169 protein-coding genes, 3 tRNA genes and 5 pseudogenes (1 of these 177 running past the window's edge) are annotated in these 179952 nt (G+C 68.8%); 74 read left to right on the forward strand and 103 right to left on the reverse strand.

Going from position 1 to position 179952, the window contains the following annotated elements; translation table 11 throughout:
• On the forward strand, window positions 1-1553 hold the 3' portion of the coding sequence (locus tag Q5Y72_RS01105) for a KpsE/RkpR family capsule polysaccharide export protein (RefSeq protein ID WP_305961570.1). The gene continues 109 nt to the left of window position 1, outside the view; only the last 1553 of its 1662 coding nucleotides appear in the window; the start codon falls outside the window, past its left edge; the stop codon is at window positions 1551-1553.
• Window positions 1550-2218, forward strand: a complete 669-nt coding sequence (locus Q5Y72_RS01110) for an ABC transporter ATP-binding protein (RefSeq protein ID WP_305961571.1) — start codon at window positions 1550-1552, stop codon at window positions 2216-2218. The genes Q5Y72_RS01105 and Q5Y72_RS01110 overlap by 4 nt, the downstream gene beginning before the upstream one ends.
• 21 nt (window positions 2219-2239) lie before the next feature.
• Here Q5Y72_RS01110 and Q5Y72_RS01115 read toward each other — a convergent pair whose 3' ends face one another.
• The 3 genes from Q5Y72_RS01115 to Q5Y72_RS01125 all read right to left on the reverse strand — a co-directional run bounded on the left by Q5Y72_RS01115 (window position 2240) and on the right by Q5Y72_RS01125 (window position 5613).
• The gene (locus Q5Y72_RS01115; protein WP_305961572.1) at window positions 2240-3079 is read right to left on the reverse strand and encodes an MBL fold metallo-hydrolase; all 840 of its coding nucleotides are present in this window, start codon (window positions 3077-3079) and stop codon (window positions 2240-2242) included.
• Between the two features lie 111 nt (window positions 3080-3190).
• On the reverse strand, window positions 3191-5113 hold the full coding sequence (locus tag Q5Y72_RS01120) for an acyl CoA:acetate/3-ketoacid CoA transferase (protein WP_305961573.1): 1923 nt from the start codon (window positions 5111-5113) through the stop codon (window positions 3191-3193).
• Window positions 5114-5229: 116 nt separating this feature from the next.
• On the reverse strand, window positions 5230-5613 hold the full coding sequence (locus Q5Y72_RS01125) for a DUF2147 domain-containing protein (RefSeq protein ID WP_305961574.1): 384 nt from the start codon (window positions 5611-5613) through the stop codon (window positions 5230-5232).
• Between the two features lie 139 nt (window positions 5614-5752).
• Here Q5Y72_RS01125 and hisA point away from each other — a divergent pair, with 139 nt between their 5' ends.
• A complete protein-coding gene (gene hisA / locus Q5Y72_RS01130; RefSeq protein WP_305961575.1) occupies window positions 5753-6469 on the forward strand; it encodes a 1-(5-phosphoribosyl)-5-[(5-phosphoribosylamino)methylideneamino]imidazole-4-carboxamide isomerase in 717 nt (238 codons plus the stop codon).
• Between the two features lie 101 nt (window positions 6470-6570).
• The gene (gene lepA / locus Q5Y72_RS01135; protein WP_305961576.1) at window positions 6571-8370 is read left to right on the forward strand and encodes a translation elongation factor 4; all 1800 of its coding nucleotides are present in this window, start codon (window positions 6571-6573) and stop codon (window positions 8368-8370) included.
• A gap of 324 nt (window positions 8371-8694) precedes the next feature.
• Here lepA and pgeF read toward each other — a convergent pair whose 3' ends face one another.
• Genes pgeF through lgt form a run of 3 tightly spaced genes read right to left on the reverse strand, consistent with a single transcriptional unit; the run spans window position 8695 to window position 11376 of the window.
• Window positions 8695-9459 carry a peptidoglycan editing factor PgeF gene (pgeF, locus tag Q5Y72_RS01140; RefSeq protein WP_305961577.1) on the reverse strand — a complete coding sequence of 255 codons (765 nt, stop codon included), beginning with the start codon at window positions 9457-9459 and terminating at the stop codon, window positions 8695-8697.
• The gene (locus Q5Y72_RS01145) at window positions 9419-10501 is read right to left on the reverse strand and encodes a class I SAM-dependent methyltransferase (RefSeq protein ID WP_305961578.1); all 1083 of its coding nucleotides are present in this window, start codon (window positions 10499-10501) and stop codon (window positions 9419-9421) included. Before Q5Y72_RS01145 ends, pgeF begins: the two co-directional genes overlap by 41 nt.
• A complete protein-coding gene (lgt, locus tag Q5Y72_RS01150) occupies window positions 10498-11376 on the reverse strand; it encodes a prolipoprotein diacylglyceryl transferase (RefSeq protein WP_305961579.1) in 879 nt (292 codons plus the stop codon). Before lgt ends, Q5Y72_RS01145 begins: the two co-directional genes overlap by 4 nt.
• A gap of 165 nt (window positions 11377-11541) precedes the next feature.
• Between lgt and Q5Y72_RS01155 the strand changes: the two genes are divergently transcribed.
• Window positions 11542-11793 carry an accessory factor UbiK family protein gene (locus Q5Y72_RS01155; RefSeq protein ID WP_305961580.1) on the forward strand — a complete coding sequence of 84 codons (252 nt, stop codon included), beginning with the start codon at window positions 11542-11544 and terminating at the stop codon, window positions 11791-11793.
• A 34-nt stretch (window positions 11794-11827) separates the two neighbouring features.
• Here the strand turns inward: Q5Y72_RS01155 and Q5Y72_RS01160 are convergent, their stop codons facing one another.
• Window positions 11828-12142: a DUF6476 family protein gene (locus Q5Y72_RS01160; RefSeq protein WP_305961581.1), complete on the reverse strand. Its 315-nt coding sequence runs from the start codon at window positions 12140-12142 to the stop codon at window positions 11828-11830.
• Here Q5Y72_RS01160 and Q5Y72_RS01165 point away from each other — a divergent pair.
• From Q5Y72_RS01165 to Q5Y72_RS01175, 3 genes are all read left to right on the forward strand, one after another.
• Window positions 12141-13184, forward strand: a complete 1044-nt coding sequence (locus tag Q5Y72_RS01165; RefSeq protein ID WP_305961582.1) for an RluA family pseudouridine synthase — start codon at window positions 12141-12143, stop codon at window positions 13182-13184. The two genes, Q5Y72_RS01160 and Q5Y72_RS01165, sit on opposite strands and share 2 nt — an antisense overlap.
• A gap of 156 nt (window positions 13185-13340) precedes the next feature.
• Entirely contained in the window at window positions 13341-14249 is a 909-nt protein-coding gene (rpoH, locus tag Q5Y72_RS01170; RefSeq protein WP_305961583.1) for an RNA polymerase sigma factor RpoH, read from the forward strand.
• Between the two features lie 81 nt (window positions 14250-14330).
• On the forward strand, window positions 14331-15353 hold the full coding sequence (locus tag Q5Y72_RS01175; RefSeq protein ID WP_305961584.1) for a hypothetical protein: 1023 nt from the start codon (window positions 14331-14333) through the stop codon (window positions 15351-15353).
• Window positions 15354-15359: 6 nt separating this feature from the next.
• Here the strand turns inward: Q5Y72_RS01175 and Q5Y72_RS01180 are convergent, their stop codons facing one another.
• Both Q5Y72_RS01180 and Q5Y72_RS01185 read right to left on the reverse strand, forming a co-directional pair.
• Window positions 15360-15791 (reverse strand): hypothetical protein, encoded by a 432-nt coding sequence (locus Q5Y72_RS01180; RefSeq protein ID WP_305961585.1) that lies wholly within the window; start codon window positions 15789-15791, stop codon window positions 15360-15362.
• A 115-nt stretch (window positions 15792-15906) separates the two neighbouring features.
• Window positions 15907-16668 (reverse strand): NAD kinase, encoded by a 762-nt coding sequence (locus Q5Y72_RS01185; protein WP_305961586.1) that lies wholly within the window; start codon window positions 16666-16668, stop codon window positions 15907-15909.
• A gap of 179 nt (window positions 16669-16847) precedes the next feature.
• On the opposite strand from Q5Y72_RS01185, the gene glyA reads away from it, so the two are divergent.
• Together glyA and Q5Y72_RS01195 are read left to right on the forward strand one after the other, a co-directional pair.
• Entirely contained in the window at window positions 16848-18143 is a 1296-nt protein-coding gene (gene glyA, locus Q5Y72_RS01190; RefSeq protein WP_305961587.1) for a serine hydroxymethyltransferase, read from the forward strand.
• A 136-nt stretch (window positions 18144-18279) separates the two neighbouring features.
• Window positions 18280-19209 carry a DMT family transporter gene (locus Q5Y72_RS01195; RefSeq protein WP_305961588.1) on the forward strand — a complete coding sequence of 310 codons (930 nt, stop codon included), beginning with the start codon at window positions 18280-18282 and terminating at the stop codon, window positions 19207-19209.
• Here the strand turns inward: Q5Y72_RS01195 and Q5Y72_RS01200 are convergent.
• From Q5Y72_RS01200 to Q5Y72_RS01230, 7 genes are all read right to left on the reverse strand, one after another.
• Entirely contained in the window at window positions 19206-19988 is a 783-nt protein-coding gene (locus Q5Y72_RS01200; protein WP_305961589.1) for a crotonase/enoyl-CoA hydratase family protein, read from the reverse strand. The genes Q5Y72_RS01195 and Q5Y72_RS01200 overlap by 4 nt on opposite strands.
• Window positions 19981-20844 carry a hydroxymethylglutaryl-CoA lyase gene (locus Q5Y72_RS01205; RefSeq protein WP_305961590.1) on the reverse strand — a complete coding sequence of 288 codons (864 nt, stop codon included), beginning with the start codon at window positions 20842-20844 and terminating at the stop codon, window positions 19981-19983. Before Q5Y72_RS01205 ends, Q5Y72_RS01200 begins: the two co-directional genes overlap by 8 nt.
• A complete protein-coding gene (locus tag Q5Y72_RS01210) occupies window positions 20837-21490 on the reverse strand; it encodes a glutathione S-transferase family protein (RefSeq protein ID WP_305961591.1) in 654 nt (217 codons plus the stop codon). Before Q5Y72_RS01210 ends, Q5Y72_RS01205 begins: the two co-directional genes overlap by 8 nt.
• A complete protein-coding gene (locus Q5Y72_RS01215) occupies window positions 21487-23421 on the reverse strand; it encodes an acetyl-CoA carboxylase biotin carboxylase subunit (protein ID WP_305961592.1) in 1935 nt (644 codons plus the stop codon). The genes Q5Y72_RS01210 and Q5Y72_RS01215 overlap by 4 nt, the downstream gene beginning before the upstream one ends.
• A gap of 157 nt (window positions 23422-23578) precedes the next feature.
• Complete coding sequence (locus Q5Y72_RS01220; protein ID WP_305961593.1) at window positions 23579-25183, reverse strand: carboxyl transferase domain-containing protein; 1605 nt, start codon at window positions 25181-25183, stop codon at window positions 23579-23581.
• Window position 25184: 1 nt separating this feature from the next.
• On the reverse strand, window positions 25185-25658 hold the full coding sequence (locus tag Q5Y72_RS01225) for a lysozyme inhibitor LprI family protein (RefSeq protein WP_305961594.1): 474 nt from the start codon (window positions 25656-25658) through the stop codon (window positions 25185-25187).
• Window positions 25658-26818 (reverse strand): isovaleryl-CoA dehydrogenase, encoded by a 1161-nt coding sequence (locus Q5Y72_RS01230; RefSeq protein WP_305961595.1) that lies wholly within the window; start codon window positions 26816-26818, stop codon window positions 25658-25660. The genes Q5Y72_RS01225 and Q5Y72_RS01230 overlap by 1 nt, the downstream gene beginning before the upstream one ends.
• A gap of 194 nt (window positions 26819-27012) precedes the next feature.
• On the opposite strand from Q5Y72_RS01230, the gene Q5Y72_RS01235 reads away from it, so the two are divergent.
• Together Q5Y72_RS01235 and cbiB are read left to right on the forward strand one after the other, a co-directional pair.
• Window positions 27013-27552, forward strand: a complete 540-nt coding sequence (locus tag Q5Y72_RS01235) for a histidine phosphatase family protein (protein WP_305961596.1) — start codon at window positions 27013-27015, stop codon at window positions 27550-27552.
• A complete protein-coding gene (gene cbiB / locus Q5Y72_RS01240; protein WP_305961597.1) occupies window positions 27552-28454 on the forward strand; it encodes an adenosylcobinamide-phosphate synthase CbiB in 903 nt (300 codons plus the stop codon). The genes Q5Y72_RS01235 and cbiB overlap by 1 nt, the downstream gene beginning before the upstream one ends.
• A 7-nt stretch (window positions 28455-28461) precedes the next feature.
• Here cbiB and Q5Y72_RS01245 read toward each other — a convergent pair whose 3' ends face one another.
• Complete coding sequence (locus tag Q5Y72_RS01245) at window positions 28462-29256, reverse strand: transglutaminase-like domain-containing protein (RefSeq protein WP_305961598.1); 795 nt, start codon at window positions 29254-29256, stop codon at window positions 28462-28464.
• Between the two features lie 108 nt (window positions 29257-29364).
• Between Q5Y72_RS01245 and hisF the strand changes: the two genes are divergently transcribed.
• The 5 genes from hisF (at window position 29365) to aat (ending at window position 33057) form a co-directional block, all read left to right on the forward strand.
• Window positions 29365-30126 (forward strand): imidazole glycerol phosphate synthase subunit HisF, encoded by a 762-nt coding sequence (gene hisF, locus Q5Y72_RS01250; RefSeq protein ID WP_305961599.1) that lies wholly within the window; start codon window positions 29365-29367, stop codon window positions 30124-30126.
• Complete coding sequence (locus tag Q5Y72_RS01255) at window positions 30123-30434, forward strand: phosphoribosyl-ATP diphosphatase (RefSeq protein ID WP_305961600.1); 312 nt, start codon at window positions 30123-30125, stop codon at window positions 30432-30434. The genes hisF and Q5Y72_RS01255 overlap by 4 nt, the downstream gene beginning before the upstream one ends.
• 116 nt (window positions 30435-30550) lie before the next feature.
• Window positions 30551-31063, forward strand: coding sequence for an acetyl-CoA carboxylase biotin carboxyl carrier protein (gene accB, locus Q5Y72_RS01260; RefSeq protein WP_305961601.1), 513 nt, complete (start codon window positions 30551-30553; stop codon window positions 31061-31063).
• 7 nt (window positions 31064-31070) lie between these two features.
• Window positions 31071-32417, forward strand: coding sequence for an acetyl-CoA carboxylase biotin carboxylase subunit (accC, locus tag Q5Y72_RS01265; RefSeq protein WP_305961602.1), 1347 nt, complete (start codon window positions 31071-31073; stop codon window positions 32415-32417).
• Window positions 32418-32427: 10 nt separating this feature from the next.
• Window positions 32428-33057 carry a leucyl/phenylalanyl-tRNA--protein transferase gene (gene aat, locus Q5Y72_RS01270; RefSeq protein WP_305961603.1) on the forward strand — a complete coding sequence of 210 codons (630 nt, stop codon included), beginning with the start codon at window positions 32428-32430 and terminating at the stop codon, window positions 33055-33057.
• Here aat and Q5Y72_RS01275 read toward each other — a convergent pair.
• The 5 genes from Q5Y72_RS01275 to Q5Y72_RS01295 all read right to left on the reverse strand — a co-directional run bounded on the left by Q5Y72_RS01275 (window position 33024) and on the right by Q5Y72_RS01295 (window position 36452).
• Window positions 33024-33386, reverse strand: coding sequence for a DUF2155 domain-containing protein (locus tag Q5Y72_RS01275; protein ID WP_305961604.1), 363 nt, complete (start codon window positions 33384-33386; stop codon window positions 33024-33026). The two genes, aat and Q5Y72_RS01275, sit on opposite strands and share 34 nt — an antisense overlap.
• Window positions 33383-33877 carry an outer membrane lipid asymmetry maintenance protein MlaD gene (gene mlaD / locus Q5Y72_RS01280; RefSeq protein ID WP_305961605.1) on the reverse strand — a complete coding sequence of 165 codons (495 nt, stop codon included), beginning with the start codon at window positions 33875-33877 and terminating at the stop codon, window positions 33383-33385. The genes Q5Y72_RS01275 and mlaD overlap by 4 nt, the downstream gene beginning before the upstream one ends.
• A complete protein-coding gene (locus tag Q5Y72_RS01285; RefSeq protein WP_305961606.1) occupies window positions 33878-34252 on the reverse strand; it encodes an NADH:ubiquinone oxidoreductase subunit NDUFA12 in 375 nt (124 codons plus the stop codon).
• A gap of 141 nt (window positions 34253-34393) precedes the next feature.
• Window positions 34394-35659, reverse strand: coding sequence for an ATP-dependent Clp protease ATP-binding subunit ClpX (gene clpX / locus Q5Y72_RS01290; protein WP_305961607.1), 1266 nt, complete (start codon window positions 35657-35659; stop codon window positions 34394-34396).
• Window positions 35660-35819: 160 nt separating this feature from the next.
• Complete coding sequence (locus tag Q5Y72_RS01295; RefSeq protein ID WP_305961608.1) at window positions 35820-36452, reverse strand: ATP-dependent Clp protease proteolytic subunit; 633 nt, start codon at window positions 36450-36452, stop codon at window positions 35820-35822.
• 177 nt (window positions 36453-36629) lie between these two features.
• Between Q5Y72_RS01295 and pth the strand changes: the two genes are divergently transcribed.
• The 3 genes from pth (at window position 36630) to Q5Y72_RS01310 (ending at window position 38844) form a co-directional block, all read left to right on the forward strand.
• Complete coding sequence (pth, locus tag Q5Y72_RS01300; RefSeq protein ID WP_305961609.1) at window positions 36630-37349, forward strand: aminoacyl-tRNA hydrolase; 720 nt, start codon at window positions 36630-36632, stop codon at window positions 37347-37349.
• Window positions 37346-38377: a DUF2332 domain-containing protein gene (locus tag Q5Y72_RS01305; RefSeq protein ID WP_305961610.1), complete on the forward strand. Its 1032-nt coding sequence runs from the start codon at window positions 37346-37348 to the stop codon at window positions 38375-38377. The genes pth and Q5Y72_RS01305 overlap by 4 nt, the downstream gene beginning before the upstream one ends.
• A 71-nt stretch (window positions 38378-38448) precedes the next feature.
• The gene (locus Q5Y72_RS01310; protein WP_305961611.1) at window positions 38449-38844 is read left to right on the forward strand and encodes a DUF2237 family protein; all 396 of its coding nucleotides are present in this window, start codon (window positions 38449-38451) and stop codon (window positions 38842-38844) included.
• 109 nt (window positions 38845-38953) lie between these two features.
• Here the strand turns inward: Q5Y72_RS01310 and Q5Y72_RS01315 are convergent, their stop codons facing one another.
• From Q5Y72_RS01315 to Q5Y72_RS01325, 3 genes are all read right to left on the reverse strand, one after another.
• Window positions 38954-39646 (reverse strand): hypothetical protein, encoded by a 693-nt coding sequence (locus tag Q5Y72_RS01315; protein ID WP_305961612.1) that lies wholly within the window; start codon window positions 39644-39646, stop codon window positions 38954-38956.
• Window positions 39647-39773: 127 nt separating this feature from the next.
• Complete coding sequence (gene trpB / locus Q5Y72_RS01320; protein WP_305961613.1) at window positions 39774-41000, reverse strand: tryptophan synthase subunit beta; 1227 nt, start codon at window positions 40998-41000, stop codon at window positions 39774-39776.
• A 48-nt stretch (window positions 41001-41048) separates the two neighbouring features.
• A complete protein-coding gene (locus tag Q5Y72_RS01325) occupies window positions 41049-41504 on the reverse strand; it encodes a GNAT family N-acetyltransferase (protein WP_305961614.1) in 456 nt (151 codons plus the stop codon).
• 156 nt (window positions 41505-41660) lie between these two features.
• Between Q5Y72_RS01325 and Q5Y72_RS01330 the strand changes: the two genes are divergently transcribed.
• Window positions 41661-42440 (forward strand): DUF4394 domain-containing protein, encoded by a 780-nt coding sequence (locus Q5Y72_RS01330; RefSeq protein ID WP_305961615.1) that lies wholly within the window; start codon window positions 41661-41663, stop codon window positions 42438-42440.
• A gap of 27 nt (window positions 42441-42467) precedes the next feature.
• On the opposite strand, the gene Q5Y72_RS01335 is transcribed toward Q5Y72_RS01330, so the two are convergent.
• The 14 genes from Q5Y72_RS01335 to Q5Y72_RS01400 all read right to left on the reverse strand — a co-directional run bounded on the left by Q5Y72_RS01335 (window position 42468) and on the right by Q5Y72_RS01400 (window position 56751).
• Window positions 42468-43127 (reverse strand): phosphoribosylanthranilate isomerase, encoded by a 660-nt coding sequence (locus tag Q5Y72_RS01335; RefSeq protein ID WP_305961616.1) that lies wholly within the window; start codon window positions 43125-43127, stop codon window positions 42468-42470.
• A 9-nt stretch (window positions 43128-43136) separates the two neighbouring features.
• A complete protein-coding gene (locus Q5Y72_RS01340) occupies window positions 43137-43547 on the reverse strand; it encodes a LapA family protein (RefSeq protein WP_305961617.1) in 411 nt (136 codons plus the stop codon).
• Window positions 43548-43617: 70 nt separating this feature from the next.
• Complete coding sequence (gene ihfB, locus Q5Y72_RS01345; protein ID WP_305961618.1) at window positions 43618-43902, reverse strand: integration host factor subunit beta; 285 nt, start codon at window positions 43900-43902, stop codon at window positions 43618-43620.
• A gap of 230 nt (window positions 43903-44132) precedes the next feature.
• Window positions 44133-45812: a 30S ribosomal protein S1 gene (gene rpsA, locus Q5Y72_RS01350; protein ID WP_305961619.1), complete on the reverse strand. Its 1680-nt coding sequence runs from the start codon at window positions 45810-45812 to the stop codon at window positions 44133-44135.
• Between the two features lie 219 nt (window positions 45813-46031).
• On the reverse strand, window positions 46032-47249 hold the full coding sequence (locus Q5Y72_RS01355) for a CAP domain-containing protein (RefSeq protein ID WP_305961620.1): 1218 nt from the start codon (window positions 47247-47249) through the stop codon (window positions 46032-46034).
• A gap of 72 nt (window positions 47250-47321) precedes the next feature.
• Window positions 47322-48134, reverse strand: a complete 813-nt coding sequence (locus Q5Y72_RS01360; protein WP_305961621.1) for a metallophosphoesterase family protein — start codon at window positions 48132-48134, stop codon at window positions 47322-47324.
• Entirely contained in the window at window positions 48131-49081 is a 951-nt protein-coding gene (locus tag Q5Y72_RS01365; RefSeq protein WP_305961622.1) for a diacylglycerol/lipid kinase family protein, read from the reverse strand. The genes Q5Y72_RS01360 and Q5Y72_RS01365 overlap by 4 nt, the downstream gene beginning before the upstream one ends.
• Before the next feature lie 53 nt (window positions 49082-49134).
• Window positions 49135-49335 (reverse strand): formate dehydrogenase subunit delta, encoded by a 201-nt coding sequence (locus tag Q5Y72_RS01370; RefSeq protein WP_305961623.1) that lies wholly within the window; start codon window positions 49333-49335, stop codon window positions 49135-49137.
• Window positions 49325-50197, reverse strand: coding sequence for a formate dehydrogenase accessory sulfurtransferase FdhD (gene fdhD / locus Q5Y72_RS01375; RefSeq protein ID WP_305961624.1), 873 nt, complete (start codon window positions 50195-50197; stop codon window positions 49325-49327). Before fdhD ends, Q5Y72_RS01370 begins: the two co-directional genes overlap by 11 nt.
• Before the next feature lie 4 nt (window positions 50198-50201).
• The gene (gene fdhF, locus Q5Y72_RS01380) at window positions 50202-53147 is read right to left on the reverse strand and encodes a formate dehydrogenase subunit alpha (protein ID WP_305961625.1); all 2946 of its coding nucleotides are present in this window, start codon (window positions 53145-53147) and stop codon (window positions 50202-50204) included.
• On the reverse strand, window positions 53144-54661 hold the full coding sequence (locus Q5Y72_RS01385; protein WP_305961626.1) for an NADH-ubiquinone oxidoreductase-F iron-sulfur binding region domain-containing protein: 1518 nt from the start codon (window positions 54659-54661) through the stop codon (window positions 53144-53146). The genes fdhF and Q5Y72_RS01385 overlap by 4 nt, the downstream gene beginning before the upstream one ends.
• Window positions 54658-55134, reverse strand: a complete 477-nt coding sequence (locus Q5Y72_RS01390) for a formate dehydrogenase subunit gamma (protein WP_305961627.1) — start codon at window positions 55132-55134, stop codon at window positions 54658-54660. Before Q5Y72_RS01390 ends, Q5Y72_RS01385 begins: the two co-directional genes overlap by 4 nt.
• Before the next feature lie 85 nt (window positions 55135-55219).
• Window positions 55220-56107: a LysR family transcriptional regulator gene (locus Q5Y72_RS01395; protein ID WP_305961628.1), complete on the reverse strand. Its 888-nt coding sequence runs from the start codon at window positions 56105-56107 to the stop codon at window positions 55220-55222.
• 71 nt (window positions 56108-56178) lie between these two features.
• Window positions 56179-56751, reverse strand: coding sequence for a calcium-binding protein (locus Q5Y72_RS01400; protein ID WP_305961629.1), 573 nt, complete (start codon window positions 56749-56751; stop codon window positions 56179-56181).
• Window positions 56752-57017: 266 nt separating this feature from the next.
• Between Q5Y72_RS01400 and Q5Y72_RS01405 the strand changes: the two genes are divergently transcribed.
• The 3 genes from Q5Y72_RS01405 to Q5Y72_RS01415 are packed head-to-tail and all read left to right on the forward strand — an operon-like array spanning window position 57018 to window position 59319.
• Complete coding sequence (locus Q5Y72_RS01405; protein ID WP_305961630.1) at window positions 57018-57314, forward strand: PepSY domain-containing protein; 297 nt, start codon at window positions 57018-57020, stop codon at window positions 57312-57314.
• Complete coding sequence (locus tag Q5Y72_RS01410) at window positions 57314-57973, forward strand: response regulator transcription factor (RefSeq protein WP_305961631.1); 660 nt, start codon at window positions 57314-57316, stop codon at window positions 57971-57973. Before Q5Y72_RS01405 ends, Q5Y72_RS01410 begins: the two co-directional genes overlap by 1 nt.
• A complete protein-coding gene (locus Q5Y72_RS01415) occupies window positions 57973-59319 on the forward strand; it encodes a sensor histidine kinase (protein WP_305961632.1) in 1347 nt (448 codons plus the stop codon). The genes Q5Y72_RS01410 and Q5Y72_RS01415 overlap by 1 nt, the downstream gene beginning before the upstream one ends.
• Before the next feature lie 12 nt (window positions 59320-59331).
• Here Q5Y72_RS01415 and Q5Y72_RS01420 read toward each other — a convergent pair whose 3' ends face one another.
• Together Q5Y72_RS01420 and Q5Y72_RS01425 are read right to left on the reverse strand one after the other, a co-directional pair.
• Complete coding sequence (locus tag Q5Y72_RS01420; RefSeq protein ID WP_305961633.1) at window positions 59332-62499, reverse strand: efflux RND transporter permease subunit; 3168 nt, start codon at window positions 62497-62499, stop codon at window positions 59332-59334.
• Window positions 62500-62527: 28 nt separating this feature from the next.
• Complete coding sequence (locus tag Q5Y72_RS01425) at window positions 62528-63769, reverse strand: efflux RND transporter periplasmic adaptor subunit (RefSeq protein WP_305961634.1); 1242 nt, start codon at window positions 63767-63769, stop codon at window positions 62528-62530.
• Window positions 63770-64032: 263 nt separating this feature from the next.
• Between Q5Y72_RS01425 and mprF the strand changes: the two genes are divergently transcribed.
• The gene (gene mprF / locus Q5Y72_RS19845; protein ID WP_371930735.1) at window positions 64033-66837 is read left to right on the forward strand and encodes a bifunctional lysylphosphatidylglycerol flippase/synthetase MprF; all 2805 of its coding nucleotides are present in this window, start codon (window positions 64033-64035) and stop codon (window positions 66835-66837) included.
• A tRNA-Ala gene (locus Q5Y72_RS01445) sits at window positions 66797-66872 on the forward strand. Before mprF ends, Q5Y72_RS01445 begins: the two co-directional genes overlap by 41 nt.
• A gap of 289 nt (window positions 66873-67161) precedes the next feature.
• Here the strand turns inward: Q5Y72_RS01445 and Q5Y72_RS01450 are convergent.
• Window positions 67162-67320 (reverse strand): annotated as a pseudogene (locus Q5Y72_RS01450) (IS5/IS1182 family transposase); the annotation flags it as partial.
• 279 nt (window positions 67321-67599) lie between these two features.
• Here Q5Y72_RS01450 and Q5Y72_RS01455 point away from each other — a divergent pair.
• On the forward strand, window positions 67600-67974 hold the full coding sequence (locus Q5Y72_RS01455) for a transposase (protein ID WP_305961638.1): 375 nt from the start codon (window positions 67600-67602) through the stop codon (window positions 67972-67974).
• Between the two features lie 38 nt (window positions 67975-68012).
• On the opposite strand, the gene Q5Y72_RS01460 is transcribed toward Q5Y72_RS01455, so the two are convergent.
• Window positions 68013-68309 carry an integrase core domain-containing protein gene (locus tag Q5Y72_RS01460; RefSeq protein ID WP_305961639.1) on the reverse strand — a complete coding sequence of 99 codons (297 nt, stop codon included), beginning with the start codon at window positions 68307-68309 and terminating at the stop codon, window positions 68013-68015.
• Here Q5Y72_RS01460 and Q5Y72_RS01465 point away from each other — a divergent pair.
• From Q5Y72_RS01465 to Q5Y72_RS01485, 5 genes and pseudogenes are all read left to right on the forward strand, one after another.
• Window positions 68274-68888 carry an ABC transporter permease gene (locus tag Q5Y72_RS01465; protein WP_305961640.1) on the forward strand — a complete coding sequence of 205 codons (615 nt, stop codon included), beginning with the start codon at window positions 68274-68276 and terminating at the stop codon, window positions 68886-68888. The two genes, Q5Y72_RS01460 and Q5Y72_RS01465, sit on opposite strands and share 36 nt — an antisense overlap.
• The gene (locus Q5Y72_RS01470) at window positions 68819-69865 is read left to right on the forward strand and encodes an ABC transporter permease (protein ID WP_305961641.1); all 1047 of its coding nucleotides are present in this window, start codon (window positions 68819-68821) and stop codon (window positions 69863-69865) included. The genes Q5Y72_RS01465 and Q5Y72_RS01470 overlap by 70 nt, the downstream gene beginning before the upstream one ends.
• Before the next feature lie 15 nt (window positions 69866-69880).
• Window positions 69881-70672: pseudogene (locus tag Q5Y72_RS01475) on the forward strand (substrate-binding domain-containing protein); the annotation flags it as partial.
• A 58-nt stretch (window positions 70673-70730) separates the two neighbouring features.
• A pseudogene (locus tag Q5Y72_RS01480) lies at window positions 70731-71798 on the forward strand (fumarylacetoacetate hydrolase family protein); the annotation flags it as partial.
• Between the two features lie 12 nt (window positions 71799-71810).
• Window positions 71811-73319, forward strand: coding sequence for an aldehyde dehydrogenase (NADP(+)) (locus Q5Y72_RS01485; RefSeq protein ID WP_305961642.1), 1509 nt, complete (start codon window positions 71811-71813; stop codon window positions 73317-73319).
• 336 nt (window positions 73320-73655) lie between these two features.
• Here Q5Y72_RS01485 and Q5Y72_RS01490 read toward each other — a convergent pair whose 3' ends face one another.
• Window positions 73656-74258, reverse strand: coding sequence for a class I SAM-dependent methyltransferase (locus Q5Y72_RS01490; RefSeq protein ID WP_305961643.1), 603 nt, complete (start codon window positions 74256-74258; stop codon window positions 73656-73658).
• A gap of 24 nt (window positions 74259-74282) precedes the next feature.
• Between Q5Y72_RS01490 and Q5Y72_RS01495 the strand changes: the two genes are divergently transcribed.
• The gene (locus tag Q5Y72_RS01495; protein WP_305961644.1) at window positions 74283-74915 is read left to right on the forward strand and encodes a hypothetical protein; all 633 of its coding nucleotides are present in this window, start codon (window positions 74283-74285) and stop codon (window positions 74913-74915) included.
• Here the strand turns inward: Q5Y72_RS01495 and Q5Y72_RS01500 are convergent.
• Window positions 74912-75082: a hypothetical protein gene (locus tag Q5Y72_RS01500; RefSeq protein ID WP_305961645.1), complete on the reverse strand. Its 171-nt coding sequence runs from the start codon at window positions 75080-75082 to the stop codon at window positions 74912-74914. The two genes, Q5Y72_RS01495 and Q5Y72_RS01500, sit on opposite strands and share 4 nt — an antisense overlap.
• 8 nt (window positions 75083-75090) lie before the next feature.
• Between Q5Y72_RS01500 and Q5Y72_RS01505 the strand changes: the two genes are divergently transcribed.
• Window positions 75091-75798 carry a DUF3800 domain-containing protein gene (locus Q5Y72_RS01505; protein ID WP_305961646.1) on the forward strand — a complete coding sequence of 236 codons (708 nt, stop codon included), beginning with the start codon at window positions 75091-75093 and terminating at the stop codon, window positions 75796-75798.
• Between the two features lie 141 nt (window positions 75799-75939).
• Here the strand turns inward: Q5Y72_RS01505 and Q5Y72_RS01510 are convergent, their stop codons facing one another.
• Entirely contained in the window at window positions 75940-76890 is a 951-nt protein-coding gene (locus tag Q5Y72_RS01510; protein WP_305961647.1) for an IS1595 family transposase, read from the reverse strand.
• 554 nt (window positions 76891-77444) lie between these two features.
• Between Q5Y72_RS01510 and Q5Y72_RS01515 the strand changes: the two genes are divergently transcribed.
• The 4 genes and pseudogenes from Q5Y72_RS01515 (at window position 77445) to Q5Y72_RS01525 (ending at window position 79593) form a co-directional block, all read left to right on the forward strand.
• A complete protein-coding gene (locus Q5Y72_RS01515; RefSeq protein ID WP_305961648.1) occupies window positions 77445-77648 on the forward strand; it encodes a hypothetical protein in 204 nt (67 codons plus the stop codon).
• A gap of 92 nt (window positions 77649-77740) precedes the next feature.
• Window positions 77741-77938, forward strand: a complete 198-nt coding sequence (locus tag Q5Y72_RS19850; RefSeq protein WP_371930727.1) for a DUF2924 domain-containing protein — start codon at window positions 77741-77743, stop codon at window positions 77936-77938.
• Between the two features lies 1 nt (window position 77939).
• A pseudogene (locus Q5Y72_RS01520) lies at window positions 77940-78101 on the forward strand (recombinase family protein); the annotation flags it as partial.
• Window positions 78097-79593, forward strand: coding sequence for a recombinase family protein (locus tag Q5Y72_RS01525; RefSeq protein ID WP_305961742.1), 1497 nt, complete (start codon window positions 78097-78099; stop codon window positions 79591-79593). The pseudogene Q5Y72_RS01520 and the gene Q5Y72_RS01525, both read left to right, overlap by 5 nt.
• 362 nt (window positions 79594-79955) lie before the next feature.
• Here the strand turns inward: Q5Y72_RS01525 and Q5Y72_RS01530 are convergent.
• Both Q5Y72_RS01530 and ychF read right to left on the reverse strand, forming a co-directional pair.
• Window positions 79956-80045: transfer RNA gene (locus Q5Y72_RS01530), tRNA-Ser, on the reverse strand.
• Between the two features lie 58 nt (window positions 80046-80103).
• Window positions 80104-81201, reverse strand: a complete 1098-nt coding sequence (gene ychF / locus Q5Y72_RS01535) for a redox-regulated ATPase YchF (RefSeq protein ID WP_305961649.1) — start codon at window positions 81199-81201, stop codon at window positions 80104-80106.
• 128 nt (window positions 81202-81329) lie between these two features.
• Between ychF and trpA the strand changes: the two genes are divergently transcribed.
• From trpA to recR, 6 genes are all read left to right on the forward strand, one after another.
• A complete protein-coding gene (gene trpA, locus Q5Y72_RS01540; protein ID WP_305961650.1) occupies window positions 81330-82127 on the forward strand; it encodes a tryptophan synthase subunit alpha in 798 nt (265 codons plus the stop codon).
• Entirely contained in the window at window positions 82127-82702 is a 576-nt protein-coding gene (locus Q5Y72_RS01545) for a VOC family protein (RefSeq protein WP_305961651.1), read from the forward strand. Before trpA ends, Q5Y72_RS01545 begins: the two co-directional genes overlap by 1 nt.
• A 69-nt stretch (window positions 82703-82771) precedes the next feature.
• Window positions 82772-83500 (forward strand): TerB family tellurite resistance protein, encoded by a 729-nt coding sequence (locus Q5Y72_RS01550; protein WP_371930728.1) that lies wholly within the window; start codon window positions 82772-82774, stop codon window positions 83498-83500.
• Window positions 83501-83555: 55 nt separating this feature from the next.
• A complete protein-coding gene (locus tag Q5Y72_RS01555) occupies window positions 83556-85376 on the forward strand; it encodes a DNA polymerase III subunit gamma/tau (RefSeq protein ID WP_305961652.1) in 1821 nt (606 codons plus the stop codon).
• A 3-nt stretch (window positions 85377-85379) separates the two neighbouring features.
• On the forward strand, window positions 85380-85724 hold the full coding sequence (locus Q5Y72_RS01560; RefSeq protein ID WP_305961653.1) for a YbaB/EbfC family nucleoid-associated protein: 345 nt from the start codon (window positions 85380-85382) through the stop codon (window positions 85722-85724).
• A 4-nt stretch (window positions 85725-85728) separates the two neighbouring features.
• Window positions 85729-86328 (forward strand): recombination mediator RecR, encoded by a 600-nt coding sequence (gene recR, locus Q5Y72_RS01565; protein WP_305961654.1) that lies wholly within the window; start codon window positions 85729-85731, stop codon window positions 86326-86328.
• Window positions 86329-86350: 22 nt separating this feature from the next.
• On the opposite strand, the gene Q5Y72_RS01570 is transcribed toward recR, so the two are convergent.
• The 25 genes from Q5Y72_RS01570 to Q5Y72_RS01690 all read right to left on the reverse strand — a co-directional run bounded on the left by Q5Y72_RS01570 (window position 86351) and on the right by Q5Y72_RS01690 (window position 108159).
• Window positions 86351-88027 (reverse strand): ribonuclease J, encoded by a 1677-nt coding sequence (locus Q5Y72_RS01570; RefSeq protein WP_305961655.1) that lies wholly within the window; start codon window positions 88025-88027, stop codon window positions 86351-86353.
• Window positions 88020-88799 (reverse strand): type III pantothenate kinase, encoded by a 780-nt coding sequence (locus tag Q5Y72_RS01575; RefSeq protein ID WP_305961656.1) that lies wholly within the window; start codon window positions 88797-88799, stop codon window positions 88020-88022. Before Q5Y72_RS01575 ends, Q5Y72_RS01570 begins: the two co-directional genes overlap by 8 nt.
• A gap of 5 nt (window positions 88800-88804) precedes the next feature.
• A complete protein-coding gene (locus Q5Y72_RS01580; RefSeq protein ID WP_305961657.1) occupies window positions 88805-89578 on the reverse strand; it encodes a biotin--[acetyl-CoA-carboxylase] ligase in 774 nt (257 codons plus the stop codon).
• A complete protein-coding gene (gene nuoN / locus Q5Y72_RS01585) occupies window positions 89571-91127 on the reverse strand; it encodes an NADH-quinone oxidoreductase subunit NuoN (protein WP_305961658.1) in 1557 nt (518 codons plus the stop codon). The genes Q5Y72_RS01580 and nuoN overlap by 8 nt, the downstream gene beginning before the upstream one ends.
• A 10-nt stretch (window positions 91128-91137) precedes the next feature.
• Complete coding sequence (locus Q5Y72_RS01590; RefSeq protein ID WP_305961659.1) at window positions 91138-92706, reverse strand: NADH-quinone oxidoreductase subunit M; 1569 nt, start codon at window positions 92704-92706, stop codon at window positions 91138-91140.
• Between the two features lies 1 nt (window position 92707).
• Entirely contained in the window at window positions 92708-94909 is a 2202-nt protein-coding gene (gene nuoL, locus Q5Y72_RS01595) for an NADH-quinone oxidoreductase subunit L (protein ID WP_305961660.1), read from the reverse strand.
• Window positions 94910-94915: 6 nt separating this feature from the next.
• The gene (gene nuoK / locus Q5Y72_RS01600; RefSeq protein ID WP_305961661.1) at window positions 94916-95221 is read right to left on the reverse strand and encodes an NADH-quinone oxidoreductase subunit NuoK; all 306 of its coding nucleotides are present in this window, start codon (window positions 95219-95221) and stop codon (window positions 94916-94918) included.
• A gap of 75 nt (window positions 95222-95296) precedes the next feature.
• Window positions 95297-95899, reverse strand: coding sequence for an NADH-quinone oxidoreductase subunit J (locus tag Q5Y72_RS01605; protein ID WP_305961662.1), 603 nt, complete (start codon window positions 95897-95899; stop codon window positions 95297-95299).
• A complete protein-coding gene (locus tag Q5Y72_RS01610) occupies window positions 95896-96309 on the reverse strand; it encodes a carboxymuconolactone decarboxylase family protein (RefSeq protein ID WP_305961663.1) in 414 nt (137 codons plus the stop codon). Before Q5Y72_RS01610 ends, Q5Y72_RS01605 begins: the two co-directional genes overlap by 4 nt.
• A complete protein-coding gene (gene nuoI / locus Q5Y72_RS01615; protein WP_305961664.1) occupies window positions 96306-96797 on the reverse strand; it encodes an NADH-quinone oxidoreductase subunit NuoI in 492 nt (163 codons plus the stop codon). Before nuoI ends, Q5Y72_RS01610 begins: the two co-directional genes overlap by 4 nt.
• 3 nt (window positions 96798-96800) lie before the next feature.
• Complete coding sequence (nuoH, locus tag Q5Y72_RS01620; RefSeq protein ID WP_305961665.1) at window positions 96801-97832, reverse strand: NADH-quinone oxidoreductase subunit NuoH; 1032 nt, start codon at window positions 97830-97832, stop codon at window positions 96801-96803.
• An 18-nt stretch (window positions 97833-97850) separates the two neighbouring features.
• Window positions 97851-98627 (reverse strand): YNQ4 family lipoprotein, encoded by a 777-nt coding sequence (locus tag Q5Y72_RS01625; RefSeq protein ID WP_305961666.1) that lies wholly within the window; start codon window positions 98625-98627, stop codon window positions 97851-97853.
• Window positions 98628-98632: 5 nt separating this feature from the next.
• Window positions 98633-100645: an NADH-quinone oxidoreductase subunit NuoG gene (nuoG, locus tag Q5Y72_RS01630; protein ID WP_305961667.1), complete on the reverse strand. Its 2013-nt coding sequence runs from the start codon at window positions 100643-100645 to the stop codon at window positions 98633-98635.
• Window positions 100646-100657: 12 nt separating this feature from the next.
• Window positions 100658-101077 (reverse strand): DUF5333 domain-containing protein, encoded by a 420-nt coding sequence (locus tag Q5Y72_RS01635; protein WP_305961668.1) that lies wholly within the window; start codon window positions 101075-101077, stop codon window positions 100658-100660.
• 104 nt (window positions 101078-101181) lie between these two features.
• Window positions 101182-102477 carry an NADH-quinone oxidoreductase subunit NuoF gene (gene nuoF, locus Q5Y72_RS01640; protein ID WP_305961669.1) on the reverse strand — a complete coding sequence of 432 codons (1296 nt, stop codon included), beginning with the start codon at window positions 102475-102477 and terminating at the stop codon, window positions 101182-101184.
• A 28-nt stretch (window positions 102478-102505) separates the two neighbouring features.
• Complete coding sequence (locus Q5Y72_RS01645; protein ID WP_305961670.1) at window positions 102506-102721, reverse strand: DUF5337 domain-containing protein; 216 nt, start codon at window positions 102719-102721, stop codon at window positions 102506-102508.
• Window positions 102721-103371: a helix-hairpin-helix domain-containing protein gene (locus Q5Y72_RS01650; protein WP_305961671.1), complete on the reverse strand. Its 651-nt coding sequence runs from the start codon at window positions 103369-103371 to the stop codon at window positions 102721-102723. Before Q5Y72_RS01650 ends, Q5Y72_RS01645 begins: the two co-directional genes overlap by 1 nt.
• Window positions 103372-103445: 74 nt before the next feature.
• On the reverse strand, window positions 103446-104366 hold the full coding sequence (gene nuoE, locus Q5Y72_RS01655; RefSeq protein WP_305961672.1) for an NADH-quinone oxidoreductase subunit NuoE: 921 nt from the start codon (window positions 104364-104366) through the stop codon (window positions 103446-103448).
• A complete protein-coding gene (locus Q5Y72_RS01660; protein ID WP_305961673.1) occupies window positions 104366-104728 on the reverse strand; it encodes a hypothetical protein in 363 nt (120 codons plus the stop codon). The genes nuoE and Q5Y72_RS01660 overlap by 1 nt, the downstream gene beginning before the upstream one ends.
• The gene (locus Q5Y72_RS01665) at window positions 104728-105969 is read right to left on the reverse strand and encodes an NADH-quinone oxidoreductase subunit D (protein ID WP_305961674.1); all 1242 of its coding nucleotides are present in this window, start codon (window positions 105967-105969) and stop codon (window positions 104728-104730) included. The genes Q5Y72_RS01660 and Q5Y72_RS01665 overlap by 1 nt, the downstream gene beginning before the upstream one ends.
• Window positions 105969-106589, reverse strand: a complete 621-nt coding sequence (locus Q5Y72_RS01670) for an NADH-quinone oxidoreductase subunit C (RefSeq protein ID WP_305961675.1) — start codon at window positions 106587-106589, stop codon at window positions 105969-105971. The genes Q5Y72_RS01665 and Q5Y72_RS01670 overlap by 1 nt, the downstream gene beginning before the upstream one ends.
• A 3-nt stretch (window positions 106590-106592) precedes the next feature.
• A complete protein-coding gene (locus Q5Y72_RS01675) occupies window positions 106593-107126 on the reverse strand; it encodes a NuoB/complex I 20 kDa subunit family protein (protein WP_305961676.1) in 534 nt (177 codons plus the stop codon).
• Window positions 107117-107482 (reverse strand): NADH-quinone oxidoreductase subunit A, encoded by a 366-nt coding sequence (locus Q5Y72_RS01680; protein ID WP_305961677.1) that lies wholly within the window; start codon window positions 107480-107482, stop codon window positions 107117-107119. The genes Q5Y72_RS01675 and Q5Y72_RS01680 overlap by 10 nt, the downstream gene beginning before the upstream one ends.
• Before the next feature lie 159 nt (window positions 107483-107641).
• Window positions 107642-107905: an anthrone oxygenase family protein gene (locus Q5Y72_RS01685; RefSeq protein WP_305961678.1), complete on the reverse strand. Its 264-nt coding sequence runs from the start codon at window positions 107903-107905 to the stop codon at window positions 107642-107644.
• 29 nt (window positions 107906-107934) lie between these two features.
• Window positions 107935-108159 carry an anthrone oxygenase family protein gene (locus tag Q5Y72_RS01690; RefSeq protein ID WP_305961679.1) on the reverse strand — a complete coding sequence of 75 codons (225 nt, stop codon included), beginning with the start codon at window positions 108157-108159 and terminating at the stop codon, window positions 107935-107937.
• Between the two features lie 94 nt (window positions 108160-108253).
• Between Q5Y72_RS01690 and Q5Y72_RS01695 the strand changes: the two genes are divergently transcribed.
• Window positions 108254-108859, forward strand: a complete 606-nt coding sequence (locus Q5Y72_RS01695) for a TetR/AcrR family transcriptional regulator (RefSeq protein ID WP_305961680.1) — start codon at window positions 108254-108256, stop codon at window positions 108857-108859.
• Window positions 108860-108903: 44 nt separating this feature from the next.
• On the opposite strand, the gene Q5Y72_RS01700 is transcribed toward Q5Y72_RS01695, so the two are convergent.
• Complete coding sequence (locus Q5Y72_RS01700) at window positions 108904-112338, reverse strand: pyruvate carboxylase (protein WP_305961681.1); 3435 nt, start codon at window positions 112336-112338, stop codon at window positions 108904-108906.
• 269 nt (window positions 112339-112607) lie between these two features.
• Between Q5Y72_RS01700 and uvrA the strand changes: the two genes are divergently transcribed.
• The gene (gene uvrA / locus Q5Y72_RS01705; RefSeq protein ID WP_305961682.1) at window positions 112608-115460 is read left to right on the forward strand and encodes an excinuclease ABC subunit UvrA; all 2853 of its coding nucleotides are present in this window, start codon (window positions 112608-112610) and stop codon (window positions 115458-115460) included.
• Window positions 115461-115478: 18 nt separating this feature from the next.
• On the opposite strand, the gene Q5Y72_RS01710 is transcribed toward uvrA, so the two are convergent.
• Together Q5Y72_RS01710 and Q5Y72_RS01715 are read right to left on the reverse strand one after the other, a co-directional pair.
• Window positions 115479-115889 (reverse strand): hypothetical protein, encoded by a 411-nt coding sequence (locus Q5Y72_RS01710; protein WP_305961683.1) that lies wholly within the window; start codon window positions 115887-115889, stop codon window positions 115479-115481.
• Entirely contained in the window at window positions 115882-116496 is a 615-nt protein-coding gene (locus Q5Y72_RS01715) for a DUF5671 domain-containing protein (protein WP_305961684.1), read from the reverse strand. The genes Q5Y72_RS01710 and Q5Y72_RS01715 overlap by 8 nt, the downstream gene beginning before the upstream one ends.
• A 158-nt stretch (window positions 116497-116654) precedes the next feature.
• On the opposite strand from Q5Y72_RS01715, the gene Q5Y72_RS01720 reads away from it, so the two are divergent.
• Window positions 116655-116729: transfer RNA gene (locus tag Q5Y72_RS01720), tRNA-Gly, on the forward strand.
• 405 nt (window positions 116730-117134) lie between these two features.
• On the opposite strand, the gene Q5Y72_RS01725 is transcribed toward Q5Y72_RS01720, so the two are convergent.
• Complete coding sequence (locus tag Q5Y72_RS01725) at window positions 117135-119627, reverse strand: GcvT family protein (protein WP_305961685.1); 2493 nt, start codon at window positions 119625-119627, stop codon at window positions 117135-117137.
• A 173-nt stretch (window positions 119628-119800) separates the two neighbouring features.
• Here Q5Y72_RS01725 and panC point away from each other — a divergent pair, with 173 nt between their 5' ends.
• Entirely contained in the window at window positions 119801-120658 is an 858-nt protein-coding gene (panC, locus tag Q5Y72_RS01730) for a pantoate--beta-alanine ligase (RefSeq protein ID WP_305961686.1), read from the forward strand.
• Window positions 120659-120669: 11 nt separating this feature from the next.
• Window positions 120670-121479, forward strand: coding sequence for a 3-methyl-2-oxobutanoate hydroxymethyltransferase (panB, locus tag Q5Y72_RS01735; RefSeq protein ID WP_305961687.1), 810 nt, complete (start codon window positions 120670-120672; stop codon window positions 121477-121479).
• A gap of 5 nt (window positions 121480-121484) precedes the next feature.
• Here panB and Q5Y72_RS01740 read toward each other — a convergent pair whose 3' ends face one another.
• Together Q5Y72_RS01740 and Q5Y72_RS01745 are read right to left on the reverse strand one after the other, a co-directional pair.
• Window positions 121485-122663: an MFS transporter gene (locus Q5Y72_RS01740; RefSeq protein WP_305961688.1), complete on the reverse strand. Its 1179-nt coding sequence runs from the start codon at window positions 122661-122663 to the stop codon at window positions 121485-121487.
• A 7-nt stretch (window positions 122664-122670) separates the two neighbouring features.
• Complete coding sequence (locus Q5Y72_RS01745) at window positions 122671-123672, reverse strand: 2-hydroxyacid dehydrogenase (protein WP_305961689.1); 1002 nt, start codon at window positions 123670-123672, stop codon at window positions 122671-122673.
• A 229-nt stretch (window positions 123673-123901) separates the two neighbouring features.
• On the opposite strand from Q5Y72_RS01745, the gene Q5Y72_RS01750 reads away from it, so the two are divergent.
• On the forward strand, window positions 123902-124531 hold the full coding sequence (locus tag Q5Y72_RS01750) for an SH3 domain-containing protein (RefSeq protein WP_305961690.1): 630 nt from the start codon (window positions 123902-123904) through the stop codon (window positions 124529-124531).
• A gap of 309 nt (window positions 124532-124840) precedes the next feature.
• Here the strand turns inward: Q5Y72_RS01750 and Q5Y72_RS01755 are convergent, their stop codons facing one another.
• The 4 genes from Q5Y72_RS01755 to dut are packed head-to-tail and all read right to left on the reverse strand — an operon-like array spanning window position 124841 to window position 128762.
• Window positions 124841-126865, reverse strand: coding sequence for a M3 family metallopeptidase (locus Q5Y72_RS01755; RefSeq protein WP_305961691.1), 2025 nt, complete (start codon window positions 126863-126865; stop codon window positions 124841-124843).
• Window positions 126866-126893: 28 nt separating this feature from the next.
• Window positions 126894-127970: a HesA/MoeB/ThiF family protein gene (locus tag Q5Y72_RS01760; protein WP_305961692.1), complete on the reverse strand. Its 1077-nt coding sequence runs from the start codon at window positions 127968-127970 to the stop codon at window positions 126894-126896.
• Window positions 127970-128251: a hypothetical protein gene (locus Q5Y72_RS01765; protein ID WP_305961693.1), complete on the reverse strand. Its 282-nt coding sequence runs from the start codon at window positions 128249-128251 to the stop codon at window positions 127970-127972. Before Q5Y72_RS01765 ends, Q5Y72_RS01760 begins: the two co-directional genes overlap by 1 nt.
• Entirely contained in the window at window positions 128238-128762 is a 525-nt protein-coding gene (dut, locus tag Q5Y72_RS01770; protein ID WP_305961694.1) for a dUTP diphosphatase, read from the reverse strand. The genes Q5Y72_RS01765 and dut overlap by 14 nt, the downstream gene beginning before the upstream one ends.
• A 1738-nt stretch (window positions 128763-130500) precedes the next feature.
• On the opposite strand from dut, the gene Q5Y72_RS01775 reads away from it, so the two are divergent.
• Window positions 130501-130731: a hypothetical protein gene (locus tag Q5Y72_RS01775; RefSeq protein ID WP_305961695.1), complete on the forward strand. Its 231-nt coding sequence runs from the start codon at window positions 130501-130503 to the stop codon at window positions 130729-130731.
• 347 nt (window positions 130732-131078) lie between these two features.
• On the opposite strand, the gene infC is transcribed toward Q5Y72_RS01775, so the two are convergent.
• Entirely contained in the window at window positions 131079-131681 is a 603-nt protein-coding gene (gene infC / locus Q5Y72_RS01780; RefSeq protein WP_443147227.1) for a translation initiation factor IF-3, read from the reverse strand.
• A 152-nt stretch (window positions 131682-131833) separates the two neighbouring features.
• Between infC and Q5Y72_RS01785 the strand changes: the two genes are divergently transcribed.
• The 6 genes from Q5Y72_RS01785 to Q5Y72_RS01810 all read left to right on the forward strand — a co-directional run bounded on the left by Q5Y72_RS01785 (window position 131834) and on the right by Q5Y72_RS01810 (window position 137019).
• Window positions 131834-132529, forward strand: coding sequence for a flagellar basal body-associated FliL family protein (locus Q5Y72_RS01785; protein WP_305961696.1), 696 nt, complete (start codon window positions 131834-131836; stop codon window positions 132527-132529).
• A complete protein-coding gene (locus Q5Y72_RS01790; protein ID WP_305961697.1) occupies window positions 132526-133413 on the forward strand; it encodes a glycosyltransferase family 2 protein in 888 nt (295 codons plus the stop codon). Before Q5Y72_RS01785 ends, Q5Y72_RS01790 begins: the two co-directional genes overlap by 4 nt.
• 144 nt (window positions 133414-133557) lie before the next feature.
• The gene (gene fabA / locus Q5Y72_RS01795) at window positions 133558-134067 is read left to right on the forward strand and encodes a bifunctional 3-hydroxydecanoyl-ACP dehydratase/trans-2-decenoyl-ACP isomerase (RefSeq protein ID WP_305961698.1); all 510 of its coding nucleotides are present in this window, start codon (window positions 133558-133560) and stop codon (window positions 134065-134067) included.
• Between the two features lie 22 nt (window positions 134068-134089).
• On the forward strand, window positions 134090-135319 hold the full coding sequence (gene fabB, locus Q5Y72_RS01800; RefSeq protein WP_305961699.1) for a beta-ketoacyl-ACP synthase I: 1230 nt from the start codon (window positions 134090-134092) through the stop codon (window positions 135317-135319).
• Between the two features lie 28 nt (window positions 135320-135347).
• Window positions 135348-136136, forward strand: a complete 789-nt coding sequence (locus Q5Y72_RS01805; protein WP_305961700.1) for an enoyl-ACP reductase FabI — start codon at window positions 135348-135350, stop codon at window positions 136134-136136.
• Between the two features lie 37 nt (window positions 136137-136173).
• On the forward strand, window positions 136174-137019 hold the full coding sequence (locus Q5Y72_RS01810) for an alpha/beta fold hydrolase (protein WP_305961701.1): 846 nt from the start codon (window positions 136174-136176) through the stop codon (window positions 137017-137019).
• On the opposite strand, the gene Q5Y72_RS01815 is transcribed toward Q5Y72_RS01810, so the two are convergent.
• Both Q5Y72_RS01815 and Q5Y72_RS01820 read right to left on the reverse strand, forming a co-directional pair.
• Window positions 137016-137627, reverse strand: coding sequence for a response regulator transcription factor (locus Q5Y72_RS01815; RefSeq protein ID WP_305961702.1), 612 nt, complete (start codon window positions 137625-137627; stop codon window positions 137016-137018). The two genes, Q5Y72_RS01810 and Q5Y72_RS01815, sit on opposite strands and share 4 nt — an antisense overlap.
• On the reverse strand, window positions 137615-139663 hold the full coding sequence (locus tag Q5Y72_RS01820; RefSeq protein WP_305961703.1) for a PAS domain S-box protein: 2049 nt from the start codon (window positions 139661-139663) through the stop codon (window positions 137615-137617). Before Q5Y72_RS01820 ends, Q5Y72_RS01815 begins: the two co-directional genes overlap by 13 nt.
• Before the next feature lie 122 nt (window positions 139664-139785).
• On the opposite strand from Q5Y72_RS01820, the gene Q5Y72_RS01825 reads away from it, so the two are divergent.
• From Q5Y72_RS01825 to Q5Y72_RS01835, 3 genes are read left to right on the forward strand one after another with little or no spacing between them, the layout of a single operon-like run.
• Window positions 139786-140796 (forward strand): TRAP transporter substrate-binding protein, encoded by a 1011-nt coding sequence (locus Q5Y72_RS01825; RefSeq protein WP_305961704.1) that lies wholly within the window; start codon window positions 139786-139788, stop codon window positions 140794-140796.
• Between the two features lie 55 nt (window positions 140797-140851).
• On the forward strand, window positions 140852-141481 hold the full coding sequence (locus Q5Y72_RS01830) for a TRAP transporter small permease (RefSeq protein WP_305961705.1): 630 nt from the start codon (window positions 140852-140854) through the stop codon (window positions 141479-141481).
• Window positions 141478-142803 carry a TRAP transporter large permease gene (locus Q5Y72_RS01835; RefSeq protein WP_305961706.1) on the forward strand — a complete coding sequence of 442 codons (1326 nt, stop codon included), beginning with the start codon at window positions 141478-141480 and terminating at the stop codon, window positions 142801-142803. The genes Q5Y72_RS01830 and Q5Y72_RS01835 overlap by 4 nt, the downstream gene beginning before the upstream one ends.
• 91 nt (window positions 142804-142894) lie before the next feature.
• Here the strand turns inward: Q5Y72_RS01835 and Q5Y72_RS01840 are convergent, their stop codons facing one another.
• Window positions 142895-143566, reverse strand: a complete 672-nt coding sequence (locus tag Q5Y72_RS01840) for a GntR family transcriptional regulator (protein ID WP_305961707.1) — start codon at window positions 143564-143566, stop codon at window positions 142895-142897.
• Window positions 143567-143693: 127 nt separating this feature from the next.
• On the opposite strand from Q5Y72_RS01840, the gene Q5Y72_RS01845 reads away from it, so the two are divergent.
• Both Q5Y72_RS01845 and Q5Y72_RS01850 read left to right on the forward strand, forming a co-directional pair.
• Window positions 143694-144392, forward strand: a complete 699-nt coding sequence (locus Q5Y72_RS01845) for an aspartate/glutamate racemase family protein (protein WP_305961708.1) — start codon at window positions 143694-143696, stop codon at window positions 144390-144392.
• A gap of 35 nt (window positions 144393-144427) precedes the next feature.
• On the forward strand, window positions 144428-145786 hold the full coding sequence (locus Q5Y72_RS01850) for an NCS1 family transporter (RefSeq protein WP_305961709.1): 1359 nt from the start codon (window positions 144428-144430) through the stop codon (window positions 145784-145786).
• A gap of 69 nt (window positions 145787-145855) precedes the next feature.
• Here the strand turns inward: Q5Y72_RS01850 and Q5Y72_RS01855 are convergent, their stop codons facing one another.
• The 6 genes from Q5Y72_RS01855 to glgB are packed head-to-tail and all read right to left on the reverse strand — an operon-like array spanning window position 145856 to window position 157128.
• Window positions 145856-148246: a glycogen/starch/alpha-glucan phosphorylase gene (locus tag Q5Y72_RS01855; RefSeq protein WP_305961710.1), complete on the reverse strand. Its 2391-nt coding sequence runs from the start codon at window positions 148244-148246 to the stop codon at window positions 145856-145858.
• A 25-nt stretch (window positions 148247-148271) separates the two neighbouring features.
• On the reverse strand, window positions 148272-150152 hold the full coding sequence (locus Q5Y72_RS01860; RefSeq protein WP_305961711.1) for an alpha-amylase family glycosyl hydrolase: 1881 nt from the start codon (window positions 150150-150152) through the stop codon (window positions 148272-148274).
• Window positions 150149-152239 carry a glycogen debranching protein GlgX gene (glgX, locus tag Q5Y72_RS01865; protein WP_305961712.1) on the reverse strand — a complete coding sequence of 697 codons (2091 nt, stop codon included), beginning with the start codon at window positions 152237-152239 and terminating at the stop codon, window positions 150149-150151. The genes Q5Y72_RS01860 and glgX overlap by 4 nt, the downstream gene beginning before the upstream one ends.
• Complete coding sequence (glgA, locus tag Q5Y72_RS01870) at window positions 152236-153660, reverse strand: glycogen synthase GlgA (RefSeq protein ID WP_371930730.1); 1425 nt, start codon at window positions 153658-153660, stop codon at window positions 152236-152238. Before glgA ends, glgX begins: the two co-directional genes overlap by 4 nt.
• Window positions 153660-154919, reverse strand: coding sequence for a glucose-1-phosphate adenylyltransferase (gene glgC, locus Q5Y72_RS01875; RefSeq protein ID WP_305961713.1), 1260 nt, complete (start codon window positions 154917-154919; stop codon window positions 153660-153662). The genes glgA and glgC overlap by 1 nt, the downstream gene beginning before the upstream one ends.
• Window positions 154920-154932: 13 nt before the next feature.
• Window positions 154933-157128 carry a 1,4-alpha-glucan branching protein GlgB gene (glgB, locus tag Q5Y72_RS01880; RefSeq protein WP_305961714.1) on the reverse strand — a complete coding sequence of 732 codons (2196 nt, stop codon included), beginning with the start codon at window positions 157126-157128 and terminating at the stop codon, window positions 154933-154935.
• A 123-nt stretch (window positions 157129-157251) separates the two neighbouring features.
• Between glgB and Q5Y72_RS01885 the strand changes: the two genes are divergently transcribed.
• Window positions 157252-158856, forward strand: coding sequence for an alpha-glucosidase (locus tag Q5Y72_RS01885; protein ID WP_305961715.1), 1605 nt, complete (start codon window positions 157252-157254; stop codon window positions 158854-158856).
• A gap of 61 nt (window positions 158857-158917) precedes the next feature.
• On the opposite strand, the gene Q5Y72_RS01890 is transcribed toward Q5Y72_RS01885, so the two are convergent.
• The 3 genes from Q5Y72_RS01890 to Q5Y72_RS01900 form a co-directional block, all read right to left on the reverse strand.
• On the reverse strand, window positions 158918-159100 hold the full coding sequence (locus tag Q5Y72_RS01890; RefSeq protein ID WP_305961716.1) for a hypothetical protein: 183 nt from the start codon (window positions 159098-159100) through the stop codon (window positions 158918-158920).
• A 101-nt stretch (window positions 159101-159201) separates the two neighbouring features.
• Complete coding sequence (locus tag Q5Y72_RS01895) at window positions 159202-160713, reverse strand: malonate--CoA ligase (RefSeq protein ID WP_305961717.1); 1512 nt, start codon at window positions 160711-160713, stop codon at window positions 159202-159204.
• Between the two features lie 21 nt (window positions 160714-160734).
• Window positions 160735-161637 carry a LysR family transcriptional regulator gene (locus Q5Y72_RS01900; RefSeq protein WP_305961718.1) on the reverse strand — a complete coding sequence of 301 codons (903 nt, stop codon included), beginning with the start codon at window positions 161635-161637 and terminating at the stop codon, window positions 160735-160737.
• Window positions 161638-161762: 125 nt separating this feature from the next.
• Here Q5Y72_RS01900 and Q5Y72_RS01905 point away from each other — a divergent pair, with 125 nt between their 5' ends.
• The 5 genes from Q5Y72_RS01905 (at window position 161763) to Q5Y72_RS01925 (ending at window position 165501) form a co-directional block, all read left to right on the forward strand.
• Window positions 161763-162704: a ring-cleaving dioxygenase gene (locus Q5Y72_RS01905; protein WP_305961719.1), complete on the forward strand. Its 942-nt coding sequence runs from the start codon at window positions 161763-161765 to the stop codon at window positions 162702-162704.
• A gap of 70 nt (window positions 162705-162774) precedes the next feature.
• Complete coding sequence (locus tag Q5Y72_RS01910; protein WP_305961720.1) at window positions 162775-163314, forward strand: NADPH-dependent FMN reductase; 540 nt, start codon at window positions 162775-162777, stop codon at window positions 163312-163314.
• Entirely contained in the window at window positions 163314-164216 is a 903-nt protein-coding gene (locus Q5Y72_RS01915) for a LysR family transcriptional regulator (protein ID WP_305961721.1), read from the forward strand. The genes Q5Y72_RS01910 and Q5Y72_RS01915 overlap by 1 nt, the downstream gene beginning before the upstream one ends.
• Window positions 164217-164319: 103 nt before the next feature.
• On the forward strand, window positions 164320-164730 hold the full coding sequence (locus tag Q5Y72_RS01920; RefSeq protein WP_305961722.1) for a DoxX family protein: 411 nt from the start codon (window positions 164320-164322) through the stop codon (window positions 164728-164730).
• A 15-nt stretch (window positions 164731-164745) separates the two neighbouring features.
• The gene (locus tag Q5Y72_RS01925) at window positions 164746-165501 is read left to right on the forward strand and encodes a VOC family protein (protein ID WP_305961723.1); all 756 of its coding nucleotides are present in this window, start codon (window positions 164746-164748) and stop codon (window positions 165499-165501) included.
• A gap of 45 nt (window positions 165502-165546) precedes the next feature.
• Here the strand turns inward: Q5Y72_RS01925 and Q5Y72_RS01930 are convergent, their stop codons facing one another.
• Window positions 165547-167070: a VOC family protein gene (locus Q5Y72_RS01930; protein ID WP_305961724.1), complete on the reverse strand. Its 1524-nt coding sequence runs from the start codon at window positions 167068-167070 to the stop codon at window positions 165547-165549.
• 163 nt (window positions 167071-167233) lie between these two features.
• Here Q5Y72_RS01930 and Q5Y72_RS01935 point away from each other — a divergent pair.
• The 6 genes and pseudogenes from Q5Y72_RS01935 (at window position 167234) to chrA (ending at window position 173578) form a co-directional block, all read left to right on the forward strand.
• A pseudogene (locus tag Q5Y72_RS01935) lies at window positions 167234-168169 on the forward strand (pirin family protein).
• Between the two features lie 11 nt (window positions 168170-168180).
• Window positions 168181-168726: a DUF924 family protein gene (locus tag Q5Y72_RS01940; protein WP_305961725.1), complete on the forward strand. Its 546-nt coding sequence runs from the start codon at window positions 168181-168183 to the stop codon at window positions 168724-168726.
• 265 nt (window positions 168727-168991) lie between these two features.
• Window positions 168992-170491: a UbiA family prenyltransferase gene (locus Q5Y72_RS01945; protein ID WP_305961726.1), complete on the forward strand. Its 1500-nt coding sequence runs from the start codon at window positions 168992-168994 to the stop codon at window positions 170489-170491.
• Window positions 170488-171729, forward strand: a complete 1242-nt coding sequence (locus Q5Y72_RS01950) for an ArnT family glycosyltransferase (RefSeq protein ID WP_305961727.1) — start codon at window positions 170488-170490, stop codon at window positions 171727-171729. Before Q5Y72_RS01945 ends, Q5Y72_RS01950 begins: the two co-directional genes overlap by 4 nt.
• The gene (locus tag Q5Y72_RS01955; RefSeq protein ID WP_305961728.1) at window positions 171729-172094 is read left to right on the forward strand and encodes a DMT family transporter; all 366 of its coding nucleotides are present in this window, start codon (window positions 171729-171731) and stop codon (window positions 172092-172094) included. Before Q5Y72_RS01950 ends, Q5Y72_RS01955 begins: the two co-directional genes overlap by 1 nt.
• Window positions 172095-172186: 92 nt before the next feature.
• Window positions 172187-173578, forward strand: coding sequence for a chromate efflux transporter (gene chrA / locus Q5Y72_RS01960; RefSeq protein ID WP_305961729.1), 1392 nt, complete (start codon window positions 172187-172189; stop codon window positions 173576-173578).
• 4 nt (window positions 173579-173582) lie between these two features.
• Here the strand turns inward: chrA and Q5Y72_RS01965 are convergent, their stop codons facing one another.
• The 6 genes from Q5Y72_RS01965 to ytfQ are packed head-to-tail and all read right to left on the reverse strand — an operon-like array spanning window position 173583 to window position 179913.
• On the reverse strand, window positions 173583-174563 hold the full coding sequence (locus Q5Y72_RS01965; protein WP_371930732.1) for an aldose epimerase family protein: 981 nt from the start codon (window positions 174561-174563) through the stop codon (window positions 173583-173585).
• Window positions 174560-175402 (reverse strand): SMP-30/gluconolactonase/LRE family protein, encoded by an 843-nt coding sequence (locus Q5Y72_RS01970; RefSeq protein WP_305961730.1) that lies wholly within the window; start codon window positions 175400-175402, stop codon window positions 174560-174562. Before Q5Y72_RS01970 ends, Q5Y72_RS01965 begins: the two co-directional genes overlap by 4 nt.
• On the reverse strand, window positions 175399-176382 hold the full coding sequence (gene yjfF / locus Q5Y72_RS01975) for a galactofuranose ABC transporter, permease protein YjfF (RefSeq protein ID WP_305961731.1): 984 nt from the start codon (window positions 176380-176382) through the stop codon (window positions 175399-175401). The genes Q5Y72_RS01970 and yjfF overlap by 4 nt, the downstream gene beginning before the upstream one ends.
• The gene (locus Q5Y72_RS01980; protein ID WP_305961732.1) at window positions 176379-177398 is read right to left on the reverse strand and encodes an ABC transporter permease; all 1020 of its coding nucleotides are present in this window, start codon (window positions 177396-177398) and stop codon (window positions 176379-176381) included. Before Q5Y72_RS01980 ends, yjfF begins: the two co-directional genes overlap by 4 nt.
• Window positions 177395-178894 carry a sugar ABC transporter ATP-binding protein gene (locus Q5Y72_RS01985; protein WP_305961733.1) on the reverse strand — a complete coding sequence of 500 codons (1500 nt, stop codon included), beginning with the start codon at window positions 178892-178894 and terminating at the stop codon, window positions 177395-177397. Before Q5Y72_RS01985 ends, Q5Y72_RS01980 begins: the two co-directional genes overlap by 4 nt.
• Before the next feature lie 59 nt (window positions 178895-178953).
• Window positions 178954-179913: a galactofuranose ABC transporter, galactofuranose-binding protein YtfQ gene (ytfQ, locus tag Q5Y72_RS01990; protein WP_305961734.1), complete on the reverse strand. Its 960-nt coding sequence runs from the start codon at window positions 179911-179913 to the stop codon at window positions 178954-178956.
• Window positions 179914-179952: the final 39 nt, after the last annotated feature.

Below are 179952 nucleotides of genomic sequence, written 5' to 3' on the forward strand. Positions count from 1 at the left end.
GGCCCGCCTTCCTGGACCGCCCCGGACCCCAGGGCCTTGCCGCGCTGCGCGCCAGCGCGCCCGAGGCCGAGGCCGAGGACCGCTGGACCACCGCCACGGGCAACGACGGGGGCGCCGGGGCCTCCGACGCCGATCCCGATGCAGACCCCGATGGCCGTGCCGGCAGCGGCGGCAGCCGCCGCAACCGGCGGATGCGCAAGAACCAGCGCGCCGCAGCCACGGCCGCACCCTCCCCCGCGGCGACCCCCGCCCCCGCCGCACCCGCGCCGGACCCCGCGCCGCGGTCCCGCGCCGCGCGCCGCCGCGGCGACGACGACGACGAGGCGGATGACGCGCCGGCCTCGGGCGCCGACACCCGCCGCGAGAAGGTGCGCCGCCGCCAGGCCGAACGCGAGGCCCGCCGGCTGGCCCGGCCGCAGCCGGCCGTCCGCCCGCCCGCCAGCCGCGCGCGCTTCGAGCGGCGCCATCTGGGCCTGCTGCTCAGCTTTCTTCTGGTGGTGGTGACGCCGGTCGCGCTCAGCGGCTGGTATCTCTATGCCCGCGCGGTCGACCAGTATGCCTCGGTCCTCGGCTTCTCGGTGCGCAGCGAATCCGGCCCCTCGTCCAGCGACCTGCTGGGCGGGCTGACCAGTTCGCTGATCGGCATGACCAGCAGCTCCTCCAGCGACACCGACATCCTCTACAAGTTCATCCAGAGCCGCGACCTCGTCGAACGCATCGACAGCCGGCTGGACCTGCGCGCCATCTGGTCGAAGGCGCCGGGCGATCCGGTCTTCGGCTATCGCGGCAACGACTCGCTCGAGGATCTGCTGACCGAATGGGAACGCAAGGTCCGGGTCTATTACGACAACGGCATGATCGACCTTCGGGTGCTGGCCTTCGACCCGGCCGATGCGCGCAATGTCGCGCAGGCGATCCTGGACGAAAGCACGGTGCTGATAAACCAGCTGAACGATGTCGCGCGCGAGGATGCCCTGCGCTATTCGCGCACCGAACTCGACGACGCGCTGGAACGGCTGAAGCTGGCCCGGCAGGCGGTGACAGAGTTCCGCAACCGTCACCAGCTGGTCGATCCCTCGGCCGATGTGCAGGGCCAGATCGGCGTCGTCAGCTCGTTGCAGCAGCAGCTGGCCGAAGAGCTGGTCGCGCTGGGCCTGCTGCGCGCCAATGCCCAGCCCGGCGACCAGCGGATCGAACAGGCGCAGCTGCGCATCAGCGTGATCCGCGAGCAGATCGAGGCCGAGCGCCAGAAATTCGGATCGGAAACCGCCAGCGGCGAATTGCTGTCCGACCTGGTCGGGCAGTATGAATCGCTGTCGGTCGACCGCGAGTTCGCCGAACGCACCTATACCGCCGCGCTGGCCGCCCACGACACCGCGCGGGCCGAGGCGGTGCGCCAGTCGCTGTATCTGGCCGCCTATGTCAAGCCGACCCTGGCGCAAGAGGCCGAATATCCCGAACGCGCCAAGCTGATGCTGATCATCGGCGGCTTCCTTCTGCTGATCTGGGTGGTCGGGCTTCTGGTGTTCTACAGCCTGCGCGACAGGCGATGATCCGGCTGCGCAACCTCACCAAGATCTACACCCTGCACGGCCGTCACAAGGTGGTGGCCGACAACATCAACGCGGTCTTTCCCACCGGCGTCTCGGTGGCGCTGCTGGGGCGCAACGGCGCGGGCAAGTCCTCGCTGCTGCGGATGATCTCGGGGGCGATGCTGCCGACCTCGGGCGAGATCCTGTCCTCGGGCGCGATCAGCTGGCCGGTGGGCTTCGCCGGCTCGTTCCACGCCGAGCTGACGGGCGAGCAGAACTGCCGCTTCGTGGCGCGGGTCTATGGCGCCGACACCGACGAGGTGCGCGATTTCGTCGAGGATTTCGCCGAGCTGGGCGAACATTTCTACCTGCCGCTGCGCAGCTATTCCTCGGGGATGAAGTCGCGGCTGTCCTTCGGGCTGTCGATGGCGATTCCCTTCGACACCTATCTGGTGGACGAGGTCTCGGCGGTGGGCGACGCCTCGTTCAAGGCCAAGTCCAAGCGCGTCTTCAACGCCCGGCTGGCCAATGCCGGCGCGGTCGTGGTGTCGCATTCCATGCGCATGCTGCGCGACAGCTGCGAGGCCGGCGCGGTGCTGGAGGGCGGCCATCTCAGCTATTACCACGACATCGCGGACGCGATCGACGTGCATCTGGAAAACATGGAACGCGGCATGGTCGGCTGAGGCCACCGGGCCGCGCAGGGCTCATTCGGTCAGCGGCGCGGGGTCCAGCACCACCACCGTCGGCTGGCGCGGCAGGCTGTCGGCCGAGACGCGCAGTTCGCTGCCGCCGGCGCGCCGGATCAGGAACTGGCCCGACATGCCGGCCAGGAACGCGCCCAGCCGATCCTGCGAGAACCAGTGCACCGGGATCACCAGCGAACTGCGCAGCCGGCCGACCACCCGCATCATCGTGCCCAGGTCCATGGTATAGGTGCCATCGACCGGCACCATCAGCACGTCAACGCGGCCCAGCGCGGCATATTGGCGGTCGTTCGGCTCCTGGTGCAGATGGCCCAGATGGGCGACGCACAGCCCCTCGGCCTCGAAGACGAAGATCGAATTGCCGTGTTCCTCGACGGTGCCGGGGCCGCGGATGTCGGTGGTGACATTGCGGATCAGCACCTCGCCCAGCGTCAGATGGTGATCGGCGGGCGTGCCGAACTGCTGCTCGGACCAGCCGCGCAGCACATGGGCGATGCCGTCGACATCGGTGCTCCAATGGCTGGAATGGGCGCGGTTCATCGTGACCACGTCGGGGCGGAACCCGGTCGCCCCCAGATTGCCGTTGTAGTCGGTGACGATCGACAGCCCGCTTGCGGTCTGGATCAGCACCATCGAATGGCCCAGATAGCTGAGGCGCAGCTCGCCGCCCGGGACCGGATCGGTCCAGGCGGCGCGGTGCAGGTACTCGATCCCCGGCGCGGCATCGGCGATGGCGATGCAGTGGCTCATCCGGCGCGGCTGCTGCGCCTCGGCGGGTCGCACCGGAAGGAGGGCCAGACAGGCAAGGCAGATGGCGGCGATCGCGGTCCTGAACGGCATCGTCATGTCCCCGGCTGAGAGGCGCAGCATAGCCCCACCCGGCCTCATCGCCCAAATCCCCCCGCCTCACGTCTGCGTGACCCCGCGCCGCGCCGCCCACCCGCGCGGCGTTCAGCCGCGCAGCGCCGCCCGCGCCGCCGCCTCGCTGTCGAAGATCGTGCCGCGGCGCCCGGCCTCCAGCGTCTCGCCCAGTTGCCGGCGCAGGAAGGCCGATCCGGAATAGCGCGTCACCCGGCCATAGAGGCGGCGTTCCAGATCGCCGACCATCTCGGCCCAGTCATGGCGCAGCGTCTCGTCGATGCGGGTCAGGTCGTAATTCACCACCACATCGACCCGCCGGCCCACCGGCGCCAGCGCGGCCTCGACCGCCGCGCGCACCGCGGCGATGGCGGCACGGTCGCGGATCGCCATCCGCGACAGGTTGATGAACAGCAGGTCCCGGCCCGCGTCGAACTGCACCCGTCGCGACAGCGGGATCTCCAGCAGGTCGCCGCGCAGGCCCATCGGCGCGTCGGTGAAGATGCGCGCATCCATCGGCCGCGGCTCGCCCTCGCAGGGCGCAAAGCCCATCAGCGCCAGCACGTCGCGCGCGGGATCGACGCCCGGCGCGACCTCGGCCAGCCGCAGCCCCGCGGGGGTCAGTTCCAGCACGCAGCGTTCGGTCACGAACAGCACCGGGCGCTGCATCCGCGCCGCCCGAAGCCCCGAGAAGGTGACCTGCTGCACCGCCTCGATGAATTTCCGCGCCCGCCCCTCCTGCGCGATCCGCAGCGCGCCGCCGCCGGCCTCGACCGCCAGCCCGCCGGCGGTGAAGCTGCCGGCAAAGACCAGCTTGCGGGCGTTCTGGCTGATATTGATGAAGCCGCCGGCCCCGGCCAGCCGCGTGCCGAAACGGCTGACATTCACATTGCCCTGCCGGTCGGCCTCGGCCATGCCCAGGCAGGCCATGTCCAGCCCGCCGCCATCGTAGAAGTCGAATTGCTGGTTCTGGGCGATGATCGCCTCGGTGTTGGTCGCGGCGCCGAAATCCAGGCCCGAGGCCGGCTGGCCGCCGATCACGCCCGGCTCGGCGGTCAGCGTGACGTGGGCCAGCAGGCCTTCCTCGGCGGCGACGGCGGCGACGCCCTCGGGCATGCCGATGCCCAGGTTCACGACGCCGCCCACCGGCAGCTCGAAGGCGCAGCGGCGGGCGATCACCTTGCGGATGTCCAGCGGCAGCGGCGCGGCGCCATCCTCGGGGGCCCGGTAGCGGCCGGTGAAATAGCGGTTGTACTGGCTGGCATAGGTCTGCGGATGCAGTTCGGCCGGGGCCTCGACCACCGCATCGACCAACGCGCCCGGGATCACCACGTCGCGCGCGCAGAGGCTGCCGCCGGCGACCACCTGATCGACCTGCACGATCACCACGCCACCCGAATTGCGCGCCGCCATCGCCTGCGCCAGATTGTCGAGGATCAGCGCCTCGCGCTCCATGGTGATGTTGCCGCGCTCGTCGGCGGTCGAGCCGCGCAGCAGCGCCACATGGATCGGCATGGCGTGATAGAACAGCCGCTCGGCCCCGCCGATGCTGACCAGCTCGACCAGGTCATCGGTGGCGGCGGCGCTGATCCGGCCGCCCTCGCGGCGCGGATCGACGAAGGTCTCCAGCCCGACATGGGTCAGCGTGCCGGGCTTGCCCGCGGCGATGTCGCGAAACAGGTGGCTGATGACGCCCTGCGGAAAGTTCCAGCCGGCCAGTTCGCCCGCCACGGCCCGCGCGGCCAGCGCCGGGATCAGGCCCCAATGCCCGCCGATGATGCGTTCGACCAGCCCCGGCGCGGCCAGCCGGTCCAGCCCGCGCCCCTTGCCGTCGCCCTGCCCGGCCGCAAACAGCAGCGTCAGCCCGCCCGGCTCGCCGGTCTCGGCGAAACGGTCGGCCAGCGCCTTCAGCAGGCCGTCGGGCACCCCCGCGCCGACAAAGCCCGAGGTGGTGACGGTATCGCCGCGATGGACCAGCGCGGCCGCATCGCGCGGCGAGACGACCTTGTTCGGCATGGCTGCCCCCCTGCTGCGCGGCCCGTCGCGGCCCCGAGGGTCAGCTTAGCGCCCCCGCCCCGCCACGCAAGCCGCCACGCAAGCCACCCCGCAAGCCGCCACGCAGGCCGGGGCGTTCAGCGGACGCGCACCCAGGTCTGGCTCTTGCAGATCAGCCCGCCCGCGACGCAGCCCGACAGGCTCATCCGGTCGCCGCTGACGCTGGCCTTGCCCTGATAGATCTTGTCGTTTGCCGGCCGCCACACCTTGCCGGCATAGGCGCCGCCGCCGGCCGGCGCCATGTCGATGACGATCTGGCGGCCCAGATTGGGCGACTTGTATTCGGCCTTGTCCTTGAAGGTCCGGCTGATGACCCCGCAGAAGGCGCCGCCGCAGGGCGCGATGCTGACATGGGCGAAGGCGCCGTCGTCGGGCTGGGTCTGCCAGACCCCCTCGATCGGGTCGGCAAGGGCGGCGGTGGCGGCCAGCAGCATCGCGGCGGCGGTGGCGATCAGTCTCATGGTGTTCCTCCCGGGGCAAACCGGCGGCGATGTTGCGGCGCGAAGCTTTGCCGAGGCAAGCGTGACGTGAGGTCTTGGCCTTCCCCTTCGCGCCCCGAAATGGCAAAGCGGGCGCGCAATCACGAATGCAGGTGACCCGATGATCCTCTACCCCGCCATCGACCTCAAGGACGGCAATTGCGTGCGGCTGCTGCGCGGCGACATGGCGGCGGCCACCGTCTTCGGCAGCGACCCGGCCGCGCAGGCCCGCGCCTTCCAGCAGGCAGGCGCCGAATGGCTGCATCTGGTCGACCTGAACGGCGCCTTCGAGGGCCGCCCGGTCAATGCCGGCGCGGTCGAGGCGATCCTGGCCGCGATCGACATTCCCGCCCAGCTGGGCGGCGGCATCCGCGACATGGCGACCATCGAAAGCTGGCTGGGGCGCGGCCTGCGCCGCGTGATCCTCGGCACCGTCGCGGTCGAGAACCCCGATCTCGTGCGCGAGGCCGCGGACGCCTTTCCGGGCCGCATCGCGGTGGGCATCGACGCGCGGGCGGGCCGCGTCGCAACGCGCGGCTGGGCGACCGAGACCGACATCACCGCGACCGATCTGGCCCGCCGCTTCGAGGATGCGGGCGTGGCCGCGATCATCTATACCGACATCGACCGCGACGGCGCCATGCAGGGGCCGAACGTGGCTGCGACCGAGGCGCTGGCCCGCGCGGTCAGCATCCCGGTGATCGCCTCGGGCGGTGTCTCCTCGATGGCCGACCTGCGGGCGCTGTCGGCCACCCGGGTGATCGCCGGGGCGATCTCGGGGCGGGCGCTGTATGACGGCGCGCTGGACCTGTCCGAGGCGCTGGCCGGGCTGCGCTGACCGGCCCGGCGCGGGGTGCGGCGACGGGTGCGCCGGAGCCGGTGCCGGGCGGCGCGCGAAAGCCCCTTTTCGCGCGCCCTGCGCCCTTGTATAGCGCGCCCATGACCGAGCTTTCCCTGATCCGCAACTTCTCGATCGTGGCCCATATCGACCACGGCAAATCCACCCTTGCCGACCGGCTGATCCAGCTGACCGGCACGGTCGCCGAACGCGACATGAAGGCCCAGCTGCTCGACAGCATGGATATCGAGCGGGAACGCGGCATCACCATCAAGGCCAACACGGTCCGCATCAGCTATCCGGCGAAGGACGGCCGGACCTATGTGCTGAACCTGATCGACACGCCCGGCCATGTCGACTTCGCCTACGAGGTCAGCCGGTCCATGCGCGCGGTCGAGGGATCGCTGCTGGTGGTCGACGCCACCCAGGGGGTCGAGGCGCAGACGCTGGCCAATGTCTACCAGGCCATCGACGCCGACCACGAGATCGTGCCGGTGCTGAACAAGATCGACCTGCCCGCCGCCGAGCCCGAGCGTGTGAAGGCCCAGATCGAGGATGTCATCGGCATCGACGCCAGCCATGCGGTGCCGATCAGCGCCAAGACCGGGCTGGGCATCCCCGACGTGCTGGAAGCCATCGTCACCCGCCTGCCCGCGCCCCGGGGCGACCGGGCCGCGCCGCTCAAGGCGATGCTGGTCGACAGCTGGTATGACAGCTATCTGGGCGTGGTGGTGATGATCCGCGTCATGGACGGGGTGATCCGCAAGGGCGACCAGGTCAAGATGATGCAGACCGGCGCCACCTACCGCCTCGACAAGCTGGCCGTGCTGACCCCCGCGATGCGCGACATCGAGGAACTGGGCCCGGGCGAGATCGGCGTCTTCACCGCCTCGATCAAGCAGGTCCGCGATACCCGCGTGGGCGACACCATCACCCATGAACGCAAGCCCTGCGCCACGCCGCTGCCGGGCTTCAAGCCGGCGCAGCCGGTGGTGTTCTGCGGTCTCTTTCCGGTCGATGCCAATGATTTCGAGGCGCTGCGCGACGCCATCGAGAAGCTGGCCCTGAACGATGCCTCGTTCAGCTACGAGATGGAAACCTCGGCCGCGCTGGGCTTCGGCTTCCGCTGCGGCTTCCTGGGGCTTCTGCATCTCGAGGTGATCCGCGACCGGCTGGAACGCGAATACGATCTGGACCTGATCACCACCGCGCCCAGCGTGGTGTTCAGGCTGCACATGAAGGATGGCGAGGTGCGCGAGTTGCACAACCCCGCCGACATGCCCGACCTGACGCTGGTGGACCACATCACCGAGCCGCGCATCAAGGCCACGATCATGGTCCCCGACGACTATCTGGGCGACGTGCTGAAGCTGTGCCAGGACCGGCGCGGCATCCAGATGGACCTGACCTATGCCGGATCGCGCGCGATGGTCGTCTATGACCTGCCGCTGGCGGAGGTGGTGTTCGATTTCTACGACCGGCTGAAATCGGTGACCAAGGGCTATGCCAGCTTCGACTACCAGATCAGCGAATACCGCGAGGATTACCTCGTGAAGATGTCGATCCTCGTGAACGACGAACCGGTGGACGCGCTGGCGCTGATGGTCCATCGCGACCGCGCCGAGGCGCGCGGCCGGGTGATGGTGGAAAAGCTGAAGGAACTGATCCCGCGCCACATGTTCAAGATCCCGATCCAGGCCGCCATCGGCAGCCGCGTGATCGCGCGCGAGACGCTGTCGGCGATGCGCAAGGACGTGACCGCCAAATGCTATGGCGGCGATGCGACGCGCAAAAAGAAGCTGCTGGAAAAGCAGAAGGCCGGCAAGAAGAAGATGCGCCAGTTCGGCAAGGTCGAGATTCCGCAGACCGCCTTCATCCAGGCGCTGAAGATGGACGGCTAGGCGACGGCCAGCCGGGCCGGCCCCTTGGCGCCCCGCACCCCGTTCCGCGCTCCGTTCCGGGCGGCGCCTCTTGCCACGGCGAGCCACGCCGGTCTCCTCGCCCTCCGCTTCCGCCGCGATGTCTGCCGGGTCGCGCCCGGCCCGCTGTCCCGCCCGCAGGTCTTTCGCATCCGTTAAGCCGGCGTGCGTTGTCGGTGTACGCCCTGTGCACGCCCGGTGCAGCCTCGGTGGACGGCCGGTGCCGCAGAAAACCCTGCAATCGCTGGCCGCCGGCAGCGCGGCCCCGCCGCCAGCCACCGCGCAACGCCCGCCGCCACCCTGCCCCTAAAGCGCGATGGCCGAGATCAGCCGGCCATAATCGACCTGACCCTCATGCGTCGCCCGGCGATAGCTGAAAAAGCGGTCCGGGTCGGAATAGGTGCAATGCCCCGACCACGCGGCCTCGACCCCGGCCGCGCGCAGCCGCGACAGCCCGAAGGCGGGCAGGTCGAACATCGGGCGCCCATTGGGGCCGCCGCTGAAAAACCTTTGATATCCGTCATCTTCGGCCAGAAATTCATCCATGAACTCATCGCCGACCTCATAGGCGCGCTGGCTGATGGTGGGGCCGACCACCGCCCGGATCCGGCTCGCGCCAAGATCGCGCATGGCCGCGACCGTGGCCTCGATCACCCCGCCCAGCGCGCCCCGCCACCCGGCATGGCAGGCGCCGATGACGCCCGCCGCCCGGTCGGCCAGCAGCACCGGCTGGCAATCCGCCGTCAGCACCGCAAGAGCCACGTCATCGCGCGAGGTTACGATCGCATCAGCCTGAATATCCCTGATATTTTCAATGTCATCATCCGCATCCAGCGTCACCGCCAGCGCCGAATGGACCTGCTTGACGGTCGCCAGCGCCTCGGCCGGCACGCCCATCGCGGTGGCCACGCGCGCCCGGTTCACCACCACCATGTCGGTCTGGTCGCTGGACCGGCGCCCGCAATTCAGCCCCGCGAACAACCCCGAGGACGCGCCGCCCTTTCTGGTGAAAAATCCGTGCCTTACGTCGTCAAGCAAAGGATGGGTCAGAATCTCGAGCGTTGTCTGCATCACGCCTCAGCGGGTCAAATCCGGGCACCGGCGGCGCCCCTCTGGGCCAGACGGCCATCGCCTTGAACAGGTGACCCATTTCCTCGGCATGGGTCAAGCGCCGAAGCGCCGCCATCGCGCCCTCGTCGCCGGCCTCGGCCAGCCGCCGCGCCCGCGCGCCGGCGCCGAGGGCCATCAGCCACTCGCCCTGGTGAACCGGCCGCGACACCACCGCCCCGGCCGCCATCGCCGCCACCGCCAGCGGCGCGAAATCGACATGCGCAGTCAGGTCCGCCTCGCCCGGCGAAGTCAGCGGATCGACCGGCTCATGCCCGCGAAGTGCCTGAAAGCTGTCGCCGAATCCGTTCCAGCCACCATAGTCGACGATGATGGCCGCACCGCCATGGGCGGCGATCCGTCCGGCGATGACGGCCATGATCGACGCGGCGGCGGGCCGATCCTCGATGATGTCGCCGGGCCGCCCGGCCCGCGGCAGATCGATCGCCGCGCCTAGGCCCAGTCGCAGCCCGTCGGGGCCGAGGCCCACCATCCGCTCGGCCCAGCCCGCCTCGACCCGCTGGAACTGCCGGATCGGCAGCGCGTCGAAGAATTCGTTTGCCATCAGGAACAGCGGCTTGTGCGGCAGATCCTCGACACGATCAAGATGCGTTACGCTGCCCAGGCGGTCACGCTGGACGCCGCGCAGATGCGGCGAGGCCTCGATCAGCGCCACACGGGCCGCCTCGGCCATGCCTGGCGCGGCGCGCATGGCCCGCAGCATGTCGGCCATCAGGGTGCCGCGCCCGGGCCCCGGCTCGGCCAGGGTGAAGGGCGACGGGCTGCCCTGATCCTGCCAGGCCTGTGTGAGCGCCAGCCCGCAAAGCTCTCCGAAGATCTGCGAGATCTCGGGCGCGGTGGTGAAATCCCCCGCCTTTCCAAAGGGATCACGGGTCGCGTAATAGCCGTGCCGCGGATGCAGCAGGCAGGTCTCCATGTAGTCGGCAAGGCTGATCGGGCCGGTCGCCCGGATCCGCCGCGCGATGATCCGCGCCAGCGGCGTCATGCGACCGGCGGGCGGCGCAGGGCGCGCTGCAGGAAGGCCAGCCCGACCAGCAGCATCGGCAGCGACAGAAGCTGGCCCATCGTCAGGCCGACCACCGGCCCGCCCAGGACATGCCCAAGCGGGTTGCCCGGCGTGATGAACTGGGCGTCGGCGACGCGGAACAGCTCGACGAAGATGCGCGCCGCGGCGTAGCCCGCAAGGAAGATCGCGAGGCACAGGCCCGGACGCCGCAGCCCGCCCCGCCGCACCACCAGCCACAGCACCAGCCCCAGCAACAGCCCCTCGAGCCCCGCCTCGTAAAGCTGGCTGGGATGGCGGGCGCAGGCACCCTCGACGCCCGGACAGGCCTGCGCGGCGTCGCCGGGAAAGATCACCCCCCAAGGCGCGTCGGTCGGCCGGCCCCACAGCTCGGCATTGATGAAATTCGCGATCCGCCCGAAGAAAAGCCCGATCGGCGCGACCACCGCCATCGCGTCGGCCAGCCGCAGCGGCGCGATGCCGCGCGCCCGGCAGAACAGCCATGCGGCGACGATGACCCCCGCGAAACCGCCGTGAAAGCTCATCCCGCCCTGCCAGACCTTCACGATCTCGGCCGGATTGGCGAGGTAGTAACCCGGCTCGTAGAACAGCACGAAGCCCAGCCTGCCGCCCGCGATGACGCCAAGGATCACCCAGCTGAGCAGGTCATCGACCGCTTCGGGCCGCATCGGCGCGCGGTCGCCCCACAGCGCATCACGGCGCATCATCCGCAGCATGATCCGCCAGCCGATCAGCAGCCCGGCCAGATAGGCCAGCGCGTACCAGCGCAGCGACAGCGACAGCCCGCCGATCCGGATCGTGAAGATCTCGGGGGCGATATCGGGAAAGGGGATCATGCGGCCTCGGGGGATTGGTTGCGCCGCGCACGCTAGCGGCGGCGGGGCCGGTGTCAACTGCGGCCGGCCGCGCCGACGCGAGGACAGGGCAGGCCGCGGCGGTCATTGAACCCGCCGCGCCCGCCGACCATATAGGGGCGAACGCAAATCGGAGGCGCAGGCCAGATGACTACGCAGAACAAGTTCTTCGACGACATCTCGAAGCTGATGACCAACGCCATGGGCGTCGCGCAGGGCGCCCGCAGCGAGGCGGAAACCGCGATGAAGGGCTGGGTCGACCGCTGGCTGGCCGATCGCGATTTCGTGACCCGCGAGGAGTTCGAGGCGGTCCGCGACATGGCCATCAAGGCCCGCACCGAGAACGCCGAGCTGAAGGCCCGGCTGGCCGCGCTGGAGGCCGGCCAGCGCGCCGGCTGATCCGCGGCGCGGCACCCTCGGCGCGACGGCGCGATCAGCGGGTCGGCAGACTGATCCGGTCGCGCAGGCTGCCCGAGCGGTCGTAGACCAGAACCTCGTCGCGGTCGGTGACGATCACGATCCAGTCGTCGGCGAAGGTCACGGCCTCGGCGGCGGCACCCTCGGGCAGGGCGATGACATCGGGCAGGTCGGGCAGCGCAGGCTGTCCCAGCCGCAGCCACAGCAGCGCGACGATGGCGATCATGCCCAGCCCCATGACCAGGGTCAGCCCGGTGACAAGCGCCTTCAGGAATCGCAGTTCAGGGACCGCTTTCGCCGCCCGTTTCCAGTCGCTATCATCATCGGCCATGTCGAACCTTGTCGTCACCATCCGGGCCAACCCGCCCGACCGCCTTGATAAGGCCCTTGCCATGGCGGTGCCAGAGGAAGCCGCGCTGTCGCGGTCGCGGCTGGCGCGGCTGATCGCGGAGGGCGCGATCAGCGGGCCGTGCGGCGTGGTCCGTGACGGCAAGGCGCGGGTCGCCGAGGGCGAGGAATACCGCATCGCCCTGCCCGTCGCGGCCCCGGTCGAGACCCGACCCGAGGCAATCGCGCTGTCGGTGGCCTTCGAGGATGACGACCTGATCGTGATCGACAAGCCCGCCGGCATGGTCGTGCATCCGGCGCCGGGCAGCCCCTCGGGCACGCTGGTCAACGCGCTGCTGGCCCATTGCGGCGACAGCCTGTCGGGGATTGGCGGCGAGAGGCGGCCCGGCATCGTGCATCGCATCGACAAGGACACCTCGGGGCTGCTGGTGGTGGCCAAGTCCGACCGCGCCCATCACGGGCTTGCCGCCCAGTTCGAGGCGCACAGCGCGCAGCGCCGCTATCTCGCCCTGGCGCACGGGGCGATCGATCCGGCCGATCCGCGCCTGCGCGGCGTTCCCGGCGTCAGCTTCGAGGAGGGCGGCGTGCTGCGGATCGAGACGCGGCTTGCCCGTCACGCCACCGACCGGCAGCGGCAGGCGGTCTGGTTCGACCGGGGCCGCCACGCGGTGACGCGGGCGCGGCTTCTGGACCGCTTTGGCCGCCCCCCCGCGGCCATGCTGGTCGAATGCCGGCTGGAGACCGGGCGCACGCATCAGATCCGCGTCCACATGGCCCATGCCGGGCTGGGCCTGATCGGCGACCCGGTCTATGGCGGCGCCCGCCGCGGCTCGGCCCGCGCGCTGGGCACGGCGGCGGCAACGGCCGCAGCGGCCTTTCCGCGCCAGGCGCTGCATGCCGCGCATCTGGGCTTCGATCACCCGGTCTCGGGCCGCCCGATGGCCTTCGACAGCCCGCTGCCCGCCGACATGCAGGCGCTGCTGGCAGTGCTGGGCGGCGCGGCTGGGGATGGCACCGGTCCTTGACAGCAACGTGATCCGTCACCACGTTACATCGCCCGAAACCTGCGTCAGGATGGTCGCGCGACGCGACGCCCTGCCGCGCGGCGGGGACGCCCGGCCCGGGGCGGAACCCCGTACGCCGGAGCCGCGTTCCCGACTGACCCCGAAAGGCCACCCGACATGGCAAGCTATGCAAATCTTCCGGCTCCCAGCCCCGAACAGGGGATGAACCGCTATCTGCAGGAGATCCGCAAGTTTCCCCTGCTGGAACCCGAAGAGGAATACATGCTGGCCAAGGCCTGGGCCGATCACGAGGACAGCGAGGCCGCACACAGGCTGGTCACCAGCCACCTGCGGCTGGCGGCCAAGATCGCCATGGGCTATCGCGGCTATGGGCTGCCGCAGGCCGAAGTCATCAGCGAGGCGAATGTCGGGCTGATGCAGGCGGTCAAGCGCTTTGATCCCGAGAAGGGCTTCCGGCTGGCCACCTATGCGATGTGGTGGATCCGCGCCTCGATCCAGGAATACATCCTGCGGTCCTGGTCGCTGGTGAAGATGGGCACCACCAGCGCCCAGAAGAAGCTGTTCTTCAACCTGCGCAAGGCCAAGTCCAAGATCGGCGCGCTGGAAGAGGGCGACCTGCGCCCCGAGAACGTCGCCCAGATCGCCACCGAGTTGAACGTCACCGAACGCGAGGTGATCGAGATGAACCGCCGCCTGTCGGGCGGCGATGCCTCGCTGAATGCCACGGTCGGCGCGGGCGACGGCGAATCGACCGCCCAGTGGCAGGACTGGCTGGAGGACGAGGACGCCAACCAGGCCGAGGCCTATGCCGAGACCGAGGAACTGGACACCCGCCGGCAGATGCTGCTGTCGGCGATGGACGTTCTGAACGAGCGCGAGCGCGACATCCTGATGGAACGCCGGCTGCGCGACGAGCCGATGACGCTGGAGGATCTGTCCTCGCGCTATGACGTCTCGCGCGAGCGGATCCGCCAGATCGAGGTGCGCGCCTTCGAGAAGCTGCAGGACCGGATGCGGGTTCTGGCGCGCGAAAAGGGCATGCGCGTGCCCGAGGCCGGCGCCTGAGCCGCGGCCCGCGCGCGCGGCGCGATTGACGCGGGGGTGCCGCGCGCTATGGTCGCCTGACAGGCAGGCAGACCAGAACAGATGACCGCTCTGACGGAATTTCAACGGCTCGAGGCACAGGGATCGTGGCGGTCGGCGCCCGATGCGCGGCTGCGCGAGGTCGTCGTCGCCGTCGGGGAAGCGACGCTGGTGCTGAGCGATCCGAAATCCGACCTGCCCCTGTCGCACTGGTCGCTGCCCGCGGTCACCCGGCTGAACCCCGGCGAGATGCCGGCGATCTATGCGCCCGGCGGCGATGGCGGCGACGAGACCGTCGAGATCGACGATCCGCTGATGATTCAGGCGATCGAGCGTGTCCACCGCGCGATCGCCACCCGGCGCGCCCATCCGGGCCGGCTGCGCGGCGGGCTGACGGTGGTGGCGGTCGTCGCGATGCTGGTCGCGCTGGTGGTCTGGCTGCCCGACGCCATCATCCGCCATGCCGCGCGGATCGCGCCACCCGCCCAGGCCCGCCAGATCGGCGGCGCGGTGCTGGCCGACATCGAGCGCAGCACCGGCGCGATCTGCACCCGCGCGTCAGGCCAGGCGGTGCTGGACTGGATCACCCCGCGACTGATCGGCCCGGATGCGTCGGTGCGGGTGGTGCCCGGCCCGCTGAACGGCGTGCTTCGCCTGCCCGGAAACCTCTACGTGCTGGGCGGCGACCTGCTGGAGGGTTCGCCCGGCCCGGATGCCGCGGCGGGGCATCTGCTGGCCGCCTCGCTGGCGACCGATCCGGGCGCGATCCTGTGGCAGGCGCTGGACCATGCCGGTTTCACCGCCGTGCTGCGGCTGCTGACGCTGGGGCAGTTGCCGCCCGCCGCGATGCGCGGCTTTGGCGAGACGCTGCTGTCCCGGCCGGTGCCGCGCCCCGAGGCCGGGCCGCTTCTGGCGGCGATGGAACAGGCGGGGTTCGGCAGCGAAGCCTATGCGCGCAGCATCGACCCGACCGGGCAATCGGTCCTGCCGCTGATCGAGGGCGACCCGTTCCGGCTGGCGCCGCCGCCACGCCCCCTGCTGACCGACCAGCAATGGCTGGCCCTGCAGCAGATCTGCGCCGGCTGACCGGGCTCAGTTGGCCAGCGCGCGGGCGAGGCTGAGGACCGCGAGAATGCGGCGCGTCTCGCTGTCGACCCGGTAGATGCTGGCGTCGTCGCGATAATAGCGCCAGTCCAGGCGCGGTTCGAGATCGAAGCGGCGCGGGTCGCGGACCACCCGGTAGTCACCCGCCCTCAGCACCTGCCCGACCCGGTGTCCGTAGCCGATGCCGGCCTTCTTCGCCTGTCCGGGCGGCACGCAGGGCGGGGTCTTTTTTGCCAGGCCGGGCGGGCAGGTCGCCGCATGGCCGGGATGCCGCCGATGCTGGATCAGCGCGCCGCGCTGTTCGTGCTTGAGGAACTGATCCTGCTTGCCATGCCCCCTGCCCGGATCGGCCCAGACAGGCGCTGCGCCCGCCGTCGTCAGCACCACGGCCGCCGCGGCCATCATGGATACGATCTTCATCCCCGTTCTCCCTTCCGAACTCATGTCCTGCAACGCGCCTGCACGGCGTCCGGTCGCAGCAGGTTTCCCGGCGCCCGCCCATTCCGGCGCCCAACCGGGCGCCGGGGCGGCGCGGTCACACGAACTGCTCGCGCAGCAGCCGTTCCTCGAGGCCGTGGCCGCGATCGAACAGCAACCGGTGGCGGATGTCGGCGGCGCTGCGGATGCGCACCGTCGTCACATGCCGGACCGAGCGCGAATCGGCGTCGGCCATCACCGGCCGCCTTTCGGGGTTCAGCACCTCGATCTCGACCTCGGCAGCCTTGGGCAGCAGCGCCCCGCGCCAGCGCCGCGGGCGGAACGGCGCGATGGCCGTCAGCGCCAGGACCTCGGACCCGATCGGCAGGATCGGGCCATGCGCCGAATAATTGTAGGCCGTCGATCCGGCCGGGGTCGAAACCAGCGCGCCATCGCAGACCAGTTCCTCCATCCGCATCCGGCCATCGACATGGATGCGCAGCTTTGCCGCCTGCGGCCCCTCGCGCAGCAGGCTGACCTCGTTGATCGCCAGCGCCTCGTGCTGCGTGCCGTCGGCACAGCGCGCCCACATCCGCAGCGGGTTGATGACCGTCTCTTCGGCGGCCAGCAGGCGGCGCGGCAGGTCGTCCTCGGCATAGCTGTTCATCAGGAAGCCGACCGTGCCGCGGTTCATGCCATAGACCGGCAGGTTGCGGCCCTGCATCGCGTGCAGCGTCTGCAGCATGAAGCCGTCGCCGCCCAGCGCGACCACCATCGCCGCCGCGTCCAGCGGCGTGTCGCCATGGCGGGCGATCAGCCGCTGCAGCGCCTCTTGCGCCGGTTCGGCATGGCTGGCGGTGAAATGGACGGGGGGCATCATGGCGGCGGCCTTCCTGGGGTCGCGCGCAGCATCGGCCGCGCCCGCGTCCTTGGCAAGCCCCGCAGGACCGGGGACGCGGGCGGCCGGTCGCAGGTCGCATTGCCGCTTTCCGGCTGCCGATCCATGCGCTATGACGGCGCCATTCCCTGCCGTCCCTAGCCCGAGAGGATGCGAGACAGATGAACGCTCCCACCCGCGACACCGGATTCTTCACCGAAACGCTGGCCAGCCGCGATCCCGACATCGCCACCGCGATCACGCAGGAACTCGGCCGCCAGCGCGACGAGATCGAACTGATCGCCTCGGAAAACATCGTCAGCCGCGCCGTGCTCGAGGCGCAGGGTTCGGTGCTGACCAACAAATATGCCGAGGGCTATCCGGGCAAACGCTATTACAGCGGTTGCCAGTATGTCGACATCGCCGAAAACCTCGCGATCGAGCGGGCCAGGCAGCTGTTCGGCTGCGAGTTCGCCAATGTCCAGCCCAACAGCGGCAGCCAGATGAACCAGGCGGTGTTCCTGGCGCTGCTGCAGCCCGGCGACACCTTCATGGGGCTGGACCTGAATTCGGGCGGGCACCTGACGCATGGCAGCCCGGTCAACATGTCGGGCAAGTGGTTCAATGTCGTCAGCTATGGCGTGCGCCAGCAGGACCAGCTTCTGGACATGGAGGCGATCGCCGAAAGCGCCCGCACCCACAAGCCCAAGCTGATCGTGGCGGGCGGCACCGCCTACAGCCGGGTCTGGGACTGGGCCGCCTTCCGCCGGATCGCGGACGAGGTCGGCGCCGTCCTGATGGTGGACATGGCCCATATCGCGGGCCTCGTGGCCGGCGGCCAGCATCCCTCGCCCCTGCCCCATGCCCATGTGGTGACCACGACCACGCACAAGTCGCTGCGCGGCCCGCGCGGCGGGATGATCCTGACCAATGATGCCGACATCGCCAAGAAGGTGAATTCGGCGGTGTTCCCCGGCCTTCAGGGCGGCCCGCTGATGCATGTGATCGCCGCCAAGGCGGTGGCCTTCGGCGAGGCGCTGCGCCCCGAGTTCAAGGAGTATGCCGCGCAGGTCGTCAGGAACGCGCAGGCGATGGCGGACGAGTTGATGAAGGGCGGTATCGACATCGTGTCGGGCGGCACCGACAACCATCTGTGCCTGGCCGACCTGCGCCCCAAGAAGGTGACCGGCAAGGCGACCGAGGCCGCGCTGGGCCGCGCCCATATCACCTGCAACAAGAACGGCGTGCCCTTCGATCCCGAAAAGCCCTTCGTCACGTCGGGCATCCGGCTTGGCGCCCCCGCCGGCACGACGCGCGGCTTCGGCGAGGCCGAGTTTCGCCAGATCGCGCGCTGGATCGTCGAGGTCGTTGACGGGCTGGCCGCCCATGGCGAGGACGGCAATGCCGAGGTCGAGGACAAGGTCCGCGCCGAGGTGGCCCAGCTTTGTGCCCGCTTTCCACTGTATGCCGGCATGTAGGCGCAGACGCCGCAGCACCCCGATCAAAGGACCCGCCGCGCGCCATCGCGGCGGGTTCTGCATTGTGTGCAAATCCGCCATCCGCTAAGTCGCCACCGGGGCCGCTTGCAGGCCCGACCGCATCCGAGGCGCCGCGATGACCACACCCGACAGACCCGCCCCGCCGGCCCCGACCGCGGCCCCGGACAGCAAGCCGATGGTCGCGGCGGCCTGGATGATGGGTGCGGTCGCCTCGTTCACCTCGATGGCGGTGGCGGGCCGCACGGTGTCGATCGAACTCGACAGCTTCGAGATTCTCGCCTGGCGGTCGCTGTTCGGCATCGCCATCATCGCCGCCATCGCCAGCCTGCGCGGCCGCTGGGCCGGCATGGCGATGCGCCATCCGGGGCTGCATCTGGGCCGCAACATCGTGCATTTCGCCGCCCAGAACCTGTGGTTCTTCGCCATCGTGACGGTGCCGCTGGCGCAGGTCTTCGCGCTGGAATTCACCGCACCGCTGTGGGCGCTGCTGCTGTCGCCGCTGTTTCTGGGCGAGCGGCTGACGCGGGCGCGGGTGCTGTCGGCGGCGATCGGCTTCGTGGGCATCCTGCTGGTCGCGCGTCCCGGCGCGGCGCCGATCACCCCGGGGCTTGTGGCGGCGGCGGGTGCGGCGCTTGGCTTTGCCGCGACCTATATCTTCACCAAGCGGATGACCGCGGTCACCTCGATCCTCGCGATCCTGTGGTGGATGACGGTGCTGCAGACGATCTTCGGCTTCGCCTGCGCCGGGCTTGACGGGCGAATCGCATGGCCTTCGGCCGCAACGCTGCCCTGGGTGCTGCTGATCGGCGCCACCGGGCTGACCGCGCATTTCTGCATCGGCAAGGCGCTGGAGGTCGCGCCGGCGACGGTGGTCATGCCCTTCGACTTCCTGCGGCTGCCCGCGGCCGCGCTGATCGGGCTGCTGCTTTACGGCGAAGAGATCGGCGCGCTGGTGATCGCTGGCGCGGCGCTGATCCTGTGCGGCAACTACCTGAACCTGCGCGCCGAGGCCCGCGCCCGCCGAAGCCGCGCCGCGGCCGCCTAGCCCTGCCAGCGCGGCTTGCGCTTCTCGAAGAAGGCGGCGATGCCCTCGGGCGCCTCGCCGCCCTCCCAGGCGGCCACCAGGCGGTCGATGCTGTCCTCGATCACGGCGGCGTCGATCACCGGGCCAAGCGCCCGGCATTGCGCCTTGGCCGCCGCGACCGCGCCGGGCGCAGCCAGCAGATAGGGCGCCACCTCGGCCTCGATGGCGGCATCCAGATCGCCGGGCGCCACAGCGCGGGCGGCCAGGTTCAGGGTCACCGCCTCGGCCGCATCGAAAAGCCGGGCCGAAAAGAACACCCGCCGCGCCCGGTCCTCGCCCATCCGGGCCAGCACATAGGGGCCGATGGTCGCGGGGATCAGCCCCAGCCGCACCTCGGTCAGGCCGAATTTCGCATCCGCGGCGGCGATGGCCACGTCGCAGACCGCCATCATGCCGATGCCGCCGCCGAAGGCATTGCCATGCACGCGCCCGATCAGCGGCTTGGGCAGCAGGTTCAGCGCCGACAGCATCCCCGCCAGAAGCCGCGCGCCCGCCCGCCGCGTGTCGGCATCGACGGTCATCTGCGCCTTCATCCAGGCCAGGTCACCCCCCGCGCAGAAGCTGGCACCCTCGGCCGCCAGCACGACGACCCGCACCCCGGGATCGCCGCCAAGCTGCGCCGCAGCCTCGGTCAGTTCCTCCATCATCCGCTGCGACAGCGCGTTGTGCTTGTCGGGCCGCGACAGCCACAGGGTCGCGACGCCGCGCGCATCGGTCTGGATGCGGATCGTTTCAAACATGCTCTGTCCCCCTCATCGCCCGCGCCATCGCCGCGGCCTCGGCGATGACCGCCATGTCAAGCCCGGTCGCATGGCCGGCCCGCGCCAGATGCGTGGCGACCCGTTCGGTCGCCACGTTGCCGGCCGCGCCGGGTGCGTAGGGGCAGCCGCCAAGCCCGCCCACGGCCGCATCGAAGACCCGCAGCCCGCGCGCGAGGCTGGCGTCGATATTGTCCAGCGCCCGGCCCGCGGTGTCGTGGTAATGCCCTGCGAGGCGCGCGGCCGGCATCTCGTCCAGCACGGCCGCCAGCATCGCGTCAATGGTCTCGGGGCGGCCCTGCCCGATGGTGTCGCCCAGGCTGACCTCGTGGCAGCCCATGTCGCGCAGCGAGGCCACCACGCGCGCCACCGCGGCAGGCGGGGTCGGGCCATCGAAGGGACAGTCGGTGACGACGCTGACATAGCCGCGCAGCGGCACCCCGTCACGCGCCGCCGTCTGCGCCACCGGAGCCAGCCGTTCCAGGCTTTCGGCGATGGTTGCGTTGAGGTTGGCCTTGCTGAAGCCTTCCGAGGCGCTGGCAAAGATCGCCACCTCGCCCGCCCGCGCGGCCCGCGCCGCCTCATAGCCCTTCATGTTGGGTGTCAGCACGGCATAGCGGATGCCGGGCGCGCGGCGGATGCCGGCCATCACCTCGGCGGCGTCGGCCATCTGCGGGACCCATTTCGGGCTGACGAAGCTGGTCACCTCGATGCGCCGGAAGCCGGCCCGCGACAGCAGGTCCACCAGGGCGATCTTGTCGGCGGCGGGGATCAGCCGCCTTTCGTTCTGCAGGCCGTCGCGGGGGCCCATCTCGAAGATCTCCACGGCATCAGGCATCCGGCACCTCGTAGAAGTCGCGCGCATAGATGCTGTCCGCGCCGCCCCGCGCCACCGCGCGCCGGTAGGCGGGCCGGGCCGTCATCGCATCGCGATAGGCGGACAGCGCGGGATATTCCGCGGCCGGCAGGAAGCGGAACAGCGCCTCGATGTTGAAGCCCATCATGCAGTCGGCAGCCGAGAAGCCGCCATCCAGCAGCGTCGGTTGCCCGGCCAGATGCGCCTGAAGCACCTGCGCCGTGACCGCCAGCCGCCGCGTGTCGAGCCGCATCAGCGGCACCGACCGGGCGCTGTCGGGGCGCAGGAAGATGTGGTGGATGTTCAGCGATTGCAGGATGTTGGCCTGCGTTTCGGCGAAGCCCACCCATTCGAGGAAGTCGGGCCGCCCGGCCTCGCCGGGCCGGGGTGCCAGGCGCCCCTCGCGTTCCGTCAGGTATTGCACGATCGCGCCGGATTCGAAGATCGCCCGCCCGTCGATCTCGAGCGCGGGCACCCGGCCGGCGGGGGAGAGCGCCCGGAATTCGGCGCTGCGCAGCCCGCCATCGGTCAGCGACCAGACGCGCAGCTCGCAGGGCAGGCCCAGTTCCTCCAGCAGCCACAGCACCCGCATCGAGCGCGAGCCGGGGACATGGTGCAGGCGGATCACGCCGCCGCCTCGGCCGCTTCCAGCCGGATCAGCGCGGCGCCCGCCTCGACCTGGTCGCCGGGCCGCGCCAGCACCTCGGCCACCACGCCGTCGCGGGCGGCGGTCAGGCTGTGCTCCATCTTCATGGCCTCCAGCACGGCCAGCCGGTCGCCCTCGCGGACCTGCTGGCCAGCCTCGACATGGACCGACTTGACCAGCCCCGGCATCGGCGACAGCGTCAGCGCGGCATCGCCGCCCGCGGCGCTGCGGCGGGCCAGCGGATCCAGCGGTACAAGCTGCACGTTGCGCCCGCCAAAGACGCTGACCCCGGCGTCGTGGCTGACGATGCGGCTGCGGCGCAGCGCGTCATCGACCCACCAGCGGTCGCCCTGCCAGCGCACCTCATGGGCGGTCCCGTCCAGCGTGACCCGCGCCGCCCCCGGCCCGAGAACCTCCAGCAGGGCCTCGCCGCCCTCCCAGGCGATGGTGCGGCGCAGCGGCTGCCACAGCGTCGCGCCGCCGCGCGCGGCCGGATCGGCCAGCCCCGCCAGCCCGATCACCGCCAGCGCCCGACTGCGCGGATCGGGCTCGGCCGAGGCGATCAGCGCGTCCAGATCGCGCCCGATCAGCCCGGTGTCGACCTCGCCTTTGCGGAAGCCCTCATGCCGGGTCAGGGCGATCAGGAAGTCCAGATTGGTCACCGACCCCGCCACCTCGGTATCGACAAGCGCCGCCTCGAGCGCGCGCAGCGCCACCGCGCGGGTCGGCCCGTGCGTGACGACCTTGGCGATCATCGGGTCGTACCAGGGCGAGATCGCATCGCCCTGCCGCACGCCGGTCTCGATCCGCGCGCCGCCCGGGAAATGCAGATGCGCCAGCCGCCCGGTCGCGGGCAGGAAGCCCGCGGGGACATCCTCGGCGTAAAGGCGCGCCTCGAAGGCGTGGCCGGTGATGTGCAGATCCTCCTGCCGGGCGGGCAGCGGCTCGCCCGAGGCCACGCGCAGCTGCCATTCGACCAGGTCGATGCCGGTGATCGCCTCGGTGACCGGGTGTTCGACCTGCAGGCGGGTGTTCATCTCCATGAACCAGAAGCCGTCGGGGCGCAGCCCGTCGCTGCCGTCGACGATGAATTCGATGGTGCCGGCGCCCTTGTAGCCGATGGCCTCGGCCGCGCGGACGGCGGCGGCGCCCATGATCCTGCGGATCTCGGGGGACATGCCGGGGGCCGGGGCCTCTTCGATGACCTTCTGGTGGCGACGCTGCAGCGAACAGTCGCGTTCGAACAGATGCACGGCACGGTGGCCGTCGCCGAAGACCTGCACCTCGATATGGCGGGGCTGCAGGACGTATTTCTCGATCAGCACGGCGGCGTTGCCGAAGGCGTTGCGGGCCTCGGACTGCGCCGAGGCCAGCGCGTCGGCGAATTGCGCCGGCTCGTCGACGCGCCGCATCCCCTTGCCACCGCCGCCGGCCACAGCCTTGATCAGCACCGGATAGCCGATGCGGCCCGCCTCGGCTTCCAGCTGCCCCGGATCCTGCCCCGCGCCGTGATAGCCGGGCACGACCGGCACCCCGGCCTCTTCCATCAGCGCCTTGGCGGCATCCTTCAGCCCCATCGCGCGGATCGCCCGCGCCGAGGGCCCGATGAAGACGAGGCCCGCGGCCTCGACCGCCTCGACGAAATCGGGGTTCTCGCTGAGAAAGCCGTAGCCGGGATGGATCGCCTGCGCGCCCGTGGCTCGCGCCGCCGCGATGATCGCCTCGCCCTTCAGGTAGCTGTCGGCGGGGGCCGGACCGCCCAGGTGCACCGCCTCGTCGGCCATCGCGACATGGCGGGCGCCGCGGTCCGCATCCGAGAACACCGCCACGGTGGCGACGCCCAGCCTGCGGCAGCTGTCGATGACCCGGCAGGCGATCTCGCCCCGGTTGGCGATCAGGATCTTCGAGAACATGGCAGTCCTTCCTTTCCAGGGCAGCCGCCGGGGGCCGTGCGCCCCCGGAGCCCCGCAGGATATTTCGACACAGAAGATGGGGCGCGCGCCCGGTCGGCCCCGGGCTGGGGGTGCCTGGCGCGGCGGCAGGTGATCCGGGCCCGGGCCATCGCCGCGATCACATGCGGAAGATGCCGAAGCGGGTCGGCGCGATGGGGGCGTTCAGGCTGGCGCGCAGCGACAGCGACAGCACGTCGCGGGTCTTGCGGGGGTCGATGATGCCGTCGTCCCAGAGCCGCGCCGAGGCGTAGAGCGGGTGGCTTTGGCGGTCGAACATCTCGATGGTGGGGCGCTTGAACTCGGCCTCGTCCTCGGCCGACCAGGTGCCGCCCTGACGCTCGATCCCGTCGCGGCGAACGGTCGCCAGCACGCCCGCGGCCTGTTCGCCGCCCATCACGCTGATGCGCGAATTGGGCCAGGTCCACAGGAAGCGCGGCGAATAGGCGCGGCCCGCCATGCCGTAATTGCCGGCGCCGAAACTGCCGCCGACCAGCATGGTGATCTTGGGCACGCTGGTCGTGGCCACCGCCGTCACCATCTTGGCGCCGTGGCGGGCGATCCCCTCGTTCTCGTATTTGCGGCCGACCATGAAGCCGGTGATGTTCTGCAGGAATACCAGCGGGACGCCGCGCTGGCTGCAGAGTTCGATGAAATGTGCGCCCTTCTGGGCGGCCTCGGAGAACAGCACGCCGTTGTTGGCGACGATGCCGACCGGGCAGCCCTCGACATGGGCAAAGCCCGTGACCAGCGTCTCGCCGAAGCGGGCCTTGAATTCGTCGAAGCGCGAGCCGTCGACGACGCGGGCGATCACCTCGCGGATATCGTAGGGCGTGCGCAGATCGGCCGGCACCACACCGAGGATCTCGTCGGGATCATGGGCGGGGGGCTCGGGCGATTGCCACTGGACAGTGTCGGGGCGGCGCCGGTTCAGGTTGCCAAGCGCGCGGCGCGCCATGGCCAGCGCATGCGCGTCGTCCTCGGCCAGGTAGTCGGCGACGCCGGACAGGCGGGTGTGGACATCGCCGCCGCCCAGATCCTCGGCGCTGACAACCTCGCCGGTGGCGGCGCGGACCAGCGGCGGGCCGGCAAGGAAGATCGTGCCCTGGTCGCGCACGATGATCGTCACGTCCGACATGGCCGGCACATAGGCGCCGCCGGCCGTGCAGGACCCCATGACCACGGCGATCTGGGGGATGCCCAGCGCGCTCATCCGGGCCTGGTTGAAGAAGATCCGGCCGAAATGGTCGCGGTCGGGGAACACCTCGTCCTGGTTGGGCAGGTTGGCGCCGCCGGAATCGACCAGGTAGACGCAGGGCAGCTGGCACTCCTCGGCGATCTCCTGCGCGCGCAGGTGCTTTTTCACGGTCATCGGATAGTAGGTGCCGCCCTTCACGGTGGCGTCGTTGGCGACCACCATCACATCCTGGCCGTGGACCCGGCCGATCCCGGCGATCACGCCCGCGGCCGGGGCGGCACCGTCATACATGCCATGCGCGGCGGTCGCGCCGATTTCCAGGAAGGGCGAGCCGGGGTCCAGCAGGTTGGCGACCCGTTCGCGCGGCGGCATCTTGCCGCGGCCGACATGGCGTTCCAGCGCCTTTGCCCCGCCACCGGCCGCCGCGGCCTCGGCGGCCTCGCGCGCGACCGCCAGCAGCGCCAGATGCGCCTCGCGATTGGTGCGGAAGCCGTCGGAACCGGTCAGTGCCGCAGAGGTCAGCTTCATGTCAGTATCCCCGCATTTTCTTCAGTTCCAGCGCGCGGCGCGCCGTGTGTTCCATCTGGCAGAAGCCGGCCGCGACGCTGCGCATGCTGCCGCCGTCATAGCGGTCATAGGCGAACTTGCAGTCGGCGTCGCGCAGCGCGATCCAGGCGCGCTGCGCCGTCAGCAGGGTGTCGCTAAGGCCCGGCATGTCGGCGAACTGGTCGCGCGTGGCCTTGTATTCGCGGTTCAGGATCGCGTCCCATGCGGCGGTCTCGGCCATGGTGCAGCTCATGGTGCCGACCGTGGTGGGCCGGTCGGCATCCTCGCAGAGGCGCGCGGCAAGGCCGATGCAGTCTGTGGTGATGCCGCCCCGCGGCGCGGTGTCGAAACAGGCGGCCACGATGGCCTCATCGACGGCGCGGTCCTGCGCGGGGGCCATGGTCGCGAAGGCCATGCCGCCGATGGCGACGGCCTGTGCCGCAAGCCGCCGTGCCATCAGACCAGCCCCATCAGTTCGCGGCCGATCAGCATGCGGCGGATCTCGCTGGTGCCGGCGCCGATCTCCATCAGCTTGGCATCGCGGAAGAGGCGGCTGACCACGCTGTCGTTCAGGAAGCCCGCGCCCCCCAGAGCCTGGACCGCCTGATGGGCCTGCACCATCGCCTGCTCGCTGGCATAAAGCACGGCCCCCGCCGCGTCCTGCCGCGTGACCTTGCCCGCATCGCAGGCCCGCGCGACCTCGTAGACATAGGCCCGCGCGGTGTTCAGCGCGACATACATGTCGGCGATCTTGCCCTGCATCAGCTGGAAGGATCCGATCGGCTGGCCGAACTGCCTGCGGTCGCGGACATAGGGCATCACCTCGTCGAGGCATGCCGCCATGATGCCGGTGCCGATGCCCGACAGCACCAGCCGTTCATAGTCCAGCCCCGACATCAGCACGCGCACGCCGCGGCCTTCCTCGCCCAGTACGTTCTCGAAGGGGATCTCGCAATTCTCGAAGATCAGCTCGCCCGTGTTGGACCCGCGCATCCCCAGCTTGTCGAAATGGGGCGACGTCGAAAAGCCCGCCATGCCGCGTTCGACGATGAAGGCGGTGATGCCCTTGCTGCCCGCATCGGGGTCGGTCTTGGCATAGACGACCAGAGTATGCGCGTCCGGCGCGTTGGTGATCCAGTACTTGTTGCCGTTCAGGACATAGCGGTCGTTCTTCTTCTCGGCCCGCAGCTTCATGCCGACCACGTCGCTGCCCGCGCCCTCCTCGGACATGGCCAGCGCGCCGACGGCCGCGCCGCTGCACAGGTCCGGCAGGTATTTCGCGCGCTGCGCATCGCTGCCGTTCAGCTTGATCTGGTTCACGCAGAGGTTGGAATGGGCCCCGTAGGACAGGCTGACGCTGGCCGAGGCGCGGGCCAGTTCCTCGGTGGCGATGACATGCGCGAGATAGCCCATCCCCGAGCCGCCGAACTCCTCGGACACGGTAATGCCCAGCAGGCCCAGTTCGCCCATCTCGGCCCACAGCTCGTTGGGAAAGGCGTTGGTGCGGTCCACCTCGGCGGCCAGCGGCTTGACGCGCTCTTGCGCCCAGCGGTGGATCATCTCGCGCAGGGCGTTCACATCCTCGCCCAGATCGAACTGCATGCCTTGCGTGAACATCGCCGCACCCTCCGTTTATTGAACGATCGTTCATTTAATGGGGGTGTAGCCTATTCCCCCCGGCCGCGTCAAGCGAAGCCTGCGCCGGATCGCCCATCCGGTCAACCGGCGCGGCTTGCGCTTTCGCATAACGCCCCGCATCCTGCCCGCCGCCCGCATCGGCGCGGCGACAGGAAAGGCGCGGAGGCCCGTTGATGAAGCTGATGATTCTGCGTCACGCGCCGGCGCTGACCGGGGGGCGGCTAGCCGGCCGCCGCGATGTCGATGCCGATTGCAGCGACCGCGACGCCTTCGCGCGGATGGCCACGCGGCTGGGCGAGATCGGGGAGGTGCTGAGCAGTCCGGCGCGGCGCTGCCTGCAGACCGCGGTGGCGCTTGGGCTTGGCGACCCGCCGACCCGCGCGGCCCTCTGGGAACAGGATCACGGCGCCTGGGAGGGCATGGCTCTTGACCGCCTGCCCGACCTGGGCCGGATGAGCCCGGCCGACCTGGCGCGGCACCGTCCCGACGGCGGCGAAAGCTTCGACGACATGGCCGCGCGCGTCCGCCCCGAGATCGAGGCGCTGCGCGGCGACTGCCTGATCGTGGCCCATGCCGGCACGGTCCGCGCGGCGCTGGCGATGGTGGTGGGACCCGCGGCGCTGTCCTTCGCGGTGGCGCCGCTGTCGCTGACCGTGCTGCGCCGCGCAGGCCCCGACTGGTCCGTCGAGGCCGTGAACGTGACCGCGCCATGATGGCCCTGACCGCCCTAATCGCGCTGGCCGTCGACGCCGCCATCGGCTGGCCCGACGCGCTGTTTCGCCGGATCGGCCATCCGGTCACATGGCTGGGTCGGCTGATCGCGGCGCTGGACTCGCGGATGAACCGGGGCCGGGCGCGGGTTCTGCGCGGCGCGCTGGCCAGCCTTGTGGTGATCGCGGCGGCGCTGGCCCCCGCGCTGCTGCTGGCGGCGCTGTTCGGGCCGCTGATCGCCGGGCTGCTGGCCTGGCCCTTGGTGGCGGCGCGGTCGCTCGACCAGCATCTGCGCGCGGTCGCCCGGCCGCTGCTGGCGGGCGATCTGACTGCCGCGCGCCGCGCCACCGCGATGATCGTCGGTCGCGATGTCAGCGGTGCCGGCGAGGCCGCGCTGTCGCGCGCGGCGATCGAGAGCCTGGCCGAGAACGCCTCGGACGGGGTGATCGCGCCGCTGTTCTGGGCGGCGGTGGCGGGGCTGCCTGGCATCGCGGCCTACAAGGCGATCAACACGCTGGATTCGATGATCGGGCACCGCACCCCCCGGCACGAGGAGTTCGGCCGCTTTGCCGCGCGGCTCGACGATGTGGCGAACTGGCTGCCCGCGCGGCTGACGGCGCTGCTGCTGGCGGCGGTCGGCGGCCGCCCTGCCCTTGCGGTGGCGCGCCGCGACGCGGGCGCGCACCGCTCGCCGAATGCGGGCTGGCCCGAGGCGGCGATGGCGGGGGCGCTGGCGGTGCGGCTGTCGGGCCCGCGCCGTTATGCCGACCGGATCGCGGACGAGCCCTGGCTGAACGGAGCGGCCCGCGACCCGCAGGCTGCCGACATCCTGCGCGCACTGCGCCTGTACCGTCGCGCGACCGCGCTGGCGGCGGCGGGGCTTGCGGTGCTGGCGGTGATCTAGGCGCCGCTCAGCCGGCGGTCACGCGAACCTCCTGGCTGACCATCTCGGCGGCGGTCATCGTGGTCATGAAGGCCACGTCGGTCGCATCGCGGCCCACCGCGATCAGCGCCATCTGATCGGCGCGGGCCATGCCGGTCGGATCGACCAGATGCCAGCCACCCTGCAGGTAGACCTCGACCACGGCGTGGAAATCGGGCGGCTCGACCGGCGGCGCATAGACGCTGGCGATGCGGGCCGGGATCTGCGCGGCGCGGCACAGCGCGATCATCAGATGGGCATAGTCGCGGCAGACGCCGCGGCGTTCCAGGAAGGTGTCGGCGGCGGTGGTGCTGGCGGTGCTGACGCCGGGCACATAGTCCAGCCGCTGTTCCACCCAGTCGCGGATCGCCTGCACCTTGGCGCCGCCCTCCAGGTCGCCGAAACGCTGCGTGGCAAAGGACACGAAGCGTTCGGCCTGGCAATAGCGAGACGACAGCAGATAGCGCAGCGCGTCGCCGGGCATTTCATCGACCTGATCGGCCGCCAGCCCGGCCAGATCGGGGCAACCGCGCGAGATCGCCACCTCGGCGTCATAGCGGCAGCGGATATGGTCGGCGGCGCGCAGGATGATGCGCTCGCCGATGCCCTCCTCGCCGGGGACGCGGGCCAAATGCTCGACCCGGCCGAAATCGATCGCGGTGCTGCGCAGGTCCTGGCCGCCGGCACCCGCCGCCTCCAGCATCAGCAGCACCGGACCCGGCTGCGCCAGACGATATTCAAGTTCGACCCCGATCTTCACACGCATCTTCACCCCCTGGGACATGCCGCCTGATCGCAGGTTGCGGCGCGGGGTGCAATGATCCGGACGGCGCGCCGGTTCCGCGACGCAAAGCCCCTTTCGCGCTGCACACCGGCGCGCTATGACCGCGCCATGCTGAAGACCCGCATCATCCCCTGCCTTGATGTCGCCGATGGCCGCGTGGTCAAGGGCGTGAATTTCGTGGACCTGATCGACGCCGGCGACCCGGTCGAGGCGGCGCGGGCCTATGACGCGGCCGGCGCCGACGAGATCTGCTTTCTGGACATCCACGCCACCCACGAGAACCGCGGCACCATGTTCGACCTGGTGACCCGCACGGCCGAGCAGTGCTTCGTGCCGCTGACGGTGGGCGGGGGCGTGCGCACCCATGAGGACGTGCGCGCCCTGCTGCTGGCCGGCGCCGACAAGGTCAGCTTCAATTCGGCCGCCGTCGCCGATCCCGACGTGGTGGCCGCCGCCGCCGACCGCTTCGGCAGCCAGTGCATCGTGGTGGCGATCGACGCCAAGACCGTGGCGCCCGGCGAATGGCAGATCTTCACCCATGGCGGGCGCAAGCCCACCGGCATCGACGCCGTCGACTTCGCCCGCACCGTCGAGGCCCGCGGCGCTGGCGAGATCCTGCTGACCTCGATGGACCGCGACGGCACGCGGTCGGGCTTCAACCTGCCGCTGACCCGCGCCATCGCCGATGCGGTGGGCATCCCCGTCATCGCCTCGGGCGGGGTCGGCACGCTGGATCACCTGGTCGAGGGCGTGACCGAGGGCCATGCCAGCGCCGTTCTGGCCGCCTCGATCTTCCATTTCGGCACCTTCACCATCGCCGAGGCCAAGGCCCACATGGCCGCGGCGGGCATCCCGATGAGGCTGGCATGAACGCGCTGGAGCGGCTGGCCCGGACCATCGAGGCGCGCAGGACCGCCGACCCGGACAGCAGCTGGACCGCCGCCCTGCTGGCCAAGGGCCCCGAGAAATGCGCCGAGAAATTCGGCGAGGAAGCCGTCGAGGCGATCATCGAGGCGGTGCGCGGCGATCGCGCGCGGCTGACCTCGGAAGCCGCCGACGTGCTGTTTCACCTGCTGGTCATGCTGGCCGCGCGCGACGTGCCGCTGGCGGACGTGCTGGCCGAGCTGGCGCGGCGCGAGGGGGTGTCGGGCGTGGCCGAGAAGGCCGCGCGCCGCTGAGGGCACGGACGGCCGGATCGCGCGAAACCCTTCCCTCTTGCCCCCCGGCAAGGCTATAAGCGACGCAACCGCCGCGATTGCGAGGATGGCGGCACGAGAACACGGCAGAGGACGGCATGAGCAACGACACCACGAACGGCAAGCATCACGAGGGCGACGTGGCCTTCATACAGTCGCTGGCCGAACTGCTGAACGCCAGCGAACTGAGCGAGATCTCGGTCAAGCGCGAATATGGCGAACATGACCGCCTGACGGTCAGCCTCTCGAAACATGCCCGGCAGGCCGTCGCGGCGGCGCCGATGCAGATGGCGGCTCCGGCAGCGGCCCCTGCCCCCGGCGCGCCCGCGGCACCCGCCGCACCCGCCGCCGCCGGCAGCGAGGATCCGGCCAGCCTGCCGGGCGCGGTGACCTCGCCGATGGTCGGCACCGCCTATCTGTCGGCAGAGCCCGGCGCCGCACCCTTCGTGCAGATCGGCCAGACCGTCGCCGAGGGCGAGACGCTCTTGATCGTCGAGGCTATGAAGACCATGAACCACATCCCGGCCCCCCGCGCCTGCACCGTCCGGCGCATCCTCGTCGATGACGGCAGCCCCGTCGAATTCGGCGCCCCCCTGATGGTCGTCGAGTGAGGCCCGGATGTTCGACAAGATCCTGATCGCCAACCGCGGCGAGATCGCCCTGCGCGTGATCCGTGCCTGCCGCGAGATGGGCATCGCCTCGGTCGCCGTGCATTCGACCGCCGACGCCGACGCCATGCATGTGCGCATGGCCGACGAATCGGTCTGCATCGGCCCGGCGCCCTCGGCGGCCAGCTATCTGTCGATGCCCGCGATCATCTCGGCCTGCGAGATCACCGGCGCGCAGGCGATCCATCCGGGCTACGGCTTCCTGTCCGAGAATGCCGGCTTCGTGCAGATGCTGGAAGATCACGGCATCACCTTCATCGGGCCGCGCGCGGAACATATCCGCATCATGGGCGACAAGATCACCGCCAAGGACACGATGAAGGCGCTTGGCGTGCCCTGCGTGCCGGGCAGCGATGGCGGCGTCGACGATGTCGACGAGGCCACCCGGGTCGCCGCCCAGATCGGCTATCCGGTCATCATCAAGGCGACCGCCGGCGGCGGCGGGCGCGGCATGAAGGTGGCCACCGACGCCAAGGGCCTCGAGGTGGCGTTCCGCACCGCCCGGGCAGAGGCCAAGGCCGCCTTCGGCAACCCCGATGTCTATATCGAGAAATACCTGCAGAAGCCGCGCCACATCGAGATCCAGGTGTTCGGCGACGGCAGGGGCCGCGCCGTTCATCTGGGCGAGCGCGACTGTTCGCTGCAACGCCGTCACCAGAAGGTGCTGGAGGAAGCCCCGGGCCCGGTCATCACGCCCGAGCAGCGCGCCCATATCGGCAAGGTCTGCGCCGATGCGGTGGCCAAGATCGGCTATGCCGGCGCCGGCACCATCGAGTTCCTGTTCGAGGATGGCGAGTTCTACTTCATCGAGATGAACACCCGCCTGCAGGTCGAACACCCGGTGACCGAGGCGATCTTCGGCGTCGATCTGGTCCGACAGCAGATCCTGGTCGCCGCCGGCGCCGAGATGGAGTTCCGCCAGGAGGATCTGTCCATCCGCGGCCACGCCATCGAGGTGCGCATCAACGCCGAGAAGGTGCCGGGCTTCAGCCCGTGCCCCGGCCGCATCACCCAGTATCACGCCCCCGGCGGCCTGGGGGTGCGGATCGATTCCGCCCTGTATGACGGCTATTCGATCCCGCCCTATTACGACAGCCTGATCGGCAAGCTGATCGTGCATGGCCGCGACCGCCACGAGGCGCTTGCCCGGCTGGACCGCGCCCTGGGCGAGCTGATCGTGGACGGGGTCGACACCACCGTGCCGCTGTTCCGCGCCCTGCTGCAAGAGCCCGACATCCACAGCGGCAGCTATTCGATCCATTGGCTGGAACGCTGGCTGGACCAGAAATACGGGTGACCGGCGCGCGATGCTGTCACCTGCGCAGCTGCTGTCTGGCTATGCGCGCGGCGTCTTTCCGATGGCCGAATGCGCCGACGACCCAAGGCTTTACTGGTTCGATCCGCCGCATCGCGGGGTGATGCCGATCGGCGGGGTCCATGCCTCGCATTCGCTGCGGCGCGATCTGCGGCGGGGCGGCTGGTCGGCGCGGCTGAACCGGGATTTCGACGAGGTCGTGGCCCGATGCGCCGATCGCGACGTGACCTGGATCAACGCGCCCCTGTCGGATCTGTATCGCCAGCTGCACGCCGCGGGCCACGCGCATGCCATCGCGGTGGTCCGCGACGGCCGGCTTGCGGGCGGGATCTTCGGCGTGACGCTGGGCACGGCCTTTTTCGGGGAATCGATGGTCTCGCTGCGCAGCAACGGGTCCAAGATGGCGCTGCTGTGGACCTCGTCGCATCTGCGCCGCTGCGGGTTCCGGCTGTTCGACACGCAGTTCCTGACCCCGCATCTGGCGCGCATGGGCGGGATCGAGATCTCGCGCCGCGACTACCGGCGCAGGCTGTCCGAGGCGCTGGACAGCTCTGCCGATTTCACCGCCGCGCCGCTGCCGGACGCGGATCAGCTTTGGCAGGAGATCACCCAGACGTCATAGCGCGCATCGTCCAGGGCCGACAGCGCGGGCGAGCTGGCGATCATCCAGCCGCTGAACAGGGTCACGTTCTGCGCCAGGTCGCTGATCGTCAGCTGTGCATAGGCGTCCGAGCTGGGATCGCCGGCCGGATAGCGACATTCGCCAAGCCGCACCTCTAGCCGGCCATACCGCGCCACCTGCCCGACCTGCAAGGGCAGGTCGGTGGTCTTGCCCGACACTTTGTCGAGCCCGCGCAGAAGCGCACCCCCGGCCCGCGCCACCTCTTGCGCCGCCAGCGGCTGCGCGCAAAGGCCGATGGCCACCAGCCCTGCGAAGGCCGCCCGGATCATGGCGCCGCGGCGCCCTCCGGCGCCGGTCCGTCATCGGCCTGGCTGTCGACGAACTTCATCATCAGCTGCAACAGGCTGACCGCGCCCTGCACCTCCTCGATCTCGTCGCCAGGGCCCAGATTTTCGAGGCTGCCACCGGGCTGGATCTGGATATAGGCGCCGCCCAGAAGACCGTCGGACTGGATGATCGCGGCGCTGTCCATCGGCAGGGCCACATCCTCGGGAATGCTGAGCCGCGCATCGGCCATGAAGGTCTGCGGGTTCAGGCGCACCTGCGTCACGCGCCCTACCTTCACCCCGGCGAGGCGCACCTCGGTGCCCACCTCGACGCCGTCGACATCAGGGAACGAAGCGGTGACCTCATAGCCGCCGCGCCGCAGCAGGTCGCCGCCCGCCGCCCAGCCAAGAAAGCCCAGCGCGACGGCCAGCACGATGCCGCCCGCCAGAAGTTCGGCGCGCCGTTCGGCCCGCTGCTCGGCCGCAACGCTCATCTATTCGGGCTGCCACGCATCATAGTCGCGCCGGGTCGCGGGCTCGGCGCGGTACAGCGAGCCTTCGGGATGATAGGCGCCGGGCGTGCCGGTCAGGTTGGCCAGATGGGGCTGTTCCCAGGCCTTGCGCGGCAGCGGCCTTTCGGTCGGCGGCTCGTTCCAGGTGTGGTGCAGCCAGCCATGCCATTCCGGGCTGACGCGGCTTGCCTCGGCCTCGCCGTGATAGATGACCCACCGGCGCGACCCGTCGCGGTTCTGGTAGAACATGTTGCCCTCGGCATCCTCGCCGACCTTGGTGCCGTTGCGCCAGGTCCAGAACTGGGTGTTGAGCGTCTGGCTGTTCCACCAGGTCAAAGCGCGAAGCAGGAACGACATCGATGCGGGCCTCATCCTTCAGATCTGCACGAGATATGGCCGAGTTTGCACGCCAGGTCCAGCCTTGGCGTCGTCCGCCTGCGGGACCGCCGCGGCCGACCGGATCCAGCGCCGTGGCGCCGGCCCCGCAGGCCCGGGCGGTCAACCCGCCGAGGCGCTTTCCTTCTTCTGGTCGGCATGGATCAGCAGCGGCTTGACGGCCGGGTTCTGCACCGCATCCTCGTTCACCACGACCTCCTCGACGCTGTCGAGGCCGGGCAGTTCGAACATGGTGTCCAGCAGGATGTCCTCCATGATCGAGCGCAGGCCACGGGCGCCGGTCTTGCGCTTGATGGCGCGGCGGGCGATCGCGTTCAGCGCATCCTCGGTGAAGGTCAGCTGCACGCCCTCCAGATCGAACAGCCGCTGATACTGCTTGACCAGCGCGTTCTTGGGCTTGGTCAGGATGATGATCAGCGCCTCTTCGTCGAGGTCGGTCAGGGTGGCGATCACCGGCAGGCGGCCGACGAATTCGGGGATCAGGCCGAATTTCAGCAGATCCTCGGGCTCGAGTTCCTTGAACAGCTCGCCCACGCCGCGATCGTCGTTCTCCTTGACGCTGGCGCCGAAGCCCATCGCCGTGCCCTTGTTGCGCTGCGAGATGATCCGGTCCAGCCCCGCGAAGGCGCCGCCGCAGATGAACAGGATATTGGTCGTATCCACCTGCAGGAATTCCTGCTGCGGATGCTTGCGTCCGCCCTGCGGCGGCACCGATGCGACGGTACCCTCCATGATCTTCAGCAGGGCCTGCTGCACGCCCTCGCCCGAGACGTCGCGGGTGATCGAGGGGTTGTCGGACTTGCGGGTGATCTTGTCGACCTCGTCGATATAGACGATGCCCCGCTGTGCGCGTTCGACATTGTATTCGCTGGCCTGCAGCAGCTTCAGGATGATGTTCTCGACATCCTCGCCGACATAGCCGGCCTCGGTCAGCGTGGTCGCGTCGGCCATGGTGAAGGGCACGTCGAGGATCCGCGCCAGGGTCTGCGCCAGCAGCGTCTTGCCGCAGCCGGTCGGCCCGATCAGCAGGATGTTCGACTTGGCCAGTTCGATGTCGGACTTGCTGCCGTGGTTCAGCCGCTTGTAGTGGTTGTGGACCGCGACCGACAGCACGCGCTTGGCGTGTTCCTGGCCGATCACGTAATCATCGAGGACCGCGCAGATCTCCTTGGGGGTCGGCACGCCGTCGCCCGATTTCAGCCCGGTCGATTTCGTCTCCTCGCGGATGATGTCCATGCACAGTTCGACGCATTCGTCGCAGATGAACACCGTCGGACCCGCGATCAGCTTGCGCACCTCGTGCTGGCTCTTGCCGCAGAAGCTGCAATAGAGGGTGTTCTTGCTGTCGCCGCCGGACTGGTTCGCCATCGTCCACTTCCTTCGTTGCCGCCGGCCCCCTGGCCCGCGGGCGGCCGCGGATGTCTGTCCGCGCCGCTTCGGTGATCGTCCGGGCAGGCCCGTCCGGGCCGCCTCGAGGTCTTGGCGCCATGTTAGGGGCGACGCCGTCCCGTCACAATCCCCAACAGGGCTATTTCTTCTCGGGCTCGGCCTTGCCGCGCGGGGCCACCACCTCGTCGATCAGACCCCAGTCCTTCGCCTCCTCGGGCGACATGAAGCGGTCGCGTTCCAGGGCCTCCTCGACCTCGGCCAGCGACTTGCCGGTATGGGTCACGTAGATCTCGTTCAGCCGCCGCTTCAGCTTCTCGGTCTCGCGGGCGTGGATCAGGATGTCGGTGGCCTGGCCCTGGAAGCCGCCGGAGGGCTGGTGGACCATCACCCGGCTGTTGGGCAGCGAATAGCGCAGTCCCGGCTCGCCTGCGGCCAGCAGCAGCGAGCCCATCGAGGCAGCCTGCCCCACCACCAGCGTCGAGACGCGCGGCTTGATGTATTGCATGGTGTCGTAGATCGAAAGCCCCGAGGTGACGACGCCGCCGGGGCTGTTGATGTACATGCTGATGTCCTTGGTCGGGTTCTCGGCCTCGAGGAACAGCAGTTGCGCACAGATCAGCGTCGACATGCCGTCATGCACGGGGCCCGACACGAAGATGATCCGTTCCTTCAGCAGCCGCGAGAAGATGTCATAGGCGCGTTCGCCCCGCGAGGTCTGTTCGACCACCATGGGGACAAGGGTGTTCATGTAGAATTCGGCCGGATCGCTCATCATCTGTCCCTGCTCTGTGTCGCGCCTGAAGTTTCTGGTCCCGCGATTCGTCCGGGGCTGACGCCCTGTCATATCCGCGAAAGGTTGACAGAGTCTTAGTAACCGGCAAGGTCCGCCGCAAGGGATGGATCGCAATTCCGCAGATGCCATCCGCGCCGCGCAACCCGGGAGGCGCTTGTGAAGCTGTTGGTCGGCCTTGGAAACCCGGGCGCGAAATATGCCGCGAACCGCCACAATATCGGCTTCATGGCCGTCGACCGGATCGCGGCGGATCATGGCTTCGGGCCGTGGAAGGCGCGCTTTCAGGGGGCGGCATCCGAGGGGCGGCTGGGGTCGGTGCGCGTCACCCTGCTGAAGCCGCAGACCTTCATGAACCTGTCCGGGCAATCCGTGGGCGAGGCGATGCGCTATCTGAAGATCGCGCCCGGTGATGTCATCGTGCTGCATGACGAACTGGACCTTGCGCCCGGCAAATGCCGCGTCAAGCAGGGCGGCGGCCATGCCGGCCATAACGGGCTGCGCTCGATCCATCAGCATGTGGGCGCGGACTACATGCGGGTCAGGCTGGGGATCGGGCATCCGGGCCACAAGGACCGCGTTGCGGGCCATGTGCTTTCGGATTTCGCCAAGGCCGATCAGGACTGGCTTGACGATCTGCTGCGCGGCGTGTCGGACGGGGTCGCGGCACTTGTCGCGGATGACACGGCGCGGTTCCTCAATGCCGTGGCCGCCCGCACCGCACCACCGCGCAGCGGGACCGGCCAGCGCGGCGGGGCGGCATCGGCCGACAGCCCCCGCGACCTGTCGGGGCCGGTGCAGCCGCAGCCCCGGCCCCAGCCCTCCGAACCGCAGAGTCTGGCCGACCGGCTGCGCGCCCTGTCCGACCGGTTCCGGTGACCCAGGCCGCCATCCGCGCGGCGTTTCGCGGCCAGGCCGAGGCCTGCCGCAGCTTGGGTTCCCCCTTCACCGCAGCGCTCTGCGAGATGCTGGCCGATGCGCTGTGGCCGGGCGGCGGGGCGGTGGCCGACCGCGTGCTGGGCTGGCAAGGCGATCCGACCGGTCGGGGCGACTCGCTGCCGCTGCGGCTCTGCGGGGCGCTGCATGCGCTGGTGCTGCGCGAGACCGATCCCGCGCTGGCGGCCGCCTGGCAGGCGCGGCAGCCGGACCCCGCGGTGGTGCTGGCGGCCTTGTCGCGCCACGAAGCCGAGATCCTCGCCTGGCTGGACAGTCCGCCACAGACCAACGAGGTCGCGCGTGCTGCTGCGGTGATCGGGGCCGCGCGGTTCCTGGCGGCGCGGCTGCCGCTGCCGCTGCGAGTTCTGGAACTGGGTGCCTCGGCGGGGCTGAACCTGAACTTCGCCCGCTATTACCTGCTGCCGGGCCCCGATGCGCCGCTGCCGGCGGATGCGGTGCGGCTGACGCCCGACTGGTCGGGCACCCTGCCCGACGCGCCCCTTCGCGTCGCCGAGACGCGCGGCGTCGACCTGCGCCCGGTCGATGCGCGGCGCGACGGGCTGCGCCTGATGGCCTATTGCTGGGCCGACCAGACCGAACGCATGCAGCGGCTGCGCGCGGCGCTGGCGGTCGCGCGGGCGCATCCGCCGCAGGTCGATGCCGGGGATGCCGGCGTGTGGCTGGCACACCGGCTTGCCATCGCCGCGCCGGGACGGCTGACCCTGGTCTTTCACACCATTGCCGCGCAGTATTTCCCGCCCGCCACGCGCCAGCAGGTCGCCGCCGCCCTGACGCGCGCCGCGGCCGTCGCAGGCCCGCGGGCGCCACTGGCGCATTTCGCGATGGAGGCCGATGGCGGCACAGGTGCGGCCCTGCGTCTGTCCCTGTGGGACGGCAGCTGCGAAGCCTGGGATCTGGGCCGCGCCGATTTCCATGGCCGCTGGATCGACTGGCGGCCCCGCCGCGTCTGAGCGGGGCGGGACGAAGGGGCTTGGCCTGCGACCTCGCGGGCAGTAGCCTTGCAGCATCGGAGGAGATCGTCATGGAGCCATCGCTGAACGTCCTGGGCGGCACGCTCGAGCCCTGCTCGATGAGGCCGTTGACCGGCTTCTACCGCAATGGCTGCTGCGATACCGGGGCCAGCGACAGCGGCAGCCACACCGTCTGCGTGATCGTCACGGCCGAGTTCCTCGCCATGTCACGCTATCTGGGCAACGACCTGTCGACGCCGCGGCCGGAATTCCAGTTTCCCGGCCTGAAGCCCGGCGACCGCTGGTGCCTCTGCGCCGCGCGCTTCCTGCAGGCGGCGCAGGAATTCGCCGCGCCCAAGGTGGTGCTGGAGGCGACGCATCGCCGGGCGCTTGCCATCGTGCCGATGGAGCTGCTGCGCGCCCATGCGGTGACGGATGCGCAGGATCAGGGCCCGCAGCAATCCTGATCCGACCCGGCCGCTGATGCGCGCCGCTGTCCGGCCGGTGTCGCCGACAGGAAACGGCCGGCGCGGGAGCTTCCGCACCGGCCGTCTCGCCATCAACAGGGTTTTCAGGTCAGCCGTTGCTGTCGCTGCCGCCGTCAGACCCGCCATCCGAACCGTCGCCATCCGAACCGTCGCTGTCCGAGCCGTCGCCGGCCGCCGCGTCGCTGCCGTCATCGCCGGCACCAGAGGCGTCACCATCGGCATCCCCGCCGGTCGCCCCATCATCCGCGGACCCGTCATTGGTCGCCCCGTCATCGGTGGCCCCGTCATCGGTGCCATCATCCGTTGCGCCATCATCGGTGGAGCCATCGTCCGTTGCGTCGTCATCCGTTGCATCGTCATCCGTGGCATCGTCGCCGGCGGCAGCAGCCGGCGTGTCATCGCTTGAACTTGCCTCGGGATCGGGGCGAAGCTCTTCGCCGTTGACCGACACGAGGCTGCCATTCGCGACGCTGTAGACCAGCTCGATCGGCTCGCCGGCGCGGTTGGCGGTGATGGTCATCAGGGCGCCTTCACGCTTGATGTAGACATCGGTGAAGCCCTGCGCGATCAGCGTCTCGGCGATCTCCTGTTCGTTGTCCAGCTGGACGGCCATCGGCACGCCGGTCTCGGCCACGAAGCTGGCCGGGCCGTCAGCCTCCAGCGCGGGCGCCGGCACGATCACGGTCTCGGTCGTCTGGGCCAGCGCGGTGCCGCCAAGCAGTGCGGCAACTGCGGCGATGCGGCCGCCTGCGATCAGGGTCCTGAGGGTCGGGTTCTGCATGGTCTTGCCTCCGTCATGCGGTATGGCAAGAGAACGGCGCCGGGAGGGCGCCGGTTCACTGTCGTCACGCCACGTCACCCGGTCGGCGGGGTCTTGCCGACCGCCCGCGACGGTGCCACGGCCCCGGTCAGCCCTGGATGTCGAAGCCCAGATGCTTGGCGACGGTGAAGATGTCCTTGTCGCCGCGCCCGCACATGTTCATCACGATCAGGTGGTCGGCGGGCAGGTCCGGCGCGATCCTCGTGACATGGGCCAGCGCGTGGCTGGGTTCCAGCGCGGGGATGATCCCCTCGGTCTCGCAGCACAGCCGGAAGGCCGCCAGCGCCTCGTCATCGGTGATGCTGACATACTGCGCCCGGCCGACATCCTTCAGCCAGGCATGTTCCGGCCCGATCCCCGGATAGTCGAGGCCGGCGCTGATCGAATGACCCTCGAGGATCTGGCCGTCGGGGTCCTGCAGCAGGTAGGTGCGGTTGCCGTGCAGCACGCCCGCGCGACCGCCCGAAAGGCTGGCGCAGTGCTGCATCCGGTCGTCGACGCCCTTGCCGCCCGCCTCGACCCCGATGATCGCCACCTCGGGATCGTCGAGGAAGGGAAAGAACAGCCCCATCGCGTTCGAGCCGCCGCCGATCGCCGCCACCAGCGTGTCGGGCAGCCGCCCCTCGCGGGCCATGATCTGTTCGCGTACCTCCTTGCCGATGATCGACTGGAAGTCGCGCACCATCGCCGGATAGGGATGCGGGCCGGCGACCGTGCCGATACAGTAGAAGGTGTCGCGCACATTGGTCACCCAGTCGCGCAACGCGTCGTTCATCGCGTCCTTCAGCGTGCCGCGCCCCGAGGTGACGGGCACAACCTCGGCGCCCAGCAGCCGCATGCGGAACACGTTCGGGGCCTGCCGCTCGACGTCGTGGGCGCCCATGTAGACCACGCATTTCAGCCCGAAGCGCGCACAGACCGTGGCCGTCGCCACGCCATGCTGGCCCGCGCCGGTCTCGGCGATGATCCGGGTCTTGCCCATGCGCATCGCCAGCAGGATCTGCCCCAGAACGTTGTTGATCTTGTGCGCGCCGGTGTGGTTCAGCTCGTCGCGCTTCATGTAGATCCGCGCCCCGCCCAGCCGGTCCGACAGCCGTTCGGCATGATACAGCGGCGAGGGCCTGCCGACGTAATGGGTCCACAGATCGTCCATCTGCGCCCAGAACGAGGCATCGGTCTTGGCGCGCTCGTATTCGGCCTCGAGATCGAGGATCAGAGGCATCAGCGTCTCGCTGACAAAGCGGCCGCCATAGATGCCAAAGCGGCCCTGCTGGTCGGGCCCCTGCCTGAAGCTGTTCACCAGATCGTCGGCCATGCTGTGCGCCCTTGCGGTTGGAATGGATGTCGGCGGCCCGAGAACGGCCTAGAGCGGCTTCTTATAGCCGATATGGCTGGGCGTGAAGCCCATGCGCTCATAGAAGCGGTGCGCGTCGGTCCGCGCCCTGTTGGTGGTGAACTGGATCAGCCGGCATCCGGCGTCGCGGGCGCGGGCCTCGGCGTCGCGCATCAGTGCCGCGCCCAGGCCCATGCCGCGCAGCGCGGCCAGCACCCGGACGCCCTCGACCTGCGCACGGCGGCTGGCCGACAGCGACAGCCCGGAGATGAAGGTGATCTGATAGCAGGCAGCGACCTCGCCGGCGATCTCGGCCACGATCAGCAGGTTACCGGCCTCGGCCTGCATCGCCTCGAAGGCGGCCAGGTAGGGGGCTGGATCGGTCGCCTCGCGGGCCCGGCCCAGCACGTCATCGGCCAGCAGCGCGATGATCGCCGGGACATCGGCGCGAAGGGCGGGGCGGAAGACGGGGCGGACTGGCGGCATGGCGTCATCCGGCGATCGGTGGCGGGGTGCCCGCGGGTTTGCGCCATCCTCACGGCTTCGTCAACGCAGGGGGTGCGTCGGATTGCCGCGGTCTTGCGTGGCTGTCGTCAAGGCGGTCGGCAAGCGGTCGCCCCAACCCCACAGGAAGGACGACCCATGCACAGGATCATTGCCACCCTCATCGCGACCACGGCCATCAGCGGCGCGGCAGGTGCCGCGACCGTCATCGGCCTTGCCGGCGACCGCACCATCGTCAGGATCGACCCCGCCAGCGCCGCCGTGACCGGCATGATCGAGGTCAGCGGCGCCGACCGCCTGCTGGGCATCGACTACCGCCCCGCCAACGGGACCCTGATCGGCGTGACCGACAACCAGACCATCGTCACCATCGACCCCGAGACCGGCGCCGCGACCGAGATCGCCGCCATGACCGCGCAACTGCCGATCGCCGAGGGCGCGCCGGTCATCGTCGATGTGAACCCGGCCGCCGACAAGCTGCGCTTCATGTCGGGCACCACCAACCATCGCGTCGACATGGACAGCGGCGAGGCGACGGTGGACGGCGCGCTGAACTGGGCCGAAGGCGACGCGAATGCCGGGGCGCCCTTCATGGTCGCGGGGACGGGCTATACCAACAGCCACGGCAAGCCCGAGACGACGGCGATGTTCAACATCGATGCCGCGCTGTCGTCGCTGTTGCAACAGACCGCGCCGAATGACGGCACCAACGCCACGATCGGCAGCCTGGGCGTGGCCCTGGAGGGACCGATCGGCTTCGACGTGGCCGCCGACGGCGAGGGCGCCAACACGGCATGGCTGGCCGCGCTTGGCGGGCTGCACACCGTCGACCTCGAGACCGGCGCGGTCAGCGAAAGCTGGCAGATCGACGGGCTGGATGTCGCGCTGCGCGACATCACCGTCTGGCCGTCGATGTAGCGCCGGATCGGATGCCGCCGCCCCGCCTCAGCGCGGGGCGCCCACGGCCCCTGCGCGCGCGGCCGCCGCCACGAAGTCGCGGATCAGCGCCGGGTCCTTCAGGCCGGGCGCGGTCTCGACCCCCGAGGACACGTCGACCGCCTGCGCGCCGGTCAGCCGGATCGCCTCGGCCACGTTCTGCGGAGTCAGCCCGCCCGCCAGCAGCCAGGGCCGAAGCCAGCGCCGCCCGACCAGCAGCCGCCAGTCGAAGGCCAGCCCGTTGCCGCCCGGCAGCACCGCGTCGCGCGGCGGCTTGGCATCGACCAGCAGCATGTCGGCCACCAGCCCGTAATCGGTCAGCGCCGGCAGGTCCGCCGCCGAGGCGATCCCCACCGCCTTCATCACCGGCAGGCCGGTCAGCGCCCGGACCGCCGCCACCCGGTCGGGGGTCTCGTGGCCGTGCAGCTGGATCAGGTCCAGCGGCACCGTGGCCAGAACCGCCTGCAACAGCGCGTCGTCGGGATCGACGAACAGCCCGACGCGGGCGATGCCGGGCGGCACGGCACCGGCCAGCGCCGCCGCCCGGTCGGGCGTCACGGCACGGGGCGATTTCGGAAAGAACACGAGGCCGACATAGCGCGCCCCGGCATCGACCGCTGCCGCGACATGGTCGGGCGCGCTGAGCCCGCAGATCTTGACCTGCGCCAAGGACGGCGCCTAGCGCGGCGCCGGCAGCGCGGACCCGGACGCGGCCGGGCCGGTTGCGCCCGGCACGGCGCCTTTCGGACGATCAAGGATCGCCAGCACCTCGTCGCGGGGCGCGGCATGGCGGCTGCGCAGGTTGCCCACCTCGGATTCCAGCCGCGCGACCTCGGCGCTGCGCAGGCGCGCCTCGCGGCGGATATGGGCCTCGCGCAGGAATTCCCAGACCAGCCCTGCCAGCATGCCGCAGGCGAAGGCCAGGAAGATGATCAGGAACAGCGGCAGGTCCACGCTCCACTGACCGCCAAGATACTGCCCGAAATTCGCGGGGAAGGCCGACAGGGTGACGATGTCGCGGTTGGCCAGCGCCACGGCGATCAGCACGATGGCCAGGAAGACGACGAACAGAAGGCGGATGAAGCGCATGGGATATCCTTGAACTGGCGCGGCCGTCCGGGGCCGGAGCGCGGCCGGGGCGTGTCGCAGTCTATGCCGGTCAGGCCTCGCCGTTCAACCGATCACGAAGCAGCTTGCCGGTCTTGAAGAAGGGAACGTGCTTTTCCTCGACATCGACGGATTCGCCGGTGCGCGGGTTGCGGCCGGTGCGCGCATCGCGCTTCTTGACCGAGAAGGCGCCGAAGCCGCGCAGCTCGACCCGGTCGCCGCGCGCCATGGCGTCGATGATCTCCTCGAAGACGGTGTTCACGATGCGCTCGACATCGCGGCGGAACAGATGCGGATTGTCGTCGGAAATCTTCTGGATCAGCTCGGATCGGATCATCCCGTCCCCCCATTCAGCACAATTGGACCATCGTGGCGTCGGAACCGGGCGCGGCAATCCGGTTCCCGACCCGCAGGAAACGCATCAATCTATTCTTCGGTTTCCTAGCGATGCCAGCTTTGGCAGGCCGGTGCAAGACGCTAGCGCCGCGCAACCCCCGACGCGCGCAAGAAAAAAGCCCGCCCCCCGGGTCAGGGGGACGGGCCGTTCATGGCGGCGAAACGCCCGGCTCAGCCGTTGCGGTTCAGCGCCGCGCCGAGGATGTCGCCCAGCGAGGCACCCGAATCCGAGCTGCCATACTGGTCGATCGCCTCCTTCTCTTCGGCGATCTCGCGGGCCTTGATCGACAGGCCCAGACGGCGGGTCTTGGTGTCGATGTTGGTGACGCGGGCATCGACCTTGTCGCCGACCTGGAAGCGCTCGGGACGCTGGTCCTGACGGTCGCGCGCCAGATCGCTGCGGCGGATGAAGGACTTGACGCCGTTGTATTCGACCTCGACGCCGCCATCCTCGATCGCGGTGATCTCGACCGTGACGACCGAGCCACGCTTCACGCCGTCAACGGCTTCGGCCATGTGCTCGTTCTCGAGCGACTTGATCGACAGCGAGATGCGCTCTTTCTCGACATCCACGTCCTGGACGACGGCCTTGACGACATCGCCCTTGCGGAAGTCCTGGATCGCATCCTCGCCGCGGGCATCCCAGCTGATGTCCGACAGGTGCACCATGCCGTCGATATCGCCCTCGAGACCGACGAACAGACCGAATTCGGTGATGTTCTTGACCTCGCCCTCGATGACCGTGCCGGTCGGGTGGGTTTCGGCAAAGACATCCCACGGGTTGCGCATGGTCTGCTTGAGGCCCAGGGAGACGCGGCGCTTGGCCTCGTCGATCTCGAGCACCATGACCTCGACTTCCTGCGAGGTCGAGACGATCTTGCCCGGATGGACGTTCTTCTTGGTCCAGCTCATCTCCGAGACATGGACCAGACCCTCGACACCGGCTTCCAGTTCGACGAAGGCGCCGTAGTCGGTGATGTTGGTCACGCGGCCCTGATGGACCGAACCGATCGGGAACTTGTCGGCGACGGTGTCCCAGGGGTCGGCCTGCAGCTGCTTCATGCCCAGGCTGATGCGGTGGCTGTCCTTGTTGATCTTGATGACCTGGACCTTCACCGTCTCGCCGATCGACAGGATCTCGGAGGGGTGGTTGACGCGGCGCCACGCCATGTCGGTGACGTGCAGCAGCCCGTCCACGCCGCCCAGATCGACGAAGGCGCCGTATTCGGTGATGTTCTTCACGACACCGTTGATCGACTGGCCCTCGGTCAGGTTGGCGATGACCTCGGCGCGCTGCTCGGCGCGGCTTTCCTCGAGGATGGCGCGGCGCGACACGACGATGTTGCCGCGGCGGCGATCCATCTTGAGGATCTGGAACGGCTGCTTCAGGCCCATCAGCGGGCCGGCATCGCGCACCGGGCGGACATCGACCTGGCTGCCGGGCAGGAAGGCCACGGCGCCGCCCAGATCGACGGTGAAGCCACCCTTGACGCGCCCGAAGATGGCGCCTTCGACGCGCTCTTCATCGGCATAGGCCTTTTCCAGGCGATCCCAGGCTTCCTCGCGGCGGGCCTTCTCGCGGCTGATCGAGGCTTCGCCACGGGCGTTCTCGACGCGGTCCAGGTAAACCTCGACCTCGTCGCCGACCTTGATGCTGGCTTCCTCGCCGGGATTTGCGAATTCCTTCAGATCGACGCGGCCTTCCATCTTGTAGCCGACGTCGATGATGGCCTGCCCCGCCTCGATGGCGATGACGCGGCCCTTGACGACCGACCCCTCGTCGGGGGTGTCGATGTCGAGGCTTTCGTTCAGGAGGGCCTCGAATTCCTCCATGGTCGCTTTAGCGCACATATGTATCCAGTTTCCTTTACGTCTGTCTTGCTGGCCTGACGGTTGGCTCCGCCGGTCTGTCTGGTGCCGATCTGGAACGACAAAGGGTCGCGGCGTGGCGCGCGACCCGTCTTGCTGTGGCCTGTTGTGACCATGTCGTCCGATTGACTGCCGGTGGATATAGGCGCGCGGGCCGCCAAACTCAACGGAAAACTGCGCCCGCCGCGCCCGCAGGGGCCGTCACAGCAGGAAGATGTCCGAGGCGATCTGGTCGGCCCGCAGGTCGGTGCCCGCCAGGGTCAGCCGGTCGCCATCGCCGAAGTCGATGACCAGCCCCGCATCGGTCGCCCGGATGTGGTCCCTGACCAGCCCGCCCGGCGTCTCGCCCCGCAGCAGCGCGGGATCGATCACCAGCCGGTCGGTGCCGGGCCGGAAATCGGCGATCCGGTCGGCCCCGCCGCCGCGCGCGAAGACGAAGCTGTCGGCCCCGCCGCCCCCGTCCAGCAAATCGTTGCCGCGGTCGCCCGACAGCGTGTCGGCGCCGTCTCCGCCCGCCAGCCGGTCGCGCCCGGCCTCTCCGCGCATCAGGTCGTTGCCCCCGCCGCCGGCCAGCCGGTCATGGCCCGCGCCGCCGCGCAGCCCGTCATGGCCGCCCTCGCCCGCCAGCCCGTCGCGGCCGGTACCGCCCGTCAGCGCGTCGCCGCCCTGCCCGCCGCGCAGGTCGTCTGCCCCGCCCTGCCCCAGCAGCAGGTCGGCGCCCGCCCCGCCCTGCAGCAGGTCGCGGCCGCCGCGCCCCGCGATCCAGTCGTCGCCGCCCCCGCCCGTGGCGCGATCGGCCCCGCCGGTCAGGCTGAAATCGTCATTGCGGGCGGTACCGGCGAACGGCCCCGCGCCCGCGACCCGGATGCCGTCGAAATCGGCCAGCCAGTCGCTGCGGGCCGGTGCGGCGACGCCGATGCCGCCGATGCCCGAGAGCGCGAAGCTGCCATCCTCCGGCCGGGTCCGGCCGTCCGTATCGGCGAAGTTCTGCGTCACCATCAGCACGCGGTATTCCCGCCCGCCGGCGGTAAAGCCGCCGGTCTCGAGCCCGATCCCGATCAGGGTCGAGCGGTCATCGACGATATTGGCGTAGTGGCACGGGCTGTCCATCAGCATCTGGTGCAATTGCCGGATCTCGTCGCGCAGATCCGCCTCGCCCGAGACGCTGACATAGGCGATGTTCTCGGCCGTGCTCCACGACCCCGACAGGTCGAGACCGGCTGCGACCATGCGCTGCGACGCGGTCGATCCGCCCTGCCCAGTATGCGAAAAGACGTCCTCGGCCAGCATCCAGCGGCTGTGCCGCTCGGCCGAGGCGTTCAGCGACAAATCGACCGTCAGCGGGTCCAGGTCGTGCTGGGCGCGGCTGCGATTGACCAGGTCCACGAAATAGCGTTCGTCGGCGGTGGAAACGGACATGGGCGGCCTCTCGGGCATGGGGTGACCCCGCAATCATAGCCCGCTTGATCCGGCGGCACGACCGGAAGATCCCTAAAACACGGCGGATCCCTGTCCACAGCGGCGCCACCGACCGGCCGCGAAGGCGACATCCAGCCGGTCTGACGGCGCGAAGCGCAGGCCGGGCATCGGCGCGACATGCCGCTCGATCGCCACCCGGTCGCCCACGATCTCCAGCAGCGTGACCTCGTTCTGCGCATCGCCCGGCCGGGCGCAGAGCGCGGTGCCGGACTGCACCTGCAACAGCCCCGGATGGGCGGTCGTTTCCAGCAGCGCCTCGGTGGTCCAGCGGTGAAGATGGCCGCTGAGGGCGATCCGCACGCCCATCGAGACCAGCCGCGCAAGCGCCGCGGCGCCGCCGCGCGGCAGGGTCTTGTCGACGCCCGGCGCATGTTCCAGCGGATGATGCAGCGCCACGAGGTTGCAGCGCAGCGGATCGACGCCCCCCGCCAGCCGGTCCAGATCGCCCGCCCGCAGGATGCCGCGCTGCCAGCTGAAGGGATCGACGCTGTTCAGCCCGGCCACCCGCGCGCCGCCCGCCGAGAGCGCCGGTTGCAGATCGCGCCCCAGCCCGCGCCGATAGCCCGCATAGGGCGCCAGAAAGCGCACCGGCATGTTGTAGAGCGGCACGTCGTGATTGCCCGGCACCACCACGAGCGGCGCGGCGATCGCGTCGAGGAAGGCCGCCGCCTGCCTGAACTGGCCCGGCCTGCCGCGATGCGTCAGATCGCCGGTCACCGCCACCAGATCGGCCCGCGCCCGGTTCACCAGCGCAAGCAGCGGCCCCACCAGATCCTCGCGGTGATAGCCGAAATGCAGGTCCGACAGATGCAGGATCCGGGTCACGCGGCGCGGTCTTTCGTCTCGGCGGGCGCCTCCGCGGGCAACAGCACCCGCAGCCCGCCATGCCAGACCTTCAGATGCAGCGGCGAGGCCATCATGGTCTTTTCGCCGTCATGCGCGATCAGCATCCGCTTGCGCGGGGTGACGATGGTCAGGTCGTCGGTCACGATCATGTCGAAATCGCTGTCCTTGGCCGAAAAGCCGAAGGCCAGCCGGAAGGCCGAGCGCAGCAGCGGCAGCGGCTGGCGGGCCTTGGCGATCAGCACCGCGAACTTCCCGTCGCGGATCGCGTCCGCCCCGTCAAGCCCGAAGCTGTCAAGCTGGTAGGCGCTGCGGGCGACGAAGACCAGGGCGGTGGTATAGTCCCGGCTTTCGCCGTTCACCGTCGCGGTCAGCGTCATCGGCCGGCGCAGCCGCCGCAGCGCCACCAGCACCGACCAGTAGGCCGCGAGGCGTGACCTGCCCCACCGGCGATAGATGCTTTCGCGGGTCTTCAGGATATGCGGATAGGCGCCCAGGCTGACATTGTTGAGAAACACCAGATTCTCGATCTGGCCGATATCGACCCGTGCCACGCGCGCGTGCCCGATGCTGTCAAGGGCCTCGGGGATTTCCTCGCCCACGCCAAGACCGCGGGCGAAATAGTTGAAGGTGCCGCCCGGCAGCACCCCCATGATCGCGTCGGTGCCGGCCAGCGCGCCGGCCACCGCTGATTGCGTGCCGTCGCCGCCCGCCGCCACGATCACCTCGAAACCCTCGGCCACCGCACCGCGGGCCACCGCCACGATGTCGCTGCCGCGTGCCGTCTGGCGCAGCGCGAAGCCCGCGCAGCGCGGCTTCAGCGCGTCCTCGATGGCGCGGGCGACGGCGCGGTCGTCCTTGCTGCCCGAACCGGGGTTCAGGATGACGCAGACGCGATGTCGCGACAGGTCGAACAGGGGCTCTTGCATGATGATCCGGGGTCCGAGGGTTTGCCCCTCAACCCGCCCACCCGGCAGAAGTTTCACAAAAGCCGCGCGGCCTCCTGCGCGGCCGGCGAAAGCCCCTCGCCGCCCGTGGCCACATAGTCCTGAAACTGCTGCCGCATCCGCGGCTCCCAGTAGTCGCGCAGATGCGCCGCGACCTTCTCGGCCGGGTCGCCCGGCTGGCTGGCGAAGAAGGTGGCGATCTGGTTGGCCATGTGGACCATCTTCTCAGGCGACATCGGGAACCTCGGCGCGCAGCCTTTCGGGGTGACAGAACAGGTCGAAGCCGTCGCCGCGGGCAAAGGCGGCCAGGGTGATGCCGGCGCCCTCGGCCAGGCGCAGCGCGTGCAGGGTCGGTGCCGAGACGGCGATCAGCACCGCACAGCCGGCCATGGCGCATTTCTGCACCATCTCGACCGAGACGCGGCTGGTCAGCACGATCGCGCCCCGCCCCGCATCGATTCCCTGCCGCGCCATCGCGCCGATCAGCTTGTCCAGCGCGTTGTGCCGGCCGACATCCTCGCGGGCCAGCACGATCCCCTCGCCAGGAAGCATGAAGCCCGCCGCATGGACGGCATGGGTGCGGTCGTGCAGCGGCTGCCAGCCGCGCAGCGCCCCGGTCGCGGTGGCCAGCTCGGCCGCCGCCAGCAGCGGGCCGCGATCCGACAGGTCAGGCAGCGCGCGGGTCGCCTGCGCCAGGCTGTCGATGCCGCACAGTCCGCAGCCGACCGGCCCCGCAAGGGTGCGGCGCCGCGCGGCCAGCGCCTCGGCCCGATCGGTCGCCAGCCATATCCGCGCCTCGATACCCTCGGGCTGGGCGACGATCTCGCAGCCGGCGATCTGCGCGGGCGCCGCGACGATCCCCTCGGTCAGCGAGAACCCGACCGCGAAATCCTCGAGATCGGCGGGGCTGGCCATCATCACCGCATGGGTGGTGCCGTCATAGACCATCGCCACGGCGGTCTCCTCGGGCAGCACGCGGCTGACCGGGCGGCGCGATCCGCCGACCCGCAGATGCGCCGCCTGCGCGGCGCCGGCAGGGCCGGGTGTGGCAAGAGCCGGGCCGGCGGGACCGGCACCGGCGGGACCGGAACGGGCCATCGCGCTATTCGGCCGCGGGCAGAATGCGGCGCGAGCGTTCGGCCTGTTCGCTGTAGCGTTCCTGCCAGTCGGACGGTCCGTTCGAGGGGCTGACCTGCACCGCCGTCACCTTGTATTCCGGGCAATTGGTGGCCCAGTCCGAAAAATCGGTGGTGACGACATTGGCCTGTGTCGCGGGGTGGTGGAAGGTCGTGTAGACCACCCCCGGCGCAACCCGGTCGGTCAGCGTCGCCCGCAGCGTGGTCTCGCCCGCGCGGCTGGCCAGCCGCACCCAGTCGCCCTCGTTGATGCCGCGGAACTCGGCGTCGTGGGGGTGGATCTCCAGGATGTCCTCGGGATGCCACAGGACATTGGCCGTGCGCCGGGTCTGCGCGCCGACATTGTATTGCGACAGGATCCGGCCGGTGGTCAGCAGCAGCGGGAATCGCGGCCCGCTGCGTTCGTCGGTGGCGACATATTCGGTGACGATGAAATGCCCCTTGCCCGACATGAAGCCGTCCATGTGCATCATCGGCGTGCCCTCGGGCGCGGCCTCGTTGCAGGGCCATTGCACCGAGCCCAGCTCCTCCAGCACCTCGTAGCTGACGCCGGCAAAGCTGGGCGTGGTCGCGGCGATCTCGTCCATGATCTGGCCGGGATGGGTATAGTGCCAGCCCGCGCCCATCGCATTGGCCAGCGCCTGCGTCACCTCCCAGTCCTCATAGCCGTTCAGCGGCGCCATCACCCGGCGGACGCGGTTGATGCGGCGTTCGGCATTGGTGAAGGTGCCGTCCTTTTCCAGGAAGCTGCTGCCCGGCAGGAAGACATGGGCGTAGTTGGCCGTCTCGTTCAGGAACAGGTCATGGACGATGACGCATTCCATCGCCTTAAGCCCTGCCGCGACGTGGTGGGTGTCGGGGTCCGATTGCAGGATGTCCTCGCCCTGGCAATAGAGCCCCTTGAAGCTGCCCTCGACGGCGGCATCCAGCATGTTGGGGATGCGCAGGCCGGGCTCGGGGTCGATCTCGACGCCCCAGGCCTGTTCGAAGATGGCGCGCACATCGGGCAGTTTCACATGGCGATAGCCCGGCAATTCATGCGGGAACGAGCCCATGTCGCAACTGCCCTGCACGTTGTTCTGGCCGCGCAACGGGTTCACGCCCACGCCGGGCCGGCCGATATTGCCGGTCAGCATGGCGAGGTTGGCGATGCCCATGACCGTGGTCGAGCCCTGCGAATGTTCGGTCACGCCGAGGCCGTAATAGATCGCGCCATTGCCGCCGGTGGCGAACAGCCGCGCCGCCGCACGCAGGTCGGCGGCGGCCACGCCGGTCAGCGCCTCCATCGCCTCGGGGCTGTGGCGGGGCTGGCTGACGAAGTCGACGTAATGCTGGAATTCGTCCCAGTCGCAGCGGCTGCGGATGAAGCCCTCGTCGCAGAGGCCCTCGGTCACGATGACATGCGCCATCGCGGTCACGACGGCAACATTGGTGCCGGGGCGCAGCGGCAGGTGGTAGTCGGCCTCGACATGGGCGGACCGCACCATGTCGATGCGGCGCGGATCGACGATGATCAGCCGCGCGCCCTGCCGCAGCCGCCTTTTCAGCCGGCTGGCAAAGACCGGGTGGCCGTCGGTCGGATTGGCGCCGATGATCATCACGACGTCGCTGTGCTCGACGCTGTCGAAATCCTGCGTGCCGGCCGAGGTGCCGAAGGTCTTGCCGAGGCCGTAGCCGGTGGGCGAATGGCAGACCCGTGCGCAGGTGTCGGTGTTGTTGTTCAGAAACACCGCGCGGGCCAGTTTCTGGACCAGATAGGTTTCCTCGTTGGTGCAGCGCGACGAGGTGATCACCCCGATCGAGCGGCGGCCGTATTTGTCCTGAAGCCCCTTCATCCGGTCGGCGGCGAAGGCCAGCGCCTCGTTCCATTCGACCTCGCGCCAGGGCTGGTCGATGCTGTCGCGGATCATCGGCTTGAGGATGCGGTCCTTGTGGTTGGCATAGCCATAGGCAAAGCGGCCCTTGATGCAGCTGTGGCCGCGATTGGCCTTGCCATGCTTCCACGGCACCATGCGCACCAGCCGGTCGCCATTCATCTCGGCCTTGAAGCTGCAGCCGACGCCGCAATAGGCGCAGGTGGTGATGACCGATCGCGTGGGCGTGCCCAGTTCGATCACCGATTTCTCCTGCAGGGTCGCGGTCGGGCAGGCCTGCACGCAGGCACCGCAGCTGACGCAATCCGAGGTCAGGAAATCATCGCCCGCCGCCCCGGCGCTGACCTTGCTGTCAAAGCCGCGTCCCTCGATGGTCAGCGCGAAGGTGCCCTGCACCTCTTCGCAGGCCCGTACGCAGCGCGAACAGACGATGCATTTCGACGGGTCGAAGGTGAAATAGGGGTTGCTTTCATCCTTGGGCGTGTAGCGCGGATTGGCCTCGGCGACCGGCATCCGCAGCCGCGCCTCGGCCTGGCTGCGCGCGCCGCTGCCCGAGGGGTCGAAATGGTTCTGGCCGGGGGTATAGCGCACGTCCCGAAGCCCGACCATGCCGGCGGTGTCCTGCAATTCGCAATCGCCATTGGCCGCGCAGGTCAGGCAGTCCAGCGGGTGGTCGCTGATATACAGCTCCATCACGCCCTTGCGGATGCGCTGGACCTTGCTGGACTGGGTGTGGACGACCATGCCCTCGGCCACCGGCGTGGTGCAGGAGGCGGGCGTGCCGCGGCGGCCCTCGATCTCGACCACGCAGACGCGGCAGGACCCGAAGGCCTCCAGATTGTCGCTGGCGCACAGCTTGGGCACGGTGATGCCGGCCAGGGCCGCGGCGCGCATGACCGAACTGCCCTCGGGGACGGTGACGGCGATGCCGTCGATCAGCAGGCTGACCGGCGCACCCGCGCGGGCCGGGGTGCCCAGATCGCGGTCGTCATGCGGTTCGGCGCCCGGCGGGTATTGCGGGATGATGAAGTCCTTCATTCGGCGGCCTCCTTCCGGCAGGCAAAATCGTCGGGGAACTGGGTCAGCGCCGACATCACCGGGAAGGGCGTGAACCCCCCCAGCGCGCAGAGCGAGCCGTCCTTCATGGTTTCGCAGAGATCGGTCAGCAGATCGGCGGCGGCCGGATCGCCGGCCGCGATGCGGTCGATGGTCTCGACCCCGCGCACCGCGCCGATCCGGCAGGGCGTGCATTTGCCGCAGCTTTCGATGGCGCAGAACTCCATCGCGAACCGCGCCATGCGCAGCATGTCGGCGGTGTCGTCAAAGACCACCAGACCGGCATGGCCGATCAGCCCGCCCGCCCCGTCGAATTCCTCGTAGCCCATCGGCGTGTCGAATTTCGACACCGGCATGTAGGCGCCCAGGGGCCCGCCGACCTGCACCGCCTTGACCGGTCGCCCCGAGGCGGTGCCCCCGCCGATGTCGTTGACCACCTCGCCAAGGGTCAGCCCGAAGGCGGTCTCGAACAGCCCGCCGCGCGCGACGTTGCCGGCGATCTGCAACGTCACGGTGCCGCGCGACCGGCCTAGGCCGAACCCCGCGTAATGCGCCGCGCCCTTCTCGAAGATCACCGGCACGGTGGCCAGGCTGATGACGTTGTTGACCACGGTGGGCTTGCCGAGAAAGCCCTCAAGCGCCGGCAGCGGCGGCTTGGCGCGCACCACGCCGCGCTTGCCCTCGAGGCTGTTCAGCAGGCTGGTTTCCTCGCCGCAGACATAGGCGCCGGCACCCGTGCGGATCTCCATGTCGAAGGCGTGGCCCGAGCCCAGCACCGACCCGCCCAGCACGCCGTTCTGCCGCGCGATCCCGACGGCGCGGGTCATCGCCGCGATCGCGTCGGGATATTCGGACCGCAGATAGACATAACCGCGCGTGGCGCCCACACCGATGCCGGCGATGGCCATGCCCTCGATCAGGGTGAAGGGGTCGCCCTCCATGATCATCCGGTCGGCGAATGTGCCGCTGTCGCCCTCGTCGGCGTTGCAGACGATGTATTTCTGAGCGGCCTCGGCCTGCATCACCGTATTCCACTTGATGCCGGTCGGAAAGCCCGCGCCGCCACGCCCGCGAAGGCCGCTGTCGGTAACCTCCTGCACGATGGCCTCGCGCGTCATGCCGAGGGCGCGGCGCAACCCGGCCAGACCGCCATGCGCCCGGTAGTCGTCCAGATCCAGCGGGTCGATCACCCCGCAGCGCGCAAAGGTCAGTCGCGTCTGCCGGCGCATCCAGTCGAGATCGTCGACCGGGCCAAGGCTGTCGAGTCGGCCGTCCAGCAGCGCCGGCACGTCCTCGGGCGCGACCGGGCCAAAGCCGACCCGGCCCTCGCCGGCGTCGATCTCGACCAGGGGCTCCAGCCAGATCATCCCGCGCGTGCCGGTGCGGGTGATCTGCACGTCGATGTCGCGCGCCTCGGCCTCGCGGGCGATCGCCTCGGCCACGGCGTCGGCGCCTACGGCGCGGGCGGCGCTGTCGATGGGAACAAAGATCCTCATGCGCCCGCCTCGTCCAGCAGCCGCCCCATCCGCGCGCCGTCCAGCCGCGCCACAACGCGATCATCCAGCATCGCGGCGGGCGCACAGGCGCACATGCCGAGGCAATAGACCGGCTCTACGGTGACGGCGCCATTGGCGGTGGTGTCGTGCCAGCCGATGCCCAGCCGGTCCAGCGCCGCCGCGGCCAGCGCCTCGCCGCCCATCGACTGGCAGGCCTCGGCCCGGCAGATCTTCAGCACATGCCGCCCGGCCGGGGCCTCGCGGAAATCGTGATAGAAGCTGATGACGCCATGCACCTCGGCGCGGGTCAGGTTCAGCACATCGGCCAGCACCGCCACGGCAGCCTGCGGCACGTGGCCCCATGCGTGCTGCACCGCGTGCAGCATCGGCAGAAGTGGCCCTTCCAGAGAGGTCAGCGGCACGACGACGGCGCGGATGTCCTCTGCGGTCGGGGCTGGCGCATTCACATGCATAGCTGGCCTCTCGACAATATCCCGGCTTCAGCAAACAGGCTTGTCGATCCAAAATCAATATCGGAATTCCGTTACACGATAGTCGCTATCTATCGGAAACCATGCGCCGCGCCTCGCCCAGCAGGGCGTCGAGAACCGGGGTATGCGGCTCGCGCCAAGGGGCGACGAGGCCCACCGCATGGGTGATCTGCGGCTGCTCCAGCGGCACCATCCGCACCGGCTTGCCCTGTGTCAGGAAGCTGGCGATGTCCTCGGGCAGGATGGTCAGCCAGCCGCCCTCCAGCACATGCGCGACCAGCACCACGGTCGAGCCGGATTCGACCGTCGCCTGCGGCGTCACCCCGGCGGCGACCAGATTGCGGTTGATGATCCGGCGGTTCTGCATGTCCGAGGTCAGCAGGCACAGCCGCTGGCCATCCAGTTCCGGCCAGGCCACGCTGTCGCGCCGCGCGAAGGCCGTGTCCTCGCCGCAGACCAGCATGTAGCGTTCGTCATACAGCGCCACCGTGCTGACCTTGCCCAGGGGTTCGTTGTCCAGATACGAGATGCCGGCATCGATCTCGAGATCGTCGATCATCTGCAGGATCTCGACCGAGGTGCGCGACAGGATGGTGAAGCCGACATTGGGATGCATGGTGCCGAAGCGCGCGGAAATCTTGGCCGCCCAGGTCAGCGCGGTGGGGATCACCGCGATCCGCAGCCGGCCCGACAGCCCGTGCCGGGTGGCCCGCATCTCTTCGCGCAGCTGCCGCGTGTCGCCGACGATGCGCCGCGCCCAGACCAGTGCGGACTGGCCCTCGGGGGTCAGCCCGCCATAGCGCGAGCCGCGAAAGATCAGCAGCACGCCCAGCTGTTCCTCAAGCTGCTTGATCCCCGCCGACAGGCTGGGCTGGGTGATGCCGAGACTGGCGGCGGCGCGGCCGAAATGGCCCTCCTTGGCCACCGCCAGAAACATCTCGAGCTTGTCGATCACACCCTGCCCCCCGCGCGGCCTGTCGCATCAAGCCCGCGCGGGCGCCGGGCGTCAACCGGCGCCGGGCCGGATCAGTCGAAGACGAAGTCGCCAAGGTCCAGCTGGCCGCGCTGGAAGTCGACGAGGGTGATGATGGTGGGGCCGTCATCGTCGTCGCCCTCGATGCGCAGGACCGTGTTGCCGTTGACCTGCCGGGCATTGTTGATGACCTGCTGCACCTCGGCGCGGCTCAGGTCGTCAAGGTCCAGCCGGTCGACGCCATTGGTGAAGTCGCGGACCCGGTCGCGGCCGTCGCCGTCGCCAAACTCGAACTCGTCGGCACCGCCGCCGCCGACCAGCAGATCGTTGCCGTCGCCGCCATCCAGCGTGTCGCGGCCGGCCTGCCCGAACAGCCGGTCGTCGCCGTCATCGCCGTCAAGCTCGTCATTGCCGGCGCCGCCGCGCAGCAGGTCTCTGCCGTCATCGCCCTCGAGCTCGTCATTGCCGCCGCCGCCGAACAGCCGGTCATTGCCGCCGTCGCCTTCCAGGTCGTCACTGCCGCCAAGCCCGCGCAGCAGGTCGTTGCCGCCATTGCCCCACAGCAGGTCGGAAAAATTCGTGCCCGTCAGGGTGTCGTTGCCGCTGGTTCCGATTCGACGCACCATCTTGTTCTCCTTCGTGTTCCGTGTCGCGTGATCGCCCCGGCGCAGCCTGCGGCCGGGGCCCGTGGCGCGGGCTTAGCATGGCCGGCCTGACGGTTCGCTGACGCCGGGCGTCAGGCAAATGTCAGGCAGGCCGCGCTAGGTTGCGGCGCATGTCACGGATTCGCCTCGCCCCCCATCGCCCCGCCCCAGTTCGCCCCGCCGCCTTCCGCCGTGCCCCAGTTCGCCTTGCCCCTGTTCGCCTTGCCCCCGCCAGCCTTGCGCTGCTCGTGCTGCTGTGCACCGCCTCGCAAGGCCAGCCCGATGCCCAACCCGACACCCGGCCCGACGCCCAGATCGCCCGCGATGCCGTGGCACGCGGCGCCTTCCTGCCGATGGAGCGGATCCTGACGATCGTCTCGCGCGACCATCCGGGCGAGCTGGTCGAGATTGAACTGGAGCAGGAGGACGGCGTCTGGGAATATGAGGTCGAGATCGTGACCCCCCAGGGCCGGCTGATCGAGGTGCGGCTGCAGGCCGCGACGGGCCGCATCCTGCGGGTCGAGGACAAGGACGATACGGACTGATGCGCGCCCTTGTGGTCGAGGATGATCCGCGGATCGCGGCGGACCTGCGTCATGCGCTGGCCGCCGCCGGATTCCGCGTCGAGACCGTCGGCGACGGCGAGACCGCCTGGTTCCGCGGCGGCACCGAGGATTACGACCTGATCGTTCTGGATCTGGGCCTGCCGCGCATCGACGGGCTCAGCGTGCTGAAGCGGTGGCGGGCCGAGGGCTGCGACAGCCCGGTGCTGATCCTGACGGCGCGCGGCGCCTGGACCGAGCGTGTCGAGGGCATCGACGCGGGCGCCGACGACTACCTGCCCAAGCCGTTCCGCATGGAGGAACTGGTCGCCCGCGCCCGCGCACTGGTCCGGCGCAAGGGCGGGCGTGCCGACACGCGGCTGCAGCTGGGCCGGCTGGGGCTTGACCTCAGCCGGATGCAGGCGACGCTGGACGGCGTGCCGGTCGCGCTGAGCCCGCTGGAATTCCGGCTGATCGCGCATCTGGCGGCGCATCGCGACCGGGTGGTGCCGGCGACCGAGCTTCTGGAGCATCTCTACGGCGATGACGACGCGCGCGAGGCCAACGCGCTGGAGGCGGTGATCGCCCGGTTGCGGCGCAAGCTGGGCGCCGGGGTGATCGCGACGCGGCGCGGCTTCGGCTACATGCTGGTCGGGACGTGATGCGGCCGGCCTCGTTGCGCTGGCGGCTGATGCTGGCGGGCGGCGTGGCGGTGCTGGTGGTGCTGGCGCTTTCGGCCCTGGGGCTGACGGTGCTGTTCGATCGCCATGCCGAGCGGGTCGCGGTCGCCGACCTGAAGGCGCGCGCCACCGCGCTGGCCGCGATGGCCGAGCCGCGCGGGGATGCGCCGCCGCGCCTCGGCCCGCCGCCGCGCGATCCGCTGTATGAGCGGCCCTTTTCCGGGCATTACTGGCAGATCAGCCTGGGCGATGCGCTCGCGCGGTCGCGGTCGCTGTGGGATGCCGCCCTGCCGCTTGCGGACGACCCGCCGCCGCCGGGCCGCTGGCGGATCGGCAGCGCCGATGGCCCGCGCGGGCAACGGCTGCTGCTGGCCGAGACGAGCCTGCTGGTCGGCGGCGGGGCGCAGCCGGTGACGATGCATATCGCCGTTGCCGAGGACCGCGCCGAGCTGGCCGCCGCGCGCCAGTCCTTCCTGGGCGATCTGGTGCCGTTCCTGGCGCTGCTGGGGGGGCTTCTGGTCGCCACATTCGCCGCACAGGCCGGCATCGGGCTGCGGCCGCTGGCGCGGATCGGCGCGCGGGTTGACAGCCTTGCCCAGGGGCTGCGCCCGCGGATCGGCGGCGACCTGCCGGCCGAGGTGATGCCGCTGGCCGGGCAGATCGACCGGCTGCTGGACGACCGCGACCGCGAACTGGCCCGCGCCCGGCATCGGGCCGGCGATCTGGCGCATGGCTTCAAGACGCCGCTGCAGGCCCTGCTGGGCGATGCCGCGCAGCTGCGGGACCGGGGCCAGGCCGGCATCGCCGCCGAGATCGAGGCCGTCGTGCTGACCATGCGCCGCCATGTGGACCGGGAACTGGCCCGGGCGCGGATCCAGTCCGATCGCGGCCATGCCGCCTGCCACCCCGCCGAGGTTCTCTCGCGGCTGGTCCGGGTGCTGCGCCGGATGCCCGAGGGCGCGCGTCTCGACTGGCGCCTGGACGCGCCGGCCGGTCTGAAGGCCCGCATCGACGCGGACGACCTGACCGAGGCGCTTGGCGCCCTGATGGAGAACGCCATGCGCCACGCCGCCACCCGCGTCGAGGCGCGGCTGCACGCCGAGGCCGGGCGGGTGCTGGTCGCGATCCGCGATGACGGGCCGGGCGTGCCCGACACGGCGCTGGGCGGGCTTCAGGATCGCGGCGTGCGCCTGGACGAGGGCGGCGACGGGCAGGGCATCGGCCTTGCCATCACCGCCGAGATCGTCGAGGCGGCGGGCGGGCGGCTGCGGCTGGAAAACGCCGGCCCGGGCCTGCGCGCGATCATGGCCCTGCCGCGCGCCGGCTGATCGGTCCGGTCCTCAGGCGCGGTCGGGCGCGGCAGGCCCGGACGCCCCGCCGGACGCCCCCTCGGCGGTGTTGTCAGCGGCCTCGTCAAAGCGGTCCTTGCGGCCCAGCAGCCGGCGCATCAGCACATAGAAGAGCGGCGCGAACAGGATGCCCATGACCGTCGCGAACAGCGTGCCGCCCAGCACCGTGGCGCCGATGGCGTTGCGGCCGTTCGCCCCCGCGCCGCTGGACAGCACCAGCGGCAGCACCCCCAGCGAGAAGGCGATCGAGGTCATGATGATCGGGCGGAACCGCTGCCGCGCGGCCTCGACCACGGCCGAGAACAGCGGCACCCCCGCCTCGGACCGCTCGCGCGCGAATTCGACGATCAGGATGGCGTTCTTGCCGGTCAGCCCGATCACCGTCAGCAGCCCCACCTGGAAGAACACGCCATTGTCGAACTGCCCCGCCCAGGCGCCCACCAGTGCGCCGAGGATGCCGATGGGCATGACGAGGATCACCGCCAGCGGGATCGACCAGCTTTCGTAAAGCGCCGCAAGGCACAGGAACACCGCGGCCAGCGACAGCGCGTAGAGCAGCGTGGTCTGGTCGCCCGACTCGCGTTCCTCCAGCGAAAGCCCGGTCCAGGCGACCGAGAAGCCGCCCGGCAGTTCGGCCACCATCCGCTCGATCTCGGCCATCGCCTCGCCGCTGCTGACGCCGGGGGCGGGGCTGCCCTGGATCTGCATCGAGGGGATGCCGTTATAGCGGTTCAGCCCCTGCGGCCCGAAGCTCCATTCGCCCTCGGCGAAGGTCGAGAAGGGCACCAGCCCGCCGGTCGCGTTGCGCACGCGCCACTTGTCGAAATCGCTTGGACCGGCGCGGGCCTCGGCCTCGCCCTGCACATAGACGCGCTTGATGCGGCCGCGATCGACGAAGTCGTTCACATAGGCGCCGGTCCAGGCGATCTGCAGCAGGTTCGCCACATCGGTCGCGGTCACGCCCATCGCCCCAGCGCGGCGCCAGTCGATGTCCAGCCGGAACTGCGCCGCGTCCTCGAGCCCGGATGGCCGCGCCTGCGCGATCATCGGGTTCTGCGCGACGGCGCCCAGCAACTGGTTGCGCGCGTCGAGCAACTGTTCCTGCGACTGCCCGCCGCGCGCCTGGAGATAGAAGTCGAAGCCCGAGACGTTGCCAAGCTCGATCACCGAGGGCGGCACGATCGGGAAAACCATCGCATCGCGGATCTGGCTCAGGGCCCCGAAGGCGCGACCGGCCACGGCCTGCACCGATTGCGCGGGGTCGGGCCGTTCGGCCCAGTCCTTCAGCCGCACGAAGGCAAGGCCGACGTTCTGGCCCTGCCCCGCAAAGCTGAAGCCGGTGACGCCGAAGACCGATTCGACGTTCTGCGCCTCCTGGGTCAGGAAATATTGCTGGACATCGCTGACCACGGCCGCCGTGCGTCCGGTCGTGGCGCCGGTCGGGGCCTGGATCAGCACGAAGGCGATGCCCTGGTCCTCGTCGGGCAGGAAGCCCTCGGGCGTGCGCAGGAACAGCAGCACCATCACCGTGCCCAGCGCGGCATAGATCAGCAGGATCCGCAGCGGCCGTCGGACCATCCAGCCGACAACACCGGTATAGCCGCGGGTGGTGCGGTCGAAGCCGCGGTTGAACAGGCCGAACAATCCGCGCCTCTCGCCATGCGCGGGCTTCAGCATCGAGGCGCACAGCGCCGGCGTCAGCGTCAGCGCGACGACCACAGACAGGCCCATCGCCGAGACGATGGTGATCGCGAATTGCTGGTAGATCACCCCGGTCGAGCCGCCGAAGAAGGCCATCGGCACGAACACCGCCGACAGCACCAGCGCGATGCCGATCAGCGCCCCGGTGATCTGGCCCATGGACTTGCGCGTTGCCTCGCGCGGGGACAGCCCCTCTTCCTCCATGATCCGTTCGACGTTCTCGACCACCACGATGGCGTCGTCGACCAGCAGACCGATGGCCAGCACCATCGCCAGCATGGTCAGCGTGTTGATGGTAAAGCCGAAGGCCGCCATGATCCCGAAGGTGCCCAGCAGCACGATCGGCACCGCCAGCGTCGGGATCAGCGTCGCCCGCCAGCTTTGCAGGAAGACGAACATCACCACCGTCACCAGCACGATGGCCTCGATCAGCGTCTTGACCACCTCCTCGATCGAGATCTCGACGAAGGGCGAGGTGTCGAAGGGGATGACGTATTCGACGCCCTCGGGGAAGAATTCGGCGAATTCGGCCATGCGCTCCTTCACGCGCTCGGCGGTGTCCAGCGCGTTCGCGCCGGGCGCGAGGCTGATCGCCATGCCCGAGGCCGGCCGGCCGTTGAAGGTCGCCTCTGCGTCATAACCTTCGGCGCCGATCTCGACCCGCGCGACGTCCTGCAGCAGCACCAGCCCGCCGTTCTTCTCGGCCCGCAGCACGATCTGGCGGAAATCCTCGGGCGTGGACAACAGCGACTGCGCGGTGACGGTGGCGTTCAGCTGCTGGCCGTCCATCGCCGGTTCCGCCCCGAAGGCGCCGGCCGAGATCTGCGTGTTCTGCGCCGAGACCGCGGCGACCACGTCCGAGGGCGCAATCTCGTAGGCGGCCAGCTTCGAGGGGTCGAGCCAGATCCGCATGGCGTATTTCGCGCCGAACACCTGCACGCTGCCGACGCCCTCGATCCGGCTGAGATCGTCGACGAGGTTGGTCACCAGATAGTCCGACAGGTCGGTCTGGTCGTAATCGTCGTCGCCGATCAGGCCGATCACCATCAGGAAGCCCGAGGATGACTTCTCGACCTGCACGCCCTGGCGCTGCACCGCCTCGGGCAGCAGGGGCGTGGCCTGCGACAGCTTGTTCTGCACCTGCACCTGCGCGATGTCGACATCGGTGCCGGTCTCGAAGGTCAGCGTGGTCGAGGAACTTCCCGCCGAGGTCGAGCTGGAGGACATGTAGCGCAGCCCGTCCAGACCCGTCATCTGCTGTTCGATGATCTGGGTGACGGTATTGGCGACGGTATCGGCCGAGGCGCCCGGATAGGCGGCGCGGACCGTGACCGAGGGCGGCGCGATCTGCGGATACTGCGCGATCGGCAGCGACAGGATCGACAGCACGCCGATCCCCATGATGATGATCGAGATGACCCAGGCGAAAACCGGACGGTCGATGAAGAAGCGGGCCATGGCTGGTCTTTCGCTGTTCGCTGCGCGCTCAGTTGCCTTCGGCGCCGGGGGCAGCCTCGCCGGCAGCCGCGGCCCCCGCGTCAGCCGAGGCTTCCGCGTCAGCCGAGGCCGCATCCGGTGCGGCCGGGGCTTCGGTGTCGGCGGGCGCCTCGGCCCCGGCGGCCGCGGCTGCGGCGCGTTCCTCGGGTGCCACGGTCATGCCCGCGCCGATCTTCTGCAGCCCGGCCACCACGATCCGGTCGCCATCGGCCAGGCCCTCGCGCACCACCCAGGCGTTGCCGCGATCCTGCACGATCTCCAGCAGCCGTTCCTCGACCACGTTCTGGGCATTCACCACCATCGCCACGGGCCGGCCGCGCCGGTCGCGGCTGACACCCTCCTGCGGGGCGAGGATCGCACCCTTCAGCTGTGCCTGCGGGATGTCGGCCAGCACATACATGCCCGGCAGCAGCAGCCCGTCGGGATTGGAGAATTCCATCCGCAGCGTGATGACACCGGTGGTCTCGTCGACATGCGGCTCGGCCGCGGTCAGCTGCCCGGTCTGGTCATAGGCCGAGCCGTCGGCCAGCCGCAACGTCACCGTGCGGTCGACGCCCGCGGGCAGCGCGGCCGCGGCGCCCTGACGCTGCCAGCGGACGATCTCGGCGGCCGACTGGGTCACGTCGACGCGCACCGGGTCGATGCGCCGTATCACCGCCAGCGGGGTCGCCTGGCCCGCCGTCACCAGCGCGCCGGGGCTGGCCTGCGCCAGACCGATCACGCCGCCAAGCGGCGCGGTGATGGTGCTGCGGTCGAGGTCGATCCGGGCCGACTGGACCTGCGCCTCCGCGGCCTTGACGGCGGCATTCGCCGCGTCGCGCGCGGCGATGGCACTGTCCTCGGTCTGTTCGCTGGCCACGCGCCGGTCGCGCAGCGCCGCGACGCGGTCGGCCTCGCGCCCGGCCGCATCGGCCTGCGCGCGCGCCTGTGCCAGCGCGGCCTCGGCCTGCGCCAGCGCGGCCTCGTAGCTGCGCGGATCGATGCGATAAAGCGGCGCGCCCGCGGCGATCTGGGTGCCTTCCTCGAACAGCCGTTCGGTGATCAGCCCGCCCACCTGCGGGCGCAGTTCGGCCTCGGCCGAGGCGACCACGCGGCCCGGCAGGCTGGCGGTCAGGGTGACATCCTCGGCCTTCAGGGTCACCACGGTGACCGCGGGCGGCGGCGCCTCGCCGCCCGGCTGCTGCGCCATCACGGCAGGCGCGGCCAGCATGGCGGCGAACAGGGTAGCCATCCCAAGGTGTCGAATCAGCGAGGTCATGCTGGCGGTTCCGCTTCGCAGGAAAAGGATCAGGGGTCGCGCGGGGCAAAACGGCAGGACCGGCCGGCCGAGTCCCGGGCACGCTAGCCGCACCGCGCCGAAGTGGCAACCTGTCTTACCGAATCGGTCGGACTCTGCGGCCGCGTCAACACAACCTTAGGCCTTGTCGGATAGGCTATCGACGCGCGGGGTCGATATCCCATAGATGGAGCCGCGTCCCAAAGCCGCGAGGTTCCGTGCCCATCCCTGCCCCAGTTCCCGGCCCTGCCCCCGTTTCCCGGCCTGATCCGGCCGCGCCCGACGCGGATCGCCTTGACGCCTCCGCGCCCGCCCGGCGCAGCCGGCTGCGCGACTTGCTGCCCTATCTGCTGGCGGCGGCGCTGTTCGGTCTTGGACTCTATGCGCTGCACCGGCTGCTGGCGCCGGTCGACCTGCTGGCGGTGGCCGGACAGATCCGGGCGACGCCCTGGCCGATGATCGCGATGTCGGTCGCGGCGACGCTGGCCGGATATCTGTGCCTCGCCGGCTATGACTGGTCGGCGCTGCGCCATATCGGCCGGCCGCTGCCGGCGCCGGTGGTGCTGACGGGCGGGCTGATGGCCTATGCCTTCGGCAACACCATCGGCCTGACGGCGCTGACGGGCGGGGCGGTGCGCTGGCGGTTCTATGCCGGGCTGGGCCTCAGCGGGCTGGACATCGCCGCCGTCTCGGCCTTCGCGGCGGCGTCCTTCGGCATCGCGGCCACGCTGGTCGGGCTGCTTGCGCTGGCCGCCCATCCCGACGCGCTGGCGCCGATCCTGCCGCTGTCGCCGGGCCTGCTGCGCGGGCTGGCCATCGCCGCCTGCCTCGCGATCACCCTGCCGCTTCTGCTGGCCTCGATCAGCGGCCGATGCCTGAGACTTGGGCCATTCCGCATGCGCGCGCCCTCGCCCGGCCTGCTGGCGGGGCAATTGCTGTTCGGCATCGGCGATGTCTGCCTGTCGGCGCTGGCCCTCTATGTGCTGCTGCCGGGCGATCTGCCCGATTTCCTGACCTTCCTGGCCATCTTCGCGGCCGCCACCATGGCCGGCGTCGTCAGCCATGTGCCGGGCGGCGTCGGCGTTTTCGAGACGGTGCTGATCGCCGCGCTGCCGGCCGGCGCGCCGATCGGCAGCATCGCGGCGGCGCTGCTGCTGTTCCGGCTGATCTACTACCTGCTGCCCTTCGCGATCGCGCTAGCGAGCCTTTCGGCCTTCGAGGCGTGGCGGCTGCTGGGCCGCGGCGGGGGCGCACGCCGCGCCGCCCGCGCCCTTGCCGCGACCGAGCCGGCCTTTCGGGCGATCCAGCCGCTGGCGCCGATGCTGCTGGCGGTGATGGTCTTCGGGGCCGGGCTTCTGATGTCCGGCTCGTCGCTGCTGCCGCCGCTGACCCGGGCCGCCGAGACCGCCGAGACCTTCCTGCCCCTCGCGCTGATCGAGGGCTCTGCGCTGCTGGGCAGCGCCCTTGGCGCCCTGCTGATCCTGCTGTCGCTGGGCCTGGCGCGCCGCAGCCTGGGTGCCTGGACGCTGACCCTGCTGGCCATGGGACTCGGCGCGGGCATGGCGCTGTTCCAGGGCCAGGAGACGGGTCAGGCGGCGGCGATGCTGGCGGGGCTGGCGATGCTGCTGCCCTTCCGCCCGGCCTTTCACCGCCGCTCGATGCTGACCCATGCGGCGCTGACGCCGGGCTGGATCGTGCTGATGATCGCGGCCATCGTCGGGCTGGGCTTCGTGCTGTTCTTCGCGCACAAGGGCACGCCCTATGTCAACGAATTGTGGTGGCAGTTCGCCGCCGACGAGCGGGCCCCGCGGGCGCTGCGGTCGGGGCTGCTGGCCAGCATGGTGATCGCGCTGGCGGCGCTTTACCTGCTGTTGCGGGCGCCGCGCTTCCGTCCCGCGCCGCCAGGTCCCGAGGAACTGGCCCGGGCCGAGGCGATCCTGCGCCGCGGCACCTCGCCGCTGGCCGGTTTCGCGCTGACCGGCGACAAGACCATCCTGCTGTCCGATGACGGTCAGGCCTTCGTGATGTTCGGCACCGCAGGCTCGTCCTGGATCGCCTATGGCGCGGCCGTCGGAGAACCCGCCGCCGCGCAGGAGGTCGGCTTCGACTTCGTCGATGCCGCCCGCCGCGCCGGTGCCCGGCCGGTCTTCTACGAGATCGGGCCCGAATCGGTGCCGCAGATGCTGGATCTGGGCATGACGCTGCACAAGATGGGCGAGGAGGCGGTGATCGACCTGACCGCCTTTTCGCTGGACGGGCCGTCGCGCAAGCGGCTGCGGACCAGCCATGCCCGCGCCGGCCGTGACGGGCTGAGCCTGGACCTGCACCTGCCGCCGCATGACGACGCCCTCTTTGCCGAGATCGGCCCGGTGTCATCGGCCTGGCTGGATGGCAAGCGGGCGCAGGAGAAGGGTTTCTCGGTCGGCCGCTACAGCCGCGCCTGGCTGGACCGCTGGCCCGTGGCGGTGGTGCGCCGGCATGGCCGCGTCGTGGCATTCGCCAATGTGCTGGTAACGGACCTTCCCGACCGCGCGGCGCTGGACCTGATGCGGCATGTGCCCGACGCGCCCTCGGGCACGATGGAGTTCCTGTTCACCGCGCTGATCCTGCGCCTGCGCGAACTGGGCTACCGCTCCTTCTCGCTTGGCATGGCGCCGCTGTCCGGTCTGGCCCCGGATCGCAGCCGGCGCCTCTGGGACCGGTTCGGCGCGCTGGTCTATCGCCACGGCGGCAGCTTCTACAATTTCGAGGGTCTGCGCGCCTTCAAGGCCAAGTTCGACCCCGCCTGGGTGCCGCGTTACCTGGCCACCGCGACCGGAATGCCGCCGCTGCTGCCGCTGGCCGACGCCGCCCGCCTGATTGCACGGGGCGGTCCTTCCGGCGACGGGGGCCAGCCCGGCGCGACGGGTCTTGCCTCGCTCTCACGCGCCGTCAGCCAACGCCTTGACAACCGCCGGCAGAGGGTTAGAACCTCCGGCCTGTGGGGCCGTAGCTCAGTCGGTAGAGCGCATCGTTCGCAATGATGAGGCCAGGGGTTCGATTCCCCTCGGCTCCACCAGTTCAGGCATCGGCACGTCAGGCAGTTGCCCGACATTGACGACCTCGGTCGATCCAGCCTCCTGAAGATCCGCCAGAATCCCGAAGATGTCGTGGAACATGGCAGGCCTTTCGATGGATCATCAGGGATCAAGACCATGGGATTTTCGTCGGACGCCTTCCCAGAGCGTCCTCGGTCAGCCGCGACAGGTCCATAAGCAGGGCATCCGGCGCCCCGACGACCACGGCGCGTATCTCGAGCGCACTGACCCGCTTCTCGGGAAACAATGGCGATTGCCCCCTTCCCTCGCTCATTTCCACAAATCGCCCGAGGACCAGATTCTTCCGTTCCCTGGACAGAAGCATCCAGTGACCTCCGCGACGGGTGTGCCGGGCGCGGTGAAGCCGCTGAGCACGGTGACCCTGAGGCGGAACTCCTCAACCTGACGATCGAAGTCTCGGGCGGACAGCGATGGGGGCGTCCCGCGTCGCTGATCCGCAGACCTCGCGGAAGCGCCCGTGGTCACCGAGGTCCGGCGGGTGATGCGCCCCCGTCCATCACGGCGCAGGTCATCGCCCATTTGGCGCGCGAGCTGCGGCACGAAAAGCCCGAGCGGGGGTTCGACTGAGGCTCTATGAAGGCTTGCCTGAGATGTGGGGTATCACATACGAGGTCGCTTGGCATCGCGGCCACCGCGTCCGCGAGAGGATGAGTGACCGCCATATCCGTATGTGTGGCCTTGGTGGAAATGGACGAGATTTGCGCAGGCGCACCGCCTCGCAAGGGTCAGGACGCCGGTCCGAGCGGCGTTCCCTCTGGGCATGGCGCAGGCCGACTGCTGGTTCTGACCATGGTCGAACGCGGTGGCCGGGTCGTTCTCGCACGGATCGCCAGTCATTCTAGTGAGTCGATCAGCACGGCGGCCTCGGCTCGGCTTGACCCCGCCGCCACGGTCATGACCGATGCACTGCCGGCCTATCGCCGCGTTGCGCCCGGCCACCGGCATCTCACCGTCAATCATTCGGCCGGGCAATATGTCGATCACGACGCCGGAGGGCCGGGTGCTGATGCGCACACCAACACCGCGGAGGCGGTTCACGGGATAATCCGTCGCCCGGAGTGAACCGCCCCGGGTTTGCCGGAGAGTTTGTGTTTCAATGATTACGCTGCTTTTTCGGCAGCGTTCAAGCTTGCGTAGAAGGCCTCTTCTTCGTCCGGTGTGATGTATCCGATGGCGCTGTGCAGGCGGGTGTTGTTATACCAGTCGGCCCATTTCAGGGTTTCCCATTCGACCCGACCAACGGACTTCCAGGGGCCGAGGAGCTTGATGACCTCGGTCCTGACCAGGCCGATGATGCTTTCTGCCAAGGCGTTGTCGCAGGGATCACCGTGGTGCTGGCGCTCGGGGTCGGGATAGGCCTCGTGAACGGGGCGATCACCGCCCTTGTCGGCATCCATCCGCTGATCGTGACGCTGGGAACCTCGACCATTCTCGCCGGAACCGCGCTGTTGCTCACCAACCAGCCGCGCGGGTCGGTGCCCCTCTTCTTCGAGGATTTCATCTATGGCCGGCTGGGCCCAGTGCCATACGGCATGATCCTGGTGCTCGCCCTCTACCTGCTGATCGGCATCATGCTGTGGAAGACCCGGTTCGGCACCCGCGTCTACGCCATCGGCGACAACGAACCCGCCGCCGCGATCTCGGGCGTGCCGGTGCGGCAGACCAAACTCGCCGTCTACGCGCTGAGCGGGCTTCTAGCCGCAGTGGCCGCGATCTACATGACCGGGCGCTTCGGTGTGGGCGATCCGCGGGCGGGGGTCGGCTTCGATCTGCGCTCGATCACGCCGGTAATCGTCGGTGGCACGCTTCTGGCCGGTGGAAAGGGTGGCGTGCTTGGCACCTTCCTCGCCGTGATCCTGCTGGCGCTGATGGGGAACGTGCTGAATTTCCAGAACGTGTCCAGCGCATGGCAGTGGATCATCGAGGGGCTGATCATCGTCGCCGCCGTATCGTTCTTCGCAGGGAGGGCCCGCTGATGGCCATGACGTCCGCAACCGCCGGACCGGCCGCGCAGTCCCGGAACTCGGGCACCGTGCGCGCACGCAATCGGCGCGAGCTTCTGATGCTCTTCGGGTTCCTCGTGGCGATCTGGGCGGTCACCGCCGCACTTAGCCCGCGCTTCCTGAACCCCGCCAACATTCGCGACATCCTGATCCTCGCGGCACCCTTGGGATTCGTGGTCATCGGACAGATGATCGTGATCATCGTGCGCGGCCTCGACCTGTCGGTCGCCTCGATCATGGCCACGGTCGCGGTGCTGGCGATCGGGATGGGCGACAACATCGCCGTGATCCTTGTGCTCGGGCTGATCCTGGGCACCGCAATGGGCGCGGTGAACGGCTATCTCGTGGCCTTCCGGCATGTCACGCCCTTCCTCGCTACGCTGGCAACGATGATCGTGCTGCAAGGCTTGCGTTTTGCCTATACCGGCGGCGCGCCCTCCGGCACGCTGCCCGAGGGGTTGCGCTACCTCTCGACGGGGACGGTCGCGGGAATTCCCGTTGCGGTGCTCCTGCTGCTGGTCGTTGGCGCGGCGGCGCACTGGATGCTGGAGCGGACGGTGTTCGGCCGACGGCTCAAGCTCTATGGCGTCAACCCCGATGCGGCCCGGATGACCGGCGCTCCGGTGCGATTTCTGGTGGTCATGGCTTTCACGATCTCGGGCCTGATGGCAGCGATCGGCGGGCTGGTGCTCGTGGGCTATGTCGGCATCGTCGACAACTGGACCGGCCGCGGTTACGAGCTCGACTCGATTGCAGCCGCCGTGATCGGCGGCGCCGCGCTGTCGGGCGGCCGGGGTTCGGTGCCGGGGGCGCTGCTTGCGGCCTTGATCCTTGTGTCGCTCTTCAACATCGTGGTGATCTTGGGGCTCTCGACCGAGCTGCAGATGCTGATCAAGGGAAGCCTGATCATCCTGGCTGCCGCCGTCTACATGACGCGGAGCAGGGCATGACCCGGAGGAACCACCATGCCGGAGCGCTTGCGCTCGAACCTCAGTCGGATTGTCGATATCCTCGTGCAATTCGACGGGGCGAACAGACCCCTGCGCAGCGTGGAGATCCTGGCCCGGGCCAGGCTGACACGGGCGACGGGCCACGCCCTGATCCGTGCACTGGTTGCAAAGGGGTGGCTTGCGCGCGTCGATCACGGATTGCTGCAGCTTGGACCGAAGGCGGCGGACCTGATGTTCGGCCCGCTTGAGCCCGCCCTTGCGCTTGACGAGGCACCGGTGCGTCTGGCCGCCCTGCCCGGCATCAAACGCGCAGAACCTGCAAGCCTCGCCGGGGAGGACCCGTGGCGGCCCGACCTGGTGGAACTGGTGGACACGGCCCGCTTTGCCAGACCGGGCAAGGTGACGATCGGGTTCGCGAACGCGTCCCTGTCCAACCCGTGGCGCGTCGCGCTTTTGGCCAGCATGCGCTACGGCCATCAGTTGAACGAAGACCGAATCGCCGCGTTCGACATCAGGACCGCCGACGACGACCCCGACGCCCAGATCGCGCAGATCGACGACCTGGTCCGCACCGGCATCGACATCCTGATCGTCAGCTGCCCCAACGTGCTGAACCGGTCACTCAACGAGCGGCTGCTTGAATTGTCGGCCACCGGCCTGCCGATCATCGCGCTCGACCGCCGACCCAGCGACCCGTCCTGCCTGGTGTCCTTCGTCACCGCTTCGGACAGCCGCATCGGGCGCGTGACGGCCCAGTGGATCGTGGAACATCTGCGGGGGCCGTCGCGGGTCTGGATGCTGTCGGGCGTCGAAGGCGCGAGCCCCGCGATCCGTCGTCAGGCCGCGGCGTTGACCGTGTTCTCGGCTGAAGGGCGACACGGTTCTCGACATCACCTCCCGCAAGATCCCCACCCTGCAGACGCTGCTCGAGGCAGACGACCCCGCCGCGGCCGCGCGCGCGACCGAGGGTCGGCCGCTGTGCAGGCTGGCCGACCTTGCCGACAATGCAACCGAGACGCCCGACCCCGACCGGCCCTGGCCCCTCGCCCCCAATGACCTTCAAGCCGTGAAGGCCTGCGGCGTGACCTTCGTGTCGTCCATGCTGGAGCGCGTCATCGAGGAAAAGGCCGCGGGCGACCCGACAAAGGCCGAGGACATCCGCGCCCGCTGCACCGCGATCTTGGGCGACAGCCTGCGCAATGTCGTGCCTGGCTCGGACAAGGCCGTCGAATTGAAGGAGGCGCTGATCGCGGTCGGCATCTGGTCGCAATATCTCGAGGTCGGGATCGGCCCGGATGCCGAGGTCTTCACCAAGGCCCAGCCGATGAGCGCGGTCGGAACGGGGGCCGCCGTCGGCCTGCATCCGGTCTCGGCGTGGAACAACCCCGAGCCCGAGATCGTTCTGGCCGTGTCCTCAAAAGGAAGGATCGTCGGCGCCACCCTTGGCAACGATGTGAACCTGCGCGACGTGGAAGGACGCTCGGCGCTGCTGCTGGGCAAGGCCAAGGACAACAACGCGGCCTGCGCCATCGGGCCGTTTCTGCGGCTGTTCGACGGGGACTTCACCCTCGACGATATTCGCAGGGCCGAACTGGACCTGACCGTGACCGGAACGGACGGCTTCGTGCTGACGGGCCATTCCACAATGGCCGAGATCAGCCGCGACCCCGCCGATCTGGTAGCCCAGGCCATGGGGCGACATCACCAGTATCCCGACGGAATGGTCCTCTTTCTCGGCACGCTCTTCGCCCCGACCGAAGATCGCGACGTGCCGGGCGAGGGCTTCACCCACAAGCTGGGCGATGCGGTGCGGATCCACGCTAGCGCGCTCGGCACCCTGACGAACACCGTTCGCCTGTCGACCGAGGCGCCTGCATGGCGCTTCGGCACCGCCGCCCTGATGCGCAACCTCGCGGCGCGCGACCTGATCTGAGGACAGATGAAGATGACCAAGGGACGACACCTGATTGCCGGCGACTGGGTCGCCGAGGGAGAGATCTTCGATAACGCCACGGTCGATGGCGTGGCCGACAGGTTCCATGCCGGCAGCCCGGACCTGGTCGACCGCGCGGTGGTGGCGGCAGAGGCGGCCTTCGTCCCTTACGCGGCACTGTCGCGCGCGCGGCGAGCGCGGTTCCTGCGCCGGATCGCGGACGAGATCGAGGCGCGCGGCGCCCGGATCACCCAGATCGCCACGCGCGAAACCGGGCTGCCTGCGGCAAGGCTGGAGGGCGAGCGTGGCCGAACGACCGGGCAGTTGCGCCTCTTCGCCGATCACATCGAGGCCGGCGAGTATCTCGACCGGCGACACGACCCCGCCCTCCCCCACCGCGCACCTCTGCCCCGGCCCGACCTGCGGCTGATGCAGCGCCCCGTCGGCCCGGTGGCCGTATTTGGCGCCTCGAATTTCCCGCTCGCTTTCTCTGTCGCCGGCGGCGACACTGCCTCGGCGCTCGCGGCAGGCTGCCCCGTCGTCGTGAAGGGGCACGAGGCGCATCCCGGAACCTCCGAGATCGTGGCCGAGGCGATCGCCGCGGCGATCTCTGCCGAGGGACTGCACCCCGGTATCTTCTCGATGGTTCATGGCGGCAGTCAGGCGGTGGGCGCGGCGCTGGTGCAGCATCCGCTGATCAAGGCGGCGGGCTTCACCGGATCGCTGCGCGGCGGCCGGGCGCTTTTCGATCTGTGCGCGGCGCGGCCCGAACCCATCCCGTTCTTCGGCGAGCTCGGATCGGTCAACCCGATGTTCCTGTTGCCCGGTGCGATGGCCACCCGGGCCAAGGCGATTGCCGAGGGTTGGGCGGCCTCGCTTACCCTTGGGGCAGGCCAGTTCTGCACCAATCCGGGCCTTGCCATCGCAGTGGAAGGCGACGCGGCCGATGCCTTCGCGGCGCGGGCAGCCGAGGCGCTCGGCACCGTCCCGCCACAGGTGATGCTGACCGACGGCATAGCCAAGGCCTTCCGGACCGGGCGCGACCGTGCCGCCTCAACCGCTGGTGTGGGGGTGCTCCTGTCCACGTCCTGCAACGGCCGCAACGCCTCTCCAATGCTCCTGCGTACAACCGGCGACGCGCTCCGGGCCGATCCACAACTGATGCACGAGGTCTTCGGCCCGCTCGGCATCTTCGCGACCGTGCATGACCTTGACGAAATGGTGGCGCTGGCCACGTGCCTGGATGGGCAACTGACGGCCACCATGCACATCGACGACGCCGACACCGAGGCCGCCGCGCAACTTCTTCCGGTGCTGGAGCGCAAGGCCGGTCGCATCCTCGCCAACGGGTTTCCAACGGGCGTCGAGGTGGCCGATGCGATGGTGCATGGCGGCCCCTACCCGGCCAGCACGAATTTCGGGGCCACTTCGGTGGGGACAATGGCGATCCGACGCTGGCTGCGCCCGGTCTGCTATCAGAACCTGCCCAAGGACCTGCTCCCGGAGGACCTGAGGGTATGAACAGGCCGAAGACACCAGCGGCCCGACAGCGACCAACGTCTTTTGAGTGTGGCGCACGTGATCGGGCCGTGCCACATCCTTTCCCCCGCGCGTGAAGCACCCGACGTTTTTGCAGCCGGCTGCGTGGTCGGCAACCGCAGCGAGATTGCGTCGTTCCGACCGACGTTGCCACGGTTGGGGATCCACGCCCCTGCCGCGCGCCAGGGGCTGTTCGTCCATTGCAAGTCAGACGCTCAGCGTCTCCGCTTTCGCCGCGCCACCCTGCAGCTTAGCAAGGTCCTCGGTGGCACAAGCTTGTACCTCGCGACCGTACAACGCGCGGTCGTGCCACACCGCCTAATCGCGCTCGGGCTGCCACGTCGTGATGTCCGCGGCGATCCACGCAACATCGTGAGCCCTTGGGCCGAGCCGCGGCCGGCTGACGGTCAGGGCGGCCGCGGAGAGATCCAGCACCGTGATGGGTCCGAAACCCTCCTCAATCAGCACATCGACGAGCCGGGACGCGCCGGCCCCGATGTCGATGAACGGCTCGCCGGGTTGCAGATGGTCGCGCACCATGTCGAGCGACACCGCAGCCGTTGCTTCGAACCATGTGAGTGCGTCTTCCGACCGTGCGCCGGAGACATCGTCCCAGTGCTGCCGTCCGTCGGCCAGGGTATCCATCGCGGACTGCGTGCCAGAGGTCCCACATCCCCGGAGCCTTCGACCGTCCGCGTTTTTCGCGCAGAACGAAGCACCAGACCCAAGCAGCACGACCACATTGGTCGAGTGCAAGGTATCGTTCAGCTTGTCCTCGACCCGCTCGCGGCATCCCGCGGTCGGCTTGCTACCGGCATCGTTGGAGTCAGCGTCCTTGTCAGGCCAAGCCAGCCACGTTCCATTGCCCGTCAGCAGGCGCAGCAGGTCCTTTTTTTTGGCGATTATATACCTTGCAAACATGGGGGCACTGAGTAGCATGCCCTCATGCTGGGAGACTTCTTCACCTACGTGGCCTCGGAGGCGTCTGTGATCGCGGACGCTCCATTGATTTTCGCAATGGCTGTTCTAGCCAGTGCTACCGTTGTCTGGTGGCTGGTAAATCTACGCTTTGGCGGGATCATCGACAGTCAGCGGGAACGCCTTCAAGCACGGGATGAGAAGATAGCCGAATACAAGACCAAGCTTGAGGGTGCAGAGCCAGACGAAGCACGGGCGCATATCAAGGATCTGGAAGCGCGACTAGCGAGATTGGAGCCGAGGCGACTTTCAGAAGTCCAGCGCAAGGCTATGGTTGAGCATCTTCGCAGCGCGCCCGGCGCGATTTCCATCGCGGTTGATGGCGCTTGCTTTGACGGCCAGGTGTTTTCCAGAAGCTTTACATCAGCATTGCGCGAAGCGGGCTGGGAAGTATCCCTGCCCATGGTGTTGGGCCTTAATAACCCACCATCGTCTGGGCTTAGGGTCCAAGTCGCCGATCTAAACAACCTGACCAACGCGAATAGGGCGCTTTTCGCCGCTATGGATGCTGTCGGATTGTCCTATGAGAAATCAGCAGGATTGCAGGTGGATGCACATCACCCGGAAGATGCCGAACTGCTGATAACCTCCGCCGCCTAGCGCTTTGGCTTTGGCGTGCGGTCTGGCGTCTGCGCACCATCTGTTGGTTTGTTTTTGGCAATGCGTCCTAGCACTTGATCAAACGCCGCTTCGTCCTCGTCCGCCTTCACTTCGCGGGCGAGGTCTTTGAACTTGTCGGATTGACTTTGCGACTGTTTGTTACTCATGTTCTTCCATGTTCGTTGATGTTTATATTGATGAAAGTAGTCAAACACAGTGCCGCTATCTCATGCTGGGCGGCGTTGTGATACCGACAGAGGCAGCGCCAGAAGCCGCCGCAAAGCTGATTGAGTCCCGAACTCCAGAACTTCCACACGGCGAAATGAAGTGGGGCAAAGTCTCACGCTCCAAGATGGCCACCTATACACGGCTTGTGGACTGCTTTTTTGATGATCCATCCTTCGCATCTGCTCAGTTTCACAGCCTCGTTGTTGACACCAGCAGGGTTAACCATCGCGCTTATAATGACGGTTCATCAGAGGTGGGGTTCAATAAGGAAATATACCAGCTGGCTAGTAAATTTGCGCGGCTCTACGGCAGGGCATACTTTTATATTTACCTGGACCAGAGAAACACCAATCAGACCCCGGATGACTTGAGACTTATCCTCAATCGCGGCAGGCGCAAAGCGGGGGACCCCCGTGATTGGCCTTATCGGCGCTGCCAATTCCGAAACAGTAAAAACACTCCGCTGCTGTGGGTGTCTGATATCTTTGCTGGAGCGATAGCTTTCCATCTTAATGGACATCGCGCCAAGCCAGACGCATCACCCGCGCGATCCGAACTATCAGACTATATTCTTTATCGTTCAGGCGTAAGAAACCCCCAAATAGACACAGCCAAGGGTGGCAAGTTCACAATCTGGCATCGTCAACTTCGCTAAGGTCGTCCCCCGGTAGTAGGCAAGCGCTACGGCTGCCACTAGCTGTCGCTAGCTCCTCCAGCCCTAGGTTGGAGGCTCCTACCGAGGGAGTCAAACTGACAGTAACACAGGGAGTTACTTGACACAATAGACTAGTTAATGCTACGCGCGCGAGGCTTTCGAATCAGGTCCTTCATATGTTAGGCGCTTGCCTTTTGCGCCAAGAAGCGCAAGAGCCGACCGGTCCGCATCCTCAACGCCATTGGCCGAACGGTTGTTATAGCGGAACTCGAATTCGGCCACGTAGCGGTGCAGATGCTTCTTGCCGCAATGCTGATAGACGCCCTTCATGCCGCGCTTGAAGATGCTGAAATAGCCTTCAATCGTGTTGGTGTGGACGTCGCCGCGCACATACTCGCCAGCGCCATGACGGGTGAAGTCATGGGCAGCGAAATCATCAGACAGGCTGCGATACTGGCCCGCTTCGTCGGTGTAGACGGTCGCCTCACGGGCGATATTTTCGCGCAAGATCGGCAGCAGGGTCGTCGTTTTCAGATCGTCAACGACCATGCTCTTGGCGCGGCCCGTTCCACGATCCACCAGCGACAGAACCTTGTGCTTGTGCGCGTAGCCACGGCCCTTCTTCTCGCCCTTTGGCTTCACGTTACGGTCGTTGCCGATGAATGTTTCGTCCACCTCAACAACGCCGCCACCAGTGCCGAAGCCTGCAAGTGTGTCGTCCTTCATCGCCTCACGGATGCGGTGCGCCATGAACCATGCGGTCTTGTAGGTCACTTCAAGCGCGCGGTGCATCTGGTGCGCACTCACGCCTTTCTTGCTGCTGGTCATCAGGTAGACCGCTTGCAGCCACTTGTGCAGCGGAACCTTGGATGCCTCGAAGACGGTGCCGACGCGGACGGTAAACTGCTTCTTGCAGTCGCCACACTTCCACAAGCCGTAGCGGACGCGCTTCTCAATATTGGCGGGGATCTTCACGCCAGTGCCGACCACGCCGCAGTGCGGGCATTCTGTGCCGTTCGGCCACATCACCTGCTCCAGATGAGCAAAGGCGGCTTCTTCGTCGTGGAAGTAGGGGCGGCTCAGGATCGACATGGCAAGGTTCCTTTTCCTTACCCTCAATCTAGCCGATCACGAGCCTATTTGCAATGTATATAATCGCCTTAAGATTGGGGGGATTACCCGGACAAATGTTCGGAAATGGGTCTCTGAGCCCCATGGCTTCAGCGAGATCGCCAGCGCGTATTGCCACACTGGATGCCCCGCGCTCGCGAGCCGGCTCGATGAAATAGTTAAGCGCACAGCCCCGGATACGATCCGCATCCCGTAAAGGGTACTCGGCTTTATCGCGCGGAGTGGCAGGTTTGTCGTCCCGATCCACGACAACGAAGCCAGCATCGTGCATGCGTGCGGCCGCTGCGGCTTTCTGTCCCCAACCACCATTCAGATCGGTCTTTTTCGGGATGCAGCCAACGAGCGGCTTGGTTGGGAAGACACGGTTCTGACGCTCACGCGTCGAACGCACCCAATACGGTCGAGACGGCCAAGCCTGTGGATGGCAGCATCGGGCTGATCTACCGCGTCGCCCCCAAATCCGACGAACCGGCTGATGGCGTGACCGGCACGGAGGCCGCGCAATGAACGCGGGAATGAGCGTGATCGTTTCGCCGGTTACCGCCAAGGAGCTGCCCGCAGCCCTGGCAGCGCTGGAGAGCGCTGACCGCTCCGACCTGCTCGATCTCTGGGGCAACTTGATCGGATCACCTGCCCCGAAGAATCTCTCGGCTCCCTTCATGCGCCGAGCGCTGGCGTTTGAGTTGCAATGCCAGGCTCACGGCGGTTCAGAGGCCTGAACCCTCTAGGATCTCGGGCGCATCGCCGCGGGCAGCGTGTCGCATGCGTCGGTCGGCACCCGGCTGCGCCCCAGTGCGAAGCTGGTCCGGGAATGGCGGGGCCGCACCTGGACGGTCGAGGTGATCGAGGGCGCGTTCCTGATGGGGGCGAGCGCTATGCCTCGCTCACAGCCCTCGCCCGGAAGATCACGGGGGCCCGCTGGTCAGGGCCCCGGTTCTTCGGGCTGACCGAGGAGACCCGGGCGGATGATGGGCCTGCCGGAACCTCGCGTCGCAGAAAGGGGGCCTGAGATGGTGCGCCGGATCCGCTGTGCGATCTACACGCGCAAATTCTCCGAAGAGGGGCTCGACCAAGACTTCAACTCGCTCGATGCGCAGGCAGATACCTGTGCGGCATATGTCACCAGCCAGAAGGCCGAGGGTTGGGTTCTGGTCCCAACCCGCTACGATGACACCGGTCCGTCCGGGGGCACGCTGGAGCGGCCGGCGCTGCAGCGGCTGCTCGCGGATATCGAGGCGGGGCCTTGTCGACCAGATCGTCGTCTACAAGATCGACCGGCTAACACGGTCGCTCTCCGACTTTGCCAAGATCGTCGACCGGCTGGATGCGGCGGGCGCCTCCTTTGTCTCGGTCACCCGGTCCTTCAACACCGCCACCAGCATGCGACGGCTGACGCTGAACATGCTGTTGTCCTTCGCCCAGTTCGAGCGCGAGGTGACGGCCGAACGGATCCGCGACAAGATCGCCGCGTCGAAGAAGAAGGGGCTCTGGATGGGTGGGACCGAGCCCTTCGGCTACAAGCCCGACGGTCGCAGCCTGACGATTCACGAGACCGAGGCGCCGATCATACGCCATATCCACGACCTATATCTCCAGCATGGCTCGGTCCGGGCGGTCGCAGAGGAGGCGGAAGGCCTTGGCTATCGGACACGGGCGCGACCGTCGGCCTCGGGCAGCCGGAACGGCGGAACGCCCTTCAGCCGCGGCCTTGTCTACCAGATCCTGACCAATCCGCTCTACGCCGGACGGATCCGGCACCACGACAAGGTCTATCCGGGCCAGCATCCGGCGATCCTCGATCCGGCCGTGTGGGACGCGCTGCAGGAGCGTCTTGCTGCGAAAGCGGCCCGAAACAGGGGGCGATCGAATGCGGCAGAACGCTCGCCCGTGGTCGGCAAGCTCTTCGACGAGACCGGGGATCGACTGACACCGAGCCATTCCCGCAAGAGCGGCAAGCGCCTGCGCTATTACATCTCGCGCCGGCTGGTCACCGACCGGCGTGAGAGGCATTCCGATGTCTGGAGACTGCCGGCTCGCGATCTCGAGACCGGCATTGCCCGGATTCTGCGGGACCACCTGATGAAGCCCACCGTGCTCACCGATCTGATCCGCGATGTGTCGGCGGCCGAGATTCCGGGATTGCAGGAGAAGATGCGGCATCTGGCGAACGACTGCGACCCGGAGGGCAGCGTCGATCTCTGGGCACCTCTGCTGCGCCGGGCCCATCTCCAGCAAGGCAGCATTCTCCTGCGGCTTGACCGCAAGGTTTTGGCGGAACGGCTTGGCATCGCAGCGGATCGGATCGACAGCGCGGCACGGCGGATCACCGCCTCGTTCCAAATGCAGCGCCGCGGCGTCGAGGCCCTCATCATCCTCGGTGCTGCGGTGCCGCGGGTCGATCCGGTGCTGGCGAAGAGCATCCTGATAGCACAGCGCTGGTATGCCGCCGTCAAAGCCGGCGACTCGTTCGGCGCCCTCGCCACCAGGGAAAAGGCCACCACCAGCCGCATCCAGCAGATGATCGGCCTCGCCTTCCTTGCACCGGATGTTCCCGATCAGGTCGCCACAGGTAATCAGCCGGTTGCCTTCACGTCGGAATGGGTCAAGCGGCACCAGTTGCCCGCAGACTGGGATCAGCAGCGGCAGATCGTCGGCGGGCTTTGATCACCGGAAGCGTGGCGGTCGGGAACGCGAGGCCGCCCATTCCAGTCCCGGTGTGCATCACCAGCATGCTCGGAGCCTTGCACCTTTTACGAGCATGAACACTTTTGCGACGGTTCCGTGATCGCAAGCCCACCCCTTCGGACAGCCGCGTCAGCTTCGAACTGGCCCAAAGTCAAATCCAGCGCCAGATGCGGGGGCAGAAAACCGTATCGCGCCAAGTGCCAAACAGAGACTTGCGGCATTCCGGGCGGCTATTTCGCCTGCAAATTCATGTCTCTAGAGGCCGGAGCGGCCCGCAAGCCGCGGAAATCACGCTACAGTGCTCAAGGTATCAAATTGTTTAAAATCAATGGATTATGTGGTGGCGGAGACGAAGGGATTCGAACCCTCGAGACGGTTTCCCGTCTGCACCCTTAGCAGGGGTGTGCCTTCGACCACTCGGCCACGTCTCCGCTGATCCGTCTAAACGCGCCGGTCAGCCGGTGCAAGCGGGTTTTCGGCGGCAGGGCTTCAGGCGTTGAAGAGGAAATGCAGGACGTCGCCGTCCCTCACCTCGTAGGTCTTGCCCTCGACGCGCAGCTTGCCGGCCTCGCGGGCGCCGGCTTCGCCCTTGCCGGCGATGTAGTCGTCATAGGCGATGGTCTCGGCGCGGATGAAGCCCTTCTCGAAATCGCCATGGATCACGCCCGCCGCCTGCGGCGCCAGCGTGCCCTTGCCAATGGTCCAAGCCCGCGCCTCTTTCGGGCCAACGGTGAAATAGGTCTGCAAGCCCAGCAGGGCGTATCCGGCGCGGATCAGCCGGTCCAACCCGGCCTCGTCCAGCCCCATTTCCGACAGGAACATCTGCTGTTCCTCGGCATCAAGCTGGCTGATTTCCTCTTCGATGCGGGCCGAGATCACCACATGGCCGGCGCCCTGCGCGCGGGCCATGTGGGCTACCTTGTCGGACCAGGCATTGCCCGCCGCGGCCTCGCTTTCGGCGACATTGCAGACATAGAGGACCGGCTTGGCGGTCAGCAGCTGCAGCATGGACCAGGCCTTCCGGTCGTCCTCGGACACGGCGATGCTGAGGGCGGGCTGGCCCGCCTCCAGCGCCGCCAGCGCCTGTTTCAGCAGCCGTTCCTGCGCGACGGCCTCCTTGTCGCCGCCCTTCAGCTTGCGGGCGATATTGGCCAGCCGGCGTTCGATCGATTCCATGTCGGCGATCATCAGCTCGGTCTCGATCACCTCGGCATCCGAAAGCGGATCGACGCGGCCCTCGACATGGGTGACATCGCCATCCTCGAAGCAGCGCAGCACATGGGCGATGGCATCGACCTCGCGGATATTGGCCAGGAACTGGTTGCCCAAGCCCTCGCCCTTGCTGGCGCCCTTCACCAGCCCGGCGATGTCGACGAAGGTGATCCGGGTCGGGATGATCTGCCTGCTGCCCGCGATCGCCGCCAGCCGGTCCAGACGGGGATCGGGCACCGCGACCTCGCCGACATTCGGCTCGATGGTGCAGAAGGGGAAATTCGCGGCCTGCGCGGCGGCGGTTTTCGTCAGCGCGTTGAACAGCGTGGACTTGCCGACATTCGGCAGCCCGACGATCCCCATGCGAAAGCCCATCTTTGCACCCTTTCCTGAATTGCGCGCCGTCTTAGGGCCGACCGCGCCGCAAGTCCAGCCTGACGGGGCCGATTGCGCCGCCGCGCCATGTTGGCTAGTGCTGTCAGCCGACGACAAGGGGGCGGGCCATGACCAGAATCGACAAGACCTTCGCGCGGCTGCAGGCGCAGGACCGCAAGGCCTTCGTGGCCTACATGATGGCCTCGGACCCGGATGCCGCCACCGCGCTGCAGATCATGCGCGGCCTGCCCGAAGCCGGGGTGGACATCATCGAACTGGGCATGCCCTTCACCGACCCGATGGCGGACGGCCCGACCATCCAGGCGGCGGGCCAGCGCGCCCTTGCGGCGGGCGGCAGCGTCACCGCCACGCTGGACATGCTGCGCGAATTCCGCAAGCAGGACGACACCACTCCGGTCGTGCTGATGGGCTATTACAACCCGATCTATGCCCGCGAGGGCGGCGTGGCGCGGTTCCTGTCCGAGGCGGTCGAGGCCGGCGTGGACGGGCTGATCGTCGTGGACCTGCCGCCCGAGGAGGATGCCGAGCTGTGCCTGCCCGCCGCCGCGGCGGGGCTGAACTTCATCCGGCTGGCGACGCCCACCACCGATGACCGCCGCCTGCCGGCCGTCGTCGCCAACACCAGCGGATTTGTCTATTATGTCAGCGTGACCGGCATCACCGGCGGCCCCGCCGCCAACGCCGCCGAGGTCGCCCCCGAGGTCGCGCGCATCCGCAAGGCCGCCGGCCTGCCGGTGGTGGTCGGCTTCGGCATCTCGACCCCCGAGGCGGCGCAGCGGATCGCCTCGGTCGCGGATGGCTGCGTGGTCGGCAGCGCCATCGTCAAGCAGATCGGCGAGGACCGGCCGGTGCCCGAGATCCTCGGCTTCGTGCGCGATCTGGCTGCCGGCGCGCATCGCGGCTGATGGGCGCGGCCGCGGCAGGGCATGAACTGGACCACATCGCGATCGCGGCGCGCGACCTCGACGAGGGCGCCCGGTGGCTGCGCGACCTGCTGGGGGTCGAGGCCGAGGCCGGCGGCCGCCATCCGCTGATGGGCACCCACAACCTGCTTCTGTCGCTTGGGCCGCGCGAATATCTGGAGATCATCGCAATCGACCCGGACGCGCCGCCGCCCGCCCGGCGGCGCTGGTTCGGGCTGGACGGGTTCGACGGGCCGCCGCGTCTGGCCGGGTGGGTGGTGCGGGCCAGACCGCTGACCGCCCCGGCCGGCACCACCATCGCCGAGGCCAGCCGGGGCGATCTGCGCTGGCGGATCACCCTGCCCGAAGCCGGCCAGATGCCCGATGAGGGGGCGCAGCCGATTCTGATCGACTGGCACGGCGGCGCGCATCCCTGCGACCGGCTGGCCGATCGGGGGCTGCGCCTAGCGGGCCTCTGCCTGCCGCTGGACCGGATGCCGCTGGCCGATCCGCGCCTGTCGCGGGATCCGCGTTTCGGCGCGATCATCGCCACGCCAGGGGGTCCGGTGCGGCTCTAGCGCCCTCGGACGGCGGCGCGACCATTCGGCCCCTACCCTCGGCCCCGGATCAGGGCTAAGTTCGCAGCCATGGACACGCGCGCCACCGACGCCCCCTGCCCCAGCCTGCCGAAGCCCCGCAGCTTCTGGCAGCGCATTGCCGACCGGATGGCGGCGATGCTGGGCGGGCGGCGGGCGACGACGCCGCCCGAACGCTCGGTCGCGTTCACCATCGCGGTGATCGCGCTTGGCGCCAAGCTGGCCAAGGCCGACGGCGCCGTGGCCCGGTCCGAGGTCGCGGCCTTCCGGCGGGTGTTCATCATCCCGCGCGCCGAGGAAAAGAATGCCGCCCGCGTCTTCGACCTGGCGCGGCAGGACGTTGCGGGCTTCGACGCCTGGGCGCGGCGCATCGCGGCGATGTTCCCGGCCGGGGATCCGGTGCTGGCGGACGTGCTGGAGGGGCTGTGCGTGATCGCCGTCGCCGATGGCGACATGCACGAGAACGAGATCGCCTTCATCGACGAGGTCGGGCGCATCTTCGGTCTTGCGCCCGGCCGCATCGCCGCCCTGCGCGCCCGACACGATCCGAAGGCCGGCTGCCCGCCCTGCGACGTTCTGGGCATCGACGTCGACACCCCCCTGCCCGAGGCGCGCAAGCGGTGGCGCAGCCTGGTGCGCGAGGCGCATCCCGACCGCGCCATCGCCCGCGGCCTGCCCCCCGAGGCGGTGCGCCTCGCCGAGGCGCGCACGCGGCGGCTGAACGAGGCCTGGCAGAAGTTTCGCGACATGCACGCGACAGGCGATCAAAGCCCCGCCTGAGCGGTTGTCGCCCCCGCGCGGCAGGGCTAGAGTGGCCGCGAAACACGGGTGACGGATGAACGAGACGACGCCGGCATATCAGGTTCTGGCCCGCAAGTACCGGCCCGAGACCTTCGCGGATCTGGTCGGCCAGGACGCGATGGTGCGCACGCTGAAGAATGCCTTCGCCGCCGACCGCATCGCGCAGGCCTTCGTGATGACCGGCATCCGCGGCACCGGCAAGACCACGACCGCGCGGATCATCGCCAAGGGCATGAACTGCATCGGCCCCGACGGCCAGGGCGGCCCGACCACCGAGCCCTGCGGCACCTGCGAGCATTGCGTGGCGATCAGCGAGGGCCGCCACGTCGATGTGCTGGAAATGGACGCCGCCTCGCGCACCGGCGTGGGCGACATCCGCGAGATCATCGAAAGCGTGCATTACCGGGCGGCCTCGGCGCGCTACAAGATCTACATCATCGACGAGGTGCACATGCTGTCGACCAGCGCGTTCAACGCGCTGCTGAAGACGCTGGAGGAACCGCCCCCGCATGTGAAGTTCATCTTTGCCACGACCGAGATCCGCAAGGTGCCGGTCACGGTGCTGTCGCGCTGCCAGCGGTTCGACCTGCGCCGGATCGAACCCGAGGTGATGATCGGGCTGTTGCGCCGCATCGCCGCCGCCGAGGGGGCGCACATCTCGGACGATGCGCTGGCGCTGATCACCCGCGCCGCGGAGGGCAGCGCCCGGGATGCGACCAGCCTTCTGGACCAGGCGATCAGCCACGGCGCCGGCGAGACCGGGGCCGATCAGGTGCGCGCCATGCTGGGCCTTGCCGATCGCGGCCGGGTCATCGACCTGTTCGAGATGATCCTGCGCGGCGATGCGGCCTCGGCACTGACCGAATTGCAGGCACAATATGCCGATGGCGCCGATCCGGTCGCCGTGCTGCGCGACCTGGCCGAGATCACCCACTGGATCTCGGTCGTGAAGATCACGCCGGATGCCTCGGACGACCCGACGATCTCGCCGGACGAACGGACGCGCGGCAAGGATCTGGCTCAGCGCATCGCGATGCGGGTGCTGACCCGGATGTGGCAGATGCTGCTGAAGGCGCTGGAAGAGGTGTCGGCGGCCCCGAACGGGATGATGGCGGCCGAGATGGCGGTGATCCGCCTGACCCATGTGGCCGACCTGCCCGATCCCGAGGCGCTGATCCGCAAGGTCCAGCAATCGCAGGCGGCCGGCGATTTCGCGCGCCCGGGCCCGGCTGCCGGCGCAGGACAGGCGGCACCCGTCATGGCGAGCCAGCCGGCGCCCCGCGCCGCGCGCCCCGCCCCGCCCGCGATGCAGGCCCGGCCGTCGGCCGGGCAGCCCTCGGGCGCGGCGACCGCGCTGGCCCTCGCGCCCGACGCCTTCGCGGCCTATCCCGACTTCGCCTCGGTGCTGGAGCTGATCCGCCGCATGGGCGACATGCTGCTGCTGGTGCAGGTCGAAAATCACGTCGCTCTGGTGCGCTATGCGCCCGGCCGGATCGAGTTCGAGCCGCGCGGCAACGCCCCTGCCGATCTGGCGCAGAAGCTGGGCGAACGCCTGCGCGGCTGGTCCGGCGGGCAGCGCTGGGCCGTCAGCGTGACCAGTTCGGGCGGCGCCCCGACCGTGGCGGAACGGCGGGCCGCCGAGATGCAGGAGGCTCGCGACCGGGCGCTGCAGCTGCCAATCGTCCGGCAGGTTCTGGCGGCCTTTCCCGGCGCCACCCTGAAGACGGTCAGCCGCATCGCGCCGGCGCCGGCCTCCGCAGCCGAAATCGCGGCGGAAGGCGCCGAGAACCCCCATGACACCCAGGGTCCGGTCGCGGAAGTCGCGGAATGGGACCCCTTCGAGGATGAGGACTGAGGCATGATGAAAGGACTGGGCGGGCTTGGCGACATGACCAAGATGATGAAGGCCGCCAAGGAGATGCAGGACAAGATGCAGCAGATGCAGCAGGATCTGGAACGCATCACCGTGACCGGAGAATCCGGCGCGGGCCTGGTGAAGGCGACCTGCACCGCCAAGGGCGAGCTGACGGCGCTGGACATCGACCCGTCGATCTTCCAGCCCTCCGAGAAGGAGGTGGTCGAGGATCTGATCCTGGCCGCGATCAAGGACGCGCAGCGCCGGGCGCAGGACCGGATGCAGTCCGAGATGTCGCGCATCACCGAGGCGATGGGCCTGCCGGCCGGCATGAAGCTGCCCTTCTGATCCGATGGCCGAGGGCAGCGACGACATCCAGGCGCTGATCGCGCAGATGGCGCGGCTGCCCGGCCTCGGGCCGCGCTCGGCGCGGCGGCTGGTGCTGCACCTGATCCGCAAGCGCAGCGGCCAGATGATCCAGCTTGCCCGGCTGCTGGAGAACGTGGCGCAAGGTTCGCGCGAATGCCTGACCTGCGGCAACATCACCGATCGCGACGAATGCGCGATCTGCGCCGATCCGGCCCGCGCCACCGGCGAGCTCTGCGTGGTCGAGGACGTGGCCGATCTGTGGGCGCTGGAACGCGGCCGGGCCTTTCGCGGCCGCTATCATGTCCTTGGCGGCACGCTGTCGGCGCTGGACGAGATCGGCCCCGAGGATCTGGGCATCCCCGGGCTTGTCGATCGCATTGCCCGCGACCGCGTCACCGAGGTGATCCTGGCTCTGAACGCCACCGTCGATGGCCAGACCACCGCGCATTACATCGCCGAGGCCCTGGCCGGCAGCGGCGTCGCCGTCACCGGGCTGGCGCAGGGCGTACCGATCGGGGGCGAACTGGACTATCTGGACGACGGGACGATCAGCGCCGCGCTGCGCGCCCGCCGCAGGCTGTGACGGCAGGCGCGGCGGGGGCGGCTCAGTCGGCCATCAGCCGGCTGATGATGACCGTCACCTCGGGCTTCTTGCCGATTTCCTCCATCGACACCTGACGCGCGATCTTGCGGATCGCCTCGTCCATCTTGGCATCGTCGCGGACCGTGCGGTTGTCCGCCGATTCAAGGAACTCGGACAACTCGCCCTCGATGTGGCGGGCCAGGTCCTCGCCGCTGCGGGTCCGCCCCGGCAGGCCCATCAGCTCGACCCAGGCATCGGGCAGCACGTTGTCGTCCTCGTCCACGATCACGCTGACCAGCGCGTGGCCGTTCAGGGCCATCCGGATGCGGTCGCGCACGATCCCGTCCATCGAGCCGATCAGCACCGAGCCGTCCAGATAGAGGCGGCCGGTCTCGACCTGATCGACGATCCGCGGCCGTTCGCCGCCGAGGTCGATCATGGTGCCGTTGGTGACGATCTCGGCACCCAGTCCCTTGGCCCGGGCAATCTGGACATGTTCGCGCAGATGCATGTGCTCGCCATGCATGGGAATCACGATCTCGGGCTTCAGCAGGTCGTGCAGCGCCTCGATGTCGGGGCGGTTGGCGTGGCCCGAGACATGGAACAGCCCGTCATCGGCGTCATAGACATCCACGCCCAGCTCGCTGAAGGCGTTCATGATCCGGCCGACCGGGCGTTCGTTGCCGGGGATCGTCTTGGAACTGAACAGGAAGCTGTCGCCCTCTTTCAGCGACAGGCCCAGATAGCGGCCGCGCGACAGCTGCGCGCTGGCGGCGCGGCGTTCGCCCTGGCTGCCGGTGACCAGCAGCATCACCTTGCCGCGCGGCATCGCGGCGGCCTCGTCGGGACTGATCGTGTCGGGAAAATCGGTCAGCACCCCGGTCTCCAGTCCGACGCTGACCATCCGCCGCATCGCGCGGCCCAACAGGCAGACCTTGCGTCCCGAGGCGATCGCCGCCTCGGACAGGGTCTTGAGCCGGGCGATGTTGCTGGCGAAGGTGGTGGCGATGACCATGTTCTTCTGGGCCATTACCCATTCCAGGATCGGATTGGCCAGAAGCGCCTCGGACCGGCCGGGATGGGTCGAGAAGACGTTGGTCGAATCGCAGGTCAGCACCTTGATGCCGCGGCCCTCGCTGGCGATCTCGTGCCACATGATCGGGTCGAAGGGATCGCCGACCACCGGCGTTCCGTCCAGCTTGAAATCGCCGGTATGCACGATCCGCCCCGCCGGCGTGTCGATGATCAGCGCGGCGCTTTCGGGGATCGAGTGGCTGACCGGGACAAACTGCACGGTGAAGGGGCCAAGCTGGGTCACCTCGGGGCGCGGGCCGGTGATGTTGACGGCCTCGCCGGGCAGCCCGGCCTCTTCCAGCTTCAGCCGGCACAGCGCGCCGGTGAACTGGCGGGCATAGATCGGCACGTCCAGCCGCGACCACAGATGGCCCAGCGCGCCCAGGTGATCCTCATGGCCGTGGGTGATGAAGATGCCCTCCAGCCGGCTGCGGTTCTCGACCAGCCAGGCGATGTCCGGCATGATCAGGTCGATGCCGGGGCTGCCGTCCATGTCGCCGAAGGTGACCCCCAGATCGACGAGGATCAGCCTTTCCTTGCCCGGCGCGCCATAGCCATAGACATAGGCGTTCATGCCGATTTCGCCCGCGCCGCCCAGCGGCAGATAGATCAGACGCTCAGCCATCGCCCATCTCCTTGTTGTAATCGTGAATCAATCGCAATCCGTGAACCGTCAGATCGTCCTCGATCGCGTCAAAGAGGTCAAACCCCTGATCGAACAGCGGCGCAAGCCCCCCGGTCGCGATCACCCGCATCGGTCGGTGCCGTTCGGCGCGGATCTTGCCGACGATGCCCTCGACCAGCCCGACATAGCCCCAGAACACCCCCGACTGGATGCAGGCCACGGTGTTGGTGCCGATCACCTGCGCGGGCATGGTCACGTCGACATGCGGCAGCGAGGCCGCGCCCATGTGCAGCGCCTCCAGCGACAGGTTCACGCCGGGAGAGATCACCCCGCCGATATAGGCGCCGTCGCTGTCGACCACGTCGAAGGTGGTCGCGGTGCCGAAATCGACCACGATCAGGTCCGGGCCGTGGCGATCGAAGGCGCCCACGGTGTTCACCAGCCGGTCCGGGCCCACGGTCGTGCCCGGATCGACGCGCGGCGCGACCGGCAGCAGGCAGTCGGGCTTGCCCACCACCAGCGGGCGGGTGTCGAAATAGCGGCTGCACAGGACGCGCAGGTTGAACACCACCCGCGGCGCGGTGGCGCTGATGATGCAGGCGTCGATCTGCAGGTCGAATTTCTGCACGGCGATCAGCGTGCTGAGCCAGACGAAATATTCGTCGGCAGTGCGGCGGTGATCGGTCGAGATGCGCCATTGCGCCAGGAACCTGTCGCCATCCCAGATCGCGAAGACGGTGTTGGTGTTGCCGGTGTCGATGCACAGAAGCATGGGCGTCAGTGGCCCCCGAAATAGATGTCGGCGGCGGGTATCGCCTGGCGTCCCTGCGCTGTGGTCAGCAGCAGCGCGCCGGTCTCGTCGATGCCGTCGAAGCGCCCTGTCAGGGTCGTGTTGCCGGTGCGGGCGGTGATTGTCTCGGCCAGCCGCGCGGCGCGCGACAGCCAGGCCGCGCGGATCGGACCGAAGCCGAAATCGCGCATCTGCCGCAGCCACTGGTCAAAGGACAGGGCCAGCGCGTCCAGCATTTCGTCGGCGGTGACGGTCACGCCGGTTTCGCCCTTCAGGCTGACGGGCCGGGTCGCGCGGGCCTCGATGCCGTCGCCGTCGGGGGCGGCCGCCAGGTTGATGCCGATGCCGATGGCCAGCGCGCTGACCGTCGCGCCCGATCCCGCGCTTTCCAGCAGGATCCCCGACAGCTTGCCGCCGTTCAGCAGCACGTCGTTGGGCCATTTCAGCGACAGGTTCAGGCTGGGCCCGCACAGCCGCAGGAGGGCCTCATGGACGGCCAGCGCCGCGACGAAGGACAGCCGCGCCGCATCGGCCGGGTCGCCTTGGGGGCGCATCAGCAGGGTGGCCGCGAAATTGCCGGGCGGATCACACCAGGCGCGGCCCCTGCGGCCACGCCCGGATTGCTGATGCCGCGCCATGATCCAGGCCGGGCCGGCCAGATGCGCGGCCAGCCTCAGGGCCTCGGCATTGGTGCTGTCGACGCGGTCCAGGACGTGGCGCGCCACCCCCTCGGGCCACAAGACCGCCGAGGAGTCACTCACGCGGCGTCTCGGGCGGCGTCGCGGGCGCCGGAAGGGTGACGGCCTCGGGTGCCTCGCCGGACACCTGCGGACCGGCGCCATCCATGCCCGCCTCGGCCGCCGTCGGCTCGGGGCCGACCAGCGACTGCGCGGCGGTGGCGGCGGCGTCGTCCACCCCCAGCATCGTCACCGCGCCCAGAAGCAGGATCGCCGCCGGCACGACCAGCGCCAGGAACTGCACCAGCCCCATGCGGCTTTGCACCCCCTCGGTCTCGGCGCCGAAGAACATGTAGTAGACGATCCGCAGGTAGTAGAAGGCGCCGATCACCGAGGCGATCACGCCCAGCACCGCCAGCCACGCCATGCCCGACTGCACCGCCGCCGACAGCACGCCGAACTTGGCAAAGAAGCCCAGGAAGGGCGGCACGCCCGCAAGGCTGAACATCAGGAACAGCACCGCAAAGCCCTTCAGCGGCTCGGCCTGGGCAAAGCGGTTCAGGCTGTCCAGGTCGGTGACCGGCCGGCCGTCGCGTTCCAGCGACAGGATGAAGGCGAAGGTGCCGACATTCATCACCGCATAGATCGCCATGTAGGTCAGCATCGCCTGCACGCCATAGGCGGTGCCCGCAGCCAGCCCGACCAGGGCAAAGCCCATATGCGCGATCGAGGAATAGGCCATCAGCCGCTTGATGTTGCGCTGGCCGATCCCGGCGATCGAGCCCAGAAACATCGACAGCACCGCCAGCGCCGCGATGATCTGGCCCCAGTCGCCCGGCACATTGCCGAAGGCGTCGAACATCAGCCGCGCCAGCAGCGCCATGGCCGCGACCTTGGGCGCGGTGGCGAAGAAGGCCGTCACCGGGGTCGGCGCGCCCTCGTAGACATCCGGGGTCCACATGTGGAAGGGCACGGCCGAGACCTTGAAGGCCAGCCCGACCAGCAGGAACACCAGCCCGAACAGCAGCCCCAGCGACATCTGCCCCGCCGAGATGGTCGAGAAGATGCCCTCGAAGCTGGTCGTGCCGGCAAAGCCGTAGACCAGCGAGGCGCCATAGAGCAGCATCCCCGAGCTGAGCGCGCCCAGCACGAAATACTTCAGCCCCGCCTCCGAGGATTTCACGCTTTCGCGGCGCATCGCGGCGACCACATACAGCGACAGCGACTGCAGTTCGAGACCCATGTACAGCGCCAGCAGGTCGCCCGCCGACACCATCATCATCATCCCCAGCGCGGCCAGCGCAATCAGGATCGGGTATTCGAAGCGCATGAGCCCGTGCCGGCCCATGTAGTCCGCGCTCATCGCCAGCACGGCGGCAGCCGAGATCAGCAGCGTCACCTTGGCAAAGCGGGCGAAGGCGTCGTCATGGAACATGCCGAAGAAGCCGATCTGCGCGGGTCGGTCTGCAAAGCCCACATACAGCCCCGCCAGCAGCAGCGCGGCGACGGTGGCCCACAGGATCTGCCGGGCGATGGCATCCTTGCCGAACCAGGCCCCCGCCAGCAGCGCGGCCATGGCGAAGATGGCCAGCAGCAGCTCGGGCAGGATGGTCGAAAGATCGAGCGCGGTCATCTTGCGTTCCTCAATGGCTGGCGTCCGCCGCTTCCGCCGAGGCGGTCACGGCAAGCCCGTCGCGCGCCTCGTGCGGCAGGGCATCGTGATAGTTGACCAGCAGCGCCTCGACCGAGGGGCCGGTGATGTCGGTGACCAGCCGTGGATAGACCCCCAGCAGCAGCGTCATCGCGATCAGCGGCGCAAAGATCCACTTCTCGCGTGGCGTCATGTCGGCGATGGTCTTGAGGCTTTCCTTGATCAGCGCGCCCATGGTCACCCGGCGATACAGCCACAGCGCATAGGCGGCCGACAGGATGACCCCGGTCGCGGCGACAAAGGCCACCCAGGTGTTGGCCTTGAAGGTCCCCATCAGAGTCAGAAACTCTCCGACGAAGCCCGATGTGCCGGGCAGGCCGACATTGGCCATGGTGAAGAACATGAAGACCAGCGCATAGACAGGCATGCGGTTCACGAGGCCGCCATAGGCGTCGATCTCGCGCGTGTGCATCCGGTCGTAGATGACGCCCACGCAGAGGAACAGCGCGCCCGAGATGAAGCCGTGCGACAGCATCTGGAAGATCGCCCCGTCCAGCCCCTGCTGGTTGGCGGCAAAGACGCCCATCGTCACATAGCCCATATGGGCGACCGAGGAATAGGCGATCAGCTTCTTCATGTCCGACTGCGCCAGGGCCACCAGCGAGGTGTAGACGATGGCGATGGCCGACATCCAGAAGACCAGCCCCTGAAGCATGTCCGAGGCGACCGGGAACATCGGCAGCGAAAAGCGCAGGAAGCCATAGCCGCCCATCTTCAGCAGCACCGCAGCCAGCACGACCGAGCCCGCCGTCGGCGCCTGGACGTGGGCATCGGGCAGCCAGGTATGAACCGGCCACATCGGCATCTTCACCGCGAAGCTGGCGAAGAAGGCGATGAACAGCAGCGTCTGCATCCCCCCCACGACCGAGAAGCCCAGGACGCGCAGGGTCTCGGACGGGAAGTCGAATTGCAGCATCGCGGCGATGTCGGTGGTGCCCGCCGTGCGCGCCATGGCGATCATCGCGACCAGCATCAGCACCGAGCCGAGGAAGGTGTAGAGGAAGAACTTGAAGGCCGCATAGATGCGGTTCGCGCCGCCCCAGATCCCGATGATCAGGAACATCGGGATCAGCCCGGCCTCGAAGAACAGGTAGAACAGGATCAGGTCCAGCGCCGTGAACACGCCGATCATCAGCCCTTCCAGCACCAGGAAGGCGATCATGTATTCCTTGACGCGGGCGGTCACGTCCCAGGTGGAAAGGATCGTCAGCGGCATCAGGAAGGTGGTCAGCAGCACGAACAGGATCGAGATCCCGTCCACGCCCATCTTGTAGCGCAGGCCCATGATCCAGGCGTGATCCTCGACGAACTGGAAGCCGGTATCAGCGGGGTTGAAGCCCGCCAGCAGGAACAGCGAGATCAGGAAGGTCGCGGTGGTCGCGATCAGCGCCAGCCATTTGGCGTTCTTCTGCGATGCGGCGTCGTCGCCGCGCAGGAACAGCGCCAGGATCGCCGCCGCGACGATCGGCAGGAAGGTGATGATCGAAAGAAGGTTCGTCATGTCAGTACGCGCCCCGCATCATCACCCAGATCAGCAAGCCCACGATGCCCAGGACCATCGCAAAGGCATAATGGAACAGATATCCCGACTGCACGCGGCCGGCAAAACGGGTCAGGCGCGGGATGATTCCCATGGCCAGCCCGTTGATCGCGCCGTCGATAACGGCTCCGTCCCCCCCCGTCCACAGCTTGCGGCCCAACCATTTGGCCGGACGCACGAAGACCGCCTCGTAGATCTCGTCGAAATACCATTTGTTCAGCAGGAAGCGGTACAGAGCGGGCTGGCTTTCGGCCAGCTTGCGCGGCGCGTCCGGGCTGCGGATGTAGAAGATCCAGGCCAGCGCCAGCCCGCCCAGCATCGCGAAGAAGGGCGCGACCTTCACCCATGTCGGGGCCGCATGCGCCTCGTCGAGGGTCTTGTTGTCGGGATGCATGTAGATCGCGCCACCGACCGGGGCGGCGACATCGGTCGCCACGCCGTGTTCGCCCGCGGCGGCGTCCCCGGTGTCGGCGGCTGCGCCGTCATCCTCGGCGGTGCTGTCCGCAACCGCAGTCCCGGCCGCGGCGGGCTCTGCCGCGGGTTCCGCGGCCGGCTCTGCGGTTGCGTGGCCGCCGGCCTCGCCGTCCGCGGCTGCGGCCTCGCCATGCCCGCCCTCCTCGGCCGCGGCCTGCGCCCCGCCGTGGCCCATGTGGAAGAACTGCGCCACGCGGTCATGGCTGCCGAAGAACGGTCCGTACCAGACCATCCCGGCAAACACCGCGCCGACCGCCAGAACCCCCAGCGGCACGGTCATCACCGGCGGGCTTTCATGCGCCTGCTCATGCGCGTGATGATCGCCGCGCGGCTTGCCCCAGAAGGTCAGGAACATCAGCCGCCAGCTGTAGAAGCTGGTCATGGCGGCGGCCACGACCAGCAGCCAGAAGGCATAGGAATTGCCCGCCCAGGCACTTTCGATCACCGCGTCCTTCGACAGGAAGCCCGCGAAGCCGATATGGGTCAGCGGGATGCCGACGCCGGTGATCGCCAGCGTGCCGATCAACATCGCCCAGAAGGTCAGCGGGATCTTGTCCTTCAGCCCGCCGTAATTGCGCATGTCCTGTTCGTGATGCATCGCATGGATCACCGAGCCGGCGCCCAGAAACAGCATCGCCTTGAAGAAGGCGTGGGTCAGCAGGTGGAACATCGCGACCGAATAGACGCCGACGCCCGCCGCCACGAACATGTAGCCCAGCTGCGAACAGGTCGAATAGGCGATGACGCGCTTGATGTCGTTCTGGACGAGGCCGACCGTCGCCGCGAAGAAGGCGGTGGTCGCGCCGACGACGGTGACGAAGGTCTTGGCGTCGGGCGCGAATTCGAACAGCGGCGACATCCGGCAGACCAGGAACACGCCCGCGGTGACCATCGTGGCCGCGTGGATCAGCGCCGAGACCGGGGTCGGACCCTCCATCGCGTCGGGCAGCCAGGTGTGCAGGAACAGCTGCGCCGACTTGCCCATCGCGCCGATGAACAGCAGCACCGCCAGCACCTCGGCCGCGTTCCAGCCGCGCCACAGGAACTGCATCTGCGTCTGCGCCAGCGCAGGCACCTCGCCGAAGATGGTGTCGAACTGGATCCCTCCGGTCATCCAGAACAGCCCGAAGATGCCCAGAAGGAAGCCGAAATCGCCGACCCGGTTCACGATGAACGCCTTCATCGCCGCGGCATTGGCCGAGGGCTTGCGATAGTAGAAGCCGATCAGAAGATACGAGGCGACGCCCACGCCCTCCCAGCCGAAGAACATCTGCAGCAGGTTGTCGGCCGTCACCAGCATCAGCATCGCGAAGGTGAAGAACGACAGATAGGCGAAGAAGCGCGCCTTGTAGTGTTCGTGATGGGTCCAGTTCTCGTCATGGGCCATGTAGCCGATGGAATACAGGTGAACCAGCGCCGAGACCGTGGTGACGACGATCAGCATGATCGCGGTCAGCCGGTCCAGCCGGATCGCCCATTCGCTGACGAAGTCGCCCGACACGACCCAGTCCAGCACCGGGATGTGCCGCACCTCGCCGTCGAAGCCGAGGAAGATGATCCAGCTGAAGAAACAGGCCGCGAACAGCACGCCCGTGGTCAGGTACTGGGCCCCTTTCTCGCCGATCACCCGCCAGCCGAAGCCGGCGATGATCGCGGCCAGCAGCGGGGCGAACAGGATGAATTGCGCCATGTTCCCTTACCCCTTCATCACGTTGACGTCTTCGACCGCGATGGTGCCGCGGTTGCGGAAGAACACCACCAGGATCGCCAGGCCGATGGCGGCCTCGGCGGCGGCGACGGTCAGGATGAACATGGTGAAGACCTGCCCGGCCAGATCGCCCAGATGCGCCGAGAAGGCGACGAAGTTGATGTTGACGGCCAGCAGCATCAGTTCGATCGACATCAGGATGACGATGACGTTCTTGCGGTTCACGAAGATGCCGAACACGCCGGCGACGAACAATATCGCCCCCACGACCAGGTAATGTGTCAATCCGATCATCGTTTCTGTCCCTTCGGGTCTTTCACCCGTTGCAATTCCGCGCGGCGCCGGCCCGAGGCCGGCGGGCCGGCTGTTCTAGAGGCCCTGCCCCGGCTTGACGTCGCGCAGCTCCATCGCCTTGGCCGGGTCGCGATACATCTGCGTCAGCACGTCCTGGCGCTTGACATCCTTGCGGTGGCGCATCGTCAGGGTGATCGCCCCGATCATCGCGACCAGCAGGATCAGCCCGGCCAGCTGGAAGGGCAGCAGATAGCGGTCATACAGCACCGCGCCGATGGCGTTGGTATTCGCGATCTCGGCGCCGACCGGCACGGCGCGAAGGCCCGGCGCCTGCTCGGCGCTTTCCCAGGCGCCAAAGCCGATTGCCAGCTGCGCCAGCAGCACCAGCGCAATCAGCCCGCCCAGCGGCAGATAGCGCGCGAATTCGCCCTTCAGCTCGGCGAAGTCGACATCCAGCATCATCACCACGAACAGGAACAGGACCGCCACGGCGCCGACATAGACGATGACCAGCAGCATCGCGACGAACTCCGCCCCCTGCAGCACGAAGAGGCCCGCCGCCGACAGGAAGGCCAGGATCAGCCACAGCACCGAATGCACCGGGTTGCGGGCCAGCACGACCATGAAGCCCGCGATGCAGACCGAGGCCGCGAACAGGTAGAATGCAAAGGTGATCATTCGGTCCCCTTCCCTTCGGTTTCGGTGAATACGCCCTGCGCGATCTCCAGCGCCTTCTGCATCGCCGGAAGCCCGCCGAACATGCCCATCTGGTAGATCACCTCGGCCACCTCGCGCGGGGTGGCGCCCGCCTCGATGGCGTGGCGGATGGTCAGCCGCAGCTGCGGCTCGGCATGGGCGCCCTGCACGGTCATCGCGGCGATGGTCACCAGCAGCCGGGTCCGCGCGTCCAGCCCGTCGCGGTTGAAGGTCTTGCCGAACCACATTTCCAGCATGTCCGACGGCATGGTCGGGAACAGCCTCTCGAAGGCCTTGGTATCGACATGCTCCAGCGCCGGGTTGAAGGCACGCGCCATCTCCTGCCCGGATTGCAGCATCTGCTGGAACAGCTTCTGGAAGGCGTCGGTCATCTGTAGGGCGCGTCGATGGCGAGGTTGCGGGCGATCTCGGCCTCCCAGCGGGCGCCGTTGTCCAGCAGCTTCTGCTTGTCGTAGAACAGCTCCTCGCGCGTCTCGGTGGCGAATTCGAAGTTCGGCCCCTCGACGATGGCATCGACCGGGCAGGCCTCCTGGCAGAAGCCGCAATAGATGCATTTGGTCATGTCGATGTCATAGCGGGTGGTGCGGCGCGAGCCGTCCTCGCGCGGCTCGGCGTCGATGGTGATCGCCTGCGCCGGGCAGATCGCCTCGCACAGCTTGCACGCGATGCAGCGTTCCTCGCCATTGGGATAGCGCCGCAGCGCGTGTTCGCCCCGGAACCGCGGCGACAGCGGCCCCTTTTCATGGGGATAGTTCAGCGTCGCCTTGGGCGCGAAGAAGTATTTCATGCCCAGCCCGAAGCCCTTGATGAAATCCATCATCAGGAAATACTTGGTGGCCCGCGCGATATCGAACGCCATATCCTACACTCCCGCCCAGCGGGCCCAGAACCCGCCAAGCACACCGAATTTCGCAAGGAACGCCACGATCACCACCCAGCCAAGCGACAGCGGCAGGAACACCTTCCAGCCGACACGCATCAGCTGGTCATAGCGATAGCGCGGCACGATCGCCTTCACCATGGCGAACATGAAGAACCAGAACACCATCTTCACGAACATCCACAGCGCCCCGTCGGGGATGCCCGGGATCGGCGACAGCCAGCCGCCGAAGAACAGCAGGCTGATCAGCGCACACATCAGCCACATGGCGATGTATTCGCCGGCCATGAACAGCAGGTAGGGGGTGGACGAGTATTCCACCATGAAGCCCGCGACCAGTTCCGATTCCGCCTCGGGCAGGTCGAAGGGCGGGCGGTTCGTCTCGGCCAGGGCGCTGACGAAGAACAGCACCAGCATCGGCAGATGCGGAAGCCAGAACCAGGACAGCAGGCCCATGCCGCGCTGCGCCTCGACGATGGCGGTCAGGTTCATCGACCCGGCCGAGATGATGATGCCGATGATGATGAGGCCCAGGCTGACCTCGTAGGAAATCATCTGCGCGGCCGAGCGCAGCGATCCGAGGAAGGGATATTTCGAGTTCGAGGCCCAGCCGCCCATGATGACGCCATAGACCTCCAGCGAGGAGACGGCGAAGATGAACAGGATGCCCACATTGATGTCGGCCATCACCCAGCCCGGCGCGAAGGGGATCGCCACGAAGGCCAGCAGCGCCAGCGTCATCGACAGGAACGGCGCCAGGAAGAACACGAACTTGTCCGCGCCCGCCGGGACGACGATTTCCTTGACGACGTATTTCAGCGCGTCGGCAAAGGTCTGCAGCAACCCCCAGGGACCGACCACGTTCGGGCCGCGGCGCATCTGCACGGCCGCCCAGACCTTGCGGTCGCCATAGACAAGATAGATCAGCGACAGCATCACGAAGGCGATCAGCGCCAGCCCCTGCGCCAGCAGGATGATGGCGATGCCCCAGGAAGATGCCCAAAAACCGTCCATGACGCCCGTCCCTCTTGCCTAAGCCGCGGGAATGCCGCGTGCCTTGCATTCGCGCAAGGTCTCATTCGTTTCCATGACCCGCAGCCCGAGCGGCTTGTCATCCGAGATCGTGAAGGCCGCCCCGATCAGCAGCTTGCCGTTGCGTTCCTGCTGCAAGGTGCGGATATGACGGCCATATCTTGCGCCTTCCGACTTCGCCCAACCGGCCAGTGCGCAGGTGGCATACGAAAAGGCGATATCGGCGTCCACCCCTTCGCGCAGATTTGCCGTCACCTCGACCAGATCGCCGCGCCCGCCCTTGTTCAGCGTCACGACCCGCGCGCCGATGAAGTCCTCGGCCGCCAGTTCGGTGCCCTTCTTCCATTCGGGCAGGGCGGGCTGGGTCCGCTTGGCGAATTCTTCCAGCGCCTTTTCCTGCGCGGTGGGGCGGCGCGGCAGGTTGGGGGCCACGACGCCCGACAGGTCGATGTCGAGATTGGCGTTCAGCGCCAGGAGGTCGGCCTCGCTGACCGCGAAGGCATCCTGCCCGGCCGGGCTGTCGAGATCCATCGTGGTGACGCTGCCATCGGCTTCGAGGATCAGGATCTCGCCCGACTTGGTCGAGATCCGCGCCCGCGTCAGCGGCGCCTTGCCCGCGCCGCGATCAGCGGTGACCACGCGCGCATTCAGCTGGTCGGGCTTGGGGCGCGGGCGGCCGTCATCGGCGCCGCCGCCGAAACAGCCGGCCAGCAGCAGCGTCGCCGCAGAGGCGGCGCAGAGGCCGGGGCGAAGGGAAAGGGGAAGGGACCGACGCATCCGCGCTACTCCGCCGCCATGGCGGTCGCGCCGCGCGCCGCCGCCATGCGCGACAGCTCCGCCATCAGCGGCGAACTGCGTGCGATCGCGTTGGTCAGGTAGAAGTCGCGAACCGGGTAGACAAAGCTGGCCCGCCCCATCCCGGCCATCTCCAGCGGCTGCGCCTCGTTCTGCGCCACCTCGTCGATGCGCGCCAGATGCGGCACCGCCTCGACCATCGCGCGGCGCAGCTGCGCCAGGCTGTCCCAGGGCAGCGTGTGGCCCAGTTCGGCCGACAGCGCGCGCAGGATGGCCCAGTTTTCCTTGGCCTCGCCGGGCGCGAAATTGGCGCGCATGGCCAGTTGCGGGCGGCCCTCGGTGTTCACGAACAGCCCGTGTTCCTCGGTATAGGCGGCGCCGGGCAGGATGATGTCGGCGCGATGCGCGCCGCGGTCGCCATGGCTGCCCTGATAGATGACGGTCGGGCCGGCGGCGATCTCGACCTCGTCGGCGCCGAGGTTGAAGACGACCTCGGCCCCCTCCATCGCGGCGGGCAGGCCACCCTCCGTCACCGCGCCCACATCCATCGCGCCGACCCTGCTGGCGGCGGTGTGCAGGATCATCAGCTTGCAGCCCGCCTTCTCGGCAACCGCCGCGGCCGTGGCCAGCACCGCCGCGCCATCGGCCTCGCGCAGGGCACCCTGCCCGACGATGACGATGCCGGGGGTGTCGCCCGCGATGTCCTGATCCAGCAGTCCCGAAAGCGCGGTGCGGTCGGTGCCGTGCTGGTGGTAATCATAGGTCAGATCGACCGCCTCGCCGATCAGCGCGACCTGCGCGCCGCGTGCCCAGGCGCGGCGGATGCGGGCGTTCAGCACCGGCGCCTCGTCGCGCGGATTGGTGCCGATCAGCAGGATGCGCCGCGCGCTGTCGATATCGGCGATCGTCGCGGTGCCGACATAGGCGCCGCGGTTGCCGGCCGGCAGCCGCGCCCCGTCGGTCCGGCACTCGACCGTGCCGCCAAGCCCCTCGACCAGTGTCTTGAGGCTGAAGGCCGCCTCGGTCGAGGCCAGGTCGCCGACCAGTCCGGCGACCTTGCGGCCCTGCATGGCCCGGGCCGCGGCGGTCAGCGCCTCGGGCCAGCTGGCCGGGCGCAGCTTGCCGTTCTCGCGGATATAGGGCCGGTCGAGCCGCTGGCGGCGCAGCCCGTCCCAGACGAACCGCGTCTTGTCGCTGATCCATTCCTCGTTCACGCCGTCATGGTTGCGCGGCAGGATGCGCATCACCTCGCGGCCCTTGGTGTCCACGCGGATCGCGCTGCCGAGGGCGTCCATCACGTCGATCGTCTCGGTCTTGGTCAGTTCCCACGGGCGGGCGGTGAAGGCATAGGGCTTGGACACCAGCGCGCCGACCGGGCACAGATCGATGATGTTGCCCTGCAGGTTCGAGGCCAGCGTCTGGTTCAGATAGCTGGTGATCTCGCTGTCCTCGCCGCGGCCGGTCTGGCCCATCTGGGTGATGCCCGCGACCTCGGTCGTGAAGCGCACGCAGCGTGTGCATGAAATGCAGCGGGTCATGTGGGTCTCGACCAGCGGGCCGAGGTTCAGCTCTTCCGAGGCGCGCTTGGGCTCGCGATAGCGGCTGAAATCGACGCCGTAGGCCATCGCCTGATCCTGCAGGTCGCATTCGCCGCCCTGGTCGCAGATCGGGCAGTCCAACGGGTGGTTGATCAGCAGGAACTCCATCACGCCCTCGCGGGCCTTCTTGACCATCGGGCTGTTGGTGCGGATCTCGGAGGGCGCGCCTTCCGGCCCGAGCCGCAGGTCCTTGACCTGCATGGCGCAGCTTGCGGCGGGCTTGGGCGGGCCCCCCACGACCTCGACGAGGCACATCCGGCAGTTGCCGGCGATCGACAGCCTTTCGTGATAGCAAAAGCGCGGGATCTCGACCCCGGCCTGTTCGCAGGCCTGGATCAGGGTCAGGTTGGGGTCCACCGCGACTTCGATCCCGTCGATCTTGATTGTCCGCAAATCGGCCATCACTGCATTTCCTTACCTGGCACTCAGAAGCGATCCGGTGACCGTGTTCCGTGCGATTTCGTCCCGCCCGAGGCGGCAGAAGCTTTCGGCGTCGCCCGCCGCGACACCCTTGCGGGCCATGTAGTCCTCGGCCACGGCATAGATGCGGTCCTTGTCGGCGCGGCTGTCCAGAAAGGCCTCGATCTCGGCCTCGGAATAGCCCTTGCCGCGGGCATAGGCCTTCAATTCGCGCGCCTTCATGAAGGCATAGACGACGCGCCCCTCGATCGAGGGACATTCCCGCCGGATCCGGTCGGCGACGCGGGCGGCCACCAGGCGGTCGTTGATGTATTTCTCCTGGCTCAGCGGTTCCAGCGCCAGGGCCGGGGTCGCGGCAAGGGTAATGGTGGCGGCAAGGGCCGCGACCATGCGGCGGCGTGCAATTGGGGTCATCGGGCGTCTCTCCGTTCTGCGATGCCGCCCGGCATAGCAGGACGCGCACTGCCTGACCCCACACGACCCCGTGCGCCGGGCGTGAGCATATGCCGCCGCCGCGATCATTCCGCCGCCAGCGCGCCGGTGCGCCCGGTGCGCTTCGCCTTGATCCGGTCCTCGATCTCGTCGCGGAAATTGCGGATCAGGCCCTGGATCGGCCATGCGGCGGCGTCGCCAAGCGCGCAGATCGTGTGACCCTCGACCTGCTTGGTCACGTCCAGCAGCATGTCGATCTCCTCGACCTCGGCCTGGCCGGTCACCAGCCGCTCCATCACCCGCATCATCCAGCCGGTGCCCTCGCGGCAGGGCGTGCATTGCCCGCAGCTTTCATGCTTGAAGAATTTCGACAGCCGCCACACCGCCTTGATGACGTCGGTGTCCTTGTCCATCACGATCATGCAGGCGGTGCCGAAGCTGGATTTCAGCTCGCGCATGCCGTCATAATCCATGATCGCGTTTTCGCACTGTTCCGCCGTCAGGATCGGGCAGGACGCGCCGCCGGGGATCACCGCCTTGAGGTTCTTCCAGCCGCCGCGGATGCCGCCGCCATGCTTCTCGATCAGTTCCTTCATGCTGATCGACATGGCCTCCTCGACCACGCAGGGGCTGTTCACATGGCCGGTCAGGCCGAACAGCTTGACGCCGGCATTGTTGGGGCGTCCGAAGCCCGCGAACCATTCCGCGCCGCGGCGCAGGATGGTCGGCACCACGGCGATCGATTCGACGTTGTTCACCGTGGTCGGGCAGCCATAGAGCCCCGCGCCCGCAGGGAAGGGCGGCTTCATCCGCGGCATGCCCTTCTTGCCTTCCAGGCTTTCCAGCAGCGCGGTTTCCTCGCCGCAGATATAGGCCCCGGCGCCGTGATGCAGGTAGAGGTCGAAATCCCAGCCCGATCCCGCCGCGTTCGCGCCCAGCAGCCCGTCGTCATAGCAGGCGTCGATCGCCGCCTGCAGGGCCTCGCGCTCGCGGATGTATTCGCCGCGCAGGTAGATGTAGCACGCATGGGCGTTCATCGCGAAGCTGGCGATCAGCGCGCCTTCGATCAGCGTGTGCGGATCATGGCGCATGATCTCGCGGTCCTTGCAGGTCGCCGGTTCGGATTCGTCGGCGTTGATGACCAGGTAGGACGGGCGGCCGTCGGATTCCTTGGGCATGAACGACCATTTCAGCCCGGTCGGAAAGCCCGCCCCGCCCCGGCCGCGCAGCCCCGAGGCCTTCATCTCGTCGATGATCCTGTCGCGGCCGCGCGCGATGATGGCAGCGGTGCCGTCCCAGTGCCCGCGTGCCTTCGCCCCGGCCAGACTGCGATCGCCCATGCCGTAGAGGTTCGTGAAAATCCGATCCTGGTCTTTCAGCATCTAGCCATCATTCCTCTTCATCGCGGCGCTACGCGCCATTCCTGCGCCGCCAGATACGCCAGGTCACCAGCAGCGACCAGACAAAAGCACCAATCGCGGCCAGGTCGGCCAGATAGGCCCATTTCGCCGCCCAGCCATGCCGGGCACCCAGCCATTGCACGCCGATCCAGGCCAGCATCGCGACCGCGATCACCACGGCGGCAAGCCGCATCTGCGCGGCGTCGCGATCGGCGGGGCGCGCCATCAATAGACCTCTCCGTCCTCGACGCGACCCGAGAACTCGGTTTCGCCGCCCGCCGCAAGGATGCGCGCCTGGCCCACCCAGTCATCGCTGCGGATCCGCCCGCCCATCCGCCCGATCGCCTCGGCCATGCGGTCGATCTCGGCATCGTCCCAGCCGGCGATCTGCGCAAAGCGGCTGATGCCGTGCTGATGCAGAACCTCCTCGAGCTTGGGGCCGACGCCCTTGATCTTCTTCAGGTCGTCGGCCGCGTCAGGCGCGGTGCCGGCCTGCCGGCCGGCGCCGCCGCCATAGATGTCGTTGCGGGTCGATCTGGGACGCGCCGCCGTCTCGCCACCCGCCACCGCATCGCCCGACGGCGCAACGGCCGCATCACCGGCGCCGACCGGATCATCGGCCGCAGGCAGCGCGGCGACCGGCAGGGCCGATGCGGACGCGGCCTGCAACGGCATCGTCGGCGAAGGAGGGGCGGGTTCGGCCGGCTGCCAGTGCGAGCCGTCCTGCGCCGCCTCGCCGCGGCACAGCAGCCAGATCAGGAACGCGCCCAGCAGGGCCGTCGCGACGGCCGCCAGCACCAGCCCCTCGAACCAGCGCATCGGGCCGATCCCGGCCGTCAGCAGCCAGACCAGAACGCCCAGCACGGCGGCGGCCATCCAACAGGTTCTGGTGCTTGTCGCGGTGGGCATGTCGCGGGGTCCCTGTTTCGGTCTGTGGTGGCGTGGCGGTCCTAGCTTGCGTCGTCCCTGGTGGCGGCGTCGGCTTCGTCCCTGCGCGCGCCATCCGGTTCGCGCGCCGAAGGCGGGCGACCGGCCGAGGCTGCCTGCGCCTCCTGCTCGGTCACGCCGGTATCGTCGGCGGGCGCGTCGGCAGCCGGGCGCGGCTCGATCTCGGGCGCGGTGTCGACGCCGCTCTGGTCGTCGCTTGCGGCCTGCGGCTGTTCGCGGCGCAGCCATTTGGTCAGGATCGGCACCTCGGTCCCGTCGATGCGCCGCACCGTCTCGCCCAGATCGCGCGCCAGGCGGGCGCTGGCGTTCAACCCATCGCCCTGCCCCTTCAGCCCGGTCAGGCTGGTCAGCCCGCCGGCGGGTTCGGACGAAAAGCGGCCATTCTGCGGCCCCGGCAGCGGCACCTGGCCGGCCGAGAGGGCGTCGATCAGGGCTTCAAGCTTTTCGGGCGTCAGGTCCTCGTAATAATCCTTGCCGATCTGCGCCATCGGCGCGTTCGAGCAGGCGCCGAGGCATTCGACCTCTTCCCAGCTGAACTTGCCGTCGGTCGACACCGTATGCGGCGACGGTGCGATCTTGCGCTTGCAGACCTCGATCAGCGCCTCGGCCCCGCAGATCATGCAGGAGGTGGTGCCGCAGATCTGGATGTTCGCCACCGAACCAACGGGTTGCAGCTGGAACATGAAGTAGAATGTGGCCACTTCCAGCGCCCGGATATAGGGCATCCCCAGCAGGTTCGCACAGGCTTCGATCGCCGGACGCGACAGCCAGCCCTCCTGTTCCTGCGCGCGCCACAACACCGGGATGATCGCCGATTGCTGGCGGCCTTCCGGGTATTTGGTCATTTGCGCCCGCGCCCAGTCCAGATTGGCGGGCGTAAACTCGAAGCTGTCGGGCTGGACGGGGGAAAGGCGGCGCAGCATCAGGGGCATCCCTTGGTATTCGTGAGGCGAACTGCCACCTCGGGGCGGATGAAATCGACGTTGGTTATCGAGGCCGGACCATCACCAATCGTGAAAGACGCCCCGGGTTCAAGGACATCGCTTGCGGCGAAACCAAGGACGACCAGACGGGCGTCAGCAGGACGCCTGATCTTGTGATCGCGGACAAGTTGCGCATGAAGGTCGGTCAGATCGCCCACCGTCGCGGCGCAATCATTTGCGTAAAGGTAGTCGAGAAACGCTCTGTCGAAATCCGGGACGTCCGCCGCATGTGCAGGCGCCGGAGAAAACGGCAGCACGATCGCTGCTGCAATCGCCGCCAGCATGGTCCGAGCGTCGGGCATCACCGGTCCACCTCGCCGAACACGATGTCCATGGTGCCGATGATGGCGGACACGTCGGCCAGCATGTGGCCCTTGGCCATCCAGTCGATGGATTGCAGGTGCAGGAAGCCCGGCGCGCGGATCTTGCTGCGATAGGGCTTGTTGGTGCCGTCGCTGACCAGATAGACGCCGAATTCGCCCTTGGGCGCCTCGACCGCGGCATAGACCTCGCCCGCCGGGACGTGGAAGCCCTCGGTATACAGCTTGAAGTGGTGGATCAGGCTTTCCATGTCGCGCTTCATCTCGGCGCGCCTCGGCGGGGCCAGCTTGCCGCGGGCCAGCACGTCACCCTGCCCGCCCGGCTCGCACAGCTTGGCGATGGCCTGGCGCATGATGATCACCGACTGGCGCATCTCCTCCATGCGGCACAGATAGCGGTCATAGCAGTCGCCATTCTTGCCGACCGGGATCTGGAAGTCGAATTCGTCATAGCATTCATAGGGCTGCGCGCGGCGCAGGTCCCAGGCCATGCCCGACCCGCGGACCATCACGCCCGAATAGCCCCATTCCAGCGCATCCTGTTCGCGCACGATGCCGATATCGACATTGCGCTGCTTGAAGATGCGGTTTTCGGTCAGCAGCCCGTCCAGGTCGTCGACGACCTTCAGGAACGGGTCGCACCATGCCTCGATGTCGTCCAGCAGGTCGGGCGGCAGGTCCTGATGGACGCCACCGGGACGGAAATAGGCGCTGTGCAGGCGCGCGCCGCAGGCGCGTTCGTAGAACACCATCAGCTTTTCGCGTTCCTCGAAGCCCCATAGCGGGGGCGTCAGCGCGCCCACATCCATGGCTTGCGTGGTCACGTTCAGCAGGTGGTTCAGGATGCGCCCGATCTCGGAATACAGCACCCGGATCAGGCTGGCGCGGCGCGGAACCACCGTGCCGGTCAGCTTCTCGATGGCCAGACACCAGGCATGTTCCTGGTTCATCGGCGCGACATAGTCCAGCCGGTCGAAATAGGGCAGGTTCTGCAGATAGGTGCGGCTTTCCATCAGCTTCTCGGTGCCGCGATGCAGCAACCCGATATGCGGGTCGGCGCGTTCGACGATCTCGCCGTCCAGTTCAAGCACCATCCGCAAGACGCCATGCGCGGCGGGATGTTGCGGGCCGAAGTTGATGTTGAAGTTGCGGATGCGCTGTTCGCCGGTCAGCATGTCGGCGCTGCCGTCGTCATAGCTGTTGGTGCGGATGTCGCCGTCCATCACTTTGCCCCCTGCTTCTCGTCGCCGGGCAGGACGTATTTCGCGCCCTCCCATGGCGAGAGGAAATCGAACTGGCGATATTCCTGGGTCAGGTTCACCGGCTCGTAGACCACGCGCTTTTCGGATTCGTCATAGCGAACCTCGACATAGCCGGTGGTCGGGAAATCCTTGCGCAGCGGATGGCCGCGGAAGCCGTAATCGGTCAGCAGCCGCCGCAGGTCGGGATGGCCCGAGAACAGGATGCCGAACATGTCGAAGATCTCGCGCTCGAACCAGTTGGCGGCGGGATGGATCTTGACCAGCGAAGGCACCAGCTCGTCCTCGCGCAGGCTTACCTTCACGCGGATGCGGTGGTTCTGGTACATCGACAGGAAATGCCACACCATGTCGAACCGCTGCGGGCGCTGCGGATAGTCGATCGCGGTGATGTCAACCAGCGTCGAGAAGCGGCAGGAACTGTCGGTGCGCAGGAACTCGATCAGGTCCAGCACGCCGCTGAGCGTCGAGGTGACGGTCAGGTCGCCAAAGGCCACCTCGGCGTCCAGCACCTCGGCGCTGCGGCGCAGCTTGATATGCTCGGCCAGTTGCTCAAGCGCGTCGAGATCGGGATAGAGGGCCATGGATCACCTCACCAGCGTGCCGGTGCGCCGGATCCGGCGCTGAAGTTGCAGGATGCCATACAGCAGCGCCTCGGCCGTGGGCGGGCAGCCGGGGACATAGATGTCCACCGGGACGATGCGGTCGCAGCCGCGCACCACCGAATAGCTGTAATGGTAATAGCCGCCGCCATTGGCGCAACTGCCCATGCTGATGACATAGCGCGGCTCGGGCATCTGGTCATAGACCTTGCGCAGCGCCGGCGCCATCTTGTTGGTCAGGGTGCCCGCGACGATCATCAGGTCCGACTGGCGCGGCGAGGCGCGCGGCGCGGTGCCAAAGCGTTCCAGGTCATAGCGCGGCATCGAGCTTTGCATCATCTCGACCGCGCAGCAGGCCAGCCCGAAGGTCATCCAGTGCAGGCTGCCGTTGCGGGCCCAGTTGATGATGTCCTCGGTCGTGGTCAGCAGGAAGCCCTTGTCCTGCAATTCCGCGTTCAGCGCCTTGGTCGCGAATTCGCGGTCGGCCCCCGCGGTATTGGCCCCGGTCATCACGCCCATTCCAGCGCCCCTTTCTTCCACTCATAGGCAAAGCCCACGGTCAGCACGCCCAGAAACACCATCATCGACCAGAAAGCCGCGTCCGACAGCCCGGCAAAGCTGGTTGCCCAGGGGAACAGGAATGCCACTTCCAGGTCGAAGATGATGAACAGGATCGACACGAGGTAGAAGCGCACGTCGAACTTCATCCGCGCATCGTCGAAGGCGTTGAAGCCGCATTCATAGGCGCTGACCTTTTCGGGGTCGGGATTGCGCACCGCGATCACCACGGCCGCCAGTATCAGCACCAGCGCCAGCCCCGAAGCCATCGCCGCGAAGACGAGGATGGGCAGATATTCCTGCAACAGAGTTTCCACGGGCGATTTCCCTTGCGGGTCGCGGGAAACCTGGCTGCCCGCGACGGGTTGGCTAAGGGCCGGTTTAGCGTTCACAGCCAGCGGGGTCAACGGGCGGCGGCCCGCCGCAAACCCACGAAAGCGCGGCTTTTCCGCCACCCGCCGCCGCCGTGCGAAAGCCTAGCCCGCCACGGCTGCGACGCTGCGTCGCGCCGTCGCGGCAATCGCAAGCCCGGCCAGCAGGACCGCCCCGCCCATCGCCACGCAGCGCAGCAGGTTCCAGGCCTGCCAGCGGGGCGAGTAGTCGCCCCAGAGCCGCCTGGCCTCGGCCGGTTCCAGGGGCAGGTCGACCTGCCCCAGTGCCTCGTTCATCGGCACGTTGACCAGCAGGGTGGGCAGCACGGCTCCGAACAGGCACAGCGCCCCCGCCGCCGCGAAGAGCATGGCCGCCCGGCCGTGCCCCGACCGGGCCATCAGCAGCCCGCCAGCAGCAGCGCCGGACCGCTGCCGAAGAAGGCGGGCGCAAAGACGGCGTTGCGGACCGAGGTATTCATCGCCTGCATCGCGGCGATCGCGACGTCGGGCGACGCGCGGTCCAGCCCCCACATGGTCGAGCAGACCCAGGCATAGAAGAATCCGAACAGCGCCGCCGCCAGCAGCAGCGACAGCAACGCGACGATCCTCTGCAGCACCGGCATGCGCCCTCCATTTCCGTAATTGTCGTTACGCTTGCGCAAGGCCGTAATGATTGTTACGGATCCGGTCAAGCCCCCTCCGTCCAGCGGGAAGTCGATGACGCCGCGCACCGAACGCCAGCAGCAGATCGAGGACGCCGCCTATCGCGTTCTGGAACGCAGGGGATTCGCCGGCGCGACCATGCTGGCCATCGCCCGCGAGGCGCGGGCCTCGCACGAGACGCTGTATCGCTGGTATGGCGACAAGACCGGGCTGTTCCGCGCGCTGGTAGTCCGCAATGCCGAGGCGGTGCGGCAGATGCTGACGACGCAGATCGCCCGGGGCCACGACCCGATGCAGACGCTGGCCCGGCTGGGACCGGACCTGGTCGACCTTCTGACCCATCCGCGCGCGATCGCGCTGAACCGGGCGGCGGCGGCCGATCCGGGGGGCGATCTGGCCGCCGCCATCGCCGCCGCCGGGCGTGGCACGATCGGGCCGCTGATCGCCGAGGTGCTGGTGGCCGCGCGCGACCGGGGCGCGCTGCGCTTTGACGATCCGCAGGCCGCGCTGGGGCTGTATCTGGACCTGCTGGTGGGCGATCTGCAGCATCGCCGGGTCATCGGTCTGGACCCGCCCCCCGACGCCGATCAGCGACAGGCGCGGGCGGCGCAGGCGCTGGACCGGCTGCGCCGCCTGCTGGACGGGCGCGACGCCGCGTGAGGCGGCCCGGGGGGGCGCGCGGCCGGCGCCGCGCGCCGCGCCCGTCACTCGATCTCGATCAGCAGGTCCTTGGCGTCGATCTGCTGGCCGGCGCCGACATGCAGCGCCTTGATGGTGCCGTCGCGATCGGCATGGATGCCGGTTTCCATCTTCATCGCCTCGATGGTCAGCAGCAGGTCGCCCTGCTTGACCGCCTGCCCCGCCGCGACCCCGACCGAGGCCACCACGCCGGGCATCGGCGCGCCGAGATGGGCGGGATTGGCGGGGTCGGCCTTGGGACGCGCCGCCGAGCTGCCCGTGACCTTGCGGTTCGGCACGCGGATGCTGCGCGGCTGGCCGTTCAGTTCGAAGAACACCTTCACCTCGCCCTTCTCGTCGGTCTCGCTGAGGGCCTGCAGGCGGATCTCCAGGATCTTGCCGGGGTCGATCTCGGCGGTGATCTCCTGCCCCGGCTCCATCCCGTAGAAGAAGTTTCGGGTCGGCAGGGTGCGGACCGGGCCATAGATGCGGTGCCGGCCCATGTAGTCGAGGAACACCTTGGGATACATCAGATAGCCGTTCAGGTCCTCGTCATCGACGGCCTTGCCCTCCATCTCGGCCGAGACCCTGGCGCGCGTCTCCTCGATATCGACCGGGGCCAGATGCGCGCCGGGGCGGTCGGTGATCGGGGTCTCGCCCTTCAGCACCTTCTTCTGGATCGCCTCGGGCCAGCCGCCCGGCGGCTGCCCCAGATTGCCATGCATCATGTCGACGACCGACTCCGGGAAGGACATCTCCTTGTCGGGGTTCATGACATCCTCGGGCGTCAGGTTCTGCGACACCATCATCAGCGCCATGTCGCCCACCACCTTGGAGGACGGCGTGACCTTGACGATATCGCCGAACATCCGGTTCACGTCGGCATAGGCCTGCGCCACCTCGTGCCAGCGATCCTCCAGCCCCATGCTGCGGGCCTGCGCCTTGAGATTGGTGAACTGCCCGCCCGGCATCTCGTGCAGATAGACCTCGGAGGCCGGCGCCTGCAGGCCGGATTCGAAGGCCGCGTAATTCTCGCGCACGCGTTCCCAGTAGTTGCTGATCGCCCGGATCGCGCCGATGTCCAGCCCTGTGTCGCGCTCGGTCCCGGCCAGCGCCTCGACCACCGAACCCATGGTCGGCTGGCTGGTGTTGCCCGACAGCGCGTCCATGGCGCAGTCGACCGCATCCACCCCCGCCTCGGCGGCGGCAAGGATCGTCGCCCCGCCCATGCCCGAGGTGTCATGGGTGTGGAAATGCACCGGCAGGCCGACCTCTTCCTTCAGGGCGCGGATCAGGATGCGCGCGGCGGCGGGTTTCAGCAGCCCGGCCATGTCCTTCAGGCCCAGGATATGCGCGCCGGCCGATTTCAGGTCCTGCGCCATGCCGACATAGTATTTCAGGTCGTATTTCGCCCGGTCCGGGTCCAGCATGTTGCCGGTATAGCAAACCGTGCCTTCGCAGATCTTGCCCGACTCGACCACGGCATCCATGGCGACGCGCATGTTCTCGACCCAGTTGAGGCTGTCGAAGACCCGGAACACGTCGACGCCGGTTTCCGCCGCCTGGCGCACGAAGAACTGCACCACATTGTCGGGATAGTTGGTGTAGCCGACCCCGTTGCTGGCCCGCAGCAGCATCTGCGTCATCAGGTTGGGCATGTGGCTGCGGATGTCGCGCAGCCGCTGCCAGGGACATTCCTGAAGGAACCTGTAGGCCACGTCGAAGGTCGCCCCGCCCCAGCATTCGACGCTGAACAGCTGCGGCAGGTTGGCCGCATAGCTGGGCGCGACCCGGATCATGTCGATCGAGCGCATCCGCGTCGCCAGCAGCGACTGGTGGCCGTCGCGCATCGTCGTGTCGGTGATCAGCACCCGGTTCTGCGCGGCCAGCCAGTCGGCCACGGCCTGCGCGCCCTTCTCCTCCAGCATGTTGCGGGTGCCGGGGACCGGATCGGCCAGCGGCGCGGGCGGCACCGGAGGCCGCGCCTGCGCCGGCGGCAGGGCCCGGCCCGCCGTCTCGGGATGGCCGTTCACGGTGATGTCGGCCAGATAGGTCAGGATCTTGGTGGCCCGGTCGCGGCGCTTGCGGAAGGTGAACAGGTCGTCGGTCGTGTCGATGAACTTGGTCGTGTAGGTGTCGTTCAGGAAGGTCGGGTGCTTCAGCAGGTTGATGACGAAGTCGATATTGGTGCTGACGCCACGCACCCGGAATTCGCGCAGCGCCCGGTCCATCCGCTTGATGGCCTGTTCGGGCGTCTGCGCCCAGGCCGTCACCTTGACCAGCAGCGAATCGTAATAGCGGGTGATGACGCCCCCCGCATAGGCGGTGCCGCCGTCCAGGCGGATCCCCATGCCGGTGGCGGACCGATAGGCGGTGATGCGCCCGTAATCGGGGATGAAGTTGTTCTGCGGGTCCTCGGTGGTGACCCGGCATTGCAGCGCATGGCCCGACAGGGTCACGTCCTGCTGGCTGGGCGTGCCGGTGGCCTCGGCCAGCGTCGCGCCCTCGGCGATCCGGATCTGGGCCTGCACGATGTCGATGCCGGTGACCTCCTCGGTCACCGTATGCTCGACCTGCACGCGCGGGTTCACCTCGATGAAATAGAACTGCTGGCTGTCCATATCCATCAGGAACTCGACCGTGCCGGCGTTCTGGTATCCGACCGCCTGACCGATCTTCAGCGCCAGCCCGCAGACCTCGGCGCGCTGCTCCTCGGTCAGATAGGGCGCGGGGGCGCGTTCGACGACCTTCTGGTTGCGGCGCTGCACGGTGCAGTCGCGTTCGTAGAGGTGATACAGGCCGCCATGGGTGTCGCCCAAGAGCTGCACCTCGACATGGCGGGCGCGCAGGATCATCTTTTCCAGATAGCCCTCGCCATTGCCAAAGGCGGCCTCGGCCTCGCGGCGGCCTTCGCGGACCTTCTCGACCAGCTCGTCGGGGCCGTTGATCGGGCGCATCCCGCGCCCGCCCCCGCCCCAGCTGGCCTTCAGCATCAGCGGATAGCCGATCTCGGCGGCCTCGGCCTTGATCGCGTCGAAATCCTCGCCCAGAACCTCGGTCGCGGGGATCACCGGCACACCGGCCGCGATGGCCACGCGCCGGGCACTGGCCTTGTCGCCCAGCGCGCGCATGGTCTCGGCCTTGGGGCCGATGAAGGTGATCCCGGCCCTTGTGCAGGCATCGACGAAATCGGGGTTTTCCGACAACAGCCCATAGCCCGGATGGATCGCGTCGGCGCCCGATTCCCTGGCAACCCGGATGATCTCGGGGATCGACAGATAGGCGGCCACCGGGCCCAGCCCCTCGCCGATCCGATAGGCCTCGTCTGCCTTGAACCTGTGCAGGCCCAGCTTGTCCTCTTCGGCGAACACCGCGACCGTCTTCTTGCCAAGCTCGTTGGCCGCCCGCATCACCCGGATCGCGATCTCGCCACGATTGGCCACAAGTATCTTGCTGAACATGCCGTCCCCCTTGGTTCGTCAGGCGGCATCCTTAGCGATGCCGCACCGCAGCGCAAGCGATAGCAGCGGCCCCGGCCCCGCAACCCGGCAGGACGATAAAACATGCCTCACGAATGACCAGAGCCGCGCTGCCCGTGCCATCCCAAGGTGGGGTCGGCGGCCTGCCGATGCAGCCTCTTGCGGCGCAGTTCCTGTTATGTTCACATGTTCCGGTTGCTTTTTCATCCCGCCTGACTATGTGATGCCACTGGTCGGTCAAAGGCTCGCTCATGGAACAGAAGTTCATCGAGGTTCGCGGCGCGCGCGAGCACAATCTGAAAGGCGTGGACATGGACATTCCGCGCGACAGGCTGGTGGTGATCACCGGGCTGTCGGGCAGCGGCAAGTCCAGCCTCGCCTTCGACACGATCTATGCCGAGGGGCAGCGCCGCTATGTCGAAAGCCTGTCGGCCTATGCGCGGCAGTTCCTCGACATGATGGGCAAGCCCGATGTGGACCACATTTCCGGCCTGTCGCCGGCGATCAGCATCGAACAGAAGACGACCTCGAAGAACCCCCGATCAACCGTTGGAACCGTCACGGAAATCTACGACTACCTGCGGCTTCTGTTCGCGCGCGCCGGCACCCCCTACAGCCCCGCGACCGGCCTGCCGATCGAGGCGCAGCAGGTGCAGGACATGGTGGACCGCATCATGGCCATGCCCGAGGGCAGCCGAGCCTATCTGCTGGCCCCTATCGTGCGCGACCGGAAGGGCGAATACCGCAAGGAATTCATCGAACTGCGCAAGCAGGGCTTTCAGCGCATCAAGGTCAACGGCGCGTTCCACGACTTGGACGAGCCGCCGACGCTGGACAAGAAGTTCCGCCACGACATCGACGTGGTGGTAGACCGCATCGTGGTCCGCGAGGGGCTGGAAACCCGGCTGGCCGACAGCCTGCGCACCGCGCTGGATCTGGCCGACGGCATCGCCGTGCTGGAAACCGCCGAGGACGAGCCGCAGCGCATCACCTTCTCCGAGAATTTCGCCTGCCCGGTCAGCGGCTTCACCATCCCCGAGATCGAGCCGCGGCTGTTCAGCTTCAACGCCCCTTTCGGCGCCTGCCCGGTCTGCGACGGGCTGGGGGTCGAGCTGTTCTTCGACGAACGCCTTGTCGTCCCCGACGCGGCGCTGTCGGTGGACAAGGGCGCGATCCTGCCCTGGGCCAAGTCGAAATCGGCCTATCTGACCCAGACCGTCAACGCGCTGGCCAAGCACTACGGCTTTGACAAGAAGACCCCCTGGAAGGACCTGCCCGACGCGGTGCGGCAGATGTTCCTGCGCGGGTCCGGCAAGGACGAGATCAGGTTCCGCTTCGACGATGCCGGCCGCGTCTACGAGATCAGCCGCGTCTTCGAGGGCGTGATCCCCAACATGGAGCGGCGGCTGCGCGAATCGGACAGCCAGTGGGTCCGCGAGGAATTCGAGCGGTATCAGAACAACCGCCCCTGCGGCGCCTGCAACGGCTATCGTCTGAAGCCCGAGGCGCTGGCCGTGAAGATCGCCGGCAGCCATGTCGGCGAGGTGGTGCAACTGTCGATCCAGGAGGCACTGGCCTGGGTCGAGGACGCGCCGAACCACCTGTCGAAACAGAAGAACGAGATCGCCGCCGCGATCCTCAAGGAAATCCGCGAACGCCTTGGTTTCCTGGTGAATGTCGGGCTGAACTACCTGACGCTGTCGCGCGCCGCCGGCACGCTGTCGGGCGGTGAATCGCAGCGGATCAGGCTGGCCAGCCAGATCGGCAGCGGGCTGACGGGCGTCCTTTATGTGCTGGACGAACCGTCGATCGGGCTGCACCAGCGCGACAACGACCGGCTGCTGCGAACGCTGATGAACCTGCGCGACCAGGGCAATTCGGTGCTGGTGGTGGAACATGACGAGGATGCGATCCGCCACGCCGATTACGTCTTCGACATGGGCCCCGGCGCGGGCGTCCACGGCGGCACCGTGGTCAGCCAGGGCACGCCCGACCAGATCGCCGCGGACCCGGCCAGCCTGACCGGGCAATACCTGTCGGGCGCGCGCGAGATCGCGGTGCCGGCGGAACGGCGCAAGGGCAACGGCAGGAAGGTCAGCGTGGTCCGGGCCACCGGCAACAACCTCAAGGCCGTGACCGCGGACTTTCCCCTGGGCAAGTTCGTCTGCGTCTCGGGCGTGTCGGGCGGCGGCAAGTCCACCCTGACCATCGAGACGCTGTTCAAGACTGCCAGCCTGCGCCTGAACGGCGCGCGGCAGACCCCGGCCCCCTGCGAGACGATCAAGGGGCTGGAGCACCTGGACAAGGTCATCGACATCGACCAGCGCCCGATCGGCCGCACCCCGCGGTCGAACCCGGCGACCTATACCGGCGCCTTCACCCCGATCCGCGACTGGTTCGCGGGCCTGCCCGAGGCGAAGGCCCGCGGCTACAAGCCCGGACGGTTCAGCTTCAACGTCAAGGGCGGCCGCTGCGAGGCCTGCCAGGGCGATGGCGTCATCAAGATCGAGATGCATTTCCTGCCCGATGTCTATGTCGAATGCGAAACCTGCAAGGGCAAGCGATACAACCGTGAGACGCTGGAAATACGCTTCAAGGGCAAGAGCATAGCCGATGTTCTTGACATGACGGTCGAGGATGCGCAGACCTTCTTCGCCGCTGTTCCTTCTATCCGCGAGAAGATGGATGCGCTGATGCAGGTGGGCCTTGGTTATATCAAGGTCGGTCAGCAGGCCACGACGCTGTCGGGCGGCGAGGCGCAGCGGGTCAAGCTGTCCAAGGAACTGTCGCGCCGGTCCACGGGCCGAACGCTGTATATCCTCGACGAGCCGACAACCGGCCTGCATTTCGAGGATGTGCGCAAGCTGCTGGAGGTGCTGCACCACCTTGTCGACGAGGGCAACACCGTCATCGTGATCGAACACAATCTGGATGTCATCAAGACCGCCGACTGGATCATCGACATCGGCCCCGAGGGCGGCGATGGCGGCGGCATGATCGTGGCCACGGGCACCCCCGAGGCCGTGGCCGGCATCGAGGCCAGCCATACCGGCCGCTATCTGGCGCCGATGCTGGCCCCCGCGCGGATCCGCGCCGCCGAATAGGGCCGCCCGCCCGGCCGGTCAGAAGGGCCGGTTGAGGCGATAGACGATGCAGCCATCGGCATCGATGCCGGGTTGCCATTCATGCGCCAGAAGCCGCTTGTCTGCTGGCAGCTCGAAATCGGCGCAGAGTCGCAGGTTGTTGCGGTCCAGAACCGTGATCCGATAGGGCGCCCCGGTCGCCGGATCGGCAAGGCGCGGGGTTTCGGGACACAGCGCCGTCGGCCCCAGATCGGCGGTCGCCGCCCCTGCCTCGGTCCCGCGGCATTCGGCCTGCGCGGTCAGCGCGGACAGGTCGGCGCTGCGCATCTGGTCGCGCCGCTCGGCCCGACCCTGCATCGGCCCGCCCGACACCCACAGACCGCCCGCGATCGCCAGCAGCGCCAGGACCGTCAACCCGCGCATGCCCCAGATCCCCGGACGCTCAGCCATCGAGATCGGCCTTGTAGTAGATCAGCACCAGCACCCCGGTCAGCGCGACCAACAGCGCCTTGGCGAGAAAGCGCGCGGTCAGGTCGCCTGAAAGCAGGGCGTGGATCGACGCGGCCAGATCGCCCAGCAGCACAAGCGCGGAGATCAGCACGGTGGCGGCGGCAAAGCCCCGCCGCGCCCGCGACCGCCGCCGCAACTGGTCGTCCGAGAAGCGCCGTGCCAGCCGGTTGTCCAGCACCAGCAGCGCCGGAAGGAAGGCCGCAAGGATCGCAACCCCGCTGCGCATGCGCGCGTGCCACGGAAGGCTGGCCGTCTCGTCGGGCAGCAGCACGTCGATCAGCCCGAAGCCCAGATTGACGGTGTACCAGCAGACCACCGACAGCGCGACCAGCAGCAGCGCGTGCAGCATGGCCTCGCGGGCCGACACATAGGGCCGGGCGCGCGGCACAGGCGGCATCCCGGCGCTGTCATGCCAGCCGGCCAGCCCGCCCTGGATCTCCCGCGGCGACCAGCCGGCCTCTGCCAGCGCCTCGGCGATGGCCGTGCGCTCGCGTCCCGCAGCCAGCGCCGCGCGGATGAATTGCGACAGATCGCCGGTGTCCGTCATCACCCGTCCCCGGTCGTTGCCGGCGCAGATTTGCCCGGCGACGCACAGCTGTCAATCGTCGCCAAAAAATCGGTGCGAGGGCGCATTTCCCCCTTGCACCCCCCGGCGCAGTCCCATAAATCACCGCTCACCGAAGGCGAAACGGCCTCGGGACGGATGCGGGCGTAGCTCAGGGGTAGAGCATAACCTTGCCAAGGTTAGGGTCGTGAGTTCGAATCTCATCGCCCGCTCCAACATCAAAAGGCCGGACCCTCGGGTCCGGCCTTTTGCGTTGGGCCGCGCGGGATCGCATCGACGCGGGCGGCGGTTCTGGCCTGAAGGACGACAACGAAATCTGACTGGCAACGCTCAGGCCAGAACCCGGCTTGATGCACCCACCGCCTGCACAACATCCGCGCCGATCCCCGGACCCTGCGGCCCGGCATCGCGCACTCGTGACCCGGGCGCCGATGCAGGATGCGTCCCGGCAGGGCTGGGGTCAAGATTCATGCTGCGATGCAGCAACAATCATGGCAACGGCGCCACAGCGGCGCGCACCGGATGCGCCGCAGGATCGATCAGATATCTGTTTCTGAACATTTTTCCGCGCCGCATGAACAATTTGACCAATTGCTGCGGCGCGGAAATTTTGCCCGCTGTCAGCCGTCCTGCCGGATGCGCTGGTTCTGAGGGTCGTACGGGCTGTCCTCGGTGACGACGGCATCCCACAGTTCGCGGAACATGCGCAGCTTCAGCCTCGTGCCCGGCCGGGCCAGATCCGGGCGGACATAGCCCATGCCGATCTGCTTGCCGAAGGCCACCGAATACCCGCCCGAGGTCAGCCGCCCGACCTTCTCGCCGTCAAGGAACAGCGCCTCGCGGCCCCAGGGATCGGCGTCGGCGGGTCCGTCGATCAGCAGCGTCACGCAAAGCGACCGGATGCCCTTGGCCTGCATCGCGGCCTTGCCCCGGAACTCCTTCTCCAGATCGACAAACCGGTCCAGCCCGGCTTCCAACGGGGTCGCGTCGCGGCCAAGCTCGGTGCCGAAGGCGCGATAGGATTTTTCCTGCCGCAGCCAGTTCTGCGCCCGCGCGCCGACCAGCGTCAGGCCCGACGGCTCGCCGGCTTCCATCAGCCGGTCGAACAGGTGGTTCTGCATCTCGATCGGGTGATGCAGCTCCCAGCCCAATTCGCCGGTATAGGCCACCCGGATCGCGTTAACGGGCACCATGCCCAGCTCGATCCGCCTGGCCGACAGCCAGGGGAACCGCTTGTTCGACAGGGCGGTCTCGGGCTGCGGGTCGCGGATCAGCCGGGACAGGATCTCGCGCGATTTCGGCCCGGCGATGGCGAAGACGCCCCATTGCGTGGTCACGTCCTGGATGGCGACGTGATCGCCGCCCGCGGCCATGAAATCCTCGGCCGACTTGATCAGGTTGTCGCCGTCGTAATCGGCCCAGGCGCCTGCCGAGACGAGGTAGTATTCGGACTCGGCCAGCCGGACGATGGTGTATTCGGTCCGCGTGGTTCCGGCGTCGGTCAGCGCATAGGTCAGGTTGATGCGGCCGACCTTGGGCAGCCTGTTGGTCGTCAGCCAGTCGAGGAAGGCGGTCGCGCCCGGGCCCTTGACCATGTGCTTGGCGAAGGCGGTGGCATCGACCAGCCCGGCGGTCTGGCGGATCGCCTCGGCCTCGGCCCGGGCATATTGCCACCAGCCGCCGCGACGGAAGCTTCGGCTGGCGTGGTCGTCGAAACCCTCGGGCGCGTAGTAGTTCGGGCGATCCCAGCCGTTCACCTGCCCGAACTGCGCGCCCCGCGCCTTCTGGCGGTCATGGGCGGGCGAGGTGCGCAGCGGCCGCGCGGCTTCGCGTTCCTCGTCGGGATGGTGCAGGATGAAGACGTGCGCATAGCTTTCCTCGTTCTTCTTCACCGCATATTCGGTGGTCATCCACGACCCGAAGCGGCGCGGGTCCAGCGAGGCCATGTCGATCTCGGCCTCTCCCTCGGTCATGATCTGCGTCAGGTAATGGCCGACGCCGCCCGCCGCGGTGATGCCGAAGCTGAAGCCCTCGGCCAGCCACATGTTGCGCAGGCCGGGCGCCGGGCCCACCAGCGGGTTGCCGTCGGGGGTATAGCAGATCGGGCCGTTGAAATCGTCCTTCAGCCCGACCTCTTCCGAGGAGGGCAGCCGATGGATCATCGACATGTATTCCTCTTCGATCCGCTCGAGGTCCAGCGGGAACAGGTCGGCCCGGAAGCTGTCGGGCACCTCGTAGGGGAATCGCGCCGGCGCGCCTTCCTCGTAGGGGCCAAGGATCCAGCCGCCGCGTTCCTCGCGGACATACCACTTGGCGTCGGCATCGCGCAGCACCGGATGTTCGGGGTTGCCCTCGGCCCGCCATTTCATCAGCATCGGGTCGGGTTCGGTCACGATGAACTGGTGTTCGACAGGGATCGCGGGGATGCGGATGCCCAGCAGGCGGGCGGTGCGCTGCGCATGGTTGCCGGTCGCGGTCACGACATGCTCGGCGCGGATCTCGAAGGTCTCGCCCGAGGGGACCAGGTTGCCGCCCTTCTCGGCCATCCTCTCGCAGCTGACGATCCATTCCGATCCCGTCCAGCGATAGCCGTTGACCTGGACCTTGCGCTCGATCGTGCAGCCGGCCATGCGCGCGCCCTTGGCCATCGCCTGCGTCACGTCTGCGGGGTTGATATAGCCGTCCGTCGGGTGGAACAGCGCCCCCTTCAGGTCGTCGGTGCGCAGCAGCGGCCAGCGGTCCTTCATCTGCTGCGGTGTCAGGAATTCATGCTCGATCCCGATGGTTTCGGCGGTGGCGGAGTACAGCATGTATTCGTCCATCCGCGCATCGGTCTGCGCCATCCGCAGGTTGCCGCAGCGGGTGAAGCCAGCGTTCAGCCCGGTCTCGGCCTCGAGCCCGGCATAGAGCCTGACCGAATAGTCGTGGATGTGGCTGGTCGCATAACCCATGTTGAACAGCGGCAGCAGCCCCGCCGCATGCCAGGTCGAGCCGGCGGTCAGTTCGTCCCTCTCGACCAGCAGCGGCTCCCAGCCCGCCTTGGCGAGGTGATAGGCGATGCCGCAACCCACCGCGCCGCCTCCGACGACAAGAACCTTCACATGCGACTTCATCCGGGGCGACTCCTCTGGCCTGTTCCTGCCCGTTACTGCCACGGCCGGTGGCGGGCTGTCCCATCGCCCCGACCATTGGCGGCGAAAAACGACATGCTGCAACGCGGCACTTGTGCGAATCCCTGTCGTGACGCTAGCTTGCGCCCCACGCCGGGGGGCGGGGAGGACAGCCGATGCGGATCTGCCGCAGCAAGCAGGCGATGCGTGACTGCGTGAACGCATGGCGGGCCGAGGGGCAGCGCGTGGCCCTGGTGGCCACGATGGGTGCGCTGCACGCGGGGCACATGCATCTGGTGGCGCGGGCGCGGGACTGGCTGGACACGCAGGGCGGCGGGCGTGTCGTGACCTCGATCTTCGTGAACCCGACGCAGTTCGACCAGCAGGCCGACCTGGACAGATATCCCCGCGACGAGGACACCGACCTTGCCCTGCTGCGGCAGGCTGGCTGCGACGCGGCCTTCCTGCCCACCGTCGCCGACATCTATCGCCCCGGCGCGCAGACCACGGTCGAGGTGGGCGGCCTGTCGCGGATGCTGATCGGCCGGCTGCGGCCCGGCCATTTCCGCGGCATGACGACGATCGTGACCAAGCTGTTCAACATCGTCGGCCCCGATGCCACCACCTTTGGCGAGAAGGACTACCAGCAACTGACCATCGTGCGGCAGATGGTGGCCGATCTGGACATGCCGATCCAGATCATCGGCGTCCCGACGGTCCGCGAGGCCGACGGGCTGGCCATGTCCTCGCGCAATCGCCGCCTGACGCCCGGGGATCGCGCCGCGGCCCCGGTCCTGAACCGGGCGCTGGACACGGGCCAGCAGATGATCGCGGCCGGCGCAGGGCTGGCTGCCGTGCGCCGGGCGATGCGCGCCGTCCTGCGGTCCGAGCCGCGCTGCGAACTGCGCTCGCTGGATATCCGCGATGCGGGCGATCTGTCGCGCATCACCCGCATCGACGGCCCCGTGGTCATGCTTCTGGCCGCCCGCTTTGGCGATGTGCTGCTGATCGACCAGCGCGTCGCGCAACCCTGAAAGGTCCTGCCATGTCCGCCCAGGCGCCCGTCCGCCGCGTCACCGTTCCGCAGATCGCCGGCCGCAAGGGCGCGCCGCCGATCGTCGCGCTGACCGCCTATACCGCGCCGATGGCGGCACTGGTGGACGCCCATGCCGATGTGATCCTGGTGGGCGACAGCCTCGGCATGGTGATCCACGGCCTGCCCTCGACCATCGGCGTCACGCTGGAGATGATGATCCTGCACGGCCAGGCGGTGATGCGCGGCAGCGCCCGCGCGATGGTGGTGATCGACATGCCCTTCGGCAGCTACGAGGAATCGCCCCAGCAGGCCTTCCGCAACGCCGCCCGCGTGATGGGCGAGACCGGCTGCGGCGCGGTCAAGCTGGAGGGCGGGGCGCGCATGGCCCCGACGATCCGCTTTCTGGTCGATCGCGGCATCCCGGTGATGGCGCATGTCGGCCTGACCCCGCAGGCCACGAACGTGATGGGCGGCTTCAGGACGCAGGGCCGCGACGAGGCATCCTGGCCGGCCCATGTCGCCGACGCGGTGGCCGTGGCCGAGGCCGGCGCCTTCTCGGTCGTGGTCGAGGGGGTGATGGAGGGCCTGGCCGACCGCATCACCGAGGCCGTCGCCATCCCCACCATCGGCATCGGCGCCAGCGCGCGCTGCGACGGCCAGATCCTCGTGCTGGACGACATGCTGGGCCTGTCAGGCCGGGTGCCGCGCTTCGTGCGCAAGTTCGGCGATCTCGGCCCCCGTGCCGAGGCGGCCATCGCGGACTACGCCGCCGCCGTGCGCGACCGCAGCTTTCCCGCAGCCGACCAGCTGTATCGCTGAGAGGGTCAGGCGGTCTGCGCCGGCGCCGCGTCGGGCCGATCGTCGAAATCGGCGGTGCGCGCCAGCGGCGACAGCAGCAACGGCACCAGCAGCAGCGCCGCAAGCCCCATGTAGATCAAAGAGAAGCTTGTATGCTCGGCCAGCCAGCCGATGCTGCCCGGTGCCAGCAGGATGCCCGAATAGCCCATCGTGGTCACGACCGACAGTCCGACCCCCTGCGCCAGCCCCGGCACGTTGCCCGCCGCCGAGAAGGCGATGGGCACCATGTTGGCGATGCCGATGCCCGCCACGCCGAAGCCCGCGATGGCCAGCAGCGGCTGATCGGCAAGGCCCGCCAGCCCAAGCCCCGCCATCGCGACCAGCGTGCTGATGCGCAGCGTCCGCACCGCGCCCATCCTCCGCCGCAGTTCGTCGCCGAGAAAGCGCATCACCGCCATCGTTCCCGCGCAGGCCGCAAATCCCCAGCCCGCCAGCGCCAGCGAGGCGCCCATCTCGCGCTGCAGATAGACCGCCGCCCAGTCGAGGATCGCGCCCTCGGGGATCATCGAGCACAGCGCCATCAGCCCGATCACATAGGGCAGCGGGCTGCGCGGCAGGCGCAGCGGCACGGCGGCCGCCTGATCGGCCCCCGGCGCGTCGCGAAGGATGCGCGGCAGCGCCAGCACGAGGCCCGCGGAATAGACCAGCGTGACGATCAGGGCGTGCCCGGTCTCGCCGATCAGGGTGATGACGGCCCCGCCCGCCCCGGCCCCGGCCAGCCCGCCAAGGCTCCAGAAGCCGTGGCAGGACGACATGATCGCCCGCCTGCGCGCGCGTTCGACCGCGACCGCATTGGCGTTCATCGCCACATCCATCCCGCCGATGGCGCCGCCGAACAGCAGGACGGCCGCAAACACCGTCCACAGGCCCGGCGCCAGCGAGATCAGCAGCAGCGTGGGCATGGCCAGCCATGCCGCCAGCCTGACCGCATGGGCCGATCCGCGCCGCGCCGTCAGCGCCCCGAACAGCGGCATGATCGTGACCGATCCGATGCCCAGCACCAGCACCATCAGCCCGGCGACCGCCTCGGAAATCTCGAGCCGCTGCATCAGCGTGGGCAGCTTGGGCGCCCAGCTTCCGACCAGCAACCCGTTCAGCAAGAACAGCGCCGAGACCGCCCGACGCGCACCGGGAAAGGGTGTCACGCGATCCTCACAGCATCGAGGGCACGACCAGGTCCGGTGGCCGGTGGCCGTCGGCATAGGTCTTGATGTTGATCAGCACCTTCTCGCCCATCTCGGCGCGGCCCTCGACGGTGGCGCTGCCCATATGCGGCAGCAGCACGACATTGGGCAGTTCGCGCAGGCGCGGATTGATCTCGTGGCCATGCTCGAACACGTCCAGCCCGGCGCCCGCGATCTCGCCCGCCCGCAGCATCCGGGTCAGGGCGTTCTCGTCGATGACTTCACCGCGCGAGGTGTTCACGACCACCGCCGTCGGCTTCATCAGCTTCAGCCGCCGCGCGTTCAGCAGGTGGAAGGTCGAGGGCGTGTGCGGCGCGTTGACGCTGACGATGTCCATGCGGCTCAGCATCTGGTCAAGGCTTTCCCACCAGGTCGCCTGCAGTTCCTCCTCGATCTCGGGGCGCAGCCGGCGGCGGTTGTGGTAATGGACCTGCATGCCGAAGGCATTGGCCCGCCGCGCCACCGCCTGGCCGATCCGGCCCATGCCCAGGATGCCCAGCCGGCGGCCGCCGACGCGGCCGCCCAGATGCGCGGTGGGCGCCCAGCCGCCCCAGCGGCCGGCCTGCATCTCGGCCAGCCCTTCCGGAATGCGCCGCGTCACCGCAAGGATCAGCGCGATCGCCATGTCGGCGGTGTCCTCGGTCACCACCCCGGGCGTGTTCGTCACCAGCACCCCCCGCTGCCGCGCCGACAGCACGTCGATGTGATCGACGCCCGCGCCGTAATTCGCGATCAGCTTCAGCCGCTCGCCGGCCTGGGCCAGCATGTTGGCATCGATATGGTCGGTGACGGTGGGCACGATCACGTCGCTGTTCTGCATCAGGCTGGCCAGTTCGTCACGCGACAGCTTGCGGTCGTCGTCGCGCAGCACGGCGTCGAACAGTTCGCTCATCCGGGTCTCGACGGTCTCGGGCAGGCGCCGCGTGACCGACACGCGCAGCTTCTGTCTCGCGGGCTGGGTGCTGTGCATCGAAACCTCACTTTCTCGCGGTCCTGTCGGTGCCGCCCTTTCCTTGTCGGGCGGCTTTTGGCAAACTGCCCCCGTTGCGGGGCAGGCACAAGACCCCACGAGGAGGCCGTGAAATGCAGCCACCGGATCGGCAGCGCGCGACCGGCGCGCAGGGCTTCGGGGTGCAGGTCATGGCCGGGCAGGCGGACAGGGCAGGCCCCTGGCCGGATCAGGCAGGATTGGACGACGAATGAAGATCAGCGCGTTGACGGGCCGGCGCATCGGGGCCGCGGCGGTTCTGGCGACCGGGCTTGCGATCGCGCCGCTGGCGGTTCTGGCCGCGGTCGGCGGCCCCGGCGGCGCCGTCAGCCCCGGCGGCGATGCGCCCCGCGGCGAGGTTGCGCGGATCATCCGCGTGCAGGCAGACGACGCGGGCGCGACCGAAGGCGGGGCGCGCGGCGCGGTCACCAACCTGCCCCTGCCCCGCTATGTCAGCCTCAAGGGCAGCGAGGGGAATGCGCGGCGCGGCCCCAGCCTGTCGCATCGCATCGACTGGGTGTTCCGCCATGCCGGAATGCCGCTGCGCGTGGTCGCCGAGTTCGGCCACTGGCGGCGGGTCGAGGACAAGGACGGCGCCGGCGGCTGGGTGCATTACGCGCTGCTGTCGGGCGTCAGGACCGCCCTCGTCACCGAGGACATGGTCGAGTTGCGCAGCCGTCCCGACACCGGTGCCGACATCGTCGCGCGGGCCGAGATGGGGGCGATCGTGCGGCTGGGCGAATGCAATCGAGACTGGTGCCGCATCGCGGGCGGCGGCCAGCGGGGATGGGTGCCCAAATCGGTGATCTGGGGGGTCGATCCCGGCGAGATCCGCGACTGACCCGCGACAGCCGGGCGCCGTCGGGCTTTCGCCCATGCGGCCCGTGACGCCCTTGCGGTCCGGGTGCCGCCGCGCGCCGCGCCAGCGGCGCGCCACCGCCCGTCCGGCAGGACGCCGACCATCGGTCGGCCCCCCCTCGGCCACCGCCCGCCCCGCCGCGACGCACGCCGGGGCGGGCGAGGCGCCGAAGCCCCTTTTCAGCCGGTTCCGGCCGCGCGCCCTTCCGCCGCGGCACCACCGCGCGGGCGGACCGCTCAGCCTCGTTCGCGCAGTCCGGCAACGCCGGCAGGCCCAGCCCGCCCGGCTGGCTCAGGTCAGGCCGCGCCCCTTCAGCAGCGCCTCGACCCCCGGCATCCGCGCGCGGAAATCCAGCCACAGCCGGTCCGCCGGGGCCGCGCCGCCGCGCGACAGGATCGTGCGCTCCAGCCGTTCGGCCGTGGCCGCGTCGAAGATGTCGCCGGTCTCCTCGAAGGCCGCGAAGGCGTCGGCATCCATCACCTCGGACCACATGTAGCTGTAATAGCCGCTTGCATAGCCGTCGCCGCTGAAGACATGGGCGAAATGCGGCGTGGCGTGGCGCATCGGAATGGCCGCCGGCGCCCCCAGCCCGGCCAGCAGCTCGGCCTGCCGCGCCATCGGGTCCTCGGGCGGGGCGCCGCGATGGAAGGCCAGGTCCACCAGCGCGCTTTCCAGGTACTCGATGGTGGCGAAGCCGGCATCGGCCCTGCCCGCCGCCAGCAGCCGGTCGCGCAGATCCGCCGGCAGCGGCGCGCCGGTCGCGTGGTGGCGGGCATGGGCATCCAGCACCGCGGGCTGTTCCAGCCAGTGTTCGTAGAGCTGGCTGGGAAGTTCGACGAAATCCTGCGCCACCGACGTCCCCGAGATCGAGGGCCAGTGCACATCCGACAGGATGTGATGGGTGGCGTGGCCGAACTCGTGAAACAGCGTGCGCGCGTCGTCCCAGGACAGCAGGGCCGGCCCGTCCTGCCCTGCGGGCGGGGTGAAGTTGCAGACATTGACCACGATCGGCCGCCGGCCCGCGCCGATCCCGTGCTGCGTCTGCAGGGTCGAACACCACGCCCCCGACCGCTTGCCGGGACGGGCGAAGTAGTCGCCGATGAAGAGCGCCATCAGCCGCCCCTTGCGGGTGATGCGCCAGGCCCGCACATCGGGCGCCCATAGCGGCGCCTCGACCGGCTCGAACTCCAGCCCGAACAGGCGTCTCGCGACATCGAAGACCGCGCCCAGCATCGCATCCAGCGTCAGATAGGGCTTCACGTCGGAGGCGTCGAAATCATGGTCGCGCCGGCGCAGCCTTTCGGCGTAGAAGCGCCAGTCCCAGGGCTCCAGCGGGCCGTTTCCGCCATCCTCGGCCAGCATCGCCGTCAGCCGCGCCTCGTCCGCCGCGGCGCGGCGGCGCGCGGCCTGCCAGACCTCGCCCAGCAAAGCCTCGACCCGCACGGCCGAGCCCGCCATCTCGGGCTCGAGCCGGTAGGCCGCGAAATCCTCGTGGCCCAGCAACCGCGCCCGTTCATGGCGCAGCGCCAGGATCTCGCGGGCCAGCGGCAGGTTGCTGGTCGCCGCGCCGCCCGCCCCCTGCCCCGATCCGCGTGCAGTCCAGGCCCGGAACGCGACCTCGCGCAGGGCGCGATCCTCGGCATGCTCCAGAAAGGGCACGATCAGCGACCGGTTCAGCGTCACCACCTGCCCGTCCATGCCGCGTTCGCGCGCGGCCAGGCGCATCGCCTCGACCAGCCAGCCGGGCAGGCCGCGCAGGCCGTCCTCGGGCACCGGCAGCACATAGTCGCGCTCATCGGCCAGCACGTTCTGGGCGAAGCCGGTGGTCAGCACGGCCATCCGGCTGCGGATCTCGGCCATCCGGTCGCGGGCCGCGCCCTCCAGCCCGGCACCGGCGCGGGTCAGGTCACGCAGCGCCAGTTCGGTGATGCGGCGGTCCTCGGGCGCAAGCCCGCCCGCCGCCGCGGCCACCGCCTTCACCCGCGCGTAAAGCCGCGGGTCCATGCTGGTGCGGCTGTGATACGCCGCCAGACGCGGTGCGAAATCGCGCTGCAGCGCCTCGCGCGCGGGCGTCGAATCGACCGAGGCCAGCGTGTAGAAGATCGACAGGACGCGGTTCAGCCCCTCCTCGGCCGTCTCCAGAGCCGCGACCGTGTTCAGGAAGCTGGCGGGTTCGGGATTGGCGGCGATCGCCTCGATCACCGCCTCGGCCTCGGCCAGGGCTGCGGCGAATCCCGGCGCGAAATCCGCGTCCTCGATCAGGTCGAAGCGCGGCAGCCCCTCGGGGCCGGTCCAGCGGGTCAGTTCGGGGTTCATGCAGCTCTCCTGTGGCCGGGAGGCCAGCCTAGGATGGCTGCGCGGCGGTTTCCAGTGCCGCCGCCACGGTCCCGCAGATCGCACAATCCGCGCGCCGCCTTGTGCGGATCATCCGGGTCTCGCCATGCAGCCCGTCGAAGATCAGCATGCGGTCGCGCAGGCCCTGGCCCGCCCCGGTCAGCAGCTTGATCGCCTCCAGCGCCATCATGCTGCCGACCACGCCGGGCAGCGCGCCGACCACCCCGGCCTCGGCGCAGGCGGGCGCCAGTCCCGCGGCCGGCGGCAGCGGAAACAGGCAGGCGAGGCAGGGCCCGCCCCGCGCCGGGTCATAGAGGGTCACCTGGCCTTCCCATTGCGCGATGGCACCGGCGATCAGCGGCACCCCGGCCGCCACCGCGGCACGGTTCACGCCGTCGCGGGCGGCGAAACTGTCGGTGCCGTCGATCACCAGATCATGCCCGGCCAGCAGCGCGGCATCCGCCGCGGTGACGCGCCGCAGCAGCGGCGTGACCGCGACATGCGGGTTCAGCGCCGCCATCGCGGCGGCGGCGGCCTCGGCCTTGGGCAACCCGCGCTGATCGGCGCGAAAGATCACCTGCCGCTGCAGGTTCGACAGGTCGACCCGGTCGTCATCGGCCAGCGTGATCCGCCCGACCCCGGCGGCCGCGAGGTAAAGACAGACAGGCGCGCCCAGACCGCCCGCGCCCACCACCAGCACCCGTGCGCCGCGCAGCCGCATCTGGCCGGCTCCGCCGATCTCGCGCAGCACCAGATGCCGGGCATAGCGGTCCAGCTCGTCCCCGCCCATCCCGGCATCGCCGCCCTCGGGCGGGGCGGCAGGCCGCAGCGCCGCCTCGGGCGCGCGGGCGCGCAAGCCGCGCAGCAGCGCGCGATAGCCGAGGATCGCCGCCACCACGCCGCCGCCGACCGCCCAGGTCGCGGCCGACCCGCCGACTAGGGCCGCCGCCCGACTGGCCGGCGCCAGCAGGTGCAGCAGGATGATCGTCAGCCACAGCCCGCCCAGCAGCGCCGCGAGGCGCGGGCCGGGAAGGCGCAGGAACCGCCCCAGGAGAAGGATGGCCGCCAGCAGCCACAGCCCGGCCATCACCCGCCCCCGGTCAGGCCGGAACCGCCCGCGCCGCGCGCGGTCGCGCCGGGTTCGGCAACCTCGTCACAGACCGCCTGCGGCGCGGTCGCGGCCACCATCGGCGCGATGCGGCCGCCATCCGCGATGGGGCGGCGGTCTGCCCCAAGGGCGATCGGCGCGACCCCAAGAGGCCCGCGACGGTCACCCTCCCTGAACGGGGCGCGGGTGAACCGACTGCCGGTGTCGATCCTCCCCTCGTTCACCCTTTCGCCTGCGTCATGCCAACTACTCACGCTCATCAACCCGGTCCGTGTCGGCGGTCTTGATGGTCATGCCGACGCCCGTCGAGCCAAAGCCACCCCCGCTCCGCCGGGTCGTGGCCGAAAACTCCTGCACGACAGTGAAGCAGGGCCTCAGGACCGGGACGAAAAGCATCTGCGCGATCCGCTCCCCGGGCGCGATGACGATCGGCTGCGTATCGGGGCTGCTGCGGTTCCAGACGCTTATGAACACTTGTCCGGTGTAGTCGGCGTCGACCACACCGGTCAGGTTTCCAAGCACGAGCCCCTTCCTGTGGCCCAACCCCGATCGCGGGACGATGACAGCGGTCACAGACGGATCGGCGATGTGAATCGCCATGCCCGACGGAACCAGGACGGCAGGGGCGCCGGGCGGGATCGTCATCGGCGCATCCGGACACGCATAGAGATCAATCCCGGCGGCCATCGCCGACTGATAGCGCGGCAGCCCCCAGTCCCGAAGTCGGGGATCCAGGACTTTGACCTCGACCGTGAGGGGGGGGTAATCCATGTCAGTTTCACCTCGGGTGCAAGCCGCGTCCGGCCCTTGTTCCCCGACGCGGGCCAACATATCACCCCGCAGGCAGCGGTCAAGGAACTGTCTCCGGGTGTCGACGGGCCGCTCGGCCATGCGTCCGCCGCAGATCGGGATCGTCGGCGGTGACTTTGCCGATAGCCCCGGCGCCAAGCCCCGCTGCAGCGCCGGAAGGCCGCCGGGCGCACCGCCCGGACGGGATCGGTCGGTGGACGCCGAGCGTTCCGGTCCCGGCATCGGCAGCACGACCGAAACGCGCGCTTCCCGCCCGTTTCGCATGGGAAATATCCGCCCAACTGCCCTCCAGGGGGGCATGAATGCGGTTGTTGCCCAACCTTTTCGCTGCAGACATGAAAGCCGAAACGCAGTCGGTCGATGCGGGACGGACGAACCTCGGCGTCGGTTTGCGCCGCCCGGCGTCATGCGCGTCGCGCCCGATCAAGGCAACCGGGTTCAGGCCGGCCGCGACACAGGGGGCGAGCCCCCTGGGATCAGCGTGGATCTGGCACGCAGGCCGACACTGCGCCTGTCGCTGGATCCTTGCGTCGCCCCCTCGGAACGGGCGGTCGATCTCTGCGCCTCGGGGCGCAAGGATGCGTCGCAGGGCCGCCTGCTTGCCGTCGATCCCGAGCACGCCCGCATTCTCACCCCCGCCCCGGCCTTGCCCGAAGAGCGAGCGTCGGTATCTGGTGGCATCCCACCGCAGGCCCCCGGACGAGGATCCGCCTGTCGCCCGGGGGACCCATCGTTGCGGCGCCGGTGCGGTGCCACTGCAGCGCAAACCGGGGGCCGGATGCTGTTACTCCCAGGCGTCGCGTTGTCTTCGTTCCGCTGCGCCGCCCACCCGGATGTCGATGCCTGCAGCAGCCTGGCCCCCGGTGCAGCCGATTGACAGAGACCGGGGCCCGCGGGCCGGAACAAGGGGTCAACCCGCCGCCTGTCAGGCAAGTGCCCGATGAGCGCAGTGCCCCGCGCGTCCGGCCCGGGGCTGTTGGTCATCGAGGTTGAAAGGCGCGGTCCATGATGTCCGGGACGAGGACATGGACGACGACGACGGGAACGTGGACCGGCCCTGCACATGCCGACACATCGGCGACCTCCGACATGGGCCACCCCTCCTCCGGCGCCGGTCCTCGGTGTCCCCTGCATCCTGCCGTCAACAGCGCCCCCTCGCGCAGGATCGCACGGGCTGGCGGTCGATGAAGTCCCGGCCCCGCCCGGCGCGGATGACACGAGCCATCTTGGGTCGCGCGACCTGAAATCCTGCGTCCCGGACGGGCCGTGGACATGGCAGGGCCAGACAGCGCGACCAAGCCGGCCGTCGCGATGGCCTTGAGGATGCATCGTGCTGCCTGCTGCGGGGCGCGGACTGGCCCTTCCGTCGACCTGATCGCATGATCTTCCACGCGGGGGGCGATCCTGGTCCTGCACAATCGCCGACGCTGCGCGAACCCCGGCGGGACCCGCGAAGGACATCGCGGCCGCAGCACCCGGGAAAGGCGCCCATCGTCATGCGCAGCAGATTGCTGACCGCGACCTGCTGTCCCGCACCCCCCGTCCCCAGGGCGTTTGCGGCCGGAGCCAGGCCCGCCTGACCGAAATCCTGGCGCGCGCCGCGGGCGAAGGCCGAGCCGCGCGGAAGGAAGGGTATGGCTGGCGGCTGCGTGCCGTCGGCAGGACCGCGGAAGCCTTTGTCGGGATCTGTCGCGGCCGCATGAAGATGGAACCCGCGCCGCGTCCTGGTCCGACCTTCGCCCGGGTCCGCGCGGCGCGCGATGGGCTGCGCCGGACCCGGGACCGGATGCTGGACGGCGGTATCGGGTCCATGCCTGCGGGCCGCGTGCCGCAGAACGGCACCGGCTTTCCCGAACAGCTTATGCCGACGGCCCACAACGTGGTCCCCAGGTCGGCGCTCGAGCCGGTCGGCCGGATGCGTCGGCCCTGAAAGGACCGGACGCGGGGGAGCACCGTGACGCATCCGCCTGCCTCATCGGCATCGCGCCGGCATCCCGAAGCGCAAGTCACCCCTCGCCAGGGATGGGGCGCGGGCTTCCGCATAGGTCACGAGGACCGACGCCGCGGCATCGGCTGACGAAGGCGGTGACCCGGGCAGCGGCACCGGGCGGGCGCTGTTCGGGCGGCGGCGGACAAGGACGCGGCGCCATCCGGCCACACTGGCAGCAGCACCGCGATCCGGGGGCTGCCGCCATGACCGATCCCGAGGGGCTGCGCGCCACGAAAAAGGCCGCGCGGCGATGCCTGCGCGGCCTGTGGCACCGGTCGGACGCGGCCCTAGCGTGGCGCGATCATCATCACCATCTGCCGGCCTTCCAGCTTGGGCATGGCCTCGACCTTGCCGGCCTCGCCGACATCGTCGCGCACCCGGTTCAGCAGGTCCAGCCCCAGGTCCTGGTGGGCCATCTCGCGGCCGCGAAAGCGCAGGGTGACCTTCACCTTGTCGCCGCCCTCGAGGAATTTCATCACGTTGCGCATCTTCACGTCATAGTCGTGGGTGTCGGTCCCGGGCCGGAACTTCACCTCCTTGATGTCGATGATCTTCTGCTTCTTGCGCGCCTCGGCCTCGCGCTTCTGCTGTTCGTACTTGAACTTGCCAAGATCCATGACCTTGCAGACCGGCGGGGTGGCGTTGGGCGAGATCTCGACCAGGTCCAGCCCGGCATCGCGCGCCATGTCGAGACCGACCGAGGGCGGCACGACGCCGACATTCTCTCCATCGGGTCCGATCAGGCGGATTTCGGAAACGCGGATGCGTTCGTTGACACGGGGGCCGGTGTCACGGGTGGGCGGTGCATTATGCGGTCGGCGGGCTATGGCGTTGCTCCTTTTATGGCCATGGCTGGAATAGACCGAAAATAATCGTGAGGACAGTGCGATTCAACCGGATTTGGCGCCCTGCGCGCCGCAAGGGGCGGGTTTCGCGGCGATTTCGGCGGGGCAACCGGATCGCGGGCGGCTTTTCCGCGTTCGGTTGCTGTGACATAACCCCGACGGGCGCCGTTGCGCGCCGCTTGCGAAAGACCGTTGCCATGCGCCTTCTTCTGCCGCTGACCGTGATTCTCGCCCTTGGCCTGGGCGGCGCCTGGTGGTGGACGCAGCCCGGTCCCGAGGATTCCGAGGCCATCGCGCAACCGGCGGCCCTGCCCGCCACGCCGGCCGGCGAGGCCGCGGAAATCGCCGACGCCGCGGCCGAGGAGGCCCGGGAGGCGGCCGACACCGCAGCCAAGGCCGCGACCGGCGATGCGCCGCGTGCCGAAGTCGGCGAGGCGGGGACCGCGGCGGCCGATGCGGCAGCCGATGCGGCAGCCATCGCGGCCGACGCCGCCGCCGAGGCGGTGCGCGCCGCCGAGGACAGCGACGCAGGCGCCGTCGCCGCGACCGAGGCCGAGGCCGCCGCCGAGGCCGCCATCGCCGCCGCGGACCGCGCCGCCGAAGCGGTGGCCGCGCCCCCCACCGCCACCGAGGCCGCGACCGTGGCCGGCGACGCCGCCGCCGAGGCGGCCGCGGCTGCCGCCGCAGCGGCGGACGCCACCGCCACCGCCGCCCGCATCGAGACGCTGCTGACGCCCGAGGGCTTCGACGCCGCGCAGGTCATGTCGATCATCGACCGCGCCGCCATCCCCGAGACGCAAAAAGCGACCCTGCGCCGGCTGGTCGAGACCTCGGCCGGCAATCCCGACCTGCTGCGCGAGGCGCTGGCGCAGGTCAGGGCCGTGATGCCATGACGCCCGCGGCCGCGGCACCGCCGACGCCGACGCTGGAACGCTACCTGCGCGGCCGCCCCGCGGCGCTGTCCTGCGGGCCGCTGGCGATCCTGCTGATCGAGGATGGCGCGGCGATCCGCGAGACACTGGACCATCACCTGCAGGCGGGGTTCAGGCACATCCTGGCGCTGTCGCCCGAACCCGTCCTGCTGCCCGACGAGATGGACGATCGGGTCACCAACCTGCTGTGGAACACCCGCCGGCCCGCGGCCCATGTCGATGCGGTCAACGCCGTGATCGCGGCGGTGCCCGAGGGAACCTGGCTGTTTTACGCCTTCAACGCCGAGTTTCTCTTCTACCCCTTCGCCGAGTCGCGCAGCATCGGCGAGATGCTGGCCTTCCACACCGAGGAACGGCGCGAGGCGATGCTGTCCTATGTGATCGACCTCTACGCCCCCGACCTTGATCGCGCGCCCGACGCCGTGGACCTGAACGAGGCGATGTTCGACCGCAGCGGCTATTTCGCACTTGGCCGGCCCGGCCCCGACGGCCAGCTTCTGCCCCGCCAGTTGGACTTCCACGGCGGGCTGCGCTGGCGGTTCGAGGAATACCTGCCCGCCGACCGCCGCCGCATCGACCGGATCGGCCTGTTCCGCGCCCGCAAGGGCCTGCGGATCACCGCCGACCACCGCTTCAACATCGAGGAATACAACACCTATGCCTGCGCCTGGCATCACAACCTGACCGCCGCGATCCTGTCCTTCCGGGTCGCCAAGGCGCTTGTCGGCAATCCCGGCTCGCGCGAGCGGATCGGCGGCTTTACCTGGCGCAACTCGCAGCGGTTCGACTGGTCCTCGCAGCAGCTGATGGATATGGGCCTGATCGAGCCGGGCCAGTGGTTCTGACCGCCCCCCCGGCGCCTCGGACGGGCGGCGCGGCGGGCCGGGTGGCGTCATCTCTTTGACTTGCACCGACTTTGCCGCGAGTGATAGACCGGGCTGCAACGTGAACGCGGACGGAACGACCGCCGCGAAGGAAGGCAGGACCGCATGGCGATGACGCAAACCAGCTTTGACCGCGACGACCTGCTGGCCTGCGCCCGGGGCGAGCTGTTCGGGCCCGGCAACGCCCAGCTGCCCGAACCGCCGATGCTGATGATGGACCGGATCACCGACATCTCGGAGGATGGCGGCGCCCATGGCAAGGGCCATGTGGTCGCCGAGTTCGACATCACCCCCGACCTGTGGTTCTTCGCCTGCCACTTTCCCGGCAACCCGATCATGCCGGGCTGCCTCGGCCTTGACGGGCTGTGGCAGCTGACCGGCTTCAACCTCGGCTGGCGCGGCTGGGAGGGGCGCGGCTATGCGCTTGGCGTGGGCGAGGTCAAGCTGACCGGGATGGTCCGGCCCGACCGCAAGCTGCTGCGCTATACCGTCGATTTCACCAAGGCCGTGCAGACCCGCCGCCTGACGATGGGCGTGGCCGACGGCCGCGTCGAGGCCGATGGCGAGGTGATCTACCAGGTCAGGGACATGAAGGTCGCGCTGTCGACCAGCTGACATCTTCAGGAGGAGAGCTGCCATGCGGCGCGTCGTCATCACCGGGATCGGCATCGTCTCACCCATCGGCAACAATGCCGCCGAGGTGACCGAAAGCCTGCGCACCGGACGCTCGGGCATCGTCTTTGCCCCCGAATACGCCGAACACGGCTTTCGCAGCCAGGTCCACGGCATGCCGCAGATCGTGCTCGAGGATCACATCGACAAGCGCAACCTGCGCTTCATGGGTCCCGGCGCGGCCTACAACTTCATCGCCATGGAACAGGCGATCAAGGACAGCGGGCTTGAGGACAGCGACGTGTCCAACCCGCGCAGCGGTCTGATCATGGGATCGGGCGGGCCGTCCACCTCGAACTTCTTCGAGGCGCACCAGATCGTCATCGAGAAGGGCAGCCCCAAGCGCATGGGGCCCTTCATGGTGACGCGCTGCATGTCCTCCACGAATTCAGCCTGCCTCGCCACGCCCTTCAAGATCAAGGGCGTGAACTACTCGATCACCTCGGCCTGTTCGACCAGCGCGCATTGCATCGGCAACGGCGTCGAGCAAATCCAGATGGGCAAGCAGGACATCGTCTTCGCCGGCGGCGGCGAGGAACTGGACTGGACCCTGTCCTGCCTGTTCGACGCGATGGGCGCGATGTCGTCGAAATACAACGACACGCCCGAAACCGCCTCGCGGCCCTATGACGCGACCCGCGACGGTTTCGTGATCGCCGGCGGCGGCGGCGTCGTGGTGCTGGAGGAACTGGAACACGCCAGGGCGCGCGGCGCCAGAATCTATGCCGAGGTGACGGGCTACGGCGCCACCAGCGACGGATACGACATGGTTGCCCCCTCGGGCGAGGGCGGCGAACGCTCGATGCGGGTGGCGCTGGCCACGCTGCCGGAAGGCCGCAAGGTCAGCTATGTGAACGCGCATGGCACCTCGACACCGGTGGGCGATCTGGGCGAGATCCGGGCGCTGCGCCGCGTCTTTGGCGAGGGCAGCACACCGCCCGTCAGTTCCACCAAGTCGTTGACCGGCCACAGCCTCGGCGCGACCGGTGTGCACGAGGCGATCTATTGCCTGCTGATGATGCAGCACGACTTCATCGCGGCCTCGGCCAATGTCACCACGCTGGACCCCGACCTGCAGCCCGGCGAGATCGCGACCGCGCGGGTGGACAATGCCGGGCTGGATTCGGTGCTGTCGAACAGCTTCGGCTTCGGCGGCACCAACGCCACGCTGCTGATGTCGCGCTATCGCGACTGACGGCGGGAAACGACACAGAGGGCAGGACATGGGCGAACTTCTGAAGGGCAGGCGCGGGCTTGTGATGGGGGTGGCCAACGACCGGTCCATCGCCTGGGGCATCGCGCGGTCCGTGGCGGCCGAGGGCGCAGAGCTGGCCTTCAGCTATCAGGGCGAGGCGTTCGGCAAGCGGGTCGAACCGCTGGCCGCCTCGGTCGGGTCGGATTTCCTCGTGGATGTGGACGTGACCGACGATGCCTCGCTGGACGCGGCCTTCGCCGCGATCTCGGAACGCTGGGGCCGGCTGGATTTCCTGGTCCACGCCATCGCCTTTTCCAACAAGGACGAACTGACCGGGCGCTTTGTCAACACCAGCCGGGCGAACTTCAAGCGCAGCCTTGAAATCAGCTGCTATTCGCTGATCGAGGTGGCGCGGCGCGCGCATCCGATGATGGCGCCGGGCGGCGGCATCATCACGCTGACCTATGGCGGCTCGAACCGGGTGACGCCGTTCTACAACGTGATGGGCGTGGCCAAGGCGGCGCTGGAGGCAAGCGTGCGCTATCTGGCCAATGATCTCGGCCCCGACGGCATCCGCGTCAACGCGATCAGCCCCGGCCCGATGAAGACGCTGGCCGGCGCGGCCATCGGCGGGGCGCGCAAGACCTATCGCCACACCGAGGCGAACGCGCCCCTGCGCGCCAACGCCACGCTGGAGGCGATCGGCGGCACCGCCTGCTGGCTGCTGTCCGACTGGGGCGCCTGCACGACCGGCGAGATCGTGACCGTCGATGGCGGCTATCACGTCCTCGGCATGCCACAATCCGAAAACCTGTAACCGTGCCGGCCCTGTGGCCGCAGCCGAAGGGGGTCCGATGACGCAGTTCTTCACCGCAGCCGATGGCGCGCGCCTTGCCTATCGCGACGAGGGCGAGGGCCTGCCGGTGCTATGCCTTGCCGGGCTGACCCGCAACATGGCCGATTTCGACTATGTCGCGCCGCATCTGGACGGCTGCCGGATGGTCCGCATGGACTACCGCGGGCGCGGCCAGTCCGACCGCACCGGCACCGCGACCTATACCGTCCCGCAGGAGGGGCGCGACGCGCTGGCCCTGCTGGACCACCTGGGGATCGCCCGCGCGGCGGTCCTTGGCACCTCGCGCGGCGGGCTGATCGGGCTGCTGCTGGCGGCGGTGGCGCGCGACCGGATGCTGGGCCTGTGCCTGAACGATGTCGGTCCCGAAATAGAGAAGGCGGGGCTGGAGCGGATCTTCGACTATGTGGGCCGCAATCCCGCCGCGCCGACCCATGCTGCGCTGGCCGAACGTCTGCCGGCGGCGATGCCCGGCTTCGAGGATGTCCCCGAAGGCCGCTGGCTGTCGGATGCCCGCAAGCATTACGAGGAAACGCCGCAGGGCCTGGTGATCCGCTATGATCCCGGACTGCGCGAGGCGTTTCTGGCCGCCTTCGAGGGCGAGGCTCCCGACCTGTGGCCCCTTTGGGCCGCGACGGCTGGAATGCCGGTCGCGCTGATCCGGGGGGCGAATTCCGACCTGCTGTCGCGCGCCGTGGCCGATCGGATGGCGGCCGAACGGCCCGATCTGCGCGCGGCCGAGGTGCCCGGACGCGCCCATGTGCCCTGGCTGGACGAGCCGCAATCGCTGCAGGTGCTGCGGGGCTGGATCGCGGATTGCCGCGCGGCGATGGCCGCACAAGCCTAGCCCGCCTCGCGCCCCTCGCCGGCCAGCATCGCGGCCAGCTCGATCCCGTTGCGGGCGCCCATCTTCGACAGAACCCGGCCGCGATGCACCTCGACGGTGCGCATCGCGATGTTCAGCGTGTCGGCGATCTGCTTGTTCAGCGCGCCCGACAGGATCAGCGCCATCACCTCTTCCTCGCGCGGCGACAGCGTGGCGCGGCGCGCGGCAAGGTCGCGCCGCAAGGCTGCGCCGGCCTCGGCCTCGCGGTGACTGGCGATGGCGCGCAGTGCCAGATCGACGATCTGGTTGTCGTTGAAGGGCTTTTCGAGGAAATCGAACGCCCCGGCCTTCAGCGTGCGCACCGCGACCGGCACGTCGGCATGGCCGGTCAGGAAGATCACCGGCACCAGGCTGCCGGCGGCGCGCAGCCGTTCGAAAACCTCGGGGCCGGTCAACGCGCCCATCCGCACGTCCAGGATGATGCAGGCCGACCCATCCAGCGGCTGGGCGCCCAGAAAGGCCTCGCCCGAGGGCCAGGCGCGGGCGGCAAGCCCGCGCGAGGCGAACAGGAAGGCCAGCGCGTCGCGGATCGCCTCGTCGTCATCGACGACTTCGATCATGCCGCCCATGAGGTCGCTCCTTCCTCTGCACCGCGCAGCGGCAGGCCGATGCGGAACACCGTGCCGCCCCCGGCGGCCGGCGCGTGGCTCAGCTGGCCGCGATGCAGCTCGACGATCGAGCGGCAGATCTTCAGCCCCATGCCCATGCCCTGCGCCTTGGTGGTGGCGAAGGCGTCGAACAGCCGGCCGGCCATCTCGTCGGAGATGCCGCTGCCCTGGTCGGTCACCTCGATCACCGCCTGGCCGCGGTCGGTCAGCAGCCGCACGGTCAGGCTGTCGCCGCTGCGCCGGTCCGACATCGCCTCCATGCCGTTGCGGATCAGGTTGATCAGCACCTGTTCCAGCAGGATGCGATCGGCGGCGATCTCGGGGGTGGCCTCGATGCGGCTTTCCAGCCGCACCCGGTGTTCGCGCGCGTCGGCGGCCAGAAAACCGACCGTCTCGGTCACCACCTCATCCAGCCGCGTGGGCGCAAAGCGCGGCTCGCGCTTCTTCACAAGGTCCTGGATGTGGCGGATGATGCGGCCGGCGCGGTCGGCCTGCCGGGCCATCTTGTCGATCGCCGGGCGCAGCACCTGCGGATCGGCCTCGCCGCGTTCCATCAGGTTGGCCATGCCCGCGGCGTAGGAGGCGATCGCCGAGAGCGGCTGGTTCAGTTCATGCGCCAGGGTCGAGGCCATCTCGCCCAGCGTGACCAGCCGGCCGGTGCGGGCCATCGTCTCGTCCTGCGCGCGGGCCATGCGGGCGGCGCGCTTCTGGTCGGTGATGTCGATGACCGACCCCATCCAGCCGCGGTGCTGGCCGGCCGCGTCGATCAGCGGCGCCTCGAACACCTGCACGTCGATCGCGTGGCCGTCTCGGTGGCGGAACTGCGTCTCGAAGCTTTGCGACACCCGGCCCGATGCCTCCAGCCGGCGATGCCGCGCCTCGGTCTCGGCGATCCGCGCGGGGTCCCAATAGGGCATTGGCGGGTCGCGGCCGACCAGATCGCCCGCCTCGCGGCCGACCAGCTTGCAGAAGGCAGAGTTGACATAGAGGATGCGGCCCTGGTGATCCTTGGCGCGCAGCCCCACGGTCAGGCTTTCCTCCATCGAGCGGCGAAAGGCGGTCTCGGCCGACAGCCGCGCCTCGGCCCGCCGGCGGCGGGCCGCATTGGCGAACAGCACCAGCAGCGCCAGCACCGCAAACACCGCCAGCGCCGCGATCGCCCCCAGCACCAGCGCCGAGCGGACGGCGGCCGGCGCCTCGTAGGCGGTGATGCCCAGCAGCGTGCCGCGCAGGGGCGGATCGAAGCTGATCGCATGGGCCGGGTTGTCTGGATCGGGCTGGAACCGCTGCCGGGCGGCATGTTCCTGCCCCGAGGCCGAGAAGATCCGCACGCCATACTGCTCGGCGATCCACCACGGCACATGGCGCTCGAGCAGCAGCGGCAGCGAGATGGTGGCGGTGACATGGCCGGTGCCGCCCGCCAGCGCCATGCCCATGCTGACCGTCCCGCCGGGCTGGACATCGCCATAGATCGGCCGCGACCCCCGCGCGCCCGACTGCGCCAGCCGGGCGATCAGCGCATCGTCGCCCGGCGCGCCGGTGCCCGGCAGCGTGCGCACCCGGCGCCCGTCCGCGTCGTGCCAGATGATCGACAGGATCTCGGGATTGGTGGCGATGTGCAGCCGCGCCCGCAGGTCCAGCGCCGCGGTGTCGGTGCCGCCCGCCGCCTCCAGCGCCAGCCGGGTCAGCATGTCCTCGTCGACCGACATCTGGAAGCGCAGGGTCTGCTCGACCCACAGCGCGTCGGTGGCCAGCTTGACACGGGCCTGTTCGGCCTCGTTGCGGCCGACCGCCCAGATCACCGCCGACACCAGCGCCACCAGCGCGATGATCGCCACCAGCGGCACCAGCGACAGAAGATCCAGCCGGCGCAGCCGCGGCCGCTGCGGGTCGCGCGCCCACGGATCGCCCGGCAGCGCGACGCCCGCCGCCCGATCCGGCCGCGCCCGGTCCGGCCCGGTCCTGCCCTGCCGCGCGCTGTCCTGCCGCCCCTGCACCTGCCCCCCTTGCACCTGCCGCCGCCCGCCCTGTTGCGGAAACCCACAATAGCGAGAGGCCGCCGCGCGTGGCAAGGAATCGCTGACCCGCCGGGAGGGCGGGACCAACGGAGGAGAGAACCATGCTGAACCGCCGCAGCCTCGTGCGCCTTGCGGGCGCCGCCGCCATCGCGCTGACCGCCGCGCTGCCCGCCGCCGCGCAGGAGCCGATCACCATCAAGTTCAGCCATGTCGTGGCGCCCGACACGCCCAAGGGCAAGGGCGCCGAGAAGTTCAAGGAACTGGCCGAGCAGTACACCGAAGGCAAGGTGAAGGTCGAAGTCTATCCCAACAGCCAGCTCTACAAGGACAAGGAAGAGCTTGAGGCCCTGCAACTGGGCGCGGTGCAGATGCTGGCGCCGTCGCTGGCCAAGTTCGGCCCGCTGGGCGTCCAGCAGTTCGAGCTGTTCGACCTGCCGATGCTGTTCGACGGCCGCGACCAGCTGCGCCAGATCACCGAGGGTCCGGTGGGCGAGGAGCTTCTGGGGATGCTGCAGGACAAGGGCATCACCGGGCTGGCCTACTGGGACAACGGCTTCAAGATCATGTCGGCCAACAGCCCGCTGCAGGTGCCCGACGACTTCCTGGGCCTGAAGATGCGCATCCAGTCCTCGAAGATCCTCGAGGCGCAGATGGAGGCGCTGGGCGCCGTGCCGCAGGTGATGGCGTTCAGCGAGGTCTATCAGGCGCTGCAGACCGGCGTCGTGGACGGCACCGAGAACCCGCCCTCGAACATGTATACCCAGAAGATGAACGAGGTGCAGAAGCACGCCACATTGTCGCGCCACGGCTATCTGGGCTATGCGGTGATCGTGAACAAGGCGTTCTGGGACGGCCTGCCCGAGGATGTGCGCGCCAATCTGGACAAGGCGATGGCCGAGGCCACCGACTATGCCAACGGCATCGCCGAAGAGGAAAACAACAAGGCGCTGCAGGCCATGATGGATGCCGGCACCACCGAATTCCACGAGCTGACCGAGGAAGAGCGCGCCGAATGGGAAGCCACCCTTCGCCCCGTCCATGAGGAGATGGCCGACCGGATCGGCGCCGACCTGATCCAGAAGGTCTACGACACCCTGGGGACCAACAGCTGATCGTCACCCCGGGGGGCGCAGTTCCGCGCCCCCCGCATCATCTCCGAGGTTTGCCATGCTGTTGCGCATCCTCGACCGCTTTGAAGAAATCCTGATCTCGTTCCTGATGGCCCTTGCGGTCGTCCTGATCTTCATTGCGGTCGTGCACCGATTCTCGATCGGCTTCGCCGCCGATCTCGTGGGCTACGCCCGCGCCAACGACCTGCCCGGCCTTCAGGACTGGGCGCGGTCGATCTTCAAGTCGATCAACGCGATCAAGCTGACCTGGGCGCAAGAGGCGTGCATCTACCTGTTCGTGTGGATGGCCAAGTTCGGCGCCGCCTATGGCGTCCGCATCGGCATCCATGTGGGCGTCGACATCCTGGCCGAACGGCTCGAGGGCGCGGCGCGCAAGACCATCACCGTCATCGCCATGTCGGGCGGCATCCTGTTCACCTTCATCATCGCCTGGATCGGCACCGATTTCGTCTGGCATGTCTACAAGGGCGGCCAGACCTCGCCCGACCTGGAACTGAAGATGTGGATCATCTATCTGGCCGTGCCGCTTGGATCGGCGCTGATGTGCTTCCGCTTCGTGCAGGCCCTGTGGCTCTTCCTGACCACGGGCGAGATCGCGCATCACGACCTCGGCTCGGTCGAGGGCATCGAGGAAGAGGCCGAAGCCGCCTCGGAGGGCAAGTCATGACCGCGCTGATCATCTTCCTGATCCTGTCGGCGCTGCTGATCACCGGCATGCCGGTCTCGATCGCGCTGGGCCTGACGGTCTTTGCCTTCCTGTTCGGCTTTACCCAGATCCCGATGGACAGCATCGCGCTGAAGCTGTTCACCGGCATCGAGAAGTTCGAGATCATGGCGATCCCGTTCTTCATCCTGGCCGGAAACTTCCTGACCCATGGCGGCGTGGCGCGGCGGATGATCCGCTTTGCCAGCGCCATGGTGGGGCACTGGTATGGCGGGATGGGGCTGGCCGCGGTGCTGGCCTGCGCGCTGTTCGCCGCGATCTCGGGCTCGTCGCCCGCGACGGTGATGGCGGTCGGCTCGATCCTGATCCCGGCGATGGTCAGGCAGGGCTATCCGCCGCAATTCGGCGTGGGCTCGATCGCGACGGCCGGCGGCCTCGGCATCCTGATCCCGCCCTCGATCGTGATGGTGATGTATTCGGTCGCCACCTCGGGCATGGTCGTGACCGGCCCCGAGGGCGAGCAGGTGCTGTCTGCCTCGATCGGCACGCTGTTCATGGCGGGCGTCATCCCCGGCCTGATGCTGGCCACGATGCTGGGCGGCACGACCGTCTGGAAGGCGTGGAGGAACGGCTATCCGCGGATGCCGCGCGCCACATTCGGCGAACGCTGGCGCGCCTTCCGCGAGTCGGTCTGGGGGCTGATGCTGATCGTCATCATCATGGGCGGCATCTATGGCGGCATCTTCACCCCCACCGAGGCCGCCGCGGTCAGCGCCGTCTATGCCTTCGTGATCGCAGTCTGGGTCTACAAGGACATCCGGCTGCGCGACGTGCCCAAGGTGCTGCTGTCCTCGGCGGCGATGGCGGCGATGCTGCTCTACATCATCACCAACGCCGTGATGTTCGCCTTCATCCTGACCAGCGAACAGATCCCGCAGGCGATGTCGGCCTGGATCGTGGACCTGGGCCTTGGCAAGATCGGCTTCCTGCTAATCGTGAACGTCATGCTGCTGATGGTCGGCATGGTTATGGAGCCCTCGGCCATCGTGCTGATCATGGCGCCGATCCTCTATCCCGTCGCCGTCAAGCTGGGTGTCGATCCGGTGCATTTCGGGATCATGATGGTCGTCAACATGGAGATCGGGCTGTGTACGCCGCCGGTGGGGCTGAACCTCTATGTCGGCTCGGCCATTTCGCGGCTGGGTCTGACCGAGGTCAGCCGAGCCACGTTCCCCTGGCTGCTGACCGCGCTGACATTCCTGATGCTGGTTACCTACATCCCCGAAATCTCGCTGTTGCTGCCGAGGCTTCTGGGCATGGGCTGACCCGCAGGGCGGTATCCGGCGCCTGACAGGACATGGTGCGGGGCGGCGAAGGCTGCCCCGCGCTGCATTCTTTTGGGGGCCTCGGCCGGCCCTAGCCGCGCAGGGCCGCCGACAGGCTGCCGGCGACCACCCGTTCGCGGTCGAAGTCGATACCGGCTTCCAGATGGCGCAGATGTTCGTCCAGCAGGCGCAGCGCCGTGGCCTCGTCGCCCGCCTCGATGGCCGCCACGATGCCGCGATGCTCGTCCTCGGCGCACAGCGTCACCGGCGCGGTCGCGTAAAGCCCGATGATCAGCGAACTGCGCATGGTCAGTTCTTCCAGATAGCGCGCCAGCACCGGGTTGCCGCCCAGCCGCGCCATCAGGATGTGGAAGCCGCGCGACAGGCGGATGGCGGCGGGGCGGTTGTCACGGCCCCGTGCGGCGTCCTCCTCGATCAGGTGGCGGCGCAGCGCGGCGATGTCTTCCGCCGTGGCCCGGCGCACCACATTGCGGCAGATCGTCGTCTCGATGGCGCGGCGGGCCTGGAAGACGTTGCGCGCATCCTCGGGCGTTGGGGTGGCGACATAGGCGCCGCGATTGGGCAGCAGATCGACGACCTGGTGCGCGGTCAGCGTGGCCAGCGCGCGGCGCACATTGGCGCGGTTGCAGCCGAAGATGTCCGACAGCGCCTGTTCCCCCAGCTTGGTGCCGGCCGGCAGCCGCTGGTCCGCAATTGCGTCCAGGATGCTATCGACGATCAGCAGGTCCAGGGGCTTGTCCATGATCCTCAAATTGCACCATCCACAAGCGAGGGCAACATTATTTCGCCGCAAATCCGAGCAGAAAAATATGACTCTCGATTGTTAACAACTTATGATAACAATATGGCGACTCAGCAGGGGAGCCGCCATGAAACTGTTTGTCATCAACCCGAACTCGACCGCCTCGATGACCGAGAAGATCATCGCCTCGGCCCGCGCCGTCGCCGCGCCGGGCGTGCAGATCGAGGGCCGCACCGCGCATGGCGCGCCGGCCAGCATCGAAGGGCATTTCGACGAGGTGATGTGCGCCGCGCATCTTCTGCGCGAGGTGCAGGAGGCCGAGCGCGCGCAGGCCGACGCGATCGTCGTGGCCTGTTTCGACGACCCGGCGATCGGCGCCTGCCGCGAGGTCGCGACCGGTCCGGTCATCGGCATCTGCGAGGCCGCCGTGAAGGCCGCCAGCATGATCGCCACCTCGTTCTCGGTCGTGACCACGCTGCCGCGGTCGGTCCCGGTGATCGAGGAGCTGGTGCGCCGCTATGGCCTTGACCATCAGTGCCGCAGGGTTCGCTCGGCCGCGATCCCGGTGCTGGCGCTCGAGGAGCCCGGCTCGAACGCCCGCCTGCTGATCCGCGACGAGATCCTGCGGGCCATCGACGAGGATGGCTGCGAGGCGGTGGTGCTGGGCTGCGCGGGCATGGCCGACCTGACCGAATGGCTCAGCCTCGAGACCGGCATCCCGGTCATCGACGGCGTCAGCGCCGCCACGAAATTCGCCGAGGCGCTGGTGGGCGCCGGGCTGAAGACCAGCAAGATCGGGGCCTATGCCGTCCCGAACGCGAAATGACCCGAGAACAGGTTCAGATGACAGGGAGAAACACCATGACACAGACCGAGATGACGGCCGGCGCCGCGCCCCTTGGCGCCGAACATGAAAAGGGGCTGGGCGAGGAATCGCTGGCGCCCCAGCAGACCCGGATCATGGACCCGTGGTCCTATCTCTTCGCCTGGCTGGGCGGCTGCGTGTCGATCGGCACCTTCACGGTGGGATCGGGCCTCGTCGGCACGCTGAACCTGCTTCAGACCTTCCTGGCCATCGCCATCGGCTGCGGCGTCATCGGTGTCGCGCTTATGATCAACGGCCGCGCCGGACATCGCTATGGCATCCCCTTCATGGTGCAGGCCCGGTCGGCCTACGGCTTTTCCGGCACCCGCCTGCCCGCCCTCGTCCGTTCGGTCCCCGCGATCGTCTGGTACGGCTTCCAGAGCTGGATCGGCGCCGGGGCGCTGAACCTCGTCTCGGAGACGATGTTCGGCTATTCCAACATCTGGGTGTTCTTCATCGGCTTCCAGTTCCTGCAGATCGCCCTGTCGGTGCTGGGCTTCCACGGCATCAAATGGCTGGAAAACATCGGCGCCGTGTTCATCATCGGCTCGCTGGTCTACATGTTCTTCAGCGTCATCAACCGCTATGGCGACGAGATCAGCGCGAACCTGATCAACGCGGAAGGCACCTGGGGGGCGCCGTTCTGGGGCGCGACCATGCTGTTCCTGGGCGTCTATTCCACGATGATGCTGAACGTGTCGGACTACTCGCGCGAATTGCAGCACAGGGTCGGGCCGGTGCGGCAGGTGGTGATCTATGCCAACTCGATCCTGCCCGCGACGCTGTTCATGGGGCTGATCGGGCTGATGGTGTCCTCGGCCACCGGCGAGGTCGATCCGATCAAGGTGTTCTCCAGCGCCGTGGACAACAAGATCCTGCTGGTCGTCACGCTTCTGTTCATCGCCTTCGCGCAGGTCACCACGAACATTCTCAACAACGTCGTGCCGCCGGCCTATGCGATGATGGACGTGTTCAAGCTGCCCTTCAAGGCGGCGGCGGTGATCGTCGGGCTGCTGGCCTTCGCGACCTTCCCCTGGATGCTGGTGCGCGACGAATCGGCGGCGGGCCTCAGCCTGTTCATCCAGACCTACAGCGCCTTCCTGGGCCCGATCTTCGCGATCCTGGTGGTGGACTACTACATCATCCGCAGGCAGGTTCTGAACCTCGACCACCTCTATGACGCCGAAGGGCCCTATCGGGGCGTGAATCCCGCGGCGGTCATCGCCACCGTGGTCGGTGTCCTCGCCGCGCTGATCTTTTCGGGGGTCAGCTGGTATGCCAGCCTGATCCCGGCCGGCGTCACCTACTACCTGCTGATGAAGAACCTGCCCTCGGCCCGCCGCTTCCTCGCCTGAGGACGCCGCCGCGCCGGGAACAGGGGGCGAGCCTTCGCGAAGGCTCGCCCCCTTCGCATGGCGTCCCGGTCAGAGGGTGACGGGCTCGATGTGCCAGACATCCTGCATGTAGCCGCGGATCGTGCGGTCCGACGAGAAGAAGCCCGACCGCGCGATGTTCAGCGCGGCCATCCGGTCCCAATGCGGCGCGTCGCGATAGGCCGCGTCGACCTTGCGCTGCGTGGCGAAATAATCCTCGAAATCCGAGGCGACGAGGAACGGATCGTCATGCCAGGTGCGGTCCAGAAGCGAGAAATAGGGATCGGCCCGCCCGCCCGAGAACTTGCCCTCGGCGATCATCTGAAGGGCGGCGCGCAGGTCCTCGCTTTTCTCGATCGCGGCGCGGGCATGGCCGGGCCTCGCGCGGACCCGCGCCGCCTCGTCGGCGGTCAGCCCGAACAGGAAGAAGTTCTCGGCGCCCACATGCTCGCGGATCTCGACATTGGCGCCGTCCAGCGTGCCGATGGTCAGCGCGCCGTTCATGGTGAACTTCATGTTGCCGGTGCCCGACGCCTCCTTGCCGGCCGTCGAGATCTGTTCGCTGAGATCGGCGGCGGGGATCAGGTCCTCGGCCATCGACACGTTGTAGTTCGGCGGATAGGCGATCTGCAGGAACTTCGAGGTGACGGGGTCCTTGTTGATCGTCGCGGCCACGTCGTTGATCAGGTGGATCACCGTCTTGGCCAGCCAGTAGCCCGGCGCCGCCTTGCCGCCGAAGATCTTCAGCCGCGGCGTCCAGTCGGCGTTCGGGTCGTCATGGATGCGCTGCCACAGCGCGATCGCCTCGAGGATGTTCAGCAATTGCCGCTTGTATTCATGGATGCGCTTGACCTGCACGTCGAAGATCGCGTCGGGATCGGCCTTGATGCCCAGCCCGGCCAGCAGCCCGTTCGCCAGCACGACCTTGTTGGCCCGCTTGGCGGCGCGCAGCCGATCCAGGAAGGCGGCGTCGTCGGCATGGGCTTCCAGCCTGGACAGCTGGGCCAGGTCCTTGGTCCAGCCGGTGCCGATGCTGTCGTCCAGCAGCCGCGCCAGCGCCGGGTTCGACATCCGCAGCCAGCGGCGCGGGGTCACGCCGTTGGTCTGGTTCACGATCCGGTCGGGGTGCAGCCGGTGCAGATCGGCAAAGACGGTCTCCTTGACCAGATCGGTATGCAGCGCCGAGACGCCGTTTACCTTGCCCGCCATGATGAAGGCCAGTTCGCCCATCTGCACCTCGTCATGGCGCAGGATCGCGACATGGTCGGGCCGCCCCGAGGTCTTGCGGTGATCCTCGTCGATCATCTGGATGATCTGCATGTGCCGCGGCAGCACCCGGCCCAGAAGCCAGGTGGACCACCGTTCCAGCGCCTCGGGCAGCAGCGTGTGGTTGGTATAGTTCAGCGTGCCGCGCGCCAGATCGCGAGCCTCGGCGAAATCGAGGCCGTGTTCGTCCATCAGCAGGCGCATCAGTTCCGGCCCGGCGATGGCGGGGTGGGTGTCGTTCAGCTGGATCGCCACCTTCTGCGGCAGCAGGCTCAGGTCGTCATGTTCGGCGAGGAACCGGCGCAGGATGTCCTGCAGCGCCGCCGAGGTCAGAAAATATTCCTGCTTCAGCCGCAACTCCTTGCCCGATTCGGTGCCGTCATCGGGATACAGCACCCGCGACAGCGTCCGCGCCAGCGCCTCGGGTTCCGATGCGGCGGCGTGATCGCCCGCGTTGAAGCGGTGCAGGTCGAACAGCGTCGTCGGATGGGCGCCCCACAGCCGCAGCGTGTTCGCCCAATGGCCTTCCCAGCCGACCACGGGCGTGTCATAGGCCCGCGCCACGACGCTTTCGCCCGGCAGCCAGACGGCGCGGCCGTCGCGGTCCTCGACATGGCCCTTGAAACCGACGGTATAGCTGTAGTCGATGCGCACAAACTCCCAGGGATGCGGCTGGTTCAGCCAGTCCTCGGGTGTCTCGACCTGCTGGCCGGCCTCGAACCGCTGCCGGAACAGGCCATGCTCGTAGCGGATGCCATAGCCGAAGGCCGGGCATTGCAGCGAGGACAGCGATTCCATGAAGCAGGCGGCCAGCCGGCCCAGGCCGCCATTGCCAAGCGCGGCGTCGGGTTCGTTGTCCAACACCTCCTGCTTGTCGAGGCCCAAGAGGTCCAGCGCCTCGTCCATCGCCGCGTCGAGGCCCAGATTGATGATCGCATCGCCGAGGATGCGGCCGATCAGGAACTCCATCGACAGGTAGTAGACCCGCTTGGCGCCCTGGTCCCGCGAGGCGCGGATCGCCGCCATCCAGGGCGTCACGATCAGGTCGCGGATCGTGTAGCTGACGGCAAGCCGCCAGTCGAAGGTGGTGGCGAATTCCGAACCGCGACCCTGCGTGTGGGTCAGGTGATACAGGATCTGGTCGCGCAACTGCTGCGCGGAGGGAAGCTGGGTCAAATCGGGCCTCTTGCGGCTTTGTAAATCAGGACATCCAGACGCGGCCATAGGGCGGCAGCAGCAGCGCGTCGTCATGCAGCGTCACGGTCGTATCCGACAGCAGGTCGCGCATGTCCGTCACGCCCTGATAGCGCAACCAGGGCCCTGAAACCTGTTGCCAGCTTTCGGTGAAGTTGAAAAGGCACAGAATGCCGCCCGACGGGGCACGGCGCGCAAAGGCGAAGATCGCGTGGTTGCCGCTGTCGAGGATCTCGGTCGGGTGCCCGCCATGCAGGCAGTCCAGGGATCGCCGGCGCTGCAGGATGGCGCGGACCCCCTCGAGGATGCGGCCCTCGGGGGTGGCGGGGTCGGCCGCCGCCCGCGCGGCACGGTCCCAGTCCATCGCCGGGCGGTGGATCCAGCGGCTGTCATGGGCGTGGTCCGGACGGTCCAGATAGCCGTGATCGTTCAGCAGCCCGATCTCGTCGCCCATGTAGAGCAGGGGGATGCCCCCGAAGGCCGCGATCAGCGCATGGCCCATCAGGATGCGGTCGATGGCAAGCCCGATGGCGGCCTCGTCGCCGGCCTCCAGCCCCGCCTCAAGTCCGGCAAGCGAGGCGAGGCTGCCCGAGATGCGCTTGTCGCCGGTCTCGGGGTTGACCTGGAACAGCGCGCCGCGGGCAAAACTGCCCGGATAGCTGCCATCGTAGAAATCCGACAGGAAGGCGCGGTGGGCATGGCCCGAAAAGCCCAGATCGCGGGCATCCTCGTCGGTGATCGCCCAGCCGATGTCATCATGGCAGCGCAGATAGGTGGCATAGGTCGCATTGTTCAGCACCGTCGGGAAATGGGTCCGCAGCACATGGCCCATGACCCGGGTGTCGCGCGTCGCCAGCGCCGCCCAGTAATGCACCATCAGGCTGTTGTGATAGGCAAGGTTGCCCTCGCGCCCGTCATGTTCGCCGCGACCGAAATATTTCAGCATCTCGGCGGGCCCGACGATCGCCTCTTCCAGATGGATCACGGCGCTGGCGGCGATGCGGGTCGCGGCACGCAGGGCGCGCAGCAGCACATGCACCTCGGGCTGGCCCTGGCAGGTGGTCCCCATGCGCTTCCACATGAAGGCGACCGCGTCCAGCCGCAGCACGTCCACGCCCCTGTTGGCGAGGTTCAGCATGATCCGCAGGATTTCCAGGAACACCCGCGGATTGGCCCAGTTCAGATCCCACTGATGTTCGTTGAAGGTGGTCCAGACCCATTTGCCGAAGTCGGGGTAATGGGTAAAGCTGCCGGGCGCGGTGTCGGGAAAGATCTCGATCAGGCTCTGTTCATAGGCGCGGGGCAGCGTGTCGTCGTCGAACATCAGGTACATGTCCTGATACGCGGCCTCGCCCGCCGCCGCGCGCCGCGCCCAGTCATGTTCCTTGGCCGTGTGGTTCAAAACCAGATCCACGCACAGAGACATGCCCCGCGACCGCAGCGCGCCGGCCAGCCGGGTCAGGTCGGCCATGCTGCCGTAGTCGGGATTGACGCGGCGGTAGTCCATCACCGAATAGCCGCCATCGCTGTCGCCCGGACGCGGCATCAGGCAGGGCATCAGATGGACATAGCTGACGCCCAGATCGGCCAGGTAGTCCAGCCGTTCATGCACGCCCGACAGGCTGCCCGCAAAGCGGTCGATGTAGAAGACATAGCCGATCATGCCCGGCCGCTGGAACCAGTCGGGTTCCAGGTCGCGCGCCAGGTCCAGACGCCTGAGGTCGGCGGGGCGTGCCTTCCATGCGGCGCGCAGGGTCTCCTCCAGCTCGGCGCGGAAGGCCGCATAATCCGGGCGTTGGCCATAGAGCCGTTCCAGCATCGGCCACAGGTCGGCGGCACTGCGGGCCAGCCGCATGTCGAAGATGGCGTGGGACGGTGCCTCGCTCATGCGCCCGCTCCGGGATCGCTGAGGGTGAAGGCCGCGACCGAATGCGCGGCGATGGTCTCGATCTCGTCGGCGGGGCCGTCGACGGGGCTGTTGCGGGCGCTGTCCAGCTGCCGGCGCCAATGCGACCCGGCCGGCGTGTCGGGCAGCCGGACCTGCGCCTCGTCGCCGGCGTTGAAGACCACGAACACCGCGCCGGGCAGCGCCGCATAGGACGGCGTGCCCGAGGCCATGCGCATCTCGGCCGCCAGCAGCCGCAACTCGGGATCGGTCCAGTCCGCATCGCCCATCGGCGCGCCGTCGGCGCGACGCCAGAACAGGTCGGGCAGGCCGTCCTGCTCGCGCGGCTGGCTGTGCAGGAAGCGTTTCTGGCGCAGGATCGGATGGGCCTTGCGGAACGCGATGGCGCGGCGGCAGAAGGCCAGGAAGTCGTCGTCGATGCCGGTCCAGTCGATCCAGCCGATCTCGTTGTCCTGGCAGTAGGCGTTGTTGTTGCCGCCCTGCGAATTGCCCATCTCGTCGCCGGCGAGGATCATCGGCGTGCCCTGCGACAGCAGCAGCGTGGCCATCAGGTTGCGCCGCCGCCGCGCCCGCAGCGCCAGCACGGCAGGATCGTCTGTCGGCCCCTCGACCCCGCAATTGTTCGAGACGTTGTGGTTGTGACCGTCGCGGTTCTCTTCGCCGTTGGCCTCGTTGTGCTTGTCGTTGTAGCTGACCGTGTCCATCAGCGTGAAGCCGTCATGGGCGGCGATGAAGTTCACGCTGGAGGTGGCGGGCCGGCCGTCATGGTCGAACCGCGCGGCCGAGCCCGCGATGCGCTTCGCCAGCTTGCCGATCAGCCCGGCATCGCCGCGCCAGAAGCCGCGGATCTGGTCGCGATAGCGGTCGTTCCATTCCGCGAAGGGTGCCGGATAGCTGCCCAGCTGATAGCCGCCCTCGCCGATGTCCCACGGCTCGGCGATCAGCTTGACCCGGTTCAGCACCGGGTCCTGCCGGATCGCCCGGAACAGCGGCGCGTCGCGGTCGAAGACGCCGCGCGTGCGTCCCAGCACGCTGCACAGGTCGAAGCGGAAGCCGTCGACATGCATCACCTCGACCCAGTAGCGCAGGCTGTCCATCACCAGCCGCAGCGTGAAGGGGTTGTCGAAGTTCAGCACGTTCCCGGTGCCGGCCTCGTTGACGTAGTAGCGCCGGTCGTCGGCCAGACGGTAGTAGCTGGCATTGTCCAGCCCCCGGAAGGACAGGGTCGGGCCCAGCTCGTTGCCCTCGGCGGTGTGGTTGTAGACCACGTCGAGGATCACCTCGATCCCGGCCTGGTGGAAACGCGCCACCATCTGCTGGAACTCGGCGATGTCGCCATCGCGCATGTAGCGCGGCTCGGGCGCGAAGAAGCCGTAGGACATGTAGCCCCAGTAGTTCCTCAGCCCCTTGTCGGTCAGGAAGCGGTCGTCGGTGAAGGCGTGGACCGGCAGCAGTTCGATCGCCGTGACGCCCAGCGTGTTCAGGTGTTCGAGGATTGGGTCCGAGGCCAGCGCCAGATAGGTGCCGGCATGGGGGATGTCGGGGCGACCGGCGGTCAGGCCCTTCACATGCGCCTCGTAGATCACCGTGTCGGTCAGCGGATAGCGCAGAGGCCGGTCGGACCGCCAGGCGAAGCTGGGATCGACGACCACCGATTTCGGCATGTGCTGGGCGCTGTCGCGCCGGTCGAAGGACAGGTCGGCCTCGCCGTGGCCCGCGCGATAGCCGAACAGCGCGTCATGCGCCGCAGGCGTGCCGGTCAGCCGCTTGGCATAGGGGTCGATCAGCAGCTTGTGCGGGTTGAAGCGGTGGCCCTCCTGCGGGCGATAGGGGCCATGCACGCGATAGCCGTATTTCTGCCCCGGCCGCAGCTGCGGAATATAGCCGTGCCACACATGGCCGTCGCGTTCGGGCAGGTCGATCCGCGTCTCACGGTTCTTCTCGTCGAACAGGCACAGCGTCACCCGTTCGGCGTGCTGCGAGAAGAGGGCGAAGTTGACGCCCGCACCGTCGAAAGTGGCTCCCAACGGCGTCGGGTGCCCTGCGGCAATCACGTGATGTTCGGTCATTCGGTTCCGGTCAGCTCGGCGTAGAGGGCGGCGTAAGCCTTTGCCGACTGGTCCCAGCCGACCGGTTGCGCCATCGCGTTTCGTTGCAGTCGGGACCATGTTTCCTGATCCTTGTAAAGGGCGCACAGCCGGGCCAGCGCGTGACGCAAGGTGTCGGCGTCGATCGGGGCGAACTGGATGCCTGTCGCCACGCCACGCGCCAGTGCCGCGGGCGACGCGTTGATGACGGTATCGGCCAGACCGCCGGTCAGCGCGACCAGCGGCACCGTGCCATAGCGCAGCCCGTAAAGCTGGGTCAGCCCGCAGGGCTCGAAGCGCGAGGGCACCAGGATCGCGTCGCCGCCGGCGATCAGCCGATGCGAGAAGCCCTCGTCATAGCCGATCCTGACGGCCACCTGCGGGCCGCGGGCAGCGGCCTGGTAGGCCGCCTGCAAGTCCGGATCGCCCGAACCCAGCACCGCCAGTTGCCCGCCGCCCGCCAGCAGTTCGGGCAGCGCCTGAAGCACCAGGTCCAGCCCCTTCTGGTGGGTCATCCGCGACACGATCACGCAAAGCGGCCCCTCCGCGTCGGGCAGCCCCATCTCGGCCCGCAGCGCGGCCTTGTTGGCGGCCTTGCCCGCGGGGTCGCGATAGCGGGCGATCTCGGCATCGGTTGCGGGGTTCCACGCCGCCTCGTCGATGCCGTTCAGGATTCCGGTCAGCGCGTCGCGGCGATGGCGCATGACGCCGTCGAGGCCCATGCCGAATTCGGGCGTCATCAGCTCGGCCGCATAGGTGGGCGAGACGGTGGTCAGCCGGTCGGCGCCCATCAGCCCGGCTTTCAGCGCCGAGATGCCGCCCCAGTATTCGAAGCCCTCGCTGTGGAACCGCGCCGGGTCCAGCCGCAGCGCATGCAGACGGCCGGGATCGGCGGGGCCGGTGAAGGCGATGTTGTGGATGGTCAGGACGGTGCGGACATCCTGCGCCTGCATCCGCCGCAGATATTCGGTGACGAAGCCCGCCTGCCAGTCATGCCCGTGCAGGATCTGCGGCCGCCAGCCGCCCGCGCCCCGCGCCGCGACCTGCGCGCCGACCCAGGACAGGGCGGCAAAGCGTTCGGGATTGTCGGGCCAGTCGCGCCCGTCCGGGCCCAGATAGGGATTGCCCTCGCGCCCAAACAGATGCGGCGCGTCGATCACCAGCAGGTCCAGCCCCGCCGCCTTGCCGGCCAGCAGCCGGGCCGGCCCGCCGAAGAGGTCGTCGATGGCCTCGACCGGGGCGGCCCCGGCCAGCGCGCCCAGCACCGCCGGGTAGCCGGGCAGCAGGGTGCGCATCTGCACCCCCTGCCCCGCCAGCGCCCCGGGCAGCGCCCCGGCCACATCCGCAAGCCCGCCGGTCTTGACCAGCGGCGCGCATTCCGAGGCAACCGACAGCACCCGCATCAGAGGCTGGCCGCCCGCCGGTCCAGCATGTCCTGGGTGATCAGCGTCACCCCGCCCTCGCTGACCCGGAACCACTTGCCGTCCTCGGCCGGATCCTCGCCGACGACGAGGCCCTCGGGGATGACGACGCCCCGGTCGATGACCGCGCGGCTCAGCCGGGCCCGGCGCTGGACGGTCACATAGGGCAGCGCCACGACATGATCCAGCGAGGCATAGCTGTTGGTATGGACCTGCGTGAACAGCAGAGAGTTGCGGATCTCGGTTCCCGAGATGATGCAGCCGCCCGACACCATCGAGGAGACCGCGATGCCGCGCCGGTCGGCCTCGTCATGGATGAACTTGGCCGGCGGCACGCTTTCGGAATAGGTCCAGATCGGCCAGTCCTGGTCCCACAGGTTCAGTTCGGGGGTGAAGTCGGTCAGGTCGATATTGGCCTGCCAGAAGGCATCGACGGTTCCGACATCCTTCCAGTAGGCCGGCTCGCCCGGCTGGCGCACGCAGGACACGTCGAAGCGGTGCGCCATCGCCTTGCCGTTCTTCACGATGTCGGGGATCAGGTCGTTGCCGAAATCATGGCTGGAATTGCTGTCCTCGGCGTCGCGCAGCAGCAGGTCGCGCAGGAATGCCCAGTTGAAGACATAGATCCCCATCGAGGCCAGCGCCTTGTCGGGATGGCCGGGCATGGCCGGCGGGTCCTTGGGCTTTTCCAGAAACGAGGTGATCCGGCCGCTGTCGTCCACCGCCATGACGCCGAAGGCGCTGGCCTCTTCGCGCGGGACGGTCAGGCAGCCGATGGTCACGTCGGCGCCGCTTTCGACATGCTCGCGCAGCATCACCTCGTAATCCATCTTGTAGATGTGGTCGCCCGCCAGGATGATGACGTAATCGACGTCATAGCTGTCGACGATGTCGATGTTCTGCGTCACCGCGTCGGCGGTGCCGCGATACCAGTGATCCTCGGACATGCGCTGGCTGGCGGGCAGGATGTCGAGGAACTCGTTGCGCTCGGCGCGGAAGAAGTTCCAGCCGCGCTGGCAGTGGCGGATCAGGCTGTGGGCCTTGTATTGGGTGGCCACCGCGATCTTGCGGATGCCCGAATTCATCGCGTTCGACAGCGCGAAGTCGATGATGCGGGTCTTGCCGCCGAAATAGACGGCCGGCTTCACGCGCTTGTCGGTCAATTCCTTCAGCCGGCTGCCGCGTCCGCCGGCCAGCACGAAGGCCATGGCCCGGCGGGTCAGTCTTTTCGTTTCGACCATTCCAAATTCCTCCTCACGAAATCTGCTCCCCGGCGACGAAGATCACCACCGACAGGGGCGGCAGCGTCACCGCCATCGAGGCGGGCTGCCCGTCCTGCGCCGGACCATCCGCCTCGACGCCTCCCAGATTGCCCATGCCGCTGCCGCCATAGATCGCGGCATCGGTGTTGATCGCCTCGCGCCACCGCCCCGCCCGCGGCACGCCGAGGCGAAAATTCTCGCGCGGGACGGGCGTGAAGTTGCAGACCACGACCGCGGGCGGATCGCCCTCATGGCCGCGCCTGATCCAGGAAAAGGTGGACTGCGCGGGATCGGTGGCGATCCACTGGAAGCCCGCCCCGTCGCAATCCAGCACATGCAGGGCGGGCGTCGCGCGATAGAGGTGGTTGAGGTCGCGCACCAGCGACTGCAGCCCCTTGTGCAGCGGCTGGTCGGCCGCGTGCCAGTTCAGCTCGCCATTGTGGTTCCATTCCTCGGGCTGGCCGAACTCGCAGCCCATGAACAGCAGCTTCTTGCCCGGATGGCCCCACATGAAGCCGTAATAGGCGCGCAGGTTCGCGAATTGCTGCCATTCGTCGCCCGGCATCTTGCGCAGCATGCTGCCCTTGCCGTGCACAACCTCGTCATGGCTGATCGGCAGGATGAAGTTCTCGCTGAAGGCATACATCAGCCCGAAGGTCATCTGGTCGTGGTGATACTTGCGATGCACCGGGTCCTGCTGGACATAGCGCAGCGTGTCGTTCATCCAGCCCATGTTCCACTTGTAGCCGAAGCCCAGCCCACCCGCGTCGACCGGCGCCGAGACCTTCGGAAACGAGGTGCTTTCCTCGGCCACCGTCATGATGCCCGGCACCTCGCCATAGGTGGCGATGTTCATGTTCTGCATGAAGGCGATGGCTTCGTAATTCTCGCGCCCGCCATCCTTGTTGGGCACCCACTGGCCCTCGCTGCGCGAATAGTCGCGATACAGCATCGAGGCGACCGCATCCACGCGCAGCCCGTCGATGTGGTATTCCTTCAGCCAGTAAAGCGCGTTGGCGATCAGGTAGTTCTGAACCTCCGTGCGGCCGTAGTTGTAGATCAGGGTGTTCCAGTCCTGATGAAAGCCCTCGCGCGGGTCGGCATGCTCGTAAAGCGCGGTGCCGTCAAAGCGCGCCAGCCCATGCGCATCCGTCGGGAAATGCCCCGGAACCCAGTCCAGAAGCACGCCCAGCCCCGCCGCATGGGCCGCTTCGACCAGGTCGCGGAACTCGTGCGGAGGGCCGAAGCGGATCGTCGGCGCGAACATGCCCACGGGCTGGTAGCCCCATGACCCGTCAAAGGGAAACTCGCTGACCGGCAGCAGTTCCAGATGGGTGAAGCCCATGTCCCGGGCGTAGTTCACCAGATCGGCGGCCAGTTCCTTGTAGGACAGCGGCCGCCCCCGGTCGTCCCACTTGCGCCGCCAGCTGCCCAGATGCACCTCGTAGATGCTGATCGGGGCGGTGCGGTCATGGGCCGCGGCGCGGCGCTCCATCCAGCCCGCGTCCTTCCAGCCATAGCCCGAGATGTCGCGCACCACGCTGGCCTTCTCGGGCGGGTGCTGGCTGCCGAAGCCGACCGGATCGGCCTTCAGCATCAGCCCGCCGTCGGCCCCGAGGATCTCGTATTTGTACAGCGCGCCATCGGCGACGCCGGGCAGGAAGATCTCCCACACGCCGCTGGCCCCGACGCGGCGCATCGGGTGGCGCCGCCCGTCCCACTGGTTGAACTGGCCGATGACCGAGACCCGCCGCGCATTCGGCGCCCAGACCGCGAAATGCGTCCCTGCGGTCTTTTCATGGGTCGTCACATGGGCGCCAAGCGCGTCCCACAGCCGCCGGTGGGTGCCCTCGCCCATCAGGTACAGGTCGACATCGCCCAAGACCGGCCCGAAGCGGTAGGGATCGTCGAATTCCCATGCGACCCCGCCGCCCGACACGGCCTTCAGCCGATAGGGACCGGCCCCGACCGGACCGGCAAAGACATCGCCCGCGATGCGTTCCAGCGGCACCTCACCCTTGGCGGTCAGCGCGCTCAGCGAAGCCAGGTCCGGCTGGAACGCCGTCACGACGATTCGCCGGCCCTGCTTGTGCGGACCCAGCACGTCGAAAGGCCGGTCGTGCCGTCCTTCGTGCAACAGCGCCAGATCATGCTCGGTCAACGTGCGTGGCTGCGTGGTCTGTCCCATGGCCTCACTCTATCTGCTGCAAAGATTCGGGCAATGCGTGGGTTAACGCTAACATTTCCTTTTCTCTGCCGCTACTGTCATGCTTGATGGGGCGGGAATGTCCCCCGACAGAGGAGCAACCGGATGGTCGAATGGTGGCGTGACGCGGTGATCTATCAGATCTATCCCCGCAGCTTTCAGGACAGCAACGGCGATGGCATCGGCGATCTTCAGGGCATCACGCAGCGGCTTGGCCATGTGGCGGACCTCGGCGCGGACGCCATCTGGCTGTCGCCGATCTTCACCTCGCCGATGAAGGACATGGGCTATGACGTGTCGGACTATACCGACATCGACCCGCTGTTCGGCACGCTGGCCGATTTCGACGCGCTGGTGGCCCGTGCCCATGATCTGGGCCTCAAGGTCATCATCGACCAGGTCATCAGCCACACCAGCGACAAGCATCCCTGGTTCGAGGAAAGCCGCCGCGACCGAACCAATCCCAAGGCCGACTGGTATGTATGGTCCGATCCGCGGCCCGACGGCACGCCGCCCAACAACTGGCCCTCGGTCTTCGGCGGCCCGGCATGGGAATGGGAACCGCGCCGGCGGCAGTATTACCTGCACAACTTCCTGATCGAGCAGCCCGACCTGAACTTCCACCACAAGCCGGTGCAGGACGCGCTGCTGGAAACCATGCGCTTCTGGCTGGATCGCGGCGTGGACGGCTTCCGGCTGGACACGGTGAACTACTATTTCCACGACCGCAAGCTGCGCAACAACCCGCCCAATCCCGACCATACCGGCCCCGAGACCTACGGCTTCCAGCATCACACGCGGTCAAAGAACCGGCCGCAGAACATCGGCTTCCTGAAGCGGCTGCGCAAGCTGACCGACCGCTACGACGGCCGCATGATGGTCGGCGAGGTCGGCGACGGCGGCGAGACCGCAATCCGCATCATGGCCGAATACACCGAGGGCGATGACCGGCTGCACATGTGCTACAGCTTCGAGATGCTCAGCCCCGACTTCTCGGCGGGGCATTTCCGGCGGACCATCGGGGGGGTCCAGCAGGGCGCCCCGGACGGCCATTCCTGCTGGTCCTTCTCGAACCATGACGTGCCGCGGCACCTGACGCGCTGGGCGAAACATGCCGCGGACCCGCAGATCCTCGCCCGGCAGGCGGCGGCGATGCTGATGTCGTTTCCGGGCACCATCTGCCTCTATCAGGGCGAAGAGCTGGGCCAGACCGAGACCGAACTGGTCTATGCCGAACTGACCGACCCGCCTGCCCTGCGCTTCTGGCCCGAGGTCAAGGGCCGCGACGGTTGCCGCACGCCGATGGTCTGGGATGCCGACCTGCCGCAGGCCGGATTCAGCAGCGCCCGGCCCTGGCTGCCGGTCAAGCCGCCGCAGGCCGCCCGCGCGGTCGCAGGCCAGCAGGCCGACAATGACAGCGTGCTGGCGGCCTATCGCGGCCTCATCGCCTTCCGCAAGGCGACGCCGCCGCTGCGATGGGGCCCGGCCGAATTCCTCGACCTGCCCGAGCCGCTGCTGGGCTTCCGCCGCAGCCATGACGGCGAGACCGTGACCTGCGTCTTCAACCTCTCGCCGGTCGCGCGGCAGGTCGGCCTGAAGGGCAAGACCGCCCTTCTGGGGCCATCGCTGGCCACGCTGTCGGACCGAACGCTGGACCTGCCCGCCAACGGCCATGCCTGGCTGCAGGGCAGCCCGACGCTGCGCGGCTGATACGGCGGGGTCCGGGCCACGCGCCCGCCCGCGCCCTGCGGCCTCCCGTCCTGCGCCCGTCTCAGTCGGGCTTGCGCCGGATGAACAGCTCATAGGCCAGATACAACCCGGCCGCGCCGAACAGCACCGCCCAGAAGGGGTTGCCGGTCGAGACCTCGACCCCCGCCCACAGCAGCGGCAGCACCACGCACAGCACCCGCACCCAGAGCCGCCGGAAGAACGGCGCGTTCGGATCGATCAGCATGTCCAGCCCTTTCCGGCCTGCAAGCGACCCCCCGCCCGACGCGGGGGGCCTCGTGCTTCTATAGCGGCCGACGCGGCGGGGTGCAAAGACCGCCCCCCCCCTCAGCCCTTGGCGAACAGCCCCTCGTGACGCTGACGCAGCGCGGCCTTCTGCACCTTGCCCATCGCGTTGCGCGGCAACTCGTCGGCCAGGATCACCCGCCGCGGCAGCTTGAACCGCGCCAGCCGGTCCGACAGCGCCGCCAGGATCTCCTGCGGGTCGGGCGCGGTGCCGGGCGCGGGCACCAATACCGCCACCGTGGCCTCGCCCAGATCGGGATGCGGCACGCCGATCACCGCGCTTTCCAGCACCTCCTGCAGCGCGTCGATCGCCTCCTCGACCTCCTTGGGATAGATGTTCAGCCCGCCCGAGATCACCAGATCCTTGCTGCGCCCGACGATGGTGACATGGCCCTCGGCGTCCTGCATCCCAAGATCGCCGGTCGTGAACCAGCCCTCGGCGTCCAGATCCTCGGCGGTCTTGTCGGGCATCTGCCAGTAGCCCTTGAACACGTTCGCGCCGCGCACCCGGATCATGCCGATCTGCCCGCGTTCGACATCCGCGCCCGCGGCATCGACGATGCGCAGCGACACGCCCGGCAGCGGCCTGCCCACGGTCCCGGCCCGGCGCGGGCCGTCATAGGGGTTCGAGGTGGTCATGTTCGTCTCGGTCATGCCATAGCGTTCCAGGATCACATGGCCGGTGCGCGCCTCGAAGGCGCGATGCGTCTCGGCCAGCAGGGGCGCGCTGCCCGAGATGAACAGCCGCATCCGCGCGGTGGCCTCGCGGTCCAGGCCGGGCCTGTCCAGAAGCCGCGTGTAGAAGGTCGGCACGCCCATCATCACCGTCGCCTGCGGCAGCAGCCGAAGCACCTCGTCCGCGTCAAAGCGCGGCAGCCAGATCATCGCGCCCCCGGACAGCAGCGACAGGTTGCAGGCGACGAACAGCCCGTGCGTGTGAAAGATCGGCAGCGCGTGCAGCAGCACGTCGTCACAGCTGAACCGCCAGGCATCGGCCAACACGCGGGCGTTGGACAGCAGGTTGTCATGGCTCAGCATGGCGCCCTTGGGGCGGCCCGTTGTGCCCGAGGTGTAGAGGATCGCCGCAAGCTGGTGGCCCGCGCGCGGCACCGGGGCCTGCGTCTCGGGGTGACGGATTGCGGCCTCGGTCAGGCTGCCCTGACCCGCCGCGTCCAGCGTCAGCAGGCGCAGCGCATCGGGCGCGAAATCCGCACGCTGCGCGACGATGGCCGGGTCGCAGACCAGCAGCGCGGGCGCCGCATCGGCGATGAAATAGGCCAGCTCGGCGGCGGTATAGGCGGGGTTCAGCGGCAGGAACACCGCGCCGGCCCGCAGCGTCGCCAGGTACAGCGCCAGCGCCTCGGGCGATTTCGCGACCTGCACGGCCACGCGGTCCCCCGGACCGACGCCCGAGGCGGTCAGCAGATTGGCCAGCCGGCCCGACAGCCGGTACAGCCCGTCATGGTCCAGCGTCGCGCCGCCGGGCAGGATCAGCGCCGGCCTGTCGTCTCCCGCATGTCGCGCCATCAGCGCGTCGAACAGCGTGTTGGTCATCCTCGTCTCCGCTTGGGCCGCTCAGACGCCGCGCTGCCAGGGCGGGTCTTCGGCAAAGGCATCGGCAATGTGGTCGATGAAGGCGCGCGTCTTGCGCGGCATCGGCCGGGTCGGCGGCCAGACCACGCTGACCGGCAGCCGGCGCTGCGGCAGGTCGGGCAGGATCCGCACCAGCCGGCCGTCGCGCAGCGCGTCATGCACGATGAACAGCGGCAGCAGCGCCAGACCCAGCCCGCCAATCGCCAGATCGCGCATCGCATCGCCATTGTTGGCGGTGATCCGGCCCTGCCGCGGCGGCGCGACCTCGGGGCCGAAGGGCCAGATTTCGGACAGCCGCGCGTTCAGATAGCCGATCGCCTCGTGACCGGCCAGATCGGCGGGCGACAGGATCGGACCGTGCCGGGCCAGATAGTCGGGGCTGGCAACCAGCGCATGCGGGTCCTCGCACAGCCGGCGCGCGATCAGGCTGCTGTCGCGCAGCCAGCCGATCCGCAGCGCCACGTCGAAGCCCGACCGTCCCAGATCGGTCAGCTGGTCGTCGTAATCCAGAACCACCTCAAGCTGGGGATGGGCGCGGGCGAAGCCGGCGATCACCGGGCCCAGATGCCGCAACCCGAAGCTCATCGGCCCGGCGACCGCCAGCCGTCCGCGCAGGGGCGCCTCGGGGCCCGCGACGCTTTCGGTGGCGGCGACCAGGTCGGCCAGCGCCGGGCGCAGCCGCTCGGCCAGGGCGAAGGCGCTGTCGGTCGGCGCGATCCGCCCGGCATGGCGCGTGAACAGCGCCACGCCAAGCGCCGCCTCGAAATCGCTGATGCGCTTGCTGACCACCGATTTCGACAGGTCGGCCCGCGCCGCCGCGGCCGAGATGCTGCCCGCGTCCAGCACGGCGAGGAAGGTCCGGATGTCGCTGATCGTCCAACTCATGCGGCGCAGGATAGCCGGGCCGCGCGCGTTCGCAATATCCGAACGCGGCTTTGCATCAAGACCGGGTGTCGCGAACGGCCGTTTCGCGCCATATTGGCCCCGGCACGCAATCAAGGAGCCGCGCGATGCAGCTGACCGGGATCCACCACCTGACCGCCATCACCGCCGATGCGCCGGGCAACAACCGCTTCTACACCCAGACCCTGGGTCTGCGCCGGGTCAAGAAGACCGTGAACCAGGACGACACCTCGGCCTATCACCTGTTCTTCGCCGATGGCGCCGGCAGCCCCGGCACCGACATCACCTTCTTCGACTGGCCCGCCGCGCCCGAACGCCGCGGCACCCAGTCGATCAGCCGCACCGGGCTGCGCGTGGCCGAGGACAGCCTCGACTACTGGGCCGGGCGGCTGGCCGATCTGGGCGTCTCGACCGGCAGGATCGTGGCCCTTGACGGCCGCGCCAGCCTTGACGTCGAGGACCCCGAGGGGCAGCGGCTGCGCCTTGTCGCGGCGCCCGATCCGACCGGCGAGCCCTGGGCGAAAAGCCCGGTGCCGGACGGCCACCAGATCCGCGGGCTGGGCCCCATCACCATTTCCGTGCCCGACCTGGCACCGACCGAGGCAGTGCTGACGCAGGTGATGAACATGCGCAGGGTGCGCGACTATGCCAGCCCGGACGGGGCCGGGCAGGTGCATGTCTTCGAGATGGGCGAGGGCGGCGCGGCGGCCGAGCTGCATGTCGCGGTGCAGCCCGGCCTGCCCGCCGCGCGGCAGGGCGCGGGCGGCGTGCATCACGTCGCCTTCCGGGTGCCGGGCAAGCCGGAACTGACCGCATGGGCCGAACGGGTGGCGGGCTTCCGCGTGCCGAATTCCGGCGAGGTCGAACGCTATTACTTCCGCTCGCTTTACTTCCGCGAACCGGCGGGCAATCTGTTCGAGATCGCCACCGACGATCCCGGCTTCGACGTGGACGAACCGCGCGAGACGATGGGCGAGGCGCTGTCCCTGCCCCCCTTCCTCGAGGGCAGGCGCGCCCGGATCGAGGCCGGGCTGAAGCCGCTGGACTGACGGCGGGACTGCGGGGCGGCCGCCGCCCCGCCGCAAGATCACGACCGCCGCACTGGAAACGGAGACCCGCATGACCACGATCCTCGGCCTCAGCGGCAGCCTTCGGCGCGCATCCTTCAATTCCGGCCTGCTGCGCGCCGCGCAGGAGGTCGCGCCCGAGGGCGTGACGGTGGTCATCGGCAGCATCGCGGGGGTGCCGCTTTACGATGGCGACGACGAGGCGGCCAACGGCACGCCGCCGGCGGTGGCCCGGCTGATCGCGCAGCTTGCCGCCGCCGACGGGCTGCTGCTGGCCAGTCCCGAATACAACAACGGCATTCCCGGCGTGTTCAAGAACGCCATCGACTGGATGTCGCGCGGCGAGGGGCTGGCGCTGTTCAGGGGCAAGCCGGTCGCCGTGACCGGTGCCTCGCCCGGCACATTCGGCACCACGCTGGCCCAGTCGCACTGGCTTCCGGTACTGCGGACGCTGAACACCCGGCCCTGGCACGAGGGGCGGCTGATGGTGTCGCGGGCGGGCGAGCTGTTCGACGCCGACGGCACCCTGACCGACGCGCGCACGAGGCAGCGGCTGGCCGGTTTCGTCGCGGGCTTTGCCGCGAGCCTGTGATGGACCGCCTGGCCGCCGATCGCATGTTCGCGCAGGTCGTCCGCCTTGGCGGCTTCTCGGCAGCGGCGGCACAGCTTGGCACCTCGGCCGGGCAGGCATCGAAGCTGGTGTCGCGGCTGGAAGCGCATCTGGGGGTGCGGCTGCTGACGCGATCGACCCGCGCGATCGCCCTGACCGCCGAGGGCGAGGCCTATTTCGCCGGCATCGCCGCGATCCTCGACGATCTCGCCGATCTCGAGGAGGGCCTGCGCGAGACCGGCGCGAACCCGCGCGGCCAGCTGCGCCTGACCGCGCCGCTGACCTTCGGCACGGTGCAGCTGATGCCGGCGCTGATCGGCTTTGGCCGGCTGCATCCGGGCATTGCGCTGGACGTGCAGTTCACCGACAGCGTGATGAGCCTGGCCGAGCATGGCTTCGACGCCGCCATCCGGGTCGGCACGCCGCGCGATTCGGCGCTGCTGGCGCGCAAGCTGGGGGTGATGCGCACCAAGGTCGCGGCGGCGCCCGCCTATCTTGACGCCCGGGGAACGCCCGGCCTGCCGGACGATCTGACCGGCCACCGCATCATCACCGACACCAATTTCGCCCGCCCCGACCATTGGAGCTTTCGCCAGGACGGCCAGAGCCGCACGATCTTCCTGCCGGGGCAGATGCGGCTGTCGAACGCCGAGGCCTGCGCGATGGCGGCCGAGGCCGGGCTGGGCATCGCCCGGCTGCCCGACTTCATCGCCGCCCGCGCCATCGCCGAAGGCCGGCTGGTCGAGATCCTGGCCCCCTTCCGGGATGGCGATTCCGGGGTTTTCGCCCTCACGCCGGCCGCCCGTCACATGCCGGTGCGGCTGCGCCTGCTGCTGGATCACCTGCGCGCCCTGTGGGGGCCGGACCACGACTGGCTGGCCTGATCATTTCCATATCGGCAACAATCATCTGCCATAAGGCCGGATTATCATTTGCCGCCTGCGGGTGCATCTGTGCAGCCAGATCACATCCACAAGGACACAGGACATGCTGACCCGACTGAACCACCGCCTCGACGACCCCGCCACCGCCGCGCTGATCCTGCGCGTCGCGATGGGCGTGCTGTTCCTCGCCCATGCCGGGCTGAAGATCTTCGTCTTCACCCCCGCCGGCACCGCGCAATTCTTCGCCTCGATCGGGCTGCCCGGCGCCCTGGCCTGGGTGGTGATCGCCGCCGAACTGCTGGGCGGGCTTGCGCTGATCCTCGGCTATCGGACCCGGCTGGTGGCGCTGGCGCTGGTGCCGGTGATGCTGGGCACCATCGCCTTCAGCCACGGCGCCAAGGGCTTCTTCTTCTCGAACGAGGGCGGCGGCTGGGAATATCCCGCCTTCTGGACGCTGGCGCTGATCGTGCAGGCCCTGCTGGGCAGCGGCCGCGCCGCAGTGACGCAGGACTGAGGAAAGGACATCGCCATGACCGGCATCGACCACATCGCCCTGACCGTGCGCGACCTTCCGGGCATGGCCGAATTCTACGAAACCGCGCTGGGCCTCGTCGCGATGGGCGGCGATGGCGGGACGCGGCGGCTGGGCACCGGCGGGCAGGTGCTGGTGGAACTGCGCGGCGACCGGCAGGCCCGGCCCCGCGATCCCCGCGATGCGGGACTGTTCCACACCGCCTTCCTGCTGCCCGGCCGGGCCGATCTGGGCCGCTGGCTGCGCCACGCCGCAGGCGCGGGCATCCGCCTGACCGGTGCCAGCGACCACGGCGTCAGCGAGGCACTGTACCTGGACGACCCCGAGGGCAACGGCATCGAGATCTATCGCGACCGCGATCCCGCAGACTGGACCCGCGACGGCGACCGGATCGAGATGTTCACCCGCCGGCTGGACCTGAACGATCTGGCGGCCAGCGGGACGAGCGCATGGCGCGGCATTCCCGAGGGCAGCGTGGTGGGCCATGTCCACCTGCAGGTCGGCGAATTGCCGCAAGCCGACCGGTTCTTCCGCGAGGGGCTGGGCCTTGCGCAGACCTTCGGCGGGCCGGGCGGGGCGTGGTATGGCTGGGACGGCTATCACCACCACCTCGCCGGCAACGTCTGGAACAGCCGCGGCGCCGGTCCGCGCCCCGATGGCCATGCCGGGCTGGCCGAGGTGGTGATCCGCGGCCATTCGCACGCGGGGGCCACGCTGGGCGACCCGTGGGGGACGCGGTTCCGCCTTGTCTGAGATGACGACCGCCGCCCCTTTCGACAGGGGCGGCGTTCGGCATCGTCAGCCCGCCGCGGCCATCCATGCGGCGGCAGCTTCCGGATCGGCGGGCGACAATTCGTGCCCCGCCGCGACGATCCGGGCATCCAGATCGGCGCCGGATGCGCGCAGCCAGTCGTTCAGGGCCGGCGCATGGGCGCCATAGGGATCGCGCGCCCCGGCCAGCGTCAGAACCCGGCTTCCCGACAGATCGACGCGCGGCAGATCCTCCAGCACCGCCATCGGCCGCATCAGGATGGCCCGGCGGATCAGCCCCGGCGACAGCGCCATCACCGCGCCTGCGAAATTCGCGCCGTTGGAATAGCCCAGCACGGTGATGCGCGCGGGGTCCAGCCCATAGGCCGCGACCGCGCCCTGCCAGAAGGCGGCGAAAGCCTCGGCCTCGAACCGGATGTCCTGCTGGTCGAACCTCGTCATCGACAGCCGCCGGAAGAACCGCGCCACGCCCTCTTCGGTGGACCGCCCGCGCAGCCCCAGCAGGGTGGCGCGGGGGGCAATGCGGTGGGCCAGCGGCATCAGGTCGGCCTCGTTGCCGCCGGTGCCGTGCAGCAGCAGCATCGTGCTGCCATCGGGGTCCTCGGGACGATGCAGGCGGTGGGTGAAGGGCAGGTCTCTCATCACGGTCCTTTCTGCGCCCGGACGGGCGAATTGCGGCAGGCTGACCCGCAGGTCGTCGCCCCGCGCGCCGACATGCGGCGGCATCATCAGCACCCGGCCCAGCCGGTCGGCGGGCTCGTCCACCGCCATGCCGGGGCCGTCGCTGGCAAGCTCGATCAGGCTGCCGCCCGGCTCGCGCAGGTAGAGCGAGGTGAAATAGCGCCGGTCGTGCAGCGTCGTGTCGCCCGCGAACCCGGCCAGGGCCAGCCGGTCGCGCTGTGCCGCAATCGCCACGGCATCGGGAACGCGCAGCGCGACATGGTCGATGATCCCGGTGCCCGGAATGCCCGCCACGAAGCCGCCGGCCGCGCGGATGTCCAGCACGTCGCTGTCCGACACCAGCCGGGTCACGCCGTCCTCGACCGGTCCCGCGCGAAAGCCGAACCCCTCGAGGAACGCGCCCGTCGCGGCGGGATCGCCCGACCACAGCGTGACCGAATGCAGCCGCGCGGGCGCCGCCGGCCAGCCGGGATCGGGCAGATCGCCGCCGACCAGCTTGACGATGATCCCGTCAGGGTCGCGCAGCCGCAGCACCGGCGCGCCGAATTCGCGCATCGGCCCCTCGATCCGCAGGCCGCGCTGCATGGCGCGGGTCAGCCAGTCGCCGATCCGGGCGCGCGGGATCGCCAGCGCGATCTCGGCCACCTGGCCCAGCCCGACGCGGCCCGGCGCGCCGTCCTGCCAGACGAGAAAGCTGACCAGCGAGCCGGGGCTGCCCGCCGGATCGCCATAGAACAGGTGCAACTGGTCGGCATCCTCGAAGCCCGCCGTCTGCTTGACCAGCGACAGGCCCAGAAAACCCATCCAGAAATCGACATTGGCCTGCACGTCGCGCGTGATGGCCGTCACATGGTGAAGTCCCGTCGTCATCGCGGTTCTCCTTTCGCGGCCAAGATGGCGCCGGCGGCCCGTCGCCGCCAGCCGGACCCACGATAACCCGGCGTTCGGCGGATGCGAACGCCGCGGCCCTTGCCCGTTCGGGGATTTGCGCCCAACCTGTCACGAGACCCGGCCAGCCACGAAAGGAACGCGCATGAGCTGGAACCCCGCCCTGACCCCCGGCTGCCCCGACCAGATCGGCGCCGACGCCATCGAGACGCTGATCATCCCCCGCGCCCGCGACATCGGCGGCTTCGAGGTGCGCCGCGCCCTGCCCGCCCCGCGCCGCCAGATGGTCGGGCCGTTCATCTTCTTCGACCAGGCCGGCCCGGCCGAGTTCCTGACCGGTCAGGGCATCGACGTGCGGCCACATCCCCATATCGGCCTTGGCACCGTCACCTATCTGTATCGCGGCGATTTCCACCATCGCGACAGCATCGGCAGCGACTAGATCATCCGCCCCGGCGCGCTGAACTGGATGGTGGCCGGCAAGGGGGTCACCCATTCGGAACGCACCTCGGCCGAGGCCCGCAAGGGCCCGAACAGCCTGTTCGGCATCCAGACCTGGATCGCCCTTCCCGAAAGCCACGAGGACATGGCGCCCAGTTTCGAACATCACGGCGCCGAGGCGTTGCCGCAGATCCGCGACCAGGGCATCGACGCGCGGCTGATCCTGGGCCATGCCTATGGTGCGACCGCCCCCGCGACGATGTATTCCGACACCTTCTATCTGGACGTGCGGCTGGACCCGCGCGCGCGTCTTCCGCTGCCCGATGATCACGAGGATCGCGGCATCTACATCACCGAGGGCAGCATCAGCATCGCCGGGCAGGACTATCAGGCCGGGCAGATGATGGTGTTCCGCCCCGGCGACGCGATCACCGTCGCCGCAGGCGACCGGGGCGCGCGGCTGATGGCGCTTGGCGGCGCGACGCTGAACGGGTCGCGCCACATCTGGTGGAATTTCGTCGCCTCCTCGCGCGAGCGCATCGAAGAGGCGAAACGCCAGTGGCGGGCCGAACGTTGGGGCGAGGGCATGTTCGACCTGCCCGCCGATGACCGCGGCGAGCATATTCCGCTGCCCGATTGAGGAGACAGACCATGACCGTCAAGACCCCGCAGGATGTGCGCGATTTCTGGTTTTCGGACGCGATGAAGCCCTGGTGGTTCGCGAAGTCGGACGAGATCGACCGACAGATCATCCAGCTGTTCGGGGAAACCTACGAGGCGGCGCATGGCGGCCATCTGGATCACTGGATGGGCGACCCGCAGGACGCGCTGGCGCTGGTGATCGCGCTGGACCAGTTTCCGCGAAACATGTTCCGCGGATCGGCGCGCAGTTTCGAAAGCAACGACCTGGCCCTGCGCCACGCCCGCGCCGCGCTGGATCGCGGCCACGACCGGCAGGTGGATCCTGAAGCCCGGCAGTTCTTCTACCTGCCTTTCATGCACAGCGAGGATCTGGACGACCAGGACCGCTCGGTGCGGCTTTACGAGGAACTCGGCAACGAGAATTCGCTGAAATTCGCGCGCGAGCACCGCGACATCATCGCGCGGTTCGACCGCTTTCCGCACCGCAACGCCGTGCTGGGCCGCGAGACCCGCCCCGAGGAGGCCGAGTTCCTGAAGACCCATCAGGGCTTCTAGAAGGTCGAAGGCAGATTGCCGATCCTGCGGGCAGCGACCGGACTTGCCCATAATGACAGGCATGTGCGTAAACCATTGCGTGCATTTCAGATTGCGACAACACGGGCTTGGCGATAGGTTCCGGTCAGCCCTGCGCGGGCGACCGCGCGCCTGTCGATGTCACGAGTAAAGGCCCGCGCCCGCCGGCGGGCCGCGAGGAAATGCCTGCCGTGCCCAGCGTTGTTGCGCCCAGCCCTGCCGCCCGCTGCCCCGCGTGGAGCCGCCGATGAGCGCGCATCCCCCGCAGGCGGATCTGCTTGACCCCATCGGCGGCGAGGGCTTCGCCCCGGATGCGGTGCCGCTGATCGTCGATCTCGATGGCACGCTGTGCCGCACCGACACGCTCCATGAAGGCTTGCTGGGCCTGATGGCCGACCGGCCCGGCACCGCGCTGCACCTGCCGATCTGGCTGCGCGAGGGCCGCGAGGGGTTCAAACGACACGTCGCCGACCGCCGGATCGTCGATCCCGCCGCCCTGCCCTATGACGACGACGTTCTGGCAATGATCCGCGATGCGAGGGCCGAGGGCCGGCCCGTCGCGCTGGTCTCGGCCGCCGATCACCGCCAGGTCGAGGCAGTTGCCGCGCATCTCGGCCTCTTCGATCTGGCGATCGGAACCGGCAGCCCGGTGGCCGAGGGCAATCTGCGCGGCGCCGCCAAGGCGCGATTTCTGGCCGAGAATTTCGGCGAGGGCGGGTTCGACTATGTCGGCGACAGCGCCACCGACCTGCCAGTCTGGGCCGTCGCGCGGCGGGCCTACGGGGTGCGCGCCGGGCAGGCCCTGCGAAAGGCGGCGCAGGCGCAGGGTCTGACGCTGCAGCCGGTCGGCGCCGAGACCGGCTGGCCCGTCGCGGCGCTGACCCGCGCGTGCCGTCCGCATCAATGGGCCAAGAACCTGCTGATCCTGCTGCCGGTGCTGACCGCGCAGGACATCGCGGGCCTGCCGGCGGCGCTGCTGGCGATGCTGTGCTTTTCGCTGGCGGCCTCGGCCATCTACATCGTCAACGATCTGGTCGACCTGCCTTCGGACCGCGCCCATCCGCGCAAGCGGCTGCGGCCCTTCGCCTCGGGCGCGGCCAATGCCCGGCAGGGGCTGGTCGTCGCCGCGGGCCTGCTGGTCACGACCCTGCTGATCTCGGCGGCGCTGCTGCCGCCGGCCTTCCTCGCGGTGCTGCTGGTCTACCTGCTGGCGACCTCGGCCTATTCCTTCTGGCTCAAGCGCAAGATGGTCGCCGACGTGCTGGGGCTTGCGGCGCTCTACACGCTGCGGATCGTGGCCGGCGCGGCGGCGACGGCGATCACGCTGTCGCCCTGGCTGCTGGTCTTCTCGATGTTCCTGTTCTTCGCGCTCGCCACCATCAAGCGGCAGGCCGAACTCGAGGACATGGCGCGCCGCGGCAGCGACAAGACCGCCGGGCGCAACATGCAGGCGGGCGACCTGCCCATCCTTCAGGCCATGTCGATCGGCGCGGCGCAATTGGCAGTGCTGGTCTTTGCGCTGTATTCGCAGGATGCCGAGGTGCAGACCCATTTCGGCCGGCCCGACTGGCTGCTGTTCATCTGCCCCGTGCTGTTCTTCTGGCTGGGCCGGATGCAGCTGCTGACCCGCCGCGGCTTCATGACCGACGATCCCATCGTCTTCACCCTGCGCGACCGCGTCAGCCTGCTGAGCGGGCTGGCGATGCTGCTGATCTTCGGCCTTGCCGCCATGGGGGCCAGCGCATGAGCCCGGCCCGCACCTTCTGGATCATCCTCACCATCGGCATGGGCCTGCGGCTGGCCTGGGCGGTGGCGGTGCCGGTGATGCCGATGTCGGACAGCTGGGCCTATCACCAGTTCGCCCGCAACATCGTCGATCACGGCATCTATGGCTGGACCGCCAGCGAACCGACCGCCTACTGGGCCGTCGGCACCTCGGCGGCAATCGCGTTCACCTATCTGTTCACCGACAGCTACTGGGGCGTGGTGATCCTGAACCTGCTGGCAGGCGGGCTGGCCATCGTGCTGACCCATGCGCTGGCGACGCGCTGGTTCGGCGCCACGGTGGGCCTTGCGGCCATGGCGCTCGTGGCGATCTGGCCGAACCTGATCGTCTTTACCACGATCCTGTCGAGCGAGCTGTTCTTCATCGCCCTGACCCTGGCCGGACTGTTCTTCTGGCAGCGCCCGGCGGGCCACCCGCTGGCCAACCTGATCCTGGCGGGGCTGATCTGGGGCATCGCCGGCTATGTGCGCCCGGTGATCCTGCTGGTGCCCGTCGCGCTGGCGCTGGCCGACCTGGCGCGCGGGCCGCGCGGCTTCGCCCGCACCGCGCTGGAGGCCGGGGTCGCGATGCTGCTGATCCTGCTGGTCGCGCTGCCCTGGACGATCCGCAACGACCGTGTGCTGGGCGCGCCGGTGATGGTGTCGACGAATTTCGGGCCGAACCTGTGGATGGGCAACAACCCCGACAGCCGCGGCGGCTACATGCCGCTGCCCCCCGAGGTCGAGACCATGTCCGAGATCGAGCGCGCCGAATTCCTGAAGGACAAGGCCAGGCAGTTCATGCGCGATCATCCCGGCCAGGCCCTGAAACTGGCCGCGATCAAGCTGTTCAAGCTGAACAACCGCGAGACCATCGGCGTGGTCTGGAACGGCGACGCGCTGGAACCGAGGATCGGCGGCACCGGCATGACCCTGCTGAAGCTGGTGGCCACCGGCTACTGGTATCTGGTCTTTCTGGGCGGCTTCGCCGGCATCGCCGTGCTGGTCGGCCGCGCAGGCTGGATCGCGGCCCTGTTCAACCCGCCGGTCGCCCTGTGGGGCTATTTCACCGCGCTGCACGCCGTGGTGGTGGCCGAGGATCGCTATCACATGCCCAGTTCGGCCTTCATCGCCATGATGGCGGCGCTGGCGCTGGTGGCGCTGTGGCGCCGCTGGCAGGCGCGATCCGGCCACCCGGTTGCAAGGATGGGACCCGCATGATGAGCCACTGGTTGCTGATCTTCATTGCCGCAGGCTCGAACGTGGCCCTGAATCTCTTCTTGAAGAAAGGCGGGCAAAGTCTTGACACGCATGGCTTCTTCCCGCTGATCCTTTCGATCCTCCGGTCCGGCTGGATGTGGCTTGCGGTGCTGAGCGCGGTCAGCCTGCTGTCGGCCTTCGTCGCCGCGATCCGCATCTATTCGCTGAGCCTGACCTACACCGCCGTCACCGCGCTGGCGATGGTCTGCCTGACGGTGATCGGCGCGCTGTTCCAGCAGGAGGTCATCAACCTCACCCGCGTCGCGGGGCTGGGCCTGATCGTCGCGGGGCTTGTCGTCACCGCGATGGCGGGGAACCTCGGCTGAGGCGCCCGCGCCGCCCCGGTCAGCCTGCCTGATCTTGACGCATCCCGGCGCCGCGGCATGATGGCCGCGACACTTTCCGGCATGGCGATCCGATGATCCGCGCGACCGACGACCCCCGCCCCCCCGCGCCCCCGGCCCGCCCTGGCCTTGCCGAGGCGTTTCGGGTCTGGGGCCGGATCGCCCTTCTCAGTTTCGGCGGGCCGGCCGGTCAGATCGCGGTGATGCATCGCATCCTCGTCGACGAGCGCCGCTGGCTGGGCGACGGCCGGTTCCTGCACGCGCTCAACTTCTGCATGCTGCTGCCCGGACCCGAGGCGCAGCAACTGGCGACCTATGTCGGGTGGCTTGTTCATGGCCTGCGCGGGGCGCTGATCGCCGGGCTGCTGTTCATCCTGCCCGGCCTCGTCGCGATCATGGCGCTCAGCTGGCTTTATGCGGTTCATGGCGACGCGCCGCCGGTCGCGGCGATCTTCTTCGGGATCAAGGCGGCGGTGCTGGCGATCGTGGTGCAGGCGGTGCTGCGCCTGGGCGGGCGCGCGCTGCCATCCGGCGCCTTGCGGGCGGTGGCCGCCGCGGCGTTTCTTGCGCTGCTGCTGTTCGGGGCGCCCTTCCCGCTCGTGGTGGCGGCGGCCGCACTGGCCGGCTGGGCCGGCGCGGCGGCAGGGCTGGCAGGGTTCCGGCCCCGCTTGGGCGGGCACGGCACCGGGCCGCGGCAGGTCGAGGATGCGCAGACCCTGCTGGGCCCGGACACCGCCCCACCGCCGCGGGCCGCGAGGGCCGCCCGGCACGCGGGCCTCATCGCGCTGCTGCTGTGGCTGGCGCCGGTAGCCGCGTTGTGGCTGCTGGTGCCGGACAGCATCTTCGCGCAGATCGCGCTGTTCTTCTCGAAGCTGGCGGTGCTCAGCTTTGGCGGCGCCTATGCGGTCCTTGCCTGGGTCGCGCAGGAGGCGGCGGGGCCGCTGGGCTGGCTGGCACCGGGCGAGATGCTGGACGGGCTCGGGATGGCCGAGACGACGCCGGGGCCGCTGATCATGGTGCTGCAATTCGTGGGCTTCATGGCCGCGCTGCGCGAGGCGGGCTGGGACCAGCCGCTGCTGGCCGCGACCGCGGGCGGGCTGCTGGCAAGCTGGGTGACCTTTGCCCCCTGCTTTGCCTGGATCTTCCTCGGCGCACCCGCGATCGAGGCGCTGCGCGGCCATCGCGGCCTGTCGGCCGCGCTGACGGCGGTGACCGCGGCGGTCGTCGGGGTCATCCTGAACCTCGGCCTGTGGTTCGCGCTTCACCTGATCTGGCGCGACACGATGGTTCTGTCAGCCGGTCCGCTGCGGCTAGAGATGCCGATCGCGGCCTCCTTCGACCCGGCCGCGGCCCTGCTGTCGGCGGCGGCGCTTGTGGCGATCTTCGTGCTGCGGCTTGGCATCGCGGCGGTTCTGGCGGGCGCGGGGCTCGCCGGCCTGCTGCTGCATCTGGCCGGCGCGATCTAGGCCGTCAGGCCGAAAAGCGATAGCGCGTCGTTTCGGCATAGATGCGGCCGGGGCGCAGGATGGCATCGGGGAAATTGGGCCGGTTCGGCGCGTCGGGCCAGTGCTGCGTTTCCAGCGCGATGCCGGCATGCGCGCCGTGGCTGCGGCCGTCCTGCCCGGCGACCCCGGACAGATGCGCGCCGTCGTACAGCTGCAACCCGCAGGCGGTGGTCTCGACCGTCATCGACAGCCCGTCCCGCCCGGTCAGGCGGGCCACCGGGCGCAGCGCCTGCGGGGCATCCGAGAGGCAGAAATTGTGGTCATACCCGCCATCACCGATGCCGCGCCCGGCCCGGAAGTCGAAGCGGCCACCGGCGACCGGCGCGATCTCTCCGGTGGGGATCAGGTCGTCATCGACGGGCAGGTAGCCGTCGGCCATGACCTGCAGACGATGGTCGCGCGCATCGCCGGATCCGTCGAGGTCGAAATAGCCGTGATGGGCCAGGCTGCAGGGGGTGGGGGCGTCGGTCTGGGCCAGAAGCGTCAGCCCGAGGGCGTCATCGGCCAGCGAAATCTGCGCGCCGATCCGCAGCCGCCCCGGAAAGCCCATATGCCCGTCCGGCAGTTCAAGCCGCAGCGAGACCCGGTCGCTGGCCAGCGCCTCGACATGCCACAGCATCAGGTCGCAGCCCTCGGCGCCGCCATGCAGCGTGTGGCGGGCGCGGAAATTCGCATCGGTCGCATGGTCGCGCCCGTCCAGCCGGAACCGCGCGCCGCCGATGCGGTTGGCGAAGCGTCCGACGATCGCGCCCAGATAGCGGCCGCCGGCCAGGTAATCGGCCGGCTCGGGGCAGCCCAGCACCAGCGGGTGGCCCACGCCGTCCAGCCGCAGGTCCTGCACGATGGCGCCAAGGGTCAGCACCCGCGCCGTCAGCCGTCCGCCGCGCAGGGTCACGCGCTGCACCTGACGGCCATCGGGCAGGCTGCCGCAGGGCCGCGCGATCACAGCAGGACCTGCGGCTCGGGCAGGCCGGGCGCCGGGGCGCGCACCAGCCAGGGCAGCCCCTGCGCGGGGTCGGGATCGGCGATCCCCTCGCGCGCGGTGGTCACCAGCATGTCGCGCAGATCCGCACCGCCAAGCGCGGGGCAGGAGCTGTGCAGCCCGCCGACCGCCACCTCGTCCAGCCGCCCGCCCGAGGGGTCGAAGCGGATCACCCGCCCCGCGCCCCAGCAGGCGAGGCACAGCGCGCCCTCGGCGTCGATCACCGCGCCGTCGGGGTTCAGCCCGTCGCCGCGCAGGTCCAGATAGGGCCGCGGCGCGCCCTGCGGCCAGCCCGCGGCGTCCAGATCCAGCCGCCAGACCCGGCCTTGCCGCGTGTCGGCGTAATGCGCGCTGCGGCCATCGGCGGAAAAGCAGATCGCGTTCGGGATGGTGATGCCGCTGACCAGACGGCGCAGGTCACCGCGATACCAGCGATAGATCGCGCCGCGCCCCTGCTGCGCCTGCTTGCCCATGGTGCCGAACCAGAAGCCGCCCTGCCGGTCGGCCCGCCCGTCATTCGAGCGCGTGTCGGGCTGGTCGGCCTCGACCTCTGCCAGCATCTGCAAGACGCCACGGGTCAGGTCCAGCAGCGCCAGCCCGGTCTCGGTCGCGACGATCAGCCGGTCGCGATCCACCCAGCCCGCCGCCGAGGCCATGCGGTCGAAGCGCCAGTCCAGCGGCAGGCCCGCCTCGCGCGACAGAAGCCGCCGGCCGAGGATGTCGAACCAGAAGAACTGCCCGCGCAGCGGATGCCACAGCGGCCCCTCGCCCAGGTCGCAGATGCGGTCGTCAAACGGCGTCATGGCGGATCTCCGGCTTGGGCCAGTCGTGATTGCGACAGGCGCATCAGCGCCTTCTGCAACAGGATGAAGACCAGCAGCAGGATGCCGATCACGATCTTGGTCCACCAGCTGGACAGGCTGCCGTCGAAGACGATGTAGGTCTGGATGAGGCCCATCGTCAGCACCCCCACCAGCGTGCCGAAGACATGGCCCGCCCCCCCGCTGAGCAGGGTGCCCCCGATCACCACCGCGGCGATGGCGGTCAGTTCCGTGCCGACCGTCGACAGCGAATAGCCCGAGCCGGTGTAGACCGAGAAGACGATCCCCGACAGTCCTGCCATCAGCCCCGAAAACGCATAGACCAGCATGATCGTGCGCCCCTGCCGCACCCCCATCAGCCGCGCGGTCGCCTCGCCGCCGCCAAGCGCGTAGATGCTGGCACCGAAGCGGGTCTTGTGGGCGATCACCATGCCGGCCAGCACCGCCAGCAGCATCAGCACCCCGATCAGCGTCAGCCGCCCCTTGCCGGGCATCAGCCAGTAGGCCGATTGCAGGGACTTGTAGAAGGGATGCTGGATCGGCACCGAATCGATCGACAGCATGTAGGCCGCGCCGCGCGCCAGGAACATGCCGGCCAGCGTCACGATGAAGGCCGGCATCGCCAGCCGGTCGATCAGCAGCCCCATCGCCGCGCCGAACCCGGTGGTGATCGCCAGCAGCAGCGCAAAGACCAGCAGCGGGTGCAGCGCGGTGTCGCGCAGCGTCACCGCGATGAAGACGCCCGAAAAGGCGATGACGCTGCCCACCGACAGGTCGATCCCGCCCGACAGGATCACCAGCGTCATCCCCACCGCCACGATGCCCAGATAGGCGTTGTCGGTCAGCAGGTTGCCGATCACCCGCGTGGACAGGATGTTGGGGAACTGCAGCCAGCACAGCAGCCAGGCCACCAGGAAGATGGCGATGGTGACGCCGAGCGGCAGCATCCGGGCGCGGATCATGGCCGCCCCCCGCCTGCCGCGCGGACCTCGCGGCCCAGCCTTCGGCTGTCGCGCCACAGCCGGTATCGGGCCGAGATGCGCGGCGATTGCAGCACCAGGATGACCAGCACCAGCCCCGCCTTGATGACCAGGTTGTATTCGGACGGATAGCCCGCCAGCAGGATGCCGGTGTCGATGGTCTGGATGATCAGCGCGCCGATCAGCGAGGCGGCGATGGAAAACCGCCCGCCCAGCAGCGAGTTGCCGCCGATCACCACGGCCAGGATCGCGTCCAGTTCAAGCCACAGCCCGGCGTTGTTGGCATCGGCGCCGCGGATGTCGGCCGTCACCACGATCCCGGCCAGCGCGGCACAGACGCCCGCGGCGACATAGACCGCGATCAGCAGCACCGTCGCGTTCACCCCGGCCAGCGCGCTGGCGCGGCGGTTCACGCCGATCGCCTCGACCAGCAACCCAAGCGCGCTGCGCCGCATCAGCAGCGCGACCGTGGCACCGGTCGCCAGCCACAGCCAGGCAGGCACCGGCAGCCCCAGGAGATTGCCCGAACCGAAGAAGGCAAAGCCCGGATCGGTGAAGGTCAGGATGCGCCCCTCGGTGATCAGCTGGGCAATCCCGCGCCCCATCGTCATCAGGATCAGCGTCGCCACGAAGGGCTGGATGCCGACCACCGCGACCAGCACCCCGTTCCAGAGCCCCGCAAGCCCGCCCGCGCCCAGCGCCAGCGCAAGCGCGGCTGCCAGGCCCCAGCCCGAGGCGATGGCATGGGCCGCGACCGCGCCGCAGATGGCCATGGTCGCGCCCACCGACAGGTCGATGCCGCGCGTGGCGATCACCAGCGTCATGCCCACGGCCAGAAGGGCCACGGGGGCGCCGCGCTTCAACACGTCGATCACCGGCCCGACAAGCCGCCCATCGCTGAGCGAGATGTCCAGAAACCCCGGAAACACCGCCGTCACCAGCGCGACAAGCGCCACCAGTGCGATCAGCTGCGGGGCAAGGCGTCCGATCAGGCTCATGCTGCCGCCCCGTCCAGGGCGATGGCGCGCATGATCTCGTCCCCGGTGACGCGCGGTCCCTCAAGCGCGGCGACATGGCGCCGGTCGCGCAGGACGATCACCCGGTCCGAGGCGGCCACCAGCTCGTCGATCTCGCTGCTGATCAGCAGGACCGACATGCCCGACCGCGTCAGCTTGTCGATCAGCCGCAGGATCTCGGCATGGGCGCCCACGTCGATGCCGCGCGTCGGCTCGTCCAGGATCAGGAAGCGCGGGTTCATCGCCAGCCAGCGGGCCAGCACCGCCTTTTGCTGGTTGCCGCCCGACAATTCGCCGATCGGCTTGTCGCGGCCCGAGGTGCGGATGTCGAGCCGGGCGATGTAGTCGTCGGCCAGCCGGTTCTGTTCGGCGCGCGGCAGGGGCCGGGCCCATCCGCGCCGCGCCTGAAGGCCCAGCACGATGTTCTCGCGCAGCGACAGCTCGCCGACGATGCCCTCGGTCTTGCGATCCTCAGGGGCAAAGCCGAAGCCGGCGGCGATGGCAGCGCGCGGGCTGGACAGGTCCAGCGGCCCCGCGGCGTCGCTGGCCCGCCCCGATTGCGACGGCCGGATGCCGAACATCAGTTCCGCGGTTTCGGTGCGGCCCGAGCCCAGCAACCCGGCCAGCCCGACGACCTCGCCCTGGCCGATCGCCAGGTCGAACGGTTCCAGCACGCCGCGCCGGCCGATGCCGTCAAAGCGCAGCAGTCCGGGGCGCTGCGGGCTGGTGTCCGCGCGGGCGTCGTGATGGATCCCGGCCTCCAGCGCGCGTCCCAGCATGTGTTCGATCAGCTGCATCCGGTCGAGGCCCGCGATGTGGGCGGTGACCACCTTGCGGCCGTTGCGCAGCACCGTCACGCGGTCGCAGAGATCGAAGACCTGGTCCAGGAAATGCGACACGAACACGATCCCCAGCCCGCGCGCGCGCAGGCCGCGCACCACGTCGAAGACCATCCGCACCTCGGCCGCGTCGAGGCTGGCCGTGGGTTCGTCCAGGATCAGGACCTTGCCCGACAGCGCCACCGCGCGGGCGATGGCGATGATCTGGCGGATCGCCACCGAATAGCTGCCAAGATCGCGATCCACGTCGATCTGCAGCCCGTAGGGGGCCAGCAGCGCGCGGGCCTCGGCCCGCATCGCGCGGCTGTCGATCAGCCCCCAGCGGCGCGGCTCGCGCCCGAACATCAGGTTCTGCGCGACCGTCAGATTGGCCAGCAGGTTCACCTCCTGATAGACCGTGCCGATGCCCAGTATCTGCGCCTCGCGGGTCGAGGCCGGGTCGATCCTTGCGCCGTCCAGCGTGACCGTGCCGGCGTCGCGGCGATAGGCGCCCGTCAGGCACTTGATCAGCGTCGATTTTCCGGCGCCGTTCTCGCCCAGAAGCGCATGGACCTCGCCCGCGCGCAGGTCCAGATCGACCGCGTCCAGCGCCCGCGTGCCGGGAAAGGTTTTGCTCAGCGAGCGGATCGTCAACAGCATCGCGGCCTCGCGCCTGAGGGGTGCCGGACCGCCCGCGGGGGGCGGCCCGGCCCTGCGGATCAGTAGCCCAGATCCTTGCGGGCCTCGTATTCGCCAGCCGGATCGTCGGCCTGCGTGTAGAGGCGCGAGTCGGTCTGGATGAACTTGGCCGGCATCGTGCCGTCCTTCCAGTAGGCTTCCAGCGCGTCGAAGGCGGGGCCGGCCATGTTCGGCGTCAGCTCGACCGTGGCATTGGCCTCGCCATCGGCCATCGCCTTGAAGATGTCTGGCACGGCGTCGATCGACACCACAAGGATATCCTTGCCCGGCGCCAGCCCCGCCTCCTTGATGGCCTGGATCGCGCCCACCGCCATGTCGTCGTTATGGGCGTAAAGCGCGCAGATGTCCTTGCCGCCATTCTCGGCCTGAAGAAAGCTTTCCATCACCTCCTTGCCCTGCGCGCGGGTGAAATCGCCGGTCTGGCTGCGCACGATCTGAAGGTTGGCGTGGTCCTTGATGGCATTTTCGAAGCCGGTCTTGCGATCGATCGCCGGGCTTGACCCGGTGGTGCCCTGCAACTCGACGATCCGGCAATCCTTGCCCGCCACCGTCTCGGCCAGCCACGTGCCGGCCACCTCGCCCTCATGCACGAGGTTCGAGCCGACGGCCGTCAGGTACATGTCGTCCGAACTGTCCACCTGACGGTCCAGCAGCACCACCGGGATCTCGGCCTCCTTTGCCTCTTCCAGCACCGAATCCCAGCCCGTCGCCACGACCGGCGCCAGCAGGATGGCATCGACGCCCTGGGCGATGAAGGACCGGATCGCGGCGATCTGGTTTTCCTGCTTCTGCTGCGCGTCCGAGAATTGCAGCTGGTAGCCGCGTTCCTTGGCCTGGGTCTGGGTCAGCGTCGTTTCCGCCGCGCGCCAGCCCGATTCCGAGCCGATCTGCGAAAAGCCGATGGTCTGGCCCTCGGCCAGCGCGGCGGTGGCGGTCATCGCCAGCGCGGCGACGGTTGTCATCAGGGTTCTCGTGGTCATCTTGTCCTCCCTTGGGTTTCATGACCGTGCACTGTCTTT

The sequence above is a fragment of the Paracoccus spongiarum genome, from assembly GCF_030732095.1.
GTDB lineage: Bacteria > Pseudomonadota > Alphaproteobacteria > Rhodobacterales > Rhodobacteraceae > Paracoccus > Paracoccus spongiarum.

What these genes read in the sequence shown, in the direction of transcription:
- Q5Y72_RS01110 (WP_305961571.1), top strand. Translation starts at nt 1,550, where the DNA reads ATGATCCGGCTGCGCAACCTCACCAAGATCTACACCCTGCACGGCCGT.
- Q5Y72_RS01115 (WP_305961572.1), bottom strand. Translation starts at nt 3,079, where the DNA reads ATGCCGTTCAGGACCGCGATCGCCGCCATCTGCCTTGCCTGTCTGGCC.
- Q5Y72_RS01120 (WP_305961573.1), bottom strand. Translation starts at nt 5,113, where the DNA reads ATGCCGAACAAGGTCGTCTCGCCGCGCGATGCGGCCGCGCTGGTCCAT.
- Q5Y72_RS01125 (WP_305961574.1), bottom strand. Translation starts at nt 5,613, where the DNA reads ATGAGACTGATCGCCACCGCCGCCGCGATGCTGCTGGCCGCCACCGCC.
- hisA (WP_305961575.1), top strand. Translation starts at nt 5,753, where the DNA reads ATGATCCTCTACCCCGCCATCGACCTCAAGGACGGCAATTGCGTGCGG.
- lepA (WP_305961576.1), top strand. Translation starts at nt 6,571, where the DNA reads ATGACCGAGCTTTCCCTGATCCGCAACTTCTCGATCGTGGCCCATATC.
- pgeF (WP_305961577.1), bottom strand. Translation starts at nt 9,459, where the DNA reads ATGCAGACAACGCTCGAGATTCTGACCCATCCTTTGCTTGACGACGTA.
- Q5Y72_RS01145 (WP_305961578.1), bottom strand. Translation starts at nt 10,501, where the DNA reads ATGACGCCGCTGGCGCGGATCATCGCGCGGCGGATCCGGGCGACCGGC.
- lgt (WP_305961579.1), bottom strand. Translation starts at nt 11,376, where the DNA reads ATGATCCCCTTTCCCGATATCGCCCCCGAGATCTTCACGATCCGGATC.
- Q5Y72_RS01155 (WP_305961580.1), top strand. Translation starts at nt 11,542, where the DNA reads ATGACTACGCAGAACAAGTTCTTCGACGACATCTCGAAGCTGATGACC.
- Q5Y72_RS01165 (WP_305961582.1), top strand. Translation starts at nt 12,141, where the DNA reads ATGTCGAACCTTGTCGTCACCATCCGGGCCAACCCGCCCGACCGCCTT.
- Q5Y72_RS01160 (WP_305961581.1), bottom strand. Translation starts at nt 12,142, where the DNA reads ATGGCCGATGATGATAGCGACTGGAAACGGGCGGCGAAAGCGGTCCCT.
- rpoH (WP_305961583.1), top strand. Translation starts at nt 13,341, where the DNA reads ATGGCAAGCTATGCAAATCTTCCGGCTCCCAGCCCCGAACAGGGGATG.
- Q5Y72_RS01175 (WP_305961584.1), top strand. Translation starts at nt 14,331, where the DNA reads ATGACCGCTCTGACGGAATTTCAACGGCTCGAGGCACAGGGATCGTGG.
- Q5Y72_RS01180 (WP_305961585.1), bottom strand. Translation starts at nt 15,791, where the DNA reads ATGAAGATCGTATCCATGATGGCCGCGGCGGCCGTGGTGCTGACGACG.
- Q5Y72_RS01185 (WP_305961586.1), bottom strand. Translation starts at nt 16,668, where the DNA reads ATGATGCCCCCCGTCCATTTCACCGCCAGCCATGCCGAACCGGCGCAA.
- glyA (WP_305961587.1), top strand. Translation starts at nt 16,848, where the DNA reads ATGAACGCTCCCACCCGCGACACCGGATTCTTCACCGAAACGCTGGCC.
- Q5Y72_RS01195 (WP_305961588.1), top strand. Translation starts at nt 18,280, where the DNA reads ATGACCACACCCGACAGACCCGCCCCGCCGGCCCCGACCGCGGCCCCG.
- Q5Y72_RS01200 (WP_305961589.1), bottom strand. Translation starts at nt 19,988, where the DNA reads ATGTTTGAAACGATCCGCATCCAGACCGATGCGCGCGGCGTCGCGACC.
- Q5Y72_RS01205 (WP_305961590.1), bottom strand. Translation starts at nt 20,844, where the DNA reads ATGCCTGATGCCGTGGAGATCTTCGAGATGGGCCCCCGCGACGGCCTG.
- Q5Y72_RS01215 (WP_305961592.1), bottom strand. Translation starts at nt 23,421, where the DNA reads ATGTTCTCGAAGATCCTGATCGCCAACCGGGGCGAGATCGCCTGCCGG.
- Q5Y72_RS01220 (WP_305961593.1), bottom strand. Translation starts at nt 25,183, where the DNA reads ATGAAGCTGACCTCTGCGGCACTGACCGGTTCCGACGGCTTCCGCACC.
- Q5Y72_RS01225 (WP_305961594.1), bottom strand. Translation starts at nt 25,658, where the DNA reads ATGGCACGGCGGCTTGCGGCACAGGCCGTCGCCATCGGCGGCATGGCC.
- Q5Y72_RS01230 (WP_305961595.1), bottom strand. Translation starts at nt 26,818, where the DNA reads ATGTTCACGCAAGGCATGCAGTTCGATCTGGGCGAGGATGTGAACGCC.
- Q5Y72_RS01235 (WP_305961596.1), top strand. Translation starts at nt 27,013, where the DNA reads ATGAAGCTGATGATTCTGCGTCACGCGCCGGCGCTGACCGGGGGGCGG.
- cbiB (WP_305961597.1), top strand. Translation starts at nt 27,552, where the DNA reads ATGGCCCTGACCGCCCTAATCGCGCTGGCCGTCGACGCCGCCATCGGC.
- Q5Y72_RS01245 (WP_305961598.1), bottom strand. Translation starts at nt 29,256, where the DNA reads ATGTCCCAGGGGGTGAAGATGCGTGTGAAGATCGGGGTCGAACTTGAA.
- hisF (WP_305961599.1), top strand. Translation starts at nt 29,365, where the DNA reads ATGCTGAAGACCCGCATCATCCCCTGCCTTGATGTCGCCGATGGCCGC.
- Q5Y72_RS01255 (WP_305961600.1), top strand. Translation starts at nt 30,123, where the DNA reads ATGAACGCGCTGGAGCGGCTGGCCCGGACCATCGAGGCGCGCAGGACC.
- accB (WP_305961601.1), top strand. Translation starts at nt 30,551, where the DNA reads ATGAGCAACGACACCACGAACGGCAAGCATCACGAGGGCGACGTGGCC.
- accC (WP_305961602.1), top strand. Translation starts at nt 31,071, where the DNA reads ATGTTCGACAAGATCCTGATCGCCAACCGCGGCGAGATCGCCCTGCGC.
- aat (WP_305961603.1), top strand. Translation starts at nt 32,428, where the DNA reads ATGCTGTCACCTGCGCAGCTGCTGTCTGGCTATGCGCGCGGCGTCTTT.
- Q5Y72_RS01275 (WP_305961604.1), bottom strand. Translation starts at nt 33,386, where the DNA reads ATGATCCGGGCGGCCTTCGCAGGGCTGGTGGCCATCGGCCTTTGCGCG.
- mlaD (WP_305961605.1), bottom strand. Translation starts at nt 33,877, where the DNA reads ATGAGCGTTGCGGCCGAGCAGCGGGCCGAACGGCGCGCCGAACTTCTG.
- Q5Y72_RS01285 (WP_305961606.1), bottom strand. Translation starts at nt 34,252, where the DNA reads ATGTCGTTCCTGCTTCGCGCTTTGACCTGGTGGAACAGCCAGACGCTC.
- clpX (WP_305961607.1), bottom strand. Translation starts at nt 35,659, where the DNA reads ATGGCGAACCAGTCCGGCGGCGACAGCAAGAACACCCTCTATTGCAGC.
- Q5Y72_RS01295 (WP_305961608.1), bottom strand. Translation starts at nt 36,452, where the DNA reads ATGAGCGATCCGGCCGAATTCTACATGAACACCCTTGTCCCCATGGTG.
- Q5Y72_RS01310 (WP_305961611.1), top strand. Translation starts at nt 38,449, where the DNA reads ATGGAGCCATCGCTGAACGTCCTGGGCGGCACGCTCGAGCCCTGCTCG.
- Q5Y72_RS01315 (WP_305961612.1), bottom strand. Translation starts at nt 39,646, where the DNA reads ATGCAGAACCCGACCCTCAGGACCCTGATCGCAGGCGGCCGCATCGCC.
- trpB (WP_305961613.1), bottom strand. Translation starts at nt 41,000, where the DNA reads ATGGCCGACGATCTGGTGAACAGCTTCAGGCAGGGGCCCGACCAGCAG.
- Q5Y72_RS01325 (WP_305961614.1), bottom strand. Translation starts at nt 41,504, where the DNA reads ATGCCGCCAGTCCGCCCCGTCTTCCGCCCCGCCCTTCGCGCCGATGTC.
- Q5Y72_RS01330 (WP_305961615.1), top strand. Translation starts at nt 41,661, where the DNA reads ATGCACAGGATCATTGCCACCCTCATCGCGACCACGGCCATCAGCGGC.
- Q5Y72_RS01340 (WP_305961617.1), bottom strand. Translation starts at nt 43,547, where the DNA reads ATGCGCTTCATCCGCCTTCTGTTCGTCGTCTTCCTGGCCATCGTGCTG.
- ihfB (WP_305961618.1), bottom strand. Translation starts at nt 43,902, where the DNA reads ATGATCCGATCCGAGCTGATCCAGAAGATTTCCGACGACAATCCGCAT.
- rpsA (WP_305961619.1), bottom strand. Translation starts at nt 45,812, where the DNA reads ATGTGCGCTAAAGCGACCATGGAGGAATTCGAGGCCCTCCTGAACGAA.
- Q5Y72_RS01355 (WP_305961620.1), bottom strand. Translation starts at nt 47,249, where the DNA reads ATGTCCGTTTCCACCGCCGACGAACGCTATTTCGTGGACCTGGTCAAT.
- Q5Y72_RS01365 (WP_305961622.1), bottom strand. Translation starts at nt 49,081, where the DNA reads ATGCAAGAGCCCCTGTTCGACCTGTCGCGACATCGCGTCTGCGTCATC.
- Q5Y72_RS01370 (WP_305961623.1), bottom strand. Translation starts at nt 49,335, where the DNA reads ATGTCGCCTGAGAAGATGGTCCACATGGCCAACCAGATCGCCACCTTC.
- fdhD (WP_305961624.1), bottom strand. Translation starts at nt 50,197, where the DNA reads ATGGCCCGTTCCGGTCCCGCCGGTGCCGGTCCCGCCGGCCCGGCTCTT.
- fdhF (WP_305961625.1), bottom strand. Translation starts at nt 53,147, where the DNA reads ATGAAGGACTTCATCATCCCGCAATACCCGCCGGGCGCCGAACCGCAT.
- Q5Y72_RS01385 (WP_305961626.1), bottom strand. Translation starts at nt 54,661, where the DNA reads ATGAGGATCTTTGTTCCCATCGACAGCGCCGCCCGCGCCGTAGGCGCC.
- Q5Y72_RS01390 (WP_305961627.1), bottom strand. Translation starts at nt 55,134, where the DNA reads ATGCATGTGAATGCGCCAGCCCCGACCGCAGAGGACATCCGCGCCGTC.
- Q5Y72_RS01400 (WP_305961629.1), bottom strand. Translation starts at nt 56,751, where the DNA reads ATGGTGCGTCGAATCGGAACCAGCGGCAACGACACCCTGACGGGCACG.
- Q5Y72_RS01410 (WP_305961631.1), top strand. Translation starts at nt 57,314, where the DNA reads ATGCGCGCCCTTGTGGTCGAGGATGATCCGCGGATCGCGGCGGACCTG.
- Q5Y72_RS01415 (WP_305961632.1), top strand. Translation starts at nt 57,973, where the DNA reads ATGCGGCCGGCCTCGTTGCGCTGGCGGCTGATGCTGGCGGGCGGCGTG.
- Q5Y72_RS01420 (WP_305961633.1), bottom strand. Translation starts at nt 62,499, where the DNA reads ATGGCCCGCTTCTTCATCGACCGTCCGGTTTTCGCCTGGGTCATCTCG.
- Q5Y72_RS01425 (WP_305961634.1), bottom strand. Translation starts at nt 63,769, where the DNA reads ATGGCTACCCTGTTCGCCGCCATGCTGGCCGCGCCTGCCGTGATGGCG.
- Q5Y72_RS01455 (WP_305961638.1), top strand. Translation starts at nt 67,600, where the DNA reads ATGGACGAGATTTGCGCAGGCGCACCGCCTCGCAAGGGTCAGGACGCC.
- Q5Y72_RS01460 (WP_305961639.1), bottom strand. Translation starts at nt 68,309, where the DNA reads ATGGATGCCGACAAGGGCGGTGATCGCCCCGTTCACGAGGCCTATCCC.
- Q5Y72_RS01470 (WP_305961641.1), top strand. Translation starts at nt 68,819, where the DNA reads ATGGCAGTGGATCATCGAGGGGCTGATCATCGTCGCCGCCGTATCGTT.
- Q5Y72_RS01485 (WP_305961642.1), top strand. Translation starts at nt 71,811, where the DNA reads ATGACCAAGGGACGACACCTGATTGCCGGCGACTGGGTCGCCGAGGGA.
- Q5Y72_RS01490 (WP_305961643.1), bottom strand. Translation starts at nt 74,258, where the DNA reads ATGTTTGCAAGGTATATAATCGCCAAAAAAAAGGACCTGCTGCGCCTG.
- Q5Y72_RS01495 (WP_305961644.1), top strand. Translation starts at nt 74,283, where the DNA reads ATGCTGGGAGACTTCTTCACCTACGTGGCCTCGGAGGCGTCTGTGATC.
- Q5Y72_RS01500 (WP_305961645.1), bottom strand. Translation starts at nt 75,082, where the DNA reads ATGAGTAACAAACAGTCGCAAAGTCAATCCGACAAGTTCAAAGACCTC.
- Q5Y72_RS01505 (WP_305961646.1), top strand. Translation starts at nt 75,091, where the DNA reads ATGTTCGTTGATGTTTATATTGATGAAAGTAGTCAAACACAGTGCCGC.
- Q5Y72_RS01510 (WP_305961647.1), bottom strand. Translation starts at nt 76,890, where the DNA reads ATGTCGATCCTGAGCCGCCCCTACTTCCACGACGAAGAAGCCGCCTTT.
- Q5Y72_RS01515 (WP_305961648.1), top strand. Translation starts at nt 77,445, where the DNA reads ATGAGCGTGATCGTTTCGCCGGTTACCGCCAAGGAGCTGCCCGCAGCC.
- Q5Y72_RS19850 (WP_371930727.1), top strand. Translation starts at nt 77,741, where the DNA reads ATGGCGGGGCCGCACCTGGACGGTCGAGGTGATCGAGGGCGCGTTCCT.
- Q5Y72_RS01525 (WP_305961742.1), top strand. Translation starts at nt 78,097, where the DNA reads ATGACACCGGTCCGTCCGGGGGCACGCTGGAGCGGCCGGCGCTGCAGC.
- ychF (WP_305961649.1), bottom strand. Translation starts at nt 81,201, where the DNA reads ATGGGCTTTCGCATGGGGATCGTCGGGCTGCCGAATGTCGGCAAGTCC.
- trpA (WP_305961650.1), top strand. Translation starts at nt 81,330, where the DNA reads ATGACCAGAATCGACAAGACCTTCGCGCGGCTGCAGGCGCAGGACCGC.
- Q5Y72_RS01545 (WP_305961651.1), top strand. Translation starts at nt 82,127, where the DNA reads ATGGGCGCGGCCGCGGCAGGGCATGAACTGGACCACATCGCGATCGCG.
- Q5Y72_RS01550 (WP_371930728.1), top strand. Translation starts at nt 82,772, where the DNA reads ATGGACACGCGCGCCACCGACGCCCCCTGCCCCAGCCTGCCGAAGCCC.
- Q5Y72_RS01555 (WP_305961652.1), top strand. Translation starts at nt 83,556, where the DNA reads ATGAACGAGACGACGCCGGCATATCAGGTTCTGGCCCGCAAGTACCGG.
- Q5Y72_RS01560 (WP_305961653.1), top strand. Translation starts at nt 85,380, where the DNA reads ATGATGAAAGGACTGGGCGGGCTTGGCGACATGACCAAGATGATGAAG.
- recR (WP_305961654.1), top strand. Translation starts at nt 85,729, where the DNA reads ATGGCCGAGGGCAGCGACGACATCCAGGCGCTGATCGCGCAGATGGCG.
- Q5Y72_RS01570 (WP_305961655.1), bottom strand. Translation starts at nt 88,027, where the DNA reads ATGGCTGAGCGTCTGATCTATCTGCCGCTGGGCGGCGCGGGCGAAATC.
- Q5Y72_RS01575 (WP_305961656.1), bottom strand. Translation starts at nt 88,799, where the DNA reads ATGCTTCTGTGCATCGACACCGGCAACACCAACACCGTCTTCGCGATC.
- nuoN (WP_305961658.1), bottom strand. Translation starts at nt 91,127, where the DNA reads ATGACCGCGCTCGATCTTTCGACCATCCTGCCCGAGCTGCTGCTGGCC.
- Q5Y72_RS01590 (WP_305961659.1), bottom strand. Translation starts at nt 92,706, where the DNA reads ATGACGAACCTTCTTTCGATCATCACCTTCCTGCCGATCGTCGCGGCG.
- nuoL (WP_305961660.1), bottom strand. Translation starts at nt 94,909, where the DNA reads ATGGCGCAATTCATCCTGTTCGCCCCGCTGCTGGCCGCGATCATCGCC.
- nuoK (WP_305961661.1), bottom strand. Translation starts at nt 95,221, where the DNA reads ATGATCGGATTGACACATTACCTGGTCGTGGGGGCGATATTGTTCGTC.
- Q5Y72_RS01605 (WP_305961662.1), bottom strand. Translation starts at nt 95,899, where the DNA reads ATGATCACCTTTGCATTCTACCTGTTCGCGGCCTCGGTCTGCATCGCG.
- Q5Y72_RS01610 (WP_305961663.1), bottom strand. Translation starts at nt 96,309, where the DNA reads ATGACCGACGCCTTCCAGAAGCTGTTCCAGCAGATGCTGCAATCCGGG.
- nuoI (WP_305961664.1), bottom strand. Translation starts at nt 96,797, where the DNA reads ATGGCGTTCGATATCGCGCGGGCCACCAAGTATTTCCTGATGATGGAT.
- nuoH (WP_305961665.1), bottom strand. Translation starts at nt 97,832, where the DNA reads ATGGACGGTTTTTGGGCATCTTCCTGGGGCATCGCCATCATCCTGCTG.
- Q5Y72_RS01625 (WP_305961666.1), bottom strand. Translation starts at nt 98,627, where the DNA reads ATGCGTCGGTCCCTTCCCCTTTCCCTTCGCCCCGGCCTCTGCGCCGCC.
- nuoG (WP_305961667.1), bottom strand. Translation starts at nt 100,645, where the DNA reads ATGGCCGATTTGCGGACAATCAAGATCGACGGGATCGAAGTCGCGGTG.
- Q5Y72_RS01635 (WP_305961668.1), bottom strand. Translation starts at nt 101,077, where the DNA reads ATGACCCCAATTGCACGCCGCCGCATGGTCGCGGCCCTTGCCGCCACC.
- nuoF (WP_305961669.1), bottom strand. Translation starts at nt 102,477, where the DNA reads ATGCTGAAAGACCAGGATCGGATTTTCACGAACCTCTACGGCATGGGC.
- Q5Y72_RS01645 (WP_305961670.1), bottom strand. Translation starts at nt 102,721, where the DNA reads ATGGCGCGCCCCGCCGATCGCGACGCCGCGCAGATGCGGCTTGCCGCC.
- Q5Y72_RS01650 (WP_305961671.1), bottom strand. Translation starts at nt 103,371, where the DNA reads ATGGCCGCCGCCGTGCTGGGCGTTCTGGTCTGGCTGCTGACGGCCGGG.
- nuoE (WP_305961672.1), bottom strand. Translation starts at nt 104,366, where the DNA reads ATGCTGCGCCGCCTTTCCCCCGTCCAGCCCGACAGCTTCGAGTTTACG.
- Q5Y72_RS01660 (WP_305961673.1), bottom strand. Translation starts at nt 104,728, where the DNA reads ATGCCCGACGCTCGGACCATGCTGGCGGCGATTGCAGCAGCGATCGTG.
- Q5Y72_RS01665 (WP_305961674.1), bottom strand. Translation starts at nt 105,969, where the DNA reads ATGGACGGCGACATCCGCACCAACAGCTATGACGACGGCAGCGCCGAC.
- Q5Y72_RS01670 (WP_305961675.1), bottom strand. Translation starts at nt 106,589, where the DNA reads ATGGCCCTCTATCCCGATCTCGACGCGCTTGAGCAACTGGCCGAGCAT.
- Q5Y72_RS01675 (WP_305961676.1), bottom strand. Translation starts at nt 107,126, where the DNA reads ATGGGCGTGATGACCGGGGCCAATACCGCGGGGGCCGACCGCGAATTC.
- Q5Y72_RS01685 (WP_305961678.1), bottom strand. Translation starts at nt 107,905, where the DNA reads ATGCTCTTCGCGGCGGCGGGGGCGCTGTGCCTGTTCGGAGCCGTGCTG.
- Q5Y72_RS01690 (WP_305961679.1), bottom strand. Translation starts at nt 108,159, where the DNA reads ATGCCGGTGCTGCAGAGGATCGTCGCGTTGCTGTCGCTGCTGCTGGCG.
- Q5Y72_RS01695 (WP_305961680.1), top strand. Translation starts at nt 108,254, where the DNA reads ATGACGCCGCGCACCGAACGCCAGCAGCAGATCGAGGACGCCGCCTAT.
- Q5Y72_RS01700 (WP_305961681.1), bottom strand. Translation starts at nt 112,338, where the DNA reads ATGTTCAGCAAGATACTTGTGGCCAATCGTGGCGAGATCGCGATCCGG.
- uvrA (WP_305961682.1), top strand. Translation starts at nt 112,608, where the DNA reads ATGGAACAGAAGTTCATCGAGGTTCGCGGCGCGCGCGAGCACAATCTG.
- Q5Y72_RS01710 (WP_305961683.1), bottom strand. Translation starts at nt 115,889, where the DNA reads ATGGCTGAGCGTCCGGGGATCTGGGGCATGCGCGGGTTGACGGTCCTG.
- Q5Y72_RS01715 (WP_305961684.1), bottom strand. Translation starts at nt 116,496, where the DNA reads ATGACGGACACCGGCGATCTGTCGCAATTCATCCGCGCGGCGCTGGCT.
- Q5Y72_RS01725 (WP_305961685.1), bottom strand. Translation starts at nt 119,627, where the DNA reads ATGAAGTCGCATGTGAAGGTTCTTGTCGTCGGAGGCGGCGCGGTGGGT.
- panC (WP_305961686.1), top strand. Translation starts at nt 119,801, where the DNA reads ATGCGGATCTGCCGCAGCAAGCAGGCGATGCGTGACTGCGTGAACGCA.
- panB (WP_305961687.1), top strand. Translation starts at nt 120,670, where the DNA reads ATGTCCGCCCAGGCGCCCGTCCGCCGCGTCACCGTTCCGCAGATCGCC.
- Q5Y72_RS01745 (WP_305961689.1), bottom strand. Translation starts at nt 123,672, where the DNA reads ATGCACAGCACCCAGCCCGCGAGACAGAAGCTGCGCGTGTCGGTCACG.
- Q5Y72_RS01750 (WP_305961690.1), top strand. Translation starts at nt 123,902, where the DNA reads ATGAAGATCAGCGCGTTGACGGGCCGGCGCATCGGGGCCGCGGCGGTT.
- Q5Y72_RS01755 (WP_305961691.1), bottom strand. Translation starts at nt 126,865, where the DNA reads ATGAACCCCGAACTGACCCGCTGGACCGGCCCCGAGGGGCTGCCGCGC.
- Q5Y72_RS01760 (WP_305961692.1), bottom strand. Translation starts at nt 127,970, where the DNA reads ATGGCCGGGCTGTGGCTGCTGGCGGCCATCCTTCTCCTGGGGCGGTTC.
- Q5Y72_RS01765 (WP_305961693.1), bottom strand. Translation starts at nt 128,251, where the DNA reads ATGAGCGTGAGTAGTTGGCATGACGCAGGCGAAAGGGTGAACGAGGGG.
- dut (WP_305961694.1), bottom strand. Translation starts at nt 128,762, where the DNA reads ATGGATTACCCCCCCCTCACGGTCGAGGTCAAAGTCCTGGATCCCCGA.
- Q5Y72_RS01775 (WP_305961695.1), top strand. Translation starts at nt 130,501, where the DNA reads ATGAAGATGGAACCCGCGCCGCGTCCTGGTCCGACCTTCGCCCGGGTC.
- Q5Y72_RS01785 (WP_305961696.1), top strand. Translation starts at nt 131,834, where the DNA reads ATGCGCCTTCTTCTGCCGCTGACCGTGATTCTCGCCCTTGGCCTGGGC.
- Q5Y72_RS01790 (WP_305961697.1), top strand. Translation starts at nt 132,526, where the DNA reads ATGACGCCCGCGGCCGCGGCACCGCCGACGCCGACGCTGGAACGCTAC.
- fabA (WP_305961698.1), top strand. Translation starts at nt 133,558, where the DNA reads ATGGCGATGACGCAAACCAGCTTTGACCGCGACGACCTGCTGGCCTGC.
- fabB (WP_305961699.1), top strand. Translation starts at nt 134,090, where the DNA reads ATGCGGCGCGTCGTCATCACCGGGATCGGCATCGTCTCACCCATCGGC.
- Q5Y72_RS01805 (WP_305961700.1), top strand. Translation starts at nt 135,348, where the DNA reads ATGGGCGAACTTCTGAAGGGCAGGCGCGGGCTTGTGATGGGGGTGGCC.
- Q5Y72_RS01810 (WP_305961701.1), top strand. Translation starts at nt 136,174, where the DNA reads ATGACGCAGTTCTTCACCGCAGCCGATGGCGCGCGCCTTGCCTATCGC.
- Q5Y72_RS01815 (WP_305961702.1), bottom strand. Translation starts at nt 137,627, where the DNA reads ATGGGCGGCATGATCGAAGTCGTCGATGACGACGAGGCGATCCGCGAC.
- Q5Y72_RS01825 (WP_305961704.1), top strand. Translation starts at nt 139,786, where the DNA reads ATGCTGAACCGCCGCAGCCTCGTGCGCCTTGCGGGCGCCGCCGCCATC.
- Q5Y72_RS01830 (WP_305961705.1), top strand. Translation starts at nt 140,852, where the DNA reads ATGCTGTTGCGCATCCTCGACCGCTTTGAAGAAATCCTGATCTCGTTC.
- Q5Y72_RS01835 (WP_305961706.1), top strand. Translation starts at nt 141,478, where the DNA reads ATGACCGCGCTGATCATCTTCCTGATCCTGTCGGCGCTGCTGATCACC.
- Q5Y72_RS01840 (WP_305961707.1), bottom strand. Translation starts at nt 143,566, where the DNA reads ATGGACAAGCCCCTGGACCTGCTGATCGTCGATAGCATCCTGGACGCA.
- Q5Y72_RS01845 (WP_305961708.1), top strand. Translation starts at nt 143,694, where the DNA reads ATGAAACTGTTTGTCATCAACCCGAACTCGACCGCCTCGATGACCGAG.
- Q5Y72_RS01850 (WP_305961709.1), top strand. Translation starts at nt 144,428, where the DNA reads ATGACACAGACCGAGATGACGGCCGGCGCCGCGCCCCTTGGCGCCGAA.
- Q5Y72_RS01860 (WP_305961711.1), bottom strand. Translation starts at nt 150,152, where the DNA reads ATGAGCGAGGCACCGTCCCACGCCATCTTCGACATGCGGCTGGCCCGC.
- glgX (WP_305961712.1), bottom strand. Translation starts at nt 152,239, where the DNA reads ATGACCGAACATCACGTGATTGCCGCAGGGCACCCGACGCCGTTGGGA.
- glgA (WP_371930730.1), bottom strand. Translation starts at nt 153,660, where the DNA reads ATGCGGGTGCTGTCGGTTGCCTCGGAATGCGCGCCGCTGGTCAAGACC.
- glgC (WP_305961713.1), bottom strand. Translation starts at nt 154,919, where the DNA reads ATGGTCGAAACGAAAAGACTGACCCGCCGGGCCATGGCCTTCGTGCTG.
- glgB (WP_305961714.1), bottom strand. Translation starts at nt 157,128, where the DNA reads ATGGGACAGACCACGCAGCCACGCACGTTGACCGAGCATGATCTGGCG.
- Q5Y72_RS01885 (WP_305961715.1), top strand. Translation starts at nt 157,252, where the DNA reads ATGGTCGAATGGTGGCGTGACGCGGTGATCTATCAGATCTATCCCCGC.
- Q5Y72_RS01890 (WP_305961716.1), bottom strand. Translation starts at nt 159,100, where the DNA reads ATGCTGATCGATCCGAACGCGCCGTTCTTCCGGCGGCTCTGGGTGCGG.
- Q5Y72_RS01895 (WP_305961717.1), bottom strand. Translation starts at nt 160,713, where the DNA reads ATGACCAACACGCTGTTCGACGCGCTGATGGCGCGACATGCGGGAGAC.
- Q5Y72_RS01900 (WP_305961718.1), bottom strand. Translation starts at nt 161,637, where the DNA reads ATGAGTTGGACGATCAGCGACATCCGGACCTTCCTCGCCGTGCTGGAC.
- Q5Y72_RS01905 (WP_305961719.1), top strand. Translation starts at nt 161,763, where the DNA reads ATGCAGCTGACCGGGATCCACCACCTGACCGCCATCACCGCCGATGCG.
- Q5Y72_RS01910 (WP_305961720.1), top strand. Translation starts at nt 162,775, where the DNA reads ATGACCACGATCCTCGGCCTCAGCGGCAGCCTTCGGCGCGCATCCTTC.
- Q5Y72_RS01915 (WP_305961721.1), top strand. Translation starts at nt 163,314, where the DNA reads ATGGACCGCCTGGCCGCCGATCGCATGTTCGCGCAGGTCGTCCGCCTT.
- Q5Y72_RS01920 (WP_305961722.1), top strand. Translation starts at nt 164,320, where the DNA reads ATGCTGACCCGACTGAACCACCGCCTCGACGACCCCGCCACCGCCGCG.
- Q5Y72_RS01925 (WP_305961723.1), top strand. Translation starts at nt 164,746, where the DNA reads ATGACCGGCATCGACCACATCGCCCTGACCGTGCGCGACCTTCCGGGC.
- Q5Y72_RS01930 (WP_305961724.1), bottom strand. Translation starts at nt 167,070, where the DNA reads ATGACGACGGGACTTCACCATGTGACGGCCATCACGCGCGACGTGCAG.
- Q5Y72_RS01940 (WP_305961725.1), top strand. Translation starts at nt 168,181, where the DNA reads ATGACCGTCAAGACCCCGCAGGATGTGCGCGATTTCTGGTTTTCGGAC.
- Q5Y72_RS01945 (WP_305961726.1), top strand. Translation starts at nt 168,992, where the DNA reads ATGAGCGCGCATCCCCCGCAGGCGGATCTGCTTGACCCCATCGGCGGC.
- Q5Y72_RS01950 (WP_305961727.1), top strand. Translation starts at nt 170,488, where the DNA reads ATGAGCCCGGCCCGCACCTTCTGGATCATCCTCACCATCGGCATGGGC.
- Q5Y72_RS01955 (WP_305961728.1), top strand. Translation starts at nt 171,729, where the DNA reads ATGAGCCACTGGTTGCTGATCTTCATTGCCGCAGGCTCGAACGTGGCC.
- chrA (WP_305961729.1), top strand. Translation starts at nt 172,187, where the DNA reads ATGATCCGCGCGACCGACGACCCCCGCCCCCCCGCGCCCCCGGCCCGC.
- Q5Y72_RS01970 (WP_305961730.1), bottom strand. Translation starts at nt 175,402, where the DNA reads ATGACGCCGTTTGACGACCGCATCTGCGACCTGGGCGAGGGGCCGCTG.
- yjfF (WP_305961731.1), bottom strand. Translation starts at nt 176,382, where the DNA reads ATGATCCGCGCCCGGATGCTGCCGCTCGGCGTCACCATCGCCATCTTC.
- Q5Y72_RS01980 (WP_305961732.1), bottom strand. Translation starts at nt 177,398, where the DNA reads ATGAGCCTGATCGGACGCCTTGCCCCGCAGCTGATCGCACTGGTGGCG.
- Q5Y72_RS01985 (WP_305961733.1), bottom strand. Translation starts at nt 178,894, where the DNA reads ATGCTGTTGACGATCCGCTCGCTGAGCAAAACCTTTCCCGGCACGCGG.
- ytfQ (WP_305961734.1), bottom strand. Translation starts at nt 179,913, where the DNA reads ATGACCACGAGAACCCTGATGACAACCGTCGCCGCGCTGGCGATGACC.